The sequence below is a fragment of the Arthrobacter sp. NPDC057013 genome (assembly GCF_042674585.1).
In the GTDB taxonomy this organism is placed as follows: Bacteria; Actinomycetota; Actinomycetes; order Actinomycetales; family Micrococcaceae; genus Arthrobacter.
The window spans coordinates 1-230,686 of record NZ_JBHUSE010000002.1 but is presented as its reverse complement, the minus strand read 5'-3'; the positions used below and the strand labels follow the sequence as shown (position 1 = coordinate 230,686).

At 67.8% G+C, this 230,686-nt stretch carries 190 protein-coding genes, 4 tRNA genes and 2 riboswitches (1 of these 196 cut by a window edge); of the genes, 121 read left to right on the top strand and 73 right to left on the bottom strand.

What is annotated here, in order from left to right; genetic code table 11:
* Together ACFTSA_RS04990 and ACFTSA_RS04985 are read right to left on the bottom strand one after the other, a co-directional pair.
* On the bottom strand, positions 1 to 438 hold the 5' portion of the coding sequence (locus ACFTSA_RS04990) for a carbonic anhydrase (protein WP_377950075.1). 177 nt of this gene lie to the left of the window's left edge; 438 of the gene's 615 nt are visible here — the first part of the coding sequence; its start codon is at positions 436 to 438; its stop codon lies off the left edge, out of view.
* Between the two features lie 9 nt (positions 439 to 447).
* Positions 448 to 1,143, bottom strand: coding sequence for a DUF4245 domain-containing protein (locus ACFTSA_RS04985; RefSeq protein WP_377950074.1), 696 nt, complete (start codon positions 1,141 to 1,143; stop codon positions 448 to 450).
* Between the two features lie 179 nt (positions 1,144 to 1,322).
* On the opposite strand from ACFTSA_RS04985, the gene glpX reads away from it, so the two are divergent.
* Both glpX and ACFTSA_RS04975 read left to right on the top strand, forming a co-directional pair.
* Positions 1,323 to 2,360: a class II fructose-bisphosphatase gene (gene glpX / locus ACFTSA_RS04980; protein WP_331574111.1), complete on the top strand. Its 1,038-nt coding sequence runs from the start codon at positions 1,323 to 1,325 to the stop codon at positions 2,358 to 2,360.
* Between the two features lie 185 nt (positions 2,361 to 2,545).
* Positions 2,546 to 3,448 (top strand): endonuclease domain-containing protein, encoded by a 903-nt coding sequence (locus ACFTSA_RS04975; RefSeq protein WP_377950073.1) that lies wholly within the window; start codon positions 2,546 to 2,548, stop codon positions 3,446 to 3,448.
* Between the two features lie 45 nt (positions 3,449 to 3,493).
* On the opposite strand, the gene ACFTSA_RS04970 is transcribed toward ACFTSA_RS04975, so the two are convergent.
* The 5 genes from ACFTSA_RS04970 to ACFTSA_RS04950 are packed head-to-tail and all read right to left on the bottom strand — an operon-like array spanning position 3,494 to position 9,130.
* Positions 3,494 to 4,447 carry a lipid II:glycine glycyltransferase FemX gene (locus ACFTSA_RS04970; protein ID WP_377950071.1) on the bottom strand — a complete coding sequence of 318 codons (954 nt, stop codon included), beginning with the start codon at positions 4,445 to 4,447 and terminating at the stop codon, positions 3,494 to 3,496.
* A gap of 6 nt (positions 4,448 to 4,453) precedes the next feature.
* Entirely contained in the window at positions 4,454 to 5,704 is a 1,251-nt protein-coding gene (gene manA, locus ACFTSA_RS04965) for a mannose-6-phosphate isomerase, class I (RefSeq protein WP_377950069.1), read from the bottom strand.
* 31 nt (positions 5,705 to 5,735) lie between these two features.
* Entirely contained in the window at positions 5,736 to 7,391 is a 1,656-nt protein-coding gene (locus ACFTSA_RS04960; protein ID WP_377950067.1) for an LCP family protein, read from the bottom strand.
* Between the two features lie 9 nt (positions 7,392 to 7,400).
* Entirely contained in the window at positions 7,401 to 7,988 is a 588-nt protein-coding gene (gene purE / locus ACFTSA_RS04955) for a 5-(carboxyamino)imidazole ribonucleotide mutase (RefSeq protein WP_377950065.1), read from the bottom strand.
* The gene (locus tag ACFTSA_RS04950; RefSeq protein ID WP_377950224.1) at positions 7,985 to 9,130 is read right to left on the bottom strand and encodes a 5-(carboxyamino)imidazole ribonucleotide synthase; all 1,146 of its coding nucleotides are present in this window, start codon (positions 9,128 to 9,130) and stop codon (positions 7,985 to 7,987) included. The genes purE and ACFTSA_RS04950 overlap by 4 nt, the downstream gene beginning before the upstream one ends.
* 243 nt (positions 9,131 to 9,373) lie before the next feature.
* Here ACFTSA_RS04950 and ACFTSA_RS04945 point away from each other — a divergent pair, with 243 nt between their 5' ends.
* The gene (locus ACFTSA_RS04945) at positions 9,374 to 9,940 is read left to right on the top strand and encodes a GtrA family protein (protein ID WP_377950064.1); all 567 of its coding nucleotides are present in this window, start codon (positions 9,374 to 9,376) and stop codon (positions 9,938 to 9,940) included.
* 4 nt (positions 9,941 to 9,944) lie between these two features.
* Here ACFTSA_RS04945 and ACFTSA_RS04940 read toward each other — a convergent pair whose 3' ends face one another.
* On the bottom strand, positions 9,945 to 10,643 hold the full coding sequence (locus tag ACFTSA_RS04940) for a TIGR03089 family protein (RefSeq protein WP_377950062.1): 699 nt from the start codon (positions 10,641 to 10,643) through the stop codon (positions 9,945 to 9,947).
* A 349-nt stretch (positions 10,644 to 10,992) separates the two neighbouring features.
* Between ACFTSA_RS04940 and ACFTSA_RS04935 the strand changes: the two genes are divergently transcribed.
* From ACFTSA_RS04935 to ACFTSA_RS04925, 3 genes are read left to right on the top strand one after another with little or no spacing between them, the layout of a single operon-like run.
* Positions 10,993 to 11,553 (top strand): WhiB family transcriptional regulator, encoded by a 561-nt coding sequence (locus tag ACFTSA_RS04935; protein ID WP_377950060.1) that lies wholly within the window; start codon positions 10,993 to 10,995, stop codon positions 11,551 to 11,553.
* A gap of 29 nt (positions 11,554 to 11,582) precedes the next feature.
* Entirely contained in the window at positions 11,583 to 14,945 is a 3,363-nt protein-coding gene (locus tag ACFTSA_RS04930) for a glycosyltransferase family 2 protein (RefSeq protein WP_377950059.1), read from the top strand.
* Positions 14,938 to 16,692 carry a DUF5719 family protein gene (locus tag ACFTSA_RS04925; RefSeq protein ID WP_377950058.1) on the top strand — a complete coding sequence of 585 codons (1,755 nt, stop codon included), beginning with the start codon at positions 14,938 to 14,940 and terminating at the stop codon, positions 16,690 to 16,692. Before ACFTSA_RS04930 ends, ACFTSA_RS04925 begins: the two co-directional genes overlap by 8 nt.
* A 52-nt stretch (positions 16,693 to 16,744) precedes the next feature.
* On the opposite strand, the gene ACFTSA_RS04920 is transcribed toward ACFTSA_RS04925, so the two are convergent.
* Positions 16,745 to 17,257, bottom strand: coding sequence for a metallopeptidase family protein (locus ACFTSA_RS04920; RefSeq protein ID WP_377950057.1), 513 nt, complete (start codon positions 17,255 to 17,257; stop codon positions 16,745 to 16,747).
* A 122-nt stretch (positions 17,258 to 17,379) separates the two neighbouring features.
* Here ACFTSA_RS04920 and ACFTSA_RS04915 point away from each other — a divergent pair, with 122 nt between their 5' ends.
* From ACFTSA_RS04915 to ACFTSA_RS04900, 4 genes are all read left to right on the top strand, one after another.
* Positions 17,380 to 17,763, top strand: a complete 384-nt coding sequence (locus ACFTSA_RS04915) for a DUF3499 domain-containing protein (RefSeq protein WP_377950056.1) — start codon at positions 17,380 to 17,382, stop codon at positions 17,761 to 17,763.
* 94 nt (positions 17,764 to 17,857) lie between these two features.
* Complete coding sequence (locus tag ACFTSA_RS04910) at positions 17,858 to 18,097, top strand: Trm112 family protein (RefSeq protein ID WP_377950054.1); 240 nt, start codon at positions 17,858 to 17,860, stop codon at positions 18,095 to 18,097.
* A gap of 52 nt (positions 18,098 to 18,149) precedes the next feature.
* A complete protein-coding gene (gene ahcY, locus ACFTSA_RS04905; RefSeq protein ID WP_377950053.1) occupies positions 18,150 to 19,631 on the top strand; it encodes an adenosylhomocysteinase in 1,482 nt (493 codons plus the stop codon).
* Positions 19,632 to 19,784: 153 nt separating this feature from the next.
* Positions 19,785 to 21,017, top strand: coding sequence for an Ig-like domain-containing protein (locus ACFTSA_RS04900; protein ID WP_377950052.1), 1,233 nt, complete (start codon positions 19,785 to 19,787; stop codon positions 21,015 to 21,017).
* A gap of 40 nt (positions 21,018 to 21,057) precedes the next feature.
* On the opposite strand, the gene ACFTSA_RS04895 is transcribed toward ACFTSA_RS04900, so the two are convergent.
* On the bottom strand, positions 21,058 to 21,870 hold the full coding sequence (locus tag ACFTSA_RS04895) for an RDD family protein (RefSeq protein ID WP_377950051.1): 813 nt from the start codon (positions 21,868 to 21,870) through the stop codon (positions 21,058 to 21,060).
* A gap of 67 nt (positions 21,871 to 21,937) precedes the next feature.
* Between ACFTSA_RS04895 and ACFTSA_RS04890 the strand changes: the two genes are divergently transcribed.
* On the top strand, positions 21,938 to 22,930 hold the full coding sequence (locus ACFTSA_RS04890; protein WP_377950050.1) for a stage II sporulation protein M: 993 nt from the start codon (positions 21,938 to 21,940) through the stop codon (positions 22,928 to 22,930).
* 155 nt (positions 22,931 to 23,085) lie between these two features.
* On the top strand, positions 23,086 to 24,408 hold the full coding sequence (locus tag ACFTSA_RS04885; protein WP_377950048.1) for a TIGR01906 family membrane protein: 1,323 nt from the start codon (positions 23,086 to 23,088) through the stop codon (positions 24,406 to 24,408).
* Positions 24,409 to 24,496: 88 nt separating this feature from the next.
* Here the strand turns inward: ACFTSA_RS04885 and ACFTSA_RS04880 are convergent, their stop codons facing one another.
* Together ACFTSA_RS04880 and ACFTSA_RS04875 are read right to left on the bottom strand one after the other, a co-directional pair.
* Positions 24,497 to 24,640 carry a hypothetical protein gene (locus tag ACFTSA_RS04880; protein ID WP_377950047.1) on the bottom strand — a complete coding sequence of 48 codons (144 nt, stop codon included), beginning with the start codon at positions 24,638 to 24,640 and terminating at the stop codon, positions 24,497 to 24,499.
* 26 nt (positions 24,641 to 24,666) lie between these two features.
* Positions 24,667 to 26,373, bottom strand: a complete 1,707-nt coding sequence (locus tag ACFTSA_RS04875) for a dolichyl-phosphate-mannose--protein mannosyltransferase (RefSeq protein ID WP_377950046.1) — start codon at positions 26,371 to 26,373, stop codon at positions 24,667 to 24,669.
* Positions 26,374 to 26,448: 75 nt separating this feature from the next.
* On the opposite strand from ACFTSA_RS04875, the gene rsmI reads away from it, so the two are divergent.
* Positions 26,449 to 27,396: a 16S rRNA (cytidine(1402)-2'-O)-methyltransferase gene (rsmI, locus tag ACFTSA_RS04870; RefSeq protein ID WP_377950045.1), complete on the top strand. Its 948-nt coding sequence runs from the start codon at positions 26,449 to 26,451 to the stop codon at positions 27,394 to 27,396.
* Positions 27,397 to 27,687: 291 nt separating this feature from the next.
* Positions 27,688 to 29,187 (top strand): NAD-dependent succinate-semialdehyde dehydrogenase, encoded by a 1,500-nt coding sequence (locus ACFTSA_RS04865; RefSeq protein WP_377950044.1) that lies wholly within the window; start codon positions 27,688 to 27,690, stop codon positions 29,185 to 29,187.
* Positions 29,188 to 29,535: 348 nt separating this feature from the next.
* Here the strand turns inward: ACFTSA_RS04865 and ACFTSA_RS04860 are convergent, their stop codons facing one another.
* Genes ACFTSA_RS04860 through ACFTSA_RS04850 form a run of 3 tightly spaced genes read right to left on the bottom strand, consistent with a single transcriptional unit; the run spans position 29,536 to position 34,603 of the window.
* Positions 29,536 to 32,058: a transglutaminaseTgpA domain-containing protein gene (locus ACFTSA_RS04860; RefSeq protein WP_377950043.1), complete on the bottom strand. Its 2,523-nt coding sequence runs from the start codon at positions 32,056 to 32,058 to the stop codon at positions 29,536 to 29,538.
* Entirely contained in the window at positions 32,055 to 33,479 is a 1,425-nt protein-coding gene (locus ACFTSA_RS04855; RefSeq protein ID WP_377950042.1) for a DUF58 domain-containing protein, read from the bottom strand. The genes ACFTSA_RS04860 and ACFTSA_RS04855 overlap by 4 nt, the downstream gene beginning before the upstream one ends.
* A 14-nt stretch (positions 33,480 to 33,493) precedes the next feature.
* On the bottom strand, positions 33,494 to 34,603 hold the full coding sequence (locus ACFTSA_RS04850) for an AAA family ATPase (RefSeq protein WP_377950041.1): 1,110 nt from the start codon (positions 34,601 to 34,603) through the stop codon (positions 33,494 to 33,496).
* A 234-nt stretch (positions 34,604 to 34,837) separates the two neighbouring features.
* Here ACFTSA_RS04850 and ACFTSA_RS04845 point away from each other — a divergent pair, with 234 nt between their 5' ends.
* The 5 genes from ACFTSA_RS04845 (at position 34,838) to ACFTSA_RS04825 (ending at position 41,065) form a co-directional block, all read left to right on the top strand.
* The gene (locus ACFTSA_RS04845; protein WP_377950040.1) at positions 34,838 to 35,725 is read left to right on the top strand and encodes a TatD family hydrolase; all 888 of its coding nucleotides are present in this window, start codon (positions 34,838 to 34,840) and stop codon (positions 35,723 to 35,725) included.
* Between the two features lie 270 nt (positions 35,726 to 35,995).
* Complete coding sequence (locus ACFTSA_RS04840) at positions 35,996 to 37,180, top strand: ubiquitin-like domain-containing protein (protein WP_377950039.1); 1,185 nt, start codon at positions 35,996 to 35,998, stop codon at positions 37,178 to 37,180.
* A 168-nt stretch (positions 37,181 to 37,348) separates the two neighbouring features.
* Complete coding sequence (rsmA, locus tag ACFTSA_RS04835; RefSeq protein WP_377950038.1) at positions 37,349 to 38,236, top strand: 16S rRNA (adenine(1518)-N(6)/adenine(1519)-N(6))-dimethyltransferase RsmA; 888 nt, start codon at positions 37,349 to 37,351, stop codon at positions 38,234 to 38,236.
* On the top strand, positions 38,236 to 39,204 hold the full coding sequence (locus ACFTSA_RS04830) for a 4-(cytidine 5'-diphospho)-2-C-methyl-D-erythritol kinase (RefSeq protein WP_377950036.1): 969 nt from the start codon (positions 38,236 to 38,238) through the stop codon (positions 39,202 to 39,204). The genes rsmA and ACFTSA_RS04830 overlap by 1 nt, the downstream gene beginning before the upstream one ends.
* Before the next feature lie 34 nt (positions 39,205 to 39,238).
* A complete protein-coding gene (locus ACFTSA_RS04825) occupies positions 39,239 to 41,065 on the top strand; it encodes an ABC-F family ATP-binding cassette domain-containing protein (protein ID WP_377950034.1) in 1,827 nt (608 codons plus the stop codon).
* 80 nt (positions 41,066 to 41,145) lie between these two features.
* Here the strand turns inward: ACFTSA_RS04825 and ACFTSA_RS04820 are convergent, their stop codons facing one another.
* Positions 41,146 to 41,745 (bottom strand): TetR/AcrR family transcriptional regulator, encoded by a 600-nt coding sequence (locus tag ACFTSA_RS04820; RefSeq protein ID WP_331574186.1) that lies wholly within the window; start codon positions 41,743 to 41,745, stop codon positions 41,146 to 41,148.
* 246 nt (positions 41,746 to 41,991) lie between these two features.
* Between ACFTSA_RS04820 and ACFTSA_RS04815 the strand changes: the two genes are divergently transcribed.
* From ACFTSA_RS04815 to sufU, 9 genes are all read left to right on the top strand, one after another.
* Positions 41,992 to 42,063 (top strand) — tRNA-Gln (locus ACFTSA_RS04815).
* Between the two features lie 122 nt (positions 42,064 to 42,185).
* Complete coding sequence (gene glmU, locus ACFTSA_RS04810; protein WP_377950033.1) at positions 42,186 to 43,676, top strand: bifunctional UDP-N-acetylglucosamine diphosphorylase/glucosamine-1-phosphate N-acetyltransferase GlmU; 1,491 nt, start codon at positions 42,186 to 42,188, stop codon at positions 43,674 to 43,676.
* Positions 43,677 to 43,681: 5 nt separating this feature from the next.
* Positions 43,682 to 44,662, top strand: coding sequence for a ribose-phosphate diphosphokinase (locus tag ACFTSA_RS04805; protein ID WP_331574049.1), 981 nt, complete (start codon positions 43,682 to 43,684; stop codon positions 44,660 to 44,662).
* Positions 44,663 to 44,879: 217 nt separating this feature from the next.
* Complete coding sequence (locus ACFTSA_RS04800; RefSeq protein ID WP_377950032.1) at positions 44,880 to 45,494, top strand: 50S ribosomal protein L25/general stress protein Ctc; 615 nt, start codon at positions 44,880 to 44,882, stop codon at positions 45,492 to 45,494.
* A gap of 119 nt (positions 45,495 to 45,613) precedes the next feature.
* The gene (gene pth, locus ACFTSA_RS04795) at positions 45,614 to 46,198 is read left to right on the top strand and encodes an aminoacyl-tRNA hydrolase (RefSeq protein WP_377950031.1); all 585 of its coding nucleotides are present in this window, start codon (positions 45,614 to 45,616) and stop codon (positions 46,196 to 46,198) included.
* 173 nt (positions 46,199 to 46,371) lie between these two features.
* Positions 46,372 to 49,110 carry a LuxR C-terminal-related transcriptional regulator gene (locus tag ACFTSA_RS04790; RefSeq protein ID WP_377950029.1) on the top strand — a complete coding sequence of 913 codons (2,739 nt, stop codon included), beginning with the start codon at positions 46,372 to 46,374 and terminating at the stop codon, positions 49,108 to 49,110.
* Positions 49,103 to 51,853 carry a LuxR C-terminal-related transcriptional regulator gene (locus ACFTSA_RS04785; protein ID WP_377950027.1) on the top strand — a complete coding sequence of 917 codons (2,751 nt, stop codon included), beginning with the start codon at positions 49,103 to 49,105 and terminating at the stop codon, positions 51,851 to 51,853. Before ACFTSA_RS04790 ends, ACFTSA_RS04785 begins: the two co-directional genes overlap by 8 nt.
* Before the next feature lie 513 nt (positions 51,854 to 52,366).
* Positions 52,367 to 53,692 (top strand): SufS family cysteine desulfurase, encoded by a 1,326-nt coding sequence (locus ACFTSA_RS04780; RefSeq protein WP_377950026.1) that lies wholly within the window; start codon positions 52,367 to 52,369, stop codon positions 53,690 to 53,692.
* 40 nt (positions 53,693 to 53,732) lie between these two features.
* Positions 53,733 to 54,182, top strand: coding sequence for a Fe-S cluster assembly sulfur transfer protein SufU (sufU, locus tag ACFTSA_RS04775; protein ID WP_377950024.1), 450 nt, complete (start codon positions 53,733 to 53,735; stop codon positions 54,180 to 54,182).
* Positions 54,183 to 54,206: 24 nt separating this feature from the next.
* Here the strand turns inward: sufU and nhaA are convergent, their stop codons facing one another.
* The 4 genes from nhaA to ACFTSA_RS04755 form a co-directional block, all read right to left on the bottom strand.
* On the bottom strand, positions 54,207 to 55,595 hold the full coding sequence (nhaA, locus tag ACFTSA_RS04770) for a Na+/H+ antiporter NhaA (protein WP_377950023.1): 1,389 nt from the start codon (positions 55,593 to 55,595) through the stop codon (positions 54,207 to 54,209).
* 153 nt (positions 55,596 to 55,748) lie between these two features.
* Complete coding sequence (locus ACFTSA_RS04765) at positions 55,749 to 55,970, bottom strand: SCO4848 family membrane protein (RefSeq protein WP_377950022.1); 222 nt, start codon at positions 55,968 to 55,970, stop codon at positions 55,749 to 55,751.
* A gap of 4 nt (positions 55,971 to 55,974) precedes the next feature.
* Positions 55,975 to 56,472 carry a DUF2505 domain-containing protein gene (locus tag ACFTSA_RS04760; RefSeq protein WP_377950020.1) on the bottom strand — a complete coding sequence of 166 codons (498 nt, stop codon included), beginning with the start codon at positions 56,470 to 56,472 and terminating at the stop codon, positions 55,975 to 55,977.
* A gap of 47 nt (positions 56,473 to 56,519) precedes the next feature.
* Positions 56,520 to 58,079 carry an SDR family oxidoreductase gene (locus tag ACFTSA_RS04755; protein WP_377950019.1) on the bottom strand — a complete coding sequence of 520 codons (1,560 nt, stop codon included), beginning with the start codon at positions 58,077 to 58,079 and terminating at the stop codon, positions 56,520 to 56,522.
* Positions 58,080 to 58,280: 201 nt separating this feature from the next.
* Between ACFTSA_RS04755 and mfd the strand changes: the two genes are divergently transcribed.
* Complete coding sequence (gene mfd / locus ACFTSA_RS04750; RefSeq protein ID WP_377950017.1) at positions 58,281 to 62,012, top strand: transcription-repair coupling factor; 3,732 nt, start codon at positions 58,281 to 58,283, stop codon at positions 62,010 to 62,012.
* A 5-nt stretch (positions 62,013 to 62,017) separates the two neighbouring features.
* Positions 62,018 to 62,848: a metal-dependent hydrolase gene (locus ACFTSA_RS04745; RefSeq protein ID WP_377950016.1), complete on the top strand. Its 831-nt coding sequence runs from the start codon at positions 62,018 to 62,020 to the stop codon at positions 62,846 to 62,848.
* A 63-nt stretch (positions 62,849 to 62,911) separates the two neighbouring features.
* On the opposite strand, the gene ACFTSA_RS04740 is transcribed toward ACFTSA_RS04745, so the two are convergent.
* The 6 genes from ACFTSA_RS04740 to nirB form a co-directional block, all read right to left on the bottom strand.
* Positions 62,912 to 63,145: a hypothetical protein gene (locus tag ACFTSA_RS04740; protein ID WP_377950014.1), complete on the bottom strand. Its 234-nt coding sequence runs from the start codon at positions 63,143 to 63,145 to the stop codon at positions 62,912 to 62,914.
* 46 nt (positions 63,146 to 63,191) lie between these two features.
* Positions 63,192 to 63,947, bottom strand: a complete 756-nt coding sequence (deoC, locus tag ACFTSA_RS04735) for a deoxyribose-phosphate aldolase (RefSeq protein WP_377950012.1) — start codon at positions 63,945 to 63,947, stop codon at positions 63,192 to 63,194.
* A gap of 83 nt (positions 63,948 to 64,030) precedes the next feature.
* Complete coding sequence (locus tag ACFTSA_RS04730) at positions 64,031 to 64,888, bottom strand: FAD-dependent oxidoreductase (protein WP_377950010.1); 858 nt, start codon at positions 64,886 to 64,888, stop codon at positions 64,031 to 64,033.
* A 262-nt stretch (positions 64,889 to 65,150) separates the two neighbouring features.
* Complete coding sequence (locus tag ACFTSA_RS04725) at positions 65,151 to 66,311, bottom strand: uroporphyrinogen-III synthase (protein ID WP_377950008.1); 1,161 nt, start codon at positions 66,309 to 66,311, stop codon at positions 65,151 to 65,153.
* A 14-nt stretch (positions 66,312 to 66,325) separates the two neighbouring features.
* Positions 66,326 to 67,360, bottom strand: a complete 1,035-nt coding sequence (gene cobA / locus ACFTSA_RS04720) for a uroporphyrinogen-III C-methyltransferase (protein ID WP_377950006.1) — start codon at positions 67,358 to 67,360, stop codon at positions 66,326 to 66,328.
* Positions 67,361 to 67,362: 2 nt separating this feature from the next.
* Positions 67,363 to 70,023, bottom strand: a complete 2,661-nt coding sequence (gene nirB, locus ACFTSA_RS04715) for a nitrite reductase large subunit NirB (RefSeq protein ID WP_377950004.1) — start codon at positions 70,021 to 70,023, stop codon at positions 67,363 to 67,365.
* A 295-nt stretch (positions 70,024 to 70,318) separates the two neighbouring features.
* On the opposite strand from nirB, the gene nirD reads away from it, so the two are divergent.
* Positions 70,319 to 70,684, top strand: a complete 366-nt coding sequence (nirD, locus tag ACFTSA_RS04710; RefSeq protein WP_377950002.1) for a nitrite reductase small subunit NirD — start codon at positions 70,319 to 70,321, stop codon at positions 70,682 to 70,684.
* A gap of 15 nt (positions 70,685 to 70,699) precedes the next feature.
* Here the strand turns inward: nirD and ACFTSA_RS04705 are convergent, their stop codons facing one another.
* Positions 70,700 to 72,484 (bottom strand): phospho-sugar mutase, encoded by a 1,785-nt coding sequence (locus tag ACFTSA_RS04705; RefSeq protein ID WP_377950001.1) that lies wholly within the window; start codon positions 72,482 to 72,484, stop codon positions 70,700 to 70,702.
* Positions 72,485 to 72,616: 132 nt separating this feature from the next.
* Here ACFTSA_RS04705 and ACFTSA_RS04700 point away from each other — a divergent pair, with 132 nt between their 5' ends.
* On the top strand, positions 72,617 to 73,141 hold the full coding sequence (locus tag ACFTSA_RS04700; RefSeq protein WP_377949999.1) for an RrF2 family transcriptional regulator: 525 nt from the start codon (positions 72,617 to 72,619) through the stop codon (positions 73,139 to 73,141).
* A gap of 104 nt (positions 73,142 to 73,245) precedes the next feature.
* Here ACFTSA_RS04700 and ACFTSA_RS04695 read toward each other — a convergent pair whose 3' ends face one another.
* Positions 73,246 to 74,064, bottom strand: coding sequence for a purine-nucleoside phosphorylase (locus ACFTSA_RS04695; protein WP_377949997.1), 819 nt, complete (start codon positions 74,062 to 74,064; stop codon positions 73,246 to 73,248).
* 116 nt (positions 74,065 to 74,180) lie between these two features.
* On the opposite strand from ACFTSA_RS04695, the gene ACFTSA_RS04690 reads away from it, so the two are divergent.
* On the top strand, positions 74,181 to 75,596 hold the full coding sequence (locus tag ACFTSA_RS04690) for an NAD(P)H-quinone dehydrogenase (protein WP_377949995.1): 1,416 nt from the start codon (positions 74,181 to 74,183) through the stop codon (positions 75,594 to 75,596).
* 228 nt (positions 75,597 to 75,824) lie between these two features.
* Complete coding sequence (locus ACFTSA_RS04685; RefSeq protein ID WP_377949993.1) at positions 75,825 to 76,199, top strand: hypothetical protein; 375 nt, start codon at positions 75,825 to 75,827, stop codon at positions 76,197 to 76,199.
* 64 nt (positions 76,200 to 76,263) lie between these two features.
* On the opposite strand, the gene ACFTSA_RS04680 is transcribed toward ACFTSA_RS04685, so the two are convergent.
* The 4 genes from ACFTSA_RS04680 to ACFTSA_RS04665 form a co-directional block, all read right to left on the bottom strand.
* A complete protein-coding gene (locus tag ACFTSA_RS04680) occupies positions 76,264 to 76,971 on the bottom strand; it encodes a hypothetical protein (protein ID WP_377949991.1) in 708 nt (235 codons plus the stop codon).
* Between the two features lie 190 nt (positions 76,972 to 77,161).
* Positions 77,162 to 78,724 carry an FAD-dependent oxidoreductase gene (locus tag ACFTSA_RS04675; RefSeq protein WP_377949989.1) on the bottom strand — a complete coding sequence of 521 codons (1,563 nt, stop codon included), beginning with the start codon at positions 78,722 to 78,724 and terminating at the stop codon, positions 77,162 to 77,164.
* A complete protein-coding gene (locus ACFTSA_RS04670) occupies positions 78,721 to 80,952 on the bottom strand; it encodes a molybdopterin oxidoreductase family protein (protein WP_377949988.1) in 2,232 nt (743 codons plus the stop codon). The genes ACFTSA_RS04675 and ACFTSA_RS04670 overlap by 4 nt, the downstream gene beginning before the upstream one ends.
* A gap of 1 nt (position 80,953) precedes the next feature.
* A complete protein-coding gene (locus ACFTSA_RS04665) occupies positions 80,954 to 82,378 on the bottom strand; it encodes an MFS transporter (RefSeq protein WP_377949987.1) in 1,425 nt (474 codons plus the stop codon).
* Positions 82,379 to 82,659: 281 nt separating this feature from the next.
* Here ACFTSA_RS04665 and ACFTSA_RS04660 point away from each other — a divergent pair, with 281 nt between their 5' ends.
* Complete coding sequence (locus tag ACFTSA_RS04660) at positions 82,660 to 84,069, top strand: MFS transporter (RefSeq protein WP_354261894.1); 1,410 nt, start codon at positions 82,660 to 82,662, stop codon at positions 84,067 to 84,069.
* A gap of 106 nt (positions 84,070 to 84,175) precedes the next feature.
* Here the strand turns inward: ACFTSA_RS04660 and ACFTSA_RS04655 are convergent, their stop codons facing one another.
* From ACFTSA_RS04655 to ACFTSA_RS04640, 4 genes are all read right to left on the bottom strand, one after another.
* Positions 84,176 to 85,987, bottom strand: a complete 1,812-nt coding sequence (locus ACFTSA_RS04655) for an acetyl/propionyl/methylcrotonyl-CoA carboxylase subunit alpha (RefSeq protein ID WP_377949985.1) — start codon at positions 85,985 to 85,987, stop codon at positions 84,176 to 84,178.
* 102 nt (positions 85,988 to 86,089) lie between these two features.
* Positions 86,090 to 86,749, bottom strand: a complete 660-nt coding sequence (locus tag ACFTSA_RS04650; RefSeq protein ID WP_377949984.1) for a Maf family protein — start codon at positions 86,747 to 86,749, stop codon at positions 86,090 to 86,092.
* A gap of 52 nt (positions 86,750 to 86,801) precedes the next feature.
* Complete coding sequence (locus tag ACFTSA_RS04645; protein WP_377949983.1) at positions 86,802 to 89,357, bottom strand: MMPL family transporter; 2,556 nt, start codon at positions 89,355 to 89,357, stop codon at positions 86,802 to 86,804.
* Between the two features lies 1 nt (position 89,358).
* Positions 89,359 to 90,117, bottom strand: coding sequence for a TetR/AcrR family transcriptional regulator (locus ACFTSA_RS04640; protein WP_377950223.1), 759 nt, complete (start codon positions 90,115 to 90,117; stop codon positions 89,359 to 89,361).
* Between the two features lie 214 nt (positions 90,118 to 90,331).
* On the opposite strand from ACFTSA_RS04640, the gene ACFTSA_RS04635 reads away from it, so the two are divergent.
* A complete protein-coding gene (locus ACFTSA_RS04635; RefSeq protein ID WP_377950222.1) occupies positions 90,332 to 90,901 on the top strand; it encodes a hypothetical protein in 570 nt (189 codons plus the stop codon).
* Positions 90,902 to 90,946: 45 nt separating this feature from the next.
* On the opposite strand, the gene ACFTSA_RS04630 is transcribed toward ACFTSA_RS04635, so the two are convergent.
* The 5 genes from ACFTSA_RS04630 to ACFTSA_RS04610 form a co-directional block, all read right to left on the bottom strand.
* Positions 90,947 to 91,651, bottom strand: a complete 705-nt coding sequence (locus ACFTSA_RS04630) for an alpha/beta fold hydrolase (RefSeq protein ID WP_377949981.1) — start codon at positions 91,649 to 91,651, stop codon at positions 90,947 to 90,949.
* A 141-nt stretch (positions 91,652 to 91,792) separates the two neighbouring features.
* Positions 91,793 to 93,193, bottom strand: coding sequence for a dicarboxylate/amino acid:cation symporter (locus tag ACFTSA_RS04625; RefSeq protein ID WP_377949980.1), 1,401 nt, complete (start codon positions 93,191 to 93,193; stop codon positions 91,793 to 91,795).
* 252 nt (positions 93,194 to 93,445) lie between these two features.
* Positions 93,446 to 95,131: a DUF885 domain-containing protein gene (locus ACFTSA_RS04620; protein ID WP_377949978.1), complete on the bottom strand. Its 1,686-nt coding sequence runs from the start codon at positions 95,129 to 95,131 to the stop codon at positions 93,446 to 93,448.
* A gap of 68 nt (positions 95,132 to 95,199) precedes the next feature.
* Positions 95,200 to 95,445: an acyl-CoA carboxylase subunit epsilon gene (locus ACFTSA_RS04615; RefSeq protein WP_377949976.1), complete on the bottom strand. Its 246-nt coding sequence runs from the start codon at positions 95,443 to 95,445 to the stop codon at positions 95,200 to 95,202.
* A complete protein-coding gene (locus ACFTSA_RS04610) occupies positions 95,442 to 97,025 on the bottom strand; it encodes an acyl-CoA carboxylase subunit beta (protein WP_377949974.1) in 1,584 nt (527 codons plus the stop codon). The genes ACFTSA_RS04615 and ACFTSA_RS04610 overlap by 4 nt, the downstream gene beginning before the upstream one ends.
* A gap of 231 nt (positions 97,026 to 97,256) precedes the next feature.
* Here ACFTSA_RS04610 and ACFTSA_RS04605 point away from each other — a divergent pair, with 231 nt between their 5' ends.
* The 17 genes from ACFTSA_RS04605 (at position 97,257) to ACFTSA_RS04525 (ending at position 127,088) form a co-directional block, all read left to right on the top strand.
* The gene (locus ACFTSA_RS04605; protein WP_377949973.1) at positions 97,257 to 98,144 is read left to right on the top strand and encodes an SDR family oxidoreductase; all 888 of its coding nucleotides are present in this window, start codon (positions 97,257 to 97,259) and stop codon (positions 98,142 to 98,144) included.
* Between the two features lie 60 nt (positions 98,145 to 98,204).
* Positions 98,205 to 99,206 carry a biotin--[acetyl-CoA-carboxylase] ligase gene (locus ACFTSA_RS04600; RefSeq protein ID WP_377949971.1) on the top strand — a complete coding sequence of 334 codons (1,002 nt, stop codon included), beginning with the start codon at positions 98,205 to 98,207 and terminating at the stop codon, positions 99,204 to 99,206.
* On the top strand, positions 99,199 to 99,798 hold the full coding sequence (locus tag ACFTSA_RS04595) for a PH domain-containing protein (RefSeq protein ID WP_377949970.1): 600 nt from the start codon (positions 99,199 to 99,201) through the stop codon (positions 99,796 to 99,798). The genes ACFTSA_RS04600 and ACFTSA_RS04595 overlap by 8 nt, the downstream gene beginning before the upstream one ends.
* On the top strand, positions 99,788 to 100,993 hold the full coding sequence (locus ACFTSA_RS04590; RefSeq protein WP_377949968.1) for an adenylate/guanylate cyclase domain-containing protein: 1,206 nt from the start codon (positions 99,788 to 99,790) through the stop codon (positions 100,991 to 100,993). Before ACFTSA_RS04595 ends, ACFTSA_RS04590 begins: the two co-directional genes overlap by 11 nt.
* A gap of 280 nt (positions 100,994 to 101,273) precedes the next feature.
* Positions 101,274 to 107,378 (top strand): Ig-like domain-containing protein, encoded by a 6,105-nt coding sequence (locus ACFTSA_RS04585; protein WP_377949966.1) that lies wholly within the window; start codon positions 101,274 to 101,276, stop codon positions 107,376 to 107,378.
* A 79-nt stretch (positions 107,379 to 107,457) separates the two neighbouring features.
* The gene (locus ACFTSA_RS04580) at positions 107,458 to 108,429 is read left to right on the top strand and encodes an AAA family ATPase (protein ID WP_377949964.1); all 972 of its coding nucleotides are present in this window, start codon (positions 107,458 to 107,460) and stop codon (positions 108,427 to 108,429) included.
* A 166-nt stretch (positions 108,430 to 108,595) separates the two neighbouring features.
* The gene (locus ACFTSA_RS04575; protein ID WP_377950221.1) at positions 108,596 to 109,780 is read left to right on the top strand and encodes a DUF58 domain-containing protein; all 1,185 of its coding nucleotides are present in this window, start codon (positions 108,596 to 108,598) and stop codon (positions 109,778 to 109,780) included.
* A complete protein-coding gene (locus tag ACFTSA_RS04570; RefSeq protein ID WP_377949963.1) occupies positions 109,777 to 112,245 on the top strand; it encodes a transglutaminase domain-containing protein in 2,469 nt (822 codons plus the stop codon). The genes ACFTSA_RS04575 and ACFTSA_RS04570 overlap by 4 nt, the downstream gene beginning before the upstream one ends.
* Positions 112,242 to 113,636, top strand: coding sequence for an RDD family protein (locus ACFTSA_RS04565; protein ID WP_377949962.1), 1,395 nt, complete (start codon positions 112,242 to 112,244; stop codon positions 113,634 to 113,636). The genes ACFTSA_RS04570 and ACFTSA_RS04565 overlap by 4 nt, the downstream gene beginning before the upstream one ends.
* Complete coding sequence (locus ACFTSA_RS04560; RefSeq protein ID WP_377949961.1) at positions 113,633 to 114,508, top strand: PP2C family protein-serine/threonine phosphatase; 876 nt, start codon at positions 113,633 to 113,635, stop codon at positions 114,506 to 114,508. The genes ACFTSA_RS04565 and ACFTSA_RS04560 overlap by 4 nt, the downstream gene beginning before the upstream one ends.
* Complete coding sequence (locus ACFTSA_RS04555; protein ID WP_377949960.1) at positions 114,495 to 116,219, top strand: hypothetical protein; 1,725 nt, start codon at positions 114,495 to 114,497, stop codon at positions 116,217 to 116,219. The genes ACFTSA_RS04560 and ACFTSA_RS04555 overlap by 14 nt, the downstream gene beginning before the upstream one ends.
* A complete protein-coding gene (locus tag ACFTSA_RS04550; RefSeq protein WP_377949959.1) occupies positions 116,216 to 117,832 on the top strand; it encodes a protein kinase in 1,617 nt (538 codons plus the stop codon). Before ACFTSA_RS04555 ends, ACFTSA_RS04550 begins: the two co-directional genes overlap by 4 nt.
* A 79-nt stretch (positions 117,833 to 117,911) precedes the next feature.
* Positions 117,912 to 118,616, top strand: coding sequence for a hypothetical protein (locus tag ACFTSA_RS04545; RefSeq protein WP_377949957.1), 705 nt, complete (start codon positions 117,912 to 117,914; stop codon positions 118,614 to 118,616).
* Complete coding sequence (locus tag ACFTSA_RS04540) at positions 118,613 to 123,085, top strand: FtsK/SpoIIIE domain-containing protein (RefSeq protein WP_377949956.1); 4,473 nt, start codon at positions 118,613 to 118,615, stop codon at positions 123,083 to 123,085. The genes ACFTSA_RS04545 and ACFTSA_RS04540 overlap by 4 nt, the downstream gene beginning before the upstream one ends.
* 88 nt (positions 123,086 to 123,173) lie before the next feature.
* Positions 123,174 to 123,830: a hypothetical protein gene (locus tag ACFTSA_RS04535; protein ID WP_377949955.1), complete on the top strand. Its 657-nt coding sequence runs from the start codon at positions 123,174 to 123,176 to the stop codon at positions 123,828 to 123,830.
* Positions 123,831 to 123,897: 67 nt separating this feature from the next.
* Complete coding sequence (ligA, locus tag ACFTSA_RS04530) at positions 123,898 to 126,252, top strand: NAD-dependent DNA ligase LigA (protein ID WP_377949954.1); 2,355 nt, start codon at positions 123,898 to 123,900, stop codon at positions 126,250 to 126,252.
* Positions 126,249 to 127,088 (top strand): inositol monophosphatase family protein, encoded by an 840-nt coding sequence (locus ACFTSA_RS04525; protein WP_377949953.1) that lies wholly within the window; start codon positions 126,249 to 126,251, stop codon positions 127,086 to 127,088. The genes ligA and ACFTSA_RS04525 overlap by 4 nt, the downstream gene beginning before the upstream one ends.
* A gap of 69 nt (positions 127,089 to 127,157) precedes the next feature.
* Here ACFTSA_RS04525 and ACFTSA_RS04520 read toward each other — a convergent pair whose 3' ends face one another.
* Positions 127,158 to 127,670 carry a cupin domain-containing protein gene (locus ACFTSA_RS04520; RefSeq protein WP_377949952.1) on the bottom strand — a complete coding sequence of 171 codons (513 nt, stop codon included), beginning with the start codon at positions 127,668 to 127,670 and terminating at the stop codon, positions 127,158 to 127,160.
* A 197-nt stretch (positions 127,671 to 127,867) separates the two neighbouring features.
* Here ACFTSA_RS04520 and ACFTSA_RS04515 point away from each other — a divergent pair, with 197 nt between their 5' ends.
* Together ACFTSA_RS04515 and ACFTSA_RS04510 are read left to right on the top strand one after the other, a co-directional pair.
* Positions 127,868 to 128,380 (top strand): GNAT family N-acetyltransferase, encoded by a 513-nt coding sequence (locus ACFTSA_RS04515; RefSeq protein ID WP_377949951.1) that lies wholly within the window; start codon positions 127,868 to 127,870, stop codon positions 128,378 to 128,380.
* 41 nt (positions 128,381 to 128,421) lie between these two features.
* On the top strand, positions 128,422 to 128,805 hold the full coding sequence (locus tag ACFTSA_RS04510; protein ID WP_377949950.1) for a RidA family protein: 384 nt from the start codon (positions 128,422 to 128,424) through the stop codon (positions 128,803 to 128,805).
* 84 nt (positions 128,806 to 128,889) lie between these two features.
* On the opposite strand, the gene ACFTSA_RS04505 is transcribed toward ACFTSA_RS04510, so the two are convergent.
* Positions 128,890 to 129,552, bottom strand: a complete 663-nt coding sequence (locus tag ACFTSA_RS04505; protein WP_354261866.1) for a response regulator — start codon at positions 129,550 to 129,552, stop codon at positions 128,890 to 128,892.
* A gap of 44 nt (positions 129,553 to 129,596) precedes the next feature.
* On the bottom strand, positions 129,597 to 131,336 hold the full coding sequence (locus ACFTSA_RS04500) for an ATP-binding protein (protein ID WP_377949949.1): 1,740 nt from the start codon (positions 131,334 to 131,336) through the stop codon (positions 129,597 to 129,599).
* A 198-nt stretch (positions 131,337 to 131,534) separates the two neighbouring features.
* On the opposite strand from ACFTSA_RS04500, the gene ACFTSA_RS04495 reads away from it, so the two are divergent.
* The 4 genes from ACFTSA_RS04495 (at position 131,535) to gatB (ending at position 136,745) form a co-directional block, all read left to right on the top strand.
* On the top strand, positions 131,535 to 133,019 hold the full coding sequence (locus ACFTSA_RS04495; RefSeq protein WP_377949947.1) for a CitMHS family transporter: 1,485 nt from the start codon (positions 131,535 to 131,537) through the stop codon (positions 133,017 to 133,019).
* 346 nt (positions 133,020 to 133,365) lie between these two features.
* Positions 133,366 to 133,662 carry an Asp-tRNA(Asn)/Glu-tRNA(Gln) amidotransferase subunit GatC gene (gatC, locus tag ACFTSA_RS04490; protein WP_003802035.1) on the top strand — a complete coding sequence of 99 codons (297 nt, stop codon included), beginning with the start codon at positions 133,366 to 133,368 and terminating at the stop codon, positions 133,660 to 133,662.
* Between the two features lie 3 nt (positions 133,663 to 133,665).
* Entirely contained in the window at positions 133,666 to 135,240 is a 1,575-nt protein-coding gene (gatA, locus tag ACFTSA_RS04485) for an Asp-tRNA(Asn)/Glu-tRNA(Gln) amidotransferase subunit GatA (protein ID WP_377949945.1), read from the top strand.
* Positions 135,240 to 136,745 (top strand): Asp-tRNA(Asn)/Glu-tRNA(Gln) amidotransferase subunit GatB, encoded by a 1,506-nt coding sequence (gene gatB / locus ACFTSA_RS04480; RefSeq protein WP_377949944.1) that lies wholly within the window; start codon positions 135,240 to 135,242, stop codon positions 136,743 to 136,745. The genes gatA and gatB overlap by 1 nt, the downstream gene beginning before the upstream one ends.
* Positions 136,746 to 136,827: 82 nt before the next feature.
* On the opposite strand, the gene ACFTSA_RS04475 is transcribed toward gatB, so the two are convergent.
* Positions 136,828 to 137,736 (bottom strand): LysR family transcriptional regulator, encoded by a 909-nt coding sequence (locus ACFTSA_RS04475; protein ID WP_377949942.1) that lies wholly within the window; start codon positions 137,734 to 137,736, stop codon positions 136,828 to 136,830.
* A gap of 133 nt (positions 137,737 to 137,869) precedes the next feature.
* Between ACFTSA_RS04475 and tdh the strand changes: the two genes are divergently transcribed.
* The 5 genes from tdh (at position 137,870) to ACFTSA_RS04450 (ending at position 143,534) form a co-directional block, all read left to right on the top strand.
* Positions 137,870 to 138,916: an L-threonine 3-dehydrogenase gene (tdh, locus tag ACFTSA_RS04470; RefSeq protein WP_377949941.1), complete on the top strand. Its 1,047-nt coding sequence runs from the start codon at positions 137,870 to 137,872 to the stop codon at positions 138,914 to 138,916.
* 91 nt (positions 138,917 to 139,007) lie between these two features.
* Positions 139,008 to 140,216 (top strand): glycine C-acetyltransferase, encoded by a 1,209-nt coding sequence (locus tag ACFTSA_RS04465; protein ID WP_377949940.1) that lies wholly within the window; start codon positions 139,008 to 139,010, stop codon positions 140,214 to 140,216.
* 66 nt (positions 140,217 to 140,282) lie between these two features.
* A complete protein-coding gene (locus ACFTSA_RS04460; protein ID WP_377949938.1) occupies positions 140,283 to 141,401 on the top strand; it encodes an NAD(P)/FAD-dependent oxidoreductase in 1,119 nt (372 codons plus the stop codon).
* An 11-nt stretch (positions 141,402 to 141,412) separates the two neighbouring features.
* Positions 141,413 to 142,624 (top strand): amidohydrolase family protein, encoded by a 1,212-nt coding sequence (locus ACFTSA_RS04455; RefSeq protein WP_377949937.1) that lies wholly within the window; start codon positions 141,413 to 141,415, stop codon positions 142,622 to 142,624.
* 121 nt (positions 142,625 to 142,745) lie between these two features.
* A complete protein-coding gene (locus ACFTSA_RS04450) occupies positions 142,746 to 143,534 on the top strand; it encodes a DeoR/GlpR family DNA-binding transcription regulator (protein ID WP_377949935.1) in 789 nt (262 codons plus the stop codon).
* Between the two features lie 28 nt (positions 143,535 to 143,562).
* Here the strand turns inward: ACFTSA_RS04450 and ACFTSA_RS04445 are convergent, their stop codons facing one another.
* Positions 143,563 to 144,243, bottom strand: coding sequence for a histidine phosphatase family protein (locus ACFTSA_RS04445; protein ID WP_377949933.1), 681 nt, complete (start codon positions 144,241 to 144,243; stop codon positions 143,563 to 143,565).
* Positions 144,244 to 144,330: 87 nt separating this feature from the next.
* Between ACFTSA_RS04445 and ACFTSA_RS04440 the strand changes: the two genes are divergently transcribed.
* Positions 144,331 to 145,110: a CPBP family intramembrane glutamic endopeptidase gene (locus ACFTSA_RS04440; protein ID WP_377949931.1), complete on the top strand. Its 780-nt coding sequence runs from the start codon at positions 144,331 to 144,333 to the stop codon at positions 145,108 to 145,110.
* Positions 145,111 to 145,201: 91 nt separating this feature from the next.
* Here the strand turns inward: ACFTSA_RS04440 and ACFTSA_RS04435 are convergent, their stop codons facing one another.
* On the bottom strand, positions 145,202 to 145,840 hold the full coding sequence (locus tag ACFTSA_RS04435; protein ID WP_003802054.1) for a VOC family protein: 639 nt from the start codon (positions 145,838 to 145,840) through the stop codon (positions 145,202 to 145,204).
* 128 nt (positions 145,841 to 145,968) lie between these two features.
* Positions 145,969 to 146,085, top strand: a riboswitch (SAM riboswitch).
* A 42-nt stretch (positions 146,086 to 146,127) separates the two neighbouring features.
* Between ACFTSA_RS04435 and ACFTSA_RS04430 the strand changes: the two genes are divergently transcribed.
* The 4 genes from ACFTSA_RS04430 (at position 146,128) to ACFTSA_RS04415 (ending at position 151,689) form a co-directional block, all read left to right on the top strand.
* Positions 146,128 to 147,444: a bifunctional o-acetylhomoserine/o-acetylserine sulfhydrylase gene (locus tag ACFTSA_RS04430; protein WP_377949929.1), complete on the top strand. Its 1,317-nt coding sequence runs from the start codon at positions 146,128 to 146,130 to the stop codon at positions 147,442 to 147,444.
* Positions 147,445 to 147,549: 105 nt separating this feature from the next.
* Positions 147,550 to 147,665, top strand: a riboswitch (SAM riboswitch).
* Positions 147,666 to 147,677: 12 nt separating this feature from the next.
* A complete protein-coding gene (locus ACFTSA_RS04425; protein WP_377949927.1) occupies positions 147,678 to 148,853 on the top strand; it encodes a homoserine O-acetyltransferase in 1,176 nt (391 codons plus the stop codon).
* A gap of 214 nt (positions 148,854 to 149,067) precedes the next feature.
* Positions 149,068 to 150,450, top strand: a complete 1,383-nt coding sequence (locus ACFTSA_RS04420) for an MFS transporter (RefSeq protein WP_377949925.1) — start codon at positions 149,068 to 149,070, stop codon at positions 150,448 to 150,450.
* A 93-nt stretch (positions 150,451 to 150,543) separates the two neighbouring features.
* Positions 150,544 to 151,689 (top strand): zinc-binding dehydrogenase, encoded by a 1,146-nt coding sequence (locus ACFTSA_RS04415; protein WP_377949923.1) that lies wholly within the window; start codon positions 150,544 to 150,546, stop codon positions 151,687 to 151,689.
* 87 nt (positions 151,690 to 151,776) lie between these two features.
* Here ACFTSA_RS04415 and ACFTSA_RS04410 read toward each other — a convergent pair whose 3' ends face one another.
* Positions 151,777 to 152,679, bottom strand: coding sequence for a LysR family transcriptional regulator (locus ACFTSA_RS04410; protein WP_377950220.1), 903 nt, complete (start codon positions 152,677 to 152,679; stop codon positions 151,777 to 151,779).
* Between the two features lie 143 nt (positions 152,680 to 152,822).
* On the opposite strand from ACFTSA_RS04410, the gene mmsB reads away from it, so the two are divergent.
* The 3 genes from mmsB (at position 152,823) to ACFTSA_RS04395 (ending at position 155,945) form a co-directional block, all read left to right on the top strand.
* A complete protein-coding gene (gene mmsB / locus ACFTSA_RS04405) occupies positions 152,823 to 153,725 on the top strand; it encodes a 3-hydroxyisobutyrate dehydrogenase (RefSeq protein ID WP_377949921.1) in 903 nt (300 codons plus the stop codon).
* Positions 153,726 to 153,763: 38 nt separating this feature from the next.
* The gene (locus ACFTSA_RS04400; protein WP_377949919.1) at positions 153,764 to 155,248 is read left to right on the top strand and encodes a CoA-acylating methylmalonate-semialdehyde dehydrogenase; all 1,485 of its coding nucleotides are present in this window, start codon (positions 153,764 to 153,766) and stop codon (positions 155,246 to 155,248) included.
* A gap of 199 nt (positions 155,249 to 155,447) precedes the next feature.
* Entirely contained in the window at positions 155,448 to 155,945 is a 498-nt protein-coding gene (locus tag ACFTSA_RS04395; RefSeq protein ID WP_377949917.1) for a hypothetical protein, read from the top strand.
* 55 nt (positions 155,946 to 156,000) lie between these two features.
* Here the strand turns inward: ACFTSA_RS04395 and ACFTSA_RS04390 are convergent, their stop codons facing one another.
* From ACFTSA_RS04390 to ACFTSA_RS04380, 3 genes are all read right to left on the bottom strand, one after another.
* Positions 156,001 to 156,675 carry a hypothetical protein gene (locus tag ACFTSA_RS04390; protein WP_377949915.1) on the bottom strand — a complete coding sequence of 225 codons (675 nt, stop codon included), beginning with the start codon at positions 156,673 to 156,675 and terminating at the stop codon, positions 156,001 to 156,003.
* A 147-nt stretch (positions 156,676 to 156,822) separates the two neighbouring features.
* The gene (locus tag ACFTSA_RS04385; RefSeq protein WP_377949914.1) at positions 156,823 to 158,028 is read right to left on the bottom strand and encodes a winged helix DNA-binding domain-containing protein; all 1,206 of its coding nucleotides are present in this window, start codon (positions 158,026 to 158,028) and stop codon (positions 156,823 to 156,825) included.
* A gap of 55 nt (positions 158,029 to 158,083) precedes the next feature.
* Positions 158,084 to 158,881, bottom strand: a complete 798-nt coding sequence (locus ACFTSA_RS04380) for an SGNH/GDSL hydrolase family protein (RefSeq protein WP_377950219.1) — start codon at positions 158,879 to 158,881, stop codon at positions 158,084 to 158,086.
* Between the two features lie 169 nt (positions 158,882 to 159,050).
* On the opposite strand from ACFTSA_RS04380, the gene ACFTSA_RS04375 reads away from it, so the two are divergent.
* Positions 159,051 to 159,701, top strand: a complete 651-nt coding sequence (locus ACFTSA_RS04375; RefSeq protein WP_354261847.1) for an alpha/beta fold hydrolase — start codon at positions 159,051 to 159,053, stop codon at positions 159,699 to 159,701.
* Between the two features lie 7 nt (positions 159,702 to 159,708).
* Here the strand turns inward: ACFTSA_RS04375 and ACFTSA_RS04370 are convergent, their stop codons facing one another.
* Positions 159,709 to 159,942: an RNA-binding S4 domain-containing protein gene (locus ACFTSA_RS04370; RefSeq protein WP_377949912.1), complete on the bottom strand. Its 234-nt coding sequence runs from the start codon at positions 159,940 to 159,942 to the stop codon at positions 159,709 to 159,711.
* A 33-nt stretch (positions 159,943 to 159,975) separates the two neighbouring features.
* Here ACFTSA_RS04370 and ACFTSA_RS04365 point away from each other — a divergent pair, with 33 nt between their 5' ends.
* From ACFTSA_RS04365 to ACFTSA_RS04355, 3 genes are all read left to right on the top strand, one after another.
* Positions 159,976 to 160,986 carry a DMT family transporter gene (locus ACFTSA_RS04365; RefSeq protein WP_377949910.1) on the top strand — a complete coding sequence of 337 codons (1,011 nt, stop codon included), beginning with the start codon at positions 159,976 to 159,978 and terminating at the stop codon, positions 160,984 to 160,986.
* 231 nt (positions 160,987 to 161,217) lie between these two features.
* Complete coding sequence (locus tag ACFTSA_RS04360; RefSeq protein ID WP_377949908.1) at positions 161,218 to 162,603, top strand: glycine--tRNA ligase; 1,386 nt, start codon at positions 161,218 to 161,220, stop codon at positions 162,601 to 162,603.
* A gap of 2 nt (positions 162,604 to 162,605) precedes the next feature.
* Positions 162,606 to 163,583, top strand: coding sequence for a GNAT family N-acetyltransferase (locus ACFTSA_RS04355; protein WP_377949906.1), 978 nt, complete (start codon positions 162,606 to 162,608; stop codon positions 163,581 to 163,583).
* A 53-nt stretch (positions 163,584 to 163,636) separates the two neighbouring features.
* On the opposite strand, the gene ACFTSA_RS04350 is transcribed toward ACFTSA_RS04355, so the two are convergent.
* Genes ACFTSA_RS04350 through ACFTSA_RS04340 form a run of 3 tightly spaced genes read right to left on the bottom strand, consistent with a single transcriptional unit; the run spans position 163,637 to position 166,111 of the window.
* A complete protein-coding gene (locus ACFTSA_RS04350; RefSeq protein ID WP_377949904.1) occupies positions 163,637 to 164,473 on the bottom strand; it encodes a lysophospholipid acyltransferase family protein in 837 nt (278 codons plus the stop codon).
* Positions 164,474 to 164,489: 16 nt separating this feature from the next.
* Positions 164,490 to 165,305, bottom strand: a complete 816-nt coding sequence (locus tag ACFTSA_RS04345) for a DUF1295 domain-containing protein (protein WP_377949902.1) — start codon at positions 165,303 to 165,305, stop codon at positions 164,490 to 164,492.
* Positions 165,306 to 165,349: 44 nt separating this feature from the next.
* A complete protein-coding gene (locus ACFTSA_RS04340; RefSeq protein ID WP_377949900.1) occupies positions 165,350 to 166,111 on the bottom strand; it encodes an alpha/beta hydrolase in 762 nt (253 codons plus the stop codon).
* 110 nt (positions 166,112 to 166,221) lie between these two features.
* Between ACFTSA_RS04340 and ACFTSA_RS04335 the strand changes: the two genes are divergently transcribed.
* From ACFTSA_RS04335 to ACFTSA_RS04310, 6 genes are all read left to right on the top strand, one after another.
* Positions 166,222 to 167,652 carry a YibE/F family protein gene (locus ACFTSA_RS04335; protein ID WP_377949898.1) on the top strand — a complete coding sequence of 477 codons (1,431 nt, stop codon included), beginning with the start codon at positions 166,222 to 166,224 and terminating at the stop codon, positions 167,650 to 167,652.
* Positions 167,653 to 167,744: 92 nt separating this feature from the next.
* Complete coding sequence (gene dusB, locus ACFTSA_RS04330) at positions 167,745 to 168,926, top strand: tRNA dihydrouridine synthase DusB (RefSeq protein WP_377949896.1); 1,182 nt, start codon at positions 167,745 to 167,747, stop codon at positions 168,924 to 168,926.
* Positions 168,910 to 170,223 (top strand): deoxyguanosinetriphosphate triphosphohydrolase, encoded by a 1,314-nt coding sequence (locus ACFTSA_RS04325; RefSeq protein ID WP_377949894.1) that lies wholly within the window; start codon positions 168,910 to 168,912, stop codon positions 170,221 to 170,223. Before dusB ends, ACFTSA_RS04325 begins: the two co-directional genes overlap by 17 nt.
* A 52-nt stretch (positions 170,224 to 170,275) precedes the next feature.
* On the top strand, positions 170,276 to 172,282 hold the full coding sequence (gene dnaG / locus ACFTSA_RS04320; protein ID WP_377949892.1) for a DNA primase: 2,007 nt from the start codon (positions 170,276 to 170,278) through the stop codon (positions 172,280 to 172,282).
* 111 nt (positions 172,283 to 172,393) lie between these two features.
* Positions 172,394 to 172,466, top strand: a tRNA-Asn gene (locus ACFTSA_RS04315).
* A gap of 125 nt (positions 172,467 to 172,591) precedes the next feature.
* A tRNA-Asn gene (locus ACFTSA_RS04310) sits at positions 172,592 to 172,664 on the top strand.
* 117 nt (positions 172,665 to 172,781) lie between these two features.
* On the opposite strand, the gene ACFTSA_RS04305 is transcribed toward ACFTSA_RS04310, so the two are convergent.
* The 3 genes from ACFTSA_RS04305 to ACFTSA_RS04295 are packed head-to-tail and all read right to left on the bottom strand — an operon-like array spanning position 172,782 to position 174,654.
* Positions 172,782 to 173,189 (bottom strand): hypothetical protein, encoded by a 408-nt coding sequence (locus ACFTSA_RS04305; protein ID WP_076798221.1) that lies wholly within the window; start codon positions 173,187 to 173,189, stop codon positions 172,782 to 172,784.
* Between the two features lie 41 nt (positions 173,190 to 173,230).
* Positions 173,231 to 173,410: a hypothetical protein gene (locus ACFTSA_RS04300; protein ID WP_377949890.1), complete on the bottom strand. Its 180-nt coding sequence runs from the start codon at positions 173,408 to 173,410 to the stop codon at positions 173,231 to 173,233.
* A gap of 23 nt (positions 173,411 to 173,433) precedes the next feature.
* Positions 173,434 to 174,654: a multidrug effflux MFS transporter gene (locus tag ACFTSA_RS04295; RefSeq protein ID WP_377949889.1), complete on the bottom strand. Its 1,221-nt coding sequence runs from the start codon at positions 174,652 to 174,654 to the stop codon at positions 173,434 to 173,436.
* 180 nt (positions 174,655 to 174,834) lie between these two features.
* On the opposite strand from ACFTSA_RS04295, the gene ACFTSA_RS04290 reads away from it, so the two are divergent.
* From ACFTSA_RS04290 to ACFTSA_RS04265, 6 genes are all read left to right on the top strand, one after another.
* The gene (locus tag ACFTSA_RS04290; RefSeq protein WP_377949887.1) at positions 174,835 to 175,716 is read left to right on the top strand and encodes a phage holin family protein; all 882 of its coding nucleotides are present in this window, start codon (positions 174,835 to 174,837) and stop codon (positions 175,714 to 175,716) included.
* Positions 175,717 to 175,771: 55 nt separating this feature from the next.
* On the top strand, positions 175,772 to 176,395 hold the full coding sequence (locus ACFTSA_RS04285; RefSeq protein WP_377949886.1) for a CDP-alcohol phosphatidyltransferase family protein: 624 nt from the start codon (positions 175,772 to 175,774) through the stop codon (positions 176,393 to 176,395).
* Positions 176,395 to 177,303, top strand: a complete 909-nt coding sequence (locus ACFTSA_RS04280) for a DMT family transporter (protein WP_377949885.1) — start codon at positions 176,395 to 176,397, stop codon at positions 177,301 to 177,303. The genes ACFTSA_RS04285 and ACFTSA_RS04280 overlap by 1 nt, the downstream gene beginning before the upstream one ends.
* Before the next feature lie 105 nt (positions 177,304 to 177,408).
* Complete coding sequence (locus ACFTSA_RS04275) at positions 177,409 to 178,605, top strand: glycosyltransferase (protein ID WP_377949883.1); 1,197 nt, start codon at positions 177,409 to 177,411, stop codon at positions 178,603 to 178,605.
* Between the two features lie 142 nt (positions 178,606 to 178,747).
* Positions 178,748 to 178,821, top strand: a tRNA-Ile gene (locus ACFTSA_RS04270).
* Positions 178,822 to 178,964: 143 nt separating this feature from the next.
* Complete coding sequence (locus ACFTSA_RS04265; RefSeq protein ID WP_377949882.1) at positions 178,965 to 180,155, top strand: acyl-CoA dehydrogenase family protein; 1,191 nt, start codon at positions 178,965 to 178,967, stop codon at positions 180,153 to 180,155.
* Here ACFTSA_RS04265 and ACFTSA_RS04260 read toward each other — a convergent pair.
* Positions 180,152 to 180,724 carry a M23 family metallopeptidase gene (locus tag ACFTSA_RS04260; RefSeq protein ID WP_377949881.1) on the bottom strand — a complete coding sequence of 191 codons (573 nt, stop codon included), beginning with the start codon at positions 180,722 to 180,724 and terminating at the stop codon, positions 180,152 to 180,154. The two genes, ACFTSA_RS04265 and ACFTSA_RS04260, sit on opposite strands and share 4 nt — an antisense overlap.
* 423 nt (positions 180,725 to 181,147) lie before the next feature.
* On the opposite strand from ACFTSA_RS04260, the gene rpsB reads away from it, so the two are divergent.
* The 6 genes from rpsB (at position 181,148) to ACFTSA_RS04230 (ending at position 186,131) form a co-directional block, all read left to right on the top strand.
* On the top strand, positions 181,148 to 182,017 hold the full coding sequence (gene rpsB, locus ACFTSA_RS04255; protein WP_102970810.1) for a 30S ribosomal protein S2: 870 nt from the start codon (positions 181,148 to 181,150) through the stop codon (positions 182,015 to 182,017).
* A gap of 126 nt (positions 182,018 to 182,143) precedes the next feature.
* On the top strand, positions 182,144 to 182,980 hold the full coding sequence (tsf, locus tag ACFTSA_RS04250; RefSeq protein ID WP_377949880.1) for a translation elongation factor Ts: 837 nt from the start codon (positions 182,144 to 182,146) through the stop codon (positions 182,978 to 182,980).
* Positions 182,981 to 183,106: 126 nt separating this feature from the next.
* The gene (gene pyrH / locus ACFTSA_RS04245) at positions 183,107 to 183,844 is read left to right on the top strand and encodes a UMP kinase (RefSeq protein ID WP_236807821.1); all 738 of its coding nucleotides are present in this window, start codon (positions 183,107 to 183,109) and stop codon (positions 183,842 to 183,844) included.
* 96 nt (positions 183,845 to 183,940) lie between these two features.
* The gene (frr, locus tag ACFTSA_RS04240; protein WP_076798197.1) at positions 183,941 to 184,498 is read left to right on the top strand and encodes a ribosome recycling factor; all 558 of its coding nucleotides are present in this window, start codon (positions 183,941 to 183,943) and stop codon (positions 184,496 to 184,498) included.
* A complete protein-coding gene (locus ACFTSA_RS04235) occupies positions 184,498 to 185,421 on the top strand; it encodes a phosphatidate cytidylyltransferase (protein ID WP_377949879.1) in 924 nt (307 codons plus the stop codon). The genes frr and ACFTSA_RS04235 overlap by 1 nt, the downstream gene beginning before the upstream one ends.
* A gap of 122 nt (positions 185,422 to 185,543) precedes the next feature.
* A complete protein-coding gene (locus ACFTSA_RS04230; RefSeq protein ID WP_377949877.1) occupies positions 185,544 to 186,131 on the top strand; it encodes a DivIVA domain-containing protein in 588 nt (195 codons plus the stop codon).
* 11 nt (positions 186,132 to 186,142) lie between these two features.
* On the opposite strand, the gene ACFTSA_RS04225 is transcribed toward ACFTSA_RS04230, so the two are convergent.
* The 4 genes from ACFTSA_RS04225 to ACFTSA_RS04210 are packed head-to-tail and all read right to left on the bottom strand — an operon-like array spanning position 186,143 to position 189,943.
* Positions 186,143 to 187,609 carry a cation acetate symporter gene (locus ACFTSA_RS04225; protein WP_377949876.1) on the bottom strand — a complete coding sequence of 489 codons (1,467 nt, stop codon included), beginning with the start codon at positions 187,607 to 187,609 and terminating at the stop codon, positions 186,143 to 186,145.
* Between the two features lie 37 nt (positions 187,610 to 187,646).
* Complete coding sequence (locus ACFTSA_RS04220; RefSeq protein WP_377949875.1) at positions 187,647 to 188,009, bottom strand: hypothetical protein; 363 nt, start codon at positions 188,007 to 188,009, stop codon at positions 187,647 to 187,649.
* Positions 188,006 to 188,725 (bottom strand): LytR/AlgR family response regulator transcription factor, encoded by a 720-nt coding sequence (locus ACFTSA_RS04215; protein WP_377949874.1) that lies wholly within the window; start codon positions 188,723 to 188,725, stop codon positions 188,006 to 188,008. The genes ACFTSA_RS04220 and ACFTSA_RS04215 overlap by 4 nt, the downstream gene beginning before the upstream one ends.
* Positions 188,726 to 188,746: 21 nt before the next feature.
* Positions 188,747 to 189,943 carry a sensor histidine kinase gene (locus ACFTSA_RS04210; RefSeq protein WP_377949872.1) on the bottom strand — a complete coding sequence of 399 codons (1,197 nt, stop codon included), beginning with the start codon at positions 189,941 to 189,943 and terminating at the stop codon, positions 188,747 to 188,749.
* Between the two features lie 164 nt (positions 189,944 to 190,107).
* Between ACFTSA_RS04210 and ACFTSA_RS04205 the strand changes: the two genes are divergently transcribed.
* Together ACFTSA_RS04205 and ACFTSA_RS04200 are read left to right on the top strand one after the other, a co-directional pair.
* Positions 190,108 to 190,503, top strand: a complete 396-nt coding sequence (locus ACFTSA_RS04205) for a DUF485 domain-containing protein (RefSeq protein ID WP_377950217.1) — start codon at positions 190,108 to 190,110, stop codon at positions 190,501 to 190,503.
* Complete coding sequence (locus ACFTSA_RS04200) at positions 190,500 to 192,116, top strand: cation acetate symporter (protein WP_377949871.1); 1,617 nt, start codon at positions 190,500 to 190,502, stop codon at positions 192,114 to 192,116. The genes ACFTSA_RS04205 and ACFTSA_RS04200 overlap by 4 nt, the downstream gene beginning before the upstream one ends.
* A 183-nt stretch (positions 192,117 to 192,299) precedes the next feature.
* On the opposite strand, the gene ACFTSA_RS04195 is transcribed toward ACFTSA_RS04200, so the two are convergent.
* From ACFTSA_RS04195 to ACFTSA_RS04180, 4 genes are all read right to left on the bottom strand, one after another.
* The gene (locus ACFTSA_RS04195) at positions 192,300 to 192,926 is read right to left on the bottom strand and encodes a hypothetical protein (RefSeq protein ID WP_377949869.1); all 627 of its coding nucleotides are present in this window, start codon (positions 192,924 to 192,926) and stop codon (positions 192,300 to 192,302) included.
* 18 nt (positions 192,927 to 192,944) lie between these two features.
* On the bottom strand, positions 192,945 to 193,349 hold the full coding sequence (locus ACFTSA_RS04190; RefSeq protein WP_377949868.1) for a DUF4383 domain-containing protein: 405 nt from the start codon (positions 193,347 to 193,349) through the stop codon (positions 192,945 to 192,947).
* Positions 193,350 to 193,473: 124 nt separating this feature from the next.
* Positions 193,474 to 193,866 carry a hypothetical protein gene (locus tag ACFTSA_RS04185; protein WP_377949866.1) on the bottom strand — a complete coding sequence of 131 codons (393 nt, stop codon included), beginning with the start codon at positions 193,864 to 193,866 and terminating at the stop codon, positions 193,474 to 193,476.
* Between the two features lie 357 nt (positions 193,867 to 194,223).
* Positions 194,224 to 194,697, bottom strand: coding sequence for an Lrp/AsnC family transcriptional regulator (locus ACFTSA_RS04180; protein ID WP_377949864.1), 474 nt, complete (start codon positions 194,695 to 194,697; stop codon positions 194,224 to 194,226).
* A gap of 196 nt (positions 194,698 to 194,893) precedes the next feature.
* On the opposite strand from ACFTSA_RS04180, the gene pdhA reads away from it, so the two are divergent.
* The 3 genes from pdhA to ACFTSA_RS04165 are packed head-to-tail and all read left to right on the top strand — an operon-like array spanning position 194,894 to position 198,464.
* A complete protein-coding gene (gene pdhA / locus ACFTSA_RS04175; protein ID WP_377949863.1) occupies positions 194,894 to 196,069 on the top strand; it encodes a pyruvate dehydrogenase (acetyl-transferring) E1 component subunit alpha in 1,176 nt (391 codons plus the stop codon).
* A complete protein-coding gene (locus ACFTSA_RS04170) occupies positions 196,069 to 197,079 on the top strand; it encodes an alpha-ketoacid dehydrogenase subunit beta (protein WP_377949862.1) in 1,011 nt (336 codons plus the stop codon). Before pdhA ends, ACFTSA_RS04170 begins: the two co-directional genes overlap by 1 nt.
* Positions 197,076 to 198,464, top strand: a complete 1,389-nt coding sequence (locus ACFTSA_RS04165; protein ID WP_377949860.1) for a dihydrolipoamide acetyltransferase family protein — start codon at positions 197,076 to 197,078, stop codon at positions 198,462 to 198,464. The genes ACFTSA_RS04170 and ACFTSA_RS04165 overlap by 4 nt, the downstream gene beginning before the upstream one ends.
* Positions 198,465 to 198,529: 65 nt before the next feature.
* Here ACFTSA_RS04165 and ACFTSA_RS04160 read toward each other — a convergent pair whose 3' ends face one another.
* Positions 198,530 to 199,204, bottom strand: a complete 675-nt coding sequence (locus ACFTSA_RS04160; RefSeq protein WP_377949859.1) for a TetR/AcrR family transcriptional regulator — start codon at positions 199,202 to 199,204, stop codon at positions 198,530 to 198,532.
* A gap of 144 nt (positions 199,205 to 199,348) precedes the next feature.
* Between ACFTSA_RS04160 and ACFTSA_RS04155 the strand changes: the two genes are divergently transcribed.
* Genes ACFTSA_RS04155 through ACFTSA_RS04125 form a run of 7 tightly spaced genes read left to right on the top strand, consistent with a single transcriptional unit; the run spans position 199,349 to position 207,383 of the window.
* The gene (locus tag ACFTSA_RS04155) at positions 199,349 to 200,956 is read left to right on the top strand and encodes a carboxyl transferase domain-containing protein (RefSeq protein ID WP_377949858.1); all 1,608 of its coding nucleotides are present in this window, start codon (positions 199,349 to 199,351) and stop codon (positions 200,954 to 200,956) included.
* A gap of 7 nt (positions 200,957 to 200,963) precedes the next feature.
* Positions 200,964 to 203,195: an acetyl/propionyl/methylcrotonyl-CoA carboxylase subunit alpha gene (locus tag ACFTSA_RS04150; protein ID WP_377949857.1), complete on the top strand. Its 2,232-nt coding sequence runs from the start codon at positions 200,964 to 200,966 to the stop codon at positions 203,193 to 203,195.
* Positions 203,196 to 203,197: 2 nt separating this feature from the next.
* Entirely contained in the window at positions 203,198 to 204,373 is a 1,176-nt protein-coding gene (locus tag ACFTSA_RS04145) for an acyl-CoA dehydrogenase family protein (protein ID WP_377949856.1), read from the top strand.
* Between the two features lie 54 nt (positions 204,374 to 204,427).
* A complete protein-coding gene (locus tag ACFTSA_RS04140) occupies positions 204,428 to 205,270 on the top strand; it encodes a CoA transferase subunit A (protein WP_377949855.1) in 843 nt (280 codons plus the stop codon).
* Positions 205,271 to 205,272: 2 nt separating this feature from the next.
* Entirely contained in the window at positions 205,273 to 206,013 is a 741-nt protein-coding gene (locus ACFTSA_RS04135) for a CoA transferase subunit B (protein WP_377949853.1), read from the top strand.
* Entirely contained in the window at positions 206,010 to 206,537 is a 528-nt protein-coding gene (locus ACFTSA_RS04130; protein ID WP_377949852.1) for a MaoC family dehydratase, read from the top strand. Before ACFTSA_RS04135 ends, ACFTSA_RS04130 begins: the two co-directional genes overlap by 4 nt.
* 15 nt (positions 206,538 to 206,552) lie before the next feature.
* Entirely contained in the window at positions 206,553 to 207,383 is an 831-nt protein-coding gene (locus tag ACFTSA_RS04125; RefSeq protein WP_377949851.1) for an HpcH/HpaI aldolase/citrate lyase family protein, read from the top strand.
* A 116-nt stretch (positions 207,384 to 207,499) separates the two neighbouring features.
* Here ACFTSA_RS04125 and ACFTSA_RS04120 read toward each other — a convergent pair whose 3' ends face one another.
* Entirely contained in the window at positions 207,500 to 208,945 is a 1,446-nt protein-coding gene (locus ACFTSA_RS04120) for a lipase maturation factor family protein (protein WP_377949850.1), read from the bottom strand.
* A gap of 117 nt (positions 208,946 to 209,062) precedes the next feature.
* Between ACFTSA_RS04120 and dxr the strand changes: the two genes are divergently transcribed.
* The 10 genes from dxr (at position 209,063) to ACFTSA_RS04070 (ending at position 219,791) form a co-directional block, all read left to right on the top strand.
* Positions 209,063 to 210,277, top strand: a complete 1,215-nt coding sequence (dxr, locus tag ACFTSA_RS04115) for a 1-deoxy-D-xylulose-5-phosphate reductoisomerase (protein WP_377949848.1) — start codon at positions 209,063 to 209,065, stop codon at positions 210,275 to 210,277.
* A gap of 19 nt (positions 210,278 to 210,296) precedes the next feature.
* Entirely contained in the window at positions 210,297 to 211,628 is a 1,332-nt protein-coding gene (locus ACFTSA_RS04110; protein WP_377949847.1) for a M50 family metallopeptidase, read from the top strand.
* 87 nt (positions 211,629 to 211,715) lie between these two features.
* Positions 211,716 to 212,441 carry a MarR family transcriptional regulator gene (locus tag ACFTSA_RS04105; RefSeq protein WP_377949846.1) on the top strand — a complete coding sequence of 242 codons (726 nt, stop codon included), beginning with the start codon at positions 211,716 to 211,718 and terminating at the stop codon, positions 212,439 to 212,441.
* A complete protein-coding gene (locus ACFTSA_RS04100; RefSeq protein WP_377949845.1) occupies positions 212,438 to 212,980 on the top strand; it encodes a hypothetical protein in 543 nt (180 codons plus the stop codon). The genes ACFTSA_RS04105 and ACFTSA_RS04100 overlap by 4 nt, the downstream gene beginning before the upstream one ends.
* Before the next feature lie 25 nt (positions 212,981 to 213,005).
* On the top strand, positions 213,006 to 213,299 hold the full coding sequence (locus ACFTSA_RS04095; protein WP_354261805.1) for a YciI family protein: 294 nt from the start codon (positions 213,006 to 213,008) through the stop codon (positions 213,297 to 213,299).
* A 39-nt stretch (positions 213,300 to 213,338) separates the two neighbouring features.
* Positions 213,339 to 214,505, top strand: coding sequence for a flavodoxin-dependent (E)-4-hydroxy-3-methylbut-2-enyl-diphosphate synthase (gene ispG, locus ACFTSA_RS04090; RefSeq protein WP_331573793.1), 1,167 nt, complete (start codon positions 213,339 to 213,341; stop codon positions 214,503 to 214,505).
* On the top strand, positions 214,468 to 215,355 hold the full coding sequence (locus tag ACFTSA_RS04085) for a GNAT family N-acetyltransferase (protein ID WP_377950215.1): 888 nt from the start codon (positions 214,468 to 214,470) through the stop codon (positions 215,353 to 215,355). The genes ispG and ACFTSA_RS04085 overlap by 38 nt, the downstream gene beginning before the upstream one ends.
* Positions 215,356 to 215,647: 292 nt before the next feature.
* Complete coding sequence (locus ACFTSA_RS04080; protein ID WP_377949844.1) at positions 215,648 to 217,459, top strand: proline--tRNA ligase; 1,812 nt, start codon at positions 215,648 to 215,650, stop codon at positions 217,457 to 217,459.
* A 14-nt stretch (positions 217,460 to 217,473) separates the two neighbouring features.
* Positions 217,474 to 218,268 (top strand): TSUP family transporter, encoded by a 795-nt coding sequence (locus tag ACFTSA_RS04075; RefSeq protein ID WP_354263386.1) that lies wholly within the window; start codon positions 217,474 to 217,476, stop codon positions 218,266 to 218,268.
* A gap of 59 nt (positions 218,269 to 218,327) precedes the next feature.
* Positions 218,328 to 219,791, top strand: coding sequence for a pyridoxal phosphate-dependent decarboxylase family protein (locus ACFTSA_RS04070; protein WP_377949843.1), 1,464 nt, complete (start codon positions 218,328 to 218,330; stop codon positions 219,789 to 219,791).
* Between the two features lie 6 nt (positions 219,792 to 219,797).
* Here ACFTSA_RS04070 and ACFTSA_RS04065 read toward each other — a convergent pair whose 3' ends face one another.
* From ACFTSA_RS04065 to ACFTSA_RS04055, 3 genes are all read right to left on the bottom strand, one after another.
* Entirely contained in the window at positions 219,798 to 220,865 is a 1,068-nt protein-coding gene (locus ACFTSA_RS04065) for an aminoglycoside phosphotransferase family protein (protein WP_377949841.1), read from the bottom strand.
* A 213-nt stretch (positions 220,866 to 221,078) separates the two neighbouring features.
* Positions 221,079 to 221,822 carry a VIT1/CCC1 transporter family protein gene (locus ACFTSA_RS04060; RefSeq protein WP_354261801.1) on the bottom strand — a complete coding sequence of 248 codons (744 nt, stop codon included), beginning with the start codon at positions 221,820 to 221,822 and terminating at the stop codon, positions 221,079 to 221,081.
* A 45-nt stretch (positions 221,823 to 221,867) separates the two neighbouring features.
* Complete coding sequence (locus tag ACFTSA_RS04055; protein WP_377949840.1) at positions 221,868 to 223,064, bottom strand: DUF4439 domain-containing protein; 1,197 nt, start codon at positions 223,062 to 223,064, stop codon at positions 221,868 to 221,870.
* Positions 223,065 to 223,169: 105 nt separating this feature from the next.
* Between ACFTSA_RS04055 and rimP the strand changes: the two genes are divergently transcribed.
* The 5 genes from rimP (at position 223,170) to rbfA (ending at position 229,174) form a co-directional block, all read left to right on the top strand.
* Positions 223,170 to 223,787: a ribosome maturation factor RimP gene (gene rimP, locus ACFTSA_RS04050; protein ID WP_377949839.1), complete on the top strand. Its 618-nt coding sequence runs from the start codon at positions 223,170 to 223,172 to the stop codon at positions 223,785 to 223,787.
* Positions 223,787 to 224,764, top strand: coding sequence for a transcription termination factor NusA (gene nusA / locus ACFTSA_RS04045; protein ID WP_076798160.1), 978 nt, complete (start codon positions 223,787 to 223,789; stop codon positions 224,762 to 224,764). Before rimP ends, nusA begins: the two co-directional genes overlap by 1 nt.
* Before the next feature lie 249 nt (positions 224,765 to 225,013).
* Positions 225,014 to 225,355, top strand: coding sequence for a YlxR family protein (locus ACFTSA_RS04040; protein WP_377949837.1), 342 nt, complete (start codon positions 225,014 to 225,016; stop codon positions 225,353 to 225,355).
* A gap of 152 nt (positions 225,356 to 225,507) precedes the next feature.
* Positions 225,508 to 228,378 carry a translation initiation factor IF-2 gene (gene infB / locus ACFTSA_RS04035; protein ID WP_377949836.1) on the top strand — a complete coding sequence of 957 codons (2,871 nt, stop codon included), beginning with the start codon at positions 225,508 to 225,510 and terminating at the stop codon, positions 228,376 to 228,378.
* A 286-nt stretch (positions 228,379 to 228,664) separates the two neighbouring features.
* Entirely contained in the window at positions 228,665 to 229,174 is a 510-nt protein-coding gene (gene rbfA / locus ACFTSA_RS04030) for a 30S ribosome-binding factor RbfA (protein WP_377949834.1), read from the top strand.
* A 123-nt stretch (positions 229,175 to 229,297) separates the two neighbouring features.
* On the opposite strand, the gene ACFTSA_RS04025 is transcribed toward rbfA, so the two are convergent.
* Positions 229,298 to 230,419 carry a ScyD/ScyE family protein gene (locus ACFTSA_RS04025; RefSeq protein WP_377949833.1) on the bottom strand — a complete coding sequence of 374 codons (1,122 nt, stop codon included), beginning with the start codon at positions 230,417 to 230,419 and terminating at the stop codon, positions 229,298 to 229,300.
* Between the last annotated feature and the right edge of the window lie 267 nt (positions 230,420 to 230,686).

Below are 230,686 nucleotides of genomic sequence, written 5' to 3'. Positions count from 1 at the left end.
CTCGTTCCGCAGGGAGGTGAGGACCGACGGCGTGATGCGCTCCACGAGGTCGCGGATGAAACCCGTCGGCATCTGGCCGGTTTCGACGGCGGACTTCGTGGCACTGACCGCTCCGCAGCTGTCGTGGCCGAGGATCACGATCAGCGGCACACCCAATACGCCGATGCTGTACTCGAGTGAGCCGAGGACGGCGTCGTCGATGACCTGGCCGGCGGTCCGGACGACGAAAACGTCACCGAGCCCGACGTCGAAAATGATTTCAGCGGCGAGCCGCGAGTCCGAGCAACCGAAGATCACCGCGAACGGGTGCTGGTTCTCCACGAGCGAGGACCGCCGCGAGGCATCCTGGTTCGGGTGCGAGGATTCGCCGGTTACGAAGCGTTGGTTGCCTTCGCGCAGTCGGCGCCAGGCCAGGGCAGGAGTCAGATTTGTCGTCACGGCCCCACCTTACGGTGTGGGGCTCGCCGAGCGGGAAACAATGACAGCAGGGTTACTTTCCAGGGATTTGACGACGGCGCCCGCCAGGACCGCGAACTCCTCCAGGTTGGCGTCGCCCGCCAGGACAACGGTGGTGCCGCGGTAGGTGAGGACCATGCTCTTCTCGCCCTTGCCCGTGTCATGGAGTTCCCAGTCCTTGCCGCCGGCGTTGCGCGTGCCGGTGACAGGGGCGTTCTTGGTCTGCTGCAGGAGCCAGGTGGGGTTGGCCTTGCTGGTCTGCGTCAGGCCAATGAATTTTTCCTTCGGGGTCACGTACCCGACTTCCCAGGCCGCGACGCCGGTGCCGGTGGCGGCCGTCCAGCGGGCGTAGTTCGGGTGGAATGCGTCACCCGGCGCGGGGGCCACCGGTGTGAATCCCGCCACACCCGAGGCGTTCCCGGCCACCGCGCTGACGTCGATGTTGGGCCGGAAGCCCTCCGACTTCGGGGAGGGGTTCATCAGGACGATCGGCAGGAACGCGGCGACGCTCACCAGCAGGGCAATGATCATTCCGATCACCGAGGCATTGGCCCGTTTCGCGGCAGCCGCGGGGATTACGGGCTTAACGGGCTGGCCTCCTGTTGCCGGGGAGGGGGCGGGCGCCTGGAGGCGGCTCGAGGGGGCGGACTGGTCCTGCGTATCACTCACCCTTCTATAGTCGCGCATGCGGGGTCCGAACTCACATTCGAAGTAGGCAGCGGTGAGGCCGCGAGTCCGTTACAAGGTGGGGTCATGCGCCGCCCGTGGCCCCGCGGTGACGACTATGATCAGTTACAGAGGAATCACCGCGACGGTCGACTCGGGCCCCGCGGGTTCAATGATCGCCACTCGAAGAAGAGGTTCACGTGTCACCAGCGTCCATCACCCAGAAGTACTCAACGCTTTCCCCGTCGCTCGCCGTCGGAACCGACGAGCCGGACCGCAACCTCGCCCTTGAACTTGTTCGCGTCACCGAAGCCGCGGCAATCGCCGGCGGCCACTGGGTGGGCTTCGGCGACAAGAACAAAGCGGACGGCGCCGCCGTCGACGCGATGCGTTCCTTCCTTCACACCGTCCACTTCAACGGCGTCGTGGTCATCGGTGAAGGCGAAAAAGACGAAGCACCGATGCTGTTCAACGGCGAACAGGTTGGTGACGGCACCGGCCCCGAGTGCGACGTCGCCGTTGACCCCATCGACGGAACCCGCCTGACCGCACTGGGCATCAACAACGCCCTGGCCGTCCTGGCCGTCGCCGAGCGCGGCTCCATGTTCGACCCCTCCGCCGTGTTCTACATGGAAAAGCTGGTCACCGGTCCTGAAGCCGCCGACATGGTCGACTTGCGTCTGCCGGTCAAGCAGAACCTGCACCTGATCGCCAAGGCCAAGGGCGTCAAGGTCAACCAGCTCAACGTCATGATCCTGGACCGTGACCGCCACCGCCCGCTGGTCGAGGAGATCCGCGAAGCCGGCGCGCGCACCAAGTTCATCATGGACGGCGACGTCGCAGGCGCCATCGCGGCTGCCCGCTCCGGCACCGGCGTGGACGCACTGATGGGCATCGGCGGCACGCCGGAAGGCATCGTTGCCGCCTGTGCGATCAAGTCCCTCGGCGGCGTGATCCAGGGCCGGCTGTGGCCGACCAGCGACGACGAGAAGCAGAAAGCGATCGACGCCGGACACGACCTTGAGCGCGTCCTGTCCACCAACGACCTCGTCACCAGCGACAACTGCTACTTCGCTGCCACCGGAATCACCGACGGCGACCTGCTCCGCGGCGTCCGTTACAACAAGGAGAAGGTCCTGACGCAGTCGATCGTCATGCGCTCCAAGTCTGGCACCATCCGCTTCGTGGACGGCGAGCACCAGGCCAGCAAGTGGGAAGGCTACGCCCGCAAGAGCTAGCCCCTCGCTAAACGCGAACTGGCAGCTAATGACCCCAAAACTCGATTTTGCGGGCGTTAGCTGCCAATTCGCGTTTAAAGGGTGAGCTGGGCTGTGGATAACGGCTTCAGGGGGTTGGGCAAGGACCACAATGAAGCATGTCCCGCATCCCGATGCCTCCCCAGTTACCGCACGGATCATTTCTTGTGGACGACGCAGACCGCCTGGGCCTGAGCGTTAAGCAGCTGAGCCGTGACGGGATTTTTACGCCGTCCCGCAGCGTCAGGCTTCCGCTGCACAGCACAGGAAGCGTGGCGGACAACGTGCGCGCTTATTCGCGGCTTGATCCAACCTGCGTGCTCACACACTCGACCAGCGCCAGGATCCGCTGCATCTGCCTCCCGGGCTGGCTGGACCAGGACTGGCGCATCCACATAGCCCGACCCGCGGACGGCTGCAAGCCCCGCCGCCGCAATGTGGTGGGGCACCAGTTGTCGTTCAAGCCCGGTGAAGTGGTGATGTTCGACGGCGTTCGCCTCACGTCGCCGGCACGCACCTGGCTCGATCTAGCCGCGCTGTTGAGCATCGATGAGCTGGTGGCCGCCGGTGACTCGATCGTCGTCGAGCACGGTGAGGGCTTCCCCGTACCGCGCCAACCGCTGGCAACCACTGGCGATCTGAAGGCCATCGTTGGCCGGCATCCCGGCATGCGCGGGGTCCGGAAGGCGAGGCTCGCCCTGGATATGATCCGAGTGGGAGCGGATTCTGCGCCCGAAACAATGATGAGATTGGCGCTGGTGCGGGCAGGGCTCCCCGAACCCGCCCTCAACGTTGTCCTGCGCAACCGGATGGGGCAGCCTGTGGTCTGGCCGGACGCGGCCTACCCCCAGCAAAGGATCGCCTTGCAATATGACGGCGCGCACCACGGAAGCCACGAGCAGTACCGCCGGGACATTAAACGCCAAAGCCTCACTGAAAGCCTCGGCTGGCGTGAGCTTCGGGTGCAAAGCAGCGACCTCGAGGGGGACCGCCCGTTCGTTGTGGACAAGGTCAGGGCCGTTCTGCGGGGCCCGTACGCGGCCTCGATCGACGAACGAACCGGCAGCTAATGCCCGCAAATTGCGCATTTGGGGTCATTACCTGCCAGTTCGCGCTCAGGAGGCGGGGCGCTTGAGAAGGGACTTGACGCCGTCGCGGAGCTTGCGGGCCATCTGGTAGGCCGCGTAGCGGGGCCGGTTGATGGGCAGGTCCCACGTGCCGGGGTAGGCGACTTCACGCCCGCCGAAGGACTTCTTGAATGCGGTGAACCCCGCCCACTTGTGGTCGGGCTGGTCGGCGGGCGCCACACCCCACAGGTCCACGTGCTTCAGGCCCTTCTCCTGGGCGTCGGCCATGAGCGTCACCAGGAGGGGAATGCCTGCGCTGAGCTTGCGGTGGGTGTCATCCATGGCCGCGTGGGCGTAGGTCCGGGTGTCAGCGGAATCATAGGCCAGGGCCGCCGCCACGGGACCGCCGTGGAGGTCGGCGATGAACAGCGTGGCAGCGCCCGCGGGCATGAGGGACTGAGCCACCTGCGTCAGGTACTCGTCGCTCTGTGGCTTGAAGCCGTTCCGCCGCGCCGTCATGTGCAGGAAGTTCAGGAGCACCCGGATGTCCTCGGGATCCTGTGTGGCGCGGAACGTGACGCCCTTCTTGTGGATGTTCCGGTACAGGTTGCGGTTGACCGGCTTCATATCCGCCAGGACTTCCTTGAAATCCCGGTCCAGGTCCACGATCCAGCTGAGCTCGGGTTGCTGGTTCACCGGGGCGGGCTGCAGGCCGCGGCTCCGCAGCGTCCCGGGAGCACTCTCAGGATCGAGACCCACCGGCTCAATCCGGACAAACACGGCTCCGCAGGACTTGGCCAGCGCACGGAGGGCGGCCAGGGCGGCGTCGAACGCCTCAACCGACCCGGCCACCGGACCGTAGGGCGCGTACAAGACCTTGCCCGCAGGGTTCTTCTCCTCGATGGCCAGGAAGCTCCAGCCGGGACCGGACTGCCGGTGCACGCGACGACCCAGGGACTTCTGGAAATCCTCCCAGGCCTTTGTTTGCAGAAAGTATTCCACAGCCGGTCAGGCCTTTGTCGAGGTGGTCACGGCAAAGGCCACGGCGTCCTCCGTGGCCCCGGACACGGGATGGACGTTGACGGGGGCTTCGGCAGCCGGCAGGAAGGCGCTTGCGCCGTGGCCTAGCTGAAGGTCGCCCTTAGGCGAGTCAAGGATCACGGAACCCGCAACGACAATCACCACCGCGGCGCCCGACTGCGCCAGCGGCACCGGCTCACCGTCCGGCTGGAGTTCGATCCGCTGCAGCTGGAACTCGCGGAAGGGCGGGAAGTACAGTTCCTGTCCGAGTTCGGAGGTCTCCGGCCGGAGCATGGGCAGGCCCACCGATTCGAAGACAATGGTGTTCAGCAGCTCGGGAATGTCGATGAACTTGGGCGTCAGCCCGCCGCGGAGAACATTGTCCGAGGACGCCATCACCTCGACGCCCAGGCCGTGCAAATAGGCGTGGACCTTGCCTGCCGGAAGGTACACGGCGTCGCCGGGCTGCAGGGACAGCCGGTTGAGCAGTAGGGAGATCAGCACGCCGGGATCGCCGGGGTATTCGCCGTTCAGGCTCAGTACCGTAGACAATTCCAGCTGGTAGGGAGCCATGGGGGCCCCGGCGGCCAGCACGTCGACCACCCGGGACGTCGCTTCGCTGACTGCCTCGCCGCCGGCGATCAGCCGTTCGAAGGCAGACCGCAGCGCCTTCTCCTCCTCGGGCTGCGAAAGGTCGTCGATGACGTCCTTCAGAACCTGCGGGACGCCGTTCCCGGGGAGCTCAAGGCAACCTGCCAGGTGGAGGAAAATGTCGCGGGACTTCTCCGGTGCACGGAACCCGCACAGTGACTCGAACGGGGTCAGCGCGAAAATCATTTCCGGCTTGTGGTTGTCGTCGTGGTAATTGCGGTTCGCCGCGTCGGCCGGAATCCCGGCGCCGTTTTCGCGGGCATAGCCGGCCCTGGCCTGCTCGAGGCTCGGGTGCACCTGCAGCGACAGCGGCTTCGCCGCGGCGAGGATCTTAGCCAGGAACGGCAGGCGGGGACCGAACTTGGCCACTGATTCCGCTCCCAGGAAATGTTCCGGGTCCTCACCGATCAGTGCGTCCAGCGGCGTCGTCGTGCCGTCTGGCCGGATGGCCACCGACGGCGAGTCAGGATGGGCGCCGATCCACAGCTCGGCTTCCGGGCCGCCGGACTCCGGCCGGCCGAGCAGGCGGGCGATCGCCGTCGTCGATCCCCACGCATACCGCCGCAGGACGTTATCTATCTGGTACACGCCTCGTGTCCCCCTCGTTTGGTGTAAATGCTCAAAGCGGTGCGCACTGGCCGTTGGTGGCCACCAGATCGCGGATGGCCTGTTCGTTGCCCTCGCGCTTGAACTGGTTCAGCATTGCTTCAGTGATCGGTTTCCCCTCAGGGGTGGTGGTCACCGGGGTGAAGTCCGACGACGACGACGGTGCCGGTGAGGGGGTGGTGGCCGGAAGTCCCGCCAGGGGACCGGCGGCGCCTGCGGCGGAGAGCCTGCTGCCGGGAGCGGATCCCGGCTGCAGCACAGTGTCCGGTGCGGCGGCGGGCGCAGCGGCCGGCGATCCGGAGCTGGCGGACGCGAGCAGCTTCTTGACCCGATCATGGATCTGGTCAAAGTCGGGCACCGTGGAGAAGGACGCGTCGAAGTCCGGCGGGCCGATGGTGAGCCGCTTGACGTCCTGGCCCTTGGCCTTCATGGCGAGGTCCACGAAGCTGCCCAGCTGGCTGGAGGAGATGTTGGACTCCACCACCTTGGTGCCGGCGTTGGCGATGTCCTCGAACTTCGCGAGCAGCGTTGCCGGGTCAAGCTGTTTCAGCATGGCCTGCTGGACGCACTGCTGCCGCTGGATCCGGGCGTAGTCGTCCACGAACTCCCGGGACCGGCCGTACCAGAGGGCGTGGTAGCCGTCCAGCTTCTGCTCGCCAGCCGGAATCCAGCCCAGGGGCATGCCGTGGATGCCGTTGGCCTCGTCAACCATGTCGCCGCTGATGGGCACCCAGCCGCCGGCCTTGATCCGGATGCCGCCCATCGCGTCAATCAGCTTCGCGAAGCCGTCCATGTCCACCAGCACATACGCCTGCACCGTGATGCCAAGTGTGCCCGAAACGGCCTCCAGCGTGGCCTGCGCTCCGGGATCTGCGACGCCGGGGTAGAGGTCCTTGTGCTCGTTGGTGACCTCGGTGTTGATGGCGTTGATGAGGCATTCGTTGCCGCAGTTGTAGCCGTCCGGATAGATCTTCCGCATCGGCGAACCCTCGCTGAACCGGGCGTTCTGCAGGTTGCGGGGCACCGAGATGATGGCGGTCTGGCCGGACTTGGCGTCAATGCTGAGCACGGACAGGCTGTCCGGGCGCCGCCCGGTGCGGTCGGCCCCGGCGTCGCCGCCCATCATGAGGAAGTTGTAGCGGCCGTCCACCGGGTCAATGGCCGGGCCGTTGGCATTGAAGATGCTGCCGATTGCGTTGCGGCTGACGTTGAGCAGGTACGCGGCGTAGCCCAGCGATCCGCTGCTCACCACCATGGCGAGGACAAGGGCAATGACGACGGCGGGCCGCATCCTGGTGGGCAGCAACACCGGCCGGATGAGCCGCAGCGTGTTGACGAACAGCACCAGCCAGCCCACCGCCAGCGCGGCGAGGACCAGGACGATGAGCAGCGAGGCAACCGTGTTGGTGATGATGTTGATCAGCAAGGGCCGGTTGGTGAACAGCAGTACCAGGGCCAGGGCCGCGAGCAGCCAGGCGCTGAGGGTAACGCGCAGTGCGATCCGGCCAAGCTTGCGGTCCCCGGCCACGATCTGGGCGCTTCCGGGTACCAGCAGCGTGAGCAGGATCAGCAGGAACGCGCGCTTGGTCCGGACGGGTTCAGCTGCGCTCGACGGGTTGCGGACGGGATCCGTCAGGGGGCCCATGGACGGCAGTTCGGTGTTGGACATGGCAGATCCCTATCGGCTGCTCCGGAGAGCCACGTTTGAGTCGGAGAAGACCTCGTTGACTTTCTGGCGGAGGTTGGCGCCCTTCCGGCTGGCCACGTCGTTGAGTTCCTGGGCGAAATCCAGGAGCTCGGTGCGGAGGCGGTCGGCGAGCTCGTCGGTTCCGGAGGCCAGCATGCGGACGGCGAGCAGGCCTGCGTTCCGGGCCCCGGCAATGGAGACGGTGGCCACCGGAACCCCGGCGGGCATCTGCACGATGGAGAGCAGGGAATCCATGCCGTCCAGGGTCTTGAGCGGAACCGGCACACCGATTACGGGCAGGGGAGTGACAGACGCCAGCATGCCCGGAAGGTGTGCGGCACCGCCGGCGCCGGCAATGATCACGCGGAGACCGCGCTCGTGCGCCGTCTGTCCGTAGCGGATCATCTCGGTGGGCATCCGGTGGGCGGAGACAACATCCGCTTCGAACGGAATGCCGAACTCGGCAAGGGCGTCAGCCGCCGCCTCCATAACGGGCCAGTCCGAATCCGAGCCCATGACGAGGCCTACGAGAGGGGAGGGGGCGCCGCTTTCCGGGGCTGCTGCGGATTCGGGGCTCATGGGTTCTCCTCGGTGGTGCCTGTTGCCGCGGCCGGCAGCCGGCCGTCGCGGATGATGTTTGCCACGGTGGTGGCGCGCCGGCGGAGCGAGTCGACGTCCCCAGCGGACGCGCCCACCAGGTTGACGTGGCCGATTTTCCGGCCGGGCCGCACGGACTTGCCGTAGCAGTGGACCTTGGCGGCCGGTTCTGCCGCCAGTGCTGCCGGGAAAGCGGAGAAGAGGTCCTGGTTGTCGCCGCCCAGGAAGTTCTTCATCACGGCGACCTGGCCCAGCACGTCCGTGGCACCGAGGGGCAGGTTCAGGACCGCCCGCAGGTGCTGTTCGAACTGGCTGGTGACGGAGCCGTCCTGCGTCCAGTGTCCCGTGTTGTGGGGCCGCATCGCCAATTCGTTGATCAGGAAGCCGGCGCCCGCGCCGGGGGTCTCGAACATTTCCACGGCCATGACGCCGGTGACGCCGAGCTCGTTCGCGATCCGGAGGGCGGCCTCCTCGGCGGCCGCAGCCACCTCGAGGGAGATGTTCTGTGCCGGCGCGATCACTTCGTCACAGACGCCGTCCACCTGGATCGTGTGGACCACGGGCCAGGCGCGCGACGCCCCGTCCGGGGTGCGGGCAACGAGCGCCGAGAGCTCGCGGCTGAACTCGACCTTGGCCTCGGCGAGGAGCGGGCTCATGGCCTCGAACCAATCGGCGGTCCCTGCGGCTTCCTCGGGCGAGCCGACGATGCGCACACCCTTTCCGTCGTAGCCGCCGCGCGGGGTTTTGAGCACCACGGGCCAGCCGATCCGGTCTCCGAAGCTGACCAGGCCTGCGACGTCGTCCACCGCGGCCCATTCGGGGTTGGGCAGTTCGAGCCGGTCGATGGCGGCGCGCATGACCAGCTTGTCCTGGGCGTTCACCAGTGCGTCCGGGCCGGGCTGGACGTTGACCCCGGCTTCGATCAGGGCATAGAGGTGGTCGCCGGGGACGTGTTCGTGGTCAAAGGTCATCACGTCCAGGCCCTTGGAAAATTCCATCAGGGCATCGAGGTCCTTGTAGTCGCCCACGGGGGCGTTGGGGACTGCGGAGACCGCGGATACGTCTTCGCCTTCGGCCAAAACACGGAGTTCAAAGCCCAGGGCGGTGGCGGCAGGGGCCATCATGCGCGCAAGCTGGCCGCCGCCAACCACGCCGATTACTGGAAAAGTCACATCTTCCAGCCTACAGAAAAGGAGCGCGGTTGCCGTCTTTCATGGCTGTGAAGCTCCCCAAGTCGCGCGAATTTGGCGGCCCGGCAGCCGATGGGGCGGTCCGGCGCAGGCTCCTCTGAGGATACTCCCGGGAAACGGGGCTAAAATGGGAGCTTGGCCCAACGGCCCCCAGTATTCAGACGGCCACGGAGGGTCATGATTAACACACTTGCAGAGCGCATCCGGGGACTCGCCTCGCTATTCTGGCGCGAGGTCGCGAAGTTCGGTGCCGTGGGCGGTGTGGCGTTTGTCATTGACAACGGGCTGACTTACTACCTGATGCACGGACCCATGACGGACAGCGAGGCCAAGGCCCGCTTTGTGGGCGCCACCGTCGCCACCGTGTTTTCCTGGATCGCCAACCGGCTCTGGACGTTCCGGCACCGCCGCCAGGCCAACGTGGTCCGCGAATTTCTGATGTTCATCCTTATCAACGGCATCGGCATCGGCATCTCCACCGGATTTACGGCCCTGGCGAAGTATTCGCTGGGCGTCACGGACAAAAACATGCTCTTCGCTGCCGGTGTCGTGGGCATTCTCGTCGCCACGGTGGTCCGCTTCTTTGCCTACCGGTTCCTCGTCTTCAACCAGGAACTGGACCAGGAGCCGGAGTTCTCGCACGACCACGAGATCATCGAGGTCCACCACCATTCCGCCCAGCCGGCGCAGCGCGTCCTGGAGCCGGACGTGGACGACCCCGAGCGGCCCGTCAGGCCAAGCTAGCGGCTCACTCGCCGTGGATGCGCTCCGCGGCGAGAAGCTTCTCCGTCAGCTCCACGTCGCCGTGGACCAGGACCACCGAGCCGTCGCTCTTCCACGCACCCAGGGAGTTGGCCAACGCCGATTCAAGGCCGTCGTCCGCGCGCACCAGCAGCCTTGCGCCCGGCTCGTGTCCGGCAGCAAACTCCGCCAGCAGGGCTTCGTGGCGGACAGCCGTGCCCCCCGAATTGCGGACCGCCGAAGCTCCCGGATCGGGGTCGTTGTGGGCCATGAACACGTCGCCGTGTGAGCGGACCTCCGCGGCGTAGTCAAGAACCCCGGCAGGCAGGTCGCCGGGCCACCGCATGGCCAGCGCCGGCAGCGGAACCGCTACGACGGCGTCGAACCCGTCCTCTGCCGCGGCCGGTTCGGACGTGGCGAGCAGGTCCGCGTCGCCCTGGCCGAGCACCACCTCCATGCCCAACTGCCAGGCGGCAAGGGCCCAGATGATGGATTTCCAATGCGCGGGAAGGTCCAGCCGGAGCCGCATTCCGGGTTCGGCGTCGAGTTCGTCCTGGAGCAGGTTGCTGGTCTTGGCGACCCAGTTGTCCAGCACCCGCCCGGAGAGCTCCACCCGCTCCGCGTCCGGGCCGTACCAGGTCAGGCGCGGCGAGGTGGAGTGGCCCGAGCGCAGGGCCGTCATGAGGTCAGTGGCCGGGATATTCATGGCTTCATCTTGCCACGGCTTAGAGAGTGATCTCCGGCACAATAATTTGTAACGTCGTTTGCCTTAAGCGCTCCGCACCCGGAAGAATTGCCGGAATTGCGCCCGCGCCCGGCGGGATACTAAGCTTGCTTTCCAATTCCGGGCCGCCGCCGCGCCGCGCTGAAAAATAATTCCCGGGCGTGGCGCGCCTGCGGATCGGACCGGGCATTGATTATTATTCCGTCGCGGCTTGACTACCCCTACTTACACGCGTGTAATTAGATATCGAAAAGCCGCGGCGAACTCTCAGGAACTCCAAGTAGTGTCCTGAACGTCGGGCCGGGGGCCGCACTACTCAGGAGGGGACGCCATGGGGCAAGCGGAGCGCATTCATGATGATGCTGTTATGGCCGGCCAGGCCACAGCAAAGTACAGGTCTCGGGGGGTACCCAGCGACTGGTACGTAGATCCGGCTGATCCGGACGCCGCAGAGCGGTACAACCAGGACACGTCTGCCTCCTTGCAGGACCAGGCCACGGCCTTCCTGGCGCAGCACGACGCCCTCCAGAATGAATCCCTGCTGGCCGGGCAGCCGGAGCAGGACGAGGACGATCTTGATCCCCCCATGGAGATCCGGAACCCCGCAGCCTCCACCCTGGCCCAGCCGGTGTGGATCGGGTTGCCGCTGGGGCAGGATTTCGACGACGAGGGCGAGCTTGGGTGGCAGACCGATGCCCTGTGCGCGCAGACAGATCCGGAGGCCTTCTTCCCGGAAAAAGGCGGTTCCACGAGGGACGCCAAGAAAGTCTGCGGGGCGTGCAGCGTGCGGTCGCAGTGCCTGGAATACGCACTGGCGAATGACGAACGGTTCGGGATTTGGGGTGGCCTCTCCGAGCGTGAGCGCCGACGGCTGAGGAAGCGAGCGGTCTAATTCTTCAGGAAGTACATGTCACTGCCGTTGTGGTAGCCCACAACGGCAGTGACTATTTGCCCAGGACACTTTCAGCGCTGGCCGGACAGACCCGGGCGGCGGACACGGTGATCGGGGTGGATACCGGCTCACAGGACACTTCGGCTGCCCTTCTGAAGCGCGCCCTTGGCGACGCCAACGTCATCACCGTCAACGGCGGCAGGACGGGGTTGGGCGCCGCGGTTCGCGCCGGCCTCGCCGCCCTGGCCCCGTGGAAGCCCTCGGGAACCCATGACCGGTCCGAATGGATCTGGCTGTTGCACGACGATGCGGCACCCGCCCCCGAAGCGCTGGCCGAACTGCTGCACGCCGTCGAGCGTGCCCCCTCCGTTACGGTCGCGGGCTGCAAGCAACTGGACTGGAACGCCAGACGGCGCCTGATCGACGTCGGGCTTTCCACCAGCCGCTGGGCCGAGCGGCTCACCCTGATCGAGGCGGATGAACTCGACCAGGGGCAGTACGACGGACGTTCCGACACCTTCGCCGTCAACTCCGCCGGCATGCTGGTCCGGCGGGACATCTGGGAACACCTCAAAGGCTTTGACCCGGCCCTTCCCGGCACGGGCGACGACGTCGACTTCTGCTGGCGGAACCGGCTGGCCGGACACCGCGTGGTGGTGGTCCCCAGCGCGAGGATGTTCCACGTCTCCCACCGGCCGCACGCCCTCGGCACAGCCTCGGCCGCGCGCCGGGCACAGGTGCACCTGCGGCTTAAGCACGCCCCGCTGTGGACGCTGCCGCTGCACGCCGTCGGCGCCCTCCTGGGAAGCCTGCTGCGCCTGGTCTTCAGCATCGCCGTGAAGGATCCCGGCTACGGCTTTTCGCAGCTTCTGGCCACCATGGCTGCCCTCGCCCGGCCAGCCGCCCTCGCCCGCGGGCGGCGCAACGCCGCCCGCACCCGCCGGGTCCGCCGTTCCGTGGTGAAATCCCTGCAGACCGACCGGCGCGAAGTGTGGGCCCACCGCCGCTCCCTGATGGAAGCCTTGGGCGCGGACGACGCGCGGGCCTCCGAGGACAGCAATGATCCGCTGGAGGAACAGCCCAGCGGCGACTCGACGGATGACTTCGCGGCCCTGTCCACGAACGAGCGGGGCTGGGTGGGCAACGGGGCCGTCGCCGCCGTCATCCTTGCCACTGCGGCGTCCTTCGCCGGCCTTGCAGCCCTGTTCCAGGCCGACGCCGCCGCCGGCGGGGCGCTCCTGCCGGTCTCGGCCCGGCTGGAGGACATCTGGCACCACGCCTCCAGCTGGTGGATCGGACTGGGCGCCGGACTGCCGGGGCACGGCGACCCGTTCGGCTACGTCCTCTGGATCCTCGGGCTGCTGGGCGGAGGCAGTGCCAACGGCGCCGTCATCTGGCTGCTCCTGCTGGCCATGCCGCTCTCCGGCCTGACTGCCTGGTTCGCTTCCGGTGCCCTGACCTCCTACCGCCGCTTCCGGCTGGCGGCTGCCCTGGTCTGGGCCGCGGCGCCCGCCCTGCAGGTGGCCGTCAACCAGGGCCGCATCGGAGCCCTGCTGGCGCACCTTTTGATGCCGCTGCTGGTCCTGGCGCTGCTCCGGGCCACCGGCTCCGCCTTCGGCCGCGGCCGCTTCGCCCCCGTTCCGGCCGGCAGCCTCGCGGACCAGCCGCCGGCCAAGCCCGGCGTCAACGGCACGCCGTCGTGGACGGCAGCCGCAGCTGCCGGGCTGGCGCTGGCGGCCATCAGCGCCGCGGCCCCGTCGATCCTGCTGCCGGCCGCCGTGGTGATTATTCTCCTGAGCCTGCTGCTGGGGAAGCGCGGCCGCACGCTCTGGTGGGCACTGCTGCCGAGCGCTGCGCTGTTTGTGCCGTTTGCGCTGTCCACCCTCGACCGGCCCAGGGCACTGCTGGCCGACCCCGGCCTGCCGCTTCCCTTCGACGGCGCTCCCGTGTGGCAGCAGATCCTGGGCCAGCCGCTCAGCTTCGACCCCGCCGGCGGTCTTGCCGGGCTGACGCTCTTTGCCGGCGGCTCCGTTCCGTGGGCGCTGCTGCTGGCCGTCCTGGTCGGAGCCCCGCTGCTGGCGCTGGCCGTTGCCGCGCTCTTCGTTCCGCTCCGGATCCACGCCGACCGCCGCGGCCGCATTGCCAGGGCCCTTTGGGTGGTGGCCCTGGTGGTCCTGGCCGGCGGATGGCTGGCGGCGCACGTGGCCACGGGCGCCGGCACCCAATCGCTTGTGACGCCGTTCACCGGTCCGGCCGTTTCCGCTGCCGTGTTCGCGCTGCTTGGAGCGGCCATCATCGGCGGCGATGGCCTGCTGACGCTCGCCGGTGCCGGGCCGGAGAGTGTGACTCGCGGCGGGGGAGCGCGGCCCAGTGCCGTGCCCCGTAGCGCCGTGGCGCGCGTTGCCGCAGCGCTGGCGCTGGTGCTCCTGCTCGCCGGACCGCTGGCCGGACTGGCGGCCTGGACGGTGCAGAATGTGGTGCAGCCAGCCGACGCAGCCGTGCACGCTGACACGGCAGACCTCGGGACGCCCCGCCTCGTCGGCCCCACGGACCCGCGAATGCTGCCCGCCACCGCCGTGGACCGCGGCGAGGGGCCGGAGCAGACCCGGACGCTGCTGATCACCACCGGTGAAGACGGAACGTACAGCGCCACCCTGATGCGCGGCGGCGGCACCACGCTGGACAGCCTCTCAACCATCGCGGCCGCCCGGAATATCCTGGGCAACCCCGGGCAGGAATCGGTGCGCGAGGACGACGAGGTCACTTCGGCGCTGCGCACCAGCGTGGCCACCCTGGTGGCTGCCCGCGGCGTTGACCCGCGGCCCGAACTGGAGCGCCTCGGCGTCGGGTTCATCGTCCTGCGCGCCGCGGACACCGCAGCCCAGCTGACCGCCAGCCGGATGGACGCGGTCCCCGGGCTGACCGCCGTCGGGCCCACCAACTCGGGCTGGCTCTGGCGGGTGACGCCGCTGAACGACGCCGTCCTGCAGCCCGCCGACGTCGCCCACCGGGTCCGCATTGTGGACAGCAAGGGCGCCACCATAGGGCTGGTTCCCTCGGACCTGGCCGGCGCACAGGCCTCGGTGCCCAAGGGGCCCGAGGGCCGGCTGCTGGTGCTGGCCGAGCGGGCCGATCCCGGCTGGACCGCCTGGCTCGACGGGCGCAAACTGACCTCCACCACCTCCGGCTGGTCCCAGGCCTTCACGCTGCCACCGCAGGCAGGCCAGGTGACAGTCCGGTATGAAAGCCCGTGGGCACTCTGGTCCGGCATCCTGCAGGCCGCCGTCATTGGCCTGACCATCCTGCTTGCGCTGCCGATGCCGGCGCGGCGCCCCAATACCGGCCTGTCCAGGGACGAAGGCTCCCTGCGTAAGGAATACCAGAATGCATGAGGAAGAGAACGACGGCGGGACTCGGGCTAAGCCCGGCAGCGGACGGGCAGCCCGGGCTACCGGAGGCAACGCCGCCGGAGACAGCGCTTCAGGCAGCAACGCCGCTGGAAGCAGGGCATCCGGAACCACCGCAACCGGGTCCCGGTCCGGAAGCCGGTCCGGTGGCGCCACCCGTATTGCCGGCCGCCGCGGGGTCGTGGCCGGGGTGCTTTCCGGTGTGGTCATCCTCGCCGCCGGCGGAGGCGTTGTGGCGGCAACCATGCTGGCGCCCCAGCCGTCTGCTGCCAGGCCCCTCGAGGCGCCGGCAGCGGCTGTGCCCGCCGGAAGCGCCCAGGACGTCTGCCCTGCTCCCGCGCGGCTCCTCGAAGGAACACCGGTAGGCACCGACCCGCAGTTCAGCCCCGAGTCCGCCACGGCCAAGAGTGCCGTGTCCGCGGCGGTGGTAAGTTCAGCGGGCGGCAGTCTTCCCGGCAGCGCTCTCTCTACGCTGAAGGGGTCTGAGCTGCAGCGGATCGCCAAGGCGCCCGCCTCGGCGACGGCTCCGGCAGGCTCCTCCGGAGTGCTCGCCGGGGTGGTCGAAGGGCAGGCCGTGGACGGCGTCAGCGTGCTGTCCGCCGACGCCCTGGCCAACCGGCAGCCTGCCGCCGCGGCTGTCATGGCCTACACGGCAACCGACGGCGACCTGCAGGGATCGGCGGCAGCCGCGTGCCAAACACCCTCGAACGACCTCTGGCTAGGCGGCGCCAACACCGCGGTGGGCCGCAGCAGCGTCATCCACCTCACCAACGCCTCCACCACCCCCGCAACGGTGAATCTTGAGCTTTATGGAAAGACCGGCCAGATCAAGGCATCGGGCAGCCGAGGCCTGCTGGTGGCCCCGAAATCGACGCGTGCCATCGTCCTGGCCGGGCTTGCTCCCGGTGAAGAACGGCTCAGCGTCCACGTTAGGAGCTCCGGCGGGCCTGTCAGTGCCTTCATCCAGCAGAGCGTGCTCCGCGGGCTGACCTCCGGCGGTGTGGATTTCATCGCGCCCGGAATATCGGCGGCGCCGTCCCAGGTGATGACGGGCATCGACATCCAGGACGCCGGGGACGTGAAGTCACTCACCGGCGAATCCGGTTTTGACGACGCCGGCCCGTCACTGCAGATCACCGTTCCCGGGCCGTCGGACGCCGTCGTGGAGGTGAAGCTGTTCGGCCGCGCGGGGCAGCAGCCCATTCCCGGAGGAGGCGTTGTAACGTCGAAGCCCGGCGCCGTCACCGAGGTTCCCCTGGCGGGCGTGCCCGCAGGCAAGTACACCGTTTCCGCCACATCGGACGTCAGCATCGTGGCCGCCGCCCGGGTGAGCCGGGGCCTGAAGGCCAGCCAGAGCCTGGACTTCGCATGGTCACCGGCCAGCGCCCAGCTGGGCAGCCAGCACGTGGTCCCGCTTCCCCAGGGCGGGGAGCGGCAGCTGGTCTTCGGCGCCCTGGATGACAGGGCCACCATTTCCTACACCCCGATCACGGCCGACGGGAAACTCCGCACCGCGGCGACCGCAGACATCGCCGCCGGCACCACGACGACCCTCAAGGCAGCCGACGAGATCGGCAACTCGGCCGTCGTCGGCTATCTCGTGTCCGCCTCCGGCGGAGCGGCGTACGGCGCTGTTCTGCTGGAACGGGACGGCCGGAACGATGTGTCCACCGTGGCCATTGCCCCGGGCGCGGAGGGACAGGAAAAAGTACCGGTGACGCTGGGCTACTAGACACCGGGGCGCGGCCGATAAAAGCCGATGGTGCCGGCGGAGAAGGTCCTGCTCAGTAACGCCGGCGGTAGACCGGGTCCAGGGTTTCCGGGGCCACGCCCAGCATCTCGGCGGTGTGCTCCACCACCACGTCGTGCACCAGGTCCTGGAGTTCCTCCTTGACGGGGCAGGCCTGTTCAACCACGCGGCGGTACAGCGTGATGATGGGGCCCTCGTCCTCGGTGGCAGGGGTGTAGGAGCCCAGGGGAGCGGGCGAACCCTCGGCCAGCAACTGTTCCAGGTTCGGCGGGATTTCATCCACGGCGAACCGGACGCCGTCGAGCGGCTTGCCCCAGATGTCATGGAGCCGCTGGGCGGAGTCCATGACGAGTTCATCAAACCGGTCCGAGCGGCTTCTGTAGCCGGGAAGCGTGGGCAGCAGCAGTTCGCCCCGGAGGCCGCGGCCGTGCCGGTTGCGCCGGCGCTGTGTGAAGCTCCGGCCGGCGGGGGTCCCGGCAGCGTCACGGGGGGTTTCCGGGTCAGCCAACCGGACCGTGAAACCCGAAGCATGGTGCGATGACTGCATATACAGACTTTAGACCCGCCGAATGATTTGCGCGACATAACCGGACCGGCGCGCGGCCACCGTGGCGCGGGGCGTCCATCAATGTCGGGAAAATTGCCTGAGGCGGAGTATTCTGTGTTTTCGTGGGTGCAATACGTCAGTGTTCCAGGTCAGCCTGCCGCCAGTCTGCGGTGGCAACTTTGACGTACGTTTACGCGGACTCCACCGCCGTCCTCGGCCCGCTGGCAACCTACGCGGAACCGCACTGCTACGACCTCTGCGAGCAGCACGCCGGTTCGCTGACCGTCCCGCGCGGCTGGGAAGTGCTCCGCCTGGCCATGCCGGCGCAGCCGCCGCAGCCCGGTCCCGACGACCTTCTCGCCCTGGCCGACGCTGTCCGTGAGGCTGCGTCCCGCCCGGCGGCCCCGGCTGCGGGCCAGCGCGCGGCCCACTCGGCCCTGGAAGCGCCTGCCGCCACCGAAGGCACCCGCCGCGGCCACCTGCGCATCCTGCGTGAACCGTCCTGACGGGGACGCGAACCGTCCCGGCGCCGAACTGGCGGTAGGCTGGAAGCTGAAATCCGTCAGCCACAGCGCTTGTGCCCAGCAGGGAGCCTCCACCATGCCAAAGATCAGTCCTGAACTGCTGTCCATTCTGCGGTGCCCGGTCACCGGCTCGGCTCTGACCCAGGAGGGCGAGGAACTCGTCTCCACGTCGGTGGCGGAGGGCGGAGAACGGGTGCGGTACGCGATCGAAGACGGCATTCCGCTGCTGCTTCCCCCGGAACTGCGCGCCGCAGCCACGGCCGCCCGGTCGGACCAGCACGACGCCGGCCCCGCAGCGGCCGCCCCCACCGCCTAACACCCAGCCAGCACCGCAGAAGGCTAGACGCCGGATACAGCAAAGGATCCCCATGACGTTCGATTACAAGGTTGCCGACATCTCCCTGGCCGAGGCCGGGCGCCACCAGATCCGCCTCGCCGAGCACGAGATGCCGGGTCTCATGTCGCTGCGCCAGGAATTCGGCGCCAGCCAGCCCCTCAAGGGCGCCCGGATCGCCGGGTCGCTGCACATGACGGTGCAGACCGCGGTGCTCATCGAGACGCTCACGGCCCTCGGCGCCGAGGTCCGCTGGGCCTCCTGCAACATCTTCTCCACCCAGGATGAGGCCGCCGCCGCCGTCGTCGTCGGTACCGGCACCGTGGAAGACCCGCAGGGCGTTCCCGTGTTCGCCTGGAAAGGCGAAACACTGGAGGAATACTGGTGGACCGCCGAGCAGATCCTCACCTGGCCCGGTGCTGACGCGAACCCTGAGCTGGGCCCGAACATGATTCTCGACGACGGCGGCGACGCCACGCTGCTGCTGCACCGCGGCGTGGAGTTTGAGGCGGCCGGCGCCGTTCCTGCCGCCGCAGCCAACGACCCCGAGGAATACGGGATCGTGCTGGACGTCCTGCGCCGGACGCTGGCCGAGGACCCGAAGAAGTGGACCCGGCTCGCCGCCGGCATCCACGGCGTCAGCGAGGAAACCACCACGGGCGTGCACCGCCTGTACCAGCTCGCCGAACAGGGCAAGCTGCTGTTCCCGGCCATCAACGTCAACGACTCCGTGACGAAGAGCAAGTTCGACAACAAGTACGGCATCCGGCACTCCCTGCCGGACGGCCTCAACCGGGCCACCGACGTCCTCATTGGCGGCAAGGTCGCCGTCGTCTGCGGTTACGGCGACGTCGGCAAGGGAGCCGCCGAGGCGCTCCGCGGCCAGGGTGCCCGCGTGATCGTCACGGAAATCGATCCCATCTGCGCACTGCAGGCCGCCATGGACGGCTACCAGGTGGCCAAGCTGGAGAGCGTGCTGGACCAGGGCGACATCTTCATCACCACCACGGGCAACAAGGACGTCATCATGGCCGAGCACATGGCCGGCATGAAGAACAAGGCCATCGTGGGCAACATCGGGCATTTTGACAACGAGATCGACATGGCCGGCCTCGCCCGGATCCCCGGCATCCGGAAGGTCGAGATCAAGCCCCAGGTGCACGAATGGGTCTTCGGCAGCGACTCGGCGGACAGCACCCGTTCCATCATCGTCCTGTCCGAAGGGCGCCTGCTGAACCTGGGCAACGCCACGGGCCACCCGTCGTTCGTCATGAGCAACTCCTTCGCCAACCAGACCATCGCCCAGATCGAGCTGTTCACCAAGAAGGACCAGCCCGAAGGCGAGCGGGAATACGAAAACCAGGTCTACGTGCTGCCCAAGATCCTGGACGAGAAAGTGGCGCGGCTGCACCTCGATGCCCTGGGTGTGGAGCTGACCGAACTGTCCAAGGACCAGGCCGATTACCTGGACGTGGACGTGGCCGGCCCGTTCAAGCCGGAGCACTACCGCTACTAACAGCGGCGTCTTACGCATCACCCCGGCGCGCCGTGACACTCCACGGCGCCCGGGGTCAGCCCTGCCATGCGATAAAATTGACTGGTCAGCGTTACCGCTGGGCACACGGACGGATGCCGATCGGCAGCCCGGTGGGACACGGAGAAACCAGTCATGACGGAAAAGAACAACCGGAAAACCGGCAAGATCATCGCCGTCGTTGCCATTTGCGCTGCGGTTGCGGCCGGCGGTATCGGCGTCGCCACCGCTCCCGGCTGGGCCAACCCCGCGCCCCAATCCGAGGCCTCCAGCCCTGTCCGCAACGAGCCCGGCCTGGCCACTCCCGTGGTCAAGGCGGTGGAGCTCGGTGTGACACCGCTCGACGGCGCCAAGGGCGTCAACCCCGCCGTGGCGCCCTCCGTCAAGGCAGTCAACGGCCACGTCCAGGACGTTGTGCTGGCGCCGGCCGCCGGAGGAGAGGCCGTCAAGGGCACTGTCAGCGCCGACGGCAGCACGTGGACGGCCATGGACCCGCTGGCCTTCAACACGCCGTACAACTACAGCTACACCATCGTGGATGAGGCGGGCCGGGAAACCAAGAAGGTCCAGACCTTCACCACGGTGGAACCCGCCAACGAGGCGGACGCCGCCGTATACCCGGAGAACGGCTCCACGGTCGGCGCCGGACAGCCCATCGACATCGTCTTCAGCGAACCCGTCACCAACAAGGCGGCGGTCGAAAAGGCCGTCAAGATCACCGTCTCCTCCAAGCAGCCCGTGGCCTGGCACTGGTACTCGGACCAGAAGGTCCGCATCCGCCCCGAGAAGTTCTGGGCCTCCAACAACCAGGTGACCGTGGATATGAAGCTGTTCGGGGTGGACTTCGGCAAGGGCATGATCGGCAACTTCAACGCCAAGGTGCAGTTTAAGGTGGGCCAGCAGCGCCTGGCGGTGGTCGACGACAACACCAAGACCATGAAGGTGTACTTCGACGGCAAGCTGGTCAGGACCGCGCCCGTCACCCTGGGCGGCACGGACTGGCTTTCCCCGTCCGGCTACGCCGTAATCATGGAGCAGGAACGGCACTCCAAGTTCAACGCGGGAAGCATCGGCCTGAAGCCCGGCGACAAGGGCTACTATCCGCCGCTGACCGTGGAGTACGCCAACCGGCTCACGTCCTCGGGCGTCTATGTCCATCAGGCGCTTGAGTCAGCATGGAGCTATGTGGGCGTCGCCAACATCTCCCACGGCTGCGTGGGGCTGCTTCCCGTGGACGCTGCCTGGTTCTTCAACAACATGAAGTCCGGCGACGTGGTGCAGGTCCTGAACACGGGTGCCGCCCCAATCGAGCCGCTCGAGGGCTACGGCGACTGGAACATCCCCTGGGCCCAGTACGCGAAGCGCTGAGGCGCCGCGCCCAACGGCACGGACAAACGCTGGAGCAATACTAGCTGTCCCCGGACGCCGTGAACGGCAGCCGGTGAAGCCGTTCCCCGATCCGATTGCTTTCCGTGCGTGCCGCACCCAGCCGGCGGAGTTCGCGGCCGCGCCGTTCGGCCAGCACCGCGGCCAGATAGTCGTCGGGCGTGGTTCCGGGCGGCGGTGACGGTGCCACATAACCGGACATCTCGGTGGCGAGGGCCCCGGCCAAGCCGCTGCGCGACAACGGCGACATCCGCGGCGCCTGGCGCATGAACTGGGCCGCACGGCGTCCGAGGGCGTCCGGAATCCGGCCGATGTCCGCGGCGTGTGCCCAGCCGGCCAGATGCCGCGGCATGACGGGCACGATCGTGGGCTCCACCGGGACCCGGCGCCGCAGTGAGTAGGTGCCCGCCACGATGTCACCCAGCCGGCGGGACCTGCCGTCGAAGAGGGCGACGGCGATCGCAACGCCGCCGAACGTCAGGTAGATCTCAAGGAAGCCGATCAGCGCCCTGATGACAGCGTGCCGGAAACGGATGGCTCCGCCGTCGTCACGGACTATCCTCAGACCGGCCGCCAGCTTCCCGAGCGAGAGGCCCCGGGTCAGCGTCTCCACGGTTACCGGGACAATGACGAAGCACAGCACCACGCTGACCAGGGTGAGCGCCGTGGCGGCGGCTTCGTCCAGCTCATCCCGGGCGGCGCCCATGGCCATCAGGATTGCTATCAGCAGCGCGGCATGGACCACCACGTCGAGCAACAGGCCCAGGGAACGGGCAGCGAAGGACGCCGGACGGAGTTCAAGGACGACTGCCTCGCCTGTGATGAGTTGGCTCAATTCCTGCCCCGTACGTCGTTCCGGCCACCGGCCCTAAGTCTAGTTCTCCACAGGCTAGGGTAGGAGCGTGGACATGGACGCCTTCTCCGCCGTCAACTCGGACACATGGTCGCGGCTGCATCACCTGGCGAACAAGCGGCGCCTGAGCGGTGCCGACGCCGACGAACTCCTGCGCCTATACCAGGTCACTTCCGCGCACCTTTCCCTGCTGCGTTCCACCGGGCCGGAAAGCGGCCTGTCCGCGTCCCTGTCTGCCACGCTGGCCCAGGCCCGCACCCGCTTCACAGGTGCGCGGTCGAACTTCATGGCGGACCTGGCGCAGTTCTTCGTGCTCTCGCTCCCGGCCGCCCTGTACCGGATCCGCTGGCTGACCGTGGCCTGCGGCGCCGCGTTCTGCCTTGTGGGCTGCGCCTTTGCCCTGTGGATTGGCACCTCGCCAGATGCACTGCGGGCCGTTGCCTCGGAAGCGGAGGTCCAGCGGTACGTCGAGCAGGACTTCATCGACTACTACTCGGAGAACCCTGCGGCGTCGTTCGCCGGCGCAGTCTGGACCAACAACGCCTGGATCAGTGCCCAGGCCGTGGCCCTGGGCATCACCGGTTTCTGGGTGCCCATGATCCTGTTCGCCAACGCACAGGGAGTGGGGGTGGCCGCCGGGATGTTTGCCGCGGTGGGAAAGACGGACGTGTTCTTCAGTTACATCCTGCCGCATGGACTGATGGAGCTGACGGCGGTGTTCGCGGCCTGCGCGGCCGGACTGAGAATCTTTTGGGCCATGGTGTCGCCGGGCAACCGGACCCGGTCCCGCGCCGTCGCGGCGGAGGGCCGGTCCATGATCACGGTGGCGCTTGGCCTGGTCCTGGTGCTGTTTGTCTCCGGTCTCGTGGAGGGATTCGTGACCCCCAGCGCGTTGCCGGTGTGGGCGAAAATCAGTATCGGCGCGGCCGTGTTGGCGGCATACTGGTTATATGTGCTGGTGTGCGGCGGACGGGCCTACCGCTCCGGCGCCCGCGGCGACCTGGGCAGCCAGGACACCGGCTCTACAGAACTTGCGGCCTGATTATGACTGCCGACCGATTATTCACGCCGCTGGCGGGGTGGCACATCGCGGTGCCGGAGCGGCTGACTGTAGGCTCTTGGAGAGATACAAAGCGCTGCGTGGCCCGGCATTCCCGGTGACCCTGGAGCGTGGACGCCTACGGAAGTGAAGCTGCAGTGAAAGACAATACTCCGACACCGTCCGGACGCCTTGATCCGCGGCTGGATCCGGCGGCGAGCCCCGCCCTGGATCCCGCGGAGGACACCGACGAGCGGGTGTTTGAATGGATGAAGCCCGCGCCTGCAGCGCGCGCCGCCGAGAGGGACGGCGCCGCCGGTGCCGCCGCCTCTGCAGCACGTCCGGCAGCCGCCTCTGCAGCAAGTCCGGCAGCCGGTACTGCTGCACGTCCGGCCGCCGGTGCTGCCGCAAATCCGGTGGCCGGTTCCGCAGCGGCCCAGCCGGAAAGCCGTGCCGTCCGCAAGGCGGCGGAGGCAGCAGCCGCCGGGAACACCGAAACTGGTCCGAACACCGAAACGGGACCGAACGCCGAAGCCGGCACCGACGCTGTGCCCGGCCGCATCGCGGACACCCGCCAGCCGGGCCATTCCTCCGCGACGGGCACGCACTACAGCGAGCCGCTTCCCACCTCCGCCCTGCATGTACGTCCGCCGGAGGAGGAAGTGGAGCGCCGCAACGCGGAGCGCGAGCAGGCCGCCCGGGCCAAGCCGGTGCTGCCGCGGTTCCTCCAGGTCCTGCTGGCCATCTTCTACCCTGTCATCCTCATGGTCCTGGCCGTACGTGCCGTGACCAGCCCGCTCTTCCTCTGGGTGGAGTACCACCGGCCCGGCTTCCCCGGGGACGGCTACGGCTTCAACGCGGACGACCGCATGACCTACGGCTCCTACGCCGTGGACTACCTGAGCAACTGGTCCGGTCCCCGCTACCTCGGAGAACTGGTCAACCGCAGCGGAGAAAAGCTGTTCAAGGACGGCGAGGTCAGCCACATGGCCGACGTCAAGCTCGTCTTCCTGTCAGCCTTCGGAGCCGGGGCACTGCTGATCCTGATCAGCATCATCGCGATCATTTACCTGCGGCGCCGCACGCCCGGGGGAGTCCGCCGCGGGCTGTTCGCCGGTTCCCTCGTGACGCTGGTGCTCATCGTCGGCCTGGGCACGCTGGCCGCGCTCGGCTGGCAGCAGTTCTTCACCGAGTTCCACCGCATCTTCTTTGCCGCCGGCTCCTGGACGTTTGCGCTGGAGGACACGCTGATCCGGCTCTTCCCCGGGCAGTTCTGGATCGACGCCGGCCTGGTCATCGCCGCGCTCGTCCTGATCACGGCCGTGGTGACGCTGATCCTGACCTGGCCCACCCGCAGGCGCCGCGGACTGGCCCCGGCCCGGAAGGGCCGCAAGGGCGCCGCAGCGGATGGCGACGTGAAGGACGACGCCGACGACGCTCCGGAGACAGGCACAGGCACCGCACGGCCCGTCAACCTGTAACGGACGGAAAGCAGCGGGGTAGCAGAGAACAGGCAGCCGGCCCGGAAGGCCCGCTCCGCCGTACAGCTGCTCGGCGCGGTGGTCTCCGTCAGCCCGTAGCCTTCGAGCACGGCGATCCCTGCACCCCGTAATCCATCCGGACCACCGGTACGAGGCGGCCGGCCAGCACACTGGAGGCGGACAGGACCTGGTCCAGCAGTGGCGCCTTCTGGCGGTCCTCGTTGCTGATCACGTCCGGGTTCCACCTGCCATCGTGCCTCAGATCCAGGAAGGCATCCACATCCTGAACCGCCAGTCCTGGTAGGTGATCATTTCGGCGGTCCAGACGGGGTAGAAGAACGACGAGACGAGAACCGCTGCCACGAGGAACAGGGCCACCCCGTACAGCCCGGAGCGCCGGCGCCACGGCGGGTCGGTGGATTTCCCCAGGACCAGTCCCAGGCAATACACGAGCGCCAGGACCAGGAAGGGCTCGAAGGACACCGCGTAAAAGAAGAACATGGTGCGTTCCGGGTACATGAACCACGGCAGGTAGCCGGATCCGACGGCGGCCAGTACCGCCCCGGCGCGCCAGTCGCGCCTGCCCGCCCACCAGAACAGCAGGATGACGAGCGAGATGGCGGCGCTCCACCAGATCAGCGGGTTGCCGACGGACAGGATGGCCGTGGTGCAGTTGGTGAAATCGCAGCCGGGGGTCCCCTGCTTCGGGGACTCGTAGAAGAAGGAGGTGGGCCTGCCCATCACGAGCCAGCTCCAGGCGCTCGCCTCGTAGGGATGCTCCGAGCTGAGGCCCTGATGAAACTTGTAGGCCTCCAGGTGGTAATGCGCCAGTGACCGCACGGAGTCCGGCAGCCAGCCCCATTCCGCGCTGGGGTTGGTCTCCGCCCACCGCCGGTAGTACGCATCAGTCGACCGGAACCACCCCGTCCAGGTGGCTGCGTACGTTACGGCAGCAACGGGAACGATGCTGACGAAGGCCAAAAGCCCGTCCTTAATGATTCCGGCACTGATCCAGCCGCGGACGCCCGCGATGCGGCGGGCACTCAGGTCCCAGAACACGGTCAGGAGCCCGAAACCGGCCAGGAAGAACAGCGCCGACCACTTGGTGCCGACGGCCAGACCCAGACAGATGCCCGCCACTACCCGCCACCAGCGGACGCCCAGCCACGGGCCGGACAGCAGCTGGAGCGCTGATGGCCTCCCGTTGGGGGAGGCGGCCGCCTGCCTGGCGAGCCTGGCCGCGAGCCTCCGCCGGCCGTCGTCGCGGTCCAGCAACAGCGCGCCGAACGCGGCCAGGACCCAGAACATCAGGAAGATGTCCAGCAATGACGTGCGGGACATGACCAGGTGGTGGCCGTCGACGGCGAGCAGCAGCCCGGCCGCCCCGCCCAGGATGAGGGAGCCGAAGAGTTTCTGGGCGATCAGCGCGAGGAGGGCGACGGACAGGGTGCCTGTCAGTGCCGCGGCGAACCGCCAACCGAAGGGGTTGTCTGCCCCGAACAGCCACATGCCTGCCGCGATCATCCACTTGCCCACTGGCGGATGCACCACGTATTCCGGAGTGTTCAGCAGCACGTTGGGGTTGCCGGCCACGAATGCGTCGTTGGCCTTGTCCGGCCAGCTCCGCTCGTAGCCGCTCACCAGCAGCGAGTAGCCGTCCTTGACGTAGTACGTTTCGTCGAACACCAGGGCGCGGGGGACGTCCAGCCGGACGAACCTCAGGATCCCGGCCACGACGGCGGTTATGGCCGGAACCAGCCAGAACCAGAGCCGGAGCGAGGGCGGGTAGTCCCGCCAGGTGCGGATGCCGCCGATCAGGCGCCGGGTGAGGGCGTCTGCCGTGAAGGCCTCCGAGGGGCGGGCGATCCAGCGCTTACCGTACAGGCCGCGTCCTTCCGCGGCGGGTGCGGAAGGCGGGGTACGTGCTGGTTCGGCCCCGTCAGGCCGCACGGAGGTCTGCGTCACGAGCCCATGCTACCGTTTGCGGCTGGTTCGAACCCGAAGAAAGGCGGGGAGGCCGGGCGGCAGTAGGCTGGACCCGTGGACCATGAAGCGAGCACCGCCCCTGACAGCAGTTCGGACCCATCCAACGGTGCGGCACCGGCCGGCGCTGTTGAACCGGCGGGCAGAACCGAGCAGGACCTCCGCAGCGGCGGTCCGGGACGGATCGTCCTGGCGGCAACACCCATCGGCAATGTGGGCGACGCGTCCGCCCGGCTGGTGGAACTGCTGGCAACGGCGGACATCGTGGCGGCCGAGGACACCCGGCGCCTGCACCGCCTGGTGCAGAGCCTGGACGTCACCGTGGGCGGGCGGATCATCAGCTACCACGAGCACAATGAGGCCACCAAGACTGCGGAGCTCCTCGAACAGGTCCGCTCCGGAAAAACACTCGTGATGGTCACCGACGCCGGCATGCCCGCAGTCTCCGACCCCGGCTTCAGGCTCGTTGAAGGCGCGGTGGCCGCCGGCCTCACGGTCACGGCCGTCCCCGGCCCCTCCGCCGTCCTCACCGCCCTGGCCCTCTCCGGCCTGCCCACCGACAGGTTCTGTTTCGAAGGGTTCCTGCCACGGAAGGCCGGTGAACGGGCCTCACGCCTGGCGGATCTCGACGCCGAACGCCGCACCATGGTCTTCTTCGAGGCGCCGCACCGGCTTGAGGCCATGCTCCGGGCGCTGCACGAACGCTTCGGCCCGGACCGGCGCGCGGCGGTGTGCCGCGAACTCACCAAGACCTACGAGGAAGTTCTCCGCGGCTCGCTCCGCGAGATGCTGCAGTGGGCGGAGGCCAACGAGGTCCGCGGCGAAATCGCCGTGGTGCTGGCAGGCGCGCCGGAGCGCGCGCCCGGCTCGCCGGAGGACGGCGTCGCCGCGGTCAACGAACTCGTGGCCAAGGGCGTCCGGCTCAAGGAGGCAGTGGCGGCCGTCGCCGAGGAAACCCGCGTGAGCAAGCGGGAACTGTACTCCGCGGTGCTCGCGGCGCGGTGACATCCCTGCCCGGGTGAGCCTGCTCCGCTGAGCCAGTCCCGGGCGGGCCGCTGACCCCCGTTTGCAGCCAGCCGGCGTCGCGCTTTCAGCCGCCCCGTGACGCCGCCGGAGCTGCTGTGCAGCTGCACAACAAACAGCGGGACTGGCAGTGCGCCGATGCGTAGACATTGCCGAGATCCCGGCAGTACCGTGGCTTTAATCCAGCCAAGCAAGCAGCGGGCGGCAGGCGGCGCAAGCCGTGTGCAGGAGCTGCACATAACCGGCAATCCGATTGCTGACGAGGGAGTCACCGTGTCTGTTACTACACAGTCCACTGCTACCGCAGAACGCGAAAGCGAATTGCTCGCGTCTGTTCCCACCGGCCTGCTCATCAACGGCGAGTGGCGTCCCGCGGCGTCGGGCAAGACGTTCGACGTCGAGGACCCGGCCACCGGGAAGACGCTGCTGAGCATTGCCGACGCCGGTCCTGAGGACGGCAAGGCGGCTCTTGACGCGGCCGCCGCTGCACAGGAGTCATGGGCCAAGGTGCCGGCGCGGGAGCGCGGCGAGATCCTGCGCCGCGCCTTTGACCTGGTCACCGAGCGGGCCGAGGACTTCGCGCTGCTGATGACTCTGGAAATGGGCAAGCCCTTGGCAGAGGCCCGCGGCGAGGTCACGTACGGCGCCGAGTTCCTGCGCTGGTTCTCCGAGGAAGCAGTCCGTGCGTTCGGCCGCTACTCCGTCTCCCCGGACGGCAAGTCCCGGCTGCTGGTGACCAAGAAGCCCGTGGGCCCGTGCCTGCTGATCACGCCGTGGAACTTCCCGCTGGCCATGGCCACCCGGAAGATCGCCCCGGCCGTCGCGGCTGGCTGCACCATGGTGCTGAAGTCCGCGAACCTGACCCCCCTGACCTCGCAGCTGTTCGCGGCAGTCATGCAGGAGGCGGGCCTGCCCGCCGGCGTCCTGAACGTGATCCCGACCTCCACGGCAGGTGCCACGACCGGCCCGCTGATCAAGGACCAGCGTCTGCGGAAGCTCTCCTTCACCGGTTCCACCGAGGTGGGCCGCCGCCTGCTGTCCGACGCCTCCGAGACGGTGCTGCGGACCTCGATGGAGCTGGGCGGCAACGCCCCGTTCGTAGTGTTCGAGGACGCCGACGTCGATGCCGCCGTCGCCGGCGCCATGCTGGCCAAGCTGCGGAACATGGGCGAGGCCTGCACCGCCGCGAACCGCTTCATCGTGCACGAATCCGTCGCGGACGAGTTCGCGGAGAAGTTCGCCGCGAAGATGAAGGACATGACCACCGCCCGCGGCACCGAACCCGAGTCCAAGGTCGGCCCGCTGATCGACGCCAAGAGCCGGGACAAGGTCCACGAACTGGTCACCGACGCCCTCTCCGCCGGCGCAACCGCCGTGGTGGGCGGCGCCCCCGTGGACGGGCCGGGCTACTTCTACCAGCCCACCATCCTCAAGGGCGTCACCGAGGGAACCCGGATCCTGTCCGAGGAGATCTTCGGCCCCGTCGCCCCGATCACCACCTTCTCCTCCGAGGACGAGGCCGTTCGCCTGGCCAACAACACCGAATACGGGCTGGTGGCCTACGTCTTCACCAAGGACCTGAACCGCGGCATCCGGATGGGCGAGCGGCTCGAGACCGGCATGCTCGGCCTGAACGCCGGCGTCGTCTCCAACGCCGCCGCACCCTTCGGCGGCGTCAAGCAGTCCGGCCTCGGCCGCGAAGGCGGACTCGAAGGCATCGAGGAATACCTCTACACCCAGTACATCGGCATCGCCGACCCCTACGCCGGCTAACCGGGCAGGCTCCGGACACACTCAGCGCAACAAGACGGCACTGGCCCGCAGGAATCCTGCGGGCCAGTGCCGTTTGTATGGCGGGACGTTCTCCCGGCGTCTAGCGGGCCGCGGCCCGGGCGTGCGTAAGCCAGCGCGCCGGAGCCCGGCGAGCCGACAATCATCGTCGGCCGGCGGCCAAACCGGTCCGGGAGATTGCCGAACCAGGGGATGAGGGCAAGCGCGATGACGTTGGCCAGCACGGGAATCCAGAGGTAGACCGGGGGGCTCAAGCCGTCATACGTGGGCAGCAGGGCCACCGCGAAGGTTGAGACGCCCATCAGCAGGGCGGCTGGGCTGCGGGGGCGGCTAGCCTTCCCGGAGCCGGCGGAGGCCGCTGCGGGTCCTGCGCCACAGCACCGAGGCGGCGTGTCCCACCCGCAGCGCTGCCCGGCCCAGCGCGCGGAAAGGCCATCCGGCCACGGCTCCCCAGCGGGAGAGGACCGACGGCGGCAGCCAGTCGGCGCGGAGCCGGCCGGCTATGCCGGCGTTCCGGCGCAGCTCCTGCCGCACCTGGCCGATGTGCTTGACGGCGGCCTCCTCCGGCAGGCCGCCGCGCGTGCCGCCCTGGCCGGCGGGCCGGCCGTACTGATGGCGCTCGTAGGCATCCGTCAGGACGGTCACGGCTTGGACGGTTCCGGCGTCGGGCGCGGGTCCGCTGCCGGGTGATGACCGGGCCCGCTGGCTCATGGCCGCGGAGCCACGCAGCCGGGCCGAGAACGTCCGCGGTGTCTCGCTCGGCTCGGGACGCACACCGTAGTCCGTGGCCAGGTCCTGCAGTTCGGACCAGACGAGCGGCGGCTCGGCCAGCCGGTCCCGGCCGGTGCCTGTTCCCCTGAGACGCCTCGCCCTGATGCCGCCGCGGACCAGGCGGGGCGTCGCGGCCAGGAGGGCCAGCAGCAGAACCCCGGCGGCACTGTAAAGGGCAGGCGCCAGCTGGTTCCCGGCGTCGGCCGTTCCGCTCCCCGGAAGGGGCAGCGGGACCGGAGCCGGTGCGGGGGTGGCGGTGGCACCGTTGCTCGGCACCAGGCCGTCGTTGTTCTGGTCGTTGGTGCTGGCGCCGCCGGACGTTGAGGAGTCCTGCGCATACGGCGGCACCACACCGCGCGAGGGGGTGGGTTCAAACGGAACCCAGCCGAGGCCCTGGAAGTACAGCTCGGGCCAGGCATGGGCATCACGGGCGTCGACCTCGAATTCCGGCAGTGCTCCCTGGCCGGCGACGGACACCGTGGCGCCGGTCAGCCTGCCCGGCGCGTAGCCCACTGCGATCCTGCTCGGGATGCCTTCGAGCCGGGCCATGACGGCCATGGCGGAGGCGAAGTGGATGCAGTAGCCGCTCTTCTGGGTCAGGAAGTCCGCCAGGACGGAGAGTCCGTTTCCGTCATACCCGCCCTGGACGGGTGACTCCAGGGAATACGTGAAGTCCGGGCCGCGCAGGAATCTCTGGATGGCCATCGCCTTGGCATAGGCTGTGCGGCCGTTGGCAGTGACGGACCCGGCGGTGGTCCGCACGATCTCCGGAACATTCGACGGCGGCCGGATGAACTCGTCCGGAACGCCACGGACGGGGGCGGAGGACGCATCCAGCAGTTCCGTAGTCAGCTTCGGCACCGAGGACTGCACCAGGTATTGCTGGTCGCGGGAGTTGGTGTCGGTGCCTTTGATGCTCAGGGTCGCAGGGTCCCAGCTCCAGCGCCCGGTAAGCCCGTTGACCGATTCAGGGGCGTACGGGACGGGAAGGTACGGGCTGGTGAAGTCCCCGGTGTTGACCACCGTCACCTGCCGGATCTGTTCCGGTGCCAGGATCTCGTGGCCCACGTCCATCCGTCCGGTGCCCGCCCGGCGGCTGGAGTTGCGGTCGTCCGGGGACCAGGACTCGCCGTCGAACCTGTCCACCGTGACCGAGCGCAGGTAGAGCGGGGTGGTGGCGTTGGTGGCGTAGGTGATCCTGCCCTCGCCCGTCGGGGTCCGCAGGCTGTTGCCGAGGCTGATCATGGGGTTCAGTCCTGTGGCAGTACCCCAGGGGTTCAGCCGGGAGCCCTGCGGGAACGTGCCCTGGTCGAAGCCCGGAACCACCAGCTGCAGCAGCAGTGTGGCCACCAGGGCCACGGCTCCGGTCAGGGTGGCCCGCCGGATCTGGCCGGGGTTGCGGGCCGTGTCCGCCTGTGTCCGCGCATCGGGGGCGAACCACTGGCTGCACGCGAGGATCACCAGATAGCCGGCCGCCGTCACCACGAAGCCCAGCCATCCGACGCTCTGCGGCTTGATCATGGCCGGAACCACCAGCAGCGCGAGCAGGCCCAGGCCGCTGGTGGCGGGCATGCCCAGGGGGAGGGCCAGCGCATCCACGAGGATGACGACGAGTCCCAGCGCCGCGCACGCCACCAGGACGATGCCGGCGTTGGGCGCCACCGGCGAGCTCTCAGCCAGCACCGTTTCGCCGGCCCGGCGAAGATGCCTGCCCAGCGCGTCGAGGGTGGCCTGGGACGGGAGGAAGCCCGCGATGCTGTCACGCCGGAAGAAGGTGAACGTCAGGATGAAGGCCAGCGACACCAGGCCTCCCGCAGCCACCAGCACGGGCGGGGCGCGGAACGTGCGGAGCAAGGCCATGGTCAGCGAGACCACCACCACCGTGGTCAGGACCGGCAGGAACCACGCCCACCCCCGAAGGACGCCGTTGAGGGACAGTGACGCGCCGCAGACGGACACCGCCACTGCGCCGGCCATGACCCACGGGTAGGGCCCGGCCCCGAACCGTCCGCTTCCGGGGGAGGCCGGCGCGGGCTGCGCCTGGTCATCGGCTTCCGCCTGCCGCTGTGAAGTCAGTGTCATCGCCCTACCTCCGCCCCGCGCCGGACGTCCGCCGCAGCCGTCCACATGGCGGCGTCGCCCTCGTCGAAGTACATCCACGCGGCCGGCAGCGAGGTGGACGCCTCGACGGCGACGGCGCGCCAGCCGCCCAGCCGCAGGGCCTCCAGCACATCGTGGCAGTCCGCGGGTCTGTCCGTGATCACCACGGCAAACGCGTTGGCGGCGTAGCCGGCAGCGGGGGCGAGGGCGCGCGCCTCCGCGAGGGAGATCTTCCCGAGCAGCGCCAGGACCGGGCCGCGCATCCTGTGGGCCGCGAGCTTGTCCATGAGCCGGTCGTCGAAGACGGCCTGGGCCGGATCGGCACTGCCTGCATGTTCGCGGCGGCCGGCGTCGTGCTCCCTGCGCGCGTGGTGCGGGCCCGTCAGTTGGATCGCGGCAAGGCTTTCGGCGATGGACTGGAGGCCGGCTGCGCCGCTGTACTCCTCGTTGCCGGGCTCCGGGGCCGAGGACGAACGGTGGAAGGCAGGCTCGCCGGCCGCGTCCAGGAACCGCAACGAGTAATTGAGCTCGGCGAGGTGGGCACCCACGGACATCGCAGCAGTGACGGCCCACTCGAAGGTGTCGCTGGTGACGAGGTCGCTCCCGTCGTCGCCCTGGCTGCCGAACACCGAGCCGTAGCCCGAGGAGTGGGCAACGAACCTGTGGTCCAGGATGACCGTGGCCTCGGGCGTGGTGACGGACTCCTCCTGCCGGACCATCAGCGCGCCGTGCCGGGCGGTGGCTGGCCAGTGCACGCGGCGCATCGGGTCGCCGTGCCGGTACTCACGCGTCATGACGTCGTCGTCGCTGGGGTTGGCCCGGGTCCGGGTGGCGGTGATGCCGTCGTTGCCGCGGGCACCGGCAAGGCCCGTGGTTGGAAGTTCGACGGCGGCCGGCGTCACGGTGAGTGTGTCGCCGTCGTCGATTGAATGGCGGTGCAGTGAGATCCCGAACGGGTCTGTGAACTCGGCCGTGACGGGGCCGATGGTGAACTGTCCGCGCTTTCCCGAGCGCAGGTGGTACTCGTAGCGGCTGGTGCCGCCCGATGCGGACCTGGCGGGAAAGCGGAACGCCGGGGATTCACCAAACCGTGGCGGCAGCCGCTCCTCCATGATGACCCGGCCGGTGCCGAGCCCCGTCCGGGCGACGGCGAGCCGGACCGTGGTGACGGAGTCTGTCTCGACCGTGGAAGGGCTGAATTCCCGGTACACCCGGAACCGCGGTTTGACCACCCTGATGCCGGCCAGCGAAACGAGCGGCAGGACCACCAGCAGGACACCGAGGGCCAGGAGGTCGCGGCGGCCCATGACCTGGGCGCACAGCAGCGAAACGGCGCCGGCCGCCAGAAGTCCCCAGCCCCGGGAGCTGAAGAGATGTCGGGGGAGGCTGTCCAGCAGTGCCACGGTGACGGTCCTGACTAGCGGCTATGGCGGAGTTCGGGCGAGGTCCGCCCGGGGTTTGCCGTGTCCGTCATCTCCTGGCTGACGGGGATCCGGGCCAGGATGCCGCGGACCACGCCCTGCGGGGTCTCGCCCGTGCTGGCGGCTTTCCGGTCCAGGATGATCCGGTGCGCCAGCACTGCCTCGGCGACGGCGACGACGTCATCGGGCAGCACGAAGTCACGGCCGTCCAGCGCCGCCGTCGCCTTCGCGGCCCGGAGCAGCTGCAGCAGGGAGCGCGGGCTCGCGCCAAGGCGCAGCATGGCACTGTCGCGGGTGGCGCGGCCGACGGCGACGGTGTACTCCTTCACGGCTTCGGAGACGAACACCTGCTGGACGGTGGCGATCATGGCGGCGACATCCGCCGCGGTGACCACGGCCCTGACCCGGGCCAGCGGGGACGTGGCCTGGTGCGTCTCGAGCATTTCGATCTCGGAGTCCTTGTCCGGATACCCCATGGAGATCCGGGCCATGAAACGGTCACGCTGGGCCTCCGGAAGCGGATACGTCCCCTCCATCTCGATGGGGTTCTGGGTGGCCACCACCATGAACGGTTCGCCGAGCTTGTAAGAGTGTCCGTCCACCGTGACCTGGTGCTCCTCCATGCATTCGAGCAGGGCGGACTGCGTCTTGGCGGAGGCCCGGTTGATCTCGTCGCCAATCACGATGTTCGCGAACACGGCACCCGGACGGAACTCGAACTGGCGCGAGGACTGGTTGTAAATGGAGACGCCGGTGACATCGGAGGGGAGGAGGTCGGGGGTGAACTGGATCCGGCTGACGGAGCAGTCGATGGTGCGGGCCAGCGTTTTGGCCAGCAGCGTCTTGCCCACCCCGGGGACGTCCTCCAGGAGCAGGTGGCCCTGCGCGAGCAGGACGGTCAGCGCCAGCTTCGCGGCCTCGGCCTTGCCGTCGATGACCGTATTGATAGCACTGAGGATGCGCTCGCTGGCGGCACGGAAAACCGGGGCTTCCAAGGGTTCGGGGTTGTGTCCGTTGAGGGCGTTGACGCCGCGCGCAGCACTTCCAGTGAAGCCCTGCCCGCCGGGAAGTGCTTCGTCCATCGTGATGCGTCGGTGCGGTTCCATCGGCAACCTTTCAGCCCAGAATGAAGCGAACGAAGCGGCGGAGGTCTGCCGTTGCCCTCGTGGGCGCTCACATCCGTCCGTAACCAGCGTACTAACACAACTGCCGTGGCTAACAGAGAGTTCCCCGTAAATCTCCGGGTAATGCCGAGCGTAACCTTCGGATACTGACGGGGGACGGGGCACAGCCCGCGCAGGCGGGAAAAACGCGGCCGGGGCGGCCGCTAGGCTGGAAGAATGCGGCATTCCCTGACTCCCCGGCCCTACCGTGCCCCCGGCAGCGACGGCTCCGGCAAGCGCGGCTTCCCGCCGGCGCCCGAACCCTTGCCCGTTCCCGTGATGGACAACCACACGCACCTGGACTTCCCGACTGACGACATCCGGGTGGACATCGCGGCTGCCCTCGACGCAGCCGAAGCGGTGGGTGTGTGCGGTGCGGTGCAGGTGGGCTGCGACCTCGAGTCCTCGAGGTTTACCGTCCGCGCCGTCGACCTGGATCCACGCCTTTTGGGGGCCGTGGCCCTCCATCCGAATGATGCTCCAGACTATGCTGCCCGGGGTGAGCTTGAGGGTGCCCTGACGGAAATCGAGGAGCTCGCCGCCCACCCCCGCGTGCGCGCCATCGGCGAAACCGGCCTGGACTTCTTCCGCACGGAAGGCGAGGGGCTGGCCCATCAGCGCTACTCCTTCCGCCGGCACATCGATATCGCCAAGCGGCTGGACCGAACCCTGCAGATCCACGACCGGGACGCCCACGACGACGTGGTCCAGGTTCTGCGCGAGGAGGGCACTCCGGAACGGGTGGTGTTCCACTGCTTTTCCGGGGACGCGGAGCTCGCGCGGATCTGCAACAGCGAAGGATGGTTCATGTCCTTCGCGGGGACGCTGACCTTCAAGAACGCCACCAACCTCAGGGAGGCGCTCGCCGTGGCCGACCCGGAACTGGTGCTGGTTGAAACCGACTCGCCGTTCCTCACCCCGCACCCGCACCGCGGCCGCCCCAACGCAAGCTACATGGTTCCGTACACCGTGCGGGCGATGGCGGAATTGACAGGAAAGGACCTGTCCGGACTGTGCGCCCAAGTGAGCGCAAATACCGTGCGGGCGTACGGATCCTGGGACTGAGTCACTCTAGGCCGCCAGCCGCGAAATACATACCTGGTAGGCAAATATTTTGGATGCTTTATAACGCTTCGGTTACAGTGAAAAACTATTAGCCGGGGTCGGGGAAGGCCTCCGGATGATGTAACTCACTTTCGTGACAGGCAGGGCGCCTATGGATGCCTGCCATGTGAGTGTGGCGACGCACATGCCTGCGGCCTGCTCCGGCCTGTCCGGAGCCACCATGATCGGTGACCGCCGGGGGTACACGTGTGCGTTTTTCCCCGTGCCCGGATGGCTCAAAAGTTACGGGCAATCGTGGTCAACTTCTTCACGTCAGACGGCAAGTTCAGTTTCATCAAGGTCGGTACGCAACTGGTGGTGCTTTCGGCCCTCGTGCTGGGGCTCGTTGCCTTCGTGGGCAGCAACAAGACAGTCACCCTGAACGTCGACGGGAAAGTCAGCTCCGTCCAGACCTTCGGCGGCACGGTCGAGCAGGTGGTCAAGAGTGCGAACGTCGAGCTGCACCCGGCCGACCGCGTCTCTCCCGCGCTGGACGCAAGTGTTAAGAACGGCTCCGTCATCAACGTGAACATGGCCAAGGCCGTGAAGGTCAGCCTGGACGGTGCAGAAAAGACCGTAAGCACCACGGCCCAGGACGTGGGCGGGCTCGTGACCCAGCTCGGCGTGGCCAGCTCTTCGGAGCTCTCCGTGCCGAAGGACGCGCAGCTGGCTGTGGACGGTTCGTTCGTGGCCATCTCGACGCCGAAGACCGTCAGCATCATCGCCGACGGTAAGGCCAGGAAGACCACCACCACGGCTGCCAACGTCGGCGAGGTTCTCAAGGACGCCGGCATCCGGCTCGCCACTGCTGACCGGACGTCGCAGCCGGCGCACGCCCCGGTGGTCAACAACATGGTGATCAAGGTGTCCCGCGTTACCGGCAAGACCGCCACCGTCACCGAAGGCATCGCGTTCCAGACGCTGACGACGGACAGCGCCACCCTTCCCAAGGGCGAAGAAAAGGTCACCCAGGAAGGCGTCGCCGGCGAGACGACCCTGACCTACAAGCTGGTCCTGGTCGACGGCCGTGAGGCCTCCCGGACGCTCGTCTCCAAGACCACCACCCGCGAGCCGGTAACCGAGAAGATCACGGTCGGCACCAAGGAAGCGCCCAAGCCGGCAGCCGCAGAGGCCGACGGCGGGAACACCGGAGCAGCAGCCCCGGCCATGATGAACGCCGGCATGTGGGACAAAATCGCCCAGTGTGAATCCGGCGGCAACTGGTCCATCAACAGCGGCAACGGCTACTACGGCGGCCTGCAGTTCGATATCCAGACCTGGATCGGCGCCGGCGGCGGCTCCTACGCCCCGAACGCCAGCCAGGCGTCCAAGGCGCAGCAGATCGACATCGCCAACCGCATCTACGCGGAGCGCGGCCTGCAGCCGTGGGGCTGCGGCTGGGCCGCCAGCAGCTAGTTCACCGGCGCCGGCAACCACTGGCGCAAGCAGACCCCCGCCCATGCGGCAGCTGACCACAGCCGCGGCGGCTGCGAAGGCCGGGTCCGGAACTTCCGGGCCCGGCCTTCGCCGTGCCTGCCAACGCCGAACCCCGTTCCATCTGGGATGCCGGGATAGGATACCTAGGTGACTGACCCGACCCCCTCCGCCTCCGGCACCGCGCCCGCTCCACTGTTCGGTGCCTCCGATATCCGCAGGCTGGCCGGGGAGATCGGCGTCCGCCCCACCAAGACGCTTGGGCAGAATTTCGTCATCGACGGCAACACGATCCGCAGGATCGTGGCCGCCGCCGGCATCGGAGCGGACGAGACGGTCCTCGAAATCGGACCCGGGCTGGGGTCGCTGACGCTAGGGCTCCTCGACGCCGCCAAGGCGGTGGTCGCCGTCGAAATTGACCCCGTCCTGGCCGCGAAGCTGCCGGAGACCATCCGGCAATGGCGGCCCGACTCCGCCGGCGACTTCCACCTGGTCCTCGCCGACGCCATGAAGGTGACTGAACTGCCGGCCGAGCCCGCCGCGCTCGTCGCCAACCTGCCCTACAACGTCGCGGTGCCGGTGGTGCTCCACCTGCTGCAATACTTCCCGTCCATCCGGCACGGCCTCGTGATGGTTCAGGACGAAGTGGCCGACCGGCTCGCCGCCGAACCCGGATCCAAGATCTACGGGGTACCCTCGGTCAAGGCCGCGTGGTACAGCAGCATGCGCAAGGCCGGCGTCATCGGCATGAATGTCTTCTGGCCCGCGCCCAAGATCCAGTCCGGCCTCGTGGCCTTCACCCGCCGCGAGCCGCCCGCCACCACCGCCAGCCGCGCGGAGGTCTTCGCCGTTATTGATGCGGCGTTCGCGCAGCGCCGCAAGACGCTCCGCGCAGCCCTGGCCGGGTGGGCCGGCAGCGCCGCCGAAGCGGAACGCTGCCTGGTCGCAGCCGGGGTCGACCCCACGGCGCGCGGCGAAGTGATCGACATTGCCGCGTTCGCGAGGATCGCCGAAGCCCGCAGCGCCTCGGACGCCTGATGGCGCTGCACGGCCTGAAGGGGCGCTTTGCTGCGAGGACCGTCCGGGTCAAGGCCCCCGGCAAAGTAAACGTCTCGCTGGATGTGGGGCCGCTGCGGCCGGACGGCTACCACTCCGTGGCCAGCGTCTACCTGGCGGTGTCGCTGTACGAGGAAGTTGCGGCCACCAGCACGCCATCCGACGGCATCACCGTCAGCATCAGCCCGGACAGCACGCTGGACCTCGACGGCGTGGACATCCCGCTCGACGAGCGGAACCTCGCCTACAAGGCGGCCGCCATCATGGCCGACGTGTCCGAACACTCCACCGGCGTGCACCTTGAAATCACCAAGCGGGTTCCCGTGGCGGGCGGCATGGGCGGCGGTTCCGCGGATGCCGCCGCCACGCTCCTGGCGTGCGACGCGCTGTGGAACAGCGGCCTGTCCCGTGACGAGCTCGCCGAGCTTGCCGCCGAGCTGGGCGCGGACGTTCCCTTCGCACTGCTGGGCGGCACGGCCGTTGGGCTGGGTGTGGGCGATGACCTGTCGCCTGCACTGGCGAAGGCCCAGATGGACTGGGTGCTGGTGACGGCCGAGTTCGGCCTGTCCACCCCGGAAGTGTTCCGCACCCTGGATCGGCTCCGCGACGCCGAGGGCCTGGACGTAGAGGAGCCCACGGCGGTGGACCCGAAGATCCTGCAGGCCCTGCGCGGCGGCGACGCCGACGCCCTGAGCAGGGTGCTGGTCAACGACCTGCAGCGGGCGTCCATCGAACTCGCCCCCGGCCTCCGGGACACCCTGGGCCTCGGCGAATCCTGCGGAGCAATCGCCGGGATCGTCTCCGGGTCCGGACCCACCGTGGCGCTTCTGGCCCACAATCCCGAAGCGGCGGAGGACCTCGCCGGGCGGCTGGAGCACAAGGGCCTCACCGCCCTGGCCGTCCACGGCCCGGTGCCCGGCGCCCGCATCATCTCCGATACGCTCCTTTAATACCTTCCACCTCCACAGCAGAAAGCAGTTCCCCGTGGCACACCTGCTCGGCGGCGAGAACCTCAAGGTCTCGTACGCAACCCGCACCGTTCTGGACGGCATCACCCTTGGGCTCGAAGAGGGCGACCGGATCGGGATGGTGGGCAGGAACGGCGACGGCAAGTCCACGCTGATGCGGCTGCTGGCACTGCGGTCCACCCCGGATTCCGGCCGGGTCACCAAACGCGGGGACGTCAACGTCGGCTACCTGGACCAGAGCGACGTGCTCGACGCCGACCTGACGGTGGGAACCGCGATCGTGGGGGACAAGGCCGACCACGAGTGGGCCGCCAACCCCCGGATCCGCGAGATCATGGGCGGCCTGGTGTCCGACGTCGACTGGCACGCCAACGTGCACGCCCTGTCCGGCGGCCAGAAGCGGCGCGTCGCACTGGCCAAGCTCCTCATCGAGGACCACGACGTCATCATGCTCGACGAGCCCACCAACCATCTCGACGTGGAGGGCGTGGCCTGGCTGTCGAGGCACCTGAAGACCCGGTGGCGGCCCAACCAGGGCGCCTTCCTCGTGGTCACCCACGACCGCTGGTTCCTCGACGAAGTCTGCAACAAGACCTGGGAAGTCCACGACGGGATCGTTGACCCGTTCGACGGCGGTTACGCCGCCTACGTGCTGGCCCGCGCCGAGCGAGACCGGATGGCATCCGTCGTCGAAAGCAAGCGCCAGCAGCTGGTGAAGAAGGAACTGGCCTGGCTGCGCCGCGGCGCCCCGGCCCGGACCGCCAAGCCGAAGTTCCGGATCGAGGCGGCCAATGCCCTGATCGCCGACGTCCCGGAGCCGCGGGACTCCACCGCCCTGAGCAGGATGGCCACGGCGCGCCTGGGCAAGGACGTGCTGGACCTGGAAAACGTGACGCTGGACTTCCAGGGCGGCGAAGCCGGGCAGAAGCTGTTCAACAACATCACGCTCCGGCTCGCTCCGGGGGAGCGGCTGGGCCTCGTCGGCGTCAACGGTGCCGGCAAGACCACCCTGCTCAAGCTCCTGAACGGCGAAATCCAGCCGTCGGCCGGAAAGGTCAAGAAGGGCAAGACGGTGGTCACCGCCGTGCTCACCCAGGAGGTCAAGGAGCTCGACGACGTCGCCGACCTGCGCGTCATCGAGGTCATCGAGCGCGAAAAGCGGTCCTTCAACGTGGGCGGCAGGGAGTTCACCGCCGGCCAGCTCGTGGAGCAGCTCGGCTTCACCAACCAGAAGCAGTGGACGCCGGTCCGGGACCTGTCCGGCGGTGAGCGGCGGCGCCTCCAGCTGCTGCGGCTGCTGGTGGGCGAGCCCAACGTGCTGATGCTGGACGAACCCACCAACGACCTCGACACCGACACCCTCGCCGCCGTCGAGGATGTCCTGGACGGCTGGCCGGGCACCCTGGTCGTCGTCAGCCACGACCGCTACCTGCTCGAACGCGTCACGGACCACCAGATGGCCCTGCTGGGCGACGGCAAGATCCGCGGCCTTCCCGGCGGCGTCGACCAGTACCTCGAACTCCGCGAGGCTGCCCTCGCCGGCTCCACCATCACCGGCGGCGGAAACCCCGTCACCGGACCGTCAGCCGCCGGAGACGCAGCCCCCGCCGGGCCCTCCGAAGCCGAGAAGCGCGAAGCGCGCAAGTCCCTCAACCGGGTGGAGCGCCAGCTCAACAAACTCGCCCAGCAGGAAGAGAAGATCCACGTCCAGATGGCCGCCAGCACCAACGACGGCGACTTCGAACGCCTCGGCGACCTCAACAAGCAGCTCAAGGACCTCACAGACGAAAAGGACGCCCTCGAGCTCGAGTGGCTGGAGGCGTCCGAAGTCCTCGGCGACTAGCTGGTTGAGAGTTTTTGTCCAGACGTCGCGACTTCGGAGGCCTTTAGCGGCCGATATGTGGACAAAAACTCCATCCTTTTCTAAGGCTCGCTGCGCAGTTCCGGGTCCTTTTTAAGGCCGGTCAGGCCGTTCCAGGCAAGGTTAACGAGGTGGGCTGCGACGGCTCGCTTGTCGGGCTGGCGGGCGTCCTGCCACCACTGGCCCGTCATCGCCACCATGCCCACGAGCATCTGCGCGTACATGGCGCCGTCCACCGCGCTGAAGCCGCGGCGGGCGAATTCGTCGGACAGGATGTGTTCAACGCGGGCGGTCACGTGCGAGAGCAGGGTGGAAAAGGCGCCTTCGGGCTGGGACGGGGGAGCATCCCGCATGAGGATCCGGAAGCCGTCGGTGCGTTCCTCGATGTAGGTGAGCAGGGCTAGGGCAGCGCGTTCCACCAGCACACGCGGCTTGGCTTCGTCGGCCAGGGCGTCGTTGATGGCGGCCAGCAGGATGCGGAACTCGTACTCGACGACCTGCGTGTACAGTCCCTCCTTCGAGCCGAAGTGCTCGTAGATCACCGGCTTGGAAACGCCGGCGGCGGCCGCGATCTCCTCGATGGTGGTGCCGTCCAGGCCCCGCATCGCGAACAGGGACCGGCCTACCTCAATGAGCTGCGACCGGCGCTGCGGCCCGGTCATCCTCGACCGGGGAATACGTCCCGCCGATGCTTCGGGCCGTGCTGGCTGGTTCCCCGGACCGTCAGTTGTCCCTGTGCTGTTGCTCACCGTCCCATCATGCCTTATGTCAAGCGGAGCGCAGGGGCGGTGCCGGGTCCCGGCGCGCTGCCCCGGCCGGCGCCGGCGCACCCGAAGCGCCCAGGTCGCACGAGCCTCAACGTTCGTGGCAGAATTGGTTCTCGTGCCCAGGCTTAGCGCCGGGCATGGTCCGCTCTGGTGTAATGGCAGCACCCCGGCCTTTGGAGCCGTGGAGTATAGGTTCGAATCCTATGGGCGGAACAGCTGCATCAGAGGTGTCCAGTAGGATGAACCCTGTTGCCGGTTCCGGGCACAGGCCAGGACACCGCCGCGCAGGCAGCCGCGGATGCAGTACAGCGCAACCGAGCAAGGAGAGCCCGTACGTGAGCCCCGAGAAATCCGGCCCAGCCGCCGTTATCGTCCTAGCTGCAGGTGCCGGTACCCGGATGAAATCCCGTACCCCCAAGATCCTTCACGAAATCGGCGGCCGTTCCATGGTGGGCCACGCCCTCCTGGCCGCCCGCAGCATCAGCCCCCAGCGCCTGGCCCTGGTGGTCCGGCACGAGCGGGACCGCGTCGCCGCCCACCTCACCGAACTCGATCCGGACGCCCTGATCGTGGACCAGGACGAGGTGCCCGGCACCGGCCGCGCCGTCGAGGTTGCCCTCGGGGCGCTGGACGCCAAGGAACCCGTCGCCGGAACGGTCGTGGTCACCTACGGCGACGTCCCGCTGCTCACGGGTGAAATGCTCTCCGAACTGGTGTCAACGCACGAGCGGGAGGGCAACGCGGTCACCGTGCTGACCGCCATCCTGGACGACGCCACCGGCTACGGCCGCATTCTCCGCGGCGATGACGGCACCGTGACCGGCATCCGGGAGCACAAGGACGCCACCGACGCCGAGCGCACGATCCGCGAGATCAACTCCGGCATCTACGCCTTTGACGCCGCTGTTCTCCGCGACGCCCTCGTCCACGTCACCACCGACAACTCGCAGGGCGAAAAGTACCTGACCGACGTCCTCGGGCTCGCCCGCAAGGCAGGCGGCCGCGTTGCCGCCGTCGTCACCGCCGACCGCTGGCAGGTCGAAGGCGCCAACGACCGCGTGCAGCTCGCCGCCCTCGGCGCCGAGCACAACCGCCGGATCGTGGAAGCCTGGATGCGCGCCGGCGTTACCGTCGTGGACCCTGCCACCACCTGGATCGACTCCACGGTGACCCTGGCGGAGGACGTCCGGATCCTGCCCAACACCCAGCTGCACGGCGCCACCACGGTGGCGAGGGACGCCGTCGTCGGCCCCGACTCCACCCTGACCGACGTCAGCATCGGTGAGGGCGCCAAGGTGACCCGGACCCACGGGTCCGGTGCCGAGATCGGCGCCGGAGCCAGCGTTGGCCCCTTCACCTACCTGCGCCCGGGAACTGTCCTGGGGGACACGGGCAAGATCGGCGCTTTTTACGAAACCAAGAACGTCAGGATCGGCCGCGGCTCCAAGCTGTCCCACCTGGGCTACGCAGGTGACGCCGAAATCGGTGAGGACACCAACATCGGCTGCGGCAACATCACCGCGAATTACGACGGCGAGAAGAAGCACCGCACGGTGATCGGCTCGGGCGTGCGCACCGGCTCCAACACAGTATTCGTCGCTCCGGTCACGGTGGGGGACGGTGCCTACAGCGGCGCCGGTGCCGTGATCCGGAAGGACGTGCCCGCCGGCGCTCTCGCGCTGTCCATGGCAGCACAGCGCAACGCCGAAGGCTGGGTTGCCGCCAACCGTCCCGGCACGCTGTCCGCGGAACTGGCCGAAGCCGCCGCGGCCCGCGAAGGCCGCACTGATTCCTCAAATTCCCCCGCATCTACAGAAGAGGGCTAGCAACCATGACCGAAATTACGGCTCACGGCGAGAAGAAACTGGTGCTCGCCGCAGGGCGTGCACACCCGGAGCTTGCCCGGGAGATCGCCAAGGAGCTGGGCACGGAACTGCTGCCTGTGGACGCCTACGACTTCGCCAACGGCGAGATCTACGTCCGCGCCGGGGAGAGCGTCCGCGGAACCGACGCCTTCGTCATCCAGGCGCACCCCGCACCGCTGAACAACTGGCTCATGGAACAGCTGATCATGATCGATTCGCTGAAGCGTGCCTCCGCCAAGCGGATCACCGTTGTCTCGCCGTTCTACCCGTACTCGCGCCAGGACAAGAAGGGCCGCGGCCGCGAGCCCATCTCCGCCCGCCTCGTCGCCGACATGTACAAGACGGCCGGCGCGGACCGCATCATGAGCGTGGACCTGCACACCGCGCAGATCCAGGGCTTCTTCGACGGCCCGGTGGACCACCTCATGGCCATCCCGCTGCTCGCCGACTACATCCGCACCCGCGTCAGCGCCGACAACATCACCGTCGTCTCGCCGGACACCGGCCGCGTGCGCGTGGCTGAACAGTGGGCCGAGCGCCTCGGCGGCGCGCCGCTGGCCTTCGTCCACAAGAGCCGCGACCTGACCGTGCCCAACCAGGCCGTGTCCAAGACCGTGGTGGGGCAGATCGAAGGCCGCACCTGTGTGCTGATCGATGACATGATCGACACCGGCGGAACCATCTCCGGCGCCGTGCAGGTGCTCAAGAACGCCGGTGCCAAGGACGTCATCATCGCCGCCACGCACGCCATATTCTCCGATCCCGCCGCCCGGCGCCTCTCCGAGTCCGGTGCCCGGGAAGTTGTGGTCACCAACACGCTGCCCATCACCGCGGAGAAGCAGTTCCCGGAACTCACCGTGCTGTCCATCGCCCCGCTCATCGCCCGGGCCATCCGGGAAGTGTTCGACGACGGATCGGTCACCAGCCTTTTCGACGGCAACGCCTAAGCCGCCTGGCCTCAGCCCCCGGCGTTGGCGTCCGTTTTCGGTAACGGGCCCCAACGCTGGTAGGCTGGTCCACGATACCTTGGCGAGGGAGAACAGTCTCCGTTATCGACTGGGTCTGAACCACCCTTCTGGTGGGGCCGCCTTCGGGCCGCCCGGCGTCGAAGGTCACTCCAGACCTCCGCCCTTGCTGAACCAACACATCCACCAGGAGATTCACATGTCTGAGCAGAAGCTCGCAGCAGAAGCACGCACCGAATTCGGCAAGGGCTTCGCCCGCCGCGCCCGCGCCGCCGGCCAGATCCCCGCAGTGATCTACGGTCACGGCGCAGAGCCCATCCACATCACCCTGCCGGCCAAGGCCACCACCCTGGCTGTCCGCACGGCCAACGCCCTGCTGTCCCTGGACCTCAACGGTGAAGGCCACCTGGCTCTCGTCAAGGACGTCCAGCGCGACCCGATCAAGCAGATCATCGAGCACATCGACCTCCTGACCGTCCGCCAGGGCGAGAAGGTCACTGTTGACGTTCCCGTGCACATCGTGGGTGAAACCGCCCCGGGCACCGCGCACAACCTGGAGCTCACCGTCGTCTCCCTCGAGGCCGAGGCAACCCACCTGCCCGAGTCCGTTGAGGTCAACATCGAAGGCCGCGCCGCCGGCGAGCACATCCACGCCTCCGACCTCGTGCTCCCCAAGGGTGCCGTCCTGCTGACCGACGCCGAGGCCCTGGTGGTCAACATCTCCGAGGCCACAGCACAGGCTGAAGAAGGAGAAGGCGCAGCCGAGGAAGCTCCCGCAGCAGCGGCTCCGGCCGAAGAAGCTGCCGCCGAGTAATTCGGGCACAACCCTTTCCGCGCCGCATCCAGCGCGGACCGGTGGCCGGGTCCCTTTTCGGGCCCGGCCACTGCCGTCCCTGCCCACTTGCGTGCAAACCCGGCCCTTAGGATTGATTCATGACTGACACCTGGCTGATCGTAGGCCTTGGCAACCCCGGACCCGAGTACAGCGGCAACCGCCACAACGTCGGCCAGATGGTGCTGGACGGGCTGGCCGCACGGATCGGCGGGAAGTTCAAGGCGCACAAGGCCAGGGCCCTCGTCGTCGAAGGACGGCTGGGCATCGGCGGTCCCCGCGTGGTGCTGGCGAAGCCGGGCACGTACATGAACGTCTCCGGCGGTCCGGTGTCTGCGCTCGCCAGGTTCTACGACGTCGAACCGTCCCGCGTGGTGGCCGTCCACGACGAGATCGACATCCCCTTTAACACGGTGAAGCTGAAGATCGGCGGCGGGGAAGGCGGCCACAACGGCCTAAGGGACATCTCCAAGGCCCTCGCCACCAAGGACTACCTCCGCGTACGGGTGGGAGTCGGCCGTCCGCCGGGCCGGATGGACACCGCGGACTACGTCCTGCGGGACTTCGGCACCGCGGAAAAGAAGGAATTGCCCTTCCTGCTCGATGACGCAGCGGACGCCGTCGAGCTCCTGATCAGGGAGGGCCTGACCGCCGCGCAGCAGCAGTTCCACACCGCCAGGGTGTAGCGCCTTCCGCCACGGTTTTTCTTCCCGCCGCACCAACCCTCAAGGTCGCATCAAGGTCTGCGAAATGTGAACGCAGTGCCCTATATCCCTGCAAAGTAACGGGGTAGTCTACTTTCTAAGCGGGGGAGGCGATGGAGCCTTTATCCTGCCGGGCGGGATGTAAGGAAAAGTTCATGTCAATTGAGCCACTGAGCTGGGGACGTGGGTCTACGGCGGGCGTGCTGGCGGGACCGGCAGGCGTTGCCGGCGGGACGGACCTCCAACGATGGTCGGTTCCGGCGCGCAGCGCAGACCTTGACGCCATCCGCACAGCGCTGACAGATCCCGAGTCCCTGGGCGTAGTTATCACCGGTGCCCGCGGTGTGGGGAAATCATCGCTCGCCCGCACCGCGGTGGCCGAGCTGGGCCCGGACGTCTGGGCGCTCCAGCTTCGCAGCCCGCTGACCGGCTCACAAACCTCGTACGGCTGCCTCGCGTTCCTCCTGGCCAGGCTCCCGCAGTCGGCACTGGCTTCCCCCACCGCCATCCTCCAGGGCATCACGTCCCTGATCCGGTCCGACGCCGCCGGCCGTGACTGCGTCATCACCCTTGACACCACAGGCCAGATCGACGACATGAGCGCCGGCGTCATCCTGAACATCATGCTGACGCACACCGCCCGCGTCATCGCCATCGCGCCCAGCACCAGCGACCTTCCCGCAGACTTCCACTGGCTGCTCACCGACCGCCGGCTCACGGAAGTCCGGCTGGACAACCTCAACGAACTTCAGACCCGGCAGGTGCTGCTGACGCTGCTGGGGCACCGCGTCTCGGCCTCGCTCGTCAGCACCTACCACGCCATTGTGGGTGGCAACCCGCTGCTGCTCAAGGCGCTCGTCACAGAGCAGCAGCAGTCCGGAAACCTGGTCCTGTCCGATTCCGTGTGGACGCTGCGGGACAGGGTGGTGCTCGACGGCGCCACCGGCCTGGATGACATCGTCCGGTCCCGCTGGTCCCGGGAAAAGTCGGAAACCCGCGAGGTCATCGAGATGCTTGCCTGCGCGCGGCGGGTCCCGCTGGCCAGGCTGTCCGAAATCTACGGCACCGCCACCGTGGCCGACATGGAGGACGCCGGGTTGCTCACGGTGGCCGACACGGGGGACCGCTGGGTCTCCCTGCGCGAACAGTACCTTGGCGACGTCGTGCGCTCCTGGCTGAGCATCTCCCGCCGTCGTGAACTCCGGACCCTGCTGCTGGACGGCCACGAACCCGAGCTGGGTGCCCTGACCATGGAGGAGCGGATCGAGTTCGCCGCCTGGACCAGGGAATGCCAGGCCGAGCTCAGCCCTGCCATGGCAGTGGCGGCCGCGGAAGCCGCGGTACAGCTGTTTGACCCGCGGTTCGCGATCTCCTGCGTCGAGGGCATCAAGAAGACGGACGACGTCTGGGTGGACGCGCAGCTGTACAAGGCAACCGCCTACCTGCTCCTCGACCTGCCGGTGCAAGCCATGGCCGCGCTGGAGGACATTTCCCAGGGACAGCTGGATGCCCTTGATGTGGAGGCGTTCGCCCGTGTGGTGGCAGCCAAGAGCCGGGTCATGGCCTGGCTGCCGGAGCTGTGCGGCAAGGTGCCGGACGAGCTTGCGGCCGCGCGGAAGCGGCTTGGCGTGGGCGTGGGGGTGGCCTCCACCTGGCCGGATCCGCTGGGCACGGCCGCCGACGCCATCACCCTGGCCGAATTCGAATACAAGGCCTTCACCGGTGACTACGCCTCCATGATCGGGGAACTGGAGGAGGCCATCGACCCTGCAATCAGCAAGGACCCTGCCTTCAGGATCCAGGCAGCACTGCTTTTGATGCCAGCCCTGTCTGCTGTCGGCCGGGAAATGGACGCCCTCCAGCTGATGCGCCGCGTCGGCGGACAGCTCTCGGATGCCGGGCCGCTGACCGGACTGCGGGAACGGTTCGCGATGACGGCATTCAATGTCCTGCTGCAGGCCGGCCAGTGGAAGCGGTGCCTGGAGCTCGTGGGCCCACCCAAGGGACAGGAGGAGCGCCGGCTGGCCTACCGGACATCCGCCACGGAACTGGCCGCCGGCATCGCCTACGTTTTCTCAGGCCGCGGTGCGGTGGCCCTCGATTCGCTGCTGTCCGCCGTCGCCCAGCTCGAGCTCCGCCCCGTGCTGAACATGCTGCAGGCCGCCTACGCCGCCACGGCCTTCGCCTACGCCCAGATCGGAAACGCCGGACAGGCGCACAAGTACCTCGACAAGCTCCACGGGTCGCGCGGCCACTGCAACTTCGGCACCCTGTTCGTCACCGAGTTCTGCGCGAACATGGCGGGGCGGTGGCTGGGGGACACCGACGCCGTCAAGCACCTGCTCGAGGCAGCACACCGCGACATCGATGCCGGGCGCTACACGCTGGCGGGCATCAGCCTGCTCGGAGCGACAGTGAACGGGACCGATGAGGACTTCCGCCTGATGGAGGAGGTCGCGGGCCGCCGCCAGGGTACCCTCGCCGAGATCTCACGCCTCATCGCCGTGGGCACCCGCACCAAGGACGCCAAGGTTCTCTTGGAGGGCGCGCACCTGTCTGCCGAACTGGAACTCGACGCCGTGGAGGCCCGGTGCGTCGCGCTCGCCGTCGACTTTGCCCGCCACTCCGGCGATTCCGCCTCTGCCCGAGTTGCCCAGGCCCGGCTGGACAGCCTCACCGCCACGGTGCCCAGCCTGCCGATTGTTCCCAGCAGCGGAAGCCCGCTCCTTACCGCGCGTGAACGCCAGATCTCGCGGCTGGCCGGCAGGGGCGTGTCTAACCGGGACATCGCCCTGGAGATGGGCGTATCCGTTCGAACGGTGGAAGGCCACCTGTACCAGGTCTTCACCAAGCTCGGCGTGACATCAAGGGGTGATCTGCCTGGCCTTGTCTAACAGCTCCTCACCGAACGGCGCTTCGCCCAACTCTTCGTCCCGCGGTGCCTCATCCAATGGCCGCGGCGCCAAAGCGGACTCGGAACTCCGCCAGCTGACCGGCCGCCGTGAAGCGATCGAGCATGTCTGCACCATCATCCGCAGCCGTGCCAGCCAGGCCGTCTACCTGATGGCAGGCCCGGGCGTCGGAAAGACATCGGTGACGGATGCCGTGCGCGAGAAGCTGGCGGGCGAGATGACTGTGCTCCGCATCCACGGCAGCTCGTCGCTGGCCAAGGTCCCCTACGGCGTGCTGGCGCCCTACACCTCCGGACTCGCCCCCGAGGAAGCAGACTCACCGGTCGCGGTGCTGCGGGCCGTCTGGGCCCACTTCCAGGAGCTGAAAGGAAGCAGCGGCGTCAAAGGCGGCGCCGACGCCCCCGTGCTCCTGGTGGTGGATGACGCCCACCACCTCGACGAAGCCACCGCCAGCATGGTGGTGGACATGACCTCGGCCGGCTGGGCGACCGTGCTGGCGGCCGGGCGGCCGCGGCCGGGCCTGCCCCAGCCCCTGAACCAGCTCTGGTACGACGGCCTGGCCGAACGCATCGATCTGCGGCCGCTGAGCGGCGAGCAGGTCAGGGAGGTCGTGGAACACGCCCTGCAGGGTACGGTACCGGTCAGTACGGTCCAGTCGCTGTGGTCTTGTTCAGGCGGCAATCCGCTGCTCCTCGACTGCCTGCTGAGCGATGCAACAGCTGCCGGGATCCTCGTCCAGCGGAACGGGATCTGGGTGCTGCTCGGACCCTTGCCGGCTGACGGACCCAGGCTTTCGGAGCTCGTGGTCAAGGATCTGCTGCGGAGGACACCGGAAGAGCAGGATGCGCTCAAGGTGATCGCCCTGGCCGAGCCGGTGCCCAGGGGCCTGATCGAAGACGTCTGCGGCGCCGGCGTCGTGCGTTCCCTGCTGGACAACCAGGTGGTGTCCGAATCAGCCGCGACGCACACCGAGCTGCGTCTCACGCACTCGATCCTGGGCGAAGCGACGCGGCGCCAGGTGTCCGTCTCCCGGAGCCTGCAGCTGCGGCAGAAGCTTGAGCCCCATCTGGATCCCGCCGCTGCCAGCGCGGAGGGCAGGCTGCGGATGGTCGAGTGGTCGCTGGAGTGCGGCCTCGACGTGCCTGACCGGGACCTGCTGGACGCCGGCCGGCTGGCTGCGACCACGTTCAACAACGCCGGCGCACGGCTCATGGCCGGTCACGTGCGGGCGCCGGAGCTGCAGGCCCATGCGCTCTCCATCACCGCGCGGGCCCACTTCAATGAAGGGAAGTACCGCGAGGCCGCCGAACTCCTTGACAGCTGCTGGCTCGACCTCGCGGGAGACCCGGGAGCACCGCAGGTCCTCATGCTCAGGGCGTCCTCCCACATGGCGCTGGGAAAGTCCGTGCCGTCACTAAGGGCCGAATCGCGCCAGCAGTTGGAGGAGGCCGGGATCGCCCCGGACGGTGCCTGGCAGGACACGATCCACAACCTGCTGGAGATGGCTGGCGCCGGCGACCACGAAGGTATCAGCGCCGTCATCACGGCCCTGGGCACCGCCGATCCGGAATCTGCCTCGGGCGTCGAAGCAACGCTGCACGCCGTGACTCAGGCCCTGCTTGCCCAGGCGCTGGTCGCCGCCGGACGGTCACACCAGGCGCATGCCGCAGCGGCGGCCGCCGGCCCCTTCCTGCCGGCGCTCAGCGGCGGGCTGTACTTCTTCAACGAGTTTGTCCTGACCCGGCTGGCCATCAGCACCCTCGCCGCCGGCAACTGGGAGTCCGCCGAGCACGAGCTGTCCGCTTATCCCGCGGAGCGCACCGAGGGCGCATCGACCTTCGGCGGCGGCATCCAGGCACTGCGCGGCCTGGGACTGCTCCGGCAGGGGCAGCTGGAGCGCGCCTACCAGGTCCTCCTTCCGGCTGTTGAGGCACTCCGTGTCAACGACCCGCTGCAGGAGTTCAGGTTCGGCTCGTCGCTTGCCTTCTACGCCGCGGCACGGCTGGGCGACACCACGCAGGCAAAGCGGCTCGAACAGGACTTCATCTCGGCCAGGCACGCCAGCGGTCCGGGCTGCGACGCCGTCGCGGAAGCCTATGCGGCGGCCGCGGCCGAGTACCTCGACAGGAAGGGCAGCGGACTGGACAGGCTCCGTGAGCTCGCGGCCTCCGAGTCCGTAACAGACCATCCCGGAACCAGGATGGAGTGCCTCATCCTTTGCTCGGACCTCGGCGAACGGTCGCTGGTGCTGGAACTCGCCGCCCTCGCCGCCACCGTTGAGGGCCGGTGGGCGGCCGGCTGGCGGCAGCTGGCCCAGGCCTGGGCCTCGGAGGACGCCGACATTCTTATGGACACCGCCGCCGCCCTGGAGGAGGCCGGCCTGCTGAACCTGGCGCGCGAGGCGTACGCCAGGGCCGGGGCCCTGCTGGACGCCGCGGGGGAGCGGCGCCGCGCCCGCCAGGCGATCGCCCACCGGGAGAAATGCGACCAGGAGCTCGGCGAGCAGTTCCGGGAAAGCCCGTTCGTTGCCTCTGTTCCCAGTGTCCACCTGACCCGGCGCGAGAGGGACATCGTGGAGCTGGCCGTGCAGGGCCTCTCGGACCGGGAGATCGCCCAGCAGCTGATGGTGTCAGTGCGGACCGTCGAGGGGCACCTGTACCGCAGCTACGTCAAACTCGGCGTCCGCCGGCGCGACGAGCTCGCGCTGGCCCTTCCAAAAAAGTAGCGCTTCTCCAAACCGATTTTTTCGCCCCCCGGGGTGAATTCCGCGCGGTTGCGGGCTGGACCACGCCACCTGCGGGAACCAGTAGTTAAGTACGCAGAAAAACGAGTACCCGGTACTGGTGCCGTGGGCGCCAGTACGCGATTAACTATTAGTGGCAGCGGAAGCAGGGCTGATCTCCCCCCGAAGCTGCCACCAGATTTTCCAGGTCTCGCACCAGATTTTCCGGCCTTCAGGGGTCCGGGCAAGGCGGGGCCGGCGACGTCAGAGCCTTCTGAGACCGAGGCTCTCCCCCCAGCCGTCGCCGGTCCTTACAAGTAGTCTGCAACAAGCGAATCAAACATCAGGGCGGCCCGCAGCGACGGGGGCCGCCCTTCGCATGTGCCCGGGGCAGCGGGCCCGGTCAGATGTGCCGGTGAGGCAAGCCCGGTCAGGCAGGCCCGGTTCCTGCCTCTGCTGCGGCCCAAGGTGCTGTGGGACAATTGAGGGGTACCTCAAGGCACCCAAGGAGTCCCATTGGCCGTAGTATCAACGCCAACCACGCTGACGCGTGCCCTTTCTGCGATGGACAACGCCGAGGTCCTGCGGATCCGCAACGACTTTCCCGTGCTGAACCAGACGGTCAACGGCCGCCCGCTCATCTATCTTGATTCCGGCGCCACCTCGCAGAACCCGCTGAGCGTGATCGAAGCGGAACAGGAGTTCTACGAGCAGCGGAACGCTGCCGTGCACCGCGGTGCCCACCACCTTGCCGTCGAGGCCACCGAAGTGTTCGAGGACGCCCGGCAGACGGTCGCCGACTTTGTCGGGGCGGACTATGAGGAGATCGTCTGGACCTCCAACGCCACCGAGGGCCTGAACGTCATCAGCTATGCGTTGTCGAACGCCGCCCTGTGGGCAGCCCAGGGGCGCGGCGACTCGAAGCTGCGTGACCTCGCCCTGGGCCCGGGCGACGAGATCGTGGTCACGGAGATGGAGCACCACGCCAACCTGATTCCCTGGCAGGAACTGGCCTACCGGACGGGTGCCACCCTGCGGCACATCCCGCTGGACGACACAGGGGCGCTGCGGATGGATGCGGCAGCGGACATCGTGGGGGAGCGCACCCGGCTGCTGGCCTTCACCCACGCCTCGAACGTGCTGGGCACCATTAACCCGGTCAGCGAACTCGTCGCACTCGCCCGGCGGGCGGGGGCCCTCGTTGTGCTGGATGCCTGCCAATCGGCGCCGCACCTTGCCCTGGACGTAAAGCAGCTGGATGTCGACTTCGCCGTGTTTTCCGGCCACAAGATGCTGGGGCCCACCGGCGTCGGAGTGCTGTACGGCAAGCAGGAGCTCCTGGACGTGCTCCCGCCGGTCCTGACCGGCGGTTCCATGATCACCACCGTGACGATGGAAAGCGCGGAGTACCTTCCCGCGCCGCAGCGGTTCGAGGCCGGGACGCAGAAAATTTCACAGGCAGTGGCCCTTGCCGCCGCAATCAACTACCTGGCGGAAACGGGCATTGACCGGGTGCACCGCTGGGAGTCGGAGCTCGGCCAGCGGATGGTGGCGGGTCTGGAAGCCATCGACGGCGTCCGCGTTCTGGGTCCGGCCGCCGGCCACGACCGCATCGGCCTGGCGGCCTTTGATGTTGCGGGTGTCCACGCGCACGACGTCGGCCAGTTCCTTGACGCCCGTGGCATCGCTGTCCGCGTGGGCCACCACTGCGCGCAGCCGCTGCACCGGCGCCTGGGCCTGACGGCCACCACCCGGGCCAGCGCCTACTTGTACAACACCACCGACGACGTGGATGAATTCCTGGATGCAGTGTCCGGGGTCCGCGCCTACTTCCGGGCCTAGCCCCCGGGCTGGCCCCGCAACCCTAGACAGGTACCTGAGCATGAGCCTCGACCAGCTTTACCAGCAGATCATCCTCGACCACTCCAAGGCCCGGCACGGCAGCGGACTGGCCGCAACGGCTGCCCCTGACGGCGCGTCCACCGGCCAGTCGCACCAGCTCAACCCCGTGTGCGGCGACGAGGTCACCCTGCGCGTCGCCGTGGACCACGGCACGGTCACGCAGCTCGCATGGGACGGGGCAGGCTGCTCCATTTCCATGGCGTCCGCTTCCGTGCTGAGCGATCTCGCCGAGGGCATGACCGTGGACGAACTCCGTGGGGTGATCGGAAACTTCCGCGAGGTGCTGCGGTCCCGCGGAAAAATCCCTGCCGACCCGGAAATCCTGGGCGACGCCGCCGCCTTCGAGGGCGTGGCACGCTACGCCGCGAGGGTAAAGTGCGCCATGATCTCCTGGGTCGCGGCCGAGGACGCCCTGAACCAGGCGGCCTGAGCGCACCTGCTTAACAGTCCTGACTTAGCGGTCATGTTCGGACCGCTCGAAGACATCCGGGACGCCGTCGCCGTCGTCGTCCCTGGTCTCCTCCGCCTCCAGGCGCCGGTAGTGCCTGTTGCGGGCCTTAAGCACGACGGCGGCCAGCACCGCCGCTGTCAGCGAACCGGTGAGGATCGCCACCTTTGCATGGTCGTCGTGGGCCGAGCCTGACCCGAAACTCAGCTCGGCGATCAGCAGCGAAACGGTGAACCCCACGCCGGCCAGGAGGGACAGCCCCGCGACGTCGACCCACTTCAGCCCGTCGTCGAGCTGCGCGCGGGTGGTTTTAGTGACCAGGAACGTTGCCCCGAAGACGCCAACGGCCTTACCCGCGACCAGTGCTGCCACGATCCCCACCGCCACGGGATCGGCCAGGGCAGACGCCAGGCCCGAGGCGCCCCCGAGCGCCACGCCCGCCGAGAAGAACGCGAACACGGGGACGGCAAACCCCGCAGACAGCGGACGGAGCAGGTGCTCCAGGCGTTCGGCCATGCCTGTGCTGCCGCTGTCCTCTGTTCCGCCGTCGGAGGTGACGCTGGCGCCGGCGTTGCCGCCTGGACGGCGGTCCCGCCGCGAGGCGGCCACCGGGACAGTGAATCCGAGCAGGACGCCGGCCACCGTGGCGTGGATGCCGGATGCGTGCACCAGGCCCCACGTGGCGACAGCAAGCGGCAGGAGCAGATACCAGCGGGTGATCCGCTTCTGCACCAGCCAGGCAAAAAGGACCAGCGGGACAAGGGCCGCGAGCAGCAGGGCCGGCTGGAGACCGGAGGAGTAGACGAACGCAATGATGCCGATGGCGATCAGGTCATCAACCACGGCCAGGGTGAGCAGGAAGGTCCGCAACGCCGACGGGAGGTGGGTGTTGATGACCGCGAGCACCGCCAGCGCGAACGCAATATCTGTGGCGGTGGGGATCGCCCACCCCCTCAGGGCCCCGGCACCCTGGTTCCAGACGATGACGGAGTAGATGATGGCCGGCAGGGCAACGCCGCCCACCGCGGCCGTTACCGGGACCACCGCCCGGGAGGGCCTGCGCAGGTCGCCGGAGACAAACTCGCGCTTGAGTTCCAGGCCGGCGATGAAGAAGAACAGTGCGAGCAGTCCGTCGGAAGCCCAGTGCCCGACGCTGAGCTGCAGGTGCCAGGGCTCATAGCCCAGTTGGAGGTCCCGCAACCCAAAGTAGGCATCCGCGGCGGGGGAGTTGGCCCAGATCAGCGCGGCAGCCGTAGCGGCCAGCAGGAGCGCGCCGCCGACTGTCTCCGTCCGGAGGATCGCGGCAATGCGGAGGTATTCGGGATAGCTGGAGCGGCTGAAGACCGGGAATTTCCGGGAGGGAATTTTCCTGGACGGGCGGGACGGCTTGGGCATTTGAGCTCCTCGCGAGGGATCGGCTAACGTCTTGCCGACCAGACTTCCCGGCGCACCTTGAATACCCAGCTTATCTGACTGCGACGGTCCGCTGCCTGAGCGTGTCGAAACCCGGGTTCCGACAACTCAACCAGCGGAGCCGTCCGACGCGCATCAGCTGACGAGCGCCGCGATTCCGATTGCGGCTGTGGCGGCGCCCAGCACCATGGATACCGTCACCAGGACCACGTGGACAGTGAGGAACTTCGTGGCCTTGCCGGCGGCGTCCCGTGCCCGCGGGTCCTTCATGACGCGGCGCAGGAACTGCGGCCACACAACCAGGGACCACACGCCCGAAACGATCAGGACCAAGGCAATGAAGGCAGGGACCTCCACGGGACTAGTGGCTTTCGAGCCAGGCCTGGGCCTGCTGGGACTGGATGTTCAGCGCCTTGCCCACCATGGGCTCGGCGGCGTCGGCGATCTTGCCGCCCAGGAACGGCACCGAGGACGTCACGTTGCCTTCAAGTTCAATCCGCGTGCTGCCGCCGTCGGCAACGAGCCGCTGGACCGCGGACACGTCGATCGGCGCGCCGGCAATCTTCAGGGAGATGGTGCTCTGGCGTGAACCGTCGGCGGCCGGAGCCTCCCAGTTTTCGACCTGGGTCACCTTGAGGCTCTCGCCGACAAACTTGCGGGCGATTTCCGGCAGACGGGTCGTGGGAAGGGTGCGCACGGACGTGGTGCTGAACTCTCCGGCGATGTCGCCCGCCACCGTGAAGGACTCGAGGCTGCCGCCGACGAACTCGCTGGTGTGGCGCTGGAAGTCCTCGTTCGCGAAGACTGCGGTGACGCTGTCGACGCCGTGGGGAAGGGTGGTGGAAGCACTCAGTGCCATTGATCCTCCGTCGTTGTGGGGTCAGAACGCTTTTTGCTCACCACATCCTACGGGGTTGACCGTGCTTCCCCGGCACCGGGACGTCCGGCACCGTGCTCTGCGACGCCGGATTTCTGCTCGGCGGACAGCCTCCGGGCCGCCGCGGTAATGTTGCGGGACATGGCCGGGAAGATGATGCCGTGGAACGGCAGAACGGCAAGCCAGTAGAGCCGCCCGCTGAGTCCTTTGGGGAAGAAAATCGCCCGCTGGCGGTACCGGCAACCGGAGCCGTCGGGCTCCACGCAGAGCTCCAGCCAGGCGCGTCCCGGGGCGCGCATTTCGGCCCGCAGCCGGAGCAAACGGCCTCGCTCAATCCGTTCCACGCGCCACCAGTCCACCACTTCACCAGCGACCAGATGGTGCGGGTGCCGCCGCCCGCGGAGCAGGCCCGCTCCGCCCGAGAGCTTGTCCAGCCAGCCGCGGACGCTCCACGCCAGCGGGAGCGAGTACCAGCCGTTACGGCCGCCGATGCCCTCGATGATCGTCCACACGTGCGCTGGGTCCACATCGCTTGCAAAGGTTCGCTCGTCGACGTACACCCGGTGCCCGGCCCAGCCGGGGTCGCTCGGCAGCGGGTCGGCATCGGCGCCGGCGCTGGCCCAGGTGGTTTCCACCTGTCCGTCACGTTCCTTGCCCAGTGCCAGGGCCACGGCCCTGCGGTACCCGGTCAGGCCGCCGTCGGGCTGTTTGATGTAGTTGTCGATGTCGTGTTCGGCGGAGACCGCGTCGTGCTGCAGGGACTGGACCAGCGGCACCGACATGGACAGCGGAATCGGCGTCACCAGGGCAACCCACAATCCGGCCAGCCTGGGTGCCGGCACCGGCAGTGCCAGGACCGGGCGCGGCGGCAGGCCCGCCTCTGCCGCGTACTCCTTCATCATGCCGGCGTACGTCAGGACATCCCGGGAGCCGATGTCGAAGGTGCGGTTGAGCGGTTCCGCAAGCGATGCCGCCCCGACGAGGTAATGGAGCACGTCGCGGACGGCGATGGCTTCGATCCTGTTGCGGACCCAGCTGGGCGCGGGCATGAGGGGCAGCGTTTCGGCGAGGTGGCGGATCATTTCGAAGGACGCGGAGCCGGAACCGATCACCACCCCGGCCTGGAACACGATGGCGTCCACCGGGCCGGAGAGGAATACCTCGCCCACGGTTTCACGGGAGCGCATGTGCGTTGACAGCGCCGTGTCGCGCGGGTGCAGACCGCCCAGGTAGACGATCCGCCGGACGGAGGCTGCCGCGGCGGCACCGGCCACGAGCTCGGCCATGGCCTTTTCCTTGGCCTCGAAACCGGAGCCTGCCGCCATGGAGTGGACCAGGTAGTACAGCACGTCCACGCCCTGGAGGGCTTCCTCAAGGGCCGCGGGGTCGTCCAGGCTGCTTTTGACTACTTCGACGTCGTCGAACCACGGCACTCCGGCGATCTTCTCCGGGGACCTGACCAGCACCTTGACGCGGTGCCCGGCGTCGAGCAGCCGGGGGACCAGCCGGCCGCCGATATACCCTGTGGCGCCCGTGACGAGCACGGTTCGGGCATCGGTGCTGCTGTCATTTCCGGTCTGGTGGCTCACGGGAGTCTCCTTGGGACGGCACGGCTGCGCTGGAGTCGGGCTGCGCTGAATACACCTGCTCAGCAAGCGTAGCAATGCGGCATCCGGGACCCGGATGCCGCGTCCATGCCTGCAGGGGTAGGCTGGAAGCCCCGGCATTCGCAAGAATCTCGGCTTTTCGTGTTGCCTGCGTTCTAACGAGATTTCCAGGAGATCCTGCCCATGAGCTCCAAAGGCCAGAGCCTCAAAGGCCAGCCGTCCAACGGACTGCCACTCAATGGCCTGCGCCGCGTCCTGCACGCGGACACGACGTTCGCCCGGGTGCAGGCCGAGGCCGGGCGGAGCTTCAGCATCCGCAGCGAGGACTACCAGATCAGCGCCCCGGCAGGCCTGCGGCCCGTGCTCCTCGCCGAGATGGCGGACGGCCTGCTGAACGCTGCGGGAAACGGCAACGCCAGCGCTGACCACGCCGCGCCGGGTGTTGTCCTGGCCGTGACCGCTACGGGCCGTGAGGCCGAGGACCTCGCCGCCGCGCTCCGCGCCTACCTGCCGGCCCATGCCGTGGCCGAGTTCCCCAGTTGGGAGACCCTCCCGCACGAGCGGCTGTCCCCGCGTTCGGACACCGTGGGCCGCCGCCTGTCGGTCCTGCGGCGCCTGGCCCATCCAGAAGACACAGCCCATCCCGCAGATTCAGCGCACCCGGAAAACGCAGCGGGCCCCCTGCGCGTGGTGGTGGCCCCCGTCCGTGCCGTGGTCCAGCCCATCGTGGCCGGCCTGGGGGAACTGGTTCCGGTGACCCTGAAGGTGGGCCAGGAGGTCCCGTTCAACGACGTGATCCGGAACCTCGCGGCCGCTGCCTACTCCCGCGTGGACATGGTCACGCACCGCGGTGAATTCGCCGTCCGTGGCGGCATCCTGGACGTGTTCCCGCCCACCGAGGACCACCCCATCCGGGTAGAGTTCTTCGGCGACGAGGTGGACCAGATGCGCTGGTTCGCCGTCGCCGACCAGCGCTCGTTGTCCGCCCCCGGCGTGCACCACCCCACCGAACTGCACGCCCCGCCGTGCCGCGAAATCCTCATCACCCCCTCGGTCATGTCCCGGGCCGCCACGCTGAAGCCGCAGCTCCCCGCGGCTGCCGACATGCTGGAGAAGATCGCCGGCGGCATTGCCGTGGAGGGCATGGAATCCCTGGCCCCTGTCCTGGTGGACGCCATGGTTCCGTTCATGGAACAGCTGCCCGCAGGCTCCATCTCGGTGATCATCGAACCGGAGAAGGTCCGCACCCGCGCCCACGATCTTGCGGCCACCAACGAGGAATTCCTGGAAGCTGCGTGGTCCACTGCCTCCGACGGCGGAACCGCGCCGCTGGACCTCAGCTCGCAGGCCTCTGCGGCCCTGCACTCCGCCAGCTTCCGTTCCCTGGCCGAGACCCGCACTGCGGCGCTCGGGAACGAGGTGTCCTGGTGGTCCATCACGTCACTGGCCACCGACGAGGAACTCACACCGGACATCGACGTGCTCAACCTCCACGCCCGCGAACCGCGCGGCTACCAGGGCGACGTGGCGGAGATGATGGATTTCATCGGCTCGCACGTGCGGGACCAGTGGCGGATCGTGGTGGCCACTGAAGGCCCGGGCCCCGCGCAGCGCCTGGCCGAACTGTTCCACGACGCCGACATCCCCTGCACCCGGGTGGACACACTGGACCACGAACCCCAGGCGGGGATCATCGAGGTGACCACTGCCGCCGTCGGACGCGGTTTTGTCCTGGACGGACTGAAACTCGGCCTCCTCACCGAAGCTGACCTGCTGGGCCGCACCTCGGCCGGCTCCACGAAGGACATGCGCCGCATGCCGTCCAAGCGGCGCAACGCCGTTGACCCGCTGCAGCTCGTGGCCGGCGACCATGTGGTGCACGAACAGCACGGTATCGGCCGGTTCGTGGAGCTGCTCCAGCGCAAGGTGGCCGGTGGCAGCGACGGCGTGCGCGAATACCTTGTGCTGGAATACGCGCCGTCCAAGCGCGGGGCGCCGGGGGACCGGCTGTTCGTCCCCACCGACCAGCTGGACCAGGTGACCCGCTACGTCGGCGGCGACACCCCCGTGCTCAGCAAGATGGGCGGCGCGGACTGGGCCAGCACCAAGTCCAAGGCGCGCCGGGCGGTCAAGGAAATCGCCGGCGAGCTCATCCGGCTCTACTCGGCCCGGATGGCCTCGCGCGGCCATGCCTTCGCGCCGGACACTCCGTGGCAGCGCGAGCTGGAGGAGGCCTTCCCGTACGTGGAAACCCCGGACCAGCTCACCACCATCAACGAGGTCAAAGCCGACATGGAGCGCGAGATCCCCATGGACCGGCTGGTCTCCGGCGACGTCGGCTACGGCAAGACCGAGATCGCCGTCCGCGCCGCCTTCAAGGCCGTGCAGGACGGCAAGCAGGTGGCGGTGCTGGTGCCCACCACCCTGCTGGCCCAGCAGCACTACGAGACGTTCACCGAGCGGTTCTCCGGCTTCCCGCTCCGCGTGAAGCCGCTGTCCCGCTTCCAGGCCTCCAAGGAAGCCAAGGAAACGGCCGAGGGCGTGAAGAACGGCTCGGTGGACGTGGTGATCGGCACGCACCGGCTGCTGTCCAAGGACTTCGAGTTCAAGGACCTCGGCCTGGTGATCGTGGACGAGGAGCAGCGCTTCGGCGTCGAGCACAAGGAAGCGCTGAAGAAGATGCGCACCAATGTGGACGTCCTGGCCATGAGCGCCACGCCGATCCCGCGCACGCTCGAAATGTCGCTGACCGGCATCCGCGAAACGTCCACCCTGGCAACCCCGCCGGAGGAGCGGCACCCCGTGCTCACGTACGTTGGGCCGTACACGGACAAGCAGACCTCCGCCGCCATCCGCCGCGAGCTGATGCGCGAGGGCCAGGTGTTCTTCGTCCACAACCGCGTCTCCACAATCGAAAAGACCGCGGCCAAGATCCGAGAACTCGTTCCCGAAGCCAGGGTGGAGGTGGCCCACGGCAAGATGTCCGAGAGCCGGCTGGAGCAGATCATCGTGGACTTCTGGGAGAAACGCTTCGATGTCCTGGTGTGCACCACCATCATCGAGACCGGCCTGGACATCTCCAACGCCAACACCCTGATCGTGGACGGCGCGGACAAGTATGGCCTGTCGCAGCTCCACCAGCTGCGCGGACGCGTGGGCCGCGGACGCGAACGCGCCTACGCCTACTTCCTCTACCCCTCCGAGAAACCCCTGGGCGAGGTGGCGCTGGAACGCCTGAAGGCCGTGGCCACCCACAACGAGCTCGGCGCGGGCATGCAGCTGGCCATGAAGGACCTGGAAATCCGCGGTGCCGGCAACCTGCTGGGCGGCGAGCAGTCAGGCCACATCCAGGGCGTCGGTTTCGACCTCTACATCCGGCTGGTGGGCGAGGCCGTGGCCGAGTACCGCGGTGAAGCGGAGGAGAAGGCGGCCGAGATGAAGATCGAGCTGCCCGTCAACGCGCACCTGCCGCACGACTACGTGCCGGGGGAGCGGCTGCGGCTGGAGGCCTACCGGAAGCTGGCGTCCGCCGTGACGAACGAGGCCATCGACGAGGTCCTCGCCGAACTCGTGGACCGCTATGGCGAGCCGCCGCTGCCCGCACAGAACCTGGTCGCCGTCGCGCGCTTCCGGGTGGGTGCACGCGAAGCCGGGCTCTCCGACGTGGCCCTGCAGGGCAACTTCATCCGGTTCTCCCCGGCGCAGCTGCCCGAATCGAAGACCATGCGCCTCAACCGCATGTACCCGGGTGCACAGTCCAAGCCTGCCCTCGACGCCGTGCTCATCCCCAAGCCCAAGACGGCACGGATCGGCGGCCGCGACCTGCAGGACGCCGAAATCCTGGAGTGGGCCGACGGCGTCATCCGCAACATTTTCGCGGACGCTCCGGTCCCGCTCGAAGCCACGAAGAGCTAGCCGTGATGGGAGGACACCACGCCGCGTCAGGAGCCGCGGCGTGGGTGGCTGTTGCCGCGACGGGGCCGTACACCCTGGGCTGGTATCCGCTGGACGCCACCGGTGTGCTGATCGGCGGCATGGTGACTGCGGGCACCGCCCTCGTGTGCGACTGGGACCACCGCTCCAGCACCGTGGCGCATTCGCTGCCGCCGCTGTCCAACATGATCGCCGTGGGCATCGAGAATGCCAGCGGCGGCCACCGGCAAGGCACGCACTCGCTGCTGGGGGCGGCCATGTTCGTGCTGCTCGCCGCGGTTGCGGCGCAGGTCCAGGTGGACACGCCCTGGGGTGTGCTGTCGGTCGGCGCCGGGCTGCTGTGCATGTTCATGATCAACATCGCCGCCCAGGCGCTGAAGCTGTTTCCGAAGTCCGGGTGGATCACCAACTGGGTTTTCGCCCTGGCCATGGCCGGGCTGGTGACCTGGTTCGCGCCGCACCAGTGGACCTGGCTGCCCATGTCCATGCTGATCGGCGTCGTGGTCCACATCGTGGGGGACATGGTGACCACCGGCGGTGTCCCGCTCCTTTGGCCGCTGGTGATCAAGCCGCCAAAGTTCCTGCGCCGGCTCTGGGTGCTGAGGAACTTCTGGCGGCCCAACGGCGCCTTCTCCGTCCCGCTGCTGGGCCGGGCCGGCTCGCGGCGGGAGTGGCTGGTGCTGATTCCGGTGAGCGGCTACGCGATGGTGGGAATGTGCCTGGCGGCCTGGTCGCTGGCCGGCACGCACTTCCCGGCCGCGCTGGCCCTGGCCGGGAAGCTGGCCAGCAGCCTGCTGGGATTGCCGCCTGCGGGCTGACTGCGGGTTAAACCACTGAGGCCCCGGGATTCCGGGGCCTCAGTCGTTAAGTCTTCGTGGTCTCTAGTATTCGCCGGCTGAGTCGGAGCGGCCGGTGATGGTCTGCGGGATCCAGAATGCGAGGGCGAAGAGGCCAAGGCACACGGCCATCGGCCACGGGTTGCCCAGCGTCAGGAAGGACAGCGAGTAGATGGCACCCAGGAACAGGGCCATGATCACCACGAAAAGAACGATGCTGCCCGCCAGCGGGTTCTCGTTCTGGGGCGTCTTTACCTGCTGGTCAATCTTGCTGGACATTCATTCCTCCTCGGCCCCGCGGGGCTCAAACTGTGGCGGCCGCCGGTCAGTACGCAGACGAACCCTGTTCGCCTTTGACGATTGCAATACCGGAGCTGGCGCCAATACGTGTTGCACCTGCAGCAATCATAGCCTGTGCGTCCTCGAGGGACCGCACGCCGCCGGACGCCTTGACGCCCAGGTCCGGGCCCACGGTGCGCCGCAGAAGGGCGACGTCTTCGACGGTGGCGCCGCCGCCGTTGAAGCCCGTGGAGGTCTTGACGAAGTCGGCCCCGGCCTCCACGGCCGCTTCGCAGGCCAGGACTTTTTGGTCGTCGGTGAGCAGGCCGGTCTCGATGATGACCTTGAGGATCGCCTCTTCGGCGTGCACGGCCTCGGCCACTGCCTTGATGTCGTCCACCAGGGCGCCCGTGTCCGAGGCCCTGGCCGCGGCGATGTCGATGACCATGTCCACTTCGTCGGCCCCGTCCAGGACGGCCCCGCGCGCCTCGAACGCCTTGACGTCGCTGGGCGTGGCGCCCAGCGGGAAACCGACAACGGAGCAGGTGAGCACGCCGGTGCCCTTGAGGGCGGTCTTGACCGTCTTGACCCACACCGGGTTCACGCACACCGACTTGAACCTGTACTCCGCGGCCTCGGCACACACCTTGAGGATGTCCGCCTCGCTGGCCTCCGGCTTCAACAGAGTGTGGTCGATGTAGGAAGCGATGCCCGGCGCCCCGCTGCCCACACCGGCACGTTCGTCGGGAGAGCCTGCGGGGCTGGTCGCGGTGCCCGTTCCGGGGCTGGCTTCGTTGCTCATGCTGGTCCTTTCCATGGGCCTTTGGCCGACGGCGCCACGGGTATCGCGGCATCCTTTCGAACCATCCTGCCACAGCGGGAAAGCTAGGCAGCGGTGGCCAACTGCCCCACGGAAAGCGCCGCCATGAGCTCCGCCGCGCAGGCGCCGGCAGCGGACCCGGACGCCACCAGCAGACCCAGCCGCACGCCGTCGAACGCTGCCGCATCCCCGATAGCCCAAATGTTGGGCACGGAGGAGCGGAAGTCCCGGCCGACGACGATCCCGCCCGACGCCGCCGTCTTCACCCCGGCGGCGGCCGCCAGGCCGTCCCGGGGCACGCGGTCCTCGGCGAGGACCACGAGGTCGCCGTTCATGCGGCTGCCGTCCTCGAACACGATGCCGGCGGCCGGCAGCACTGAGCCGGCAAGCGTTGGCACGACGGCGGCAGGCCGGGCAGTGGTGCGGACGGGACGGACGCCGCGGGCACGGAGCACGGCTTCGGCCTGTCCGGCGGCGGGACCGGTGCCCACCAGGATGCCCAGCGGCCTGCGGCCCAGGACCCGGGTGACTTCCTTGACGGCGTGGCCGATCTTCGCGGCGTCATCGATGGTGGAGTAGCTGAGGCAGCGGCCGGAGCCGTCCACCGGCGAGTCCACCGGGGCCGAGCCCGTGGCGATGACCAGCTCGTCGTAACTGAATTCCATGCCGTCGGCGGTGGTGACCACCTTGGCCGCGGCGTCGATGTGGCTGGCGGGCTGGCCGAAGCGTACGGAGACCAAGGGCAGGGCCGCCAGCTCCAGCAGGTCGTCGGAGGCGTCGTCGCGGCTGCTCAGCACGGTGACTGTGCCGGAGAATCGGGCTGCGGCGAGCTGGGCCACGAGCGCCTGGGCGGCCGGGCCTGCCCCGGCGATGAGGATTTTCGATGCGGTGTCAGTGGACGGAAACTGTGCCGGAGCGGACATGTGCGGGCCCTTTCGAATGCTGCACCAGGCGGGCCGATCGGGGGCCCTGTTGTGCTGATGGGACCCAGCCTAGGGGGAGCATTTTTCGCGGGTGTTTCCCGGCCGTTGCGGAATTGTCCCCGGCCGTTCAATGCTTTTTACCACCCGGCAACAAAAGGGAGTTTTTGTCCAGATATCGCGCCCTAAACCACGTTTAGAGGCCATTATCTGGACAAAAACTCCCTTTGTTATTTGCGTCACGCTATTCGGGTTGCACCTGCCGTTAGACGCGGATGCGGTAGCCGCGCTTCACCACGGTTTCCACGAGCTTGCCGTCCGGCAGGGACGAGCGGAGCCGGCTGACCGTCATGTCCAGCGCGTGCACCGAGCCGCGCAGTTCCAGGAGTTCGGAGAGAGACTCCCGGGACAGGACTGCGCCGCCGGCGGCCAGGAGCGCGCGCAGCAGCAGGAGCGGCGCGGGGGCGATCTCCACCGGCTCGCCATCGATCCGCAGCGAACGGCCGCGCAGTTCCACGTTTCCGGACCGCGTGTCGAGGCGGCGCACATGGTTCAGCGCGAGGTGCTCGCACACGAGCCGGATCAGCGCGCCCATCCGGAACCGCTCCGGCACCAGGGGGGTGATGCCCGCGTCCAGCAGCGGCTGCGCGGTCACGGGACCAACGACGGCGGTCGTCACGGTGGTCTTGAGGCTCTCCACGAGCTGCTTGTACAGCCCCATCTCGTGGGCCGTGCTCCACATCGCATCCACGGCGGGGGCACTCGTGAACGTCAGGACGTCCAGGTTGCCGCTGCACGCAGCCTCGATCAGGCGGGGGAGGCGGTCGGCGCCGTCGGGCTTCACCCAGCGGTACGGGGTCACGGTCAGGACCGTGGCGCCGGACATGCGCAGCCGCTCCAGCTGGCGGACGTCAGTGTAGCCGTGCAGCTGCACAGCCACGGTCTTGCCGCGCACGCCCTCGGCCAGCAGCATGTCCACCAGCGTTGCGGTGGTCTCGTCACTGCTGATTCCGACGTCGGCCAGGCCGGCCGCGCGCACGGCGCCGCGGGCTTTGGGTCCGCGGACGAACATCCGGCAGGCGCCCAGGGTCTCCAGCAGCTGCTCGCCGATGCCCGACGCATCCGCCGCCTCGCACCAGCGGCGCATGCCGTAGGCCGTGGTGGCGATGCAGAGGTCGGGCTTGGCAGCGATGATCGCCTTGGTGTCCTCGATGAGGCTGATGTCCTCGTTCACGGGGGCGATCTTCAGGGCCGGGGCATGCAGGACCTCGGCGCCGCGGCGTTCCAGGGCCTCGATGAGGTCCCGCGAACGGCGGTGGGAGGTCACACCGATCCGGAAACCCTCCAGCGGGGCCTCGGCGGCCGCCTCCGGAGCGGTTTCGGTGATCGCGGCGGGTGCTGTTTCAGCGGGGGCTAGTGCATTCATTGTGTTCATGCCTATCACGAACCCAGCAGCGAGGCCGCCAGGCGGTCGAGTTCCGCCGCGGCCTCGGCATGGCCGCGGTTGGCCTCAGCCACCCGCACCACCTCGCCGATCACCAGGACGGCGGGGTTGCTGCAGCCGGCGGCGGCAGTGGTGATGTTTCCGAGTTCCGCGATGGTGGTCTTCTGGCCCGGCCGGTAGCCGCGCTCCACTACAGCCATGGGCATGTTGGTGCGCATCCCGGCACGGCGCAGGCCGGCGGCGAGGTGGTGCAGCGTGCCGATGCCCATCAGCACCACGATGGTTCCGCCCAGGCCGGCCAGGTGTGTGAGCTCCTTCTCGGTGAGCGGCGCGTGGCCGGACACCACCGTGAACATGTGGCTGACTTCACGGTGCGTCACGGGGATCCCGGCGGCAGCCGGCACGGAGATGGCGCTGGTGACGCCGGAAATGACGCGGACCGGGACGCCGGCGGCGACGCAGGACGCCACTTCCTCGCCGCCGCGGCCGAAGACGTACGGGTCGCCGCCCTTGAGCCGCACCACGTTGTTGCCTTCCAGGGCCGAGGCGATCATGAGCTTCTCGATGTCGCCCTGGCTCACCTTGTGGTGTCCCGGGCGCTTTCCGACGTCGACCAGTTCGGCGGAGGTGAGGGACGCCAGCTCCTGGTACGGGGCCAGCCGGTCGTAGAACACGACGTCGGCATCGCGCAGCGCCTTGACGGCCGCCACGGTCAGCAGCTCACCGGTGCCCGGGCCGCCGCCAACCAGCGTGACGTGCCCGGCCCGGCCGGCGGCCGGTTCGGCCGCCACCGGAATGCCGGCGGCGCGGCAGCGGTCCAGCAGCGGTTCCCAGCCGGCCTGGCCGTCGTCGACGGCGGCGACCAGGAACGGGCGCTCGGGCAGCGGGCCGTCGTTCCCGGCACCCTGCGGGGTGCTGAGGCGGGAGACGACGGCGCCGGCTGCCTCGTAGCGGCGGACGGCCTGGCGGGCGGCTAAATCAGAGCCGGTGACCAGCACGTCGCGGCCGGTGAGATCAATGCTGAGCTGCATGCCTATACCTCGTTCTCGTCAAGCAGTTCCGGCGTGGAGGGCCGCATCGGGATGGAAGCCCCGATCAGCACGGGCTGCTGGGCGGCCACCGCCTTTTCCTCAGCCGTGGCCGGGCGCATCTGGCCGCGCTCGTCCGGGACGAAGGTGATGGAATCGTCCTTCTGGTCGGGGGCGTTGACGAAGGAGCGGAACCGGCGGAGGCGCTCGGGGTCCTTCAGGGTGTCCGCCCACTCGTCGATGTAGGTGTCGACGTGCTTGGCCATGGCTGCCTCGAGGTCCTCGGCGATGCCCAGGGTGTCCTTGACCACCACGTCCTCGACGTGCTTGATGCCGCCGTCGAGCTCTTCCTGCCAACGCGCGGTGCGCTGCAGGCGGTCCGCGGTGCGGATGTAGTACATGAAGTAGCGGTCGATGTACTTGATCAGGGTCTGGTCGTCCAGGTCCTTGGCCAGCAGCTGTGCATGGGCCGGGGTGGCACCGCCGTTGCCGCCGACGTACAGGTTCCAGCCGTCCGCGGTGGCGATCACGCCGACGTCCTTGCCGCGGGCCTCGGCGCACTCGCGGGCGCAGCCGGAGACGCCCATCTTGAGCTTGTGCGGGCTGCGGAGGCCGCGGTAGCGGAGCTCGAGCTGGATGGCCATGGCCACCGAGTCCTGGACGCCGAAGCGGCACCAGGTGGAACCGACGCAGGACTTTACCGTGCGCAGGCTCTTGCCGTAGGCCTGGCCGGATTCGAAACCGGCGTCCACCAGTTCCTTCCAGATTTCGGGCAGCTGCTCCAGCCTGGCACCGAACATGTCGATGCGCTGGCCGCCGGTGATCTTGGTGTATAGGTTGTACTTTTCGGCGACAGCGGCGATGACGCCGAGCTTCTTCGGGGTGATCTCGCCGCCGGCGATGCGGGGGACCACCGAGTAGGTGCCGTCCTTCTGCATGTTGGCCAGGGCGCGGTCGTTGGTGTCCTGCAGGGTGCCGCGGCCGGCGTCCAGGACGTAGTTGCTGTTCTGGCTGGCCAGGATGTTGGCGATGGTCGGCTTGCAGATGTCGCAGCCTGCGCCGGTGCCGTATTTGGCCATGATCTCTTCGAAGGAGGTCAGTTCCAGGACGCGGATGGCGTCGAACAGTTCCTGGCGGGACAGCTCGATGTGCTCGCAGAGGGCCTTGGAAACCTCGACGCCGGACTTGGTCAGTTCGGTTTCCAGCAGCTTCTTCAGCATCGGCACGCAGGAACCACACTGCGTTCCGGCGCGGGTGCAGCCCTTGAGTTCGCCGAGTTCCTGGACGGGGGCGTTGCCTTCGCAGGCGCCGCAGCCGTTGATGGCGTCGCGGATGGTTCCGGCGGTCACGTTGTTGCAGGAGCACAGGGTGGCGTCGTCCGGCAGTTCGGTCTCGGGGGCTTCACCGCCGCCGGCGGCCGTCAGATAGGCGCCGGGTTCTGCCGGGAGCTCCCGGCCCAGGAGCGGTCGGAGGCTGGTGTAAGGGGCTGCATCGCCAACGAAGATGCCGCCGAGCAGGGTCTTGGCGTCGTCGGTGGTGACGATCTTCTGGTAGACGCCGCGGGCGGGGTCCGCGTAGACAATCTCGAGGGCGTGTTCCGTCTTGGCGAACGCGTCGCCGAAGCTGGCCACGTCCACGCCGGAAAGCTTGAGCTTGGTGGCGGTGTCGAAACCGGGAAAGGTGGCCTCGCCGCCGTGCAGCCGGTCGGCGACGATCTCTGCCATCGTGTTGGCAGGGGCCACCAGGCCCAGGCACATGCCTTCGAAGTTGGCGACCTCGCCGATGGCCCAGACGCCGGGCACCTGGGTGGCGCAGTAGTCGTTGATCACCACGCCTCCGCGCGGACCAAGGTCAAACAGGGACTCTTCGCCTTCGGCGGCGCGGAAGAGCTCATCGCGCGGCCTGACACCGATCGCCACGATGACAATGTCAGCCGGAATGATGCGGCCGTCGGCCATCAGCACCCCGGTGACCTGGCCGTCGTCGTCCGCCTGAATTTCGGACGGGAACACACCGCCGTGGACTTCGAAGCCCTTCGCCTCGATGAGGCGGCCCAGCGCCTGGCCGGCGCCCTCGTCGAGCTGGGTGTTCATGAGCCAGGGCGCGCCGTTGATGACAACGGGGGTGGCGCCGAGCTGTTCGGTGCCGGCCGCGGATTCGAGGCCGAGGAGGCCGCCGCCGATGGTGACGGCGTTGACCTTGCGGCCGAGCTTTTCGGTGAGTTCGGCGATGGACTTGTTGATGGCCCAGACGTCTTCGAGGGTGCGGTAGACGTGCACGCGCTCGGCGCCGGGCAGCGGCAGCCGGGCGGCATCCGAACCGGTGGCAACCACCAGTTCGTCGTATTCATAGGTGTTGCCGGCCCCGGTTTCAACGGACTTGCCTGCGGTGTCGATCTTCACCACGCGCTCGCCGGTCTGAAGGGTGAGCGACTCGTGGTCCCACATGGAAGCCGTACCCAGCGTCAGGTCCACGGTGCTGTCTGTGAGGGCCTTGCTCAGTGCAACGCGGTCATAGGGCAGGTGGGCTTCCTCGGTCAGAACAGTTACCTGCCAGCCTTCGAGGCCGCGGGCATGCATGGCGTCCGCAAAACGGTGGGCTGCAGGGCCGCCGCCGGCGACCACAACGCGGCGCGGAGTCGATGGGGTTGAAGTCTGTTCGGTCACTGTGGGCCTTTCGCATGGGCCGCAGACGGTGCTCTGCAGCTTGTGCATTCAGCCTAGGGAGACGCAGTTTCGCTGCAGTTTCCCGTTTGTTTCGTGAACTTAACTTCTGCATCACGGGATTGTTTCGGACCATGTGAGGTGTCTTTTACGTTCTTGACACATTGACTGCACCCCGTCGAAACACCTGAAGCCTAGCTTTGGTATACGGCCGCAGCGGCTGCAAAAGCAGGCGGAATTAGTCGCCTCACAGACCGGCCAGCCGCCGGAAAGCACGCAAAAGGGAGAGGAGCCGGACATGACGGCAACACTGGAACTTGAGGATCTCGCCACCGGATATGCAGCAGGCTGGCACCGCGTCTGCGCGGTGGAGGACCTGGAACCCGCCTGGGGCGAAGCGGCACTCGTGGCCGGCCGGCAGGTGGCCCTGTTCCGCACCGCCCCCGGTGAGGTTTTCGCCGTAGCCCAGCAGGACCCGGCCACCGGCGCCTTCGTCATGGCACGCGGCATCCTCGGATCACGCGGCACGCGCCCCACCATCGCCTCGCCGCTGCACAAGGAGGTCTACGACCTCGAGACCGGCGAGTGCTTCGGCAACGCGGACCTGCGCCTTGCCGCCTTCAGCACGCGCATCGTGGACGGCTTCATCGAGGTTGAGCTCTAGGGGTTTAAAGGCCCGTTAGAGTCCCAGTGCCTCGCGCACGTCGGTGAGCACGCGGTCCAGTGCGGCCCTGGCCGCCAGCCGGGCTTCGGGCAGTTCAGCGGCCGAGCCGACGCTTTGGATGACCTCGAGGTAGCACTTGAGCTTCGGCTCCGTGCCGCTCGGCCGGATGATCACGCGGCTGAGGTCGCGGGTCAGATAGAGGAGCCCGTCGGTCGGAGGCAGGTGTTCGCTGCCTTCGGCCAGGTCCACGAATGACTCCACGGCCGAGCCGCCAAATGATTCGGGCGGGTTCACGCGCAGCCGGTTCATCATGGCGTCCAGCAGGCCGAGGTCACCCACGCGGATGTTCAGCTGGTCACTCGCGTGGAGTCCGTGGACCAGGTACAGCTCGTCCAGGGTGTCGAATATCGTCTTGCCCTCCGCCTTCGCGGCGGCCGCAAGTTCTGCTATCAGCACCGCGGCGGACAGCCCGTCCTTGTCACGGACCAGGTCCGGCGCAACACAGTAGCCCAGCGCCTCCTCATAGCCGTAGACGAGGCCCGGCACCCGGGAAATCCACTTGAACCCGGTGAGCGTCTCCTCATGCCCGTACCCGGCTGCTGCGGCGATGCGGGCGAGCAGTCGCGACGAAACAATCGAGTTCGCGAACACGCCGCCGCCGGCAGCGGCTCCGGCGGCGTCCGCCCCGGCAGCCTGGACCCCGGAGGCTTCCGCCCCGGAGGCCGCCAGTCGCGCCACGACGTGCGCTCCCAGCAGGGCGCCCACCTCATCGCCCCGCAGCATCCGCCACGCACCCGTGTCCGGATCCTTCGCGGCCACCGCGGCACGGTCCGCGTCGGGGTCGTTGGCCAGCACAATGTCCGCGTCCGTCTGCATCGCCGTCCCGAGGGCAAGGTCCAGGGCGCCGGGTTCCTCGGGGTTGGGAAAACTGACGGTGGGGAAGTCCGGATCGGGCTCGGCCTGCTCGCTGACCAGCGTCACGTCGGTGAACCCGGCCGCCCGGAGGACAGAAACGGCAGTGCTGCCGCCCACGCCGTGCAGCGGCGTCAGGACGATCTTCAGCTCCCGGGCCGGGAAGAGCGCGCGGTCGGCCAGCCCTGCCGTGGCGGCCTCGTAGTCCTGAACGATCCCGCCATCCAGGACCGTCCAGCCGTCCTGGGCCAGGGGGATCGAGGCAAGGTCGCCCACGCTGCTGATTTCGGCGGCGATCCGCGCGTCGTACGGCGCCACGATCTGCGCACCCCGTCCGCTTTCCTCCACGGCATGCCGGCCGAGATACACCTTGTAACCGTTGTCCCGCGGAGGGTTGTGGCTCGCTGTGACCATCACACCGCCGTCGCAGTCCAAAGTCCGGACGGCGTAGGCGAGCAGCGGCGTCGGCAGGGCTGCCGGCATCACGAACGTCTCGATTCCGGCCGCGGTGAACACCGCCGCCGTCTCCGCGGCGAAGATGTCTGAGTTGTAGCGGGCGTCATAGCCGACGACGGCGCGTGGCCGGGTCCCGGGAGCAGCCTCGGCCACCGCACGGACCAGGAATGTGGCGAAGCCCGCCGCTGCGCGGCGGACCACGACGCGGTTCATCCGGTTGGGTCCGGGTCCCAGGGCCGCACGCAGGCCCGCCGTTCCGAACTGCAGCGTTCCGCGGAAGCTGTCTTCAAGGTCCTGCCGGGCGGCGGGCGTGCCGGCCTCGGTGAGCTTCACCAGTTCGGTCAGCGTTGCCGCGGTGAGCGGATCCGGATCCTGGGCGGCCCAGGCACGGGCGTCATTGAGCAGCTGAAGATCGGCTTCGGAAGGCGTCATGGAAACCAAACTATCGTCAAAGCGCGGCCGAGCGGTGCCGGACGGGGCCGGGGACCTGTCACAACCGCGCCCGTTCAAAGCGGGCGGCACGCTCCTTGACAGTAGAAATTCTGGACACGTAGCGTCTGGGTTGTGAAGCTGAACCAGGGAGTGGAGTGGGCCCTCCACTGCTGCGTCAACTTGGCGTGGGCACCCGTCGGAGAACCGATCAGCAGCGGCCGGCTTGCCGAGCTGTACAAGCTGCCGCCGGCGTACCTGAACAAACAGCTTCAGTGCCTGGTGCGGGCGGACGTCCTGCAGTCCGTGTCCGGCCCCAAGGGAGGTTTCCAGCTGGCGCGCCGTGCCGACCGGATCTCGGTCCTGGATGTGGTGCTGGCCATCGAAGGCCGGGAACTGGCGTTCCGCTGCGACGGGATCCTGGCGAACTGCCCCGGCGGTGACGGGGACGAGGACTATCTCCGCAGCTGCATCATTTCGCAGTCCATGCGCCAGGCGGAGCTGGCATGGCGCACCGAACTCGCGCGGCAGACCGTGGCAGGCATCGCGCAGTCGCTCGAACGGCGCTTTCCCCGGGCCCGTGCCGATGCGCTGGCCCAACTCCTCGCCGACGACAAACGCGGGATTAGAACCCCTTCCGAAGGGCGCACCGGGCGCTAAGTGTCCCCACCCGCACCCCTTCCCCCGCAAGCTCTGGCTGGGGCCCTCGCCGGAGCGGCTCCACGGCCAGGGAACCCGGCGGGCGTGGGCCCCCCGCGTTGCGGCTAGAGCCGGCCGATGATTTCCGCCAGGAGCTTGGAGATGCGAGGGCCCGCAGCGTGTCCGGCTTCGAGCACCTCCTCATGGCTCAGCGGAGTGGGGCTGATCCCGGCCGCGAGATTGGTGACCAGCGAGATGCCGAAGACTTCCATGCCGGCGTGCCGGGCAGCGATGGCTTCCAGCGCCGTCGACATGCCCACCAGGTCGGCGCCGATCCGCTTGGCGTACTGCACCTCGGCCGGCGTTTCGTAGTGCGGGCCTGTGAACTGGGCGTAGACACCTTCGGCCAGGGACGGGTCCACCTCGCGGGCCAGGTTCCGGATCCGGGAGGAGTACAGATCGGTTAGGTCCACGAACGTGGCACCCTCGAGCGGGGATGCCGCGGTGAGGTTGATGTGATCTTTGATGAGCACGGGGGTGCCTGGTGCCCAGTTTTCGTTGAGCCCGCCGCAGCCGTTGGTGATCACCAGGGTCCGGCAGCCGGCGGCGGCCGCGGTGCGCACGCCGTGGGCAACGGCCCGGACCCCCTTGCCCTCGTAGTAGTGGGTGCGCGCCCCAAGAACCAGTGCGCGCTTTCCTTCCCGGGTCAGCACGGACCGGATGGTGCCCACGTGTCCCTCCACGGCGGGAGCCGAAAAGCCGGGGACCCCCGACGCCGCGAGCGTTGCAGTGGTCTCGCCGATGAGGTCGGCGGCCTCGGCCCAGCCCGAGCCCAGGACCAGGGCGATGTCGTGCGCCGCGACGCCGGTCTCCGCCGCGATGTAATCCGCAGCCGTGCGCGCTGCCTCGAAGGGATCCGTGTCCAGGAATTCTGTTGTGCTCACCGGTCCAAGCTACCGTGTGCGAACCGGTGCGGGCAGCAGAAACGCGCCCGTGCGGGCCGCCCGGCCGGGCCCGGAAGGTTGGTGGTCCGGCCTGGGATGCGGGAGAATGGTCGCTTGTGACTATGCATCCTGATTTCAGCGCCCCCCGAATCGCAATTCTCGGCGGAGGTCCGGGCGGCTATGAAGCTGCCATGGTGGCCGCCTCGCTCGGAGCCGTTGTCACTATCATCGAGCGGGCCGGCCTCGGCGGCTCCGCGGTGCTGACCGACGTCGTGCCGTCCAAGACGCTGATCGCGACGTCGGACCTGATGACCCGCGTCAGCGGTGCCGGCGAGCTGGGGGTCAAGTTCGACGTCGACGGCGGGGACTTCGTTCCGGTCATGCGCGCCGACCTCAAGCACATCAACGACCGCCTGCTCGGCCTCGCCCGCCAGCAGTCACTCGACATCCAGACCGGCCTGGAGCACCAGAACGTGCGCATCCTGAACGGCTCCGGCAAGCTGGTGGACAGCCACACCATCGAGGTCCTGACCGCCGACGGAACCGAAACCGTCGAGGCTGACGCCATCCTGCTGACCGTCGGGGCACACCCGCGGGAGCTGCCCACGGCACGGCCGGACGGCGAACGGATCCTGAACTGGGCACAGATCTACAACCTGGACGAACTGCCCGAGGAACTGATCGTGGTGGGCTCCGGCGTGACCGGCGCCGAGTTCGCCTCGGCCTACAACGGCCTGGGCTCGAAGGTCACCCTGATCTCCAGCCGCGACCGCGTGCTTCCGGGCTCCGACACCGACGCCGCCGAGGTGCTGGAGGACGTCTTCGAACGCCGCGGCGTGCGGGTGCTGTCCCGCTCACGGGCCGAAACGGTGGAACGGACCGACGACGGCGTGGTGGTCACCCTCGGTGACGGCTCCAAGGTCACCGGCAGCCACTGCCTGGTATGTGTGGGCTCCATTCCCAACACCGCAGGAATCGGGCTGGAGGAAGCCGGCGTGGCGCTGACCGAAAGCGGCCACATCAAGGTGGACGGCGTGTCCCGCACCACCGCCCCGAACATCTACGCTGCCGGCGACTGCACCGGGGTCCTGGCGCTCGCCTCCGTCGCCGCCATGCAGGGCCGGATCGCGATCGCGCACTTCCTGGGCGACCAGGTGACCCCCATCAAGCTGCACCAGGTGGCGTCCAACATCTTCACCTCGCCCGAGATCGCATCGGTTGGCGTGTCCGAGGCCGAGATCGAATCCGGCAAGTACCAGGGCGACATCATCAAGCTGTCCCTGCAGAGCAACGCCCGCGCCAAGATGCGCAACGTCAAGGACGGCTTCGTCAAGATCTTCGCCCGCAAGGGCTCCGGCACCGTGATCGGCGGCGTGGTGGTGGGCGCCAACGCGTCCGAGCTGATCTTCGCCATCTCCATCGCGGTGAAGCAAAAACTGCACGTCGACGACGTCGCCAGCACCTTCACGGTCTACCCGTCGCTGAGCGGCTCCATCTCCGAGGCTGCACGCCGCCTGCACGTCCACATGTAAGAGGCGCCGCTCGGGTCCCCAGGCCGGGCCTGTCGAGACCCGGCGCCGCCGCGCAACCTGTGAATGGCACCATTCTCCTAGTCGCCACGGGCAGAGCTGAGTAAAATTCAGACTGTCGATCCCCGGGATTGGCGGCTCCGGGCTCCGACAGACCGATCCACCAGCGCGGTCAGCTATGCGGAGATTTTTCTTCCAAGCGGTCGGACCGCGGAAGCCCAGGAGCGTGCCATGATCACTGTCCAAAAAGCCGCAATTAACACCGCCCTCGTCGCGGCACTCGTGGGCGGTGGTGCCTACCTAGCCATGGGCTATCCCGTCCTTGCCTCGTCCACAAACGGCACGGGAAGCCAGGCCAGCACGGACACCAAGGGTGCCCACCAGGCCAACGGGATTACCGAGCAGCTGCTGACGGGGAGCACTGCCACACGGGTGCGGAACGCGGTGCTGGCCGCCAACCCCGGCGCGACGGTTCGGCGGGTTGAGACCGACGCCGAGGGTGCGGTCTACGAAGCCCACATCACGAAGGCTGACGGCACGCGGGCAACGGTGAAGCTGGACGGCTCTTTCAACATCACGGCCACGGAAGCCGGACACGGACGGTAAAAATCCGGCAGCAACAGCAGAGGGTCCGATGATGACATCGGACCCTCTGCTGTTGTGCCCACACTCAGGAGCAGGCGTACGGGGGAACGGCGCCACCGGGGGCAAAGGGCTGGAACCAATGCCGGACGTCCAGGTTTCCAGGGCTGTGTTCGACGGCGGTGTCCGCTTCGCCCGCACCGTCTGCGTACAGGGTTTCCGAGTCGGCATCCTCCAGCAGGACCTCCTCTACGATGGTCCGCCACTCCTCGGGGAGGTCCAGTTCGTAAATGTCCTCCGTTATCCTGGCCTGGTCGAGCAGGCAACGGACCGCGAGTTCGCCCGCAAGGCAGCCGGGGGCGGTCCACCCGCGGGCCAGGGACGCGGTCACGTCCGACGCCACCACGATGAACCGCTGGGTGAACTTCGCATCGTAGCTGGAAGCGAACTGCGGGGGCAGCGAGGACAGCACGGATGTTCCGGCGATGGCCTCGGGCGTGACCGTCTCCAGTTCGTGCAGCGTGCCCAGGTCGCGGAACAGCTGGTCGATGAGGATGCTGGACGAATTCCACAGCAGGCCGGCCAGTAGACGGGTCTGGCGGACGGACCGCTCCCGCTCGCCGGGGCTTTCAGTGGCCATCTCGGCAAGATCCTCAGGGTCGAACTGGAGCCGCTGCTCGGCGGTCATGTCATCCGGGTGCGGGTCCAGGCCCAGGAGCTCCAGGCTCAGCCCGGTGAGCTTTTCGGAGTCGGCCAGCAGTTCTTCGGTGATGTCGTCGTCTTCGTCGGCATTCATGATCCCGATGCTACCGGCCAACGGCGGCATGCCCGATTTGTGTGACGCGGCAGCTCAGGGTTCTCCTGGCAGGGCCACCGCACCGCTCCGTCGAGGCAGAACGTCGTACCAGCGGCGATCGCCGCCGGTACCCGAAGTATGACACCTCCGGTGCCGGAGCCATCGCAGGTCCGGTCACCCGGCAGCGGCCTTAGGCGGCAGCCCCCTGAAAGTGCTTCTCGATCAGACCTTTGATGTTCTCGTGGCAGCCGCCGCAGCCGGTGCCGGCCCGGGTGGAAGCGGAGACCTCGGCCACGGTGGAGCAGCCGCCGGTGACGGCGTCGGCGATCTTGCTGCCGCTCACGCCGGCGCAGCGGCACACGGTGGCCTCGGGGTCGTTGGAGGCCCCGGCCGACGCCAGCTGGTCGGGTCCGTCAAGGCGCAGGAGCAGGGACCTGTCCGCGGGCAGCTCGGCGCCGCGTTCGAAGAGCTGCACCAGCTCTCCCGCGGTGCGCGGCATGCCCACGCTGACCAGGCCTTCCAGCACTCCGCCGCGGGTGGTCATCTTGACGTAGCGGCCGTGCTCGGGGTCGGCCCACTGGGCGATCTGCAGCCGCGGCCTGCCGTTGACGGCCCCGGCAGTCAGGACCTCCTCGTCCCACGGTTCTGCAGAGTTGTCCCCGGCCACGGCCATGTTCATGCCGCGGGCCTTGAGCACTATCACGCCGGGCTTCTCCCGGGGGAGCGGGGGCAGCGAGTCCGCGTCCTCCGCGGAACCCTCGGACAGCAGCAGGAGGTATTCGGCGAGCCATTCGGCCTGCCGCCAGCCGGGGCCCACCAGGCCGGACGGCCCCCGCGCCGTGCGGCACTCGACGCAGGCAGGATCCGGGCAGCGGACCTCCGCGCAGTCGCCGATGGCGAAGATGTGCGGCTCGTGGTGCGCCCGCAGCCGGTGGTCCACCAGGATGCCTGTCCCGGTGGAGAGCCCGCAGCCCTCGGCAAGCTCAATGCGCGGGCGGACGCCGCAGGAGAGGACCAGCAGGTCCCCGTCGATCGCCGATCCGTCGTCGAGCAGCAGTGCCGAGAAACCGCCGTCGGGAGCGCTGTGCTCAATGCCCGTGGAACGGGCGTTGCCGGCCATCCGGACGCCGCAGTTCCGCAGGCTCGCGGCCAGGACGGCGCCGCCGCCGCGGTCGATGTTCCGGCCCAGCGGGTGGGGTCCGTTGTGCACCACCGTGACCGTGGCGCCTTCCTCCGCGGCCGCGAGTGCCGTCTCAAGTCCCAGCACGCCGCCGCCCAGCACCACCACGCGCTTGTGGCCGGCCACCGCCTGGCGCAGCACTTCGGCGTCGCGGAGGTCGCGGAGCGCGGTGACGCCCGGCGGGAGGACGGGAGCGGCGGGGTCCGGGTTCAGCCCCGTGAGGTTGGGGATCACTGGCCGGGAACCGGTGGCGAAAACCAGCCGGTCGTAGTGGGCGGAGGTGCCGTCCGAGAGGATGACGGACTGCCGGGCGCGGTCCACGCGCCGGACCTTCACGCCCAGCCGGACGTCCACGCCGCCGGCCACCAGTGCTGCGGCGTCGGCGAGGGCCAGCGCCTCGGGGGTGGTGCGGCCCACGCCGAGGTCGGCCACCAGCACCCGGTTGTAGGCGGCCTCGGACTCCTGTCCAATGACCGTCAGCCCCACCTGCCCCGCACGTAGTGCCGGCAGCAGCTCGTCGACCAGCCGCGCGGCCACCGGACCAAATCCGACAATTACAACCTGCTCGCTCATGAGGCCTCCGCTGTTTGAAGAAGACTGGCGGCGGGGGTGGCCGCTGCCAGCCGGACCCACACCTTGTTGAACTTGAATTCGGGCATCCCCGAGATGGGGTCCGTGGCCGCTTCAGTCAGCCGGTTCGCGCTCTCCAGTTCGGGAAAGTGGAACGGCAGGAAGACGGTTTCGGGCCGGATGGCAGTGCTGAGCTCGGCCCGGCAGACCACCTCGCCGCGTTCGTTGGCCACCGAGACCTCCGCGCCGTCCGTGATGCCCATGGCCGCGGCGGCGGCCGGGTGGATCTGTACCCTGGCTTCGGGCTGCGAGGCCAGCAGTTCCGCCACCCGCCGCGTCTGGGCGCCCGACTGGTAGTGCTCCAGCAGGCGGCCGGTAATGAGGGTCATGGGCTTGGCTGCCGGAGCTGAGCTGTCCCGGTCGGGGTTTGCAATAGGAGTACGACGGCGGCGCGGCGCCACCGGGGTCATGACCGCCTTGCCGTCGGCGTGGGCAAAGCCGTCCAGGAACATGCGCGGGGTTCCGGTGCTGCCGGCGGGGTAGGGCCAGTACGCAACCGCGCCGCTGTCGAGCATGGCGTAGTCGATGCCCGAGTAGTCGGCGGCGCCGCCGGCAGATGCCAGGCGCAGCTCCTCAAAGACTGTTTCCGGGTCGTCACTGTAGGTGGACGGTGCCTCGAGTGCCTCGGCCAGCCGGGCCATGATCCACAGCTCGCTGCGGGCTCCGGCGGGCGGCTGGATCGCCTGGCGGCGGCGGAGGACACGGCCTTCGAGGTTGGTCAGCGTGCCTTCCTCCTCGGCCCACTGCAGCACCGGCAGAACGAGGTCGGCCTCGGCCGCGGTCTCGGACATGAAGAAGTCACAGACCACCAGGAAGTCCAGGCTGCGGAGCCCGCGGATGACAGCGTTGGCGTCCGGCGAGGCGACCGCGATGTTGGAGGCGTGCACGAAAAGGCACCGGACGCCGTCGGGCTGCCCCAGTGACTTGAGCAGCTGCACTGCCGGCAGGCCGGGGCCCGGAATGAGCGACTCGGGGACGTTCCAGACCTTCGCCATGTGCGCGCGGGCGGCGGGGTCGGTGATTTTGCGGTAGCCGGGCAGCTGGTCGGCCTTCTGGCCGTGCTCGCGGCCGCCCTGGCCGTTGCCCTGGCCCGTGAGCGTGCCGTAGCCGCTGCGGGCGCTGCCGGGCAGGCCCAGCAGGAGGCCGAGGTTGATGGCCGCCGTGGCGGTGTCCGTGCCGTCCACGTGCTGTTCCACGCCGCGTCCGGTGAGGATGTAGCTGCCGCCCTGGCTGGCACCGCTGGCCAGCCGGCGGGCCGTCTCGCGGATGAGCTCGGCGGGCACGCCGGTGATGGACTGGACGCGCTCCGGCCAGTAGGCGTTGACGGACCGGACCACGGCGTCGAAGCCGGTAGTACGCGCCTGGATGTAGCCAGTGTCGAGGAGGCCTTCGTGGATCACCACGTGGGAGAGGCCCAGGAGGAGAGTGAGGTCGGTGCCGGGAAGTGGCTGCAAATGGATGCCGCCGTTGTTGGCGGTGAACGCCGCGGTGGCCGAACGCCGCGGATCCACGACGATGAGGCCGCCGGCGTCGCGGACGCCCTGAAGGTGCTGGACGAACGGCGGCATGGTCTCGGCGACGTTGGAGCCGAGCATCAGGATGGTGCTGGCAGTGTCCAGGGCCTCAAGCGGGAAGGGCAGTCCGCGGTCCAGGCCGAAGGCCCGCATGCCCGCCGCAGCCGCGGACGACATGCAGAACCGGCCGTTGTAGTCGATCCGCGAGGTGCCCAGCGCGAGGCGGGCGAACTTGCCCAGCTGGTACGCCTTTTCGTTGGTGAGGCCGCCGCCGCCGAAGACACCGACGGAGTCCGCGCCGTACTTCGCTTTGGTTTCGCGCACGGCGGCGGTGACGCGGCCCAGGGCCTCGTCCCAGGAGATGGGGCGGAAGACGCCGTCGGGGCCCTTGAACATGGGCTCGGTGACGCGTCCCGGGTGCTGCAGGAGCGAAGCGGACGTCCAGCCCTTGCGGCAGAGGCCGCCGCGGTTGGTGGGGAAGTCACGTCCGTTTACCTCAAGGGCGAGGCCCTCTCGTGCCGGAGCTGCCGGCACGGGCGCTGGCCCCGGCTGCACAGCCGGGGCCAGGCCCGTTGCGGCCTGGGCCGCAGGGGACTTGAGCGTCATGGCGCACTGCAAAGCGCAGTAGGGGCAGTGCGTGTCGGCGCTTTTGGTCATGTTAGACGTGTCCCATCGCGTTTCGGTTGGCGTTGCGGATGTAGCAGAACCAGCAGACGGTGAGCATCAGGGCGTACGCTCCGACGAAGCCGTAGAAGGCCGGGGTGTAGGAGCCGCTGGCGGTGTTGGAGGCATTGAGCACCTGCGGGATGACGAACCCGCCGTAGGCGCCGATCGCGGAGATCAGGCCGAGCGCGGAGGAGGCCAGGCGCTGGGTCTGCACGGAGCTGGCTCCGGAGCGGGCCGCGCGGCTGGACGTCGCGAAGATCACCGGGATCATGCGGTAGGTGGCGCCGTTTCCGAAGCCGCTGGCGGTGAACAGCATCAGGAAGAGGACCAGGAAGAGCCAGAAGTTCTTCAGCGGCAGGGTCCAGATCATGGTCAGCGTGATGACGGCCATCGAGGCGAAGGCTGTCACCGTCATCCGTGCTCCACCCATGCGGTCGGCCATGCGCCCGCCGTAGGGGCGGGCCAGCGAGCCGACCAGCGGGCCGAGGAAGGCCAGGGAGAGGGCCACGGCGCCGACGTGGATGGAGGAGAACGCCGGGAAATAGTCCTTGATGAGCTTCGGGAACACACCGGCGAAGCCGATGAAGGAGCCGAACGTTCCGATGTAGAGCAGGGCCATGACCCACAGGTGGGGTTCCTTGATGGCTGCGAGGGACCCGGCCACGTCGCCCTTGGCGCTGGTGAGGTTATTCATGTACTTGTAGGCGCCGAAGGCTGCCAGGAGGATCAGCGGAACCCACATCAGGCCGGCGACGGGGAGGTTGACGGTGCCGGCGGCCAGCAGCGTGATGGCGATCGGGACGGCGAGCTGTGCCACGGCGGCGCCGAGGTTTCCGCCGGCCGCGTTCAGGCCCAGGGCCCAGCCCTTTTCACGTGCGGGGTAGAAGAAGGTGATGTTGGCCATCGAGCTGGCGAAGTTGCCGCCGCCGAAGCCTGCGAGGGCGGCCACAAACAGCATGACGCCGAACGGTGTTTCCGGATTGGAGACGCACAGGGCCAGTCCCAGCGTGGGGATCAGCAGGAGCAGCGCGGAGACGATGGTCCAGTTCCGGCCGCCGAAGCGCGGCACCATGAACGTGTAAGGGATCCGGAGCGTGGCGCCCACGAGGCTCGGCATGGAGATCAGCCAGAAGATTTCAGAGGAGCTGAAGGTGAATCCAGCGGCGGGGAGCTGGACCACCACGATGGACCACAGCTGCCAAACGACGAAGCCGAGGAACTCGGCGAAGATGGACCAGTTGAGGTTGCGACGCGCGATGGAGCGGCCCTGGGATTCCCACTGGTGCTTGTTCTCGGCGTCCCAGTTGGCGATCCAGCGTCCGGGACGCTCTTCAAGGGCGGGTGCGTCGGTGGTTGTGGCGGCGGCCAGATCGAGGGAATTATGGGTTCCGGCGTCTGCGGTGCGGTCAGCAGTCACGGTATACCTCCTTGGGGAATGTTGTCCTTCCAAGGTAGGGATGGCGCGTTTCGCAGACGGTCGTGGTTTGTTAACGTGCTGTGACATTTGCCTATCAGCGCCCGTCGGGCGGCGTTAGGCTTGTCGGACGACCTCATGCTGAGACAACCCGAAACGTCCATATGTTGAACTCACTTGTCCGTTCAATGGACTTCGGGAACTAAGATTGAACTCTGTTTTATCCCTGTTTTTGGAGGGGCTTCCGAGCGAGGCCCGTCCAGTTCTCATGAAAGCGTCCCCACATGTCATCCACAGCCACCTCGCACTCCGGCTCAGCCAAGCAGGTGAACTCGCGCGGCCGCGTGATCGTCGCAAGCCTTATCGGCACCACCGTCGAGTTCTACGACTTTTACGTGTATGCCACCGCCGCGGTGCTCGTCTTCCCGAAGCTGTTCTTCCCGGGCCAGAATGAAACCACCCAGTTGCTGAGCTCCTTTGCAGTCTTCGGCGTCGCGTTTATCGCCCGCCCGCTCGGGTCCGTGGTCTTTGGCCACTTCGGCGACAAGTTCGGCCGCAAGGGCACCCTGGTGGCTTCCCTGTTGACCATGGGTATTGCCACGTTCCTGATCGGCTGCCTGCCCACGGCCACAGTTCCCGGGTGGGAGTTCTGGGCTCCGGCGCTGCTGGTCGTCATGCGCTTTGCGCAGGGCCTGGCCCTTGGCGGCGAATGGAGCGGCGCCGCCCTCCTTGCCACCGAGAACGCCCCGGCCAACAAACGCGCCATCTACGGCACGTTCCCTCAGCTGGGCGCACCCATCGGCTTTGTCATTGCCAACGTGATCTTCCTGGTGGCCAGCTACACCCTGGCTCCAGCCGCCTTCGAAGCCTGGGGCTGGCGGGTGCCGTTCCTGCTGAGCGCCGTCATGGTGATCATCGGGCTCTACGTGCGGCTCAAGCTCATCGAAACACCGGCGTTCACCAAGGTCCTTGAATCCAACGAAGTGGCCAAGCTCCCCATCGGCCGGGTCTTCAAGACCAGTTGGTGGCCCCTCATTTTGGGCACGTTCATTATGTTGGCGACGTACGTGCTGTTCTATCTCATGACCACGTTCACGTTGACTTACGGCACACGCCCGGCCACGCTGGAAGCGGCCAAGGCAGCTGCGGAAAAGGCAGGCAAGCCGATGACCGAGGCTGCGGCCGCTGCCTTTGTCCCAGGCCTGGGCTACACCCGCAACGACTTCCTGTGGATGCTGATCGCGGGCGTGGTGTTCTTCGGCATCTTCACCCTGGTCTCCGGCCCGCTGGCCGAAAAATATGGCCGCCGCAAGATGCTGCTCGCCGTCACCGCGGGCATCTTCGTCTTCGGACTGCTGTTCGTCCCGCTGTTCAGCGGCGGCTTCGTGGGCGCCATGGCCGTGCTGATCCTCGGCTTCACCCTGATGGGCCTCACTTTCGGCCCCATGGGCGCGCTGCTGCCGGAGCTGTTCCCGACCAACGTCCGGTACACAGGATCCGCAGTGAGCTACAACGTCTCCAGCATCCTCGGCGCAGCGCTGGCGCCCTTCATAGCCGTGTGGCTGTGGGAAACGGCGAAGGGAAGCCCGGTGCTCGTGGGTGTGTACCTTAGCGGCGCGGCTGTACTGACGCTGGTAGCCCTCTTCCTGAGCAAGGAAACCAAGGACCTGGACTACGAGAACAACGTGGCCTGATTTCTGGCGGGCAGAAATGCCCGGTGTGGATTTTCCACACCGGGCATTTCTTATGCTGTTTTTCAGTGTCGGTGGCTCAGTGTCGGCCGCTCAGTATTAAGTCGACTTAGTCTTCGATCGTGGCGATGACGGCGCCCGCGGCTACCGTCTGGCCCGCCGCGGCGGACAGGCCGGTGACAGTGCCGGCACGGTGTGCGGTGAGCGGCTGCTCCATCTTCATCGCCTCAAGCACGACGACGAGATCCCCTTCGGCGACGACGTCGCCGTCCGCCACGGCCACCTTAACAATCGTTCCCTGCATGGGGGACGTCAGGGCGTTGCCCCCGGCGGCGGCGGTGGCGCCGCCGCTGCGGCTGCGCTTTTTGGACTTGGCCGGCTTTGCGCCGGCGGCTGACGCCCCGCCGAAGCCGAGGCTGGCCGGCAGCGCCACCTCGAGCCGCTTGCCGCCCACTTCCACCACCACGGTGCGGCGCTCAGCGGCGTCCTCACCTTCCGGTGCAGCGCCGTTGGGCGTCCAGGCCGGAAGGTCGTTGACGAACTCGGTTTCAATCCAGCGCGTGTGGACGCTGAACGGACCCTCGGCCGGCGCGAACGCAGGGTTGCTGACCACGGCCAGGTCGAAGGGGATGACGGTGGGAATGCCTTCCACCACCATTTCCTCGAGGGCACGGCGGGCACGCTGCAAGGCCTGCGGGCGGTTGGCGCCGGTAACAATCAGCTTGGACAGCATCGAGTCGAAGTTGCCGCTGATGACGTCGCCCTCTTCGATGCCGGAGTCAATGCGGACGCCGGGGCCGGTGGGGTTCTTCAGGGTGCTCACGGTGCCCGGTGCCGGCATGAAGTTGCGGCCCGGATCCTCGCCGGTGATGCGGAACTCGAAGGAGTGGCCGCGGACCTCAGGGTCACCGTAGCCCAGCTCTTCGCCGCGGGCCAGGCGGAACTGCTCGCGGACCAGGTCGATGCCGGTGACTTCCTCGGAGACGCAGTGCTCCACCTGCAGACGGGTGTTGACCTCGAGGAAGGAGATGGTGCCGTCCTGGCCGACGAGGAACTCGCACGTTCCGGCACCGAGGTAGCCGGCTTCCTTCAGAATGGCCTTGGACGATTCGTAGAGGCGCTCGTTCTGCTCCGCTGTCAGGAACGGGGCCGGGGCTTCCTCCACGAGCTTCTGGTTGCGGCGCTGAAGTGAGCAGTCGCGCGTGGAGACCACTACCACGTTGCCGTGGGCGTCGGCGAGGCACTGGGTTTCGACGTGGCGCGGGGCGTCGAGGAACCGCTCGATGAAGCACTCACCGCGGCCGAAGGCGGCGGTGGCCTCGCGGACGGCGGAATCGAAGAGTTCGGGGATTTCCTCGCGGGTGCGGGCCACCTTGATGCCGCGGCCACCGCCGCCGAAAGCAGCCTTGATGGCCACGGGCAGGCCGAACTTGTCCGCGAATTCCAGGATTTCCTCGGCGGACTCAACGGGGTCGGCGGTGCCGGGAACCTGCGGGGCGCCCACCTTCTCGGCGATGTGGCGGGCCTGGACCTTGTCGCCCAGGGCAGAGATGGATTCCGGCGAGGGGCCGATCCAGGTGATGCCGGCACCGATGACCTTGGCCGCGAACTGGGCGTTCTCGGACAGGAAGCCGTAGCCGGGGTGGATGGCGTCGGCGCCGGACTGGCGGGCCACCTCGATCAGCTTGTCCATCACGAGGTACGACTCGGCCGCAGTGTTGCCGCCCAGGGCGTACGCTTCGTCGGCGAGCCGGACGTGGAGGGCGTTCCGGTCAGGATCGGCGTAGACGGCGACGGAGGCGATTCCCTCGTCCCGGGCTGCGCGGATGACGCGGACGGCGATTTCACCGCGGTTCGCGATCAGAACCTTGGTGATTTTTGACTGCACTGGACCTGCGGACTGCTCCGGCTTTACTGACAAGGCGTCTCCTTCTTTCCTTCAGGGAGCCTAGCCTGAATTTGAGGATTCCGCTGATATTACTGGCGGAATCCGCGTGTAAGAGGCCCGGCTTTTGTAGGGAAGCTACAACTCCCCGGGATTTGCCGAGTCGGGCAGGTCCTGCCAGAACTCGGTGATGCTCACGTTCGCCTGGGCCAGCAGGGAACGCAGGGTGGATACCGACAATCCGACGACGGCGTGCGGGTCGCCGTCGACTTTCCGGATGAACGCGCCGCCCAGGCCGTCGATCGTGAACGAGCCGGCGCAGTGGAGCGGTTCGCCGGTGGCGATGTAGGCGTCGATCTCTGCGAGCTGCATCTCCATGAAGTGCACCTCCGCGGAGGCGACGCTGCCCAGTGTGGCGCCGGAGCCGCCGTCGTCGCCGGTGTCCCGGCAGTCCACCAGCCAGTGGCCGGTGTGCAGGACCCCGCTGCTGCCGCTCATCCGCAGCATCCGCTGCCGGGCAATATCCACTGTGTACGGCTTGCCGTGTGACTCGCCGTCGAACTCAAAAACCGAATCGCAGCCGAGCACCAGGGCCCCTTCGGCTTCCGGAAGCGAGGCGACCGCCTCAGCCTTGGCGCGGGCCAGGAGCAGGGCGGTGTCGTGCGGATCGGTGACGCCGTAGCGCGCCTGTACGGCGTCCTCGTCGACGTCGGACACGAGGACTTCGTGTTCGATGCCTGCCTCGGTCAGGAGCTTGGTGCGGGCGGGGGACTGCGAGGCAAGAATGAGGCGGGTCACGGCTCCAGCCTAATTCATCCCGGATAGGCGTTGCTTTTGCGGCGGGTACTTCCTACCGGGCGGCCGCCTCCGCGGGCTCGGCACCGGGTTGGGCGTCCGGCGCGGCCGCGGTCGCCGGGGCAGACCTGCTGAGCTTCGCCCCTTCGACGTCGACATCCGGCAGGATGCGGTCCAGCCAGCGCGGCAGCCACCAGGCCTTCTCGCCGAGGAGGTACATGACCGCCGGAACGATGGTCATGCGCACCACGAAGGCGTCAACCAGCACGCCGAACGCCATCGCAAAGCCGAGCGGCCGGACCATGTTCAGGTGCGAGAAGATGAAGCCCGCGAAGACGCTGACCATGATGATCGCTGCGGCGGTGACCACCGCCGAGGCGTGGCTGAAACCGGAGCGGACAGCATGCTTCGCCGACTCGCCGTGCATGAACGATTCACGCATGCCCGAGGCGATGAACACCTGGTAGTCCATGGCCAGCCCGAACAGCACCCCGATGAGGATGATCGGCAGGAAGCTCAACACGGCGCCGGGGTTGTCGACGCCGAACACCGCACCCAGCCAGCCCCACTGGTAGACCGCCACCACGGCGCCGAAGGCGGCAGCCAGCGACAGCAGGAAACCGCCGGTCGCCAGCAGCGGCACCACGATGGAGCGGAACACCAGCAGCAGCAGGATCAGCGACAGCCCCACCACGATGGCCAGGTACGACGGCAGCGCGTCGCCCAGCTTCGAGGACACGTCGATGTTGCCTGCAGTCTGGCCGGTGAGGCCGATGCTGACCCCGGTGGTGTCCTCGATTTGGACGCGCTCGGCGCGGATGCCGGACACCACGTTGACGGTGCTGGCGCTTGCCGGCCCTTCCCTTGGGATGACCTGGAAAACCGCGGTCCCGCGGTCCTCGCTGAGTGCCACCGGAATGACGGCGGTGACGTTCTCCGTCTCCCGCAGGATGTCCGCGACATCCAGCTGCTTGGCCGTTGCTTCGGACTCGCTCAGGCCATCCGGGAAGTCACCCACCACGATGATCGGTCCGGTCATGCCTTCGCCGAAGCTGCGCTTGGTGGCGTCATAGGCCTTGAATGCCTGCGAATCGACAGGTTCGGAACCGCCGTCGGGCAGGGCGAGCCGCAGCTGGGCCGCGGGCAGGGCCACGATGCCCAGCGCCAGGACGCCGGCCAGCATGGCCGGCACCGGGTGCCTGGTGACCAGTCCGCCCCAGCCGTGGCTGCTGCGGTGTTCGTCTTTGGCGCGCTCCTCGGCCTCACGGTTGGGGTCGGCGTTGTGCTTCGCTGCCCTCGCCCAGGCCCGTCTGGAGATCAGCCTCCTGCCCACGAGGGAAAGGATCGCCGGCGTCAGCGTCAGGGCAACGAGAACGGCCACCGCGACGGTCCCGGCGGCGGACACGCCCATGACTCCGAGGAACGGAAGTCCCGGGACCACCAGCGCCGCGAGGGCGATGATGACCGTCAGGCCGGCGAAGAGCACGGCGTTCCCGGAGGTCCCGGTGGCGCGGGCCACCGACTCCTCCGGGTCCATGCCCGCCAGCAGCTGCCCGCGGTGGCGGTTGACGATGAACAGTGAGTAGTCGATGCCGACGGCGAGCCCCAGCATGAGGGCGAGCATCGGGGAAATGGAACTCATGTCGATGAGGCCGCTCAAAGCCATGGTGCCGCCGACGCCCACCGCCACGCCGATCACGGCCATTAGCAGCGGCAGCCCGGCGGCGACGAGTGTGCCGAGCATGATGATCAGGACCAGTGCCGCCACCGCGATGCCAATGATCTCGGCCACGCCGAAGATCTCGGAGACGTCCTCGCTGATTTCCTTGCTGGGCAGCGCGGTAACCCCGGCCGGTGCAACCTCCTGCACGATGTCCTGGACTTCCTGGCGCACGTTGGGGTCCAGCCCGTTGATGGAGGTCCTGAACTGGACCTGGGCAATGGCGGCCTTGCCGTCCTCCGAGACGAAACGCAGTCCTTGGGATGCTTCGACCTGGCGCTTGGCCAGTGCGAGCCTCGCGTTACCGGCCTCCAGTTCCTTCATTCCGGCGTCGAGCTTTGCCTGGCCGGCGGCCAGCGCGGCCTTTTGCTGGCCCAGTTGGGCCTCGATGGCCGACGCCGGAAGCCCGGCAGCGGTCATCTGCGCCTCGGCCGCGGCCAGCTGTTCCTTCCCGGCGGCCAGCTCGGCGGCGGCCTTATCCAGCTGGGCCTTGCCCGCGGCTGCCTTTGCTTCGCCGCCGGCCAGATTCCTGGCCGCCTGGTCCAGCTGTGCCTGCGTGGCGAACGGGTCGACGGTTCCCCGGACGTCCGGAAGGGACTCGAGCTTGGTCAGGGCAGCAGGCACCGCGTCCCTGCCGGCCTGGCTGAACCGGGCGTCATCTGCCTGGAACACAACCCCTGCCGAGCCGCCGGATGACGCGGGCAGCTCCTTCTGGAGCTTGTCCGCCATCCGCTGGGTCTCCGTGCCGGGAATCTGGAAGTTGTTGGACAGCGTGCCGTGAAAGGCTGCCGCCGCCCCGCCGACTGCCAGCAGGACCGCCAGCCAGAGGGAGATGACGAGCCACCGGTGACGGTAGGAAAACTTGCCAAGGCGGTACAGGAGAAGTGCCATGTCAGGACCGTTCTGCGTTGCGGGTGGAGGATTTGGCGGAAGATTTCTTCGAACCCGCCGGCGGCCCGGCGAAACCGGATCCGAGCAGGCCCATCGAATCGATGAGCAGCCGGCGGAGGATCGCCAGCGACTTGGGGGAGAGGTCGGGTCCGCAGCGGCGGAACCAGACGTCCATGGCAGCCTTGCCGCAGGAGACGACCGAACCGGCGAGGGCCCGGACGTAGAGCTCGTCCTGGTCAGAGCCGGTGTCCGGTTCAGTATCGGTGTCTGGTTCAGTGCCGGTGTCCTGCTCAGTACCCGGTCCCCGGGGGGAACGCTCGCGGGCCGCGGCAACGATCTGCTCGGTGCAGTGGTCCCACGCCTCGAGTTCGGAGCGCGCCATCAGCGGGTTGCCCTGGGTCAGTCCGAATAATTCGGCCAGCGGCGCCACTGTCATGGGATCTGCCAGTGCAACCAGGGCGGCGCGGGCGGATTCGAGGATGGGTTCGTCCGCGGGACGCCGGCGGAACTGTTCGAGGGCGCTGTCCAGGAAGCCGTGGGTCACGGACGCGATGGCGGCTTCGGTGCTGCTGAAGTAGTTGAAGAAGGTCCGGCGTGAAATGCCGGCAGCCTCGGCAATGTCCTCAACCGTGAAGTTTCCGGGGCCGTGCCGCCGCAGCAGCGCAAGCGTTGAGCCGGTTATTGCCTGTCTGGTGGCGGCCTTATTCAGCTCGCGCCGGGAGACGGGCACGTCGGCGTCGCCAGGGACAGGCGCCGGCACGGCGGCCGGGGAGGAAATGGAAGCGGACACCCATTTACACTACGTGCAAGTTTGCACTCTGCGCAACCGCTGGAAGAGCCTTAGAGCCGGGGGTGAAATTCACAGCGTCTTCACAGCTGGACAAAAGCAGTTCTTGAGGAGGAGGGTGCATCCTGTTGTCGTGGCCGGCACGGCGGCAATGATGCCTCAAGGCCGGCGGATCGAGGAGCGGACCATGGAGCGTTCAAAGAAAGTGGCTCTCGGACTGGGCGCGGCTGCCTTGGCGCTGGGCACCGGGTTCGGTGTCACCGGAATGGCGGCCACAACAACAGCCACTCCCACGCCTATCCCCACATCAAGCAGCCCATCCAGTGGTGCTACCGATGGGCCGCGGTTCGATGGCGGCCGGCACGGGCACGGCCATGGATACGGACGCGGTCACGGGGTCCTCAAGGGGGACGCCGAGGCGCTCGCGGCCAAGCTGGGCGTGGACCAGGCCAAGCTGGAGGACGCCCTGCGGGCATTCCGCCAGGCAAACCATCCGAACCGCCCCCGCACGGACGGCACCAAACCGGACAAGGCAGCCAGGGAGACGGCGCTGGCAGCCTCGCTGGCCAAGTCACTGGGCATCGATGAAGCCAAGGTCAAGGCCGCGCTCGAGGAACTCCGGACCCAGGCGCAGGCGGACCGTGCCGCCGCCCTGAAGGGCCGGCTCGATCAGGCGGTGAAGGACGGCACCCTCACCCAGGCCGAGGCGGATGCCGTCACGAAGGCCGTGGAGAAGGGTGTGATCGGCGGCCGGTAGCGGCACGGACGGGCTGGCCGCCGGATCCAGTGTGCAGGCGGCCTGTCAGTTTGTCCGGTCGACGGCGGCGAGGATTGCCGCTCCCAGTTCCGCGGGCTTGGTGAACTGGGGCCAGTGCCCGGTGGGCAGGTCGACGAGTTCCACATCGCGGATGCGGGCGAGCTCCTCGACGTAAGGGTGCCCTGCGTCCATCCACTCCGTCAGCAATGAGGACGGGAACTCGCAGGCGATCACCGTGGCAGGAACGTCGTACCGGCGCACATCACGAAGGTGCTGCTTGTCGCAGGCCACGGCCTTTGGCTGCGGGATGGACCGTGCGCGGAATGCTTCCCTCAGCCCGTCGTCGAGATCGGTGAGGTCGGCGTCGTCGAACACGTCCCAGGAAGGCAACGGGATCTCATCACCGTCAGCCGGCAGTTCATCATTGATGACGCCGCCCTCGCCAAGTGGTCCGCTGTCCACGTAGACCGCACGGACCACGCGGTCCGGGCGCTCGTCCACAGCGCCATGGATGATGGCGCCGCCGCCGGAATGGCCCACAAGGACCAGCGGGCCCTCAATCCCGTCAATGGCTTCCACCACCGCGTTGATGTGGTCGCGGAGCCCGATGCCCGAACGCCTGGCGTCCTTTGCCTCGAGCCCCGGGAGGGTCAGCGCATGGATCTGGTGGCCGGCCTCCACCAGCGGGGGAGTGACGCCGGACCACGAGGAACCATCGAGCCAGAAACCGGGAACCAGAATGATGTCCATGCCGGTACCCTACCCTTGCTCCCCGCCGGCCGGGCCCATTTCGCCGCCCGGGCCCATTTCGGCGGCCGGACTTCGGGTAGCCGGTCTTAAACGGGAGTGCCCCGGGGCTGTACTCCCCGGGGCACTCTCAATCAAGAAGAGTCAGGCCTTCGATGCAGCCAGTTCACGCTCGACGGCGGCGGGGGCCTCTTCCTCGCGGAAGGCCTCCCCGGTGCGCGGTGCGTTGTAGAGGGTTTCGTCGAGGATCCCCTGGCGCTTGGCCACGATCGTGGGCACGAGTGCCTGTCCGGCCACGTTGACGGCCGTGCGGCCCATGTCCAGGGTGGGGTCGATGGCCAGCAGGAGTCCGACGCCGGCCAGCGGCAGTCCCAGCGTGGAGAGGGTCAAGGTCAGCATGACGACGGCGCCGGTGGTTCCCGCCGTGGCAGCAGAACCAAGGACGGAGACCAGGGCAATCAGCAGGTACTGGCTGAAGTCGAGCTGGATCCCGAAGAACTGGGCCACGAAGATCGCGGCGACGGCCGGGTAGATCGCAGCACAGCCGTCCATCTTGGTGGTGGCACCCAGCGGAACGGCGAAGGAGGCGTAGCCCCGCGGCACACCGAGGTTGCGCTCGGTGACGCGCTGGGTCAGCGGCAGCGTGCCGATGGAGGAACGGGAAACGAAGGCCAGCTGGATGGCCGGCCACGCACCGGAGAAGTACTGCTTGACGGACAGGCCGTGGGACCGGACCAGGACCGGGTAGACGCCGAAAAGCACCAGCGCCAGGCCGATGTAGATGGCGACGGTGAACTTGCCCAGCGAACCGATGGTGTCCCAGCCGTAGACGGCCACCGCGTTGCCGATCAGGCCCACGGTGCCCAGCGGTGCGATCCGGATGATCCACCACAGGACCTTCTGGATGACAGCCAGCGCAGAGGCGTTGAGGGCGAGGAACGGCTCGGCCTGCTTGCCCACCTTGAGGGCGGCAACGCCGACGGCGATCGCGATCACCAGGATCTGCAGGACGTTGAAGCTGACGGAGGTGGTCACGGCGCCGGAGTCGGAAACCGTGGAGCCGGCGCCAAGGCCGAGGAAGTTCTTGGGGAACAGGCCGATGAGGAACGCCCACCAGTCGCCCTGCTTGCCGTCGTACTCCGCGTCGCCGGAAATTCCGGTGTTGGCGCCCGGCTGCAGGAGCACGCCCAGCCCGATGCCGATCAGCACGGCGATCAGCGACGTGATGGCAAACCACAGCAGCGTGTTCCACGCGAGCCGCGCCGCGTTGGAGACCTCACGCAGGTTGGAAATGGAGCTCACCACGGCCGTGAAGATCAGCGGCACGACGGCGGTCTGCAGCAGCGACACGTAGCTGGAGCCGATGGTCTGCAGCGTTGCGCCCAGTCCATTGGGGTTCGTCTTGGTGCTGCCAGTGTACTTGGCCAGCAGGCCAAGGCCGAGCCCCACGATCAGGGCCGCGACGATCTGGAAGCCGAAGGAACCTGCCCACCGGGGCAGCTGGAAGCCGGAACGCCCGGCCGTGGATGAAGTTTGAGTGCTCACCACAACAAGCTAGGCCGCATAAAATACAGCTTCCAGCGCACATTGAGAAATATTACGCGTCCCCTAGGGCCCATAAGGGGGCCGATGCCCGGTAAATCGGTACAGGACCGGTGTTTTATGAAGTTATTCCCATGGCGTGTGTGGCAAACATCTCCCCATGGCCGGGGAGTTTTCGTCCAGATATCGCGACCTGGAGAGCCTTTAACTCGTGATATCTGGACAAAAACTCGGAGCCCCGGGCGGCAGGGCGGGTCAGTCGAGCATGGCGCGCTTCAGGGTGTCGAGGCCTACGGAGCCGATGTTGAGCGCCTTGGTGTGGAAGGCCTTGAGGTCGAACTCCGGCCGGGCTTCGAGCTCCGCGCGGATCTGCTCCCACAGCCGCTGGCCCACCTTGTAGGACGGGGCCTGGCCCGGCCAGCCGAGGTAGCGGGCGAACTCGAACTGCAGGTTGCCCTCGCTGATGTCCAGGTTGGCCTTGAGGAAGTCGAAGCCCTTCTCCGGCGTCCAGGTGCCCGTTCCCCAGCGCGCGGGGACGTTGAGTTCCAGGTGGACCCCGATGTCGAACACCACCCGGGCAGCCCGCATCCGCTGCATGTCCAGCATGCCCATGTGGTCCCCCGGATCCTTGAGGTAGCCGAGTTCCTCCATGAGCTTCTCCGCGTACAGGGCCCAGCCCTCGCCGTGCCCCGAGGTCCAGCAGACGTTGCGCCGCCAGCTGTTGAGCAGTTCGCGCCGGTAGACGGCGGTGGCCACCTGCAGGTGGTGGCCGGGCACACCCTCGTGGAACACGGTGGTGGTCTCGGCCCAGGTGGTGAACGTGTCCTCGCCGGCGGGGACTGACCACCACATGCGCCCGGGCCGGCTGAAGTCGTCCGACGGGCCCGTGTAGTAGATGCCGCCCTCGTCGGTGGGCGCGATCCGGCATTCCAGTGTCTTCATGACGTCGGGAATCTCGAAGTGGACGCCGGCAAGGTCGGAGACGGCACGGTCAGAGAGCTCCTGCATCCACGCCGTCAGGGCATCCGTTCCCTTGAGCCGGCGGGCGGGATCGCTGTTGAGGATCCCCTTGGCCTCCGCGATGGAGGCGCCCGGCTTGATCTGTCCGGCAACCTGTTCCTGCGCGGCAATGATCCGCTCGAGTTCCTCAACGCCCCACGCGTAGGTTTCCTCGAGGTCGACGGCGGCGCCAAGGAACACCCGGGAGGCCAGTGCGTAGCGTTCCCGGCCCACAGCGTCCTTCTCCGGTGCGACCGGCAGCAGTTCCTCCTGCAGGAACGCGGCCAGTCCGGTGTACGCTGACCGTGCGGCGGCAGCACCGGCGTCGAGCTTCTCCTGCAGTTCCGCCGGCAGCGGGCCGTCCGCTGTTTTGGCGTCGGCGGCGAGCTTGGCGAAGAAGCCGTCTTCCGCAGCGTATTTGGTGGTCTGCTCGATCACAATCGACACCTGGCGCCTGGCCGAGACCTTGCCGTTGTCCTTGGCTGTCCGCAGGGACTCGATGTAGCCACTGATTGCGGCCGGTACGCTGTGCGTGCGGCCGGCGATATTGGCCCAGTGTTCCGCTGTGTCCGTGGGCATGAGGTCGAAGATCGACCGGATGTTCTGCGCCGGGCAATCGATGTTGTTCAGCTCGGCCAGGTTCCAGCCGGAAGCGTGGATCTCCAGCTGGAGTCCAAGGCGTTCGCGCAGGGCATCAAGGGTGACAGCGTCGACGTCGTCAACGGGTTCCAGACCCTCGAGAGCCTCCAGGGTCTTCCGTTCCGCCGCGGCGAACCTGCCGAGCCCGGCAGGGGAAAAGTCCTGGAACTCCGTGTCGTGCCCCGGGATGCCGAGCGTGGTGGCAAGGCTCGGATCCAGGGCGAGGAGCGTGTCGGTGTGGGCGTCGGCGACGGCATCGATGGCGGTCCGGGGGCGCGCGGGGGCGGCAGATTCAGTAGTCACCCCACGAGACTAACCGCGGGGTTCCGGTTATGAAAGAGTCGCTAAACATTAGGGAGGCGGTGGGGATTTTAGCCCCGGCTCCGCTTCCAGGCGCCTGGACCCGGCGTGGGCTCCAGCCGCAGCTGCTGCCGGCGCATCCACTGCCGGATGCTTGGCTTCTCCGTGCGGGCCGCCGAGGCGGAAGCCATGGAAAGTACGACGGCGGTAAGCGCCGCCAGCTCCTCGGGTGTCGGTTCGCCCTTGGTGACGGAGAACAGGGTCTCGGCCGGCTGGCCGGTTTCGGCCGGTTCGGCCGCCGGATTCCGGGCGGTCACAGCGGGATGTTCCCGTGCTTCTTGGTGGGCAGGCTCGCACGCTTGTCGCGCAGCGCCCGCAGGCCCTTGATGATCTGCAGCCGCGTGTCCGACGGCGCGATGACGGCGTCAACGTAGCCCAGCTCTGCCGCCTGGTACGGGTTGAGCAGCTCTTCCTCGTACTGCCGGATCACGTCGGCGCGCTTGGCCTCGACGTCGCCCCCGGCCTCGGCGACGGCGGCGAGATCGCGCCGGTAAAGGATGTTGACGGCGCCCTGCGCGCCCATCACACCGATCTGGGCGGTGGGCCAGGCGAGGTTCAGGTCGGCCCCGAGCTTCTTGGAACCCATCACGATGTAGGCACCGCCGTAGGCCTTCCGGGTAATCACGGTCAGCTTGGGGACGGTGGCTTCGGCGTAGGCGTACAGGAGCTTGGCGCCGCGGCGGATGATGCCCTGGAATTCCTGGTCCTTGCCCGGGAGGAAGCCCGGAACGTCCACGAGGGTGACGATCGGGATGTTGAACGCGTCGCAGTGGCGGACGAAGCGGGCCGCCTTTTCGGAGGCCGAGATGTCCAGCGTGCCGGCGAACTGGAGCGGCTGGTTGGCCACGATCCCCACGGTGTGGCCTTCGACGCGGCCGTAGCCGATGATCACGTTCGGAGCGTACAGCGACTGCATTTCCAGGAAGTGGGCGTCATCCACGATCTGTTCGATGACCTTGCGCATGTCATAAGGCTGGTTCGCGGAGTCCGGGATCAGGGTGTCCAGGGTGAGGTCGTCCTCGTCGAGCTCCAGTTCCTGCTGGTGCTCCTGTACCGGCGCCTCGGAGAGGTTGTTGGAGGGCAGGAAGTCCAGCAGTTCCCGGACGAACTCGATGGCGTCGGCTTCGTCCGAGGCCAGGTAGGTGGAGGTGCCGGTGGTGGCGTTGTGCTGCCGGGCGCCGCCGAGGGTCTCCATGTCCACGTCCTCGCCGGTGACGGTCTTGATGACGTCCGGGCCGGTGATGAACATGTGGGAGGTCTTGTCCACCATGACCACGTAGTCGGTCAGTGCGGGGGAGTAGGCAGCGCCGCCGGCGCACGGGCCCATGATGAGGGAGATCTGGGGTACAACACCGGAGGCGTGGACGTTGTTGCGGAAGATGTCCGCGAACATGGCCAGCGAGGCGACACCCTCCTGGATCCTGGCTCCGCCGCCGTCGTTGATGCCCACTACGGGGCAGCCGTTGCGGAGGGCGAATTCCTGGACCTTCACGATCTTTTCGCCGTTGACCTGGCTCAGGGAGCCGCCGTAGACGCTGAAGTCCTGGCTGTAGAGCGCCACGAGCCGGCCGTCCACGGTTCCGTAACCGGACACGACGCCGTCGCCGAGCGGCTTCTTCTTCTCCATGCCGAAGGCCGTTGAGCGGTGGACCGCCAGGGCGTCGAACTCCACGAAGGAGCCTTCGTCGACCAGCAGGTCGATGCGCTCGCGGGCGGTGTTCTTGCCCCGCGCATGCTGCTTTTCGATGGCTTCAGGGCCGGAAGGCTGCTCAGCACGGGCCTGGCGGTCGCGGAAATCGGCAATCTTTCCCGCCGTCGTGGTCAGATCGTGGCTCATGAAGTGTCTCCGGCTCTGTAGCTGTTGTGCTGTAGCTGTTCTGCTGTGGCAGCGTAACGGGGGGCGCTGGTTGCCGGCTTAAGTAGCATCCGCACAAATCCAAAGCCCTGATGGCTAGTCTAGTGACGCATATTTCCGGGACCGCTGTAGGGTTCCTACAATTTTCGTCCGTGGCGCCGACGGAACGGCCGATGTTACTCACGAGTAACAAAGTGCGGCTAGAGTGTCCCTATGACTTCGAGCAGCGACGCTTACCCTGTTCCGGCCACCCCCTACCGGGCCACCGGCAGCCTGCGGGGCCGGACCATCCTGATGTCCGGCGGCAGCCGGGGCATCGGCCTGGCCATCGCCCGGCGGGCAGCGCGCGACGGCGCCAACGTGGTGCTGCTCGCCAAGACCGGAGAGCCGCACGCCAGGCTCGAAGGTACCGTCTACAGCGCTGCCGAAGAACTGGAGGCCGCCGGCGGAAGTGCCCTGCCGCTGGTGGGGGACGTCCGGAACGACGACGACGTCGCGGGTGCCGTGGACGCCGCCGTCGGGCGCTTCGGCGGAATCGACATCGTCATCAACAACGCCTCCGCGATCGACCTCTCGCCGACGGACGCCGTGGACATGAAGCGTTACGACCTCATGCAGGACATCAACGTCCGCGGCACCTTCCTGCTCTCCAAGCTGGCCCTGCCCGCACTGCGCAAATCCTCCGGCGGCCACATCCTCACCCTCTCGCCGCCGCTCAACCTCGACCCGAAGTGGGCAGGCTGCCACCTGGCGTACACCATGGCCAAGTACGGCATGAGCCTGACCACGCTGGGCCTGGCCGAGGAGCTCAGGGGCGACGGCATCCGCGTCAACTCGCTGTGGCCGCGGACGCTGATCGACACGGCTGCCATCCGGAACATGGCCGGCGGCGAGTCACTGGCCCGGGCTGCCCGCGGCCCCGAGATCATGGCCGACGCCGCCCATGCCGTGCTCGCCGGGGCGGGGACCAAGGCGGGCCCCTTCGCCACGGGCAACTTCTACACGGACGAGCAGGTTCTGGCGGCCGCCGGCGTCACCGATTTCCGCCCCTACAGCGTGGGGGCCGCCGAAGCCGACCTGGTCCCTGACATCTTCCTGTGAGCCTGCCCTGACCATGGGCTTTCCCGGCCGGGCAGCCCGGCGAGTCGCTAGGATTCAACTATGGATGCCGCACGCCCTGACGATAGCCGTGGACCGCAGGAGAACCTGACCGGAGCGAAGGACGTGCCCGAGCGGCCGGCCCTGGACCGGGAAGCCCTGTCCGAGGCCAACTTCCTCGCCGCCACCGGCATCGCGCAGCTGACGGTTGTGGACACGACCGGGTCCACCAACGCCGATCTCCTGCGGGCCGTGACAGCGGATCCCAAGGCCTGGCCCGACCTGTCAGTCCTGACGGCAGAGCACCAGACGGCCGCCCGGGGCCGCCTCGACCGCGCCTGGGAAGCGCCGGCCCGCAGCTCCGTCCTGGTCTCGCTGGTGCTGCGGCCCGTCAATGCTGACGGCCGCCCCCTGCCCACGCAGACCTACTCCTGGCTGTCCCTCCTGGCCGCCGTCGCGCTGCGCGACGCGCTGGATGAGATGGCCGGAATTCCCGCTGACCTGAAGTGGCCGAACGACGTCCTGGTGCGGGGCGGGAAGATTGCCGGCATCCTCGCCCAGCTCGGCCCCATGGGTGACGGCTCGGTGCCGCCCGTCATCCTGGGCACCGGCCTGAACGTCACGCTCACCGAGGACGAGCTGCCGGTGCCGACTGCCACGTCCGTCCAGCTGCAGGGTGCCGAAACAGTAGACCGCACCGTGCTGTTGAAGGGCTACCTCTCCCGTTTTTGCACGCTGTACCGCAGCTTCTGCAACGCCGACGGCGATGCTACCGCCGGCCTGGCCGGCGGGCCGTCGCTGCACAAGCGCGTCGAAACCGCGATGGTCACCCTGGGGCAGCAGGTCCGCGCCCAGCTTCCCGGCGACCACGAGATCATCGGCCACGCGTCCCGGCTTGACGACTCGGGGTCCCTGCTGGTGGTGGACGCCTCTGCCCATGAGCACGTGGTGACTGCGGGCGACGTCGTCCACCTGCGGCCGTGGTCGCCGCAGGACCCTGGCAAGCACAGCACCGGGACGCACAGCTCTGACAAACAGGGGCCCGGCGAAAGCGGTTATGCGTAAGGAACTCCTCCCGGGCGAGCAGGTCATTGTGGTGACCCGCCCGCAGCCGCGGGTGCTTTTCATCCCGGCGGTGGTTTTTATTGTGGTGCCCGCCCTTGCTGCGTTTGCCAGCGCGTGGATCATCCGCGGCGGCCTGTCCGCGCTGGCCCCCGCGATCACCGGAGAGGGGACGGTTTGGGCAGTGGCCGGCTGCGTGATTGCCGGCCTCTGGATTCTGTTGGGGTACTGCCTGCCGCGGCTGCTGCGGTGGCAGTCCACCCGGTACTTCCTGACCAGCCAGCGGGTCCTGGCGCGCCACGGCATGCTCCGCCGCCGGGACCGGCAGGTTTTCCTGGTCTCAGTGCGTAATGTCACAATCAGCCAGTCGATGCTCCAGCGGATGTTGCGTTCGGGGAATATATCCTTGGATGCCGGGCACCATTTCGGCACCGTGCTGAAGGATGTGCCGGAAGTTGCCACCTTCCACAGGTTCTTGCTGGACGCCCTTGACGAGCTTCCGGACGAGGAACCATTTGGATTGGGTCAGGCGCCGGGTGGGCCCGACCCCCGGTTTCCGCGGGATGTGAGAGAAGGTGGATCAGATGAACGATGAGGATCAGCGCGGCGGCCAGGAGACAGACACGCGGGAGACCGGCACGCACGGGACCGGCACGCATGGGACTGGCACAGACCAGCCCGGTGCGCAGGACAATGGCCACCGGGAGGTAACGGACGCCGTCGTCGAAAATCCGGCCGCCGGCACAATGTCCGCGGAGCGCATTGCGGCCAAAGCCCTCGAATCCAGGCTTCTGGGTGGGGAGCGCAAGCTGCGCCGCCGCGAGGTGGCTGCCGGCGTTGGCCTGTCGCTGCTCTCGGCGCGCAAGCTGTGGCGTGCCCTGGGCTTCCCCAACTGGGGCGACGACGACGTCGCCTTCACGGAACGCGATCAGGCTGCCCTGTCCACGGCGGTGGGCATGGTCCGGGCCGGAATGCTCACCGAGGAAGCCGCCATCTCGGTGACGCGTGCCATCGGACAGATGACCGACCGCATGGTGGTGTGGCAGATCGAGGCCCTGGTTGAGGACATGGTCCATGAACAGGGGCTCACGGACGCCCAGGCCCGCAAGCGCCTGGTCCATGAGCTGCCGGCGCTGGTGGACCCCCTTGAGGAAATGCTTGTCTACTCCTGGCGGCGCCAGCTCAACGCCGCCGTGCAGCGGTTGGCTGTCCGGGCGGAAGCCGGCCTGCAGGCCAGCGAGGAAGGCCGCGAAGGGGACGAGGACGATGCCCCGCTGCCGCTGGCGCGTGCTGTGGGCTTCGCCGACCTGGTTTCCTACACGAGCCTTTCCAGGCGGATGAACGAGAAAACCCTCGCCAAGCTGGTGCAGCGGTTCGAGAACAAGTGCGCCGAGATCATTTCCGTGGGCGGTGGCCGGCTGGTGAAAACCGTGGGCGACGAAGTCCTCTATATCGCCGAGACACCGGCTGCGGGCGCCGAAATCTCCCTCGCCCTGGCGGAGGCTTTCACCCGGGACGAGATCCTGCCCGAGGCACGCGTTGCCATGGTCTGGGGACGCATCCTCTCCCGCCTGGGCGACATCTACGGCCCCACCGTCAACCTTGCCGCGCGCCTCACCACGCTGGCCGATCCGGGTACCGTACTGGTGGACTCGATGACAGCGGCGGCGCTGGACCAGGACGAGCGGTTCGTGCTCATTCCCCAGGCCGTGGAGAACGTCCGGGGATTCGGCGAGATCCAGCCGGTCACCCTTGCGAGGGGACGGGGCAAGGGCCTGGTGCTGGACTGAGGCGGTTGGATTTGCGCTACCGGCCCAAGTCCGGCCGACCGGGCGGGCGTGGGCAGTCCTCCCCATCGCCCGGACGGGGCTGCGCGGGTAGGCTGGCCGGGTAAGCGACGGCCACAGGGCTGTTCTTGGACAAGCCGCCAGCGCCCATGTAATAGTCGAGACTCGAAAATTGTTCCGGCGTCTCTATGGGGGAGTGGCGGAATGTCACCGGCCCGTGAGGAACTTCAGGGGCCAGCAAGCCGCGCTCAGGCGGCTGTGATTTCGGGGGAATAATAACGCTGTGTCAACTTTGTTCGGCAGGCTGGGGCTGAGGAAACGCCGCAACAAGATCGTCACCGGTACTGTCTTTTCCGCTGCCGCCGCTGCGCTGGTGGCCGGTGCCGTGATCTACCCGGGGTTCAAGACCACCGAGGTTGACCTTAACGACGGCGGCGTCTGGGTGGTCAGCAAGGCCCGTAACGCCGTCGGCCGGCTCAATTATCCGTCGCGGGTCCTCGATGGCGCCGTAACCCCGGCCAGCACCACGTTTGACGTCCTGCAGAATGCCGGCAAGGTGTTCGTCGACGACGAATCCGGCTCCACCCTGAACCAGGTGTCAGCCGCCAACATGCGGCTGGGCGGCGACAAGAAGCTTCCCGGCACCGCACAGGTGAGTTTCGGCGCCGACGTCATCTCCGTCACCGACCCGACTGACGGCAGGATGTGGGCCATGTCCCCGTCAACGGTCAACGCCTTCGACGAGGAATCCAGCGAACCTGCCGTGAAGGGTTCCCAAGGCCTGGTGTCCGCTGTCGGCCCGGATGACCGCATCTTTTCCGCGGACCCGAAGTCAGGACAGGTGACCGTGACCACGGTGGACGCCGCGGGGGCACCCACCCACACCGAATCCAGCACGTGGGACGGCCTGAAGGGCTCCGGGGACCTCCAGCTCACCGTCGTCGGGGACCAGCCTGTGGTCCTGGACCCGGCCGCCGGAAAACTGTTCCTGCCGGGCGGCCGCGAGGTGCCGCTGGCCGACGCGCGGGAGGCGGAACTCCAGCAGCCGGGCCCGGCGTCGGACTACGTGGCCGTGGCCACCAGCAAGGCACTCCTCAAGCAGCCGCTGAACGGCTCCGCCGCCAAGACCGTCACCTTCGGCGGCCAGGGGGTGCCGGCGGCGCCGGTGCAGCTGGGCGGCTGCGTCCACGGGGCATGGTCCGGGGCCAACAAGTACGTCCGCGACTGCGCGAACAATGCGGACAACAAAAACGTGGCCGTGCCCAAGGCCAGCGCATCGCCCAGCTACGTGTTCCGCGTCAACCGGGACCTCGTGGTCCTCAACGACGTGAACTCGGGGAACGTGTGGCTGGTGAACCAGAACATGCAGCTGGTCAACAACTGGGACGACGTTGTCCCGCCCAAGAACCAGGCCGACGACCCCGATGAGGAGTCCGCCGACGACAACACCATCAACGTCCTGCCGGACCGCACCAAACCAAACCGTCCCCCCGAAACGAAACCCGACGTCGTCGGCGTCCGTCCGGGGCGCACCACTGTCCTGAGCGTGCTCGACAACGACTCCGACCCCGACGGCGACGTGCTGACCGCGTCGCTCGGTGCGGAAGGCCCGCAGGCCGGCAGCATCGAGAGCATCTACGGCGGGTCCGCCTTCCAGATCACGGTGCCGGCCGACGCCGCGCCGGGGAGCGAGACCTTCGACTACACCGCGGCGGACGGCCGCGGCCTGTCCGCCGGCGGCAAGGTGAGCCTGAACGTCGTCGGAGCGGAGGAGAACCGGCCCCCGGCCTTCAAGCGCGGCGACCCCACCACGCTCCTCGTTGAGCAGGGCAAGACCGTCAGCCAGAACATCCTCACCGATTGGGCCGATCCCGACGGCGACGACCTCGTCCTGATGTCAGCCACCGCCGGCAACGAACAGGACCAGGTCAAGGTCCGCCGCGACGGCCTGCTCACCTACCAGGATTCGGGCGCCTCGGCCGGCAAGAAGAGCGTCACCGTGACCGTCTGGGACGGCCGCGCCACCACCACGGGCAAGGTGGTGGTCAACGTCCAGCCGCCGGGAGCACTCGCTCCCGTGGTCAACGCCGACCACGTCACGGCCGTGGTGGGCCAGGACCTGGTCATCGCACCCTTGAAGAACGACGTCGATCCCAACGGAGGCGCCTTGCGCCTCGCCCAGGTGGAGGCCAGCGGAGCGGCAGAACTGGGCCCGGTCACCGACGGCGGCACCTTCACCTTCCGCAGCCGCACCCCGGGGCCGGTCTACCTGACGTACATTGCGAGCAACGGGCCGCAAAGCAGCCAGGGACTCATCCGGGTGGATGTGGAATCCGGCAAGGACACCGGAAAACCCGTCGCCGTCCACGACGTTGCGCTCCTGCCGGTGGGCGGCAGCGTGCTGCTGGACCCGCTGGCCAACGACTCCGACCCGTCGGGGGGCGTCCTGGTCCTGCAGTCCGTCGCCGTGCCGGAGAACGCCACGGCGTCGGTCAGCGTGATCGACCACAGCGTCCTGCGGATCACCGACATCGCCGGCACCAAGGACCCCTTCCTGTTCCGCTACACGATGTCCAACGGCACGGCGTCCGCCACGGGAAGCGTCTCGGTGGTGCCCGTTCCAGCCCCGGCCGTGGTGGAGGCGCCGCAGCCCAAGCCCGACGAGGTCAACGTCCGCGTCAACGACGTCGTGACCATCCCGGTCCTGGACAACGACACCCATCCACAGGGCGAAAAGCTGACTGTTGACCCGGTCCTGCCGCAGGCTGTTCCGGCGGAGGACGGCAAGAGCTTCGTCTCGGAAAACGCCCTCCGGTTCATCGCCGGCAGCCAGCCCAAGACCGTGCGCGCCATCTACAACGCCGTGGACCCGCAGGGCCAGAAGAGCGCCGCCGCCGTCACCATCCACATCCTGCCGTTGGAAGGCGCCGAAAACTCCCGGCCGCAGCCCAGGAACCTGACCGCCCGCGTGGTGGCCGCCGGCACGGTGCGCATCCCGGTGCCGCTGGATGGCATAGACCCGGACGGTGACTCCGTCCAGCTGACCGGCATCGACAGCACGCCCGGCATGGGCACCGCGACGGCGGGCAGCAACTTCATCGACTTCGTCGCGGCCGGAAACGGCGCGGGAACCGACACGTTCCGCTACAAGGTGGTGGACCGCCAGGGCGCCGTGAACACCGGCACCGTCACCGTGGGCATCGCGCCACGCAGCGACACCAACCAGAAACCCACCCCCGTGGACGACCAGGTCAACGTCCGTCCCGGACGGCAGATCGCCGTCGACGCAGCAGGCAACGACACTGACCCGGACGGCGACCTGATCCGGATCCTCACCGACGGCATCGAAGCCGACGCCGTACTGAAGGCCACGGTCAGCAAGCAAAGCGGCCGCATCCTGCTGCAGGCACCGGCCACCGAGGGCACCGTCAACGTCCGCTACACGGTGGCCGACGAACGCGGAGCCTCCGCGCAGGCAGCCATCCGGATGGCGGTGGACAGCAACGTCCCGCTGCAGGCACCGATCGCCCGGGACGACCGGGTGACCTCCGCGCAAACGCTCGGCAAGACCGCCGTCGACGTCCCCGTTCTCAAGAACGACGAGGACCCTGACGGCGTGGGCGAGAACCTCAAGATCAGCAGCAGCGCTGACACCGCGCGCCCGGGCCCGGACGGCAACATGATCGTCGAGCTGACCGAACAGCCGCAGCTGGTGCCCTACACGGTTGAGGACGTGGACGGTCAGGAGTCGACCGCGATCATCTGGGTGCCGGGCCTCGGCCAGCAGGTTCCCACCCTGGCCAAGGACGAGGTCCTCGACGTGGTCGCTGGCCAGAGTGTGACCGCCGACCTCGCCTACTGGGTCAAGGTGCGGGACGGCCGCACGCCGCGGTTGACCCAGACCGACCGGATCAAGCTCATCGGTGCGGACGGCAGCAACCCGGTGGCCGGCGGCGGAACCGCCGTCAAGTACACGGCGGACAGGGACTACGTGGGGCCCGGGTCCATTACCTTCGAAGTGACGGACGGTACCGGCCCTGACGACGCCGCCGGACTCAAGTCCACTTTGAGCATCCGCACCAAGGTGCTTCCGGACCCCCACCGGAACAACCCGCCCGTTCTGCTCGGCGGCTCGGTGGATGTTCCATTGGGTGACTCCGCCTCGGCAGACCTCGCGAAGCTGACGACGGACCCGGATGGGGACGACGCCGCGAACATGAAGTACGCGATCGCCGGCGCGGTACCCCAGGGCTTCGACGTGGCCATAGAGGGCGCGTCACTCAAGGTCACCGCCAAGGATGGCGCGCAGACAGGCGACGGAGGTGCCGTGCAGGTGACGGCCAAGGACCCGCGCGGCCTTGAATCGACTGCCACGTTCCGGCTCGCCGTCACGGCCACCAACCGGCCCAAGCCCGTGGCCAACGACGACGTGGAGGAAAACGCCGCGGCCGGCAAACCGGCGACCGTCAAGGTGCTGGCCAACGACGCCAACCCGTTCCCGGATACGCCGCTGAAGATCATCGGCGTTGCCACCGAAACCGGCCAGGGCACGGCCGCCATCAGCGGCGATTCGGTGACGGTCACACCGTCGGCCGGATTCTCCGGCACCTTGATTGTGTCCTACACGGTGGGTGACAAGACCGAGGACTCCTCCCGGTACGCCACCGCCCGCATCCGGCTCACGGTCAAGGACGAGCCGCTGGCGCCCACCACGCCGCAGGCACAGAGCGTGGGTGACCGCACCGCGCTACTGAACTGGACGGCCCCCGTTGACCGGGGTTCGCCGATCACGACGTACACGGTGTACGGCGAGGGCGGCTACAAGCAGGACTGCCCGGCCAATTCATGCACCCTGAACAACCTGGTGAACAACACGAAATACCACTTTCAGGTGACCGCGACGAACGAATTCGGCGAGTCCGACCGTTCGCCGGCATCCGCCGAGGTCCGGCCCGACGTCAAGCCCGAGATGCCGCTGGCTCCGTCGCTGAAGTTCGGTGACAAGCAGCTCTCCATTGCCTGGAAGGCACCGGCCAGCAAGGGGTCTCCGATCAGGTCCTATGATCTGGAAATATCACCGGCGCCCAGCGGCCAGAACCCGCAGATCCAGAACCTGACCTCCACAAGCTATGTCTGGAAGGGACTCACCAACGGCGTGGCCTACAAAGTGCGCGTCCTGGCCCGGAATGACGCGAAGGACCCCTCGGAGTGGAGCACCTACTCCGCGGCCGAGGTGCCGGCCGGCGTCCCTGTGACGCCGGCAGCCCCCTCCGCCGCCGGTGCCGGCTCCGTGGGCCCGCAGTCCCAGCTCAACGTCAGCTGGACGGCCCCGGACAACAATGGCGACGCCGTCTCCGCCTACACGCTGACCACCCTCCGGGGCGGATCCGCGGTCAAGACCCAGAAGGTGGCGTCCGGAACCTCGCTGAACGTCACGGTGGACAACTCCGAGGCTGACTACACATTCACGGTCTCCGCCACGAACAAGGCCGGCACGTCCGGGACCAGCGCGCAGTCGGCGCCCGTCCGGGCCGCCGGCAAGCCTGGGACCGTGAGCGGCGGAACCGTAACGGCGCCCGGCAACTCCGGCCAGCTCAAGGTCACCTTCACGCCATTGACGGAGGCGCAGCGGAACGGGTCCCAGGCATCGGAGATCGCCTATCGCTGGTCCACTGCCTACGGATCGGGACCGATCAGCGCCGGCGGCGGCACCATCTACGGCCAGCCCAACGGCAGGAACGTCACGGTCAACATCATCGCCTCCTCCACCAAGAACAACGTTTCCGGTGACGGCAAAGCCATCGGCTCGGCCGTTCCGTACGGTCCGCCCGGCGCGCCGGTGGTGACCGGCGGCACGTCAGGCGTGGGGGACAGCCAGGTCCACTGGACCTGGAGCGCGCCGAACGACAACGGCAGGCCCATCAACCGCTACGAAGTGAACTTTGACGGCCAAGGGTTCAAGTCCGTGGGCCTGGCCCGGCAGTACAACCACGCCGGCGGCGGCTGGGGCCAGCGCCACACGCTGGCGGTCCGCGCCTGCAACGGCACCGACGGAATCAAGGACTGCGGCCAGTCCGACTCCGCGGCCGCCACGTCCGGCGCAGATCCGACGCCCCCGCTGACTGAAGTCAGGGTCAAGCAGTCCGACAACAACAGCTGCCCCGGCAAGCCCGGCGTCCCCGACCGGTACAACGCCGCCACCCGCAGTTGCGGCGGCAGCGACGCCAACTGGGTGTCGTATTCCGACGGCTGGATCCCCACTCCCTGCTGGTCCGAAATCTACAACAACGGAACGCGCTGGTATCTGATGGACGGCGGGCCGCACAGGGGCTGGTACGTCAAGGGCACGACCGTGGACATCCGCGGCCCGGGCGTGGGCCAGTGCTGAAACTGGCTGCGGTGCTGAATTTCGGGCCGCGCCCCGCCGAGAACGAACATGCCTGGAACGACACAGAAGAGGAACAACCATGACAATGACTAGCGAGCAGGCCGACTGGTTTGCAGGGACGTTCGAGAAGCTCGTCGCCAATGTGGGCCAGGCCGTCCTCGGCAAGGCGCACGTCATCCGCCTGACCTTCACCGCGATGCTCGCCGAAGGCCACGTCCTCTTCGAAGACGCCCCCGGCACCGGCAAGACCTCCCTGGCCCGGGCGCTCGCGGCCACAGTACAGGGGTCCAACAGCCGCATCCAGTTCACGCCTGACCTGCTGCCCTCGGACGTCACCGGCGTGACCATCTACGACCAGAAAACCCAGCGGTTCGAATTCCACAAGGGACCGATCTTCAGCAACATCGTCCTCGCCGACGAGATCAACCGGGCCTCGCCCAAGACGCAGTCGGCGCTGCTGGAAGTGATGGAGGAGTCCCGCGTCACCGTGGACGGCACTACCTACGAAGCCGGCCGCCCGTTCATGGTGCTGGCCACCCAGAACCCGATCGAGCAGGCCGGCACGTACCGGCTGCCCGAGGCCCAGCTGGACCGCTTCCTGATCAAGACCTCCATCGGGTACCCGGACCACGCCTCCACCGTGCAACTCCTGGGCGGCACCAACCTCAAGGACCGCTCCCGGGACCTGCGGCCGGTCATCACCACGCAGGCCGTGGCCGACATGGCGGACCTCGCCGCCACGACGCACGTCGACACCGCGGTGCTGGAGTACATCTCCCGGCTTTGCGAGGAAACCCGCAACGCTCCCGAGACCCGCCTGGGTGTATCGGTGCGCGGCGCCCTCGCCATGGTCCGGGCGGCGAAGGTCTGGGCCGCGGGCCAGGGACGCAACTTCGTCCTGCCGGACGACATCAAGGACCTCGCGGCCGTCGTCTGGACCCACCGTTTTGTGATGGACCCCGAGGCTGAGTTCTCCGGGGCGACGGCCGAAGCCGTCCTGGGACGCGTCCTGGCCGATGTTGCAGCGCCGCAGCAGCGCGCCGCGGTCTAGGGTGCGGCTGTCCAAAGTGCAGCGTTTTAAGGTGCGGCTACCCAAGGTGCAACTAGCCAGGGTGCAACTGCCCAGTGTGCAGCCGCCTAGGGTCCTGCTGCCGAAGCAACGGGTGTGGTCGGATGCCGGCAGCACCGCGCGGCTCGCGCTTGGTCCGGCCTGGCGGATGGCCGACGACGTGTGGGGCCGCCGCGTCCGCCCGGTCCTGGCCGTGGTCAGCGTCCTGGGCTGGTCCGTGCTGGCCGCCGCGGTTCTTCTGTGGACGGCCGGAAACGCCTACGGCTGGCAGGAAGCCAAGGCAGCAGCCATTGCGGCGCTGGTGCTCTTCGTCATCGCCGTCGGCTTCATCCTGGGCCGGTCGTCCTACGGGGTGGTGCTCGACCTCGCCCGGACCAGGGTAGCTGTGGGGGACAGCGCCGTCGGAAGCATCGCCGTGGCCAACACGTCGGCCCGGCCGCTTCTGCCCGCTGACCTCGAACTGCCCGTCGGGGCAGCCACCGCCGTCTTCCACCTCCCGCGGATGAAGCCGCAGCAGGTGCACGAGGATCTGTTCACCATCCCCACGGCCCGCAGGGCGGTCATCGTAGTCGGCCCGGTGCGCTCCGTCCGGGCCGATCCACTGCACTTGCTCCGCCGGCAGGTGCTCTGGACAGAACCGGAAGACCTCTACGTGCACCCGCGGACAGTTGCGCTGGCCGGCTCCGCTGCCGGGTTCATCCGCGACCTGGAGGGCATGCCCACCACGGAGCTGTCCAGCGCGGACGTGTCCTTCCACGCGCTGCGCGACTACGTCCCGGGGGACGACCGGCGGCACATCCACTGGAAAACCACCGCCCGGACCAACAAACTCATGGTCCGCCAGTTCGAGGAAACCCGCCGCGCCCACCTGGCCATTTCGCTGTCCATCAACACGGACGAGTACGCGTCGGAAGAGGAATTCGAGCTGGCCCTATCGGCAGCCGCGTCGATCGGCCGGCAGGCCATCCGCGAACAGCGTGAACTGGACGTCCTGACCCAGTCCGGCCCGCTGCGCTGCGAGACCGGCCGCAACATGCTGGACGACATGACCCGGATCGTCGGCACCCCGCTGCGGAAGACCGCCGTCGACCTCGCCCGCACGCTTGCCGACACGGTGCCCAACGCCTCCGTCGTTTTCTTCGTCGTGGGCAGCCACGTGACGCCCACGCAGCTGCGCTCGGCCGCCGCCTCGGTGCCGCCCGGCGTGCGGAGCCTCGCCGTGCTCGTCGACCTCGGCGCTGCCCCGGCCCGCGCCAACATCGGCGACCTGACAGTGCTCACGGTCGGTGACCTCTCCGACCTTCCCTCCGTCCTGCGAAAGGCTGCAGCATGAGTGAGGTAACCGGTCTCCGCCCCCGCCGTTCGGACGGTCCCCGCCGTTCAGAACGGAAAGACCCTTCAGACAGCGCCCGCGGTTCCGGCCGTTCAGGCCGGCCGGCTTCCGGGTCTGCCTTCGCCGACGGCCGGCCACGGTGGCATTTTGTGCTCGACGGCGGGGCCCTCACCATGCTGCTCGGATTGGGTGTCCTGGGGTTCAGCCTCAGCTTCGGCGGCGACCCCCATTACCTGGTTGCCGGCTTTGGCGGGATTATCCTGGGCCTGGCCATCGCTGCCGGCAACGCCCATTTCAGGCTGGGGCTGCTGATCACCACGGCCCTGGCCTTCGGCGCCTACCTGCTGCTGGGAACGGCCCTCGCCGTGCCCGACCCCGCGGTCGCCGGATTCCTCCCCAGCCTGGAATCGCTGCGGACGCTGCTGCTCGGCGTCGTCTTGTCGTGGAAGGACATGCTGACGGTCGGAGTTCCGGTGGGCACCGCCGGCGGCGTGCTGATCGTCCCGTTCCTGAGCGCACTTATCACGGCAGTTGCCGCCGGCGTGCTGACCTGGCGGATCCGGAGCCCCTACTGGCCGCTGCTGCCGGTCCTGGTCCTGTTCGTCACAGGCATCGCCTTCAGTACCAACGCCGGGTTCCTGACCGTGGAACGGGGCACCGCGCTGACGGTGGTGGGCATTGCCTGGGCCACTTTCCGGCGTGACGTCCTGCGCCGGCACGACACCCACAAGGTGTCGGTGAACCGTCCCCAGCACGACGCCGGCACGGCCGGGAAAGCGCGCATGCGCCGCCTGGCAGCCGGCGCCGCCGTCCTGGCGGCGACGGCGGGAATCACTGCGGCGGTATCGCCGCTCCTCGCCGCCGGTGACGAGCGGCGCGTCCTCCGCAACGTCGTCGTGCCGCCCTTTGATCCGAAGGCCTATGTCACGCCGCTGGCGAGCTTCCGCAACTTCGTCAAGGACAAGAAGGATGACGCGCTGTTCACTGTCAGGGGGCTGCCCAAGGACGCGCGGGTCCGGCTCGGCGCGCTCGATTCCTTCAACGGCACCAACTACACGATGGACCCGAACGGCTCCGGCAGCTTCAGCAAGGTGGGTGATGCGAAGTCGATCAACACGCTGGCCGACTCGACGGACGCGGTGCCGACGGACGACTACCGCCTGGACATCACCATTGACGACTACCAGGGCTACTTCGTCCCGGGCGGCCGGAGGACCACCGGACTCAGCTTTGGCCCGGGCTCGTCCGCCGCTGCCTCAGGGCTGTACTTCAACTCCGGAACCGACACTGCCGTGACCACCCAGGGCCTGTCTCGGGGTGATTCCTACACCGTCCAGATCTCGGATCCGGTGAAGCTGGAGCACGGGCAGCTGACACAGTACGACTTTGCCAAAGTCAGCCTGCCCGACCCTACCGACGTGCCGCCCGTGGTGGGCGCCCAGGCAAATGACCTGGCCTCGGACGCCCCGACGGCCGTGGACCGGGTCCGGCAGATCGAGGCGTATTTCCAGAAGAAGGGAGCGTTCAGCAACGGGCTCATCGCCGACGGGCAGCTTCCCAGTGTCTCCGGGCACGGCGCTGCGCGCATCCGCGACCTGCTGACCGCGAAGCAGATGCTGGGCGACGATGAGCAGTATGCCGTGGCCATGTCTCTGATGCTGCGGCACCTGGGCATCCCATCGCGCGTGGTTATGGGCTTCTACCCGGACCCGAAGAGCCCGGAGAACGGTGCCGGCGAAATCAGGATCCTGGGCAAGGACGTGCACGCCTGGGTGGAGGTGGCGTTCGACCGGGTGGGCTGGGTGGCCTTCGACCCCACCCCGCCCAAGGACAACATTCCCATCCCGCCCGATCCGGAAAACAAGTCCAAGCCCAAGCCCCAGGTCCTGCAGCCGCCGCCACCGCCACAGGAACCGGCCGAGCTGCCACCGGACTCCTCTCCGGACGCGCTCGACGCCGACGAGAAGAAAAACAATCCCTGGCTGCTCTGGGGTCCCATCCTGACGGCCATCGGCATCGCCATGGTTCCCGTCGGCGTCCTCGCCCTGCCTCTGCTGCTCATCGCCCTGCTCAAGTCCCGGCGCCGGAAGGCCCGCTTCACCGGCGGCGATCCCGCCCAGCGCGTCGGCGGCGGCTGGAACGAGGTCCTCAGCCTGGCAACGGACATGGGTGCCGCCGTGGACATCCGTGCAACTAGACGGGAAACGGCGGCGGTAGTCGCCGAAGCGTTCCCCGCCACCGGCACCACCACAACCCGGCTGGCACACCGGGCGGACGCCTCCATCTTCGGCGCGGGCCAGCCCAGCGAGGATGAGGTGCGGGAGTACTGGGACGTCGTGGACGGTTCGCTCAAGGAGATGACCGGAACGCTTGGTTTCTGGCGGAGGCAGCAGGCGAGGTTCTCGCCGCGGTCGCTGCTGGCTGAGGCCCGTACTGCCCTGGCCGCGCGGGGGTTCCGGCAGTGAGCGGTTCGTTTGCCACCGGGGACGGGCCTTTAGCCGGCGAGGGGACCGGGCCGTGCCCACGTTGCGGGCAGCCTGTCCGCGCGGGGGCAAGCTTCTGCGGTGCGTGCGGCACCCCGCTGCCCAACAGGGGAGGCCTGCCCGGGCGCGCCATCATGGCAGGCCGCGGCGGGAGGCAAGCCGCTCCGATTCCCGGTAGCATCCCGGTAGGGCTGGGGGAAGGAACGGACATGTCAGGCACTCTCGCGCTGGTTCCGGCGGCGCCGGGCAAGCGACTCGGCGCAGCCGTCCTCGACTGGCTCGCGCCGGTGGCCATCCTGACGGTTCTGCTGTCCTTCGGGTTCGCCGGCATCACCAGCACGCGAAGTGCCGGCCTCATCATCTACGACACAAGCCTGCTGGCCGTCCTCGGCAGCATCGGGGCCGGACTGACCCTTGTGTATGCGTTCGCCGTCGCAAGTGTCGAGGGCCGCTCGGGCAACACCATCGGCAACCAGCTGATGGGCATCCGCAGCGCCGACAGGGACGGCTACGCACCTGGCCTCGGTGCTGTGTTCCTCAGGGGCGTCGTGACCGGCGCCGGCATCCTGCTTGCCGTCCTTGCCGCCGTACTGGTGGCGGTTTTCAAATGGTTCGACGCCGCCCTGCTGGTCCTTGGACCGTCGCTGCTCCTCGGCGCGGCCTGGGCCGTCGCCGTGGTGGTATCCAGCGTCTGGGACCCGGACGGCAAGCTCCGCGGATGGCACGACCGTGCCGCCAAAACCCTCGTCTTCGACGTCGCCAACGGCCGCAACCCGGTAGCCACCGGCGGCATCGAAGGCCCCTACAGCTTTGCGCCCCTGGACCTGCCCCCGGTGCAGCAGGTGGCCTCCCCGGTTGCTTCCCGTGCCCCCGTTGCCCCGGCTCCTGCTGCCCCGGCCGCCGTCGCTTCCCAAACCCCGGCAGAGCCAGTTGTGCCTGGCGGCGCGCTCGCGTCCGCTGTTCACCCGGCTAGTCCTGTCCACCCGGACGACGCCATGGACCGCACCCAGGTGCGCGCCGGGGTTCGCCAGGACGCGCCCGAGGCGGTGCTGAGGATAACGCTCGACGACGGCCGCGACGTCCGCCTGGCACACACCGTCCTCATCGGGCGCAACCCCGCCCCTGCCGCCGGGGAATCGCAGGCGCAGCTGCTGCCCGTCCCGGACCCGGGCAGGACCATTTCCAAGACGCACCTCCACCTGCTCACGGACGGCGCCGGCGTCTGGGTCACCGACCGCCACTCGACCAACGGCAGCGCCGTCACCACACCCGACGGCATGCGCACGGCGCTGCAGCCGGGCGTGCCCGCATTTGTCAGCCCCGGAACCACAGTTCATTTCGGGGACCGCACCTTCAACGTAGGACACGCATGAATTCACAGCAGGCGGCCGGAACTCCAGAGACCGGCGAGCCCGGCCTCAGGCTGAGCTACGGCTACGGAACGGACCGGGGCCTTCGCCGCGAGCTCAATGAGGACTCCTACATTGCCTCGGATCCCGTGTTCGCCGTGGCTGACGGCATGGGTGGCCATGAGGCCGGCGAGGTAGCCAGCGGTTTGTGCGTGCGGGCGTTGGCCCGGTTGCCGCAACTCGCCACCGGGGAGCGGACAGCCACAGCGGGAGTGGTGCAGCAGTACCTGGCCAGCGCCGACGAATCGATCCGCTCCGCCACCGGCTCACGGGCCGGCACCACACTCAGTGGCGTGGTGGTGGTGGAGCAGATGGGTGTTCCCTACTGGCTGGTCATGAACATCGGGGATTCCCGGACGTACCGGCTGAGCCAGGGCCGCCTCGCCCAGGTCAGCGTGGACCATTCCGAGGTTCAGGAGCTCGTTGAGAGGGGCGAGATCACCGCCGAGGAGGCCGCGGTTCATCCCCGCCGGCACGTCGTGACACGGGCGCTGGGCGCAGGCGACGAGACCGAGGCCGACTACTGGCTCCTGCCCATTGAGGAAGGCGACCGGGTGATGGTGTGCTCGGACGGCCTCAACGGCGAACTGACCGACGCGGAGATGAGGGAAATCCTCAGCACGGTGGAGGACCCGCAGGAAGCAGTGGATGCCCTGATCCAGGCGGCGTTGCGCCGCGGCGGCCGGGACAACATCACGGTGATCGTCATCGATGCCAGGAACGTGCTCAACGAGGCCGGTGTAGCCACGACGGCGCCCCGGACTGCCGCCGACGCGGAAGACGAGGACACGCTGCCGCGCGCCGGAAGCAAGGACGCTGTCAATGGCCGCAGCTAGCTATGTCCCCGGCGGATGGCTAGGCCTCATCCGGCAGGGAACTGCGGTGATCCTGGACCCAGCCACTCCGGCCCCGCTGGTCAGCACAGTGTGGGATCTCCTGGCGAAAGGCCAGAACGCGGCGGAGATTCTGCACGCCGTGACGGGAGGGTTCGGTGCGCCGCTGTCCGCCAGCCCGTGCTTCGGGATCATCGGGTTCAGCGATTCGCTGCGGGTCTTCCTGCGCGGCGACATCGACCTGACAGTCCAGCTCCCGTCAGGCTCCGTAAAGCTGGACGGCCGGAACGTCACCACCTGGACCGAACGGTGGCTGGAGGCACCCGAGCGGTTCAGCGTGGAGGTGCCGGCGGCCGCCGGAGCACATCCTGAATTACCAGAGGCCGCGCTGCACACCGCCGACTTGCGCACCGCCGAATTGCCGCTGATTGAGGGTGCCGTACTTCTGCAGTCGCTGCGCGTCAGCGTCACCAAACCTGGCGGTAGCCCCCCAGGCCGGCCGGAACCTGTTGCAATGTCGACGGCGGCACCGTCTACTGCGGAAGCGCCTTTGGAGGCCTCGGCAGAAACCATCGTGGCGCCCGGTGAGGACGTCTCACTGGCGGCAGAGCCGGAGCAGGAAGCGTCGGCCGAGACGGTTGCCGGACTGCAGGAAACCGTTACCGGATACACGGAGACAGGCGCTGCCGCCGCCGGGACACTGCCCGGGGACAGCCCGGCCACGGAACTGACCGGCTCGTACGACCACCTCTGGGACAAAACGGTGGTGCGCAGCATCGAGGATGCCGCCGTGCGGACGGATGCGGAGGACGACGGCGGCGCTCCGGCGGGCGCGGAGACGGCAGTTCCGGAAACGGGGACTAAGGAAACAGCTGCTCAGGAGCCCCCGTCAGCCCCTGCCCCGTCAACTCCTGCCCCGTCAACTCCTGCAGTGTCAGGCCTGATCGACTCAGTGCCGTGGGCGACGGGCAATGGCCGTGCCCCGGCAGCGGACGTGCCGCCCGCATTCTCGGGGCACGAGGTGCCGCCCGCCTCCTCGGCAGCCGACGCACGGCCGTCGTTCGCAGCGCCCGACGTCCCGCCGTCGTTCGCGGCAGCCCAGGTCCCGCCGTCGTTCAGCTCCGTACCCGGACCGGGGGTGGCGGCCGAAGGGGACCACGACGGTCAGACGATCCTCAGGAGCGACCTCCCCGCCTTCGGAGGACAGCATCCCGGGCAGGGACAGGAACCCGGCCAGGCGGCGGCGGCAGGAAACGGGCCCATGGTGCTCGCACGCGTGTGCCCCGGCGGCCATGCCAACCCTCCCACCAGCGGGCAGTGCTTCACCTGCGGGGCGCAGCTGCCGGACGTCGCCATCCAGGTGCCGCGCCCCCGGCTGGGCCGGCTGCGGCTGTCCACGGGGGAGCTGATAGACCTCGACCAGTCGCTGGTGATCGGACGCCAGCCGTCCGTGTCCCGGGTCCAGGGCGGCATCATGCCGCGGCTGGTCCAGGTGGCCAGCCCCGGCGGCGACATCTCGCGGTCCCATGTGGAGGTCCGGCTGGAGGGCTGGCATGTGATGCTGTGCGACCTGAAAGCCACCAACGGCACCGTGCTCGTCCGCGAGGGGCAGCCGCCGCGGCGCCTTGCCCAGAATGAGATGGCCATTGTCCTGGACGGCGACATCGCAGAACTCGGCGATGACGTGTCCTTGCGCTTTGAGGAGATCCTGTGAGTTCCAAGCGGCCGGCGGCACCACCGCCCCGCATCCCCGGTTTTAACTACGTGAGCCTGCTCGGATCGGGCGGCTTCTCGGACGTCTACCTCTACGAGCAGGACCGGCCGCGCCGCAAGGTGGCCGTAAAGGTGCTGCTGTCCGGACTCAAGACGGAGGGCGCCCGCCGCCGCTTCGAGTCCGAGGCCAACCTGATGGCCCAGCTGTCCTCACACCCCTTCATCGTCACCATCTATGAGGCCGAGGTGACGGAGGACGGCCATTCCTACCTCGCCATGGAGTACTGCTCGCGGCCCAGCCTGGATGTCCGGTACCGCCGGCAGCGGTTCAGCGTGGACGAGGTCCTGGCCGTCGGCATCCAGGTGGCCTCTGCCGTCGAAACGGCGCACCGGGCCGGCATCGCCCACCGCGACATCAAGCCCGCCAACATCCTGGTCACGGACTACAACCGCCCCGCGCTCACCGACTTCGGAATCTCCGGCACGCTGGCCGGCGACGTCGACGAGGACGCCGGGATGTCCATCCCGTGGTCGCCGCCGGAACAGTTCAGGGACGGAAATACCGACGGCGTGCTGGTGGACGTGTGGGCCCTCGGCGCCACGCTGTACACACTGCTCGCCGGACGGTCCCCGTTCGTGCTGCCGGGCGCCGACAACTCCCAGCGCGAGCTCATCTCGCGGATCACCAACATGCCCGTGCCCCGGCTGGGCCGTGCCGACGTGCCGGAATCCCTTGAACTGGCCCTGGCGACGGCGATGGCCAAGCAACCCGCCTCACGCTATTCGTCGGCCCACGCCTTTGCCCTGGCATTGCAGCGGATCCAGGCCGAGCTCAACCTGTCCGTCACGCCGTTCGAGGTGCTCGAGGAACGCCAGCCGGACGACGTCCACCAGGACGACGGCGTGGAGGAGACGCGCGTCCGCAACGTGGCCTCCATTGACCCGGACCGGACCGGAAGCGCCCCCACCTTCCCGGCCCGCACCAAACCGCTGGACGGGGGAGCCGCGCCTCAGCCGGCCAATGGGCTCTTACCGGGGATCCCGCCGTCGGCCGCTCAGGCGGCACGGGAGCCTGCGCCGTTCACTTCGCCCGCAGCGGACGACCGGGCCGACGCCACGGTCCTGCGCGGCAACCAGCCGAAGGCTGCGGCGGATGATGCACCCGGGCAGCGGGAGGACCATCCGGCGGACCACGGGAAACGCAACCTGTGGCTCGCCATCTCCGGCGGGACGCTTCTGGTGCTGGCGGTCATCGTGGGCATTGTGGTGGCGTCGGCCGCGCCCCAGCCCGAGACCCGGCCCACCGAAACCATCAGCAAGCCGCCCGCCGACGCCGTCGACGACGGGTCCGTGCCCGACGTCGCCAAGCTGGCCGGCAGCGCGGGCGCGCAAGGGAAAGTCCGCTTCACCTGGACGAACCCGCAACCGAAGCCAGGGGACACCTACAAGTGGCGGATCAAGACGGTCAAGGGCGGCGGAGGCTACCTGTCGACGTCGGCCACCCGGGTGGACGTCACGGCGAATGCGGCGGAGCCCACGTGTGTCCAGGTGATCATCGTCCGCAGCGACGGATCCGCGTCACCGGCCGGCGAGGACTCCATCGCGTGTCTCTAGCACGCCCTTAGCACGACGCGGCGCCAGCAGTATTAGCAGCCGCCCAGCAGCAACTGACCCGACGACAAGACAGGAAAACATGGGAGACCTGGCCATAGATTTCTGCGGCGAGTGGTACGAGCCCACCGATGAGGACATCTTCAGCATCGGCCGCGAGGGCGACCTTGAGGTGGACGACAACCCGTACCTGCACCGGCGCTTCCTGCAGATTGCCAGGTATGACGGCATCTGGTGGCTCAGTAACGTGGGCAGCCGTCTCTCCGCCACGGTGGCCGACGGATCCGGCGGCATGCAGGCCTGGCTCTCACCCGGCGCCAGGCTGCCGCTCGTCTTCAGCCACACCAGCGTCATCTTCACGGCCGGACCCACCACCTACGAATTCGCCGTCCACCTGAAAACGCCCTCGTTCCGGCAGGAGACCAGCAGCGAAACCAGCAGCGGCGACACCACCATCGGACCCGTTGTTTTCACCGACTCCCAGAAGGCCCTCATCGTGGCGCTCGCCGAACCCATGCTCCGGCGCGAGGGCACCGGATTCAGCGCCATACCGTCTTCCGCGGAGGCGGCCCGGACCCTGGGCTGGGCCCTCACCCGGTTCAACCGGAAGCTGGACAACGTGTGCGACAAGCTGGACCGGGCCGGAGTGGCCGGACTGCGGGGCGGCGGCGGCAAGCTGGCCACCAACCGCCGGGCCCGCCTCGTGGAGCACGCGGTCACCTCGCACCTGGTCACCGCCGAGGACCTGCACCTGTTGGAACAGATGCGCGGTGATGTCGAAGCATGAGGATCCGACTGACCCTGCGCCGGGACCCCGCCGAAGCGAAGGACCTGGCGGTCACCGTGGACGGCCGCGCCACCGTCGCGGACATCGCCACCGAGCTCTGGACGGCTGACCCCGCCCGGCGCCAGGAGCCCGCCCCGCCGAACCTTTCCCTCCGGATCGACGAGGCTTTCGTGGCCGGCGGCATGCGCGGCATCGTCCTGGACCGGGCGGACAACCTACTCGAATCCGGGCTGCGGCCCGGGTCTGTCGTTTCCCTCACCCAGGTGAGCAGCCAGTTCGGCAACCCGAACGACGCCGGCCCTGCCGCGGACCGCGGGCCCGCCGCGGCAACGCTGCGCATAGTCTCCGGGCCCGACGTCGGGCGGGAGTTTTCGCTGCCCTCCGGCACCAGCTACATCGGACGGGACCGGAACGTTGACGTCCGGCTCACGGACCCGCTCACGTCGAAGCGGCACGCCCGCATCACGGTGGGGGAGAGCATCGAGATCGTCGACACGAACTCCGCCAACGGCCTCCAGATGGACGGGCTGCCCGTCACCCGCGCCACGCTGAATTCCTCCGACACCGTCACGCTGGGCGACACCGTGCTGACCGTGGTGCCGCTGGCGCGCAGCGGCGCGGCAGCCCCGACCTCGCCCCTGGTGCACTTCAACCGTTCCCCGCGCGTGGTGCCCCGGTTCGCCCCCGGCAAGCGGGTGCCCCCGGCAGGACCCAAGCGGCAGGACCACCACCCTTTCCCCTACATCATGCTGATCGCTCCGCTGATGATGGGCGCGGTGCTGTTCGTGGTGACCCAGAGCCTGCTGTCCATGCTCTTCATGCTGATGATGCCGCTGTTCATCGTGGGCCACTACGTGGACCAGAAGCTGCAAAGCAAGCGCGAGCGCAAGGAACAGCTGAAGCAGTTCCGGGAGGCCATGGCGGCCTTCCGGCAGGACACCACCGAGCTGCAGCGCGTGGAACGGGCCGTCCGGCTCCAGGAAGCACCGTCCGTCAGTGACACCGTTGACTCCATCTACAAGCTCGGCCCGCTGCTCTGGACCCACCGGCCCGAGCACTCCGGGTTCCTGGCCCTCCGGTTCGGGCTCGGCACGGCGCCGTCCCGGCTTCCGTTCGAGGAGCCGAACACCGCCGAAACCGAGACGGAGTACCGGCGCGAGATCGAGGACTGCCTGGACCAGTTCCGGCAGATCGAGGGTGTGCCGGTCGTTTCCCAACTGCGGTCCGCCGGCTCGTTCGGCCTCGCCGGGCCGCGCGGACTCGTCGATGACGTGGCACGCGGAGTGGTGCTCCAGCTCGTGGGCCTGCATTCCCCGGCCGAGGTGGCCGTGGCCGCCATCACCTCGGCCCGGTCCCGGGAACGCTGGAACTGGCTGCAGTGGCTGCCGCACGTCGGCTCGAGCCACAGCCCGCTCGGCGGCGACCACCTCGCCGCCGGCTCGGCGGGCGGCACCAGCCTGCTGGCCCGGATCGAGGACCTCGTGGAACTGCGGGAAACTGCGATTCGTTCGCAGGGCCCCGGGCAGGGTCCTGCGCAGCGGCCGGGCATCCACGAAGAAACCGCGGACGTTCCGCCGCCGGTGCTGCCCTCGGTGCTGGTGATCGTCGAGGACGACGCCCCGGTAGACCGCGGCCGGCTGACCCGGCTCGTGGAGCGCGGACCCGATACCGGCGTCCACGTCCTATGGGTGGCTGCCGGCGTCGAATCCCTTCCGGCCGCCTGCCGTGACTTCATGGCGGTGGACGGCGAGCACGGCACCACCACCGGCCAGGTCCGGCTGGGACGCCACACCTACCCCGTGAGCTGCGAGAGCGTCGACGCGGAGCTTGCAGGCCAGCTGGCCCGCATGCTCTCGCCGGTTGTCGACGCCGGAAAGCCGGTGGAGGACGACTCGAACCTGCCGCGGGCCGTGTCCTATGCGGCGCTGGGGGGCAAAGACTTCCTCGACAACCCGCAGGCCGTGGCCGAACGCTGGCAGGAGAACAACTCCGTCCGCTCCACCGCCGTCGCCAACCGCAAGGACACTGGCTCGCTCCGTGCCCTCGTGGGGTCCAAGGGCGTGGAGCCGCTGCACCTGGACCTCAAGAACGAGGGGCCGCACGCCCTGGTGGGCGGAACCACCGGCGCGGGCAAGTCCGAGTTCCTGCAGTCCTGGGTCATGGGCATGGCCACCGCCTACAGCCCGGACCGCGTCAGCTTCCTGTTCGTGGACTACAAGGGCGGCGCTGCATTCGCCGACTGCGTCCGCCTGCCGCACACCGTGGGCCTGGTCACCGACCTCTCGCCGCACCTGGTGCGCCGCGCCCTCACCTCACTGCGGGCCGAGCTCCACTACCGGGAACACCTGCTCAACAGGAAAAAAGCCAAGGACCTGCTCGCACTCCAGCGCGAGGCCGATCCGGAGGCTCCGCCCTACCTGGTGATCGTGGTGGACGAATTCGCGGCCCTGGCCACAGAAGTGCCGGAGTTCGTGGACGGCGTGGTGGACGTCGCCGCCCGCGGCCGGTCCCTGGGCCTGCACCTGATCCTGGCCACCCAGCGGCCGGCCGGCGTCATCAAGGAAAGCCTGCGCGCCAACACCAACCTCCGGGTGGCGCTGCGCATGGCCGATGAGGACGACGCCACGGACATCCTTGGCGTTCCGGACGCCGCCTACTTCGACCCCGCCATCCCGGGCCGCGGCGCGGCGAAAACCGGACCGGGCCGCATCCAGGGTTTCCAGACCGGTTACGCCGGCGGCTGGACCACGGACCGCCCGCAGCGTCCGCAGATCGACATCGTGGAGATGGCCTTCGGGTCCGGTCCCGCCTGGGAAACACCGGCGCCGGAGACCGCCGTGCAGGACGAACCCGCCGGACCCAACGACATCGCCAGGATGACCGCCAACGTCATCGCCGCCGCCGACCTGCTGGCCATCGAGCCGCCGCGGAAGCCGTGGCTGAACGAACTTGCCACGACCTACGATTTCTCGCTGCTGCCCAACCCGCGCACCGACGAACGGCTCCTGCTGGGCGTCGCGGACGATCCCGCCCGCCAGGACCAGCCCACCGTCTTCTACGAACCGGACAAAGACGGCAACATGGCCATCTACGGCACGGGCGGCTCGGGCAAGTCCGCGGCCCTGCGGGGGATCGCCATCGCGGCCGCCGTCACGCCCCGCGGCGGCCCCGTTCACGTCTACGGGATCGACTGCGGCTCCGCCGGGCTCAAAATGCTCGAGGAGCTCCCGCACGTGGGCGGGATCATCGACGGCGACGACGTGGAGCGCGTGGGCAGGCTCCTGCGCTGGCTCAGCGACCTCGCCGAGGACCGGGCACGGCGCTTCGCCGAGGTCCGGGCCTCCACCATCGGCGAGTACCGCAAGCTCGCCGGCCTGCCCGATGAAAAGCGCATCTTTGTGCTGGTCGACGGCATGTCGGCCTTCCGCGAGGGCTACGAATACAGCAAGCTTTCCGGCCTCTGGGACCTCTTCCTGCAGCTGGCCACGGACGGCCGTCCCCTGGGCATCCACCTCGTTGTCACCGGTGACCGCCCCAGCTCCGTCCCGGCGTCGTTGCTTGCCTCCATCCAGCGGCGGCTGGTGCTGCGTCTCTCCGCCGAGGACGACTACCTCACCATGGACGTGGCGAAGGACGTCCTGGGCCAGGCCTCGCCTCCCGGCCGCGGGCTGCTGGGCGGCCACGAGGTGCAGCTCGCCGTCCTCGGCGGGAACTCCAACCTGGCCCTGCAGGCGCGCGAAGTGCACAAACTCAGGGAGGCCATGCTCCGTCAGGGCGTGGAACAGGCTCCCCGGATCGAGCGGCTGCCCGAGCAGATCGACTTGGACATCCTGCCAGCCGGGCTCCCGGACCTTCCCGTCATCGGCGTGGACGACGAAACACTGCAGCCGGCAACGCTCATGGCCAAGGGCCCGCTGTTGCTCGCCGGGCCGCCGGGCGCCGGACGGACCGTGGCCCTGGTGACCATGGCCTATGCGCTACGCCGGTCCAACCCCGGCACCGAACTGGTGTACCTTGCCGCCAGGAAATCCGCGGTGGCGTCGCTGCCCGTCTGGGACCGTTCGCTGGTGGGCGCCGACGACGTCGAAGAGGCGGTGGAGGCGCTCACGGACCACGCCTCGGCCAACCCGGGCAAGGTGGCCCTCTTCATCGAAGGACTCACGGAGTTCACGGACACCCTGGCCGAGTCCGGCATCGAAAGGCTGGTGGCGGCGGCCATCAAGGCGGACCAGTGGGTGGTGGGGGAATCCGAAACTTCCACCTGGTCATCGGCATGGTCGCTGGCGCAGCCGTTCAAGTCGGGCAGGCGGGGACTGCTGATTAATCCGGGTGATATCGACGGCGACAGCCTCCTCAATACCTCGCTCGGACGGGTCGGTGCCGACTTCATTCCGGGACGCGGTTACATCGTGGGCAGGGGCAAGGTGCGCAAGCTCCAGATCGCGATGCCGCCGGAAAACCGGCAGTAGCCGATTTGGCGCGCCGCGCCGGACTGTAGGAAGATACCCGGGACAAAACTCGGCGCGGGGTACCCTGCCCGGCTGCAAAGGTACTTCCATGATCCGAATCACGAGTCCGCGGGGCGCGCTGCTGCCCGGAATTGCCGCTGCCATGCTGGCTTTCAGCGTTGCGGCCGGCTCCGCCGGAGCGGCACAGGCGGCCTGCCTGCCCGAGCAACAGTGCACCGAATCACCAGTACCGGTCCCCCCGCCGTCGTCCGGTTCCCCGGCTCCGGCTCCGGCTCCGACGACGACGGCGGCACCCGCGCCGGCGCCCGCACCGGCGCCCGCGGCGCCGCCGGCACGGAAGGCACCTGCGCCGGCCCCCGCTCCTGCACAGCCCGTGGCGCCTGCGGCGCCGCGCGTTGCCCCCGCACCCGCGCCGGCCGTCCCCGCTCCCGCGATGGCGCCTGTGGACCCGCAGCCCGCCGATGCCGGGACCAACGTGGTGGTGGCTACACCCGCCACGGTTCCGGCCACCTCTGCCTCCGCCACCCCCGGGCCGTCGTCCTCCACACCCGCGGCCGAGTCCAGCTGGACCAAACCGATCCCCACGCCGGTCCAGGCCGGCCAGGCCGCCGCCGTGGTAGTCGCGGACAAGGGCTCCGGCATCGGCCTCTTCGGCCTGTTCGCCATCATGGGCGGCGTCCTCCTGGTGGGTCTGGGCGGACTCGCCTTCGCCCTGTGGAGCCGCAACCGCCCCGGCCACTGGTAGGACTGTTGCCGGCAGGGGAGGCCCGCCGCCTCGGCAAAATGTCCGTGCTGTAAGGCAAGATAGGTCTGTGAGCACACCATCAGGCCCCACAGATAACGCAGTTACGGGAACCAGCGCGGCCATGGGAACCAGCGCCGCCACTGACCAGCTTGAGCCGGAAGCCATTCCGTCTGAGTCGGTACGGGATGAGTACGAGAACCTTGCGGACCTCGTCCGGAAGTACCGCTTCGCGTACTACCAGGAGGACGAGCCCCTCGTCTCCGACGCCGAGTTCGACACTCTCTTTCGCCGGCTGGAGGAACTCGAGGCGCTGCATCCGGAGCTCGTCTCCAATGATTCGCCCACCCAGGAGGTTGGCGGCGAAGTATCAGCGGCGTTTGCCGCCGTCGAACACCTCCAGCGCATGTACAGCCTGGAGGACGTGTTCTCCATCGACGAACTGAAGGCCTGGATCGCCAAGGCGGAGGCAGGGGTCGCCAAGTCCGGAAATCCGGACGCCGCCTGGCTCACGGAACTGAAAATCGACGGCCTCGCCGTGAACCTGCTCTACCGGGACGGCAAGCTGGTCCGGGCCGCCACCCGGGGCGACGGCACCACCGGCGAGGACATCACGCACAATGTGCTCACCATCAAGGAAATCCCGCAGCAGCTCAGCGGCAGCGGGTTTCCCGCCGAGATGGAAATCCGCGGCGAGGTGTTCATCCCGTCCAAGGCGTTCGCCGAATTCAACGAGGCGCTGATCGAGGCGGGCAAGGCGCCGCTGGCCAACCCACGCAATGCCGCGGCCGGCTCGCTCCGGCAAAAGGATCCGGCCGAAACCGCCAAGCGCCCGCTGCAGATGTTCGTCCACGGAATCGGCGCCCGCGAAGGCCTGCAGGCAGCCAGCCAGTCGGAGACCTACCGGCTCCTGGCGGAGTGGGGACTGCCGGTCAGCCCGTACTTCGAGGTGCTCGGCAGTCCGGCCGAGGTGCTGGCATTCATCGAGAAATACGGGGACAAGCGGCACAGCCTGCTTCACGAGATTGACGGCATCGTGGTGAAAATCGACGACTTCGCCACCCAGCGCGCCCTGGGCTACACCACCCGCGTTCCGCGCTGGGCCGTCGCCTACAAGTACCCGCCCGAGGAAGTGCACACCAAGCTGCTGGACATCGCGGTCAACGTCGGCCGTACGGGCCGGGTCACGCCGTTCGGGATCATGGAGCCGGTTAAGGTCGCGGGCTCCACCGTGGGCATGGCCACCCTGCACAACCAGGACGTGGTCAAGGCCAAGGGCGTCAAGATCGGCGACATCGTGGTGCTCCGGAAAGCCGGGGACGTCATCCCCGAGATCGTCGGCCCCGTGCTGGCGCTCCGGGACCAGCAGGACCCGCCCGTGCGGGATTTTGTGATGCCCACTGAGTGCCCGTCCTGCGGAACGCCGCTTGCTCCCGGGAAGGAAGGGGACGTGGACATCCGCTGCCCCAACGCCAGGTCCTGCCCCTCGCAGCTGCGTGAGCGCGTGTTCCATGTGGCCAGCCGCGGAGCGTTGGACATTGAGGCCCTCGGCTGGGAGGCCGCGATCGCGCTGACCCAGCCGGCGGAACCCGAAGTCCCGCCCCTGGTCAGTGAGGCGGCCCTTTTCGACCTGACGCCGGAGGACCTGGAACCGGTGAAGATCCGGCGCGAGAAGAGGTCCAAGGGTGTTCCCACCGGCGAGTTCGAGCTCGTGCCGTACTTCTACAGCAAGGGCACGGCCAAGACGCCCTCGAAGCCGACAGCCACCACCGGCAAGCTCTTCACCGAACTCGAAAAAGCCAAGACCCAGCCGCTGTGGCGGGTCCTGGTGGCGCTGTCCATCCGGCACGTCGGCCCCCGGGCGTCGCGCGCCCTGGCCAACCACTTCGGCACCATGGACGCCATCCGGCAGGCATCCGAGGAGGAGCTCGCGGGCGTGGACGGGGTCGGCCCCACCATTGCCGCGGCCCTCAAGGAGTGGTTTGCCGAGGACTGGCACCTCGAGATCATCGACCGCTGGGCGGCCGCAGGGGTCCGGATGAAGGACGAGCGGGACGAGACCACACCGCGCACCCTCGAGGGGCTGACCGTCGTGGTCACCGGAACCCTGGAAGGCTTCAGCCGTGACGAGGCCAAGGAAGCCATCCTGGTCCGCGGCGGCAAGGCGGCAGGGTCGGTGTCGAAGAAGACCAGCTACCTGGTGGCCGGTGACAACGCCGGCACCAAGCGGGACAAGGCCGAGCAGCTGGGTGTGCCCATCCTGGACGAGGACGGTTTCCGGGAACTGCTTGCCAACGGGCCGGCCGTGACCGGCGGGGATGGCGCTGACGGGGCTGCGGCTGCCGGCGGCGCCGGGGAACCCGAATCGGCAACTGACGATCCCGAGGCAACCGCCGTTTCGGGCAAGGGGAAGGACTCCGAGTGACACTGGATACTGCAAGCCGCCTGGACGTGAACGGGCTCCTCGACGTGGCCAAGGCCGCCGCGGCTGCCGGTGCCGGTGTGCTCGCCGAACGCAGCAACGGCGCCCTGGACTCCGGGACGGTGGCCAACAAGGGCGAAGCCGGCGACTGGGTCACCGCCTTCGACGTTGCCGCCGAGGAAGCCGTCCGCACCGCCATCCGCAGTGCGCGCCCGGACGACGTGATCACCGGCGAGGAACACGGGACGACGAGCCCCGAAAAACCCACAGGGCTCCGGTGGTCCATTGATCCGCTGGACGGCACCACCAACTTCATCCGCAACATCGTCTACTACGCCACCTCCGTGGCTGTTGCCGATTCCGACGGCGTGTGGCTGGCCGGCGTCGTACATGCCCCCGCGCTGGGGCGTGTGTACTACGCTTCCCGGGGACAGGGCGCCTGGCTGGAGCAGGACGGAAAACGGGTGCAGCTCACCGGTCCGGTTCCCGGCCGCACCGGCCAGCTCCTGTCCACCGGCTTCAGCTATGACCCGGAGGTGCGGGCGGAGCAGTTCGCGGCCCTTGGCGGCTTTGTGGACGGCTTCGCCGACGTGCGCCGGCTCGGCTCGGCTGCCCTGGACCTGTGCATGGTGGCCGACGGAACAGTCGATGCCTTCGGCGAGCGGGGCCTGAACGAGCACGACTTCGCCGCGGGTGCGCTGGTGGCCGAGGAAGCCGGATGCTGGGTGCGGCGCCCGAGGCTCACCAGCCCGCTCGAGGGAGGGCCCTCGGCCGAGGAACGGCTGTCGGCCTGGACATGCGCGGGCACGCTTGAGATGTCCGGCAAGTTCCCGCTCTAGTTCCCGCGCGGCATTACACGCACCGCCGCCCGGGCCGATTGCGGCCCGGGCGGTTTGCGGCGCGGCGGTTCACATCCGCGGGGGTGTCAGGTTGTAGCGGGCAATAATGTCCGGCAGCCAGGGCGCCTCAGCGAAGCGGAGGCCGAAGTGGGCCGCGAGTTTCTCGACCGTCTCGGGGTCCGGGAGCCCGGCTTCGATTTGGTTGGCAAGCCCCCAGAAGAAGTGCTCAAATCCGGCCGGGCTAATCACCTCGATCATCCGGGCGGGGACCTTGCCCGCGTTCCACATGGTGTGAAGTTCGTTCCGTGGCTTCGTGATGTACCCGCCGGCACCGAGGACAGCCTCGCGGTCACCGGACCGGAACCCTATTTCGCCCTCGAGGACGATCGAGTATTCGTCTTCACGCGTGTGGATGTGCGGGGGCACCAGCGCGCCGACCGGGAACGGGTGCTCCACGATCGAGAGTTGCTGGTGGGTGTCCTCGCCGAAGAGCTTGAACACAACACCGATGCCGCCAAGCGGTGCTTCCCTGCCCTGTCCGGGCTGCACGACGGTAAGCCGCGGAGCCCCTTCCTCATTCATGGGATTCCCCTTCATTCCAATGCACTGCGAAATGCTGTTTGCACCTGCGGTGCAGGCATTATCGTCCCGCCAACCGTGCGGGTCTACACCCAAAACAAGCAAAGACCAGCCGGCCTGGACCGGGCAGCCGTGATAGTTCAATCACGGAAACAGCTGTTTCGCCCGGCGCACCCGTCGGCCGGCACTACCATTGACGGGTGCAGCCGCAGATCACCGTCCGTCCCGCCCTCCCCGCCGACTATGCGGCCATCGCCCGCATCACCCGGGACGCTTATCTGGCGGCCGGCTATTTCGAGACCGCGGATCATCCGTACATGAAGCAGATCCAGGACGTGGCCACCCGGGCGGAACGGGCCACCATCTGGGTGGCGGAGCGCGCGGGCACGATCGTTGGCTCGGTGACGCTGGCGCTGGCCGGTGAGAAGTATGCCGATATCGCACTCGAGGACGAGCTGGAGTTCCGCATGCTGGTGGTGGACCCTGCCGTGCAGCGCAGCGGTGCCGGCTTGGCCCTGGTCGAAGCGATCATTGCGCACGCCAGGTCGCTGGACGGGATCCGTGCCGTGGCACTGACCACCGGCGGGGACTGGGAGAGCGCCCACGGGCTGTACCGGAAAACAGGCTTCCGGCGGGTGCCCGAGCGCGACTGGTATGTGCCCGGCACCGACATAAAGCTGCTGGTTTTCAGGCTGGACGTCCCGCCCGCCTAGAGTGGAGCCGACTTAAAACCCCTAGTGAAAGGCGCAGCAGCATGCGCAAGACGTTCGGCACCGGCTCGGTTTGGGAACAGAAGCTCGGCTACTCCCGCGCGGTCCAGGTGGACAACACGCTCTACATCTCGGCCACGGCCGCCAGCGGCGAGAACGGCATCGTCGGCAGCGACTTCTACGAGCAGACCCAGTTCATCCTGAAGAAGCTCGAGACTGTCCTGGCCGACGCCGGATTCGCGCTCGCCGACGTCGTGCAGTCCAAGCTGTACCTGACGGACATTAGCAAGTGGGAGGACGCCGGCCGTGCGCACGGCGAGGTCTTCGGCGAGATCCGCCCGACGCTGTCGCTGGTCCACGTGCTGCCGTTCCTGGATCCGGAGATGCTCGTCGAGATCGAGCTCGTCGCCCAGAAGAGCGCCAGCTAGCACCCGCCGTAAGCCCGAACTGGCAGCAGATGCCCCCAAATCCACATTTTGAGGGCATTAGCTGCCAGTTCGCGCTTAACGCGGTTAAGAGGCCGGGAGGCCGTAGCGGTGTTCGGGCCGGCCGGTGGTGCCGTAGCGGAGCTGGATCTCGACGGCGCCGTCGTCCGCCAGCGACGACAGGTACCGCTGGGCGGTGGCACGGGATACGCCGACCCGGCCCGCAACATCGGCCGCCGAGTACTGCTCGCCGGGGATCAGCGACTCCAGGACCGCCGCCTCCGTCGCCGAACGAGGCTTGGCCGACGGCGAGACGTCGCCCGGGATGAGCGCCCGCTTTGCCCGCTCAACGGTTTCCTGGTCGAGGGCACCCGGCTGGCCCAGGATCCGCCGGTACCGGGCATAGGACCGAAGTTGCTGGGACAGCGACTCGGCGGTGAAGGGCTTGAGCAGGTACCCGAGGGCACCACGCCGGAACGCCGTGCGCAGCGACGCCGCATCGGATGCCGCACTGAGAATCATCGTGTCCACATCCAGCTGATGCAGGAGGTCCAGGCCCGAGGCGTCCGGCAGGTACACGTCCAGCAGCACGAGGTCCGGGCGCAGGCTGTGGATGGACTGCAATGCCAGCGACGCCGAACCCGCCGGCGGCAGCGCCAGGAACCCCGCCACCGAGTCCACATAGGCGGCGTGGAGCTTGGCGACGTGGAAGTCGTCATCCACGATCAGCACCCTGAAATCCTCAGACATCCTCGTCCTTCCGTCCGGTCTCCATCAGTCTTGTCCGGCATCCATCACTCTTTGCGCGCGGCGGCCGCGGTCGTGGTGCCGGGCAGCGTGGCCATGAACACGGCGCCGGGCCCACCGACGTTCCCGGGCTCGAGGACCGTGACGTCGCCGCCGCGCCTCCGCGCCAACTGCCGCGCCAGAGCCAGGCCCAGCCCCTGGCCGCCCCCTGCACGGCCCGGCCCCCGCACTCCATTGCCAGTCGCCGTCGTGAACCCCTCCGCGAACACCGCCTCCGGATTGCCGCCGTCCGGCAGCCCGTCACCCGAATCCGCGACGACGACGTGCAGGGTACCGCCGCCGTCGTCGCCCTCGCTGTCCAGCAGCTCAAGTTCAACCCAGCGTTCGGCGGCCGAACCGGCCACCGCCGCGTTGACAGCGTTGTCGATCAGGTTCCCCAGCACCGTGGTGACGTCCTGCGGCTCCGTCACCTGGCCGCGCACCAGGGTTTCCGGCCCGATCCGCAACGATACCCCGCGCTCGTCCGCCTCCACGCCCTTGGCTCCGATGAACGCCTGCAGGTACGGGTCCTGCAGCAGCTCGGCCTGGTCCACAGGAAACTTCAGCGGGCCGGTGGCGGCGAGCCGCTCAAGGTAGGCGCGCGCCTGCTGGTGCTGGCCGATGCTCATGAACCCGGCGATCGTATGCAGCTGGTTGGCGAACTCATGCCGCTGGGCACGCAGCGCGGTGGACATGGTTCCGACCGCGTCGAGCTGCCGGGTGAGGTGCTGAAGCTCCGTGCGGTCACGCAGCATGACCACCCAGCCCAGGTCTTCGCGGCGATGCAGCGCCTTACGGGCGCTGGCCACGAGGACCTGTTCGCCGGCCACCAGTTCCACCGCCTCACCCTCCCGGGCATCGGGCAGGGTCAGGGACTTGAGCCGGGCCGGCAGCGGTGCGTCCTGCCACAGCTGGCCGGCGAGGTCGGGCTGGCCGAGGAGGCGCTGTGCGCCGGCGTTGAACACGCTGATCCGGCCGTCGGCGGAGATGCCCACCACGCCCTCGTCCACGCCCTCCAGGACGGCCACCTGGTCGTGCACCAGTGCGCCGATTTCCTCGGGTTCCAGGCCGAGCGTGAGCCGCTGAAGCCGGCGCCTGAGCAGGAACGACGCCAGGACCCCGGCGGCCAGCGAGCCGGCTGCGGTCAGCACGATCGGCACGATGTCCCGGGCCAGGCTCTGCCCGATCGACTCGGTGGAGTAGCCAACGCTCACTTCGCCGACGACGGTCCGGGAGCCCGAGCCGGCACCCGCACCTGAGGCGGCGTCCGGCGCAAACACCGGGACCTTCGCGCCTGCCGACGGGCCCAGCGTGCCGGTGTTGCGGGTGGTCACCTCGCGGCCGGCAAGCGCTTCCGACGGGTCGGTGCTGACCCGCTCACCCAGCCGGTCGGCGTCAGGATGGGCCAGCCGCAGGCCTGTCTCGTCGGTGATCACTACGAACAGGGCGCCGGTGCGGGTGCGGGCGCCCTCGGCCACCGCCATGAGCGGCCCTGCCTTCAGCTCCGCGGGCGGGGGAGTGCCCGCCTGCCGGCTGATGGCCTGCACGTTGGCGCGCACCGAAGGGTCAGAGGCCACGGTCCGGGCGAGGGTCAGTGCCTGGTTTTCCGCTTCGCGGCCCAGCCGTTCGAAAGTCAGCCACGCATGCACCGCGCCGCTGAGGAGCACAACGAGCAGAACCACGCCCAGCTGCAGGAGCAATGTCTGGGTGGAGAACCTGAGCGGAAGCCTGCCGGCGGGGCTCATCATGGCCTCCTCTGTGGGTCGAACGGGCTGCAGAATGGCGGTGCAGGCGGACAGCAGGGCGTTTGAGCAAAATGCGCAAAATGCTCCCAATAAGCAGTATGCCAATCAATTGAGCCAAAGGCACTGCCGTGATCGGGGCCACCCTAACCTCTGTAGTACGCATCACACCGGAGTGGTGCCGTTCACTAAAAGGAGCCGGCTGTGCTGGTATTACTTGGATTCGCCATGATCGCGGTTTTCATGGTGCTGATCATGACGAAGAAGTTGACGCCAGTGCTGGCGCTGATCATCGTCCCCACCGTTTTCGGTCTTTTCGCAGGCGCCGGCCTCGGCATCGGCGACATGGTGATGGACTCAATGAAGTCCATGACCTCCACTGCGGCGCTGCTGATGTTCGCCATCATCTACTTCGGCCTGATGATCGACGTCGGGCTGTTCGACCCGCTAGTCCGGTTCATCCTGCGCAAGCTCGGCAATGACCCCGCCAAGGTTGTGCTGGGCACCGCGCTGCTGGCCGCTGCCGTATCCCTCGACGGCGACGGTTCCACCACCTTCATCCTCACCACCGCGGCCATGCTGCCGATCTACCTCCGCCTGAAGATGAGCCCGGTCGTCCTGACCTGCGTCGCCGGCCTGGCCAACGGCACCATGAACATCGTTCCCTGGGGCGGCCCCACCGCCCGTGCCGCCAGCGCCCTGAAGATCGACGTCAATGAAGTTTTCGTCCCCATGATTCCGTCGCTGGTCGCCGGCCTCGCCGTCGTCCTGGTCTTCGCCTGGATCCTGGGCCTGCAGGAACGCAACCGCCTCCGCGCCACGCAGCCGGAGATCTGGGGAACGCCGGACACTGCTGAAGGGTTCGACGGCGGTACTTCCGCCGGCGGCGGCCGCACCGGCCGCGGTGGTTCGGGCCGTGGTTCCGCACCTGTTCCCGCAACGGGCGGCACCGCCATCGGCGGTTCCCCTGAAGGTTCCTCGGTTGCCGTCCTGGAACGCACCGGGATCCTGGTCGACGACAGCGACACCGCCATGGCGGACACCGCCCTGGACCCCAACCGCAAGACCCTGCGCCCCAAGCTGCAGTGGTTCAACCTGGCCCTCACGGTCGCCGTCATGGGCATGCTCGTCGCCGACCTCGTGCCCCTGCCGTACGTCTTCATGGTCGGCTCCGCCATCGCCCTGCTGGTGAACTTCCCGCACGTCAAGGACCAGGGCGCACAGCTCATCGCCCACGCACCGTCGATCGTCGCCGTCGTCAGCATGGTGATGGCCGCCGCAGTCCTCACCGGCGTCCTGAAGGGCACCGGCATGGTCGAGGCCATGTCCGCGTGGCTGGTGCAGATCATCCCGTCCAGCATGGGCCCGCTGATGGCAGTCATCACCGGCGTCCTCAGCATCCCCATGACGTTCTTCATGAGCAACGACGCGTTCTACTTCGGCGTGCTGCCCGTCCTGAGCGAGACGGCCGCCCACTACGGCATCAGCGCCGCCGAGATGGCCCGCGCCTCCATCACCGGCCAGCCGTTCCACATGCAGAGCCCGCTGGTCCCCGCCATCCTCCTCCTGGTCTCGCTGGCCAAGGTGGACCTCGGCGACCACCACAAGAAGGTCCTCTGGCGAAGCGCAGTAGTAGCCCTCGTCATGCTGGCAGTAGCAGTCCTGACAGGAGCAATCGGCATCCACTAGGCACTAGAAGGCCCTCGGAAACTGGATAAACAAAAAGAAAGCAGAGTGCGGAAGATTTCCGCACTCTGCTTTTTTTGGTTGTGTTGGTTGGAACGGCAAGGGCGACGTAGGCACACCGGCAACGGGACGGACATCCGGAAGCGTGCGTCTAAGCGAGTGCCCCGCTGTCAGGGTCTCTGCCCGAGCTTGCGAGGGTAGGGGGACAGCGGGGTGTACGAGCGAGCACGCGGAGGATCGTCCGGCCTGTGGCCGGGAGGTGACCAAAACTGCCGCCAGGAGTGCGGGGACAATACAACGGGACACGTAGACTAGTTCGGAAACCCATTCCGAACTTGCAGGGAGATCCATGGCTGCGATCAACCGTGACGACGTCGCGCACCTAGCGCGGCTCGCGCACATTGAGATGAGTGCTGAAGAGCTGGACAGGATGGCCGGCGAACTTGCCGTCATCGTAGACGCGGTGAAATCCGTGAGCGAGGCCGCAGGGGACGGCGTTCCGGCCACTTCGCACCCGATTCCGCTGAGCAACGTGTTCCGCGAGGACGAGGTGGGCCACACCTTCACCGCGGAGCAGGCACTCTCCGGCGCTCCGGACTCGGACGCAGACCGCTTCAAGGTCCCGGCAATCCTGGATGAGGACTAGAACATGACTGAAACCAACAGCACGGAACTCATCCGTCTCTCCGCAGCCCAGCTGGCCGCCAAGCTCGCCGCCCGCGAAGTCACCGCCGTCGAGGTCGTCCAGGCGCACCTGGACCGCATCGCCGCCGTCGACGGGGGAGAGCGCGGCGTCAACGCGTTCCTGCACGTCAACGCCGAGGAAGCACTCGCCGTCGCCGCCGAGGTGGACGCCATCCGCGCCGCCGGCGGGCAGGCCGCCGAGGAGCTGCACGAGCTCGCCGGCGTCCCGATCGCCGTCAAGGACCTCATCGTCACGATCGGCCAGCCCACCACGGCCGGCTCCAAGATCCTCGAAGGCTGGTACAGCCCGTACGACGCCACCGTCGTCAAGAAGCTGCGGGCCGCCAAGATGCCGATCCTGGGCAAGACCAACCTGGACGAGTTCGCCATGGGCTCCTCCACCGAACACTCAGCCTTCGGCCCCACCCGCAACCCGTGGGACCTGGACCGCATCCCCGGCGGTTCGGGCGGCGGGTCCGCTGCCGCCGTCGCAGCCTTCGAAGCGCCTCTGGCGCTCGGCACCGACACCGGCGGATCCATCCGCCAGCCCGGCGCAGTCACCGGCACCGTGGGCGTCAAGCCCACCTACGGCGGCGTGTCCCGCTACGGTGCCATCGCCATGGCATCCTCGCTGGACCAGATCGGCCCGGTTTCGCGCACGGTGCTGGACTCGGCGCTGCTGCAGCAGGTCATCGGCGGCCACGACCCGCACGACTCCACCTCCCTGCCGGACCCGCTGGGCGACCTCGTGGCCGCGGCGCGCCTCGGCAACGTGGACGGCATGAAGATTGGCATCATCAAGGAACTCCACGGCGAGGGCTACCAGGCCGGCGTCGAGAACCGCTTCAACGAATCGCTGGAGCTGCTGAAGGAGGCTGGCGCGGAGATCGTCGAGGTGTCCTGCCCCAACTTCCAGTACGCGCTGGGCGCCTACTACCTGATCATGCCCTCCGAGGCCTCCTCCAACCTGGCCAAGTTCGACGGCGTCCGCTACGGCCTGCGCGTGCTCCCGGAGGATCCGCCCCTGACCATCGAGCGCGTCATGGGCGCCACCCGCGCCGCCGGCTTCGGCGACGAGGTCAAGCGCCGTATCATCCTGGGCACGTACGCGCTGTCCGCCGGCTACTACGACGCCTACTACGGCTCCGCCCAGAAGGTGCGCACGCTCATCCAGCGTGACTTCGAGGCGGCCTTCGCCAAGGCCGACGTCCTGATTTCCCCCACCGCGCCCACCACGGCGTTCAAGCTGGGCGAGAAGCTGGATGACCCGCTGGCGATGTACCTCAACGACGTCGCCACCATCCCGGCCAACATGGCCGGCGTCCCCGGCCTCTCCCTGCCCGGCGGCCTGGCCGACGAGGACGGACTGCCTGTCGGCATCCAGCTGCTGGCACCGGCACGCGAGGACGCCCGCCTCTACCGCGTGGGCGCTGTCCTGGAATCCCTGCTGGAAGCGAAGTGGGGCGGTCCGCTGCTGGACAAGGCACCCGAACTCGCTGCTTCAACTGCCGCTGCCTCGAGCCACGGAGGTTCACACTGATGTCTGACGCAACCCTGAGCTTCGAAGAGGCCATGGAGAAGTACGACCCCGTCCTGGGGTTCGAGGTCCACGTTGAGCTCAACACCAAAACCAAGATGTTCTCCTCCGCGCCCAATGTGTTCGGCGACGAGCCCAACACCAACGTCAACGAGGTGGACTTAGGGCTCCCCGGCGTCCTCCCGGTGGTGAACAAGACCGCGGTGGAGTCCTCCATCAAGATCGGCCTGGCGCTGAACTGCAAGATCGCCGAATCCTGCCGCTTCGCCCGGAAGAACTACTTCTACCCGGACACCCCCAAGAACTTCCAGACGTCCCAGTACGACGAGCCGATCGCGTATGACGGCTACCTGGACATCGAACTCGAGGACGGCACCGTGTTCCGGGTCGAGATCGAGCGCGCGCACATGGAAGAGGACGCCGGAAAGCTGACCCACCTGGGAGGCTCGGCCGGACGCATCCAGGGTGCGGAATACTCGCTGGTGGACTACAACCGCGCCGGCGTTCCGCTCGTGGAGATCGTCACCAAGCCGATCGAGGGCGCCGGTTCCCGCGCCCCAGAGCTCGCCAAGGCCTACGTCGCCGCCGTGCGTGAAATCGTCAAGAACCTCGGCGTCTCGGACGCCAAGATGGAGCGCGGCAATGTCCGCTGCGACGCCAACGTCTCGCTGCGCCCGCACGGCCGCGAACGCTTCGGCATCCGCTCCGAGACGAAGAACGTGAACTCGCTGCGCGCCGTCGAACACGCCGTCCGCTACGAGATCCAGCGCCACGCCGCCGTTTTGGACTCCGGTGAGCCGGTGATCCAGGAAACCCGCCACTGGCACGAGGACACGCGCACGACGACGTCGGGCCGGGAAAAGTCCGACGCCGACGACTACCGCTACTTCCCGGAGCCGGACCTGGTTCCCGTCGTTCCCTCCCGGGAGTGGGTGGAGGAGCTCCGCGCGACCCTGCCCGAGCCCCCGGCCGAGCGCCGCAAGCGGCTCAAGCAGGACTGGGGCTACTCGGACCTGGAATTCCGCGACGTCGTCAACGCGGGCGTGCTGGACGAGATCGAGGAAACCATCGCCGTCGGCGCCACCGCTTCGGTGGCCCGCAAGTGGTGGATGGGCGAGATCGTGGGCCGCGCCAAGAACGCCGACGTCGACCCCGGCCAGCTGGGCATCGAACCGGCCACCATCGTCGAACTCAGCAAGATGGTGGACGCGGGCAAGATCAACAACAAGATGGCCTCCCAAGTGCTGGACGGCGTGCTCGCCGGCGAAGGCACCCCGGCCGAGGTCGTCGAGAAGCGCGGCCTGGCCGTGGTCTCCGACGACGGCCCGCTCCTGGAAGCCATCGACGCGGCCCTGGCCGCACAGCCCGACGTTGCGGACAAGATCCGCGGCGGCAAGGTGCAGGCCATCGGCGCCATCGTTGGCGGCGTCATGAAGGCCACCCGGGGCCAGGCCGACGCCGGCCGCGTGCGCGAACTGATCCTGGAGAAACTCGGCGTCACCGCCTAGCGCGTCTGAACCGGTCCGAAACTGGGTCCCAGTTGTTGTCGTTCGAGCGTTCATAACGACAACAACTGCGACCCAGTTGGGTTTAACCGTGGCTGAGCCGGGCCATGATGTCCTGCAGCGCCTCGCACACCACCCGAACCGAGGCGCGCTTGAGGTTTTCCGGGCGCGCCAGGATATCGATCCGGCGCCGGGTGCTGATCCCGTGCAGCGGCCGCAGCACGATGTCCGGGTTCAGCACCGGCCGCGCCGTGTGCCGCGGCAGCAGGCCGATCACGCTCCCGGACGCCACGAGCGCAGCCACCGTGGAGTAGTCATTGATCCGGTGCACGATGTTCAGCTCCCGGCTGGACACGGCGGCGACGGCGGACAGCACGTCCGCGGGGGAGTAGCCGGCGCGGCTGGTCACCCAGGGTTCACCGACGACGTCGGACGCTGTCAGCGCCGCCTGCCCGGCCAGCCGGTGGCCGGCCGGCAGCGCCACATCCAGCGGCTCATGCGCCAGCGGAATCACCGCCACCCTCTCCTCCGGCCACTTGGGACTGTGGTCCATCCGGTGCGCCAGCACCAGGTCGTAGCGCGCCGTCAGCGCGGGGAAATCCTGCTGCGCCACATCCTCGTCCGAGAGCAGCACCTTCGGCTTGTCCGGCCCGTCCAGCAGCCGGGCCAGCGGAGCAAACAGCGCCTGCCCCGCGCTGTGGAAACCGCTCACGGTCACCGGCGCCACCGTCGAGCCGTGGTACGCGCCGATCGCCATCCGCGCGTCGGCCATGGCGCTGACGACGGCGGCGCCCGCGTCAGCGAGCACCTGGCCCGCCTCCGTGAGGACCAGGTTCCGGCCCTCCTTGCGCGTCAGCGGCACCTCGACGCTTTTCTGCAGCTGGGCGAGCTGCTGGGACACGGCCGACGGCGTCACGAGCAGGGTATCGGCCACGGCCTTGACGCTTCCCAGCGCGCCAAGCTCCCGCAGCATTTCGAGCTGGTGGATCTCCATGGCATCCATCCTATTCCTTAGCAATTCCTTAATCGTCGATTGAGAAAATTCCCCTTGTGCTAACGGGTCTGGAGTGGCTCTAATGAAGGGAGATTTCCCCGCATGCCACAGCATGCCGAACGTTAGGAAGCCAATGAAGGCCCTCTACAAGTCCGGCGCACACGCCGGGTTTGAACTTACCGACCGCCCGGAACCCGAGGCCGGGCCCGGCGAGGTCAAGATCCGCGTGCTCACCACCGGCATCTGCGGAACCGACCTCCACATCCAGTCCTGGGACGCCTGGGCGCAGGGCATCATCGAGGCCCCGCTGATCGCCGGCCATGAGTTCTACGGCGAGGTGGTGGCCACCGGCGACGGCGTGCGCTACGTCAAAGTGGGCGACCGCGTGTCCGGTGAAGGCCACATCGTCTGCGGGATCTGCCGCAACTGCCGCGCCGGCCGCCGCCAGATGTGCATCCACACGGTCAGCGTGGGCGTGCAGCGGGACGGGGCATTCGCCGAATACGTGGTCATCCCGGAGACGAACGTCTGGGTGCACCAGGACCCGTCCGTCACGCCCGAACTCGGCGCCATCTTCGACCCCTTCGGCAACGCCGTGCACACCGCCCTGAGTTTCCCGCTGGTGGGTGAGGACGTGCTGATCACCGGCGCCGGACCGATCGGCCTCATGGCCATCGCCGTCGCCCGCCATGCAGGCGCCCGCAAGATTGCCATCACCGACGTGTCTGCGCCGCGGCTCGAGCTCGCCCGGCAGCTCGGCGTGGACCTGGCCATCGACGTCTCGAAGACGCGGGTCCGCGAGGCGCAGCGGGAACTGGGCATGCGCGAGGGCTTCGACATCGGACTGGAGATGTCCGGCCATCCCACGGCCCTGCCGGAGATGATCGACAACATGAACCACGGCGGACGCATCGCCATGCTGGGCCTTCCCAGCCAGTCCATCGACATCGACTGGGGCAAGGTGGTCACGCACATGCTGACGCTGAAGGGCATCTACGGCCGCGAGATGTTCGAGACCTGGTACGCCATGAGCGCCATGCTCTCCTCCAACCCGGCGGTGCACGCCAGCATCTCTGCCGTGGTCACCGACGTGCTGCCGGCCACCCAGTGGGAGAAGGGCTTCGAGATCGCGAAGGCCGGCGTCGGCGGCAAAGTGGTGCTCGACTGGTCGGATGTCTGACCCGCACCCCGGCCCTGTGATCCGGCCCCAAAAACCCGGCATCCTGCCCGTCCACAGTTTCTGACAGTTTCCCAGCCGAGGAGAACCCGCCATGTACTCAGCCATCAAAGACCAGCTCGCTGCCGAGCTGGACGACATCCGCTCCGCAGGCCTCTACAAAACCGAACGCCACATTGACTCCGCCCAGGCCAGCCACATCACGGCCGGGCAGATCGGTGAGTCAGGCTCGTCCGTCCTGAACTTTTGCGCCAACAACTACCTGGGTTTGGCCGACCACCCCGAGATCATCGCGGCGGCCAAGGCTGCCATGGACGAGCGCGGCTTCGGCATGGCCAGTGTCCGGTTCATCTGCGGGACCCAGGACCTCCACCTCGAACTCGAAGCCCGGGTCTCAAAGTTCCTCGGCACGGAGGACACCATCCTGTTCTCCAGCTGCTTCGACGCCAACGGCGGTGTGTTCGAATCGCTCTTCGGCCCCGAGGACGCCGTCATTTCCGACGCCCTGAACCACGCCTCGATCATCGACGGCATCCGGCTGTGCAAGGCACAGCGGTTCCGCTACGCCAACCAGGATATGGCCGACCTGGAGGCCAAGCTTGTCGAGGCGAAGGGTGCCCGGCGGAAGATCATCGTCACCGACGGCGTCTTTTCCATGGACGGCTACCTTGCGCCGCTGGAGGCCATCTGCGACCTCGCCGAGAAGCACGACGCCCTGGTGATGGTGGACGACTCCCACGCCGTCGGGTTCATGGGAGCCACGGGAGCCGGGACCCCCGAGCACGCCGGCGTGGCCCACCGGGTGGACATCTTCACCGGCACCTTCGGGAAGGCCCTGGGCGGCGCCTCGGGCGGCTATGTGTCCGGCCGCGGCGAAGTGGTGGCGATGCTCCGGCAGAAGGCCCGCCCCTACCTCTTCTCCAACTCCCTCGCGCCGGCCATCGTTGCGGCCACCATCAAGGCACTGGAGCTTGTGCAGACCTCCGGGGAGCTGCGGGCCAGCCTGTTCCGGAACGCGGAGCTGTTCCGCCGCCGGATGACGGAGGAAGGCTTCGAGCTGCTCGACGGCGAGCACGCCATCGTGCCGGTCATGTTCGGCGACGCCGTGCTGGCGGCGAAGGTTGCCGACCAGATGCTGCAGCACGGGGTTTACGTCACCGCCTTCAGTTTCCCCGTGGTGCCGCGCGGCGCCGCCCGCATCCGGGTCCAGCTGTCCGCCGCGCACAGCGCCGGCGACGTCGAAACCTGTGTCCAGGCGTTCGTCAAGAGCCGGGACGCGGTGGCTGCGCAGACGGGTAACTGAGTACGTCCGGCACCTGAGCAGGTTTGGTGACTGCGCAGGCTCCGGGCATCTGTAAAGATGGAGCCCATGGCATCAACTTATGACGTAGTCATTGTGGGCGGCGGGATCGCCGGGCTGTCCCTTGCCTCCGCGTTGGCCGGCAAATGCACCGCTGCCCTCGTGGAGGCGGAGCAGCAGTTGGCCTACCACACGTCCTCCCGCTCAGCCCGGCAGCTGATACCCAGCTACGGCCCGCCGGTGGTGCAGGAACTTACCGTCCGCACCCTGGAGCTGATCGCGGCGGACGACGCCGGACAGCCCCGGCCCGTCCTGTCACCGCGCAACTTTCTGCTCATCGGGGACGACGAAACGGTGCGGGCCGAGGCCAGCGGCGAGATGCGCCTGATCAGCCATGACCAAGCGCTTGGGCTGTGCCCGGCTTTGAAGCCCGACTCCTTCTCCGCCGCCGGCCTGGACACCGGGTCCTTCGGGTGCGACGCCCCGGTGCTGCTGGAAAGGCACCGGGCGCGTGCCGAAGCTGCAGGCGTGGACATCATCACCGGCGCCCGCGTCCACTCGGCCCAGCGGCTGGGATCGGGCTGGGAAATCGGCGCCGGGCAGGAAGGCTTCTCGGCCGGCGTTCTGGTCAACGCCGCCGGCGCCTGGGCCGACGAGCTGGCGGTGCTGAGCGGCGTCGAGAAGATCGGCCTGCAGCCGTACCGCCGCACGGCGGCGATTGTCGGCGTCGACCATCCGCTGCCGGACGGCAGCCCCATGGTGGCCGCCGCCGACGACTCCTTCTACTTCCGCCGGGAAGGCGGCGATGTGCTGATCTCGCCGTCGGAGCATGTCGCCAGCCCGGCGGAGGACGCACGTCCGCGTCCCGGGGACGTGGAGCGGCTCATCTCCCGGCTGAACATGCTGACGACGCTGGGCATCGGACCCGTCCGGACGGCCTGGACCGGACTGCGCACCGAGGCGGCCGACGGCGTCCCGGTAGTAGGGTTCGACGCCGAGGCCCGCGGCTTCTACTGGCTTGCCGGCCAGGGCGGCTACGGGTTCCAGACGTCGTCCGGCATCGCTGAATTGGCTGCGGCCCAGATCCTGGCGGGGCCCGAGGGCGGTTCCGGGCAAGGCGCCGGCACCGGTCCGGTATCCCGGACAGCGGATGCGCTGGCTGCGACGCGCTGGTCCATCCGGCGCTGAAGAATGGATCCATGAGCACTCTGATCACCAACATCGCCGAACTGATGACCCAGGACGCGGAGCACCGTGTCCTCAAGGACGCGGCAGTGGTGATCGAGGGCGAACGGATCTCGTGGATCGGCCAGGCATCGGATGCCCCGGCGGCCGACGACGCCGTGGACGCGGACGGCCGGGCCGTGCTCCCCGGCTGGGTGGACTCCCACACTCACCTGATCTTCGCCGGGGACCGGACCGCCGAATTCGAGGCGCGTATGGCAGGGGAGGAGTACAGCGCCGGCGGCATCGCCGTCACCACCGAAGCCACCAGGAACACCGGCGACTACGACCTCACGCGGCTCGCGCAGGGCCGCGTGGCCGAGGCCGTGTCCCAGGGCACGACCTACCTGGAAACGAAAACCGGCTACGGCCTGGACGTCGAGCAGGAGGCCAGGAGCGCACGCATCGCCTCGACCGTCGCGGACGAGGTCACTTACCTCGGCGCGCACCTGGTGCCGGCCGGCATTGATGCGGATGAGTACACCAAGCTCGCCTGCGGCCCGATGCTGGAGGCTGTGCTTCCGTACGCCCGCTGGGCCGACGTGTTCTGCGAAAAGGGAGCCTTTTCCGAGGAACAGTCCCGTGCCGTGCTGCAGGCCTGCCGCGATGCCGGGCTGGGGCTGCGGGTCCACGGCAACCAGCTGGGGCACGGCGCCGGTGTCAGCCTCGCGGTGGAGTTCGGCGCAGCGAGCGTGGACCACGTCAACTACCTTTCCGGCCAGGACGTTGCCAGCCTCGCCGCCGGCTGGTCCGGCTGGGACGCCGCAGCAGGGACGGGCACGCGGGGGACCGTGGCCACCTGCCTCCCGGCGTGCGACCTCTCCACCCGCCAGCCGCTGGCGCCCGGCCGGCAGCTGCTGGACGCCGGCGTTCCCGTGGCGCTCGCGTCCAACTGCAACCCCGGCACGTCCTATACGAGTTCCATGGCGTACTGCGTCACCACCGCAGTCCTGCAAATGGGCCTGAGCGTCCACGAGGCCGTCCGGGCGGCAACGTACGGCGGCGCCCTGGCGCTGCAGCGCGAGTCCGGGAACGACGTCGACGGCGAACGGGCGGTGGGCTCCATCGCCGTCGGACACCGGGCAGACCTGCACGTCCTCAACGCCCCGTCCGCCACCCACCTGGCCTACCGGCCCGGCATGCCGCTCACGCACGCGGTTTGGCGCGCGGGGGTGCGCGCACGGTAGTGTCAGGCGGGCCATCCCCCTGCCTTACAATGCACGCAGTGACGCAAAATGATCATTAGGGGTCTGATACAATCAAAAAGCGTCATTTTTCGTGACGTTTTAGGATCGTGAAAGGCCCTGCATGACCCGCACCGACCGACTGACGGCCATCCTTGATCTCCTGGCCGAGGCCGGCCAGGTGGAAGTCGAGGAGATCGTCACCCGGCTCGGCGTATCGCCGGCAACCGCGCGGCGTGACCTGGACAGCCTGGCGAAGCGGCGTCTGCTGACGCGGACCCGCGGCGGTGCCACCACCGGTGCCCTGGCCTACGACCTTCCCGGCAGGTACAACCGGGACGACCATGCCGTGGCCAAACAGGAAATCGCACTCGCCGCCTCGGCACTCATCGCCCCGGGCATGGTGATCGGGCTGTGCGGCGGCACCACCAGTACCGCCCTGGCGCAGATCCTTGCCACCCGCGAGGACCTCAACTCGCCGTCGAACCAGCCCACCCTCACGGTGGTCACCAACGCCATCAACATCGCCTCGCAGCTTGCCGTCCGCCCCAACATCAAGGTGATGGTGACAGGCGGCATCCTCAACACCAGGTCCTACGAGCTCGTGGGCCCGTACACGGACATCATCATGCAGAAGGTGGTGCTGGACATCGCCTTCATCGGGGTCAACGGCATCGACGCCGAAGTGGGGCCCACCAACACCGGCGAGGCCGAGGCGACTGTTAACGCCCTGCTGGCCAGCCGCGCCAGCGTCTCCTACGTGATCGCGGATTCCTCCAAGGTTGGCCGCCGTGCGTTCGCCACGATGGACGGCTACAACTTCACCCGGCTCATCACCGACTCGGGCATTTCGGCGGCGGACAAGGCCGCATTCGAAGCGCGTGGCACCGAAGTGATCGTGGCCGGCGCCTGACGCCCGGCGGGAACGAAGACAGCGTCCCCTAGAAGATTACCGGCGGGGCGTCCAGCACGGTTTCATCCACCCTGCGGTCCACCCACTGGGTGAAGGGGGCGTCGAGCTCGTACTTGCCCAGGCTGTTTTGAACGAGCATACGGACTTCAGCGTTCTCCGGGTTGTTCAGCGACTCGAAGTACTCCACTGACCAGTGGAACCAGCGCATGCAGAACAGACGCATCGTCAGGCCGTGGGTCACCAGCAGGGCGTTGGGGGAGTAGTCCGGCTTGGACCAGTGCCGGTACAGGGTTTCCATGAACGAGGAGATCCGGTCGTACACGTCGGAGCCCGACTCGCCCTCCCGGAAACGGTAGAAGAAGTGGCCGTAGGCGTTGCGGAGTTCCTTCTGGTCCTCGATGTCGCCCGAAATCTGGAAGTTGGCCCAGTCCTGCTCGCGCAGCCGCGGCTCCTCAATCACCCGCTCCGTCAACGAGCCGAGGTTCAGTGCTTCCAGCGTCTGGTAAGCACGCAGGTACGGCGACACGTAGACGCTCACCTGCCGGCCGTCCAGCTCGCGGCGGATGCGCTCCCCGGCGGCCTTCGCCTGCTCCAGGCCCAGCTCCGTCAGCGGAATCCGGTAGTCGGGCACCCTGTTGTAGATGGAAGTGTCCGCGTTGGCCGCGGACTGGCCGTGCCGGATCATGATGATTTTCCCGGGAGCGCTCATAGTTCCCCAGCATAGGGTCAGCCTGCCGCCGGACAGGAACCGGCGGGCTGACAGGAAAGTACCAGCAGCTGCAGGCAAGATAGGAACATGTTGGTTCCCTCCCGCCGCCGGCTGCGGTTCGAAGTATGGATTGTCCTGGGCCTGTCGCTGGGGCAGTCCGCCGTCTACTCCGTGGTGCAGCTGCTGGAGAAGATGACCCGGGCACCCCTGGCTCAGGGGACGTCCACGCTGAACAGGTCACAAAGCACCCGCGAGTATTTCGACCTGACCTACCAGCTGCTGGACATCATTTTCGCCCTGGTGCCGGTCCTGCTGGTCATCTACTTCCTGACCGACCAGCGCCAGGCGAGGCCCGGGACCGGGCACGACTCCGGCTCGGCGTTCCGGAAGCTGGGATTCAACTTCGCCCGGCCGGGCAGGGACCTGCTGCAGGGGCTCGGGCTGGCCGCCCTGATCGGCATCCCGTCGCTGGGCCTTTACGCGGCGGGGCGCGCCCTGGGCATCACGACGGCGATCATCCCCAGCGGCCTGGATGCCTACTGGTGGACCGTACCAGTCCTGATTCTTTCCGCGGTGCGCCACGGGATCGTTGAGGAAGTCATTGTGGTGGGCTACCTGCTGGACCGGTTCGGCAAATTCGGCTGGTCCATGCCCCTGGCGATCTTTGTGTCCTCGATGCTTCGCGGCAGCTACCACCTGTACCAGGGGTTCGGACCGTTCATTGGAAACGCCATCATGGGCGTGGTTTTCGCGTGGGTCTACACCAGGACCCGCCGGGTGATGCCGCTCGTGATCGCGCATGCGCTGCTGGACATTGTCGCGTTCGTCGGGTTCAGCCTGTTCGGCAAAGCCGTCGGCCTGGGCTAGCAACCAGCCCTTAAAAGTGATTCGGCCGCCATCGGCGGGTGGCGTCGTTGGCACCCGCTGATGGCGGCCGAAGTGAAGGGCAGAAAGCGCGTCAGATGGTGACGGCGCCGGCTGCGGTTTCGAACGTGACGGAGAGGATTCCCGGCGTGCCGTGCGGGGCCACCCAGTTCACGGCGACATCCTCCAGCGGCCGTTCAACCGGCTCGCCGAGCCACTCGGTCACGCGCTCGGCGGAGCCCGCGATCGTGAGGCTGGACATCTTCACATTGCTGTCATAGGCGTTGGACGGGTGCAGGCCCGGATCGCCTTCCCACTTCAGCATGTACGGAACCTGCGGGTCCGCGATCAGGCCCAGGATGCCGATCTGCTTCCAGACCAGCTCCCGGCCGTCGGGGAACTTGCGGTTGCCGTTGACGGCGGAGCGGCCGAGGCGCTCCTCGAAGGGGGCCAGGTCGTCAACTTCGACGCACCAGCCCATCCAGCCGCCGCCCGCCGCGGACCGGGCCCGGACGGCCTGGCCGAATGGTGCCTTGTCCGACGCCGGGTGGTCCAGGACCTCAACAACCTCGAGGTACTTGTGGCCGGCCAGCGGAATAATCATGTTCCGGGTTCCAAACCGGGGGTGCACTCCGCCTTTGACGGCTTCGACGCCGAGGGCAGAGGAGATACGTTCGGTGGTGGCCGCGAGGCCATCGTGTTCACAGGCGTAAGAGACGTGATCCATGCGCATGCCCTCATCTTGGCACTTTGTGACGGGGCTCTCAGCTTAGGGTTGCCTAACCACGCGAAAAGTCCATACTTTGACGAACTTCGTCACAAAGCTGTGCGCGTAATACTGCCATTCCTACACTGATCGCAGGTCATGAGCGCCAGCGAAGAAAGCCCCGGCTCGCTGGCCGGCAACCCTCCACCGCGGCGGGGTGCCCCGGGTGAAGACCTGGCTGCGCGGCGTCCGCCGTGCGGCAAGCGCGGGCCTGTGCCGGGACCAGCACATGCCCCTTGAGCAAAGGAGCCTGCATGTCCAACGCATGGTCATTCGAAACACGCCAGATCCACGCCGGCCAGGTGCCGGACAACGCCACCGGTGCCCGGTCGCTGCCGATCTACCAGACGACGTCGTTCGTCTTCCCCAGCGCCGAAAGCGCGGCGGACCGCTTCGCGCTCGCCGAAATCGCGCCCATCTACACCCGGATCGGCAACCCGACCCAGGACGCCGTCGAGCAGCGGATCGCCAGCCTGGAGGGCGGGCTCGCCGCGCTGCTCCTGAGCTCCGGCCAGGCTGCGGAAACGTACGCCATCCTCAACATTGCCGAGGCCGGCGACCACGTGGTGGCCAGTCCCAGCCTCTACGGCGGCACCTACAACCTGCTGGCACACACCCTCAAGAAGTTCGGCGTGTCCGTGACCTTCGTGGCCGACCCGGACAACCTGGAGCACTGGCGCGACGCCGTGCAGCCGAACACCAAGCTCTTCTTTGCCGAGGTGGTCTCCAACCCCCGCCAGGACGTCCTGGACATCGAAGGTGTTTCCCGGACCGCGCACGAGGCCGGGGTGCCGCTCATCGTGGACAACACCCTGTCCACGCCCTACCTCATCAGGCCGCTTGAGTGGGGCGCGGACATCGTGGTGCACTCGGCCACCAAATACCTGGGCGGGCACGGGGCCGCCATCGCCGGTGTCATTGTGGATTCAGGCAACTTCGATTTCGGCAAGGATCCGGGGCGGTTCCCCGGGTTCAACACGCCGGACCCCACCTACAACGGCCTGGTCTACGCCCGCGACCTCGGCGCAGACGGTGCACTGGGGGCCAACCTGTCCTACATTCTCAAGGCTCGGGTCCAGCTGCTGCGCGACCTGGGCTCCGCCGTATCCCCGTTCAATGCCTTCCTCATCGCGCAGGGCCTGGAAACGCTGAGCCTGCGGGTGGAACGCCATGTGGCCAATGCGGTGGCCGTCGCCAGCTGGCTGGAAGCCAGGGACGATGTGGAGTCCGTGGCCTACGCCGGACTGCCGTCCAGCCCCTGGTATGAGCGGGGTCTGAAGTACGGGCCGAAGGGCACCGGCGCGGTGGTGTCGTTCACCGTGGCAGGCGGGGCCGAGGCAGGCAAGCGCTTCGTGGATGCCCTGGAACTGCACTCCCACGTGGCGAACATCGGCGACGTCCGCTCCCTCGTCATCCACCCGGCGTCGACCACGCACAGCCAGCTGACTCCGGAACAGCAGAGCGTGGCCGGGGTGGCCCCCGGCCTGGTCCGGCTGTCCGTGGGCCTGGAACACATCGACGACATCCTGGCCGACCTCGACGCCGGTTTCCGGGCGGCGAAAGGCGCCTGAGTCCGACCGCCGCCGGTGGAACTCCCGGCCCGGGAACGGGCCGGGAGTCACACAGCCGTCATATTCTTCGCGCAGATGTCCGCCTGTTTCGTAAACTGGGCAACAGGTCATGAGTGCCAGCGACAGCCCCGGCTTGCTGGCCGGCAACCCTCCTTCCGCGGTGGGGTGCCCCGGGTGAAGACCTGGCCTGCCGGACAGCTGCCGGCGGGCAAGCGCGTAGAAGAGGTTTACCCATGACGATTTCTGTCAGCAGCACCGATTTTCCCGCCGCCGAGGCTCGGCACGGCACGGCTTTGAACGGCACCGTTTGCGGCGGCCGCACCACTCCCGACGGTACAGTCCAGTACCTCAGCATCGGCAGCCTGGAGCTCGAGGCCGGGGGATTCCTGCCGGACGTGACCCTGGCCTACGAAACCTGGGGAACGCTCAATGAGGACGGCTCGAACGCCATCCTCGTGCAGCACGCCCTCACCGGCAGCACGCACGTGACGCGGGGCGCCGGTGACGAGGAGGGCTGGTGGGAACAGCTCGCCGGGCCGGGTGCGCCGGCGGACACTGACAGGTTCTTTGTCATTTCGATCAACATCCTGGGCGGCTGTTACGGATCCACCGGACCGTCGTCGAACGCTCCGGACGGCAAGCCTTGGGGCTCGCGGTTTCCGCTGGTGACGCTTCGGGACTCCACCGTGGCCGAGGCGCGGCTCGCCGACCGGCTCGGCATCGGCACCTGGCACGCCGTGGTGGGCGGATCCATGGGCGGGGCCCGTGCCCTCGAATGGGCGGTGACTTTTCCGGAGCGGGTCCGCCGCTGCGGTGTCATCTCCGTCGGCGCGAGGAGCACGGCCGAACAGATCGCCTTCGCGCAGGCACAGACACTGGCTATCCGGCAGGACCGCCACTTCAACGGTGGTGACTACTACGGCGGACCTGAACCCACGGAGGGCCTGGCGCTCGCCCGGCGGATCGCCCACATCACCTACCGGTCCGCCTACGAGCTCGATTTCCGGTTCGGCAGGAACGCGCAGGCCCCCGAAGAGCCGCTGCAGGCCGATGCCCTGGCGGGCCGCGGCCGTTACCAGGTGGAGAGCTACCTCGACCACCAGGGCAACAAGCTGGTCCGGCGCTTCGACGCCAACAGCTACATCGCCCTGACGGAAGCGCTCATGAGCCATGACGTCACCCGCGGACGGGGGACCCTTAAGGAAGCCCTGGCCCGGGTCACCGCCGACGTCTTCGTGGCCGCCGTGGAGACGGACCGGCTGTACTTTCCCGCGCAGTCGCTGGAACTCGCCGAGGCCCTGCCCGGGAATGTGGACGTGCACATGATCGATTCGCCGATCGGCCACGACGGGTTCCTCACGGAGATCGGCCAGCTGAACGCCCAGCTCAGGGAACACTTCCTGAACTGATCGGGCCCCGGTCAGTACGGCCGGAGCCTGCCGTACCGCGGCAATACCAGTGCAGCAGATGTGCATTTATGCAGATGCGCCCTGCACTATTTGGCGTTGAGCTTGCGTCATTGGCAGACCATACTCGTTGAATCCGGCGTTCGTGGTGCGCATCACACCCCGTCGCCATCGACTGGTCCCCGTGGTGTCGAGGAAGACACCGAAGGAGTTCGCAATGAGTACGGAAAGCTCCGCCGCAAGGCGTGCAGAAGAAACCGACGTCAAGGCCTCAGGCCTCAAAAAAGTTGTCACGGCGTCCATGGCCGGCACCGTGGTGGAGTGGTATGAGTTCTTCCTCTACGCCTCGGCTGCCACCCTGGTCTTCGGCAAGGCCTTCTTCCCCAACGCCGGCACCGAGCTGGACGGCATCATCGCCGCCTTCCTCACGTACGCCGTCGGCTTCGTTGCCCGCCCGATCGGCGGCATCGTCTTTGGCCACTTCGGCGACAAATTCGGCCGGAAGCAGCTGCTGCAGCTGAGCATCATCCTGGTGGGCGTCTCCACCTTCCTCATGGGCTGCCTCCCGACGTTCCAGCAGATCGGCTACTGGGCACCCGCGCTGCTGGTGTTCCTGCGGTTTGCCCAGGGCTTCGCAGTCGGTGGCGAATGGGGCGGCGCGGTCCTCCTCGTGGCCGAGCACAGCCCCAGCAAGTCCCGCGGCTTCTGGGCCAGCTGGCCGCAGTCCGCCGTGCCCATGGGCAACCTGCTTGCCACGGCCGTGCTGTTCATCCTGTCCTCCACGCTTACCCAGGAAGCCTTCCTCGGCTGGGGCTGGCGCGTCGCGTTCTGGCTCTCCGCGGTAATCGTCCTGATCGGCTACTACATCCGCACCAAGGTCAACGACGCCCCGATCTTCCTCGAAGCCCGCAAAGAGGTCGAGGCCGGGCACAAGGGCTACGGCATTGCCGAGGTGTTCAAGCGCTACCCGCGCGGCGTCTTCACCGCCATGGGCCTGCGCTTCGCCGAGAACATCCTCTACTACCTCGTGGTGACGTTCTCCATCACCTACCTCAAAACCGTGGTCCAGGCCGACACGACGCGGATCCTGCTGCTCCTGCTGTTCGCCCACGCCGTGCATTTTGCCGCCGTTCCGCTGGTGGGCAAGCTGTCGGACCGCTTCGGCCGCAAGCCCGTCTACATGGCAGGCGCCATCCTGGGCGCCACCTGGGGATTCTTCGCCTTCCCCATGATGGACACCAAGAACGACATGGTCATCCTGGCGTCCATCATGATCGGCCTGCTGTTCCACGCACTCATGTACGCCGGCCAGCCCGCCATCATGGCGGAAATGTTCCCCACCCGGATGCGCTACTCGGGCGTATCGCTGGGCTACCAGGTGACCTCCATCGTCGCCGGTTCGCTGGCGCCGATCATTGCCGCCTCGCTCCTGGGCACCTACAAGTCCTCTGTTCCGGTGGCCATCTACCTGCTGATCGCCTGCGCCATCACCGCCGTCGCCGTGTTCTTCCTGAAGGAAACCCGCGGCATCTCGCTCCACGACGTGGACGCGGCCGATGCCCAGGGCACTGCCGACCTGCTCGCTGCCGGCAAGAAGTAGGCAGGCGCCCCCAGCCAGTAGCCAGTCAGCTGCCCGGACCCGCTACCCACGCGGGTCCGGGCAGCTGCCAGTTCACCGACACCAAGGATTCCCATGAAAGCAGCAGTCCTCTACTCCACCGTCCCCAACACAGGCACCGCGGCCGGAGCCACATCGAAGCCCAGCTACGCTGACGCCCGGCCGCTGGTGGTGCAGGACCTGGAGCGGCCGGAGCCCCGCGGCGGCGAGCTGGGTGTTGCCATCACCTACTCCAGCCTGTGCCATTCAGACCTGTCCGTGGTGGACGGTTCGCGGGCCCGGCCCCTGCCGATGGCCCTGGGCCACGAAGCGGTGGGGCGGGTCGTGTCGGTCGGCGACGGGGTCTCGGACGTGTCGGCCGGCGACCACGTGGTGCTGGTCTTCGTGCCGAGCTGCGGGGACTGCCGCGCCTGCCGGTCCGGCCGTCCTGCGCTCTGCCACCGGGCGGCCGAGGTCAACGGCTCGGGCGACCTGCTGCACGGCGAGGCGCTGCTGCGGACGCCGGAGGGGGAGCGGATCAACCACCACCTGGGCGTCTCGGCATTCTCCGACTATGCCGTGGTGGCCAGGGAATCGGTGGTGGTGATTGACGACGACGTCCCGGACACTGTCGCGGCGATGTTCGGTTGTGCTGTGCTCACCGGAATGGGGGCCGTGCTGAACACCGCCGCTGTCACGGCCGGCCAGTCGGTGGCCGTCTTCGGGCTCGGGGCGGTGGGCCTTTCTGCCGTCATGGCCGCCAAACTCGCGGGCGCCGCCAGTGTGATCGCCATCGACCCCAACCCCGGCAAGCACCAGCTCGCCTTCGACTGCGGCGCCACCGCGGTGGGCACGCCGGAGGACGCGGCCAGCCTCATCAAGGAAGCTGCCGGCGACGGCGTGGACGTCGCCGTCGAAGCCGTCGGTTCGGCCGCCGTGATCGCCGCCTGCCTGGGGCACGTGACCCGGGGCGGGGCCGTCGTCTCGGTTGGCCTGCCCCATCCGTCGGCCGAACTGGCCGTGCCCGCGCTGCAGTTCGCCGGCGCCGGCAAGCGCCTGCTGGGTTCATACATGGGCGACGCGGTTCCCCTGCGGGACATCCCGCTCTACCTCGGCTACTGGCGCGCGGGCAAGCTTCCGGTGGAGCTGCTGCACACCGACACCAGGCCGCTCACCGAGATCAACGAGGGGCTGGATGCGCTGGCGTCCGGGCAGGTGGTGCGGCGGCTGTTCCAGGCCTGAGGCCTGACGGGGCAAGGCCCGACGGCGGGCGCTCGCCTGACGGGGCACGGTCCGGCGGGCGCTCGCCGGGTACCGCACGGCCGGGCGTCAGCCCGCCAGCACGGCTGCCCGGGCCTTCACTTCCTCCTTGAGCGACGCGATGACGGCCTGCACCGCGGCCGAACGGAGGGACTCCGGCCGTGCCACCGCCCAGATGGGCAGCTGGCGCTCGAAGTCGTCCGCGAGCACCGGAACGAAGTCCGGCTGCCCGGCCGCCATGAAGTTCGGCAGCAGCCCGATGCCTGCGCCCTGCCGCACCGCCTCCACCTGGGCGAAGACACTCGTGGCCTGGAAGCTTGACTTGGGCATCGGCAGCTCGGAGGACCAGCGGTGCCCCAACTCCGCCACCCGGAGCGCAGACTCAACGTAAGAGACAAAGCCGTGCTGCCCGACGTCGTCGAGGGTTTCCGGCAGTCCGTTGTCCGCGGCGTAGCCCGGGCTGGCGTACAGACGCAGGTAGTAGTTGCTCAGGAAGATGGTCTGGGCGTTGCTGACGTCGGTCCTGCCCACCACGATTTCCAGGTCCACGCCTGATCTGTTCTGGCTGACCTTCCGTGTGGCGCTCAGCATCTCGACGTTCAGCTGCGGGTTGTGCTGCTGCAGCCGGACCAGCGCGGGCGTGACGAACACGGCGCCGACGCCGTCCGTCGTCGCCACGCGCACGAGGCCGGACAGGGCGCTTTGGTCCCGGCTGATCAGGCCGGAGAGCGATCCCAGCGTGCTCTCGATAGCTTCTGCGGCCTCCACCGCGGAGACGCCGAGCTGGGTCAGCTCCCAGCCGTGCGGACTCCGTTCCAACGTTCGCCCGCCCAACTGCTTGTCCAGGGCGAGGATCCGGCGGGAGATGGTGGTGTGGGTGGTGCCCAGTGTCTCAGCCACCGCATTGAACCTGCCCAGGCGTGCAACTGTCAGCAGGATCAGCAGGTCGTCCGGGCTCGGAAGCCGCCTCAGGTCCACGGCAAGCCTTTCCTATGTGTGCATCAATGCACATACCGTCTGTAATTTTTCCTCTTGATTGCACTTTAGCAGGGTGTGATTGTGGACACAGACCTTCCGGCCCCGGCGGCCGGATCCGCAGCAAAGGAGCTTACGAAATGGCAGTCATCGGTTGGATCGGCCTCGGAAACATGGGCGGCAACATGACCGCGAACCTGGCCAAGGCCGGGCACGACGTCCGCGGTTTTGACCTCAACCCAGCGGCGCTCGCCGCCGCCGAGGAAGCCGGCGTCAAGCCCGTCGGCAGCATCGCCGAGGCCGTGGACGGCGCGGACGTCGTATTCACCATGCTGCCCAAGGGCGAGCACGCCCGCGCGGTCTATCTCGGCGAAGACGGCGTGCTGGCGCACGCGGACACCCGAACGCTGCTGGTGGACTCCTCCACCATCGATATCGCGTCAGCCCAGGAACTGCACGACGCCGCCGCTGCCGCCGGCTTCCGCTTCGTGGATGCCCCGGTTTCCGGCGGCATGAGCGGTGCCAAGGCCGGGACGCTGACCTTCATGGTGGGCGGCGAGGAGGGTGCCGTCGCCGACGCCACCGGCTACATCCGCCCCATGGCGGCCAACATCATCCCCACCGGCGGCGCCACCACCGGGCAGGCAGCGAAGATCTGCAACAACCTGATGCTCTTCATCAACCTGGCGTCCACCGCGGAAGGCGCCGTCCTGGCCGACCGGCTGGGCCTCGACAAGCAGGTCTTCTGGGACATCGCATCCGTCTCCTCCGGCGACTCCTGGGCGCTGCGTACCTGGTACCCGGTGCCCGGTGTCGTCCCCACCGCGGCCTCCAACAACGACTTCGCACCCACCTTCACCACCGAACTGGCCAACAAGGACATCGGACTCGCCATCAGTGCAGCCGAGGACACCGGCACGCCGCTCGAGATCGGCAAGCACGTCCAGCAGCTGTTCCAGCAGCTCATCGACGCCGGTGAGGCGGGCAAGGACTGCTCCATGATCATCAAGCTCGCCGACGGCTCGCTGGCCTCAGCCAAGTAGCCCCCACCAACCAGGCAACGTACGAAAAGAGACTTCCCGTGGAAACCATTCCCCATTTCATCAACGGCAGCCGCGTCAGCGACGCCGAACGTTTCGGCCCGGTCTTCAACCCGGCCACCGGCGAACAGGAGAAGCAGGTGGCGCTCGCCTCGGCGTCGCGGACCGAGGAGGCCATCGCCGCCGCCCGCGCCGCGCTCCCGGCCTGGCGTGCCACCAGCCTGGCCAAGCGCACCAACATCTTCTTCCGGGTGCGTGAAATCCTGAACCAGCGCAAGCCTGAGCTCGCCGCGATCCTCACCAGCGAGCATGGCAAGGTCCTCTCCGACGCCGAAGGCGAAATCTCCCGCGGCCTGGAGAACGTCGAGTTCGCCACCGGCCTGTCGCACATGCTCAAGGGCGAGCGCTCGGAGCAGGTCTCCAGCGGCATCGACGTCCACTCAGTCCGCCAGCCGGTGGGTGTCGTGGCCTGCATCACCCCGTTCAACTTCCCGGCCATGGTGCCGCTGTGGATGATCGGCAGCGCCCTGGCCTGCGGCAACACCGTGCTGCTGAAGCCGAGCGAGAAAGACCCCTCCGCCGCCATCTTCATCGCCGAGGCCTTTGCCGAGGCGGGGCTGCCGGCCGGTGTGCTGAACGTGGTCCAGGGCGACAAGGAAGCCGTCGACGTCCTCCTCGAGCACCCCGACGTCAAGGCGGTGAGCTTCGTCGGCTCCACGCCCATCGCGCAGTCGATCTACAAGCGGGCGGCCGACCACGGCAAGCGTGTCCAGGCGCTGGGCGGGGCGAAGAATCACATGGTGGTGCTGCCCGACGCCGACCTTGACATGGCTGCCGACGCTGCGGTTTCCGCGGCCTACGGCTCGGCCGGCGAACGCTGCATGGCCGTCAGCGTCCTCGTGGCGGTGGGCAACATCGCCGATGACCTCGTTGAGGCGATCTCCAGCCGCATGGCAGGCCTGAAGATCGGTCCGGGAACCGACCCGGCCTCCCAGATGGGTCCGCTGATCACCGCGGAGCACCGGGACCGCGTGGCTTCCTACGTTGCGGGAGCGGAAAACGAAGGTGCCACGGTGGTCGTCGACGGGCGCGCGCAGCAGTTCGATTCGAACGGCTTCTTCATCGGCGTCAGCCTGGTGGACCACGTGAAGCCGGGCATGAAGGTGTACGACGACGAGATCTTCGGCCCGGTCCTGTCAGTGGTCCGCGTGGACACCTACAACGACGCCGTCCGGCTGGTCAACGAGAATGAATTCGGCAACGGCACGGCCATCTTCACCCGCGACGGCGGGGCAGCGCGGCAGTTTGAGTTCGATGCCGATGCCGGCATGGTGGGCGTCAACGTCCCCATCCCCGTTCCGGTGGGCACGTTCTCCTTCGGCGGCTGGAAGAACTCCCTGTTCGGCGACACCCACATGTACGGCCCGGACAGCATCCGCTTCTACACCCGGGGCAAAGTGGTCACCACCCGGTGGCCTGACCCGTCCACCTCGGTGATTGACCTCGGCTTCCCGCAGATCGACTAAACTCGAAACCCGGTTTACATCAAAACTTGCGTTCGGGCCGGTCACGACCGGTCTGTGCCTCAGCCCGCGTCCCGCAGCCACAAGCAGCGGGGCGCGGGCTGTCTGTTTCCCGGGCCGTTTAGCGCGAACGTGCACTTGTGGCCCCGTGGCGGGCGCGAGGAACCTGTCTTTCCGCGGTGTCCGGTTCTATGCTGGCCGCATGGTCCGGCTGAGACCCATCGCATGCCTCGCTATCCTGTTGCCGGCGCTCCTGCCGGTGATCGGATGTGGCAAGACCTGCCCGACCATGGCCTGGATCAACTACGTCACTGTGGGACTGGACGGGGACACCCGCAACGTGGCCTGGGTTCAGCTGTGCACTCCGGACTCATGTTCCCAGCAAACAGACCGCCCAGCCCCGCCGCCGGTGCTCCCAACGGCAACTCCGACTCCCACGGGGGCCAACGGACTCGGCTTCCCGCCCGGGCAGGGTCCGGCCGAGCACCACATTTCGGTCGAGCGGAACGGCACCGATGCCTGGAGATTTGGATTCGTCATGGAATCGCCAGGGTCTGTGACAGTGCGGGCTCTCGATTCCGCCGGCAAGACGCTCGCGGAGAAACGGGTGTCGCTGGCCTGGCAACAGATTGGCAAAGCCACGGAATGCGGCGGTCCCGCGACAGCGGCTCCCGTCACCCTGACCGTCAACTCAACCTGAGGTGGTCTGGAGGCGGCCCCGCAGAGCATGAGTCATTGCGGCGCAGGCGTGCTGCCTAGCCGTTCATGATGTCATTGCGCCGGGCCATGTACTCCTCCATGGAGATCTGGCCGTCGCTGTACTGCTGATCCAGCTCAGCCAGCTTCCGGGCACGGAACCCCTGCGGAGCCGACGGCGGCGGGGGAGCTGAGGGGGCTGATCCAGTGGGAGGGGCGGGGTTCTGCTGAGGCTGGGGTGGCTTGGCCCGGTACTCCGGGCTGTCCTCATAGGGAACCTGCTCCTGCTGCCACGGCGGCGCACCGGCACCGCCGGGACCGTACTGGCCGGGGGACGGCTGGTTGGGATACGGCTGATTGGGGCCGGGCTGGGCGTATGGGGGATACTGCTGATCCGGGTAGGGCTGGTTCAGGGGCGGAAGCTCTTCACGGCCACCGCGCTGGGGAAATCCAAGTCCGCCGCTGAAGTAGTCCTGCTGCGTGTAGCCGTCCCTCGGCCGGTTGTCCGGGCGGCCCTGGAACGGGCCACCGAACGGGCCGCCCGGCTGGTTGCCGAACCGGTCGTCGCCGTTGTTAGGGAACCGGTTGGGAAACGGGCCGGGGTACTGTCCGGGCAGGCCGGGCCCCTGGTTCCGCCGCTGGACCGACCTCCGGTACATCCGCATGCCCATGGGAACCAGGACGGCCAGAATGATGATCCAAAAGAAGAAGTCGAACACGGCGGGGCCTCTCATTGAGTGTCCATTCCAGCTTAGCCCCGCGAGGGAACGCGCCCGGGATGCTTATGCCCAGAGCGCACGGCGGACCGGTAGGGGCGGAAGCCCACTAGTGCCGGGAGGCAGCTCCGGAACGCGGTGCACGGGAAGCCAGGGGCCGCGAAGTCAATTGCCCGCCGGAATCCGGACCGTCGGCATGCCGAGGAACTCCCGGTATCTGGCAACGGCATGCTCCGTGGCTTCATTCACGGCCTGCTCGGCAGAATGGCCCAGCGGCCGGGGGAACCGGATGTCCAGTTCGCAGCGTTCCGCGGCGGACCCCCGCCGGACCAGCGAATGCCGCCAGGAACCAGCCAGCATTCCGTCGAGCAGGACCACGTGCATGGGGTTGCCGCCAAAGGGATAGGCCGGCGCGGTTCCACCGAAATAGTGCCGCGAGACCGAGTAGCCCATGATGTATTCGTCGTAGCACTGGACCAGGTCGATCTGCCCCCGCCCGTCACCCGCCTGTCCTGGTCCCCAGCCCCGTCCTGGTTCGCGGACCCGCCAGGATTCCTCGCCCTGCCTCATCACTCCCGCACCATACTCAGCAGGCCGGAGATAGAAGTCGGCGCCGTCGAAGCTGGCGGCAACGATGGCGCCCGGCGCGATCTCGTCCGCCAGCGCCAAACCCTTGCGGACGTCCGCCATCGTGAGCCCCGACCAGTCTGCGCAGTCCCGGACGGTGGCAGGTCCCCGGCTGCCGAAGTACCTCAGGGCCAGGGCCGCCAACGATTCCTCCCGCGAGAGCACAGCGTCCCCCGCCACGCGCTCGCCGAACGCCGCATACGTCTGCCGCAGCGCGCCGCCTGTACTGCGAACGGGGGCGCCGCTGACCAGCACCCCGCTGATCTCGGCATGCATGATCAGGTAGGCGAGGGCGAGTCCCTTGGCCGGGAAACCGGCATCCGCCAGCCTGGCGGCCAGTTGCTCACGGGTCAGGTGGACGCCGCCTGCCACTGCTTCCGCCAGGACGTCGGAGCTCCTGGCGGCTGCCTCGTCGTCGATTCCGGTCCTGCGGTACGTGCCGGCGTTGGCCTGGTGCAGCCGGGGTTCGGAGAGGGTACGCAACCACGGCAGGTCGTCGCGGTGCACAAAATGCCAGGTTGGCCGCAGGATATGGGTGCGGAGAATCCGTCCGTCGGCAACCGCCTGCTCCACATCCTCCGCAGTCGCACCCGTCGTCCGCTGGGCCAGCGACCAGCGGGCATAGGAAAACTCCTGCGCCTGGACGGCCAGCAGGTTCTTCAGGGCTTCCTCCGCCGTCGAAGCCCGCGGCTCCCTCAGCTGCTGGCCGTCCAGCCGGGTCCGCAGCACCTCATGGGGTTCCATGCCCCGACGCCGCTCCTCACTTTTTGGCGGGTAGGTCACCTCTGGAGTTAAGTCACTACTGCCGGACGGGATCATCCAGGCCCAGCGGCCCTTCACCCGAACCCAACGGAACACCCGGACCGAACACAGGTCCCGGCGTCGGGCGTTTGGGAGTAATGCCATCGCCGGAGGACCGGTGGCGCAGACGCCGGACCACCCACGGCACAAAGTACTCCCGCGCCCAGACGAGGTCTTCATTGCGGGCCTCGCGCCAGCTGCGCGGCGGCAGCGGCTTCGGCGCGAGCGGCTCAAGGGTGTGCTCCACATTCAGGGCCTCGAGCACCATCGCGGCGATGGTGTGGTGTCCCAGCGGCGAGAAGTGCAGCCGGTCCTCGTTCCACATTTGCGGATCCCTTAACTGCCGGAGCGACCACATGTCGGCGATGACGGCGTCGTGCCGGGCGGCGATGGTGCGGAGATTCTCGTTGTAAATGGCCACCTTGCTGCGGATCCGGCCCAGCACCGACGAGCCTGTGTCCGGACCGTTGAACAGCACCACGGTGGCGCCGCTCATCCCGAGGATCTGCACCACCGGGTCGAGCCGTTCGGCGAGGGCATCCGGGTCGCCGCCGGGCCGGATGAGGTCGTTGCCGCCGGCGGAAAGCGTCACCAGGTCCGGTTTGAGGGCCAGGCACGGCGCCAGCTGCTGGTCGATGATCTGCTGCAGCAGCCGTCCCCGCACGGCGAGGTTGGCGTAGGCGAAATCCTCGTGGCCCCGTCCAAGCTCTTCCGCCACCCGGTCAGCCCAGCCGCGGTAGCCGCCCGGGCTGCTGGGTTCGGGGTCGCCGATGCCTTCGGTGAAGGAATCGCCCATGGCCACGTACCGGCTCCAGGGGTGGCGGGAAGGGGGCTCCTGGGTAGCTTCAACGGGCTCCGGGGCTTGCTGCAAAGGTTCGGTTCCGCTCACCTTCCCATCCTGTACCGTGACCGCCTGGCTACGCCACCGTAGGTTGTTACCGGAGGGTAACTGTAAGAATGGAGCCATGACTTTAGCCGACTCCTTTCCTGCCCCCGTTGTTTTGTGGTCCAAGCCTGAGGAAGCCAGGGCCGGCAAGCCACTGCTCGTCCTGCTGCACGGCTACGGCGCGAACGAGCAGGACCTCCTCAGCCTGGCTGATATGCTCCCGGACGACTTCGCTGTTGCATCGGTCCGCGCACCCATCGCCATGGGACCCGGCTTTTCCTGGTTCCCGCTGACAGGATCGATCGAATACTCCGTCGACGCCGTCAAGGCCGCCTCAGCGTACGTCCTGGACTGGCTGGACACGGTTAAGGCCAACCACCCGTCCGTCACCCTTCTCGGGTTCTCGATGGGAATGGCCATGGCCACCACGCTGCTCCGGCAGCGGCCCGCTGACTTTGCCGCCGTCGTCGGCCTTTCCGGCTTTGTGGTCAATGCGGATTCCGACGGCGAGTTCCGGGACGCCGAGCTGGACGGAACGGTGCCGCTGTTCTGGGGCCGGGACCAGCAGGACCCGGTGATCACGCCGGACAAGATCGAATACACGATGGGCTGGGTCCGCAAGCACGTGAAGCTGACCAAGGTCCTGTACACCGGCATGTGGCACGGCATCAACGCCCAGGAGGTCGGCCACGTGTCGGAGTTCCTTACCCACGAGGTGCTGAAGAAGTAGCGCTCTATTAACCCTGGGGAGCGCTGATCCGGACGGTCTGCCCGTTCACCGTCACCGTGTCCCCGTTGTGAAGCTGCCGGCCGCGCCGGTCGTCGATCTCACCGTTGACCTTGACCAGGCCGTTCTTGATCAGCTCCGTTGCCTCCACGCCGTCCTCCACGAGGTTGGCGAGCTTCAGGAGCTGGCCCAGGCGGATCATGGTGTCGCGGATGGGGATCTCTTCGATTTCCGGGTTGCTCATACCTGTAATGATGCCTGACGTTAGGTGAACCGAATGACCCATGCACCCCGGCTGCCCCTCACCGTGGGCCTTCCGATGGCCGTGGCCTCCGGCCTTGCGATTCCCGTCCAGGGGCGCATCAACGGGGCCCTCGGTGCCCGCCTCGGTGACGGCATCGCCGCGGCCGTCGTCAGTTTCAGCACCGGGCTGATTGTGATGGTCCTCGTATCCCTGCTGGCTCCGCGCGGGCGGGCCGGCCTCGCCCGGATCCTGCCCGCGCTGCGCGAACGCCGCTTCCCGCCGTACTACGCGCTCGCCGGCGGCATCGGCGCTTTCTTCGTCTTCGCACAGTCCTTCACCGTGGGGCTGCTGGGCATCGCCCTCTTCACCGTGGCCACAGTCACCGGCCAAACGCTGAGCGGCCTGCTGGTGGACCGCCTCGGTATCGGCCCGGCGGGGAAGAAGTCCGTGACGGGCATCCGGGTGATCGGCTGCATCCTCACCATCGCCGCGGTCTCGTGGGCCGTGTCACCGCGCTTCGCGGGCGGTGTTGTGGGCGCGTCCGGCGCTTCCGGAAGTGCGGCGGCCGGCTCGGCCGATCCCACGGCCCTCCTCCTTCCGATCATCCTGCCGGTCCTGGCCGGCTTCCTCATGAGCTTCCAGCAGGCCATGAACGGCACCGCCACCGTGCACTACGGAACGCCGATCGCTGCCACGCTGGTGAACTTCATCGCCGGTACCTGCGTGCTGTGGGTTGCCTGGTCCGTCAAGGTGGCAGTCGCAGGACCGGCCAACCCGCTGCCGGGAGAGTGGTGGTACTACCTAGGCGGGCCCATGGGCTGCGTGTTCATCGGCCTCGGCGCGCTGCTGGTTCGCAGTCTCGGGGTGCTGGTGACGGGCCTCGGCATGATCGCCGGCCAGCTGCTGGGGTCGCTGGGCCTGGACCTGCTGGTGCCCACCCCGGGCACCGTGGTGGAGGCGGCCACGGTGCTGGGGACACTGCTGACCCTGGCGTCCATCGTCGTGGCCACCCTGCCCTGGCCCCGGGGCGCCTTCCGGCGGTGAGAACGCCTTTTCGAAGGTGAGGGGCGGCGTCGGCCGGTGGGCGGCGACCAGAAGATGAGGAGCGCCCGGCAGCTGAGGGGCGCCCTCCGCAGGCAGCTCCCGGTAGGCTAGGACTCGCAGCTTCCTGCACAGTTTTTCCCTTTCACACGCCCCGCCCGGCACCCAGCCGCGGTCAGAGGGCCAGAGACACCGCGGACCGCACCCAGCGGCCCTGTAGAAATTGGAGTTCCCATGGCAGCAAAATCCGTCCTCGACCAGGTCATTTCCCTTTCCAAGCGGAGAGGTTTCGTTTTCCAGGCCGGCGAGATCTACGGAGGCTCGCGTTCCGCTTGGGACTACGGACCCCTCGGTGCCGAGCTGAAGGAAAACATCAAGCGCCAGTGGTGGCAGTCCGTGGTCCGCGGCCGCGAGGACGTGGTGGGCCTGGATTCCTCCGTCATCCTTCCCCGTCAGGTATGGGAAGCCTCCGGGCATGTCGAGGTCTTCTCCGACCCGCTCGTTGAGTGCCTCTCCTGCCACAAGCGCTACCGCGCGGACCACCTCCTGGAGGAATACGAGGAGAAGAAGGGCCGCCCCGCCGAGAACGGCCTGAAGGACATCGCCTGCGCCAACTGCGGAACCCGCGGTGAATGGACCGAGCCGCAGGAATTCTCCGGCCTGCTGAAGACCTTCCTGGGCCCTGTGGCCAGCGAGGAAGGCCTGCACTACCTGCGCCCCGAAACCGCGCAGGGCATCTTCGTGAACTTCAACAACGTGCTCACCACCTCACGGAAGAAGCCGCCGTTCGGCATCGGCCAGATCGGCAAGTCCTTCCGCAACGAGATCACGCCCGGAAACTTCATCTTCCGCACCCGTGAGTTCGAGCAGATGGAAATGGAGTTCTTCGTGGAGCCGGGCACGGACGAAGAGTGGCACCAGTACTGGATGAAGGAGCGCATGTCCTGGTACACCGGCCTGGGCATCAGGGAGGAGAACCTGCGCTTCTTCGAGCACCCGCTGGAAAAGCTCAGCCACTACTCCAAAGGCACCACGGACATCGAGTACCGCTTCGGCTTCCAGGGCTCCGAGTGGGGCGAGCTGGAAGGCATCGCCAACCGCACGGACTTCGACCTTTCCACGCATGCCAAGGCCTCCGGCACGGACCTCAGCTACTTCAACCAGGCCACCAACGAGCGCTTTATCCCGTACGTGATCGAACCGGCCGCCGGCCTGACCCGGTCCTTCATGGCCTTCCTCATCGACGCGTACACCGAGGACGAGGCCCCGAACGCCAAGGGCGGGGTGGACGTCCGCACCGTGCTGAAGCTTGACCCGCGGCTCGCGCCGGTCAAGGCCGCTGTGCTGCCGCTCAGCCGCAACGAGGACCTCTCCCCGAAGGCCAAGGACCTGGGCACGCAGCTGCGCAAGAACTGGAACATCGACTTCGACGACGCCGGCGCCATCGGCCGCCGCTACCGCCGCCAGGACGAGATCGGCACCCCGTTCTGCATCACGGTGGACTTCGACACGCTCGAGGACCAGGCGGTCACCATCCGTGAACGCGACACCATGAGCCAGGAACGCGTGTCCCTGGACAAGGTGGAGGGCTACTTGGCCGCCCGGCTGATTGGCGCCTAGCCGTGGCGATCCAGTACCGCGAATGGCGTGAGGGTGATGACCTCGCCCTGCTGGAAGTCTGGGGCGACCCGGAGACCGATCAGGCCGGACAGTTCCGCGGCACCCTTGCGCCCTCTGGCAACGCGCCGTGGCGGCGCTGCATCGTGGCCGAGGACGTCGTCGACGGGGTGGCCATCCCGGTTGCCGCCGGTGTGGTCCACGAGGCCAGCCTGCACCCGGAGCGGCTGTGGGCGTACGTCGAAGTGGCGCGCGACCACCGCCGCGCCGGCATCGGTTCCACACTGCTGATGATGCTGCGCCGCGAGGCCGAGGGATCGCCGTCGGGCGTTACCCGGCTGCGTTGCAAGGTGGAGCCGGGCACCTCCGGCGCCGCCTTCGCCGAGGCGGCGGGGCTCACTCCGATCCAGCACACCCGGCTTGTCGTGGTGGAGCCGGCGGCCCTGAAGCTGCCGGTCTTCGGCGACGGTTCCGAGGAAGCCGCGTCGGAGCGCATCGAGGACCTGGCCACCGGTTCGGTGGAGCTCTCCGACGTCGTGGGCCGGTACTACTCGTCCGTCCATGGCTGGGACAGCCCGGGCGAACTGGGCATCGGCACGGTGCAGCGCCTGTTCCTGGACGAGCTCAGCGGCGCACACGGCGCGATCGTGCTGCGTGCCCCGAAAGCCAGTGCCTTCGGGTCCGGCGTGCCGGCCAGCCGCAAGGGCAAGATCCAGGCCTTCGCGATCAGCTATGCGCAGGAAAGCCCCGAACAGGGAAATGCTGACCACCCGTCTGACGTGTTCCTCGGCCACGAGCCGGAGCTGGACGCCGATGAAGCGCAGGCCGCGGTCCGTGACCTGCTGGCGCTCATCGCGTACCAATACCCGGTGCTCATGGAGGTGGACGATTCGATGACGGCGCTGCGCGCCGTCGTGGGGCCTTTGATGGAAGCGGGCAAGGCCCGCCGCCAGGGCGCAGAAACGTCCGTCGTCTCCGACTGACGCAGCTGTGTAGCAGAACAGGGCGTTCCCAGGCCTGGGAGCGCCCTGTTCCGCTACTTACCTGGGGGATCATAAGTACGACGGCGGTCCCTCGCCAGATCGGCGGCATCGAGCCTTTGCCGTTCCGTCTCGGAGATGGCGCCGCCGCCGAGGTCCGCCGGCATCCACCAGTCGCCCGGCCGGGCCGCCACGGGAAAGCTGGCGATGGCGGCGTCGATGCCGGCCTGAAGCGTCCGGCGGAGCCGGGCCGTTTCAGCCTCTGCGTCGATATCCGGGGCCAGGTGCACCGGCTCACCGATGTGCACCCTGACCGGAGCACGCCGGATCCGGTGCAGCGGAAGCCCGTTGCCGCGGGTCAAAATCCGGTGGGCACCCCAGATTGAGACCGGGATGAGCGGCACCCCCGCCTCGGCCGCCATCCGCACCGCCCCCGTCCTGCATTCGCGGACCTTGAAGCTGCGGCTGACGCCGGCCTCGGGCATGACCGCCAGGTACTCACCTGCGCGGAGCCTGGCCACGGCGTCGTCATAGGCGGCTGTCCGCGAACCGTGGCGCACCACCACCTGGCCCGCCGCGCTGATGAAAGGACCCGCGAGCCAGTGGTCCGCGGCTCCCTGATGGATCAGAAACCGCAGCTGCCCGCGGTTGTGCCGCCACAGCACCAGCTCGGCAGCGGCGAAGTCCAGATAGCCGAAATGGGTGATGGCGACGACGGCGCCGCGGCCCGGCAGTACCTTCCTCGCAGCCTTGTTGCGGCTTTCTGCTTCGCCGTCCGGCAGGTTTTGCTGCCCGGTCACGATCAGGCGGACATGGAACACCCACCGCAGGAACAGCCCCGTCCGGACGAGGAAGCGGTAGAAGCGGTCACTGGCGGCTGTGGTCCGGGCCATCTGCAGCTACCGGCTGTCAGTGCCGCCGCGGCGGCCATGGAAAGAAGCCGCTGGTGGATTGCATGTATTCACCGTAGCCGAGGCGGCCAGACATGGCCTTCTCCGTGAGCGGCTTCCCGGTCTTGGCGGCCAGCGTCCAGATCATCAGCGCGGGGGAGAGGACGGTCAGCACGCCGGGCCAGGACTCCGCCGCGATGAGGAACAGCCCCGCCCAGACCGCGGCGTCGCCGAAGTAGTTGGGGTGCCTCGTGTAGCGCCACAGGCCGGTGTTCAGGACGCTGCCCCTTCGGGACGGATCGTTCTTGAACCGCTCCAACTGCAGGTCCCCCACCGACTCAAAGATGAAACCGACCAGCCACACTGCCAAACCTGCGACGGCGAGCCACCCCAGCCGACCGGTGGCGAACATGCCCACCTGGATGGTCAGCGAGACGAAGAGCATCACGAGGCCCTGCGGCAGATAGACCCGGCGAAGGGCGTAGGCGTTCCGCGACCCGCGTGCTCCTTTGAGCAGCTCCACGTAGCGGGGGTCCTCATGGCCGCTACGGGCCCGGCGGCCGATGTGCGTGCCGAGCCGGATGCCCCAGATGCCTGTCAGGACCAGCAGGAGCACCCGCCTGCCGCCGTCGCCCTCCCCGGCCGAGAGGATAAAGGAGATCACGGCAATCACGACGAAGCCCGGGCCCCAGGCCACGTCCATGACCGAATGCCGGGCCTGGCCGCCGGTCCCGGCACCGATGGCCGCGGAGTAGGTGACGGCGAGCACCAGCACCACCCCCAGCGCGGCCCAAGGCAAGCTGGTGAGGAACGCCTCCAGCGGAAACGGGCTCATGGTGGTCGCCTCACAGAACCGGTCGCCTCACGGCACCATTCACCTCACAGAACCAGGGGCAGTGCCGAGCCGGATGGCGGAAGCACCCTGTCCAGGGCCGCGGCGGACGCGGAGGGCCCACCCCCCGGAACTCCGGTCCGCTCCGTGAAGGCCTTCATCAGGAACCCGGTGGCCAGCCGGTGCCACAGCCCTACCCGCCGCAGCATGAAGTGCCCGGCGCCGCGGAGCGATACGTACCGCAGCTCTGCCGCTTCCGGCGCCGCACGGCGCGCGAACCGGAGTGAGGCCGACGGGCTCGTCCACCGGTCCTCGTTCCCGTGCACGATCAGGACCCTCCGTCCGGCGACCGCGGACGCGGGCGTGGCATCATCGAGCCACGGAGCCAGCGCCACCACCGCGTCCACATCCGGTTCGTCAGCGGCGCAGATCGCGGTGAGGCCGCCCATTGAATGACCCAGCAGGTAGATCGGCACGCCCGGGTGCTCCCTGCGGATCTTTGCCAGCGCCCAGCGAGCATCCTTCAACGGGCTCATGTCCTCGCCGTTCCAGCCGCGCACGCTGTTCCGCAGGATCCACACTGCCAGGCCGCGCTTCCGGCCGGCGGCGTGCAGGTGGCGGGCAAAAGGCACCATTCGCGCCGGGCTCAGGTGCGTGGCCTGGACGGGCTCGAAGCTGTGCGACTTGCCGCCGTGCAGCACCAAAGCCACGCCGCGGGTGGGCCCGGACGGGGCCAGTACCGTCAGCACGGCTTCATGATCAGTTCGGCGTTGGCTCACTGCTGCATCCTCCGACACTTCCTCGTCCATTTATCAACCCTATGGCCGCCGCCGTAGAGTTCAAGCATGAGGTCTAGCTGCTGATGGGTGCAGGTCACTCCCACGGTCATACAGGGCATTCGGAGCCAACAGCGGAAGCGATGGCAGCCCGCAGGAAGGCAAACAGGATTCTGGCTGCGGTGCTGGTTCCGCTGACCCTCCTGACCCTCGCAGCCATGGCGGCACTGTGGCCTTCGGGGAACAGGGACGGCCTGACGCTGGCCAACCCGTATGCCGCAGCTCCGGGCGTGACCTTCGACACCGGGCGGATCCAGCGCGTGGTCACGGAGAGCTGCACCCCGGCGGCAGCCGGAGATAACGGCGGCTCGCAGTGCACCTTCGCGTTCACCGAGCCGGACAAGGGCGGCAACCCGGTCAAGGTGGTGATCAACCCGGACATCGCCAAATCGCACGGCGTGAAGGTGGGCGACAACATCCGCTACCTGAACCTGTCCCACGCTCAGGCGGCCGCCACCGGCGCCGATGCCCCGGCCGCCCAAGGGTCGCCGTCGTACATCTTCGTGGACTTTGTCCGCACCATGCCGATCATCCTGCTGGCCCTCCTCTACGCCGTCGTGGTGGTGGCCGTGGCGCGCTGGCGCGGACTGCGCGCCCTGATCGGCCTCGTCGGGGCCTACTTCGTGCTGGTCAGCTTCATGCTCCCCGGTCTCGTGGAGGGCAAGCCGCCGCTCCTGCTGGCACTGGTCGGCTCGACGGTGATCATGATCGGGGTGCTGTACTTCGCGCACGGCTTCTCGGCACGGACCTCGACGGCGCTGCTGGGCACCATTTTCGGGCTCGGCATCACCGCCCTGCTCGCGGCCTGGGCCACCGACGCGGCGAACCTCGCGGGGGTGGGCAACCACGACGCCGCCACACTCGTGAACATCTCGGACAAGATCTCCATCTCCGGCATCATCCTCTGCGGCCTCATCATCTCCGGGCTCGGCGTGCTGAACGACGTCACCATTACGCAGTCTTCAGCGGTGTGGGAACTGTACGAACTCGCCCCCAACACGAGCGCCCGCAAGCTGTTTTCGTCGGCCATGCGGATCGGCCGGGACCACATCGCCTCCACGGTGTACACCATTGCCTTCGCCTACGCCGGCGCCGCCCTGCCCATCCTCATCATCGTGATGCTCTACAACCGTCCGCTGGGGGAGGCACTGACCAGCGCCGAACTCTCCGAAGAAGTCATCCGCACACTGGTGGGCTCAATCGGCCTGGTCCTGGCGATTCCGGTCACCACACTGATCGCCGTGCTGGTGGTCAAGGCAACCGGGGTCCGGTCCGCTGAGCCGTCGGCTTCGGCTGACCTGCCCCGCGCCTCCGCCGCGGATCACCGGCCGGGCGGCCATGGCGCCGTAACGGCCGACGACGTCAACGACACCGGAGCGCTCGCGGCCGCCGCGGCGGTGGCGGGGTGGGAAAGCGAAGCTGACGCGCCGCCGGCGACCCGGCGGGGACGGCGTGCGCTGCGTGGCCAAACAGAGGGGGACCAGACACAGGCGGACGGAACACGGCGGGACTGAATACTACGGGGCCAAGGAACGCGCCTTGGGTGCCGCCATCGGCATCCCGCCCTGAATCTGCCCGATTTGCCCGACTTTGAGACAATGGACGGGTGACTGTTGTAGCAACGCCTCCCGCCCCCCGGCTGGAACTTCCGCCGCTGAAACTCGGCCCCATCACCGTGGACACCCCGGTGGTGCTCGCGCCCATGGCCGGAATCACCAACACCGCCTTCCGCAGGCTCTGCCGTGAATACGGCGGCGGGCTGTATGTGGCGGAGATGGTCACCTCCCGCGCCCTCGTGGAGCGCACGCCGGAATCGCTGCGCATCATCTCCCACGACGACGACGAGAAAGTCCGCTCCGTCCAGCTGTACGGCGTGGACCCCGGCACGGTGGGTGCGGCCGTCCGCATGCTCGTGGAGGAGAACCGGGCCGACCACATCGACCTCAACTTCGGCTGCCCCGTCCCCAAGGTCACCAGGCGCGGCGGCGGTTCAGCCCTGCCCTGGAAGATCGACCTCTTCACCTCCATCGTCCAAACCGCCGTCCGCGAGGCGTCCAAGGGCGGCATCCCGCTGACCATCAAGATGCGCAAGGGCATCGACGACGACCACCTGACGTACCTCGACGCCGGCCGGATCGCCCGCGATTCCGGTGTTGCCGCCGTCGCCCTTCACGGCCGCACGGCGGCGCAGTTCTACTCCGGCCAGGCGGACTGGTCCGCCATCGCCCGCCTGCGCGAGGCGCTGCCGGACATTCCGGTGCTGGGCAACGGCGACATCTGGTCGGCCGAAGACGCCGTCCGCATGGTCCGGGAAACGGGCATCGACGGCGTCGTGGTGGGCCGCGGCTGCCAGGGCCGTCCGTGGCTGTTCGGCGACCTGCAGGCCGCCTTCGAAGGCAGCGACAAGCGGCACCGGCCCGGCCTGCGCGAGGTGGCCGAGGGCGTCTACCGGCACGCCGAACTCATGGTCGAAACCTTCGGCAACGACGAATACAAGGCGCTGCGCGAGATCCGCAAGCACATGGCCTGGTATTTCAAGGGCTACGTGGTGGGCGGCGAACTTCGGGCGAAACTGGCCACAGTGCCCACGCTTGAAGTGCTCCGCGAACTGCTGGACCAGCTGGACATGGACCTGCCGTACCCCGGTATCGACTCCGAAGGGCCGCGCGGGCGCGCCGGTTCGCCGAAAAGGCCGGCCCTGCCCAAGGACTGGCTGCTGAGCCGCCAACTGAACGAGGACCAGTCGCGGGACATCGCCGCGGCGGAACTGGATGTGTCCGGTGGCTGAAAGCCGGCTGGCGGAAGCCCGCACCACCCCGCAGGCACTGCCGGGCTACGAAGCCCGCGATACCGCCCGCTGGGTGGAGGAACCGCCCAAGAGCACCTACCGCTCCGACTTCGAGCGCGACCGCGCCCGCGTGCTGCATTCCTCGGCCCTGCGCCGGCTCGGTGCGAAGACGCAGGTGGTGGCCCCGGACACCGACGACTTTGTCCGCACCAGGCTGACGCACAGCCTCGAGGTGGCGCAGGTGGGCCGGGAACTGGGCCGCGCCCTCGGCTGCGATCCCGATGTGGTGGACACCGCCTGCCTCAGCCACGACCTCGGCCACCCGCCGTTTGGCCACAACGGTGAATCGGCGCTCAACGAGATGGCCCACGCCATCGGCGGGTTCGAGGGCAACGCCCAGACCCTGCGCCTGCTCACCCGGCTCGAACCGAAGGTCCTCGACCCGGAGGGCCGGCCGGCCGGCCTGAACCTCACCCGGGCCAGCCTTGACGCGGCCGCGAAGTACCCGTGGTCCGCCCTGGACGCTCCGGTGATCCACGGCCAGCGGACCAGCAAGTTCGGCGCCTACGAGGACGATCTCCCCATCTTCAACTGGATCCGCGAAGGCGCCCCCGAACGGCGGTCCTGCCTTGAGGCACAGGTCATGGACCTCGCGGACGACATCTCGTATTCGGTGCACGACGTTGAGGACGCGATCGTGGCAGGCCACTTCCAGCTGCGCTGGATGGACAACCCGGACCACCGGGCGCGCGTGGTGGGCTACGCCAAGCAGTGGTACCTGCCCCACAACGATCCCGCGGCCATCGACGCCGCCCTGGCACGGCTCGAAGCCACCGACGTCTGGGTGCGGGAGGCGGACGGCAGCCGCAAGTCCATGGCGGCGCTGAAGGACATGACCAGCCAGCTCATCGGCAGGTTCTGCCAGAGCGCACTGGAGACCACCCGCGCAGTCTACGGCCCGGCAAACCTGACCCGGTACAACGCCGAACTCATGGTTCCGGAGGCGACCGTCCTGGAGATCGCGGTGATGAAGGGCCTGGCCACCACATTCGTGATGACCACCGACCACCGGCAGCCCATCTACGAACGCCAGCGCGAGGTGCTCCACGCCCTGGTGACGGCGCTGAACGCCTCCGGTGACCGCCATCTCGAACCCATGTTTGCGGCGGACTGGCGGGAAGCGGCCGACGACGGTGCCCGGCTCCGCGTGGTCATCGACCAGGTGGCGTCGCTGACGGACGGCTCCGCGCTGGCCATGTACGAACGGCTCGTGGGCAGCCTGCCGTCCCTGTGGTGACGGGCGCCATAGCCAGCCAACTGCTCTCGGTGGGCGGTACTAGGATTACTTCGTGGCTGGGCTGATTAAACGGGAAGACATCGATGAGGTCCGCCAGCGCACGGACATCAAGGAAGTCGTCGACGGCTACGTCACGCTCAAGGGCGCCGGCCTCGGCTCCTACAAGGGCCTGTGCCCCTTCCACGACGAGCGCTCGCCGTCCTTCACCGTCCGCCCGCAGGTGGGCCGCTACCACTGCTTCGGCTGCGGCGAAGACGGCGACGTCATCTCCTTCGTGCAGAAACTGGACCACACCTCCTTCCACGAGGCCGTCGAAAAGCTGGCCGCGCGGATCGGGTACGAGCTCCGCTACGAGGACGGCGGCACCGGCCCCAGCCGCGAGGAAGTCGGCAAGCGGCAGCGGCTCCTGGACGCCCACAAGATCGCCGACGAGTTCTTCCGCGCCCAGCTGCTCACCGCCGGCGCCGCCGAGGGCCGGAAGTTCCTGCAGCAGCGCGGCTTCGACCGGGCAGCGGCCGACCACTTCGGCGTGGGGTACGCACCGCAGGGCTGGGACGCGCTGCTCAAGCACCTGCGCGGCCGGGGCTTCACCGATGCCGAGCTGAAGCTCACGGGGATGTTCTCGACCGGGGGACACGGCAACCAGCAGAGGATCTACGACCGCTTCCGCGGCCGCCTGATCTGGCCCATCCGGGACATCGCCGGCGACACTATCGGCTTCGGCGCCCGCAAGCTCTACGAGGATGACCAGGGACCCAAGTACCTCAACACCCCGGAAACCACGCTCTACAAAAAGTCCCAGGTGCTGTACGGGATCGACCTTGCCAAGCGGAACATCGCCAAGGACAGGCAGCTGGTGGTGGTGGAGGGCTACACGGACGTCATGGCCTGCCACCTCGCTGGGATTACGACGGCGGTGGCCACCTGCGGTACGGCGTTCGCCGCCGATCACATCAAGATTGCCCGCCGGCTGCTGTCCGACGACGGTACCGGGGGAGAGGTCATCTTCACCTTCGACGGCGACGCGGCGGGCCGGAAGGCGGCCCTGCGGGCCTTTGAAGAGGACCAGCGCTTTGTGGCCCAGACTTACGTGGCCGTCGAACCCACCGGGGCGGACCCCTGCGACCTGCGCCAGACGCGCGGGGACGCCGCCGTCCGTGACCTGATCAGTTCCCGACGCCCGCTCTTCGAATTCGCCATCCGGGCCACCCTGCGGAAGCACAACCTTGACACCGTGGAAGGGAGGGTGGCGGCGCTGCGGGAGTCCGCCCCGGTCGTGGCCCAGATCCGCGACGCCGGGCTCAGGCCCGGCTACGCCCGGGAACTGGCGGGGTGGCTGGGAATGCCCATCGAGGACGTCACGCGGGCTGTGGCGGCCGCCGCCAAGCGCGCTGCGCCTGGTGCGCAGGGTTCGGGGGTGCGGGCACCCGGGGCGTCCAGTGGCGGAGCCCCAGGCAACGGGGCGGCGGGCAGGCCAGGCGGTGCCGGGCACAGCGGTGCTGGATACAACCCAGGCCCGGGGAGCGGCCAGAACGTGCCCGGCGTAGCGGCGCTGCCGCCGTCGGGCGTTCTGCCGTCCTTCCACCGTCCGGATCCCCGGGACCCCGTGGCATCCATGGAGCGGCAGGCCCTCGAAGTGGCGCTGCAGGAGCCGGCGATGCTGGGCGGCGCGGCCTGGGAACGGTTCGCGACTGCCCGGTTCGCCACGCCCGCCTACCAAGCCATACACCATGCCATCCGCGCCACGGCTCCGGGCTTCTCCGGGGATGCCGTGCAGTGGGTGGAGGCCCTGCGGCAGGAGGTTCCCGAGCCACTGCAGCCGCTGGTCTCGGAGCTCGCCGTGGTTCCGCTGCCGGCCCATACCGCCGAAGCCGTGCAAAAGTACTGCCGGGACATCCTCGCGAGGCTGTTCGAGCTGCAGATCACCCGTGTGAAGGCGGACAAACTCGGGCAGCTGCAGCGGCTGGATGCCGCGGCCCATCCCGAGGAGTTCCAGCAGCTGAACCGCGAGCTCATGATGCTCGAAATGGAGCGGCGGTCGCTGCGCTCAGACGCCTAGGCTGGGCGGGTTGGTGGCGCCGAGGACACGTCTCCTGGGTCCGGCTCCGGGCTGGAATCATGCCGATTTCGTATCCGGGCCGGGTGTTTGCTAGGCTAGTACCCGCTTCATTCCTCCTTAGCTCAATTGGCAGAGCATTCGACTGTTAATCGAAGGGTTGCTGGTTCAAGTCCAGCAGGAGGAGCGCACAGCCCCCGTTCCGGGTTCCGGAACGGGGGCTTTTTTATACCCCCGAGGGGTATTTGTGTCCAGTATTGGCGCCGATTTCGCATTGCGGCTGAACCTTTGCTAATGTCATACCTGCTTCATTCCTCCTTAGCTCAATTGGCAGAGCATTCGACTGTTAATCGAAGGGTTGCTGGTTCAAGTCCAGCAGGAGGAGCGCACAGTCCCGCGGTTGGCTTCGAGCCGGCCGCGGGACTTTTTTGTTTTGTGCGACTCTTTGTTTTCTTTGACTCGGGCCGCCAAACCCAACTCGCCGAATCCCGGGCGGGCGGCGTCAGACGAAGTCCATCTCCACCTGAAGGAAGCGCTCGGCCTCGGCTATGGCAGCCTCGAACGCTTCCCGCTCCGTGGGGGACTTCCGCGGCTCGCGGGGGTGCCATTCGTGGGGCGAGGAGTGTACGCGCGTGAAGCCGCCGTCGGGCGGGGCATAGAAGATGCCGAACCGCTGGACGGGCCATTCGGGGGAGGTCTCGGGGGCCACCAGGAGGGCAGCATTGAAAGCCGGGTTGAACCACTGGGCTATGGGCCGGCGCCGGTCCTCGGTGAAAAGTCCCGCCGCATAGAGTGCCGCCGACTGCGCACTGGTCTGGGTGCACAGCCGGTCCCACCACAACGGCAGAATGCCGGAGTCGCACCGCTGCCACGTGGCTGGAAGTGGAGGATGATCCTGCCAGTGGGGCACGTAACAACTTTATCGCGCAGGTACCCACGCGAACAGATGGCCTAAGGCCTGTTCCAGGGGCCCGGGTTGACGCGGTACAGCAGCGCAGAACCGACGACTGCACCCACCAGGATGCCCATCGCGGCGTTGCCCATCATCCTGCCGGCGAAGAAGCCTGCCACGGCGCCCAGGATGGCTCCGAGGAACAGTCCACGGCCGTTGCGGTGGGGTTTGCGGGTCATGGGTGCCAGCCTACAGGCGGACTTCAGTGGATGGACGGCACGGTCCTGGGCCGGACCACGAGCCACAGGGCGGCCGCGGCCAGGAAGATGCAGCAGGCCTGGACCGCGCCCATGGGCGTGGCGGAATTTCCGCCCAGCCAGCCCACGACGGGGGAGATGATGCCCGCCATCAGGAACGTGGACGCCCCGAGCAGCGAGGCAGCCGTACCGGCCTGCGCCCCGTGGCTGGCCAGCGCAAGGACCTGCACGCAGGGGAAGGTGAATCCGGTGCCCAGGATGTAGAACCACAGCGGAACCATGACGCCCCAGAGCCCGAACCCCAGCTGGTCGAACACCACGATCAGCACGGCCATTAGGAACATCCACGCCGTGGAGCAGGCCAGGATCCACTGCGGCGGGACCCGCTTGATCAGCCGGGAACTTGTCTGCACGCCGGCGACAATGCCCAGCGAGTTGATGCCGAAGAGGAGGCCGTATTGCTGGGGTGAGAAGCCGAAGACGTCCTGGAACAGGAACGGGGACGCCGAGAGGTAGGTGAACAGGCCGCCGAAGTTCATGCCGCCCAGCATCAGCAGGCCCACGAAGATCCGGTCGGAGAAGAGTACGCCGTACCGCTGCCGGGCCGTCAGTCCGGACTGGCCCCGTTTCTCCCGCGGCAGCGTCTCCCGGACCAGGGCGATGGCGGAGACAATGACCGCGGTGCCGTAGCAGGCCAGGAACACGAAGATGCCCGGCCACGGCATGACCAGGAGAAGCTGGGACCCGATGACGGGCGCCAGGATGGGAGCGAGTCCGTTGACCAGCGCCATCCGGGAGAACATCCGGACCATGGCGTAGCCGCTGAAAAGGTCGCGGACCATGGCCATCGCCACCACGCCGCCGCCGGCTGCGCCGATGCCCATGAGGACGCGGAACACACCGAGGGTGGCGATGTCGGTGGAGAGCGCGGCGCCGAGCGAGGCGGCGATGTGCAGGGCGGTGGCAAGGATCAGCGGGAGCCGGCGCCCGAACTTGTCGCTGAACGGCCCCACCACCAGCTGGCCCAGGGCAAAGCCGACGGTGGTGCCGGTCAGCGTCAGCTGGACGGCGGCCTCCGAGACGTTGAGGCTTGCTTCCAAAGCGGGGAAGGCGGGCAGGTAGAGGTCCACCGTGAATGGCCCGAGGGCGGTCAGGGCGCCGAGTAGAAGGATGTAGAGGAATTTCTGTCGGCGGCTGAGGGCATCGCCCGGGTTGGTGGTGGTCACAGAGAACCATCCTAGGGCTGACAGATCAGACTTTTACAGCGTTGGAGGGCTCGCCGGGGCCATTTCCAGAAGTTCCGGCAGACCCTCAATGATAGTTTTGTCAGCGGGGGCGCGCGGATGTGCCGGTTGCCCCCGTGGCAGCGAAGAAAAATCTACGACGGAACCAGTTAGGCGGCACCTATGAGCGGGCGTCACAGCGGGCGGACCAACCAAGGACTGCGTATCAGTGCGCTGCCAAAAACGTTGCGGCTGGCCATCAAACTTGTGCCCCGCCAGCTCAATGACGAGATCGCGCTGGCCAAGATCGAAGCGAAGCGCAAAGGCAAGCAGCTCGGCGTTGCCGGAGCATTCTTCGGTGTGGCCGCCGTCTTCCTGGCCCTCCTGGTCGCCGGCCTGGTCGTCGCTGCCATCATGGGGCTGGCCACCATCATGCCCGCCTGGCTGGCGGCGCTGCTCGTCAGCGCGGTGTTCCTCCTTATCGCGCTCATCGGCGGGCTCATCGGCCTCCGGAAGTTCAAACAGGCCATGCCGCTGATTCCTGAGGACACGGTCCGCGGCCTCAAGCACGACCTGGGCATTGCGAAGGAGGGCTCGGACTTCGACGCCGCCGTGCTCGACCCCAACTCGCCCCAGGCCAAGGCCGCCGCCGAAGCAAAGGCAGCGGAGAAGGCCAAGGAGAAGGCGGACAAGGAAGCCAAGAAGGCTGCCGAGGCCGTGGACGTTCCCGTTGCCACGGAGCCCGAACTCCGCCGCCGCCTGAAGCAGCGCCGTGAACACCTGACCGGTGTGCGCGACGAGCTTGGCGAGGAACTGGACGTCAAGACCCAGGCCCAGGCCCTGCTCGGCGTCGCCAGGCACCGGGCCGCGGAAGGCAATGAGAAGTTCCAGGAGGCCCGCGAACGTGCGGCCGAACGCTTCGCCGCACTGTCGGCGTCGACCCGCTCCGGCGCCCCGGCGGGCTCCCTGCCCGGGCAGCTCGAGGCGCGCTGGAAGCCGCTCCTTGCCCTCGCTGCCTCAACCGCCGTCCTGCTCACTCTGCTGCGGAAACTCTTCAAGAGCTGAGCCTTGCCCTGAAAGAAGACTGTAAGAGGCCGCCGGCCGCTGAGAGGGAGGCCTGATGAGATTCATCGGCGCTGGTTCCCGCCCCGGGCAGCCGCATGTCGATCGCGATCTGGTCTACACCGTCCCCAACCTCCTCACGGTACTTCGATTCATGGGCGTGCCCATCTTCATCTGGCTTGTGCTGGCCCGGAAGGAATACGGATTGGCCGTGCTGGTGCTCGCCATCATGGGCAGCACTGACTGGGTGGACGGTTACGTAGCCCGGCGGTTCAACCAGACCTCCAAGCTGGGGCGCGTTCTTGACCCCATCGCCGACCGGCTGGCCATGATTGCCGTCGCTGTCACCCTGGTGATCGCCGGCGTCGTGCAGTGGTGGTACCTGGCCGCGCTGCTGGTTCCCGACGCCGTCCTGCTGGGCATGTCGCTGTTCTACTTCCGCGGCCACCCGGACCTTCCCGTCAGCCTGGTGGGCAAGGCCCGCACCGGCCTCCTCCTGCTCGGAACCCCGCTCCTGGTGCTGTCCAAGCTGCCCATTCCGTTCGCCGGAGCGTGGTTCGTCGCCGCCTGGGTGGTCCTGGGGCTGGGGCTCGTTGGCCACTGGGTTGCCGCCTACAACTATTTCTGGGCGATCCAACGAAAAGGAAAAATGCTGGCGGCCGACGACGGCGGGAACGGCTGATGGTCTGGGTTGCGGTTTTGCTCGCGGTCATGGGTGCGTTTTGCCTCGCCTTTGGTGCCCAGCGCCAGGGAAGCGCGGTCAAGGCGGACACCGGTGGCTTGGCGCTGAGCTCCAACGGATTCCTCCGCCTCCTCCGGAACCCCCGGTGGGTCTTCGGCCTCCTCCTGCTGTGCATGGGCATGGCCATGAACGCCGTAGCACTGGTCACGGCACCCCTGACCGTGGTCCAGCCGATCGGCGCCATTGCCCTGGTGATCACCACAGTGGTCAACACCAAGGACCAGGGCCTGAGCATCAACCGCGCCACGGTGGTGGCAATCACCGCGTGCGTGACGGGATCGGCGCTGTTCGTTCTGCTGGCCGTCAACGTCACGCAGGAAAGCCACCATGTCACGCCTGAGGACGAACTCACGATTGTGCTGCTGCTGTCCCTGGCGGTGGGCATCTTCGGCAGCCTCGCCGCCATGTTCAAGCACCGCATGAGCGCGTTCATCTACATCCTCGGTGCCGGCATCCTGTTTGGCTTCGTGGCAGTGCTGACGCGCATTATCGGCAAGCATCTGCTGGACCCCAACGGCCAATTCCTGCTGAACGTGCCGTGGTATTCGGTGGTGGCCATCGCCGCGGCCGGGGGACTGGGGTCCTGGTTTGTCCAGAGCGCCTACTCCACTGGTCCGCCGGACCTGGTGATTGCCGGCCTCACCGTGGTCGACCCCATTGTGGGCATCGCGATAGGCATCACGATCTTGGGCGAGCTGCGCCCCGACGTCCACGCCGTTCTGGCGATTGCCATGGGTACGGCGGCAACCCTTGCTATCGTGGGGGTAGTCGCCCTTTCACGACACCATCCCGAGGTCACCAAACGGAAGAAGGACGTTCGGAAGGCCACGGGCAGGGCGTCCCACTAGCCGGTTTTTACTGCGGACCAGGCAAGAATGTGCCGGTGCACCACGTGCCGGCCGGCCGGTGTGGTCAGCCGCAGCCGACCACCATGACCACCAGGAGCTTTCTACGTGACCATGCCCGACGCCCAGCGTCCACTGACCATCCTCATCGCGGCGGACACATACCCGCCCCACGTTAACGGAGCCGCCCAGTTCGGCTACCGGCTGGCCAAGGGCATGACGGCACGCGGACACGACGTCCACGTGCTGGCTTGCCGGCAGGACAAGGGTAAGAGCTTTACCGAGTTCCGCGCCGAAGCCACCGTCCACCGCCTCCGGTCGCACAGCGTTTTCACGCACGAGTACTTCCGGATCTGCTTCCCGTGGGAGATCAAGAAGGAAATCAGCCTGCTGTTCGACAAGGTCCAGCCGGACGTGGTGCACATCCAGAGCCACTACATGATCGGCGAGCACGTCCTGTACGAGGCCGTGAAGCGCGGCATCCGCATCGTCGCCACCAACCACTTCATGCCGGAGAACCTCAACCCGTTCCTGCCGTTCCCGCAGTGGTTCAAGGACATCATCGGGAAGATTTCCTGGAGGGACATGGGGAAGGTCATGGGCCAGGCGGATGTGGTCACCACGCCCACGCCGCTGGCCGCCAAGGCCATGCACCAGCATGCCTTCCTGCGCAAGGTGCTGCCGCTGTCCAACGGCATCGACTCGGCGGCATACGAGCCCAAGCCCGACGAGGTCATTGAGCCGCACGAACACCCGACCGTGCTGTTCGCGGGCCGTTTGGCCGAGGAGAAGCACGTCGACGTGCTGATCAAGGCGGTGGCTGCCACCCCTGCCGACCTGAACGTCCATCTTGAAATCGTCGGCGGCGGCGAGGTCCGCCCGTCGCTCGAGGCCCTCGTGGAACGGCTCGGACTGCAGGACCGGGTGAAGTTCCTGGGCCTGGCCAGCGATGACGAACTCCGCGAGGCCTACATCCGGGCCGACCTGTTCTGCATGCCCGGAACTGCGGAACTGCAGTCGCTGGTGACACTGGAGGCCATGTCGGCTTCCACCCCCGTGCTGCTGGCGGACGCCATGGCACTACCGCACCTGGTGCGCGACGGCGAGAACGGCTACCTGTTCACCCCGAATGACAGCGCGGATCTCGCGGAGAAAATCACCAGGATCTTCCGCCTGCCGGCCGAGGAACGGAAAGCCATGGGCAACGCCAGCCGGTGCATGGTGGAACCGCACAGCATCCAGGGCACCCTGCAGACGTTCGAGGACCTCTACTACGGGGCGAACTACGAGGACAAGGTCGTCTAGGGTCCTTGCCGTCCGAGGCCGGCGGTGTCCCAAATGGTCTGAAGCCCTTCACCGGTTTGCTAGAGTAAATCTGCCCCGCCGACGACGGGCCCTTACGGGCCGTTGCCGGACGGGGGCGCCTCCCGTTGCCGGGACGGTGCATGGGGCTATAGCTCAGCTGGTTAGAGCGCGGGACTCATAATCCTAAGGTCCTCGGTTCAAGTCCGAGTAGCCCTACCCTCAGAGCCCTGATCTGCGTCTTCGCAGATCGGGGCTCTTTTCTTTTTCGGCGATACTGGGTTATGTTACTGGCGAGTAACTAACCCGCCGGTGCCGTGTTGTTGTTCCATCGCGGACACTGGCCATTGCGAAGGAGCGCCATGTCCGCCGCTGTAACCGACATCAATAGCCTGCCCTATGCCGACGGCGACTTCTTTTCTTTTGAGCAGCTGCTCAGCTCCAAGGAGCAGGACAGGCTGGCCGAGGTCCGCTCCTTTCTGGCCCGGGAGGTAAGGCCGATAGCGGTGGACTGCTGGAACCGCGGCGAATTTCCGCTCGACCTGATTCCGAAGCTGGCCGAGCTTGACCTTGTCAGCCCGGTGCGGCGCCAGGGTCATTCCAACCTCTTTGCCGGCATCGTGCATGCAGAAGTTACCCGGGCGGACACGTCCATCGCCACCTTCATGGGCGTGCACGACGGACTCTTCACCGGTTCCATCGAGGCCCTGGCTTCCCGGGAGCAGCAGGACGCGTGGTTGCCGGACATCTACTCGCTGCGCAAGATCGGCGCCTTCGGGCTGACGGAACCCCTGGGCGGGTCCGACGTCGCCGGCGGCACGCGCACCACGGCCAGGCGGGACGGCGACCGCTGGATCCTCAACGGCGCCAAGCGCTGGATCGGCAACGCAACATTTTCCGACTGGGTGGTGGTCTACGCCCGGGATGTGGCCGACAACCAGGTCAAGGCTTTCCTCGTGGACACGGCGCTGCCAGGCTTCAGGGCAACCAGGATCGAGAACAAGATCTCACTGCGCACCGTGCAGAACGCCGACATCACGCTCGACAACGTGGCGGTGCCGGACTTCTTCAAGCTGGCGCACGCCAACAGCTTCCGCGACACCAACAAGGTCCTGAAGGTCACCCGGCTCGCCGTCGCCTGGCAGGCGGTGGGCCAGCAGCTCGCCGCCTTCGATGTGGCCCGGCGCTATGCTGTGGAGCGGCACCAGTTCGGGCGCCCGCTGGCCTCCTTCCAGCTGGTGCAGAGCCAGCTGGTCCAGATCCTGGGCAACGCGGTCAGCTCGATGGGCATGATGGTGCGGCTCTCCCAGCTCGAGGATGCCGGCCAGGCCAAGGACGAGCAGTCGGCCCTGGCCAAGGCGTTCACCACCGCGCGGATGCGGGAAAGCGTCGCCATCGGCCGCAGCCTCCTCGGCGGAAACGGTATTGTGACGGACTTCGAGATGGCAAAGATCTTCGCCGACGCCGAGGCGATCTACTCCTACGAGGGCACCCACGAGGTGAACACCCTCGTGGCGGGCCGGGCCATCACCGGCGTCTCCGCGATCGTTTAGCCGCCCGGCGACCCGCTGCCCTTAAGCGGCAGCAGCACCGAGGGCCGCAGGTCCAGGATGAAGGACAGCGGGTTGAGGTACTCCTCGCCGCGGCGGACGCCCCAGTGCACGCACGGCGACCGGCCGCAGTGGCCCGCCAGCAGCGTTCCCACCACGGCGCCCTTGGCCACGACGGCGCCCTTTTTGAGCGTGCTCCGTACTGGTTCGAAGCTGCTCCGCAGGCCGTTGCCGTGATCGATGGTGATGACCGGCCGGTCAACCACCAAGCCCACAAAGCTGACGGTTCCGGCTTCCGGGGCGGTGACCGGACCGCCGTCGGACGCTGATCCCAGGTCCACGCCCCGGTGCCCGCTCAACCACGGTTTGTCTGGGGGATCGAACGGGCGCAGGACCGCCGGCCGCGGCGCAAGCGGCCAGCGCCAGCCCGCCGGCGCCGGCGTAGCGGCCAGGGCGGGGGAAACTGCTGTCAGGGCGAAAGGTGCGGGAACGGCGGAAGGTGCCCGAACAGCGGAAGGCGCGGGGACCGCCGTCGTGAGCAGGAGCACCGCTGCCATCGCATAGGCTTTCATGCCCCCAGCATGGGCGTCCGATCCGCCTGCCGGAACCGGACCCTCGGCCTATGTGGAAAACGCGGCCCGGCGCGGCAGAACCGGTGCATTTGCCGCAGGCCGCTGTAGTACACTTGGTGGAGCAGTTTGCTGTGCCCTCAACGCATTCCATTTTGGTGGGTAGCGTCAGCACGCCCCATTCAGGAGTGCGGGGGAGCAGCAGCTGACTACGCGTATCCAGCCCTCCACAACCGGTAAGCAGTTGCTTCCTGCTGCGGAGGATTGTGCCTCTTGCGGTCAGGCCCGGCAACGGTCCTGATGAGAAGTGCAATGGATGCCAGGAGCCTGTGCCCGCCCGGGCAAGGCTAACTAACCGTCAACTATTGGCAGGGTAAGAGCGGCTGCGGCCGCTCTCATGAATGACCTGCCGGAAGGAGCGTCGGCATGCCCGTCGTAACCATGCGCCAGCTGCTTGACAGCGGCGTCCACTTTGGACACCAGACCCGCCGTTGGAACCCGAAGATGAAGCGCTTCATCTTCACCGAGCGCAACGGCATCTACATCATTGACCTCCAGCAGTCGCTGTCCTACATCGACCGCGCCTACGAGTTCGTCAAGGCCACCGTTGCCCACGGCGGCACCGTGCTGTTCGTCGGCACCAAGAAGCAGGCCCAGGAAGCCATCGCCGAGCAGGCCACCCGCGTTGGCCAGCCGTACGTCAACCAGCGTTGGCTCGGCGGTATGCTCACCAACTTCCAGACTGTTGCCAAGCGTATCCAGCGCATGAAGGAACTCGAAGAGATCGACTTCGACGATGTCGCCGGTTCCGCTTACACCAAGAAGGAACTGCTGCTTCTGCGCCGCGAGCTCACCAAGCTCGAGTCCAACCTCGGTGGTATCCGCAACCTGACCAAGGCACCGTCCGTGCTGTGGGTTGTCGACACCAAGAAGGAGCACCTGGCTGTTGACGAGGCCAAGAAGCTCAACATCCCGGTTGTGGCCATCCTGGACACCAACTGCGATCCGGACGAAGTCGACTTCCCGATCCCGGGCAACGACGACGCCATCCGCTCCGTGAACCTCCTGACCCGCGTTGTTGCTGACGCCGTTGCTGAGGGCCTCATCGCCCGCAACCAGCGCGCAACCGGCACCACCGAGACCCCGGAAGAGCCGCTGGCCGAGTGGGAGCGCGAGCTCCTCGAAGGCAGCAAGACCGAGGAAGCCCCGGCTGCCGAGGCTGCTCCCGCCGCAGAAGAAGCTCCCGCCGCAGAGGAAGCCCCGGCTGCTGCCGAGGGCACCGACTCCGCGAAGTAACAACTTCATCGGGATTTCCGGGCGCTGTCCGCAGCGTCCGGGCAACTGACAGGATGGCCGCTCACCAGGTGAGCTGCCGTCCTGTCGGTCCGTACACACAAAAATTTTCTAGACAGAGGGGTTCACATGGCGAACTACACTGCCGCTGATATCAAGGCTCTGCGCGAGCGCACCGGCGCCGGCATGATGGATGTCAAGAAGGCTCTCGACGAAGCCAACGGCGACGCCGAGAAGGCGATCGAGATCATCCGCATCAAGGGCCTCAAGGGCGCCACCAAGCGCGAGGGCCGCTCCACCGCTGAAGGCCTGGTTGCTGCCAAGGTCGAAGGCGGCGTCGGCGTAATGATCGAGGTCAACTGCGAGACCGACTTCGTCGCCAAGGCTGACAAGTTCATCCAGCTGGCTGACAAGGTCCTGGCCATCGCCGTCGAGTCCGGCGCCGCCGACCTCGAGACCCTGCTCGCCACCGATGTTGACGGCAAGCCGCTGTCCGAGGTTGTCGTCGAAGAGGGCGCAATCCTCGGCGAGAAGGTCGTTGTCCGCCGCATCGCCCGCATCGAGGGTGCCACGGTCGACGCTTACCTGCACAAGACCTCCAAGGACCTCCCGGCCCAGGTCGGCGTTCTGTTCGCTGTTGACGGCGAAGGCGAAGCAGCCACCACTGCAGCCCACGACGTCGCGGTGCACATCGCCGCGATGGCCCCGAACTACCTCTCCCGCGAGGACGTTCCGGCCGAGCTCGTCGAATCCGAGCGCCGCATCGCCGAGGAAACCGCAAAGGCCGAGGGCAAGCCCGAAGCTGCGATGACCAAGATCGTCGAAGGCCGCGTTACCGGCTTCTACAAGGGTGAGGTCCTGGTTGACCAGGCTTTCGCCAAGGACGCCAAGAAGTCTGTGGCGCAGGTCCTCGAAGAGGCCGGCGTCAAGGGAACCGCGTTCACGCGTTTCCGCGTCGGCTCCTAGTCTGACAAGCAAGGGGGTGGCCACTTCGGTGGCCGCCCCTTTTGCATGCACCGGCCACATAAGAAATATGAGCGCTGGCCGGATGCGCGATAACCTAGCTCAGAGTTCACCAAACCGGAAGGCACCATGGAAGCCGTCAACACTCCCGTCCAGTCAGAGAAGAGCAGGCGCCGGGTCCTCCTGAAGCTGTCCGGTGAAGTCTTCGGGGGCGGCAAGCTGGGCGTTGACCCGGACACCGTCCGCGCAGTCGCCAAGCAGATCGCCGCAGCCGTTCCCGACGTCGAGGTGGCCATCGTGGTGGGCGGCGGCAACTTCTTCCGCGGCGCCGAACTGTCCCAGAGCGGCATGGACCGCTCCCGTGCCGACTACATGGGCATGCTGGGCACCGTCATGAACTGCCTCGCGCTGCAGGACTTCCTGGAGCAGGCCGGTGTCGAGACCCGGGTCCAGAGCGCCATCACCATGGGTCAGGTGGCCGAGGCCTACATTCCCCGCCGCGCCATCCGCCACATGGAAAAGAACCGCGTGGTCATCTTCGGTGCCGGCGCAGGCCTGCCGTACTTCTCCACGGACACCGTGGCCGCCCAGCGCGCCCTCGAGGTGCACGCCGACGTCGTGCTCATGGCCAAGAGCGGTGTGGACGGCGTCTACACCGCCGACCCCAAGAAGGACCCGACGGCGGAGAAGCTGGAAAACCTCAGCTACGACGACGCCCTTCGCCGCGACATCCGCGTTATGGACCAGACCGCCATGACCATGTGCAAGGACAACAAGCTCTCCATGGTGGTGTTCGGCATGGAAGGCGAAGGTAATGTCACGCGCGCCATCCGCGGCGAAAAGCTGGGAACGCTGGTCACGCCCTAGTTACAGCTAGGATATTTCTAGGACGGTTCCGCCACTGGGCGGGACCAGGTTTGTGAAATGCCCGGTTGCCCGGGAACCAATTTCTGAGGAGAGATCGTGATCGAAGAAACCTTGCTCGAAGCCGGGGACAAGATGGACAAGGCGGTTGAGGTAGCCAAGGAAGACTTCGCCTCGATCCGCACCGGGCGGGCAAACCCGGGCCTGTACAACAAGGTCATGGTGGAGTACTACGGCACCCCCACGCCCCTGCAGCAGCTGGCTTCCTTTGCCATCCCGGATGCCCGCACCATCCTCATCACGCCGTTCGACAAGACTGCCCTGCGTGACATCGAGCGGGCACTGAGTGATTCCGAGGTCGGCGCCAACCCGTCCAACGACGGCAACGTCATCCGAATCACCATCCCGGAGCTGACGAAGGAACGCCGCAAGGAGTACGTCAAGATCGTCAAGTCCAAGGGCGAGGACGCCAAGGTTTCCATCCGCAACATCCGCCGCAAGGCCAAGGAAACCCTGGACCGCCTCGTCAAGGACGGCGAAGCCGGTGAGGACGAGGGCGCCCGCGGTGAAAAGGAACTCGACGCGATCACCAAGCAGCACGTCGACGGCATCGACGAGCTCCTCAAGCGCAAGGAAGCTGAGCTGCTCGAGGTCTGATGGGCCAGGCACAGCAGGCCCCCGGTTCGCGGGCCCGAACCCGGACCCGCCAGCCGCGGCCCAACCCCACCCCCGGGGCCGGGCGCAACCTGCCGGCTGCAATCGCCGTGGGCCTGGCCATGCTCCTTGCCGTGCTCGGCGGGCTGCTTTTCCTGCCACTCGGCTTCGTTGCCGTCGTCACCACCTTCGCCGCCTTTGGCGTGTGGGAGGTCTTCCGCGCACTCGAAGCGAACGGCACGCGCCTGCCCATCGTGCCCGTCATGGTGGGCACGGTGGCCATGCCGTTCTCTGCCTACTTCGGCGGGCTCGAAAGCCTGCTGTTTGCGATGCTCGCCAGCAGTGTGGCGGTGCTGCTGTGGCGCTCCGTGGAAAGTGCAACCGGCTCGGCGCGCAGCATTTTCGCCGGCGTATTCACCCTCGCCTGGGTGCCCTTCCTGATCAGCTTCGCGGCACTGCCGCTGCACGTCGAAGGCGGCGCCTCCCCGGTGGGCCCGTGGCCCGGCGGGACGGTGCCGGAGGGCGCGTGGCAGATCGTCATCCTGCTGCTCCTGGTGGTTTCCAACGACACGTTCGGCTACCTCGTGGGCGCGCGGCTGGGCAAGCACCCCATGGCGCCAAAGATCAGCCCGAAGAAGTCGTGGGAGGGTTTTGCCGGATCCATCGCGGGCGCCATGCTCGTCGGCATTTTGGCCAGCATTTTCCTGCTGGACAAGCCCTGGTGGGTGGGGGTTGTCCTGGCGATCGGCATGGTCGCTGCCGCCACCGCCGGCGACCTCGCCGAGTCGATGGTCAAACGCGAACTCGGGGTCAAGGACATGAGCAGCATCCTGCCAGGACACGGCGGGGTGATGGACCGGCTGGATTCCATCGTGTTCGCCTCGCCGGTGGCTTTCATGCTGTTCGTCCTGTTCTCCGGGGCCTGAGTTTTCCCGGCCGAGTTTTCCGGCAGGGCCTGAAATTTCCTGGCAGGGCTTCCGGCATCCGGCCGCGCGCAACGCCCTAGAATAATGCGGTTACGACCCGCCGAAGAAGTATCGAAGGAAACATGGTGAGAGTGGACAGCAAGCGTCAGATTCCCGCGTCGTTCGAACGCGTTGCGCGGACCGACTACGGCTACAATGCCAAGCAGGTGGACCAGTTCCTCCAGCAGGCCCGCGTATCACTGGAGACACCTGAGGCTGCCGCCCGCCCCATCAAAAGCGCCGATGTCCGGTCTGTGTCCTTCGACCCCGTCAAGGGCGGATACTCGGCCACCGCCGTTGATGCCGCGCTGGACCGGCTTGAAGATGCCTTCGCCCGCAGGGAACGGGACGATCTCATCGCCGAACGTGGCGAGGACGCCTGGCTGCGGCAGATCGGACAGCTGTCCGGGACACTCCGCGGCCGCCTTCACAGGCCCGACGGCGAGAGGTTCCGCCGCCCGGTCAAGAAAAAGGCCCGCAGCTACAACACTAAGGATGTGGACACCCTGTGCCGGGACCTCATCGGTTACCTGGAGCAGGACAAGCCCCTCAGCGTCGACAACGTCCGCCGGGCAGTCTTCCGGCCCGCGGTCGGCAAGGACGGCTATGAGGAGACCCAGGTGGACGCCTTCCTCGACCGTGTGGTCGAGCTGATGGCCGCCATCGACTGACGCCTCGCAGCTCAGCGTTCCGTAGCGAGCGGCCGTTCAGGCGTATGCAGCCTCGTCAACACCCTGGTGATGGTCCTTGGCACCCGGGAACTGGTGGCACGCGAGGCCAGGACCATCACGGTGAAGGCCACCGGCACCGTCCAGGCCGCGGGCTGCGCCAGCCACGGCGGTGTCCCCGCCGCACCGAGCACCGTTCCGGCCACCATGGCGCCCCCGCACAGCAGGCCGCCGGTCACCATCCCCGCAATCGCGCCGACGTCAGTCAGGCCCCGCCACCAGATGCCGAGCAGCAGGACCGGGCAGATCGTTGACGCCGTGAAGGCGAAGACGAGGCCCACGCTGCCGGCAAGCGCCAGTGAGTCCGTCATGAGCGCCAGGCCCAGCGGAACGGTGATCGAGACCAGTGCCGCCACCCTGAAGCCGCGCACGCTTCCGCCCAGGACGTCCTGGCTGATCACGCCGGCCAGCGAGACGACAAGCCCCGACGTCGTGGACAGGAACGCGGCGAAGGCCCCGGCCACGACCAGCGCGGACAGCAATTCGCCTGCCGTGCCCCCGACGAGGCGGCCCGGAAGCAGCAGCACCAGGGCATCCGCCTGCCCCGCCCTGGCCAGATCAGGGGCGAACAGCCTGCCGGCCAAGCCGAACGCCGTCGGAAAAAGATAGAACACGGACAGCAGGCCCAGCACGATCAGCGTGGTCCGCCTCGCCGAGTGCCCGTCCGGGTTGGTGTAGAAGCGGACCAGGACGTGCGGCAGCCCCAGCGTTCCGAACAGCAGGGCTACGAGGAGCGAAATGCTCTGGTAAGGGCTGGCAGGATCCGCTCCGCCCGGGTTCGCGGCCGCTTCCGCCAGCGGGTGCGAACCGTTGCCGGCCAGCACCAGCAGGATGAAGATGAGGGGCACGGCCAGGGCCGTGAGCTTCAGCCAGTACTGGAAGGCCTGGACGAAGGTGATTGAACGCATGCCGCCGGCCACCACGGTGAGGCACACCACCACGACGACGGCGGTTGAGCCAGCCCAGGCCGGCAGCCCCGTGGTGGTCCGGATCGTCAGGGCAGCGCCGTGCAGCTGCGGGACGATGTAAAGCCAGCCCACGATAACCACGGCAAGGCTGGTCACGCGGCGCACGGCCCGCGAATCAAGCCGGGCTTCGGTGAAGTCGGGGATAGTGTAGGCCCCGGAACGCCGCAGCGGAGCGGCCACGAACAACAGGAGCATCAGGTACCCGGCGGTGTAGCCCACGGGATACCACAGGGCGTCCGTGCCGGACAGCAGGATCAGGCCGGCCACGCCCAGGAAGCTTGCTGCGGACAGATACTCCCCGCCGATCGCTGACGCGTTCCACCAGGGCGGCACCGTACGGGAAGCCACATAGAAGTCGCCGGTAGTGCGGGAGATCCGCAGCCCATAGAAGCCGATTACCGCCGTCGCCACAGAAACGGCCGCAACTGCCGCGATGCCCACCGCCGGATTCATCGGCGCTTCACCTCCAGGTACATCACTTTCAGGTGCATCATTTTTCCCCGGCGAGGTCGCGGTAGCGGGCCTCGTTCCGTGCCGCGCTGCGGGTGTACAGCCAGGCACTGATTCCGGTCACGGGGTAGATCCCGGCGCCCAGCAGGAGCCAGTTGAACGGAACTCCGGCGATGCGGGCCTCCGCCAGGCCCGGTATGGCGGCAAGGAGCAGTGGAAAGGCACCGAGGATCAGCAGGAAGCCGCCGGCCACCACCAGGGCAAGCCGAAGCTGGGAGCGGATGAGCGAGCGGACGAAGACCTGACCGACAGCCGACTCCTCGGCGGACTCCCGGGGCTCGGCCGCGGAGTCGTGGGAGATGCGGGACGCCGAGCGGGGCGCCGTGACCCTGACGCGGGTCATGCCTGCGGCCGGATCCTGGTTGCCTCAAGCTTCTCGCGGACGGCAGGCAGGTGCCGCCGGCTGATCGGCAGCTCGGCGTCCTCCACGGACACGCTGGGGCGGACCGCGGCGAGCTTGAGGTGGGAGATGTGGGCGAGGGCCACCAGGTAGGAGCGGTGGGTGCGGATGAAGCCGGCGTCCGCCCACTGCTGTTCCAGGTCAGCCAGCGGAACGCGGATCAGGTAGCTGGCATCGGCGGTGTGGAGCCGGGCATAGTCACCCTGCGCCTGGACGTACGTGACGTCGTCGCGCCGGATCATTCTGGTGGTCCCGCCCTGGTCCACGGTGATCATCTCCGGCGCCGTCCCGTCGTCGCGGATCAGTTCACTGATCCGGCCCACGGAGCGGGCCAGCCGCTCGGCCCGGACGGGCTTCAACAGATAGTCCACTGCCGCCAGCTCGAATGCCTCCAGCGCACAGTCCTCGTCCGCAGTGACAAAAACGACGGCGGGCGGCCGGCTGCTGCGGGATATGGCGCGGGCGATGTCCAGCCCGGACACGGCCGGCATGTGGATGTCGAGGAAGACGGCGTCCACCGACTCGGCTTCGAGGGCCCGCAGGGCCTCGGCGCCGGAGGAGGCACGGAGGATGGTGCCGATTCGCTCATCCCGGCCCAGGAGGAAGGCGAGCTCCTCGACCGCGGGCAGCTCGTCGTCGGCGACGAGAACGTTAATCATGGTCCTAGGTTAGCTTTCGGTTCAGGCATCGTGGTCCGGCTGGGACTTGGGGACCCGCATGGTGATGAGCGTACCCTCGCCGGGTGCTGTTTCGATCACCAGTCCGTGCTCGTCGCCGTACACCTGCCGTAGCCGGGCATCGACGTTCCGCAGGCCCACATGCTCACCGTCCACGTGACCGGCCAGCATGGACTGCAGCTGCACCGGATCCATTCCCACGCCGTCGTCCTCGATGGTGACTTCCGCGAACGCGCCCGAATCGTTGGCGGAGATGGTGATGTGGCCCGGACCCTCCTTCGCCTCCAGGCCATGCCGGACAGCATTCTCCACGAGCGGCTGCAGGCTCAGGAACGGGATCACCGTGCTCAGCACCTCCGGCGCGATCCGCAGGCTGACCTGTACCCGCTCGCCGAACCGGGCCCGCTCCAGCAGCAGGTACCTGTCGATGCACCGCAGCTCCTCGGCGAGCGTGGTGAAGTCGCCGTGCCGCCGGAACGAGTACCGGGTGAAGTCCGCGAACTCCACCACCAGTTCCCGCGCCCGGGCCGGATCGGTGTTGATGAAGGAGGCGATGGCGTTCAGCGAGTTGTAGATGAAATGCGGGCTGATCTGGGCGCGGAGGGCCCGCACCTCGGCCTCCATGAGGAGCGTCCGGGAGGCGTCCAGCTCGGCCAGCTCAACCTGCGCAGCCACCCAGTCGGCCACTTCGGTGGTGGCGCGCACCAGTCCTGCCCCCGCCTGCGGCGCGAAAGCGGCAACGGCGCCAACTACCCGTGCGCCGGCACGGACGGGCGCCACGACGGCGGCCGCCACGGATCCGGACTTGGGGGATTGAAGCTGCAGGTCGGCGGCGTTGAACACCTGGGTCCTGCCGCTGGTGAGCACGTCCGCCGCCAGCCCCATCAGCCCGGGCCGCAGCTCCTCTGCGGTCCCGTCCCAGGCCAGTACGCCGGAAACATCCAGGATGGCCAGCGCGTCACAGCCGAGCAGGCCGCGCAGTTGGCGGCTGGCTTTGGCGGCGCCCGCGGGGTTCAGACCGGTCCGCAGGTGTCGGCCTGCTTTTGATGCCGCGTGCAAGGTGTTGTAGGTGGCCCGCTCGGCGTCGGTGCCCAGCTCGCGGAAGGAGCGCAGCACCTTCAGACCGACGGCGACGACGACGGCCACCGCGAGAACGATGACGGCCACGGCAGCTGCGGAGTAGAGAGGGGAATCCGGCATGCTGCCCAGCGTAGCGTGTGCCGTTTGGCGCAGCATCGCCGCCGTTGGCCGACGGGCAGTGCGCAGCTACTGGCTTATCGTCCGCGGCGCGGGGCACAGTGATGGCAGTCACATTGGCTGGTGAAGTGCGGCCGTGTGGGAGTCAGTCTCATTGAGGAGGAATGATGGGTAACGATGCCCGAACCCAGGACGCGGCGGCGTCCGCGGACTTCGAGGAAGTCCAGGCCACGCAGCAGTTCCAGGACCTGCGCAAGCGCCACCGCAGCTTTGTGTTTCCGATGGCCATAGCGTTCCTGCTCTGGTACTTCGCGTACGTCATCCTTGCCGCCTACGCCGTGGACTTCATGTCCACAAAGGTGTGGGGCAACATCAACGTCGGCATCATCATGGGGCTCCTGCAGTTCGTGACCACGTTCGCCATCACCGGCTGGTACGTCAGCTACTCGAACAGGCGCCTGGACCCGATCGCCGCGGACATCCGGCACGGCATCGAAGGCCACGAGTATGACAAATCCGGCAGCAGCGCATCGGGCAATTCAGTAAGCGGAGGGGCAAAATGATCGCGATCCCCGCAGCCGTTGACGTCGCCGCGCTCAAGGACACCACGCTGCTGAACATGGGCATCTTCGCTCTGTTCGTCGCCGTCACCATGGTCATCGTCCTTCGGGCCAGCCGCAACAACAAGACCGCCGCCGACTACTACGCCGCCGGCCGGTCCTTCACCGGCTCGCAAAACGGCACCGCCATCGCCGGCGACTACCTGTCCGCGGCATCGTTCCTGGGCATCACCGGCGCCATCGCCATCAACGGCTATGACGGCTTCATGTACTCCATCGGGTTCCTGGTGGCCTGGCTGGTGGCGCTGCTGCTGGTGGCCGAGCTGCTCCGGAACACGGGCAAGTTCACCATGGCCGACGTCCTTTCGTTCCGCCTGCGCCAGCGACCGGTGCGCATCGCAGCCGCCATCTCCACCCTGGCTGTTTGCTTCTTCTACCTCCTGGCCCAGATGGCCGGCGCCGGAAGCCTGATTTCTCTCCTGCTCGGCATCAGTGACTGGGGCGGACAGGCGCTGGTGATCATCGTCGTCGGCGCCCTGATGATCATGTACGTCCTGATCGGCGGAATGAAGGGCACCACCTGGGTGCAGATCATCAAGGCCATCCTTCTCATCGCCGGTGCCGCCGTCATGACCCTTTGGGTTTTGGCCATCTACGGGTTCAACCTTTCGAACCTGCTGGGCGGCGCCGTGGACGCGGCCAACAATCCTGCCGTGCTGAACCCGGGCCTGCAGTACGGAAAGACCGAGACGTCGAAGCTGGACTTCATGTCCCTTGGCCTCGCCCTGGTGCTTGGGACGGCTGCCCTGCCGCACGTGCTGATGCGGTTTTACACCGTGCCCACCGCCAAGGAAGCCCGCAAATCGGTCGTGTGGTCCATCTGGCTGATCGGGCTGTTCTATATCTTCACGCTGGTCCTCGGCTACGGCGCCGCCGCGCTGGTGGGGGCGGACACCATCAAGGGCGCCCCCGGCGGCGTCAACTCCGCGGCCCCGCTGCTGGCCTTCCACCTGGGCGGCCCGCTGCTGCTGGGCTTCATCTCGGCCGTGGCGTTTGCCACGATCCTCGCCGTGGTTGCCGGCCTCACCATCACCGCCGCAGCTTCGTTCGCCCATGACATCTATGCCAACGTCATCGCGAAGGGAAAGGCCGACGCCGACACTGAAGTTAAGGTGGCCCGCCGCACTGTGATTGTGATTGGCATCCTCGCCATCCTGGGCGGGATCTTCGCCAACGGCCAGAACGTGGCGTTCCTGGTGGCCCTGGCGTTCGCCGTAGCGGCCTCGGCCAACCTGCCCACCATCATCTACTCCCTGTTCTGGCGCCGGTTCACCACGCAGGGCGCCATCTGGAGCATGTATGGCGGGCTCGCGTCAGCCATCATCCTGATCGCGCTCTCCCCGGTGGTGTCCGGCGGCGCCACGTCCATGATCAAGGGCGCCAACTTCGCTGTCTTCCCGTTGAGCAACCCGGGCATCGTGTCCATCCCGCTGGCCTTCCTGCTGGGCTGGCTCGGCACCGTCCTGGACAAGAAGCAGGAGGACCGCGCCAAGCAGGCGGAGATGGAGGTCCGGTCACTGACCGGGGTGGGCGCCGAGAAGGCGGTGGAGCACTAGCCTCGTCCGGTTGCGCTGTGAGTCCCGGGGTAACGCCGAACTCGGGAACTCCGGTGAACCATGACCTCCAGTAAACTGAACCGAAACAGGCAGGAGCCCCGCGCGCCGCGCGGGGCTCCTCCCGTGTCTGTCACCGATGCGCCTGCTACTGACGGCGCCTGCCGCCGTCGGCGTGCCAGTGGCTCAAGGCGAGTGATGTCCGCCGCTGTGTTCACCATGCGGAACGGCGAACTGGCCGGCCGTCGACGCGGCGAGTCCCGGCGTCGTGATGACGGCGACCAGCAGCGCTCCGGCGAAGGCGGCGGCGAGCAGTTGCCCGGCACCCAGCCGGCCCGATGCGCCCTGGCCCGAGGTGCTCTGGGCCGGCCCGCCGGGAACACCCGGGGACCTGCGGCCGAGCCACGACGTGGCCGCGAGGATCATGAGGGTCAGCAGCACGGCGGCGAGGTGGCTGATGCCGAGGCCCGCCATGCCGCCGCCTGCGCCCAGAATGATGGCAACCACGTGCACGGCGGCTGCGGCGGGGAGCAGGATGGCGGAGGTCCGCGGCAGCGGGAAGCGGCTCCGCCTAAGCCCGGCCACCGTCCAGCCCAGCAGGCTCGTTCCCCAGAGCAGGGCGGCCGCGGCGCCGGCTGCCCTCACGGGGAGGGCAGGGCCGGCGGCGCCAAACAGGCTGGAAGCGACGGCGAGGTTGACCGCTGCGGCGCCCAGCCCGGCAAAGGCGGCGACGAGCCGCACGGCATCGGAACAGGACATGTCCGGCGTTGCCGGGGTTCCCGCGGTTGCCGGGATGGCCTGGCTGGTCATCATCTTTCGACTCGGGGTCTCTTAGGCGCGGGCTGTGGCGGGGGCCTTGTCCAGGGACACGCCGACGCCGAGCAGCAGGACGGCGCTCGCCAGGTGGAGAACGTTGTCCGCGCCGTTGAGGGCAATGATGTTGAGCGGGGAACTGAGAAGGAACAGGCCGAGGATGCCCACCAGCAGGTAAACGGCACCCACTGCCGTGTTGACGGTGCGCGAAAGCTGGAGGTCCTTGACGCCGGCGTAGAGCAGGGCAGCGCCGATGGCCAGGTGGATTATGTTATGCAGCGGGTTGACCTCGAAGATGATCAGGTTGGTGCCTTCGGTGGAGAAGAAGCCGACCCCCGAGGTCACAGCGAAGCCGACGATACCCACCAGCAGGTAGACGGCTCCGAAAACTGTGGCGACAAGTCGGTTGGGTGAATTGCGCATTGCCCATTTCCTTCCGGTTTGAGCCGGGGCTGTTTCCCCGGCCTGTTTTGCGGAGTCCAGGGCGGACCCCTCGGAAGCAATTCGGGCCTGGTGTGCGCTTGGATGGGTGGCGCTCAGATCGGGGTCAGGCCTTTGGCCGGAGCTTGATGGTGACCAGCTTGAGATCGTCCTTGCCGGCGAAGCGGTACACGAGTTCGATCTCCTTGCCAGGGCATTTGATGAGCCCGGCGACATCCGCGATGTTGTTCTCGTTCTGCGTGCTGACTTTGAGGTCGTCGTAGGCCGTGGTGCAGGCCGGTTCCAGCTGAAGGCTCTTGACGCCCGAAGCGAATTCCTCGCGGCTCAGCTGCTCTTTGAGGCTGGGGTCCATGTAGTCGTTATAGGCCTTGTCGGTGTCGCCGGCGATGACCAGCTTGGTGAACCCGTCGGCGAGGTCCCCGGCCTGCCTTGTGGCCCCGCCCACAAGGTTCACCAGGAGCAGCACCCCGACGACCACCAGCAGGAGCACGCCTGCCACGATGCCCACCACAATCCAGAGGCCCTTCCGGCTTTTGGCTGGGGGCAGGCCGGGCAGGCCGAACGGCGAAGAAGGGAGCGCCCGCCGGCCAAGGGGTTGCCGCGGGCGGGATGGATACGGTCCAGCTTGCTCTGGTCCCGGCTGGTAGGGGCCGGGCTGGTGGGGGCCCGGCTGCGGGGGACCGGGCTGCTGCGGGGGGAGCGGGGGATTGCTCAAGGGTGGGCCTTTCCGGCACCGCACCAGCGGCGCTCCAACTAACGGGGGCACAGCCGGCGCCCGGTCACTTTTGTGGAATAGCCTATAGCGCCGGAGGCCCGGAACATCCATGTCGTCCCGTGGTTACGGCGTCTGTTCCGGTCAGTCTTCCGCTGAGTTGCGCTCAAGCAGTGGCTGTATCCGGAAAGGGATCAGTTCACCCATGGCCAGGGCCGTATCGGTCCTCTCGACGCCGTCGCAGGCCAGGATCTTCCCGTTGATCCGGAAGAGGTCCTCGGCGTCCAGTGCCACCACGCGCAGCAGCAGGTCCGCGGAGCCCGTCAGGCCGTAGCCCTCGAGGATCTCCGGCACGGCCGCCAGCTCCTCGGCGAGGGAGCCGAGCTTTTGCTGCTGGACATGCACCGAGATGAAAGCCATCAGCGGATAGCCCAGGGACACGGGGTTGATGCGCCGCTCGAACGACAGGAAAGCGTGCTTCTTCTCGAGCTGGGCCATCCGCGCCTGGACGGTGTTGCGGGAAAGCCCAAGCCTCTGGGCCAGGGCCACCACCGTGCGGCGGGGGTCCTGCGCCAGGGCGGAGAGCAGCCGGGTGTCTGTGCCATCCAAAGCTTGCATAATGCGCAAGGCTAGCACGGTCTGAGTCTGCCAGACAGTGCATTGTGCTCAGTTTTGGCCGCAGTGGTTGTACCACCTGAACATTGTGAGTATGGTCACAATTAACCGGGGCAAAGGCGCCCGGGAGGCCGGAATGCGGCGGTATCACAAGTCCTGCCGCTGGATGGTTACACGACGTCAGAAGGTTGCGGCAACAGTGGTGACAGACGATGCGGCCCAGGGCGGAACAGCCGCCGGCCGGGACAACAAGACAGGGCACCAGGGTGGCGCTGGCCACAGCATGGTCCAGCTGATTACCCCCGCGGGGGAGCGCGTCAGCCATCCGGAGTATGACCCCTGGGTCAAGGACGTATCAGACGAGCAGCTGTGCTCGCTTTACCAGGATCTGGTGGTGATCCGGCGGATCGACAAAGAGGCCACCGCGCTGCAGCGGCAGGGCGAACTGGGCCTCTGGCCGCCGCTCTTGGGCCAGGAGGCCTCGCAGGTGGGGTCCGTGCGGGCGCTGCGGGATGACGACTTTATTTTTCCGAGCTACCGCGAGAACGGTGTGGCGTACTGCCGCGGGGTGGACCTGAAGGACATCCTGCGTGTCTGGCGCGGCGCAGCTTCCGGCGGCTGGGATCCATACAAGTTCAACCTGGCCATCCCGCAGATCGTCATTGGCGCCCAGACCCTGCATGCCACCGGCTACGCCATGGGAATCCAGAACGACGGTGCCGATTCCGCTGCCATCGTCTATTTCGGCGACGGCGCCACCAGCGAGGGCGACGTCAGCGAGGCCATGGTCTTCGCCGCCAGCTACCAGGTCCCGCTGGTGTTCTTCTGCCAAAACAATCACTGGGCCATCTCCGAACCGGTGCGCGTCCAGTCCCATACCCAGCTTGTGGACCGCGGGACCGGATTCGGCCTCCCCAGCATGCGGGTGGACGGCAACGACGTGCTGGCGGTCATGGCGGCCACCCGGGTCGCCCTCGACCGGGCCCGCCGGGGCGGCGGTCCCACGTTCATCGAGGCCGTCACCTACAGGATGGGCCCCCATACGACGGCGGATGATCCCACCCGCTACCGCGACCCCAATGAGCTCGAGGACTGGGCAGCCAAGGACCCGATCGGCCGCGTCCATGCGCTGCTGGACCGGAAGGGCCTGTTCACCGAAGAGTTCGAAACCAGCGTGCGGACCAAGGCAGACGCCGTCGCCCGTGACCTGCGAGCCGGCTGCGTGGGCATGCCGGACCCCGAACCCCTCGACGTCTTCAAGCACGTCTACAGCACGCCCAATTCCTGGCTGGACCGCCAGCAGGACCACTACTCCCGTTACCTTGCCTCCTTCGGCGATCCCGAAGCGGCAGCACAAGAAGAAGGTGCACGCTGATGACGCAGATGACCTTTGCGCGGGCAATAAACTCCGGCCTCCGCAGATCCCTCGACAACGATCCCAAAGTGATCCTCATGGGCGAGGACATCGGCACGCTGGGCGGCGTGTTCCGCGTGACCGACGGCCTGCAGAAGGACTTCGGCAAGCACCGCGTCGTGGATACGCCGCTGGCGGAGTCCGGCATTGTGGGCACAGCGGTTGGCCTGGCCTACCGCGGGTACCGGCCCGTGGTGGAAATCCAGTTCGACGGCTTCGTCTACCCCGCGTTCGACCAGATTGTGTCCCAGGTTGCGAAGATGCATTACCGCAGCCGCGGCACCGTGAAAATGCCCATCACCATCCGTATTCCCTTCGGCGGCGGCATCGGATCGCCCGAGCACCACTCCGAGTCGCCTGAGGCCTACTTCGCGCACACGGCGGGCCTGCGTGTCGTCACCCCGGCCAGCCCGCAGGATGCCCACACCATGATCCAGCAGGCCATTGCCTGCGATGACCCCGTCGTGTTCTTTGAACCCAAGCGGCGGTATCACGACAAGGGTGAGGTGGATGAGGCACTGGATCCCAATTCGGCCCCGCCGATGGGGCAGGCCCGCGTGGTTACGGACGGCGCCGACGTCACGCTTGTGGCGTACGGGCCTTTGGTGAAGACTGCCCGCGATGCCGCTTCGGCGGCCGCGGATGAGGGCGTCTCGGTCGAGGTTATTGACCTGCGGTCCCTGGCGCCGGTGGATTTCGCCACCGTGGAGGCGTCGGTCCGGAAGACGGGCAGGCTGGTGGTCACCCACGAGGCCGGCCAGTCGGGCGGTCTCGGTGCCGAGGTTGCCGCCAGCATCACCGAGCGGTGCTTCTACCACCTGGAGGCGGCACCGGTCCGCGTCACAGGGTTCGACGTGCCGTACCCCTATTCGAAGGTGGAGATGCACCACCTGCCGAGTCTGGACCGGATTCTCGACGGCGTCGACCGCGCGCTGGGCCGGCCGAATTCGCTGAGCGGGCTGGAAGGATGACCGCCACCATGATCAAGGAATTCCGGCTGCCCGATCTCGGCGAAGGACTGACCGAATCCGAAATCGTCAGCTGGAAGGTGGGGGTCGGGGACACCGTCAGCCTGAACCAGATCATCGCCGAGGTGGAGACTGCCAAGGCAGTGGTGGAGCTGCCCTCACCGTTCGCGGGCGTGATCACGGCCCTGCATGAACAGCCGGGAACGGTCGTGGAGGTGGGCAAACCGATCGTCTCATTCGAGGTAAAGGACGACGCCGGTAACCAGCCCGGCGCCCCCGCGCCGGCTGAGGCGGCGCTCCCCAAGAGGGAGCCCAACCTCGTCGGGTACGGCGCCGTCGTCGAAAGCACCGGCCGTCCGGTCCGGCGGCAGCGCACCCTGGTGGAGCCCGCCGCCCCGGTTGAGGCCGTTGAAAGCAATGCCCCGCCGGTTGAGCATGTCCAAACGGGGCACGCCGAAACCAGGGGGCGGGACACCAGCCCCGCCGAGCGGCCCCGTTCCACGCCGCCCGTCCGGAAGCTGGCCAAGGACCTTGGCGTGGATCTGGAACGGGTGACGGGGACCGGCTCCGGCGGGCTGATTACCCGTGACGACGTTCGCAATTTCGTGGGCGGCGGGGACCTGCCCGCAGCCGCCCAGGAGCTGGCGGCGCAGGAGGCGGCACCCCGGACCGTGCCCGCACAGGGTGAGCGCGAGGTGCGTACGCCCATCAAGGGTGTCCGCAAATACACTGCCGCCGCCATGGTCAGCAGTGCCTTCACGGCGCCGCATGTGACGGAGTTCCTGACGGTCGACGTCACTCCGGCCATGGAGCTGCTGGCCAGGCTGAAGGAAAGCAAGCCCTTTGCCGGCCACAGGCTCACCCCGCTGACCCTCGTGGCCAAGGCCGTCCTGATCGCCCTGCGGCGCAATCCGGGCCTGAATGCCAAGTGGGACGAGGCCAACCAGGAGATCGTTCAGTTCAACTACGTGAACCTCGGCATCGCGGCCGCCACCCCGCGCGGGCTCACGGTTCCCAACATCAAGGATGCCGACCGCCTGACGCTCCTCGACCTCTCCACGGCGCTCGCGGAACTGACGGACGCGGCCAGGGCCGGCAAGACCAGCCCGGAAGACCTCTCCGGCGGCACCATCTCCATCACCAACATAGGTGTCTTCGGGATCGACGCCGGCACTCCCATCCTCAATCCGGGCGAGGCCGCGATCCTCGCCGTGGGCGCCGTACGCAAGACGCCCTGGGAGTACCAGGACCAGGTCGCGCTCCGGCAGGTCATGACGCTGAGCCTGTCCTTCGACCACCGGCTGGTGGACGGAGAACAGGGATCCAGGTTCCTGGCCGATGTCGGAGCCCTCCTCGCGGATCCCGGCATGGCCTTCGCGATGGCGTAGCCGCAGCCTTTACCCAAGGAATCCCGGGGTGGCATGGGCCGTCAGCGGGTGACCGGCCCGCAGGACTACTCGGCGAGCGGGCTTGTTGTCACCAGCAGGGCCGCCAGGGCCATGTTCTCCAGGAGCGGGCGTGCCGACCTGATGGCCACCCGCCGGCCGTGGGTGCGGACAGAGTGCGGCGTGGAGTTGATCAGGCCGAAGGTGGCGTGGGCGCGCATGCGGAGGTCCGCTGTGTCGGTGGTGCCGTGGATGCCTGCCAGCACGTCCACCCACACTTCCACGTAGCTGCGCTGCAGCGCCCGCACCTGTGTCTGGTCCTCGCTGGCCAGGTTGCTGAAATCCCTGTCCTGCACGCGGATCACGTCGGGGTTGCTGAGGGCGAAGTCCACGTGGAACTGCACCAGCCGGGCCAGTGCCGCGGAGGGGTCGGCGGCGTCGGCAACCACGTGGCGGCCGCCGTCAAGCAGATCCTGGCTGACGGTGAGCAGCAGCGCGCCCAGCACGGCCTGCTTTCCGGGGAAGTGGCGGTACACGGCGGGTCCGCTCACGCCAGCCGCGGCGCCCAGGTCCTCGAGTGAGACCCGGTTGAAGCCGTTCACAGCAAAGAGCGTGGCCGCAGCGGACAGGAGCGCCTGCCGGCGGGACTCCTTCGCCCGGCTGCGCTGCGTGGGGACGGGCGCGTCATGGCCGGCGGGGGCCTGGGCAGGAGCTGTGAGCTCTCCGTGATCTGTGGTGGGCACATTTCCTCCTCGGAACCCAAGAACTCTACCAACATCCTGTGTTGGACATCACAGTTACTAGAGACTAACCTAAACTCAGTTACGAGGCACTAACCGAAATGTGGCAGGACTGCCGCCGGAAATGCCCGGGAATGGAAGCGGTCAATGGAGACACTCGTCAGCCGGCTGGACACGACCGGCAGCGCCTTCGAGGCCAACAGCCTCGCGCAGCGCGCGCTCGCCGATGAGCTGCGGAAGCGTCTTGCCGCCACAGCCCTCGGCGGTCCGGAAAAATCCCGCGAGCGGCACATGGCCCGCGGCAAGCTGCTGCCCCGGGAGCGGATCGACCGCCTTCTCGACGACGGCAGCCCCTTCCTGGAGATCGCCCCGCTGGCCGCGAACGGCATGTACAACGACGATTCGCCCGGCGCCGGCATCATCACCGGCATCGGCCTGGTGCACGGCCGCCACGTGCTGGTGATTTCCAACGACGCCACCGTCAAGGGCGGCACGTACTATCCCATGACGGTGAAGAAGCACCTCCGGGCCCAGGAGATCGCGCTCGAGAACCGGCTGCCGTGCATCTACCTCGTAGATTCCGGCGGGGCCTTCCTTCCCAAGCAGGACGAGGTTTTCCCTGACCGCGACCACTTCGGCCGGATCTTCTACAACCAGGCCAGGATGTCGGCGGCCGGGATTCCCCAGATCGCTTCCGTGATGGGCTCCTGCACCGCAGGCGGCGCCTACGTTCCCGCGATGAGCGATGAAACGGTGATCGTCCGCAACCAGGGCACCATCTTCCTGGGCGGGCCGCCCCTCGTGAAGGCGGCCATCGGAGAGATCGTCAGCGCGGAGGAACTCGGGGGCGGTGACGTGCATTCCCGGATCTCCGGCGTTACGGACCACCTCGCCGAAAACGACGAACATGCCTTGCAGATCGTCCGCGACATCGTCGCCACGCTGCCTGGGCCCGCCGCGCCCGCCTGGGACGTGGACGCCGCTGTCGAACCCGTTGCCGGGCCTGGACAGCTCTACGGAGCCGTGCCCACGGACGTCAACACGCAGTACGACGTCCGCGAGGTGATCGCCCGGCTGGTGGACGGCAGCCGCTTCCACGAGTTCAAGAAAAACTATGGCCCCACCCTGGTGACCGGCTTCGCCAGGCTTCACGGACATCCCGTGGGCATCGTGGCCAACAACGGGGTGCTGTTCAGCGAGTCTGCACTCAAGGGCGCCCACTTCATTGAGCTGTGCGACCAGCGCGGCATTCCGCTGCTCTTCCTGCAGAACATTTCCGGCTTCATGGTGGGCAAGGACTACGAGCAGGGCGGGATCGCCAAGAACGGCGCCAAGATGGTCACCGCGGTGGCCACGACGCGGGTGCCAAAGCTGACCGTGGTGATCGGCGGGTCCTTCGGAGCGGGCAACTACTCGATGTGCGGCCGGGCCTATTCACCGCGCTTCCTGTGGATGTGGCCGGCCAGTCGGATCTCGGTCATGGGGGGCAACCAGGCCGCAAGCGTCCTGGCCACCGTCAAGCGCGATCAGTTCGAGGCGGCCGGGCAGGAGTGGTCCGCCGAGGACGAGGAGGCGTTCAAGGCCCCCATCCGCCAGCAATACGAGAACCAGGGCAGCCCTTACTACTCAACCGCGAGGCTGTGGGACGACGGCGTCATCGACCCCGCGGACACCCGCATCGTGCTGGGCCTGGCGCTCGACGTCGTGTCCCGAGTCCCGCTGCCGGAGACCTCCTTCGGCCTCTTCCGGATGTGAGCCTGAGATGACTGGCGAACCAATGTTCCGTACCGTCCTCGTGGCCAACCGCGGCGAGATTGCCTGCCGGGTGATCAGGACGCTGCGATCCATGGGCATCCGTTCGGTTGCGGTCTACAGCGATGCCGACGCCGGTGCCCGCCACGTGCGCGACGCCGACGCCGCCGTCCGGATCGGCCCCGCCGCCGCGGCCCAGAGCTACCTCAGCATCGACGCGATCATCGGGGCCTGTCGGGACACGGGCGCCCAGGCCGTGCACCCCGGCTACGGCTTCCTCAGCGAGAACGCCGACTTCGCCCGGGCTCTGAAGGACGCCGGCATCGCCTTCATCGGCCCCGGGGTCGAGGCCCTGGAGGTCATGGGGGACAAGATCCGCTCGAAGAACCACGTGTCCGGATATGGGGTTCCGGTGGTCCCCGGGATCGCCGAACCCGGCATGACTGATGAGGAGCTCATCGCCGCAGCCCCGGCCGTGGGCTTCCCCCTGCTGATCAAACCCTCGGCGGGCGGCGGCGGCAAGGGAATGCATGCAGTGCAGCGCCCGGAGGACCTGCCGTCCGCGCTGGCCACCGCCAGGCGCGTGGCTGCGAGCGCGTTCGGGGACGACAACCTGTTCCTGGAACGACTGGTGACCTCCCCCCGGCACATTGAGGTGCAGGTCCTGGCCGATACTTTCGGCAACGTCATCCACCTGGGGGAGCGTGAGTGCTCCCTGCAGCGGCGGCACCAGAAGGTCATCGAGGAAGCGCCGTCACCGCTGCTGGAATCCCTGCCCGACGGCGAGGCAGTCCGCGCGAAGATCGGCGAGGCCGCGTGCCAAACGGCCCGCAGCGTCCACTACACCGGCGCCGGCACCGTGGAGTTCCTGGTTTCGGACGATTCGCCGGACGAGTTCTTCTTCATGGAAATGAACACCCGCCTCCAGGTGGAGCATCCGGTGACGGAAATGGTCAGCGGCATCGACCTCGTCGAATGGCAGGTGCGCATCGCCGCCGGTGAGGTGCTCACCGTCGGGCAGGACGACGTCGAACTTAACGGCCATGCCGCGGAAGCCCGCGTGTACGCCGAGACTCCGGCCCGGAACTTCCTGCCGTCCTCGGGCGAGGTGGTGCTCCTCGACGAAGACGGTGGCCTTTTCACGCCCCCAGGCGCCCCGGACGTCCAAAGCCAGGGCGTGCGGATCGACTCGTCGCTGCTGCCGGGGCTGGAAATCTCCAGCGACTACGACCCCATGCTGTCCAAGGTCATCGCCTGGGGAACGGACCGCAAGGCCGCCCTGGACAAGCTGGACGCGGCGCTGGAGGGGTACACCGTCCTTGGCATCGACACCAATGTGGAATACCTGCGGCTCCTGATTAACGACGATGATGTCCGGGCCGGCCGCTTGGACACCACGCTCATTGACCGCAAGATGCCGGAGCTGGAGTTCCGGGAGATCGGCGACACCGAACTCACGGCGGCCGCGCTCCGGCTGTGGCTTGGCGCCGTCGGGGCCGCTGCCCCCGAGGGACGGACAAGGGTCCGGGCGCCCTGGGACAGTGCCCGGGGCTGGCGTCTCGGCGCCCCCGCCGCCTGGCGGATCAGCTTCGGCCTTCCCGGCGGTGCCATGGCCACCGTTGCCATCACCCCGCAGGCCATCACCCCGCCGGGCATCACCCCGCCGGGCGACGGCGACGCAGATGCTGGCCACGCCCTGATCCGCGTCGACGATGGGCCGGAGCGCGCGGTGCGGGTCCCCGGGCAGGCGAGGGCCGGCGTTATCACGTTCGAGATGGAGGGCCAGCAGCACACCTTCGCCATCGGTGAATCCCGGGACCCCCATGCCGGCACCGGAAACCGCCGGGACGTGCGCCCGCGGCATTTGTATGTGGGCAGCGGCGGCTGGTCCTGCGGGCTCGAAGTCCTCACCCGCGAATCCCGCCTGGAGCGGGTCCTGGCCGCCGTCGAGCGCGAACAAGGCGCCGCCGATCCGGAAGTCCGCTCACCCATGCCCGGAACCGTCGTCGCAGTGCTTGTGAGTGACGGCGATCAAGTGACTGCAGGCCAGGCGCTGGTGTCCGTGGAGGCCATGAAGATGGAGCACCAGCTCGTGGCCGAGGTCCCGGGCACCGTCCATATCAGCGTCGCCACGGGCGATCTGGTCAAGGCCGACCAGGTCGTCGCCACCATTCACGCGGCCGCCCCCGAAGCGGAACAGCGCGCAATCCAGGATCCAGCAGAAGAACGTAAGGAGGCCTAGCCATGGCCGATTTTGACCTCAGTGAGGAATACCAGGACCTCAGCAAGACTGTCCGCGAGTTCGCCGACGAGGTGGTGGCCCCCGTCTCCACCAAGCACGACGAGGAACACAGCTTCCCCTATGATGTGGTCTCGCAAATGGCGGACATGGGGCTGTTCGGCCTGCCGTTCCCGGAGGAATACGGCGGCATGGGCGGCGACTACTTCGCGCTTGCCCTCGCCCTGGAACAGCTGGGGCGGGTGGACCAGTCCGTGGCCATCACGCTGGAGGCAGGCGTGTCTCTTGGCGCCATGCCCGTTTACCGCTTCGGCACCGAGGCCCAGAAGCAGGAATGGCTGCCGCTGCTCGCCTCGGGAAAGGCGCTCGCCGGCTTCGGCCTTACGGAACCGGAGGCCGGCTCCGACGCCGGTGGCACGAAGACCGCGGCGCGGCTGGAGGGCAACGGGGACGCAAAAAACTGGGTCATCAACGGCAACAAGGAATTCATCACCAACTCGGGAACGGACATCAGCAAGCTGGTGACCGTCACCGCCGTCACGGGTCAGCAGGAACGCAAGGATGGCAGCCTTAAGAAGGAAATCTCCACCATCCTGGTGCCGACTGACACGCCCGGCTTCAAGGCGGAGAAGGCGTACAACAAGGTGGGTTGGAACGCCTCGGACACGCATCCGCTGACGCTGCGGGACGTCACCGTTCCCGAGGCGAACCTGCTGGGGGAGCGGGGCCGCGGTTACGCCAACTTCCTGTCCATCCTGGACGAGGGCAGGATCGCGATCGCTGCCCTGGCCACCGGCGCGGCGCAGGGATGCGTGGATCTCTCCGTCCGCTACGCCAAGGACCGGAGCGCCTTCGGGACCAATATCGGCAAGCACCAGGCCATCGCCTTCAAGATCGCCCGCATGCAGGCACGGGCCCATACGGCCCGTCTTGCGTACTACGATGCGGCGGCCCGGATGCTCGCCGGCAAGCCGTTCAAGACGCAGGCGGCCATAGCTAAGATGGTCGCAGGCGAGGCGGCCATGGACAATGCGCGGGATGCCACCCAGGTATTCGGCGGCTATGGCTTCATCAACGAGTTCACTGTGGCGCGCCACTACCGGGACTCCAAGATCCTGGAGGTCGGTGAGGGCACCACGGAGGTCCAGCTGATGCTGATCGCCCGGGAACTGGGGCTGTAACAGGCCCGTCGCCGTGTCTGTCGAGAGTCTGTGGAGACGCCGAAAGGATCAACGATGATTGACAAGGTTGTTGCCAGCGCTGACGAAGCAGTCGCCGACATACCAGACGGCGCGTCGCTGGCCGTCGGGGGTTTTGGGCTGTGCGGGATCCCGGTGGCGCTCATCGATGCCCTCCACCGCCACGGCACCAAGGACCTGGAGACCGTCAGCAACAACTGCGGCGTGGACGACTGGGGCCTGGGCATCCTCCTCCGGGACGGCCGGATCCGCCGGACTGTCAGCTCGTACGTGGGGGAGAACAAGGAGTTCGCCCGGCAGTACCTCGCCGGCGAACTGGAGGTGGTCCTGACCCCGCAGGGCACCCTGGCCGAGAAGCTTCGCGCCGGCGGCGCCGGCATCCCCGCCTTCTACACGAAAGCGGGCGTGGGGACCCAGGTGTCCGACGGCGGCCTGCCGCAGAAATATGACGCCCACGGCGGCATCGCCATCGCCTCGCCGGCCAAGGAAGTGCGGAGCTTCGACGGGGTAGATTACGTCCTCGAGGAATCCCTCACCCCCGACTACGGCCTGGTCCACGCCTGGAAGGGTGACCGCCACGGGAACCTGGTCTTCCATGCCACGGCCATGAACTTCAACCCGCTCTGCGCCATGGCCGGCCGGATCACCATCGCGGAGGTGGAGGAACTCGTGGAGCCGGGCGAGCTGGATCCCGAACACGTGCACCTGCCCGGCATCTTCGTCCAGCGGGTGGTGGTGGTCCCCGAATCCGAGAAGCGCATTGAGAAGCGGACGGTAGCGCTGTCCGCGGCGGCCGCAGGCCAGCCGGGTACTGCCGGTACCGAAGGAACCACCGCCGCCGCAGGCACCACCGGCACCACCGAACAGGCAGGAGCGTAGCCATGGACCTGAACAGCGCAGAGGGGCAGCCGCCCCGCCCCGAGGCCGTCCGCCACGAATACCGCCGGGCCGCCTCATCGCATCCGGAAGGCAAGGGCTGGACACGCAACGAGCTCGCCGCCCGCGTGGCGCAGGAGCTGAGCAACGGCCAGTACGTCAACCTCGGCATCGGCATGCCCACCCTGATCCCCAACTACATCCCGGCCGGCGTCGAGGTGGTTCTGCACTCCGAGAACGGCATCCTCGGCGTTGGGCCCTACCCTCGCGAGGACGAGGTGGATCCGGACCTGATCAACGCCGGCAAGGAGACCGTCACCGTCAACAAGGGCGCGGCGTTCTTCGATTCCGCGCAATCCTTCGGCATGATCCGCGGCGGCCACGTGGATGTGGCCGTGCTCGGCGCGATGGAGGTGGCAGCCAACGGGGACCTCGCCAACTGGATGATCCCCGGAAAGATGGTCAAGGGGATGGGCGGCGCCATGGACCTGGTCTTCGGCGCCAAAAAAGTGATTGTCATGATGGAGCACGTGGACCGCAGCGGGAAGCCGAAGATCGTGGACCGCTGCTCGTTGCCGCTGACGGGCAAGGCCTGCGTGGACCGGATCATCACCGACCTCGCAGTCCTCGACGTCACCCCTGACGGCCTGGTCCTGCGCGAACTCGCCCCCAACGTGTCGGCGGAGGATGTTGCCGCGGCCACCGGCGCGGAGCTGTACGAGGAAGACCAGGAACTCACCGTATGAGCGCCGGTTCGGCAGACTCCACCACCGGCAGCGGCCGCGTCGTCGAGCAGCGCGGGCTCTACTTCGACGAACTCGAGGAAGACGTCGTCTACGCCCACCGCCCCGGCCGGACCGTCACGGAGTCAGACAACGTGCTGTTCACCACCATGACCATGAACACGCAGGGGCTGCACCTGGACGCGGCCTGGAGTGCGGGGCAGCCCTTCGGCCAGCGGCTGGTCAACTCCATGTTCACGCTGGCTACTGTGGTGGGGCAGTCCGTCGGCCAGCTGACGCAGGGCACCATCATTGCGCAGCTGGGGTTGACGGACGTCTCCTTCCCGCACCCGCTGTACCACGGTGACACGCTCTATACGGAGACGGTCATCACCGGCAAACGGTTATCCGGGTCACGGCCCGGGCAGGGCGTGGTCACCATGCAGCACACCGGCCGCAACCAGGACGGAACCGTGGTGGCACTGGCCACGCGGAGCTGCCTGATGTGGACGCGCGAGGCGCACATAGAGGCGCGGCGGGGGAAATAATCGGACAATGAAGCTATGACTTTTGTGATGGGCCCCGCCCTCCTTTTCTGCCCTGCCGACCGTCCCGAACGCTTCCAAAAGGCCGCCGAGCGCGCCGACGCCGTCATCCTGGACCTCGAGGATGCCGTGGCGGCGCCGGACAAGCAGCGGGCGCGGGGCGCCATCCTGGCCCAGCTCGGCGGCTCCGGCGAGGGGCCGGAGCTCGACCCCAGCCGGACCATCATCAGGATCAACCCGGCCGGCACCGAGGACTTCGGGAAGGACCTGCACTGCCTGGCCCACACGCCCTACCGCACCGTCATGCTCGCCAAGGCGGAGAGCGCCAACCAGCTCAGGGCCCTGCCGGACTTCCACGTGATTGCCCTGTGCGAGACGGCCGCGGGGGTGGTCCACGCACCTGCCATCGCCGCTGAACCCAACGTGGTGGCCATGATGTGGGGAGCGGAAGACCTGCTCGCCTCCCTCGGCGGCACATCCAGCAGGAACGACGACGGCGGCTACCGCGCCGTCGCACTGCACGCCCGCTCCTCCGTGCTGCTGGCAGCCGGAGCCGCCGGCAAGCAGGCCGTCGATGCTGTCTACGTGAACATTCCGGACCTTGACGGGCTTGCGGCGGAGGCCCGGGATGCCGCCGCCTCCGGGTTCGGCTCCAAGGCCTGCATCCACCCCAGCCAGGTGAACGCAGTCCGGGCCGCCTACGCACCGTCGGGCGAGGACGTGGCCGCCGCCACCCATCTGCTGGAGGCGGCAAAGGAAGCCGGGACCGGCGTGTTCCAGTACCAGGGCCGGATGATCGACGGCCCCATCCTTCGGCACGCGGAGTCGGTGCTCCGCAGGGCCCGGTAGCCCCACGCGGCGAAACAGCCCCGCACAGTCAAGCAGCCCCGCAGCCAGGCTGCCCGACAGAGCCCGGCAGCCGCCGTCGGCCCGCTGTCTGCCGGAAGGCGTATGTCCGGCAGCGATTATTTGCCTCTCCGTAGCGAAATGGGCGGGATCGCCTCGTAAAGCGGCGTCCGGATCCAGCGCTGGCCGGTTTCCCGGAACTCCGCCCGGGTGGCGAACCGGTAGAGGTAGGTGCGGGCGCGCACCCAGCGGGGGCGTTCGCCGTCGAACGGGTCGTAGCGCAGCAGCCGCAGCATGGCTGCGTCCGCCTCGAGCAGCTTGCCGAGGAAGGCGTAGAACCATTCCTCGTGCACCGTCCGCAACGGCAGGAACCACATAAGCCAGTCCAGCCGCAGATGGTAGGGTGCCCACTGGCGGGGGAGCCGGTGCACCTCCCCGGGCTTTCCCTTGAAGCCGTACTCGCGCCAGTCAGCTGCCGCGTCCGGCTCCTCGTCGAGGGTGCCCTCCACCGCCACCTCGATGCGCTGCTTAGTCACCGTGCCGAAGGCGCCGTACGTGTTCACCAGCTGCCAGCGGTTGAAGCTGGCGTTCATCAGCTGGTACTGGGAGAACAAATTGCGGATGGGCCAGTAACTGAGGACCACCAGGAGCAGCGACGCGGCCAGCGTAATGAGAAGCCACCACAGGGGAGTCTCACCGGTTTTGTGCCAGTCCAGCGGAATGACCGGGAGCACCGTGTGCGCCACAGTATCGCTGACTCCGGCGAAGGCCAGCACGATCGCTATCCAGTTCAGCCAGGCGAAGTTTCCGCTGGCCACCAGCCACAGCTGGGTGAAGATGATGATGCCCGCCGCGATGCTGCCCAGCGGCTGGGGAGCGAAGAGGAAGAACGGCACCACCAGTTGGGCGAAGTGGTTGCCCACCACCTCCAGCCGGTGGAAGGGCTTCGGCAGCAGATGCGCCTGCCGGCTTAGGGGGCCGGGCATCGGCTGGGTCTCGTGGTGGTAGTACAGCGCCGTGAGGTCGCGCCACTCCCGGCCGCCGCGGATCTTGATCATGCCGGCACCGAATTCCAGCCGGAACACCAGCCAGGCCACGAGGATCAGGACAGTCCGGGGCGGGTCGGTCTGGTCTGATCCCAGGAAGGCCACTGTGAAACCGGCCTCCAGGAGCAGCATCTCCCAGCCGAACCCGTAGAACGTCTGGCCCACGTTGACCACCGACATGTACAGCAGCCACAGCGCCAGGAACGCGATCAGCGGCAGCCAGGGCGGGCCCAGCTGGGGGAGACCGAGGACCAGGACACCGGAGATGACCAGACCCACGGCGCAGACGGCCCGGAACAGCCGGTCCGAGTAGCGCCAGCGGAACAGCGTGGGTCTGCGCATCCGGCTGAAGGATTTCAGGTAGTCCGGAACTGGAAGGAGTCCGCGCTCGCCGAGAAGGGCGGGGAACTGGTTGAGGGAGGAGAGGAACGCAACGAGATAGAGTGCGGCGACACCGCGCTGCAGCACCTGCCGGGCGAATTCATAGTCCGGCGCATCGAACCATGCGGCCCAGTCCACGGGCACCACGTTACCCCGGCGCGGAAGCGCGTCAAGGTGCCGCCGGGTGCCCTTAATGGCCCAACCGCTCCGGTCCGCCGCGTCCGCCGGCCACCGGCGGTGCGGGATACTTAAGGCATGCAGACTCCCGGCTCCAGCCGTCCAGCCAGCCAGCCGCGCACCATCGTCATTCTTGGATCCACCGGTTCCATTGGCACCCAGGCGATTGACGTCGTCGACGGCGCCCCGCACCTGTTTGAGGTCGTGGCGCTGAGCGCCGGGGGCGGCAACCTCGAACTTCTTGCCCGGCAGGCCGTGCACACGCGTGCCGGTGCCGTGGGCATCGCCGAAGGCGATCCCGGACGCCTCCGGGACCTGATCAACGACGCCGCCCGTGCGGCCGGGCTGCGGGAGTACCGTCCCGAGATCATCGCCGGCCCCGATGCCTCAACCACGATCGCCGCAGTGAAGGCCGACGTGGTGCTCAACGGCATCACGGGCTCGATCGGGCTGGCGCCCACGCTCGCCGCGCTCGAATCCGGTGCCACCCTGGCGCTGGCCAACAAGGAATCCCTGATCGTTGGCGGTTCCCTGGTCAAGGCCGCCGCCGCGGACGGACAGATCGTGCCCGTTGACTCCGAGCACTCCGCCATTGCCCAGTGCCTCCGCTCCGGGACCGCCGCGGAGGTGGAGAAACTCATCCTCACTGCCTCGGGCGGCCCCTTCCGCGGCCGGACCCGCGAACAGCTCTTCGCGGTGACGCCCGAGGAAGCGCTGGCCCACCCCACCTGGGACATGGGTCTGATGGTCACCACCAACTCCGCCAGCCTGGTGAACAAGGGCCTTGAAGTCATCGAGGCGCACCTGCTGTTCGACATCCCGCTGGACCGGATCGACGTGGTGGTCCACCCGCAGTCCGTGATCCACTCGATGGTGCAGTTCGTGGACGGTTCCACCATCGCCCAGGCGTCGCCGCCGGACATGCGCCTGCCGATCGCGCTTGGCCTGGGCTGGCCGGACCGGGTTCCCAACGCCGCAGCCCCCTGCGACTGGACGCGTGCCACCAGCTGGACGTTCGAGCCGCTGGACTCCGCCGCGTTCCCGGCCGTCCGGCTGGCCAAGGACGCCGCACGGCAGGGAAGCACCTATCCCGCGGTGTTCAACGCCGCCAACGAGGAAGCGGTGACGGCTTTCCACGCCGGGCACATCCCGTTCACGCGCATCGTGGACACCATCGAGGCTGTCCTCAGCGAACACTCGGGTTCCTCCGGGCTGACGGTCGGATCCGTGCTCGATGCTGAGAAATGGGCACGTGCGCGCACCCATGAACGTTTAGCAGTGAGCAGTCTCTAGGAAGCAGTAGATCTGAAGCATGAGTCCCGTCATCCTCTTTATCCTTGGTGTCGTCTTTGTGGCGGTCGGCATCGCGGTGTCCATTGCGCTGCATGAGGTGGGCCACCTGGTGCCCGCCAAGCTGTTCAAGGTGCGTGTCACCAAGTACATGATCGGCTTCGGACCCACCCTCTGGTCGACCAAAAAGGGCGAGACCGAGTACGGCTTCAAGGCGCTGCCGCTGGGCGGCTACGTGTCGATGATCGGCATGTACCCGCCCAACAAGGAGGACGGTTCCGTGCGTCCGTCCAGCACCGGCATGTTCCAGACGCTGGCCAGCGAGGCCCGCTCCATGGCGCATGAGGATGTGGGACCAGGGGACGAGAACCGCGTGTTCTACCGGCTCCCGGTCTGGAAGAAGATCATCATCATGCTCGGCGGCCCGGCCATGAACCTGCTGATCGGCCTTGTGCTGACCGCAGTGCTGCTCATGGGCTTCGGCATTTCCGAGCCCACCACCACCATCGCCGATGTTTCCAAGTGCCAGGTGAAGGCGGGCGAGACCGTCGACCCCAATTCGGCGGACTGCAAACCAACGCCGGCAGCTGCGGCCCAGCTCAAGCCCAACGACGTCATCACCGCCTTCGACGGGAAACCCGTCACCAGCTGGGACCAGCTGACCGGCTGGATCCGTGCTTCGGCAGGCAAGGAAGTGTCCATCACCGTGGAGCGCAACGGCTCGCCGGTGACCAGCACCGTCACCCCTGTCCTGTCCGCACGCCCGGTGGTGGGAGCGGACGGGCGCCAGGCGAAGGACGACGCCGGAAAGCTCCTGTACCAGGACGTCGGCTTCCTGGGCATCGGTGCGCAGACCGCCCTGGTTCCCCAGCCGGCGTCGACCGTTTTGCCCATGGCAGGGGAGAACATCAAGCAGGTGGCCGGGGTGGTGCTCAACCTGCCGGCCCGGGTAGTCGGCGTCGCCAAGGCGGCGTTCAGCGAAGAACCCCGCGACCCCAACGGCCCCATCAGTGTGGTGGGCGTGGGCCGCGTGGCGGGCGAGGTGGCCGCCATGGAGCAAGTCCCCGCCCAGGCGCGGCTGGCCGCCTTGGTGGGACTGCTCGCCGGGCTGAACTTTGCCCTTGCCGTTTTCAACCTGATCCCGCTGCTCCCGCTGGACGGCGGACACGTCGCCGGCGCACTGTACGAGGCCGTGCGGCGGCGGGTGGCGAAGCTTTTCGGTAAACCCGATCCGGGCGCCTTTGACATCGCGAAGCTGCTGCCGGTGACCTACGTGGTGGCCGCGCTGCTCATGGGCATGGGCGCGCTGCTGATCTATGCGGACATCGTGAAGCCGGTGAATCTCTTCGGCTGATCTTGCCTAATCACCTTTTCATAGGTGATAATCAAAAATAAGCCCGAAATGATTGATTTGTAAATATAGGCCGGATACGGTTTAGCCATGTACGTTCTGACCATCGACCAGCGTGGCAGCACCAATGACGTGGACCGGGTGCCTGAGCTCCTCCGGGCCCTCGACAGCCATCATGGTGTCCGCTTCGAACGCTCCGTCGGCGACGAAGTGCAGGGCGTTCTGCACGACCCGGCCCTCGTGGTTGACGTGGCGCTGCATGCCCTGGGGAGCGGCCACTGGTATGTGGGAATCGGCGTGGGCCCGGGAACCCTGCCGCCGGAGGCCAGTCCGAGGGAAGGATCCGGACCCGCCTTCGTCGCCGCGCGCCGGGCCGTGGAACGGGCCAAGTCGGCGGCGAGCCATGTCCCTGCGGCAGTGGTTGCGGGGAGCCGCGACAGCGAGGCCGCCGCGGCGTGTGCCAACGCGGAGGCAGTGCTGCGGCTCGTCGGAAGGCTGGTGCAGGACCGGACGGAGGCCCAGTGGCGCGTAGTGGATGCCCTCCGGGCGAAGAGCGGGGACCGTTCCGGGCAGGGTCCTGGACGGCACGGACTGCAGAAACAGGTCGCCGGGGAACTGGGAATCAGTGAACAGTCGGTGAGCCGGGCCGTCCTCCGCTCGGGCTGGCAGGAAGAATGGGCGGCAAGGCCGGCGGCGGAATCGCTGCTGGCCGCCGCCCACCGCCTCACCTTAGGGAACGCCGTGCCTGAGAACCCCAGCCCTGGACGCGCCGGCTCCGGAAAACAGGACGGCGACGACAACCGAGGAGAACCGTGAACGCTGTCTGGATCGCAGCCGCCCTGCTGACGGCCGGGTTCGTGGGATGGCCCGTCACTGCGCTGGTTTTCCGGCTGGCCCGCACCATCGACGACAAAGCCGATGCCGCCGCGGGAGCGCGTCCGGACAGCGCAGACGATCCGTCCGCGGATGTGACAGTCGACGGCCCCGCCACTGCGGACAGCCCAGCTGCAACGGACAACCCGGCCGCAGGGGACAGGGCCAATACGGTGAACGGCGACATCACGGTGAATGCCGGCGGTGCTGCCGCGACGGCACCCGGAGGCGAGGTGCCGGCCACACGCATCCTCCGGGGCGGGGCCATCATCGGGGTGCTCGAGCGGCTGGCCGTCTGCCTGGCCATCCTGGCCGGCCAGCCCGTGGCCATCGCCTATGTGGTGGCCATCAAGGGCCTGGGCCGGTTCGCGGAACTGAAGGAAACGCCCGTGGCTGCGGAGCGCTTCATCATTGGCACTCTGGCCTCCATGCTCTGGGCGGCGGGCGTTGCCGCATTCACCAAGGTCGTGCTCCTCGGCTAGCCCGGCCGCGGGATAGGGTATCTCTATGACTGTTTTTGCTGTTGAGTACGTATACGACGCCGAGTCCTCCGAAACGCGCGCGGCCACCCGTCCCGCCCACCGCGAATGGACTGCAGGACTGGCGCAGGACGGCACGCTTCTTGCCAGCGGACCCTACGGCGACGGTGCGGGCGCCCTGCTCATTTTCAAGGCGGCTGACGAAGCTGCGCTCAACGAGCTCCTGCGGCAGGATCCTTTCGCTGCTGCGGGCGTGATTTCCGGCACCCGGACCACCGAATGGGCACCCGTGACCGGCCTCCTGGCTGAGCACGCAGCCTAGCCGCCCCGCACTACCGATTTTCGAATACAAGGAGTCCACGTGACCTCGGTCAGCCTGGGAATGCCATCCGCACCGCCGCCCGTTCTTGCCCCGCGCCGCAAGACGCGCCAGATCAAAGTGGGCTCCGTCGGCGTCGGTTCTGATTTCCCCATCAGCGTGCAGTCGATGACCACCACGCCCACCACGGACATCAACGCCACGCTGCAGCAGATCGCCGAACTGACTGCGTCCGGCTGCGACATCGTCCGCGTGGCGTGCCCGTCGGCCGACGACGCCGAGGCGCTGCCGATCATCGCGCGCAAATCGCAGATCCCGGTCATCGCGGACATCCATTTCCAGCCCAAGTATGTCTTCGCGGCCATCGAGGCGGGTTGTGCCGCCGTGCGCGTCAACCCGGGCAACATCCGCAAGTTTGACGACCAGGTCAAGGAGATCGCCGCGGCGGCCAAGGACCATGGCACGTCCATCCGCATCGGCGTGAACGCTGGATCGCTGGAGCCGGGCATCCTGAAGAAGTACGGCAAGGCCACCCCGGAGGCCCTGGTTGAATCGGCGGTCTGGGAAGCCTCGCTGTTTGAGGAGCACGGCTTCCACGACTTCAAGATCTCCGTCAAGCACAACGACCCCGTGGTCATGGTGGCGGCCTATGAAATGCTCGCCGAGAAGGGTGACTGGCCGCTGCACCTCGGCGTGACGGAGGCCGGCCCAGCCTTCCAGGGAACCATCAAGTCGGCCACGGCCTTCGGCGCCCTCCTTTCGCGCGGCATCGGCGACACCATCCGCGTGTCCCTCTCCGCGCCTCCCGTCGAGGAGATCAAGGTGGGCAACCAGATCCTGCAGTCGCTGAACCTGCGCCCCCGCAAGCTGGAAATCGTGTCCTGCCCCTCCTGCGGGCGCGCCCAGGTGGACGTCTACACCCTCGCCGAGCAGGTCACTGCCGGCCTGGAGGGCATGGAGATCCCGCTGCGCGTCGCCGTCATGGGCTGCGTCGTCAACGGTCCGGGTGAAGCACGGGAAGCCGACCTCGGCGTCGCCTCCGGCAACGGCAAGGGCCAGATATTTGTGAAGGGCGAGGTCATCAAGACTGTCCCCGAGAGCCAGATTGTTGAGACACTGATCGAAGAGGCCATGCGTATCGCGGAAGAGATGGGGGAGGCCGATGGCGAAGATGCTGTCAAGGGTAGCCCCGTGGTTAGCGTCTCATAAGGACGGCGCCGCGCCGGACGGTTCCACCGTCCGGGTACTGGGTGTTGCCGACACCCGTCAGCTGCGCGAACTGGCAGAGACGGATCCCGTCGCCAACGTGTTCATTCTGGCGCACCTGGAGTCAACGGACTCCGCCGCCCCCACCCCGGGCGGCGCCAACGTCCTGGGCGTTTTCGACGACGACGTGCTGGTGGGCGCCTGCTGGGCAGGCGCCAACCTGGTCCCGGTCCAGCTCGACCCGGAACTGGCCGGCCCGGTGGCCGCTGCGGCCCACCGCTCCGGGCGCCGGTACGCGTCGATTTTCGGACCGGCCGCCACGGTCCTTGCCCTGCACCGCCACCTGGAGGAGCTGGGCCACGTTGCCCACGAGGTGCGGCCCGACCAGCCGCTCATGACCATCACCGGCGCCCCGGCCGTGGAGCCGAACTGGGAGCTGGGGTATGGGCAGTACGCAGATTTTGATGCAATCCTCCCCGCATGTGCGGCGATGTTCGAGGAAGAGGTTGGCTACTCGCCCTACCTCGGCGGCCGCGACTTCTACAGCCGCCGGGTGGCGGGCCTGATCCGCCAGGGTCACTCCCTGGTCCACCTGAAGGACGGTGAAGTCGTCTTCAAGGCCGAGCTCGGTGCCGTCACCGCCGAAGTCACCCAGGTGCAGGGCGTATGGATGAATCCCAGCCACCGGGGACTCGGCCTGAGTGCGGGCTACATGGCGGCCGTCGTGCTGCTGGCCCAGAAAATGGCTCCCGTCACCAGCCTGTACGTCAATGACTACAATTCCCGGGCGCGGGCCACGTACGAACGTGTTGGCTTCCGGCAGGTGGGGACCTTCGCCACAGTTCTCTTCTAGCCGGTGCGGGCGCCGCCGGGCCTAAGCACTGAATTTGAATCGGTGACGGCTATCACATAGGTTCTTTCTAACCGCGTTTTCGGACTCGGGTGGTCTCTCAGAGAATTTGCGGCATGACCGGCCGCGGAGCCACGCCACCACAGGGATGACCAGCCGGAAACGGCCAGGGGCTTCACCTGCGGGGCGTGGCTTTTCTGTCCAGCGGGCACACGGCCGGAAACCTGTACCGCTGCCCAGCCGGTAGATTAGTACCCAGACAATCAGCACTTCCCCCAGAAACGGACACCTACCCGTGGTTCTTCGACTCTCCAAGCTTTTCCTGCGCACACTGCGTGAAGACCCCGCCGACGCCGAGGTGGCCAGCCACCGGCTGCTCGTGCGCGCGGGATACATCCGCCGTGCGGCTCCGGGCATCTACACGTGGCTGCCGCTGGGACTGAGCGTTCTGCGCAAGGTGGAGCAGATCATCCGCGAAGAGATGGCAGAAATCGGCGCCCAGGAAGTCCACTTCCCTGCGCTGCTTCCGAAGGAGCCCTACGAGGCGACCAACCGCTGGACCGAATACGGCGAAGGGCTGTTCCGGCTGAAGGACCGCAAGGGCGGCGACTACCTGCTCGCTCCCACGCACGAGGAGATGTTCACCCTCCTGGTCAAGGACCTGTACTCCTCGTACAAGGACCTGCCGCTGAGCATCTACCAGATCCAGAACAAGTACCGCGACGAGGCACGTCCCCGCGCAGGCCTCCTCCGCGGCCGGGAATTCATCATGAAGGACTCCTACTCGTTCGACGTCGACGACGCCGGGCTGGACGCCAGCTACTCCGCCCACCGGGCGGCGTACCTGAAGATCTTTGAGCGCCTGGGCCTGGAAGTCATCCCCGTGACGGCCACGGCAGGCGCCATGGGCGGCTCCCGGAGTGAGGAATTCCTGCACCCCACCGAGGTCGGCGAGGACACCTTCGTGCGCTCGGCCGGCGGTTACGCCGCCAACGTCGAAGCCGTGACCACCGTCGCGCCCGCCGAGATCGATTTCACCAACGCCCCGGCCGCGGTGATCCGGGACACCCCCAACACTCCCACGATCGAAACGCTCGTGGCTGCCTCCAATGAGCTCGCGCCGCGCAGCGAGGCCGACGGCGGCCCCTGGACCGCCGCCGACACGCTCAAGAACGTTGTTCTCGCCGTCACCCTGCCCACCGGGGAACGCCAGATCGTGGTCCTCGGTGTCCCCGGCGACCGCGGCGTCGACCTCAAGCGCGTCGAAGCCAACATCGGTGCCTACCTCCCGGTCGCCGGCGAAATCGCAGTGGAAGCCGCGGGCGAGGAGGACCTGGCCCGCAACCCGCTCATCGTGCGCGGTTACCTCGGCCCGGGCATGTCCCTGGACGAACCGCTGCTGGGCCTGGAAGGCGCCGCCAAGCTCCTGTACCTGGTGGACCCGCGCGTCGTGAACGGCACGGCCTGGATCACCGGCGCCAACATGGCGGGCAAGCACGTCTATGACCTTGTGGCGGGACGCGACTTCACCTGGGACGGCATCATCGAGTGCACCGAAGTGCGCGCCGGTGATGAAGCCCCGGACGGCTCCGGACCGCTCGAAATCGCCCGCGGCATCGAGATGGGCCACATCTTCGCGCTGGGCCGCAAGTACGCCGAGGCGCTGGAACTGAAGGTCCTGGACCAGAACGGGAAGCAGGTCGTGGTCACCATGGGTTCCTACGGCGTGGGGGTCACCCGTGCGGTGGCCGCGCTGGCCGAATCCAACCACGACGCCAAGGGCCTCGTCTGGCCCCGCTCCGTGGCGCCGGCCGATGTTCATGTCGTGGCCGTCGGCCGCGGCGAGGAGATCTTCGCCGCCGCTGAGCAGCTCGCCCTCGAGCTTGAAGGCGCCGGCCTGGACGTCATCTACGATGACCGGCCCAAGGTTTCCCCGGGCGTCAAGTTCGGCGACGCCGAGCTTGTCGGCGTGCCCACCATCCTGGCCGTCGGCCGCGGACTGGCGGACGGCGTCGTCGAAATCAAGGACCGCCGCAGCGGCGAGGCTGAAAACGTGGCCGTGGACAAGGCCGTTGACTACGTGGTCAACGCCGTCCGCAGCAACTGACGCCCGCCCGCTAAGTGGTTTCGGGGTTTGAGTCGATCCAGCTTGCCACTATCGTCCTGATAGTGGTGGCTGGCTTCTCCGCAGGCTGGGTGGACGCCGTCGTCGGCGGCGGCGGCCTGCTGCAGTTGCCGGCGCTGCTGCTCGTGCCGGGGATCACCCCGGTACAGGCGCTGGCCACCAACAAGATGGGCTCCATTTTCGGCACCACCACCAGCGCCGTGACCTACTATGGCCGCGTCCGGCCCGACCTGCGGACGGCCCTGCCAATGGCCGTGATCGCCCTTGCTGGCAGCTTTGGCGGTGCGCTGCTGGCGACCCGGCTGCCGGCGGAGGTGTTCAAGCCCATCATCGTGGTGGCCCTGGTGGCCGTCGCACTGTTCACCGCCCTCAAGCCCGACGCCGGACACCTCACCGAGCTGAGGCACGAAGGCCATACACACTATGTGGTGGCGTGCGCCATCGGCGCGGTGATCGGGTTTTACGACGGCCTGATCGGACCCGGCACCGGATCGTTCCTGGTGATCGCGCTGGTCTCGGCGATGGGATACGCGTTCCTGGAGGCAAGCGCCAAGGCGAAAATCGTCAACATGGCGACGAACGCCGGTGCGCTGATATTTTTCCTTCCGCACGGCTCCCTGCTCTGGGGAGTCGGCCTGCTGCTGGGCGCGGCGAACATGGCCGGGGGCTACCTCGGCGCGCGGACCGCCGTGAAGCAGGGCAGCAAGTTCGTGCGTGTCGTCTTCCTCGTGGTGGTTTTCGCCCTGATCGTCAAGCTCGCCTTCGACGTCTGGCAGGAGAACTTCGCCTGAGCCAAGCCCCGGTGAAGCGTGTCCTCGCGGGCAGCTCCGGGACGGCGTAGCATGCGTCTATGTCAGCCGGTGCGGAACCGTACCGGGATGCCCTGGCCGCAGCCGTCCGGCACGCCACGCGCTGGCTGGAAAGCCAGCCCAGCCGCCGGGTAGGTCCGCAGCAGGCAGCCCGGGAGCTTGCCGCAGCGTTCGACGGAGCGCTGCCACAGTCCGGCATGGCGCCGGCCGACGTGGTGGACTACCTGGCCAGCCACGCCGAACCGGGCCTGATGGCCATGCCGTCCGGACGCTTCTTCGGCTGGGTCATCGGCGGCACCCTCCCGGCCGCCATGGCGGCGGACTGGCTGGTCAGTTCCTGGGACCAGAACTCGGTGCTCCGCTACGCCACCCCAGCCACAGCCGCCATCGAGGATGCCGCCGGCCACTGGCTGCTGCAGCTGCTGGGCCTGCCGGAGGAGTCCGACGTCGGTTTTGTCACCGGAGCCACCATGGCCAACTTCACCGGGCTGGCGGCCGCCCGGTGGCGGCTCCTCAAGGACTCCGGCTGGGACCTGGAACGCGACGGGCTCTTCGGAGCGCCCCGGATCCACTGCCTGGTGGGGCAGGAACGGCACGACACCGTGGACCTGGCGCTCCGCTACCTGGGCTTGGGCAGGCCTACCGTGGTTCCGGCCGACAGCCAGGGACGCATCGACGCCGCGGAGCTGGACTGTGCGCTGGACCGGATCGCGCTGGAGCATGCTTCCGCGCATCGTTCGGAAGGCGCCCAGGCTGGCGAAGCCCCGGGACGGGGACCTGCCCTGGTGCTGGTGTGCCTGCAGGCCGGAAACCTCCACTCAGGAGCCTTCGATCCCTTCGCCGCAGCCATCGCGGTGTCCAAAGCACACGGTGCCTGGGTCCATGTTGACGGGGCCTTCGGACTCTGGGCTGCGGCAGTTCCGGAACTCGCGGGGCTGACCGCAGGCGTCGAACAGGCCGACTCCTGGGCCACCGACGCCCACAAGAGCCTCAACGTCCCCTACGACTGCGGCGTCGTCGCGGTTCGGGACGCGCAGGCGCTGCGAAGTGCCATGGGGCTCAACGCCAGTTACCTCCTCCAGGATGCCGACGGCTCCGGTGATCCGAGCCAGCGGGTGCCTGAGCTGTCCCGCAGGGCCAGGGGAGTGCCCGTCTGGGCAGCGCTGAGGTCCCTGGGCAGGGACGGCGTGGCCGAACAGATTCGCCGTCTGGCTTCCTCCGCCTCCCAGCTCGCTGAAAAGCTCACCGCCGTTGACGGGGTGGAAGTACTCAACGACGTCGGCTACACGCAGATCACGGTGGCTTTCGGCGATGACGCCACAACCCGGCGCGTGGCGGATCGGCTCATCGCCGACGGCAAGGTCTGGATGTCCGGGTCGCGTTGGCATGGCCGGGACGTGGTGCGGATATCTGTCAGCAACTGGACCACCGACGCCGACGACGTCGCCACCGCTGTGGCGGCTGTGCGGACGGCAGTCGAAGCCGTCCGCCAAGCAGGGCCCTAACTAGTCTTACGGAGGGCTGGAATTCGTGGCTTCCTCGCCCGGCTCGGGCAAGTCGTGGGCAGCCGGAAGCCCGTCCAAGGTCCGGCCGGCAAGGGTGCTGGCCACCCACAGCGAGCGTGCCATCTCGCCGCCGTGGTGCGGTCTCGAGGCGTAGTGCAGCGCGTTGTCCACCTCGCGGGCCAGGCTCCACTGCCGGGCCACCTCCGGGTCCAGCCCGGACGCGACGCTGAAGTCATGGCACCTCGCCAGCAGGCCAGCGGCCGGATCCGACGCGGGCAGGTCGGGGATCCGGTTCCAGAGCACGGGAGCCACGGCAAATTCCGCCTCGCCCACCATCGGCTGCGGGTCGATGGCGGCAAAGCCGTCGGCGGCATTCTTTCCTGCCGTGGCACCCCCGGACTCAGGTCCGGGCGTGTCCAGCCTGGCCAGGATGTTGAGGTAGTGGAAATCGGTGTTCACCAGGACGTCCTCGGAGGAACGGCGGCCCACGGCGCCGCGCGTCTGGCAGACTTCGAGCGCGGCCTCCAGCAGCCACCGGGGAAACGGGCGGCCAAGCTGTTCCCATTCGGCGGGCAGGTCGTCGCTCCACTGTTCCGCCCTTGCGGCCACGTGCGCAAACTCCTGCCACTGCGGCCGGCCGTCGGGCAGGAGGCTCAGCTGCCGCATCAGGCTGGCCCACACCTCAATGGCGGCGTCCATCGGCTCTGTCCGGAGCGACCTGCCCGCATCCAGGCGCTCGAGGAGCATGGAACAGGTTCCGGCGTCGGAGGCCAGCAACTTCACTGCGCCATGGCCGCTCCACAGCGCCAGCGCATGGCGTTCCACCAGAGCTTCATCGTGCGGAAAGGCCACCTTGAGTGCCGCGGCCGATCCTGCCGCGCGGACCGGCACCACAACACCGCCGTGTCCGCTCCACGGAAGCGCTCCGGGTTCCAGGTCAAGCTCAAGCTGCCACTGGTCCAGCCGGCCGCGGATCATGTCCGGCAGTGACGCCAGCCAGGCCCTGCCGGCGCTGCTGCGGGAATAGCGGCGCGTCAGGTCCGGGGGGATGGGAACGTCTGCTGGCGGGCTCACAGCTCCAGCGTAGTAGAGGGGGCCCTGCAGACTGGGCAGGTGGCATGTCACGTGTGGCTTGGAGTTTTTGTCCACATAATGGCCGCTGAAGGCCCTTTAAGTCGCGACAAATGGACAAAAACTCCTAGTCGGTGGCTTGGGTGGCTCTTAGCCGGTGGCTTGGGTGGCTCCTAGCCGATGGCTTCTCCGCTGCTGGACGATGCCGCTGGCGCCCTAGACGATGCCGCTGGCGCCCAGCAGGTTGCCGATCGTGAACGTCGCGGCCAGGGCAAGGCCACCACCCACCACCACGCGTGCGCCCGCCCGGGTTTTCGAGCCGCCGCCGATCCAGGCACCGATTGCGCCCGTCACGGCAAGGGCCAGCAGGACGGCTCCAAACGTCACGGCAACGCGAATGTTTTCCGGAGGGAGCAGGATGGCGAGCATCGGCAGTACGGCCCCCAGCGTGAACGCAATGGCCGACGCAAAGGCGGCATGCCAGGGGCTGACGATGTCCTGTTCGTCGATATTGAGTTCGGCTGAAAGGTGGGCGGCCAGGGCATCGTGCTCGGTCAGTTCCCGGGCAACGGTCCGGGCCGTTTCCTCGCTCAGGCCCTTGCTGCGGTAAATGGCAGCGAGCTCCAGCAGCTCCTCTTCCGGTTCTTCCGCAAGTTCCCGCCGTTCCTTCTCGATCAAGGCCTTTTGGCTGTCACTCTGGCTGCTGACGGAAACGTACTCTCCCAGTGCCATGGATACGGCACCGCCCACGAGCCCGGCAGCACCGGCAGCGAGGATGGGGCCGTTTTCGCTGGTCGCACCGGCGACGCCCACCACAATGGCCGCTACCGACACGATCCCGTCGTTGGCTCCGAGGACACCGGCGCGCAGCCAGTTCAGGCGGTGCACGATGTCGTTGTGATGGGGCTCATTAGCGTGCTGCCCATCAGGGAGCGACAGCGATTTGTCCGTGGAGTCCATGGTTCCAGCAAACCACCTGGGGACAGCCGTCTGCCAGTGGAAATGTCATCCGTCGGTCTGGCTTGATGATTGCGCGGCCGGTCGGGGAAGGTCCGGCAGGAGCGCAGTGTCCAGCACGATGCCGGGTACGGGCCCCGGATCGGACCCCCAGCGCATGGTCCGCTGGGCAGCCGCGACCAGCGAGGAGACAGCCCACCGCCGGGTCTCACCGTCGCTCAGCGCCACGAGGTCGCCGTAGACCGGGAGTGTTCCGGATTCCAGACTGGCCAGCCCCGCGGCGGGTTTCTGCAGGAACGAGCTGCCCAGGGTGTAGCCCGGTTCGCGGGGAGGAACCAACACGCAGTGAACACGGGTGTATGCCTCTGCCTGGCCAACGAGGGTCTCGTGGGTGGCCAGCAGGGCGGCGGCCTGGTCCGCGGCGGAGCCGTCCAGGCGCGTCAGCGCCACCTGGTAGCCGTAGACCGTCTCAACTTCTGTCCGGACCACCCGGTCGAGGGCGGCAGCCAGCGTGGCATTATCGGCCGGGTCCGCTGCTGGCGCGGGCTGGCCACCGGTACCCGATGGGGCGCCGTTCTGTGACCCGGTGCTGCTCCCCGAAGACCCGGTGCTGCTGCCCGAAGGTGTGGCCACGGAGCATGCCGTGGCCGCGTTGCGCTGCGTTGCCACCGGCGCCTGGAGCGCAGGCGGCGGCGTTCCGGCAGCCTGAGCCAGCGTCGTCGCCTGAAGCAGCTGAGCGGTTCCTACCGCGGCGAGCAGGCGGGCCATCCCGCCGTCGGCCCTCTCAGCAGCGACGAGACGTGCCTTGCCGCTCTTGGACAGCGTGGCCACCAAAGCCGGCAACGTTGCTGTGCCTGACGTTGGTGTGACCGACGGTGCTGCGCCTGATGATGCCGTGGCCGAGGGGCCGGCAGATCCAGACTGCCCGGCCGTGGAACGGGCGCCGGCGCCCGGAAGAAGGAGCGCCCTCGCCTGCGTAGTCAGCAAAGTCACAGTGTGCGAAAACAGCTGCCGCCGGTCGCCGGACGATCCGTTTGCGAGCTGCTGGCTGGCCGTCCTCATGTCCAGGGTTTCGGCGAGGGCTGCGGCGCGTGCTTGCTCGGAGAAGGTTGGCACTGCGGGAGCCGGGGATTCCCGCGGAATCAGCGCAAAACCGAGGCTCAGCACCAGGAATGCTGCGAGTGCCAGCAGGCCGTACCGGAGATAGCTGGCCGGCCTTCTTTTTCGCCCGCTGTCGTCATTCACAACAGACCATGTTGTCACGGCCGGCGGGAAGTCCGTGCACCAAGGCGCCCGGAAAATCGCTACGCTAGTAGTCACAACATCATCTAACGGGAGGCGGCCGGCATCGTGAGCAATGCAGAAGCCACGACTTCATCAGACCGGACCGACGCGGGAAAGGCTGAGCCCGCGGCTGTCCACAATCCCGAGGCTGAACGCCTCCGGGCGCTGCTGGAACCCGCAGTCCAGTCGCACCGGCTTTACCTGGAGGATGTTGCCATCCACATCGCAGGTTCGAACCGTGTGGTCCACGTAGTGGTGGATCTGCCGCAGGAAGAAACGGGCGGGGTGGGCCTTGACGTCATTGCAGACATCTCCAAGGAACTCTCCGACATCCTGGACAGCGACCCTGGCACAGACAGCCGCCCCTATGACCTTGAAGTTTCATCGCCCGGCGTCGGACGGCCGCTGACCGAGCCGCGCCACTGGCACCGCGCCCGCGGCCGAATGGTCACCGTCAACGTGATCCAGGGCGAGAACGTCACGGGCAGAATCAGCTCCGTGGACGACGCCGGCGTGACCCTGGTCCCCGAAATCGCCGTCAAGAAGGGCATGAAGCCCAAACAGGGCGACCCCGTAAAACTTCCTTTCGACAAGATCCGCAGCGGAAAAGTCGAAATTGAGTTCAGCCGCCTCGACGAGGCCGGTCTGGAAACTGAGCACAATGGACCTTCTGAGGAGGCCTGATGGATATTGACATGAGCGCGCTGAGACTACTGGAGCGTGAGCGCGAAATCCCGCTGGATCTCCTCATCCCCACGATCGAGCAGGCACTGCTCGTCGCCTACCACAAGTCGCCGGGCGCCTTCGAGAAGGCCCGGGCGGAGCTGGACCGCAAGAGCGGCCACGTGACCATCTGGGCCACGGAAATCGACGACGACGGCGCGCCCATCGGCGAGTTCGAGCACACGCCGGCCGGGTTCGGCCGCATCGCCGCCAGCACCGCCCGGCAGATCATCCTGCAGCGGCTGCGCGACGTTGAGGACGACAACGTCCTGGGTGAATTCAAGGGCCGCGAGGGTGAACTCGTTGCCGGGCTGATCCAGCAGGGCAACAACCCGCACATGATCCAGGTCAACCTGGGCACCGTGGAAGCCCTGCTCCCGCCGCCGGAACAGGTGCCGGGGGAGAAGTACATCCACGGAAACCGGCTGCGAGCGTACGTGATCGACGTGCACCGCGGAACCAAGGGCCCGTCCATCACCCTGTCCCGTTCGCACCCGGGCCTGGTTCGGAAGCTTTTCGAACTGGAGGTCCCGGAGATCGCCGACCGTTCCGTGGAAATCGTCGCCCTGGCCCGCGAGGCCGGGCACCGCACCAAGATCGCGGTCAAGGCGAACACTCCGGGCATCAACGCCAAGGGTGCCTGCATCGGCGAAATGGGCTCGCGCGTGCGGGCTGTCATGACCGAACTGAACGACGAAAAGATCGACATCGTTGATTTCAGCGAGGATCCGGCCACTTTCATCGCCAGCGCACTGTCGCCGTCGCGCGTGAATTCAGTCACCATCACCGACGAGGCCACCCGTTCGGCCCGCGTCGTGGTGCCGGACTACCAGCTCTCCCTTGCCATCGGCAAGGAGGGGCAGAACGCCCGCCTCGCCGCCAAGCTGACGGGGTGGCGGATCGATATCGTTTCCGACGCCGCCGCTCCGCGCGGTTAGAAGCACCGGCCGGACGGCGGAAAACCGTCCGGCCGAGGCCCTTGGCCTGGCCGGTCTGCCCGCCCCCGCGGCGGGCAGTTTCGTTTTCCGGTTTCGGGTATGGGGCCCGTGAGGGGCTAGAATAGAACTTGGCCGCGCCCAGCGGCCGGCATCAGCGTGTTCGTGCGCCCAGGCCTGTCGAAAGCAGGCCTGCCGAAAGGCAGTGGCGGTCGGGCACGCAGATAGGTACAGGCAGGAAGATACTCGGCAGTGGCACACGTGCAACAACTCGGGAATCAGCCGGAGCGTACCTGCATCGGATGCCGGAAAAAGGGGCCGCGGTCAGAGTTGCTCCGGCTCGTCGCCGACACCGGCGGTTCGTCCGCCGTCGTGGTGGATGAACGACGCCGGATGGCTGGCCGGGGTGCATGGCTGCACCCCAGCGAAGCGTGCCTGGCCCTGGCGGTCAAGCGGCGAGCCTTCGGAAGGGCCCTCAACGGGTCAACCGGAACCGCCGCCGTCGAACGCCGGATAACGGCAGGAGCGCACGCTGCGGACGTCCCGGCGTCTGCAGTACCAACCGTCCAACCTGAAAGCGGGTCAGAAATCTGATGGAAACCCGATGAGTTCCCAGCGATGAGTGCGTAACGATGACAACTTTGTTGCGCTCTGCAAAGGGCCTTTCAGCTGTAACCGCAGCGGGGGCCCGCAGTAAGAAGTAGACGGTTCGTGCCTGGCTCGGTGCGGACCGAGACAGGAGAAATGTGGCCAAGGTCCGCGTACATGAGCTTGCAAAAGAGCTCGGTATTACTTCCAAAGATGCAGTAACCAAACTGCAGGAACTGGGCGAATTCGTTCGCTCCGCCTCTTCCACCATTGAGGCCCCCGTGGTGCGGAAACTCCGCAACGCGTTCCCGGCTGCCGCCGCTTCGAAGTCCGAAGCCCCCGCAGCTGCCCCCAAGTCACCGGCCAGGCCGGCAGAGTCCCGTCCCGCGCCGGCTCCCGGCCCCGCTGCCCCCAAGGCTGCGGCGCCTGCGCCGGCTCCCGCACCGGCACCGGCCCCCAAGGCCGAGGCGCCTGCAGCTCCGGCTGCCCCCGCCGCCCCGGCAGCTCCGGCTGCCGCAACGCCTGCTGCGCCTTCCACCGGTGCCAAGCCGGGTGCCCGTCCCGCGCCCAAGGCGGAGACTCCCTCACGTCAGGGTGGCGCTCCGCGTCCCGGCGGACCCCGCCCGGGCAACAACCCCTTCGCCACGTCCCAGGGCATGCCCCGCGGCCGTGGAGGAGACGGCGAACGTCCGCCGCGCCCGGGCAACAACCCGTTTGCAACTTCCCAGGGCATGCCCCGTCCCGGCGGCGGCCGCACTGACGGCGAGCGTCCCGGTGGCCCGCGTCCGGCAGCCGGTGCGGGCGGACCCCGTCCCGGTGCTCCGCGTCCCGGCGCTACGCCCGGCCCGCGTCCTGCGGCCGGTGCAGGCGGCCCCCGTCCCGGCGGTCCCCGTCCGGGTGCCGGTGGGAACCGGCCCACGCCGGGCATGATGCCTAACCGCACGGAACGTCCCGCACCTGCAGGTGCAGGCCGTCCCGGTGGCGGCGGACGCGGTCCCGGCCGTCCCGGCGCTCCCGGAACCGGCGGTCCCGGTGGCGGCGGCGGTGCTCCGGCCGGCGGTGGCTTCGGCAAGGGTGGCCGCGGTCGCGGTGGTACCCAGGGTGCGTTCGGCAAGGGCGGCGCAGGCCGCGGCAAGCAGCGCAAGTCGAAGCGCGCAAAGCGCCAGGAACTTGAGCAGATGAGCGCACCGTCGCTGGGTGGCGTGAGCGTACCCCGCGGCGACGGCAACACCGTTATCCGTCTTCGTCGTGGCTCGTCCATCACGGACTTCGCTGACAAGATCGAGGCAAACCCCGCCGCGCTGGTCACCGTGCTCTTCCACCTTGGTGAAATGGCAACGGCCACCCAGTCGCTGGACGAGGACACCTTTGCCCTCCTCGGCGAGGAACTCGGCTACAAGCTGCAGGTCGTTTCGCCCGAGGATGAAGAGCGTGAGCTCCTCAGCACGTTCGATATCGACGTCGAAGCCGAACTTGAGGCCGAAGGCGACGAAGAGCTCGAGGCACGTCCTCCGGTAGTCACCGTCATGGGTCACGTTGACCACGGTAAGACCCGCCTGCTGGATGCCATCCGTAACTCTGACGTCGTTGCCGGCGAGCACGGCGGCATCACGCAGCACATCGGTGCCTACCAGATCAGCCACGAGCACGAGGGTGCGCTGCGCGACATCACCTTCATCGATACCCCGGGTCACGAGGCGTTCACCGCCATGCGTGCCCGTGGTGCGAAGGTCACGGACATCGCCATCCTGGTTGTGGCAGCGGACGACGGCGTGATGCCCCAGACCGTTGAAGCACTTAACCACGCCCAGGCGGCCAACGTGCCGATCGTCGTGGCCGTGAACAAGATCGACAAGGAAGGCGCGAACCCGGACAAGGTCAAGGGCCAGCTCACCGAGTACGGCCTGGTTCCCGAAGAATACGGTGGCGACACCATGTTCGTTGAGGTCTCTGCCCGCCAGAACCTGAACATCAACGAACTGATCGACGCCGTGCTCCTGACCGCCGACGCCGCGCTTGACCTGCGGGCCAACCCGGACAAGGCCGCTCGAGGCATCGCCATCGAAGCGAACCTGGACAAGGGCCGCGGTTCCGTGGCCACCGTCCTGGTGCAGTCCGGTACCCTGGCCGTCGGCGACACGATCGTGGCCGGCACGGCCCACGGCCGCGTCCGCGCCATGTTCGACGAAGACGGCGAGGCCCTCGACGTTGCACTGCCGTCCCGTCCGGTCCAGGTCCTCGGCCTGTCCAACGTGCCGCGCGCCGGTGACACCTTCCTGGTGACCGCCGACGAGCGCACGGCCCGCCAGATCGCCGAAAAGCGTGAAGCCGCCGACCGCAATGCCCAGCTGGCCAAGCGCCGCAAGCGCATCAGCCTGGAAGACTTCGACCAGGCCGTCGCCGAAGGCAAGATCGACACCCTCAACCTCATCCTCAAGGGTGACGTGTCCGGTGCCGTGGAAGCCCTCGAAGACGCGCTGCTCAAGATCGACGTCGGCGAAGGCGTGCAGCTGCGCGTCATCCACCGCGGTGTGGGTGCGATCACGCAGAACGACGTCAACCTGGCAACGGTCGACAGTGCCGTTATCATCGGCTTCAACGTCAAGCCCGCCGAGCGGGTTGCCGAACTGGCAGACCGCGAAGGCGTGGACATGCGCTTCTACTCCGTCATCTACGCAGCAATCGATGACATCGAGATGGCCCTCAAGGGCATGCTCAAGCCGGAGTACGAAGAGGTCCAGCTGGGCACCGCCGAGGTCCGCGAAGTGTTCCGTTCCTCCAAGTTCGGCAACATTGCAGGCTCCATCGTTCGCTCGGGCACGATCCGACGCAACTCGAAGGCCCGCATCAGCCGCGGCGGCAAGCTCATCGGCGACAACCTCACGGTGGAGACGCTCAAGCGCTTCAAGGACGACGCCACCGAGGTCCGCACGGACTTCGAGTGCGGTATCGGTCTTGGCTCGTACAACGACATCGTTGAAGGCGACATCATCGAGACCTTCGAGATGCGCGAGAAGCCGCGCGTCTAGGTTGTCTTAGCGCTACAGGTGCGGGGCCGTTGGGTTTTTCCCGGCGGCCCCGCACTGTCGCCCGACCCGGGAGCCTCCGAGTTTTGGGGGCGCCCCGCCCCTACGCTGGACGGCTTGGGATCTTCGATCGCTAGCCGCCCAGCTCCGGCAGGCCCGATGCCACTCCCGGGCGCCCCCAAAAACTCTCCGGCATCGTCTTAGACTCACCTCAGGTGCGTGGCAGCAAAGGTAAACCAAGAAGCCAAGCCGCCATCGCGCCGTCGTACCTCAAAACTTAGGAGTAAAAATGGCTGATCCGGCACGCGCTGCCAAGATGGCGCAGCGGATTAAGGTTGTTGTTGCTGAGGCTTTGGGCCGGAAGGTGAAGGATCCCCGGCTTGAGGGGATTACTGTCACTGATGCCCGTGTGACCAATGACCTGCAGCATGCCACCGTCTACTACACCGTGTTCGGCGACCAGGCCGTGCAGGCTGATGCGGCCAAGGGGCTGGAGAAGGCCAAGGGCGTGCTTCGGCAGGAAGTGGGCCGGAACATCACTGCCCGGCTGACTCCCACGCTTGAGTTCATTGCGGACCAGATCCCCGTGAACGCGTCCAACCTCGAAGAGCTGCTCCGCACCGCGAAGCAGCGCGATGCCGAGGTTGCTGAGCTGGCCAAGAACGCCAAGCACGCAGGCGAGGCCGACCCGTACAAGAGCGACGCCCAGCCGGACGTGGATATCGACGAAGACGACTTCGACGAAGAGGACCTGGACCTGGCGGACGACGAGGCAATCGACGAGGACCGGAACCGGTAGCGTTCCGAGTTTCTGCTCATCGGAGCCCATGCCGCCAGGCATGGTGAGGGTGCGGCCGGGTCAATTCGATCCGGCCGCACCCTCACCTTTTGCTGTCCTTACTTTTCCCGTGCCTGCTTTTCGCTAATCATCCAAAGGGGTCTTCACCACCCGGCCGTCCGGTGCCGCATTCGGTGCGGGCAGCGTGTTGACCGTGGCGTAAATGCCTCCGCCCCTGATGTCGACGTCGGCCGCGAGCATGCCCGGAAGCACCACCGTCTGATTGCTCGAGTGGGCGGACAGCCTCAGCACGCCCTTGCCGAACAACGACGCGACGTAGACGTGCCCGTCGTCGTCCATGTCCAGGCCGGTGGGTGACATCACGTCGTCGGCGAACAGCTTGACGCGGCCATTGTGGGGATTGATCTTGTACACCGCCCCGCGGGCACCCAGCACGGGGTCCTCCGGGCCGCCGGGCAGCACGGAGACGTACAGCCAGCCGTCCGGTCCGCGCTTGACGTCGGTGGGCACGGGCTCGAAGCCGTAGGTGTGGCCGGCGATGCAACCCGGAAGTTTGAGGGCCGCGGCCTCCTTCGCGGTGAACGTGTGCGGCCGGGCAGGCAGCACGGCAACGGTTTCAGCCTCGCCCGACTCCACGTCGACCGACACGATGGCGTTGGCCCCGGCGTCGGCTACGTAGATGGTGTCGCCGTAAACATCGATCCCATAGGGATGCGAGTCGATCTGGCCCTTGTAGGAGATCGGCACGTCCTTCGGAAGTTTCGAAGCGCAGGCGGCGGGCAAGTCCTTGAAGCCGTAGCTGGTGCCGCCGTCGGCGTTGTGTTTCATTTCCAGGGCGGCCAAATTGCCGAAGGTGCGCTGCTTGCCGTCGGCGTCAATGCTCCTGATGTGTCCGGCCAGCGGCCTCGGATCCATCGGGCCGGCACCCTGGCTCTCGGACAGGTAAATGGTGTCGCCGCGGCGGTCGCTGCCGGCCACGTCCCAGTCCGCCTTACGGTAGACCACAGATTTACTGCCGTCCCGGGCGATTTTCGTCAGCTGCCCCTTGAATTCCTCGCTGACCAGAACCGAACCGTCCGGTCCGTCGCTGAGGTGGAGCGGGCTCAGCAGGCCCTTGGCAAGCACGGCGGGTGCGGTTTGGGCGGCGGAGGCCTTGCCTGCCGGGGCTGCGTGGCCGGCCGGGGACGCCGACAAGAGGAGTGAGGCAGCCGCGACAGCCGCCAATAGTGCTCGTTGCTTTTCCATACCGTCTCCAATGTCTTTGTTGCGCATCCAGAGCATTGAGACCGATATGTGGTCCGAAAAAACGGGTCCCCCGACGCGCGTTATTTTAAGCCCGGCTTTCGGGGCGTGTCGATGGGCCGGGGCTACGCCCGGAGCTGCAAAAAAGTTTCGGAGCGCCTTCGTACGGGCTATTAATGATGCTCCTATTGGTGTCAACCGTTCGGCGCCGCACGTCGTGACAGGGTGACCGGGGAACTGCTTAGTGGCGTCAAGGGTCTGTCGATCGCT

Bases quoted from the DNA above. Each gene is read 5' to 3' on its own strand.
- ACFTSA_RS04985 (WP_377950074.1), bottom strand. From the start codon at position 1,143: ATGCGCGACTATAGAAGGGTGAGTGATACGCAGGACCAGTCCGCCCCC.
- ACFTSA_RS04960 (WP_377950067.1), bottom strand. From the start codon at position 7,391: ATGTCCAACACCGAACTGCCGTCCATGGGCCCCCTGACGGATCCCGTC.
- purE (WP_377950065.1), bottom strand. From the start codon at position 7,988: ATGAGCCCCGAATCCGCAGCAGCCCCGGAAAGCGGCGCCCCCTCCCCT.
- ACFTSA_RS04950 (WP_377950224.1), bottom strand. From the start codon at position 9,130: ATGATGGCCCCTGCCGCCACCGCCCTGGGCTTTGAACTCCGTGTTTTG.
- ACFTSA_RS04945 (WP_377950064.1), top strand. From the start codon at position 9,374: ATGATTAACACACTTGCAGAGCGCATCCGGGGACTCGCCTCGCTATTC.
- ACFTSA_RS04940 (WP_377950062.1), bottom strand. From the start codon at position 10,643: ATGAATATCCCGGCCACTGACCTCATGACGGCCCTGCGCTCGGGCCAC.
- ACFTSA_RS04935 (WP_377950060.1), top strand. From the start codon at position 10,993: ATGGGGCAAGCGGAGCGCATTCATGATGATGCTGTTATGGCCGGCCAG.
- ACFTSA_RS04925 (WP_377950058.1), top strand. From the start codon at position 14,938: ATGCATGAGGAAGAGAACGACGGCGGGACTCGGGCTAAGCCCGGCAGC.
- ACFTSA_RS04920 (WP_377950057.1), bottom strand. From the start codon at position 17,257: ATGCAGTCATCGCACCATGCTTCGGGTTTCACGGTCCGGTTGGCTGAC.
- ACFTSA_RS04910 (WP_377950054.1), top strand. From the start codon at position 17,858: ATGCCAAAGATCAGTCCTGAACTGCTGTCCATTCTGCGGTGCCCGGTC.
- ahcY (WP_377950053.1), top strand. From the start codon at position 18,150: ATGACGTTCGATTACAAGGTTGCCGACATCTCCCTGGCCGAGGCCGGG.
- ACFTSA_RS04900 (WP_377950052.1), top strand. From the start codon at position 19,785: ATGACGGAAAAGAACAACCGGAAAACCGGCAAGATCATCGCCGTCGTT.
- ACFTSA_RS04860 (WP_377950043.1), bottom strand. From the start codon at position 32,058: ATGACACTGACTTCACAGCGGCAGGCGGAAGCCGATGACCAGGCGCAG.
- ACFTSA_RS04850 (WP_377950041.1), bottom strand. From the start codon at position 34,603: ATGGAACCGCACCGACGCATCACGATGGACGAAGCACTTCCCGGCGGG.
- ACFTSA_RS04845 (WP_377950040.1), top strand. From the start codon at position 34,838: ATGCGGCATTCCCTGACTCCCCGGCCCTACCGTGCCCCCGGCAGCGAC.
- ACFTSA_RS04840 (WP_377950039.1), top strand. From the start codon at position 35,996: ATGGCTCAAAAGTTACGGGCAATCGTGGTCAACTTCTTCACGTCAGAC.
- ACFTSA_RS04830 (WP_377950036.1), top strand. From the start codon at position 38,236: ATGGCGCTGCACGGCCTGAAGGGGCGCTTTGCTGCGAGGACCGTCCGG.
- ACFTSA_RS04820 (WP_331574186.1), bottom strand. From the start codon at position 41,745: ATGACCGGGCCGCAGCGCCGGTCGCAGCTCATTGAGGTAGGCCGGTCC.
- ACFTSA_RS04805 (WP_331574049.1), top strand. From the start codon at position 43,682: ATGACCGAAATTACGGCTCACGGCGAGAAGAAACTGGTGCTCGCCGCA.
- ACFTSA_RS04800 (WP_377950032.1), top strand. From the start codon at position 44,880: ATGTCTGAGCAGAAGCTCGCAGCAGAAGCACGCACCGAATTCGGCAAG.
- pth (WP_377950031.1), top strand. From the start codon at position 45,614: ATGACTGACACCTGGCTGATCGTAGGCCTTGGCAACCCCGGACCCGAG.
- ACFTSA_RS04790 (WP_377950029.1), top strand. From the start codon at position 46,372: ATGTCAATTGAGCCACTGAGCTGGGGACGTGGGTCTACGGCGGGCGTG.
- sufU (WP_377950024.1), top strand. From the start codon at position 53,733: ATGAGCCTCGACCAGCTTTACCAGCAGATCATCCTCGACCACTCCAAG.
- nhaA (WP_377950023.1), bottom strand. From the start codon at position 55,595: ATGCCCAAGCCGTCCCGCCCGTCCAGGAAAATTCCCTCCCGGAAATTC.
- ACFTSA_RS04760 (WP_377950020.1), bottom strand. From the start codon at position 56,472: ATGGCACTGAGTGCTTCCACCACCCTTCCCCACGGCGTCGACAGCGTC.
- mfd (WP_377950017.1), top strand. From the start codon at position 58,281: ATGAGCTCCAAAGGCCAGAGCCTCAAAGGCCAGCCGTCCAACGGACTG.
- ACFTSA_RS04745 (WP_377950016.1), top strand. From the start codon at position 62,018: ATGGGAGGACACCACGCCGCGTCAGGAGCCGCGGCGTGGGTGGCTGTT.
- ACFTSA_RS04740 (WP_377950014.1), bottom strand. From the start codon at position 63,145: ATGTCCAGCAAGATTGACCAGCAGGTAAAGACGCCCCAGAACGAGAAC.
- deoC (WP_377950012.1), bottom strand. From the start codon at position 63,947: ATGAGCAACGAAGCCAGCCCCGGAACGGGCACCGCGACCAGCCCCGCA.
- ACFTSA_RS04730 (WP_377950010.1), bottom strand. From the start codon at position 64,888: ATGTCCGCTCCGGCACAGTTTCCGTCCACTGACACCGCATCGAAAATC.
- ACFTSA_RS04725 (WP_377950008.1), bottom strand. From the start codon at position 66,311: ATGAATGCACTAGCCCCCGCTGAAACAGCACCCGCCGCGATCACCGAA.
- cobA (WP_377950006.1), bottom strand. From the start codon at position 67,360: ATGCAGCTCAGCATTGATCTCACCGGCCGCGACGTGCTGGTCACCGGC.
- nirD (WP_377950002.1), top strand. From the start codon at position 70,319: ATGACGGCAACACTGGAACTTGAGGATCTCGCCACCGGATATGCAGCA.
- ACFTSA_RS04705 (WP_377950001.1), bottom strand. From the start codon at position 72,484: ATGACGCCTTCCGAAGCCGATCTTCAGCTGCTCAATGACGCCCGTGCC.
- ACFTSA_RS04685 (WP_377949993.1), top strand. From the start codon at position 75,825: ATGATCACTGTCCAAAAAGCCGCAATTAACACCGCCCTCGTCGCGGCA.
- ACFTSA_RS04680 (WP_377949991.1), bottom strand. From the start codon at position 76,971: ATGAATGCCGACGAAGACGACGACATCACCGAAGAACTGCTGGCCGAC.
- ACFTSA_RS04675 (WP_377949989.1), bottom strand. From the start codon at position 78,724: ATGAGCGAGCAGGTTGTAATTGTCGGATTTGGTCCGGTGGCCGCGCGG.
- ACFTSA_RS04670 (WP_377949988.1), bottom strand. From the start codon at position 80,952: ATGACCAAAAGCGCCGACACGCACTGCCCCTACTGCGCTTTGCAGTGC.
- ACFTSA_RS04660 (WP_354261894.1), top strand. From the start codon at position 82,660: ATGTCATCCACAGCCACCTCGCACTCCGGCTCAGCCAAGCAGGTGAAC.
- ACFTSA_RS04645 (WP_377949983.1), bottom strand. From the start codon at position 89,357: ATGGCACTTCTCCTGTACCGCCTTGGCAAGTTTTCCTACCGTCACCGG.
- ACFTSA_RS04635 (WP_377950222.1), top strand. From the start codon at position 90,332: ATGGAGCGTTCAAAGAAAGTGGCTCTCGGACTGGGCGCGGCTGCCTTG.
- ACFTSA_RS04630 (WP_377949981.1), bottom strand. From the start codon at position 91,651: ATGGACATCATTCTGGTTCCCGGTTTCTGGCTCGATGGTTCCTCGTGG.
- ACFTSA_RS04610 (WP_377949974.1), bottom strand. From the start codon at position 97,025: ATGAGCCACGATCTGACCACGACGGCGGGAAAGATTGCCGATTTCCGC.
- ACFTSA_RS04605 (WP_377949973.1), top strand. From the start codon at position 97,257: ATGACTTCGAGCAGCGACGCTTACCCTGTTCCGGCCACCCCCTACCGG.
- ACFTSA_RS04600 (WP_377949971.1), top strand. From the start codon at position 98,205: ATGGATGCCGCACGCCCTGACGATAGCCGTGGACCGCAGGAGAACCTG.
- ACFTSA_RS04595 (WP_377949970.1), top strand. From the start codon at position 99,199: ATGCGTAAGGAACTCCTCCCGGGCGAGCAGGTCATTGTGGTGACCCGC.
- ACFTSA_RS04590 (WP_377949968.1), top strand. From the start codon at position 99,788: ATGAACGATGAGGATCAGCGCGGCGGCCAGGAGACAGACACGCGGGAG.
- ACFTSA_RS04580 (WP_377949964.1), top strand. From the start codon at position 107,458: ATGACAATGACTAGCGAGCAGGCCGACTGGTTTGCAGGGACGTTCGAG.
- ACFTSA_RS04575 (WP_377950221.1), top strand. From the start codon at position 108,596: ATGGCCGACGACGTGTGGGGCCGCCGCGTCCGCCCGGTCCTGGCCGTG.
- ACFTSA_RS04570 (WP_377949963.1), top strand. From the start codon at position 109,777: ATGAGTGAGGTAACCGGTCTCCGCCCCCGCCGTTCGGACGGTCCCCGC.
- ACFTSA_RS04560 (WP_377949961.1), top strand. From the start codon at position 113,633: ATGAATTCACAGCAGGCGGCCGGAACTCCAGAGACCGGCGAGCCCGGC.
- ACFTSA_RS04555 (WP_377949960.1), top strand. From the start codon at position 114,495: ATGGCCGCAGCTAGCTATGTCCCCGGCGGATGGCTAGGCCTCATCCGG.
- ACFTSA_RS04545 (WP_377949957.1), top strand. From the start codon at position 117,912: ATGGGAGACCTGGCCATAGATTTCTGCGGCGAGTGGTACGAGCCCACC.
- ACFTSA_RS04540 (WP_377949956.1), top strand. From the start codon at position 118,613: ATGAGGATCCGACTGACCCTGCGCCGGGACCCCGCCGAAGCGAAGGAC.
- ACFTSA_RS04535 (WP_377949955.1), top strand. From the start codon at position 123,174: ATGATCCGAATCACGAGTCCGCGGGGCGCGCTGCTGCCCGGAATTGCC.
- ACFTSA_RS04520 (WP_377949952.1), bottom strand. From the start codon at position 127,670: ATGAATGAGGAAGGGGCTCCGCGGCTTACCGTCGTGCAGCCCGGACAG.
- ACFTSA_RS04510 (WP_377949950.1), top strand. From the start codon at position 128,422: ATGCGCAAGACGTTCGGCACCGGCTCGGTTTGGGAACAGAAGCTCGGC.
- ACFTSA_RS04505 (WP_354261866.1), bottom strand. From the start codon at position 129,552: ATGTCTGAGGATTTCAGGGTGCTGATCGTGGATGACGACTTCCACGTC.
- ACFTSA_RS04500 (WP_377949949.1), bottom strand. From the start codon at position 131,336: ATGATGAGCCCCGCCGGCAGGCTTCCGCTCAGGTTCTCCACCCAGACA.
- gatC (WP_003802035.1), top strand. From the start codon at position 133,366: ATGGCTGCGATCAACCGTGACGACGTCGCGCACCTAGCGCGGCTCGCG.
- gatA (WP_377949945.1), top strand. From the start codon at position 133,666: ATGACTGAAACCAACAGCACGGAACTCATCCGTCTCTCCGCAGCCCAG.
- gatB (WP_377949944.1), top strand. From the start codon at position 135,240: ATGTCTGACGCAACCCTGAGCTTCGAAGAGGCCATGGAGAAGTACGAC.
- ACFTSA_RS04475 (WP_377949942.1), bottom strand. From the start codon at position 137,736: ATGGAGATCCACCAGCTCGAAATGCTGCGGGAGCTTGGCGCGCTGGGA.
- tdh (WP_377949941.1), top strand. From the start codon at position 137,870: ATGAAGGCCCTCTACAAGTCCGGCGCACACGCCGGGTTTGAACTTACC.
- ACFTSA_RS04465 (WP_377949940.1), top strand. From the start codon at position 139,008: ATGTACTCAGCCATCAAAGACCAGCTCGCTGCCGAGCTGGACGACATC.
- ACFTSA_RS04460 (WP_377949938.1), top strand. From the start codon at position 140,283: ATGGCATCAACTTATGACGTAGTCATTGTGGGCGGCGGGATCGCCGGG.
- ACFTSA_RS04455 (WP_377949937.1), top strand. From the start codon at position 141,413: ATGAGCACTCTGATCACCAACATCGCCGAACTGATGACCCAGGACGCG.
- ACFTSA_RS04450 (WP_377949935.1), top strand. From the start codon at position 142,746: ATGACCCGCACCGACCGACTGACGGCCATCCTTGATCTCCTGGCCGAG.
- ACFTSA_RS04445 (WP_377949933.1), bottom strand. From the start codon at position 144,243: ATGAGCGCTCCCGGGAAAATCATCATGATCCGGCACGGCCAGTCCGCG.
- ACFTSA_RS04440 (WP_377949931.1), top strand. From the start codon at position 144,331: ATGTTGGTTCCCTCCCGCCGCCGGCTGCGGTTCGAAGTATGGATTGTC.
- ACFTSA_RS04435 (WP_003802054.1), bottom strand. From the start codon at position 145,840: ATGCGCATGGATCACGTCTCTTACGCCTGTGAACACGATGGCCTCGCG.
- ACFTSA_RS04430 (WP_377949929.1), top strand. From the start codon at position 146,128: ATGTCCAACGCATGGTCATTCGAAACACGCCAGATCCACGCCGGCCAG.
- ACFTSA_RS04425 (WP_377949927.1), top strand. From the start codon at position 147,678: ATGACGATTTCTGTCAGCAGCACCGATTTTCCCGCCGCCGAGGCTCGG.
- ACFTSA_RS04420 (WP_377949925.1), top strand. From the start codon at position 149,068: ATGAGTACGGAAAGCTCCGCCGCAAGGCGTGCAGAAGAAACCGACGTC.
- ACFTSA_RS04415 (WP_377949923.1), top strand. From the start codon at position 150,544: ATGAAAGCAGCAGTCCTCTACTCCACCGTCCCCAACACAGGCACCGCG.
- mmsB (WP_377949921.1), top strand. From the start codon at position 152,823: ATGGCAGTCATCGGTTGGATCGGCCTCGGAAACATGGGCGGCAACATG.
- ACFTSA_RS04395 (WP_377949917.1), top strand. From the start codon at position 155,448: ATGGTCCGGCTGAGACCCATCGCATGCCTCGCTATCCTGTTGCCGGCG.
- ACFTSA_RS04390 (WP_377949915.1), bottom strand. From the start codon at position 156,675: ATGAGAGGCCCCGCCGTGTTCGACTTCTTCTTTTGGATCATCATTCTG.
- ACFTSA_RS04385 (WP_377949914.1), bottom strand. From the start codon at position 158,028: ATGGAACCCCATGAGGTGCTGCGGACCCGGCTGGACGGCCAGCAGCTG.
- ACFTSA_RS04380 (WP_377950219.1), bottom strand. From the start codon at position 158,881: ATGGGCGATTCCTTCACCGAAGGCATCGGCGACCCCGAACCCAGCAGC.
- ACFTSA_RS04375 (WP_354261847.1), top strand. From the start codon at position 159,051: ATGACTTTAGCCGACTCCTTTCCTGCCCCCGTTGTTTTGTGGTCCAAG.
- ACFTSA_RS04370 (WP_377949912.1), bottom strand. From the start codon at position 159,942: ATGAGCAACCCGGAAATCGAAGAGATCCCCATCCGCGACACCATGATC.
- ACFTSA_RS04365 (WP_377949910.1), top strand. From the start codon at position 159,976: ATGACCCATGCACCCCGGCTGCCCCTCACCGTGGGCCTTCCGATGGCC.
- ACFTSA_RS04360 (WP_377949908.1), top strand. From the start codon at position 161,218: ATGGCAGCAAAATCCGTCCTCGACCAGGTCATTTCCCTTTCCAAGCGG.
- ACFTSA_RS04350 (WP_377949904.1), bottom strand. From the start codon at position 164,473: ATGGCCCGGACCACAGCCGCCAGTGACCGCTTCTACCGCTTCCTCGTC.
- ACFTSA_RS04345 (WP_377949902.1), bottom strand. From the start codon at position 165,305: ATGAGCCCGTTTCCGCTGGAGGCGTTCCTCACCAGCTTGCCTTGGGCC.
- ACFTSA_RS04340 (WP_377949900.1), bottom strand. From the start codon at position 166,111: ATGGACGAGGAAGTGTCGGAGGATGCAGCAGTGAGCCAACGCCGAACT.
- ACFTSA_RS04335 (WP_377949898.1), top strand. From the start codon at position 166,222: ATGGCAGCCCGCAGGAAGGCAAACAGGATTCTGGCTGCGGTGCTGGTT.
- ACFTSA_RS04325 (WP_377949894.1), top strand. From the start codon at position 168,910: ATGTGTCCGGTGGCTGAAAGCCGGCTGGCGGAAGCCCGCACCACCCCG.
- ACFTSA_RS04300 (WP_377949890.1), bottom strand. From the start codon at position 173,410: ATGACCCGCAAACCCCACCGCAACGGCCGTGGACTGTTCCTCGGAGCC.
- ACFTSA_RS04290 (WP_377949887.1), top strand. From the start codon at position 174,835: ATGAGCGGGCGTCACAGCGGGCGGACCAACCAAGGACTGCGTATCAGT.
- ACFTSA_RS04285 (WP_377949886.1), top strand. From the start codon at position 175,772: ATGAGATTCATCGGCGCTGGTTCCCGCCCCGGGCAGCCGCATGTCGAT.
- ACFTSA_RS04280 (WP_377949885.1), top strand. From the start codon at position 176,395: ATGGTCTGGGTTGCGGTTTTGCTCGCGGTCATGGGTGCGTTTTGCCTC.
- ACFTSA_RS04265 (WP_377949882.1), top strand. From the start codon at position 178,965: ATGTCCGCCGCTGTAACCGACATCAATAGCCTGCCCTATGCCGACGGC.
- ACFTSA_RS04260 (WP_377949881.1), bottom strand. From the start codon at position 180,724: ATGAAAGCCTATGCGATGGCAGCGGTGCTCCTGCTCACGACGGCGGTC.
- rpsB (WP_102970810.1), top strand. From the start codon at position 181,148: ATGCCCGTCGTAACCATGCGCCAGCTGCTTGACAGCGGCGTCCACTTT.
- tsf (WP_377949880.1), top strand. From the start codon at position 182,144: ATGGCGAACTACACTGCCGCTGATATCAAGGCTCTGCGCGAGCGCACC.
- pyrH (WP_236807821.1), top strand. From the start codon at position 183,107: ATGGAAGCCGTCAACACTCCCGTCCAGTCAGAGAAGAGCAGGCGCCGG.
- ACFTSA_RS04235 (WP_377949879.1), top strand. From the start codon at position 184,498: ATGGGCCAGGCACAGCAGGCCCCCGGTTCGCGGGCCCGAACCCGGACC.
- ACFTSA_RS04230 (WP_377949877.1), top strand. From the start codon at position 185,544: ATGGTGAGAGTGGACAGCAAGCGTCAGATTCCCGCGTCGTTCGAACGC.
- ACFTSA_RS04225 (WP_377949876.1), bottom strand. From the start codon at position 187,609: ATGAATCCGGCGGTGGGCATCGCGGCAGTTGCGGCCGTTTCTGTGGCG.
- ACFTSA_RS04220 (WP_377949875.1), bottom strand. From the start codon at position 188,009: ATGACCCGCGTCAGGGTCACGGCGCCCCGCTCGGCGTCCCGCATCTCC.
- ACFTSA_RS04215 (WP_377949874.1), bottom strand. From the start codon at position 188,725: ATGATTAACGTTCTCGTCGCCGACGACGAGCTGCCCGCGGTCGAGGAG.
- ACFTSA_RS04210 (WP_377949872.1), bottom strand. From the start codon at position 189,943: ATGCCGGATTCCCCTCTCTACTCCGCAGCTGCCGTGGCCGTCATCGTT.
- ACFTSA_RS04205 (WP_377950217.1), top strand. From the start codon at position 190,108: ATGGGTAACGATGCCCGAACCCAGGACGCGGCGGCGTCCGCGGACTTC.
- ACFTSA_RS04200 (WP_377949871.1), top strand. From the start codon at position 190,500: ATGATCGCGATCCCCGCAGCCGTTGACGTCGCCGCGCTCAAGGACACC.
- ACFTSA_RS04195 (WP_377949869.1), bottom strand. From the start codon at position 192,926: ATGATGACCAGCCAGGCCATCCCGGCAACCGCGGGAACCCCGGCAACG.
- ACFTSA_RS04190 (WP_377949868.1), bottom strand. From the start codon at position 193,349: ATGCGCAATTCACCCAACCGACTTGTCGCCACAGTTTTCGGAGCCGTC.
- ACFTSA_RS04180 (WP_377949864.1), bottom strand. From the start codon at position 194,697: ATGCAAGCTTTGGATGGCACAGACACCCGGCTGCTCTCCGCCCTGGCG.
- ACFTSA_RS04170 (WP_377949862.1), top strand. From the start codon at position 196,069: ATGACGCAGATGACCTTTGCGCGGGCAATAAACTCCGGCCTCCGCAGA.
- ACFTSA_RS04165 (WP_377949860.1), top strand. From the start codon at position 197,076: ATGACCGCCACCATGATCAAGGAATTCCGGCTGCCCGATCTCGGCGAA.
- ACFTSA_RS04155 (WP_377949858.1), top strand. From the start codon at position 199,349: ATGGAGACACTCGTCAGCCGGCTGGACACGACCGGCAGCGCCTTCGAG.
- ACFTSA_RS04150 (WP_377949857.1), top strand. From the start codon at position 200,964: ATGACTGGCGAACCAATGTTCCGTACCGTCCTCGTGGCCAACCGCGGC.
- ACFTSA_RS04145 (WP_377949856.1), top strand. From the start codon at position 203,198: ATGGCCGATTTTGACCTCAGTGAGGAATACCAGGACCTCAGCAAGACT.
- ACFTSA_RS04140 (WP_377949855.1), top strand. From the start codon at position 204,428: ATGATTGACAAGGTTGTTGCCAGCGCTGACGAAGCAGTCGCCGACATA.
- ACFTSA_RS04135 (WP_377949853.1), top strand. From the start codon at position 205,273: ATGGACCTGAACAGCGCAGAGGGGCAGCCGCCCCGCCCCGAGGCCGTC.
- ACFTSA_RS04130 (WP_377949852.1), top strand. From the start codon at position 206,010: ATGAGCGCCGGTTCGGCAGACTCCACCACCGGCAGCGGCCGCGTCGTC.
- ACFTSA_RS04125 (WP_377949851.1), top strand. From the start codon at position 206,553: ATGACTTTTGTGATGGGCCCCGCCCTCCTTTTCTGCCCTGCCGACCGT.
- dxr (WP_377949848.1), top strand. From the start codon at position 209,063: ATGCAGACTCCCGGCTCCAGCCGTCCAGCCAGCCAGCCGCGCACCATC.
- ACFTSA_RS04110 (WP_377949847.1), top strand. From the start codon at position 210,297: ATGAGTCCCGTCATCCTCTTTATCCTTGGTGTCGTCTTTGTGGCGGTC.
- ACFTSA_RS04105 (WP_377949846.1), top strand. From the start codon at position 211,716: ATGTACGTTCTGACCATCGACCAGCGTGGCAGCACCAATGACGTGGAC.
- ACFTSA_RS04095 (WP_354261805.1), top strand. From the start codon at position 213,006: ATGACTGTTTTTGCTGTTGAGTACGTATACGACGCCGAGTCCTCCGAA.
- ACFTSA_RS04085 (WP_377950215.1), top strand. From the start codon at position 214,468: ATGCTGTCAAGGGTAGCCCCGTGGTTAGCGTCTCATAAGGACGGCGCC.
- ACFTSA_RS04070 (WP_377949843.1), top strand. From the start codon at position 218,328: ATGTCAGCCGGTGCGGAACCGTACCGGGATGCCCTGGCCGCAGCCGTC.
- ACFTSA_RS04060 (WP_354261801.1), bottom strand. From the start codon at position 221,822: ATGGACTCCACGGACAAATCGCTGTCGCTCCCTGATGGGCAGCACGCT.
- nusA (WP_076798160.1), top strand. From the start codon at position 223,787: ATGGATATTGACATGAGCGCGCTGAGACTACTGGAGCGTGAGCGCGAA.
- rbfA (WP_377949834.1), top strand. From the start codon at position 228,665: ATGGCTGATCCGGCACGCGCTGCCAAGATGGCGCAGCGGATTAAGGTT.
- ACFTSA_RS04025 (WP_377949833.1), bottom strand. From the start codon at position 230,419: ATGGAAAAGCAACGAGCACTATTGGCGGCTGTCGCGGCTGCCTCACTC.